General features: G+C 31.8%; 211 protein-coding genes, 3 tRNA genes and 2 riboswitches (1 of these 216 cut by a window edge). Of the genes, 106 read left to right on the top strand and 108 right to left on the bottom strand.

Going from position 1 to position 230,686, the window contains the following annotated elements; translation table 11 throughout:
- Positions 1 to 28: 28 nt before the first annotated feature.
- Entirely contained in the window at positions 29 to 331 is a 303-nt protein-coding gene (locus N456_RS09045) for a hypothetical protein (RefSeq protein WP_062056102.1), read from the bottom strand.
- 182 nt (positions 332 to 513) lie between these two features.
- Between N456_RS09045 and N456_RS09050 the strand changes: the two genes are divergently transcribed.
- A complete protein-coding gene (locus tag N456_RS09050) occupies positions 514 to 870 on the top strand; it encodes a hypothetical protein (protein ID WP_062056104.1) in 357 nt (118 codons plus the stop codon).
- Between the two features lie 4 nt (positions 871 to 874).
- Here N456_RS09050 and N456_RS09055 read toward each other — a convergent pair whose 3' ends face one another.
- The 3 genes from N456_RS09055 to N456_RS09065 form a co-directional block, all read right to left on the bottom strand.
- The gene (locus tag N456_RS09055; RefSeq protein ID WP_062056106.1) at positions 875 to 1,111 is read right to left on the bottom strand and encodes a hypothetical protein; all 237 of its coding nucleotides are present in this window, start codon (positions 1,109 to 1,111) and stop codon (positions 875 to 877) included.
- Positions 1,108 to 1,770, bottom strand: a complete 663-nt coding sequence (locus tag N456_RS09060; protein ID WP_062056108.1) for a hypothetical protein — start codon at positions 1,768 to 1,770, stop codon at positions 1,108 to 1,110. The genes N456_RS09055 and N456_RS09060 overlap by 4 nt, the downstream gene beginning before the upstream one ends.
- Before the next feature lie 348 nt (positions 1,771 to 2,118).
- Complete coding sequence (locus N456_RS09065; RefSeq protein ID WP_148639274.1) at positions 2,119 to 2,391, bottom strand: site-specific integrase; 273 nt, start codon at positions 2,389 to 2,391, stop codon at positions 2,119 to 2,121.
- A gap of 489 nt (positions 2,392 to 2,880) precedes the next feature.
- Between N456_RS09065 and N456_RS24400 the strand changes: the two genes are divergently transcribed.
- Together N456_RS24400 and N456_RS09070 are read left to right on the top strand one after the other, a co-directional pair.
- Entirely contained in the window at positions 2,881 to 3,033 is a 153-nt protein-coding gene (locus N456_RS24400; protein ID WP_158447866.1) for a hypothetical protein, read from the top strand.
- 3 nt (positions 3,034 to 3,036) lie between these two features.
- On the top strand, positions 3,037 to 3,924 hold an 888-nt coding region (locus N456_RS09070; RefSeq protein WP_205410267.1), incomplete at its 3' end, for a recombinase family protein.
- 405 nt (positions 3,925 to 4,329) lie between these two features.
- On the opposite strand, the gene N456_RS09075 is transcribed toward N456_RS09070, so the two are convergent.
- The 15 genes from N456_RS09075 to mraZ all read right to left on the bottom strand — a co-directional run bounded on the left by N456_RS09075 (position 4,330) and on the right by mraZ (position 20,830).
- Positions 4,330 to 4,403 (bottom strand) — tRNA-Arg (locus N456_RS09075).
- Between the two features lie 36 nt (positions 4,404 to 4,439).
- Positions 4,440 to 4,889, bottom strand: coding sequence for a GatB/YqeY domain-containing protein (locus N456_RS09080; RefSeq protein WP_062056114.1), 450 nt, complete (start codon positions 4,887 to 4,889; stop codon positions 4,440 to 4,442).
- A 174-nt stretch (positions 4,890 to 5,063) separates the two neighbouring features.
- Positions 5,064 to 7,025 carry a cell division protein FtsZ gene (gene ftsZ, locus N456_RS09085; protein ID WP_062056116.1) on the bottom strand — a complete coding sequence of 654 codons (1,962 nt, stop codon included), beginning with the start codon at positions 7,023 to 7,025 and terminating at the stop codon, positions 5,064 to 5,066.
- A gap of 78 nt (positions 7,026 to 7,103) precedes the next feature.
- Positions 7,104 to 8,456, bottom strand: a complete 1,353-nt coding sequence (gene ftsA, locus N456_RS09090; RefSeq protein ID WP_062056118.1) for a cell division protein FtsA — start codon at positions 8,454 to 8,456, stop codon at positions 7,104 to 7,106.
- A gap of 7 nt (positions 8,457 to 8,463) precedes the next feature.
- A complete protein-coding gene (locus tag N456_RS09095; protein ID WP_062056120.1) occupies positions 8,464 to 9,183 on the bottom strand; it encodes a cell division protein FtsQ/DivIB in 720 nt (239 codons plus the stop codon).
- Entirely contained in the window at positions 9,180 to 10,526 is a 1,347-nt protein-coding gene (gene murC, locus N456_RS09100; RefSeq protein ID WP_062056122.1) for a UDP-N-acetylmuramate--L-alanine ligase, read from the bottom strand. Before murC ends, N456_RS09095 begins: the two co-directional genes overlap by 4 nt.
- An 18-nt stretch (positions 10,527 to 10,544) precedes the next feature.
- Positions 10,545 to 11,648 carry an undecaprenyldiphospho-muramoylpentapeptide beta-N-acetylglucosaminyltransferase gene (gene murG, locus N456_RS09105; protein WP_062056124.1) on the bottom strand — a complete coding sequence of 368 codons (1,104 nt, stop codon included), beginning with the start codon at positions 11,646 to 11,648 and terminating at the stop codon, positions 10,545 to 10,547.
- Positions 11,645 to 12,847 (bottom strand): FtsW/RodA/SpoVE family cell cycle protein, encoded by a 1,203-nt coding sequence (locus tag N456_RS09110; protein WP_062056126.1) that lies wholly within the window; start codon positions 12,845 to 12,847, stop codon positions 11,645 to 11,647. Before N456_RS09110 ends, murG begins: the two co-directional genes overlap by 4 nt.
- Before the next feature lie 25 nt (positions 12,848 to 12,872).
- Positions 12,873 to 14,228, bottom strand: a complete 1,356-nt coding sequence (gene murD, locus N456_RS09115) for a UDP-N-acetylmuramoyl-L-alanine--D-glutamate ligase (protein WP_062056128.1) — start codon at positions 14,226 to 14,228, stop codon at positions 12,873 to 12,875.
- A 66-nt stretch (positions 14,229 to 14,294) separates the two neighbouring features.
- Complete coding sequence (gene mraY, locus N456_RS09120; protein WP_062056130.1) at positions 14,295 to 15,530, bottom strand: phospho-N-acetylmuramoyl-pentapeptide-transferase; 1,236 nt, start codon at positions 15,528 to 15,530, stop codon at positions 14,295 to 14,297.
- A 41-nt stretch (positions 15,531 to 15,571) separates the two neighbouring features.
- On the bottom strand, positions 15,572 to 17,035 hold the full coding sequence (locus N456_RS09125; RefSeq protein WP_082422490.1) for a UDP-N-acetylmuramoyl-L-alanyl-D-glutamate--2,6-diaminopimelate ligase: 1,464 nt from the start codon (positions 17,033 to 17,035) through the stop codon (positions 15,572 to 15,574).
- Entirely contained in the window at positions 17,032 to 19,026 is a 1,995-nt protein-coding gene (locus tag N456_RS09130) for a penicillin-binding protein (RefSeq protein WP_062056132.1), read from the bottom strand. The genes N456_RS09125 and N456_RS09130 overlap by 4 nt, the downstream gene beginning before the upstream one ends.
- Positions 19,027 to 19,032: 6 nt before the next feature.
- Positions 19,033 to 19,344: an FtsL-like putative cell division protein gene (locus N456_RS09135; protein WP_062056134.1), complete on the bottom strand. Its 312-nt coding sequence runs from the start codon at positions 19,342 to 19,344 to the stop codon at positions 19,033 to 19,035.
- A gap of 49 nt (positions 19,345 to 19,393) precedes the next feature.
- Positions 19,394 to 20,299: a 16S rRNA (cytosine(1402)-N(4))-methyltransferase RsmH gene (rsmH, locus tag N456_RS09140; RefSeq protein WP_062056136.1), complete on the bottom strand. Its 906-nt coding sequence runs from the start codon at positions 20,297 to 20,299 to the stop codon at positions 19,394 to 19,396.
- A gap of 63 nt (positions 20,300 to 20,362) precedes the next feature.
- Positions 20,363 to 20,830: a division/cell wall cluster transcriptional repressor MraZ gene (gene mraZ, locus N456_RS09145; protein ID WP_062056138.1), complete on the bottom strand. Its 468-nt coding sequence runs from the start codon at positions 20,828 to 20,830 to the stop codon at positions 20,363 to 20,365.
- Between the two features lie 299 nt (positions 20,831 to 21,129).
- Between mraZ and N456_RS09150 the strand changes: the two genes are divergently transcribed.
- On the top strand, positions 21,130 to 21,900 hold the full coding sequence (locus N456_RS09150) for an alpha/beta fold hydrolase (RefSeq protein ID WP_062056140.1): 771 nt from the start codon (positions 21,130 to 21,132) through the stop codon (positions 21,898 to 21,900).
- 14 nt (positions 21,901 to 21,914) lie between these two features.
- Entirely contained in the window at positions 21,915 to 22,520 is a 606-nt protein-coding gene (gene yihA, locus N456_RS09155) for a ribosome biogenesis GTP-binding protein YihA/YsxC (protein ID WP_062056143.1), read from the top strand.
- On the opposite strand, the gene N456_RS09160 is transcribed toward yihA, so the two are convergent.
- The 3 genes from N456_RS09160 to gldB all read right to left on the bottom strand — a co-directional run bounded on the left by N456_RS09160 (position 22,517) and on the right by gldB (position 24,379).
- Entirely contained in the window at positions 22,517 to 22,882 is a 366-nt protein-coding gene (locus tag N456_RS09160) for a GTPase (RefSeq protein ID WP_240315510.1), read from the bottom strand. The two genes, yihA and N456_RS09160, sit on opposite strands and share 4 nt — an antisense overlap.
- 190 nt (positions 22,883 to 23,072) lie before the next feature.
- Complete coding sequence (gldC, locus tag N456_RS09165) at positions 23,073 to 23,408, bottom strand: gliding motility protein GldC (RefSeq protein ID WP_205410268.1); 336 nt, start codon at positions 23,406 to 23,408, stop codon at positions 23,073 to 23,075.
- Between the two features lie 2 nt (positions 23,409 to 23,410).
- The gene (gene gldB / locus N456_RS09170) at positions 23,411 to 24,379 is read right to left on the bottom strand and encodes a gliding motility lipoprotein GldB (protein ID WP_062057440.1); all 969 of its coding nucleotides are present in this window, start codon (positions 24,377 to 24,379) and stop codon (positions 23,411 to 23,413) included.
- Positions 24,380 to 24,571: 192 nt separating this feature from the next.
- Here gldB and nadE point away from each other — a divergent pair, with 192 nt between their 5' ends.
- Both nadE and N456_RS09180 read left to right on the top strand, forming a co-directional pair.
- Positions 24,572 to 25,360 carry an NAD(+) synthase gene (gene nadE / locus N456_RS09175; RefSeq protein WP_062056146.1) on the top strand — a complete coding sequence of 263 codons (789 nt, stop codon included), beginning with the start codon at positions 24,572 to 24,574 and terminating at the stop codon, positions 25,358 to 25,360.
- 141 nt (positions 25,361 to 25,501) lie between these two features.
- Positions 25,502 to 26,134, top strand: coding sequence for a response regulator (locus N456_RS09180; RefSeq protein ID WP_062056148.1), 633 nt, complete (start codon positions 25,502 to 25,504; stop codon positions 26,132 to 26,134).
- Here the strand turns inward: N456_RS09180 and dnaG are convergent.
- From dnaG to rsgA, 12 genes are all read right to left on the bottom strand, one after another.
- Positions 26,131 to 28,092, bottom strand: coding sequence for a DNA primase (gene dnaG / locus N456_RS09185; RefSeq protein ID WP_062056150.1), 1,962 nt, complete (start codon positions 28,090 to 28,092; stop codon positions 26,131 to 26,133). The genes N456_RS09180 and dnaG overlap by 4 nt on opposite strands.
- Positions 28,093 to 28,219: 127 nt before the next feature.
- Complete coding sequence (locus N456_RS09190) at positions 28,220 to 29,197, bottom strand: polyprenyl synthetase family protein (RefSeq protein ID WP_062056152.1); 978 nt, start codon at positions 29,195 to 29,197, stop codon at positions 28,220 to 28,222.
- Between the two features lie 119 nt (positions 29,198 to 29,316).
- Complete coding sequence (gene rlmN, locus N456_RS09195) at positions 29,317 to 30,357, bottom strand: dual-specificity RNA methyltransferase RlmN (protein ID WP_062056154.1); 1,041 nt, start codon at positions 30,355 to 30,357, stop codon at positions 29,317 to 29,319.
- 104 nt (positions 30,358 to 30,461) lie between these two features.
- Entirely contained in the window at positions 30,462 to 31,391 is a 930-nt protein-coding gene (locus tag N456_RS09200) for a chalcone isomerase family protein (protein ID WP_158447867.1), read from the bottom strand.
- A gap of 297 nt (positions 31,392 to 31,688) precedes the next feature.
- A complete protein-coding gene (gene queA / locus N456_RS09205) occupies positions 31,689 to 32,738 on the bottom strand; it encodes a tRNA preQ1(34) S-adenosylmethionine ribosyltransferase-isomerase QueA (RefSeq protein ID WP_062056158.1) in 1,050 nt (349 codons plus the stop codon).
- A 158-nt stretch (positions 32,739 to 32,896) separates the two neighbouring features.
- The gene (locus N456_RS09210; RefSeq protein WP_062056161.1) at positions 32,897 to 34,123 is read right to left on the bottom strand and encodes a 3-phosphoshikimate 1-carboxyvinyltransferase; all 1,227 of its coding nucleotides are present in this window, start codon (positions 34,121 to 34,123) and stop codon (positions 32,897 to 32,899) included.
- A 2-nt stretch (positions 34,124 to 34,125) separates the two neighbouring features.
- Positions 34,126 to 34,380 (bottom strand): hypothetical protein, encoded by a 255-nt coding sequence (locus tag N456_RS09215; protein WP_148639275.1) that lies wholly within the window; start codon positions 34,378 to 34,380, stop codon positions 34,126 to 34,128.
- The gene (locus tag N456_RS09220) at positions 34,380 to 34,706 is read right to left on the bottom strand and encodes a nucleotide pyrophosphohydrolase (protein ID WP_062056165.1); all 327 of its coding nucleotides are present in this window, start codon (positions 34,704 to 34,706) and stop codon (positions 34,380 to 34,382) included. The genes N456_RS09215 and N456_RS09220 overlap by 1 nt, the downstream gene beginning before the upstream one ends.
- Positions 34,707 to 34,708: 2 nt before the next feature.
- Positions 34,709 to 36,739 (bottom strand): DUF3857 domain-containing protein, encoded by a 2,031-nt coding sequence (locus N456_RS09225; RefSeq protein WP_062056167.1) that lies wholly within the window; start codon positions 36,737 to 36,739, stop codon positions 34,709 to 34,711.
- A 13-nt stretch (positions 36,740 to 36,752) separates the two neighbouring features.
- Positions 36,753 to 38,669 carry a DUF3857 domain-containing protein gene (locus N456_RS09230; RefSeq protein ID WP_062056168.1) on the bottom strand — a complete coding sequence of 639 codons (1,917 nt, stop codon included), beginning with the start codon at positions 38,667 to 38,669 and terminating at the stop codon, positions 36,753 to 36,755.
- A gap of 28 nt (positions 38,670 to 38,697) precedes the next feature.
- Positions 38,698 to 39,150: a D-aminoacyl-tRNA deacylase gene (gene dtd / locus N456_RS09235; protein WP_062056170.1), complete on the bottom strand. Its 453-nt coding sequence runs from the start codon at positions 39,148 to 39,150 to the stop codon at positions 38,698 to 38,700.
- Positions 39,151 to 39,313: 163 nt separating this feature from the next.
- Entirely contained in the window at positions 39,314 to 40,264 is a 951-nt protein-coding gene (gene rsgA / locus N456_RS09240; RefSeq protein WP_062056172.1) for a ribosome small subunit-dependent GTPase A, read from the bottom strand.
- Between the two features lie 158 nt (positions 40,265 to 40,422).
- On the opposite strand from rsgA, the gene N456_RS09245 reads away from it, so the two are divergent.
- Positions 40,423 to 40,878 (top strand): hypothetical protein, encoded by a 456-nt coding sequence (locus N456_RS09245; RefSeq protein ID WP_062056174.1) that lies wholly within the window; start codon positions 40,423 to 40,425, stop codon positions 40,876 to 40,878.
- A gap of 60 nt (positions 40,879 to 40,938) precedes the next feature.
- On the opposite strand, the gene N456_RS09250 is transcribed toward N456_RS09245, so the two are convergent.
- The 6 genes from N456_RS09250 to N456_RS09275 all read right to left on the bottom strand — a co-directional run bounded on the left by N456_RS09250 (position 40,939) and on the right by N456_RS09275 (position 47,500).
- Complete coding sequence (locus N456_RS09250; protein ID WP_062056175.1) at positions 40,939 to 42,021, bottom strand: bifunctional 3-deoxy-7-phosphoheptulonate synthase/chorismate mutase type II; 1,083 nt, start codon at positions 42,019 to 42,021, stop codon at positions 40,939 to 40,941.
- Between the two features lie 61 nt (positions 42,022 to 42,082).
- Positions 42,083 to 42,931 carry a prephenate dehydrogenase gene (locus N456_RS09255; RefSeq protein ID WP_062056177.1) on the bottom strand — a complete coding sequence of 283 codons (849 nt, stop codon included), beginning with the start codon at positions 42,929 to 42,931 and terminating at the stop codon, positions 42,083 to 42,085.
- A gap of 7 nt (positions 42,932 to 42,938) precedes the next feature.
- Complete coding sequence (locus N456_RS09260) at positions 42,939 to 44,129, bottom strand: pyridoxal phosphate-dependent aminotransferase (RefSeq protein ID WP_062056179.1); 1,191 nt, start codon at positions 44,127 to 44,129, stop codon at positions 42,939 to 42,941.
- On the bottom strand, positions 44,126 to 44,956 hold the full coding sequence (locus N456_RS09265; RefSeq protein WP_062056181.1) for a prephenate dehydratase: 831 nt from the start codon (positions 44,954 to 44,956) through the stop codon (positions 44,126 to 44,128). The genes N456_RS09260 and N456_RS09265 overlap by 4 nt, the downstream gene beginning before the upstream one ends.
- 348 nt (positions 44,957 to 45,304) lie before the next feature.
- Entirely contained in the window at positions 45,305 to 46,492 is a 1,188-nt protein-coding gene (gene kbl, locus N456_RS09270) for a glycine C-acetyltransferase (RefSeq protein ID WP_062056183.1), read from the bottom strand.
- A gap of 42 nt (positions 46,493 to 46,534) precedes the next feature.
- Positions 46,535 to 47,500 carry an NAD-dependent epimerase/dehydratase family protein gene (locus N456_RS09275; protein ID WP_062056185.1) on the bottom strand — a complete coding sequence of 322 codons (966 nt, stop codon included), beginning with the start codon at positions 47,498 to 47,500 and terminating at the stop codon, positions 46,535 to 46,537.
- A 179-nt stretch (positions 47,501 to 47,679) separates the two neighbouring features.
- On the opposite strand from N456_RS09275, the gene N456_RS09280 reads away from it, so the two are divergent.
- Positions 47,680 to 48,141 carry an Lrp/AsnC family transcriptional regulator gene (locus tag N456_RS09280; protein ID WP_062056187.1) on the top strand — a complete coding sequence of 154 codons (462 nt, stop codon included), beginning with the start codon at positions 47,680 to 47,682 and terminating at the stop codon, positions 48,139 to 48,141.
- A 51-nt stretch (positions 48,142 to 48,192) separates the two neighbouring features.
- Here N456_RS09280 and N456_RS09285 read toward each other — a convergent pair whose 3' ends face one another.
- Both N456_RS09285 and N456_RS09290 read right to left on the bottom strand, forming a co-directional pair.
- Positions 48,193 to 49,077, bottom strand: a complete 885-nt coding sequence (locus N456_RS09285; protein WP_062056189.1) for a carboxypeptidase-like regulatory domain-containing protein — start codon at positions 49,075 to 49,077, stop codon at positions 48,193 to 48,195.
- 114 nt (positions 49,078 to 49,191) lie between these two features.
- The gene (locus N456_RS09290; protein ID WP_062056191.1) at positions 49,192 to 50,502 is read right to left on the bottom strand and encodes a glycoside hydrolase family 1 protein; all 1,311 of its coding nucleotides are present in this window, start codon (positions 50,500 to 50,502) and stop codon (positions 49,192 to 49,194) included.
- A 317-nt stretch (positions 50,503 to 50,819) separates the two neighbouring features.
- Between N456_RS09290 and gldA the strand changes: the two genes are divergently transcribed.
- Positions 50,820 to 51,728: a gliding motility-associated ABC transporter ATP-binding subunit GldA gene (gene gldA, locus N456_RS09295; protein ID WP_062056193.1), complete on the top strand. Its 909-nt coding sequence runs from the start codon at positions 50,820 to 50,822 to the stop codon at positions 51,726 to 51,728.
- A 22-nt stretch (positions 51,729 to 51,750) separates the two neighbouring features.
- Here gldA and N456_RS09300 read toward each other — a convergent pair whose 3' ends face one another.
- The 8 genes from N456_RS09300 to N456_RS09335 form a co-directional block, all read right to left on the bottom strand.
- Positions 51,751 to 52,506, bottom strand: coding sequence for a head GIN domain-containing protein (locus N456_RS09300; protein ID WP_062056195.1), 756 nt, complete (start codon positions 52,504 to 52,506; stop codon positions 51,751 to 51,753).
- A gap of 101 nt (positions 52,507 to 52,607) precedes the next feature.
- Positions 52,608 to 53,705: an acyloxyacyl hydrolase gene (locus N456_RS09305; protein WP_062056197.1), complete on the bottom strand. Its 1,098-nt coding sequence runs from the start codon at positions 53,703 to 53,705 to the stop codon at positions 52,608 to 52,610.
- A gap of 403 nt (positions 53,706 to 54,108) precedes the next feature.
- The gene (locus N456_RS09310; RefSeq protein WP_062056199.1) at positions 54,109 to 55,017 is read right to left on the bottom strand and encodes a hypothetical protein; all 909 of its coding nucleotides are present in this window, start codon (positions 55,015 to 55,017) and stop codon (positions 54,109 to 54,111) included.
- A gap of 122 nt (positions 55,018 to 55,139) precedes the next feature.
- The gene (locus N456_RS09315; RefSeq protein WP_062056201.1) at positions 55,140 to 55,502 is read right to left on the bottom strand and encodes a thioredoxin family protein; all 363 of its coding nucleotides are present in this window, start codon (positions 55,500 to 55,502) and stop codon (positions 55,140 to 55,142) included.
- 586 nt (positions 55,503 to 56,088) lie between these two features.
- Positions 56,089 to 57,042, bottom strand: a complete 954-nt coding sequence (gene metF, locus N456_RS09320) for a methylenetetrahydrofolate reductase [NAD(P)H] (protein WP_062056203.1) — start codon at positions 57,040 to 57,042, stop codon at positions 56,089 to 56,091.
- A 60-nt stretch (positions 57,043 to 57,102) separates the two neighbouring features.
- Complete coding sequence (locus N456_RS09325) at positions 57,103 to 57,582, bottom strand: DinB family protein (protein ID WP_062056205.1); 480 nt, start codon at positions 57,580 to 57,582, stop codon at positions 57,103 to 57,105.
- Between the two features lie 86 nt (positions 57,583 to 57,668).
- Complete coding sequence (gene metH, locus N456_RS09330; RefSeq protein ID WP_082422493.1) at positions 57,669 to 60,404, bottom strand: methionine synthase; 2,736 nt, start codon at positions 60,402 to 60,404, stop codon at positions 57,669 to 57,671.
- Positions 60,405 to 60,435: 31 nt separating this feature from the next.
- On the bottom strand, positions 60,436 to 61,464 hold the full coding sequence (locus tag N456_RS09335; protein WP_062056207.1) for a homocysteine S-methyltransferase family protein: 1,029 nt from the start codon (positions 61,462 to 61,464) through the stop codon (positions 60,436 to 60,438).
- A gap of 139 nt (positions 61,465 to 61,603) precedes the next feature.
- Positions 61,604 to 61,708: riboswitch (SAM riboswitch) on the bottom strand.
- Positions 61,709 to 61,865: 157 nt separating this feature from the next.
- On the opposite strand from N456_RS09335, the gene N456_RS09340 reads away from it, so the two are divergent.
- The 16 genes from N456_RS09340 (at position 61,866) to N456_RS09405 (ending at position 73,079) form a co-directional block, all read left to right on the top strand.
- On the top strand, positions 61,866 to 62,726 hold the full coding sequence (locus tag N456_RS09340; protein WP_062056209.1) for a T9SS type A sorting domain-containing protein: 861 nt from the start codon (positions 61,866 to 61,868) through the stop codon (positions 62,724 to 62,726).
- Positions 62,727 to 62,742: 16 nt separating this feature from the next.
- Positions 62,743 to 65,067, top strand: coding sequence for a hypothetical protein (locus tag N456_RS09345; protein WP_082422494.1), 2,325 nt, complete (start codon positions 62,743 to 62,745; stop codon positions 65,065 to 65,067).
- Between the two features lies 1 nt (position 65,068).
- The gene (locus N456_RS09350) at positions 65,069 to 65,584 is read left to right on the top strand and encodes a hypothetical protein (protein ID WP_062056213.1); all 516 of its coding nucleotides are present in this window, start codon (positions 65,069 to 65,071) and stop codon (positions 65,582 to 65,584) included.
- A 275-nt stretch (positions 65,585 to 65,859) separates the two neighbouring features.
- Positions 65,860 to 66,537, top strand: a complete 678-nt coding sequence (locus tag N456_RS09355; RefSeq protein ID WP_062056215.1) for a hypothetical protein — start codon at positions 65,860 to 65,862, stop codon at positions 66,535 to 66,537.
- Positions 66,528 to 67,157, top strand: coding sequence for a hypothetical protein (locus tag N456_RS09360; RefSeq protein ID WP_062056217.1), 630 nt, complete (start codon positions 66,528 to 66,530; stop codon positions 67,155 to 67,157). Before N456_RS09355 ends, N456_RS09360 begins: the two co-directional genes overlap by 10 nt.
- 203 nt (positions 67,158 to 67,360) lie before the next feature.
- On the top strand, positions 67,361 to 67,762 hold the full coding sequence (locus N456_RS09365; protein WP_062056219.1) for a hypothetical protein: 402 nt from the start codon (positions 67,361 to 67,363) through the stop codon (positions 67,760 to 67,762).
- A 2-nt stretch (positions 67,763 to 67,764) separates the two neighbouring features.
- Positions 67,765 to 68,361: a hypothetical protein gene (locus N456_RS09370; protein ID WP_062056221.1), complete on the top strand. Its 597-nt coding sequence runs from the start codon at positions 67,765 to 67,767 to the stop codon at positions 68,359 to 68,361.
- Between the two features lie 232 nt (positions 68,362 to 68,593).
- A complete protein-coding gene (locus tag N456_RS09375; RefSeq protein ID WP_062056223.1) occupies positions 68,594 to 69,253 on the top strand; it encodes a hypothetical protein in 660 nt (219 codons plus the stop codon).
- Positions 69,244 to 69,876 (top strand): hypothetical protein, encoded by a 633-nt coding sequence (locus tag N456_RS09380; RefSeq protein ID WP_062056225.1) that lies wholly within the window; start codon positions 69,244 to 69,246, stop codon positions 69,874 to 69,876. The genes N456_RS09375 and N456_RS09380 overlap by 10 nt, the downstream gene beginning before the upstream one ends.
- A 74-nt stretch (positions 69,877 to 69,950) precedes the next feature.
- Positions 69,951 to 70,085 carry a hypothetical protein gene (locus N456_RS25145; RefSeq protein ID WP_262482826.1) on the top strand — a complete coding sequence of 45 codons (135 nt, stop codon included), beginning with the start codon at positions 69,951 to 69,953 and terminating at the stop codon, positions 70,083 to 70,085.
- 2 nt (positions 70,086 to 70,087) lie between these two features.
- Positions 70,088 to 70,381, top strand: coding sequence for a hypothetical protein (locus N456_RS09385; RefSeq protein WP_062056227.1), 294 nt, complete (start codon positions 70,088 to 70,090; stop codon positions 70,379 to 70,381).
- Between the two features lie 95 nt (positions 70,382 to 70,476).
- Positions 70,477 to 70,683, top strand: a complete 207-nt coding sequence (locus tag N456_RS09390; RefSeq protein ID WP_062056229.1) for a hypothetical protein — start codon at positions 70,477 to 70,479, stop codon at positions 70,681 to 70,683.
- Between the two features lie 315 nt (positions 70,684 to 70,998).
- Positions 70,999 to 71,514 carry a hypothetical protein gene (locus tag N456_RS09395; protein WP_062056231.1) on the top strand — a complete coding sequence of 172 codons (516 nt, stop codon included), beginning with the start codon at positions 70,999 to 71,001 and terminating at the stop codon, positions 71,512 to 71,514.
- Positions 71,515 to 71,770: 256 nt separating this feature from the next.
- On the top strand, positions 71,771 to 72,049 hold the full coding sequence (locus N456_RS09400) for a hypothetical protein (protein ID WP_062056233.1): 279 nt from the start codon (positions 71,771 to 71,773) through the stop codon (positions 72,047 to 72,049).
- A 59-nt stretch (positions 72,050 to 72,108) separates the two neighbouring features.
- Positions 72,109 to 72,249 (top strand): hypothetical protein, encoded by a 141-nt coding sequence (locus N456_RS24405; protein ID WP_158447868.1) that lies wholly within the window; start codon positions 72,109 to 72,111, stop codon positions 72,247 to 72,249.
- A gap of 404 nt (positions 72,250 to 72,653) precedes the next feature.
- Complete coding sequence (locus N456_RS09405) at positions 72,654 to 73,079, top strand: cytochrome c oxidase assembly factor Coa1 family protein (protein ID WP_062056235.1); 426 nt, start codon at positions 72,654 to 72,656, stop codon at positions 73,077 to 73,079.
- Positions 73,080 to 73,171: 92 nt separating this feature from the next.
- Here N456_RS09405 and N456_RS09410 read toward each other — a convergent pair whose 3' ends face one another.
- The 20 genes from N456_RS09410 to N456_RS09505 form a co-directional block, all read right to left on the bottom strand.
- Positions 73,172 to 73,492, bottom strand: coding sequence for a 2Fe-2S iron-sulfur cluster-binding protein (locus tag N456_RS09410; protein ID WP_062056237.1), 321 nt, complete (start codon positions 73,490 to 73,492; stop codon positions 73,172 to 73,174).
- 145 nt (positions 73,493 to 73,637) lie between these two features.
- The gene (locus tag N456_RS09415) at positions 73,638 to 74,693 is read right to left on the bottom strand and encodes an NAD(P)/FAD-dependent oxidoreductase (protein ID WP_062056239.1); all 1,056 of its coding nucleotides are present in this window, start codon (positions 74,691 to 74,693) and stop codon (positions 73,638 to 73,640) included.
- Entirely contained in the window at positions 74,680 to 75,288 is a 609-nt protein-coding gene (locus N456_RS09420; RefSeq protein WP_082422495.1) for a precorrin-2 dehydrogenase/sirohydrochlorin ferrochelatase family protein, read from the bottom strand. Before N456_RS09420 ends, N456_RS09415 begins: the two co-directional genes overlap by 14 nt.
- A 14-nt stretch (positions 75,289 to 75,302) precedes the next feature.
- Positions 75,303 to 76,070: a uroporphyrinogen-III C-methyltransferase gene (cobA, locus tag N456_RS09425; protein WP_062056241.1), complete on the bottom strand. Its 768-nt coding sequence runs from the start codon at positions 76,068 to 76,070 to the stop codon at positions 75,303 to 75,305.
- Positions 76,070 to 78,160, bottom strand: a complete 2,091-nt coding sequence (locus N456_RS09430; protein WP_062056243.1) for a HEPN domain-containing protein — start codon at positions 78,158 to 78,160, stop codon at positions 76,070 to 76,072. Before N456_RS09430 ends, cobA begins: the two co-directional genes overlap by 1 nt.
- Positions 78,161 to 78,279: 119 nt before the next feature.
- Entirely contained in the window at positions 78,280 to 79,527 is a 1,248-nt protein-coding gene (locus tag N456_RS09435) for a sulfate adenylyltransferase subunit 1 (RefSeq protein WP_062056245.1), read from the bottom strand.
- Between the two features lie 138 nt (positions 79,528 to 79,665).
- Entirely contained in the window at positions 79,666 to 80,604 is a 939-nt protein-coding gene (gene cysD / locus N456_RS09440) for a sulfate adenylyltransferase subunit CysD (RefSeq protein ID WP_062056247.1), read from the bottom strand.
- A 51-nt stretch (positions 80,605 to 80,655) separates the two neighbouring features.
- Positions 80,656 to 81,282, bottom strand: a complete 627-nt coding sequence (locus N456_RS09445) for a phosphoadenosine phosphosulfate reductase domain-containing protein (RefSeq protein WP_062057444.1) — start codon at positions 81,280 to 81,282, stop codon at positions 80,656 to 80,658.
- Between the two features lie 28 nt (positions 81,283 to 81,310).
- The gene (locus tag N456_RS09450) at positions 81,311 to 81,562 is read right to left on the bottom strand and encodes a DUF2061 domain-containing protein (RefSeq protein ID WP_062056249.1); all 252 of its coding nucleotides are present in this window, start codon (positions 81,560 to 81,562) and stop codon (positions 81,311 to 81,313) included.
- A gap of 283 nt (positions 81,563 to 81,845) precedes the next feature.
- Positions 81,846 to 82,814, bottom strand: a complete 969-nt coding sequence (locus N456_RS09455) for a YeiH family protein (RefSeq protein ID WP_062056251.1) — start codon at positions 82,812 to 82,814, stop codon at positions 81,846 to 81,848.
- Positions 82,815 to 82,907: 93 nt separating this feature from the next.
- Entirely contained in the window at positions 82,908 to 83,807 is a 900-nt protein-coding gene (locus tag N456_RS09460) for a LysR family transcriptional regulator (protein ID WP_062056253.1), read from the bottom strand.
- A gap of 219 nt (positions 83,808 to 84,026) precedes the next feature.
- Complete coding sequence (locus tag N456_RS09465; RefSeq protein WP_062056255.1) at positions 84,027 to 85,274, bottom strand: sulfate adenylyltransferase subunit 1; 1,248 nt, start codon at positions 85,272 to 85,274, stop codon at positions 84,027 to 84,029.
- Between the two features lie 145 nt (positions 85,275 to 85,419).
- A complete protein-coding gene (gene cysD, locus N456_RS09470) occupies positions 85,420 to 86,370 on the bottom strand; it encodes a sulfate adenylyltransferase subunit CysD (protein ID WP_062056258.1) in 951 nt (316 codons plus the stop codon).
- A 50-nt stretch (positions 86,371 to 86,420) separates the two neighbouring features.
- The gene (locus N456_RS09475) at positions 86,421 to 87,047 is read right to left on the bottom strand and encodes a phosphoadenosine phosphosulfate reductase domain-containing protein (protein WP_062056260.1); all 627 of its coding nucleotides are present in this window, start codon (positions 87,045 to 87,047) and stop codon (positions 86,421 to 86,423) included.
- A 120-nt stretch (positions 87,048 to 87,167) separates the two neighbouring features.
- Positions 87,168 to 87,419: a DUF2061 domain-containing protein gene (locus N456_RS09480; protein WP_062056262.1), complete on the bottom strand. Its 252-nt coding sequence runs from the start codon at positions 87,417 to 87,419 to the stop codon at positions 87,168 to 87,170.
- A gap of 498 nt (positions 87,420 to 87,917) precedes the next feature.
- A complete protein-coding gene (locus N456_RS09485; RefSeq protein ID WP_062056264.1) occupies positions 87,918 to 89,096 on the bottom strand; it encodes a trans-sulfuration enzyme family protein in 1,179 nt (392 codons plus the stop codon).
- Positions 89,093 to 89,518 carry an OsmC family protein gene (locus N456_RS09490; protein ID WP_062056266.1) on the bottom strand — a complete coding sequence of 142 codons (426 nt, stop codon included), beginning with the start codon at positions 89,516 to 89,518 and terminating at the stop codon, positions 89,093 to 89,095. The genes N456_RS09485 and N456_RS09490 overlap by 4 nt, the downstream gene beginning before the upstream one ends.
- A gap of 21 nt (positions 89,519 to 89,539) precedes the next feature.
- Positions 89,540 to 91,954 (bottom strand): bifunctional aspartate kinase/homoserine dehydrogenase I, encoded by a 2,415-nt coding sequence (gene thrA, locus N456_RS09495; protein WP_062056268.1) that lies wholly within the window; start codon positions 91,952 to 91,954, stop codon positions 89,540 to 89,542.
- An 11-nt stretch (positions 91,955 to 91,965) separates the two neighbouring features.
- Complete coding sequence (locus tag N456_RS25235) at positions 91,966 to 92,928, bottom strand: alpha/beta fold hydrolase (protein ID WP_062056270.1); 963 nt, start codon at positions 92,926 to 92,928, stop codon at positions 91,966 to 91,968.
- Between the two features lie 18 nt (positions 92,929 to 92,946).
- A complete protein-coding gene (locus N456_RS09505) occupies positions 92,947 to 94,236 on the bottom strand; it encodes an O-acetylhomoserine aminocarboxypropyltransferase/cysteine synthase family protein (protein WP_062056272.1) in 1,290 nt (429 codons plus the stop codon).
- Positions 94,237 to 94,370: 134 nt separating this feature from the next.
- Positions 94,371 to 94,481: riboswitch (SAM riboswitch) on the bottom strand.
- Between the two features lie 325 nt (positions 94,482 to 94,806).
- On the opposite strand from N456_RS09505, the gene metK reads away from it, so the two are divergent.
- The 3 genes from metK (at position 94,807) to N456_RS09520 (ending at position 97,333) form a co-directional block, all read left to right on the top strand.
- Positions 94,807 to 96,063, top strand: coding sequence for a methionine adenosyltransferase (metK, locus tag N456_RS09510; RefSeq protein WP_062056274.1), 1,257 nt, complete (start codon positions 94,807 to 94,809; stop codon positions 96,061 to 96,063).
- 215 nt (positions 96,064 to 96,278) lie between these two features.
- Entirely contained in the window at positions 96,279 to 96,638 is a 360-nt protein-coding gene (locus N456_RS09515; protein WP_062056276.1) for a hypothetical protein, read from the top strand.
- A 323-nt stretch (positions 96,639 to 96,961) separates the two neighbouring features.
- Complete coding sequence (locus N456_RS09520; protein WP_148639276.1) at positions 96,962 to 97,333, top strand: hypothetical protein; 372 nt, start codon at positions 96,962 to 96,964, stop codon at positions 97,331 to 97,333.
- A gap of 403 nt (positions 97,334 to 97,736) precedes the next feature.
- Here N456_RS09520 and N456_RS09525 read toward each other — a convergent pair whose 3' ends face one another.
- Positions 97,737 to 98,255: a DUF302 domain-containing protein gene (locus N456_RS09525; protein ID WP_062056280.1), complete on the bottom strand. Its 519-nt coding sequence runs from the start codon at positions 98,253 to 98,255 to the stop codon at positions 97,737 to 97,739.
- A 372-nt stretch (positions 98,256 to 98,627) separates the two neighbouring features.
- On the opposite strand from N456_RS09525, the gene N456_RS09530 reads away from it, so the two are divergent.
- The gene (locus tag N456_RS09530) at positions 98,628 to 99,242 is read left to right on the top strand and encodes a deoxynucleoside kinase (protein ID WP_062056282.1); all 615 of its coding nucleotides are present in this window, start codon (positions 98,628 to 98,630) and stop codon (positions 99,240 to 99,242) included.
- Positions 99,243 to 99,255: 13 nt separating this feature from the next.
- Positions 99,256 to 99,912 carry a DUF2461 domain-containing protein gene (locus N456_RS09535; protein WP_062056284.1) on the top strand — a complete coding sequence of 219 codons (657 nt, stop codon included), beginning with the start codon at positions 99,256 to 99,258 and terminating at the stop codon, positions 99,910 to 99,912.
- A gap of 79 nt (positions 99,913 to 99,991) precedes the next feature.
- Here N456_RS09535 and N456_RS09540 read toward each other — a convergent pair whose 3' ends face one another.
- On the bottom strand, positions 99,992 to 101,233 hold the full coding sequence (locus N456_RS09540) for a 3-deoxy-D-manno-octulosonic acid transferase (protein WP_062056286.1): 1,242 nt from the start codon (positions 101,231 to 101,233) through the stop codon (positions 99,992 to 99,994).
- Between the two features lie 105 nt (positions 101,234 to 101,338).
- Here N456_RS09540 and N456_RS09545 point away from each other — a divergent pair, with 105 nt between their 5' ends.
- The 14 genes from N456_RS09545 to N456_RS09610 all read left to right on the top strand — a co-directional run bounded on the left by N456_RS09545 (position 101,339) and on the right by N456_RS09610 (position 115,443).
- Positions 101,339 to 102,472: a DegT/DnrJ/EryC1/StrS family aminotransferase gene (locus N456_RS09545; RefSeq protein WP_062056288.1), complete on the top strand. Its 1,134-nt coding sequence runs from the start codon at positions 101,339 to 101,341 to the stop codon at positions 102,470 to 102,472.
- Positions 102,473 to 102,643: 171 nt separating this feature from the next.
- On the top strand, positions 102,644 to 105,550 hold the full coding sequence (locus N456_RS09550; protein WP_062056291.1) for a DEAD/DEAH box helicase: 2,907 nt from the start codon (positions 102,644 to 102,646) through the stop codon (positions 105,548 to 105,550).
- Between the two features lie 968 nt (positions 105,551 to 106,518).
- Positions 106,519 to 107,793 (top strand): metal-dependent hydrolase family protein, encoded by a 1,275-nt coding sequence (locus tag N456_RS09555; RefSeq protein ID WP_062056292.1) that lies wholly within the window; start codon positions 106,519 to 106,521, stop codon positions 107,791 to 107,793.
- 223 nt (positions 107,794 to 108,016) lie between these two features.
- Positions 108,017 to 108,736: a 3-ketoacyl-ACP reductase gene (locus N456_RS09560; protein ID WP_062056294.1), complete on the top strand. Its 720-nt coding sequence runs from the start codon at positions 108,017 to 108,019 to the stop codon at positions 108,734 to 108,736.
- 501 nt (positions 108,737 to 109,237) lie between these two features.
- Entirely contained in the window at positions 109,238 to 109,822 is a 585-nt protein-coding gene (locus N456_RS09565; RefSeq protein ID WP_240315512.1) for a Crp/Fnr family transcriptional regulator, read from the top strand.
- 122 nt (positions 109,823 to 109,944) lie between these two features.
- Positions 109,945 to 110,139, top strand: coding sequence for a tautomerase family protein (locus tag N456_RS09570; RefSeq protein WP_062056297.1), 195 nt, complete (start codon positions 109,945 to 109,947; stop codon positions 110,137 to 110,139).
- Between the two features lie 5 nt (positions 110,140 to 110,144).
- Positions 110,145 to 110,888: an SDR family NAD(P)-dependent oxidoreductase gene (locus tag N456_RS09575; protein WP_062056298.1), complete on the top strand. Its 744-nt coding sequence runs from the start codon at positions 110,145 to 110,147 to the stop codon at positions 110,886 to 110,888.
- Positions 110,889 to 110,898: 10 nt separating this feature from the next.
- Entirely contained in the window at positions 110,899 to 111,267 is a 369-nt protein-coding gene (locus tag N456_RS09580) for a nuclear transport factor 2 family protein (protein WP_062056299.1), read from the top strand.
- Between the two features lie 296 nt (positions 111,268 to 111,563).
- Complete coding sequence (locus N456_RS09585) at positions 111,564 to 112,097, top strand: hypothetical protein (protein WP_062056300.1); 534 nt, start codon at positions 111,564 to 111,566, stop codon at positions 112,095 to 112,097.
- 52 nt (positions 112,098 to 112,149) lie between these two features.
- Positions 112,150 to 112,899: a hypothetical protein gene (locus N456_RS09590; protein WP_148639277.1), complete on the top strand. Its 750-nt coding sequence runs from the start codon at positions 112,150 to 112,152 to the stop codon at positions 112,897 to 112,899.
- A 256-nt stretch (positions 112,900 to 113,155) separates the two neighbouring features.
- Positions 113,156 to 113,755 (top strand): CDP-alcohol phosphatidyltransferase family protein, encoded by a 600-nt coding sequence (locus tag N456_RS09595; protein ID WP_062056302.1) that lies wholly within the window; start codon positions 113,156 to 113,158, stop codon positions 113,753 to 113,755.
- 91 nt (positions 113,756 to 113,846) lie between these two features.
- On the top strand, positions 113,847 to 114,233 hold the full coding sequence (locus N456_RS09600) for a nuclear transport factor 2 family protein (protein WP_062056304.1): 387 nt from the start codon (positions 113,847 to 113,849) through the stop codon (positions 114,231 to 114,233).
- Between the two features lie 67 nt (positions 114,234 to 114,300).
- Positions 114,301 to 114,837: a Crp/Fnr family transcriptional regulator gene (locus N456_RS09605; RefSeq protein ID WP_062056306.1), complete on the top strand. Its 537-nt coding sequence runs from the start codon at positions 114,301 to 114,303 to the stop codon at positions 114,835 to 114,837.
- Positions 114,838 to 114,888: 51 nt separating this feature from the next.
- Positions 114,889 to 115,443, top strand: coding sequence for a DinB family protein (locus N456_RS09610; RefSeq protein ID WP_338021416.1), 555 nt, complete (start codon positions 114,889 to 114,891; stop codon positions 115,441 to 115,443).
- Positions 115,444 to 115,530: 87 nt separating this feature from the next.
- On the opposite strand, the gene fabD is transcribed toward N456_RS09610, so the two are convergent.
- Both fabD and N456_RS09620 read right to left on the bottom strand, forming a co-directional pair.
- Positions 115,531 to 116,412 carry an ACP S-malonyltransferase gene (gene fabD / locus N456_RS09615; protein WP_062056311.1) on the bottom strand — a complete coding sequence of 294 codons (882 nt, stop codon included), beginning with the start codon at positions 116,410 to 116,412 and terminating at the stop codon, positions 115,531 to 115,533.
- Positions 116,413 to 116,541: 129 nt separating this feature from the next.
- A complete protein-coding gene (locus N456_RS09620) occupies positions 116,542 to 117,486 on the bottom strand; it encodes a dihydrofolate reductase (protein ID WP_062056313.1) in 945 nt (314 codons plus the stop codon).
- A 160-nt stretch (positions 117,487 to 117,646) separates the two neighbouring features.
- On the opposite strand from N456_RS09620, the gene N456_RS09625 reads away from it, so the two are divergent.
- Positions 117,647 to 118,729 carry an aminotransferase class V-fold PLP-dependent enzyme gene (locus N456_RS09625; protein WP_062056315.1) on the top strand — a complete coding sequence of 361 codons (1,083 nt, stop codon included), beginning with the start codon at positions 117,647 to 117,649 and terminating at the stop codon, positions 118,727 to 118,729.
- Between the two features lie 119 nt (positions 118,730 to 118,848).
- On the top strand, positions 118,849 to 119,145 hold the full coding sequence (locus N456_RS09630; RefSeq protein ID WP_062056317.1) for an isoamylase early set domain-containing protein: 297 nt from the start codon (positions 118,849 to 118,851) through the stop codon (positions 119,143 to 119,145).
- A 535-nt stretch (positions 119,146 to 119,680) separates the two neighbouring features.
- On the opposite strand, the gene N456_RS09635 is transcribed toward N456_RS09630, so the two are convergent.
- The 9 genes from N456_RS09635 to N456_RS09675 all read right to left on the bottom strand — a co-directional run bounded on the left by N456_RS09635 (position 119,681) and on the right by N456_RS09675 (position 127,902).
- Positions 119,681 to 119,965 (bottom strand): DUF427 domain-containing protein, encoded by a 285-nt coding sequence (locus tag N456_RS09635; protein WP_062056319.1) that lies wholly within the window; start codon positions 119,963 to 119,965, stop codon positions 119,681 to 119,683.
- A 25-nt stretch (positions 119,966 to 119,990) separates the two neighbouring features.
- On the bottom strand, positions 119,991 to 120,965 hold the full coding sequence (locus tag N456_RS09640) for an L-histidine N(alpha)-methyltransferase (protein WP_062056321.1): 975 nt from the start codon (positions 120,963 to 120,965) through the stop codon (positions 119,991 to 119,993).
- Between the two features lie 13 nt (positions 120,966 to 120,978).
- The gene (egtB, locus tag N456_RS09645; protein ID WP_062056323.1) at positions 120,979 to 122,145 is read right to left on the bottom strand and encodes an ergothioneine biosynthesis protein EgtB; all 1,167 of its coding nucleotides are present in this window, start codon (positions 122,143 to 122,145) and stop codon (positions 120,979 to 120,981) included.
- A 100-nt stretch (positions 122,146 to 122,245) separates the two neighbouring features.
- Positions 122,246 to 122,671 carry an energy transducer TonB gene (locus N456_RS09650; RefSeq protein ID WP_062056325.1) on the bottom strand — a complete coding sequence of 142 codons (426 nt, stop codon included), beginning with the start codon at positions 122,669 to 122,671 and terminating at the stop codon, positions 122,246 to 122,248.
- A 22-nt stretch (positions 122,672 to 122,693) separates the two neighbouring features.
- Positions 122,694 to 123,518: a thymidylate synthase gene (locus tag N456_RS09655; protein WP_062056327.1), complete on the bottom strand. Its 825-nt coding sequence runs from the start codon at positions 123,516 to 123,518 to the stop codon at positions 122,694 to 122,696.
- Positions 123,519 to 123,661: 143 nt separating this feature from the next.
- Entirely contained in the window at positions 123,662 to 125,374 is a 1,713-nt protein-coding gene (locus N456_RS09660; protein ID WP_062056329.1) for a NupC/NupG family nucleoside CNT transporter, read from the bottom strand.
- A gap of 38 nt (positions 125,375 to 125,412) precedes the next feature.
- A complete protein-coding gene (locus N456_RS09665; protein ID WP_062056331.1) occupies positions 125,413 to 126,030 on the bottom strand; it encodes a bifunctional nuclease family protein in 618 nt (205 codons plus the stop codon).
- Positions 126,031 to 126,117: 87 nt separating this feature from the next.
- Positions 126,118 to 127,086, bottom strand: a complete 969-nt coding sequence (locus tag N456_RS09670; protein ID WP_062056345.1) for an electron transfer flavoprotein subunit alpha/FixB family protein — start codon at positions 127,084 to 127,086, stop codon at positions 126,118 to 126,120.
- A gap of 69 nt (positions 127,087 to 127,155) precedes the next feature.
- Entirely contained in the window at positions 127,156 to 127,902 is a 747-nt protein-coding gene (locus N456_RS09675) for an electron transfer flavoprotein subunit beta/FixA family protein (protein ID WP_062056347.1), read from the bottom strand.
- Positions 127,903 to 128,154: 252 nt separating this feature from the next.
- On the opposite strand from N456_RS09675, the gene N456_RS09680 reads away from it, so the two are divergent.
- The 5 genes from N456_RS09680 to N456_RS09700 all read left to right on the top strand — a co-directional run bounded on the left by N456_RS09680 (position 128,155) and on the right by N456_RS09700 (position 136,445).
- Positions 128,155 to 129,132 carry a pyruvate dehydrogenase complex E1 component subunit beta gene (locus tag N456_RS09680; RefSeq protein WP_062056349.1) on the top strand — a complete coding sequence of 326 codons (978 nt, stop codon included), beginning with the start codon at positions 128,155 to 128,157 and terminating at the stop codon, positions 129,130 to 129,132.
- 121 nt (positions 129,133 to 129,253) lie between these two features.
- On the top strand, positions 129,254 to 131,746 hold the full coding sequence (locus N456_RS09685) for a DUF5686 and carboxypeptidase-like regulatory domain-containing protein (protein ID WP_062056351.1): 2,493 nt from the start codon (positions 129,254 to 129,256) through the stop codon (positions 131,744 to 131,746).
- 203 nt (positions 131,747 to 131,949) lie between these two features.
- The gene (locus tag N456_RS09690; RefSeq protein ID WP_062056353.1) at positions 131,950 to 132,480 is read left to right on the top strand and encodes an inorganic diphosphatase; all 531 of its coding nucleotides are present in this window, start codon (positions 131,950 to 131,952) and stop codon (positions 132,478 to 132,480) included.
- 452 nt (positions 132,481 to 132,932) lie between these two features.
- Positions 132,933 to 135,311: a sodium-translocating pyrophosphatase gene (locus N456_RS09695; protein ID WP_062056355.1), complete on the top strand. Its 2,379-nt coding sequence runs from the start codon at positions 132,933 to 132,935 to the stop codon at positions 135,309 to 135,311.
- 132 nt (positions 135,312 to 135,443) lie between these two features.
- Positions 135,444 to 136,445: an App1 family protein gene (locus tag N456_RS09700; RefSeq protein ID WP_062056357.1), complete on the top strand. Its 1,002-nt coding sequence runs from the start codon at positions 135,444 to 135,446 to the stop codon at positions 136,443 to 136,445.
- A 106-nt stretch (positions 136,446 to 136,551) separates the two neighbouring features.
- On the opposite strand, the gene N456_RS09705 is transcribed toward N456_RS09700, so the two are convergent.
- Complete coding sequence (locus tag N456_RS09705; protein ID WP_062056359.1) at positions 136,552 to 137,319, bottom strand: XRE family transcriptional regulator; 768 nt, start codon at positions 137,317 to 137,319, stop codon at positions 136,552 to 136,554.
- 172 nt (positions 137,320 to 137,491) lie between these two features.
- Between N456_RS09705 and N456_RS09710 the strand changes: the two genes are divergently transcribed.
- From N456_RS09710 to N456_RS09725, 4 genes are all read left to right on the top strand, one after another.
- Positions 137,492 to 137,875, top strand: a complete 384-nt coding sequence (locus N456_RS09710; RefSeq protein WP_062056361.1) for an endonuclease domain-containing protein — start codon at positions 137,492 to 137,494, stop codon at positions 137,873 to 137,875.
- Positions 137,865 to 139,127: a putative DNA modification/repair radical SAM protein gene (locus N456_RS09715; RefSeq protein WP_062056363.1), complete on the top strand. Its 1,263-nt coding sequence runs from the start codon at positions 137,865 to 137,867 to the stop codon at positions 139,125 to 139,127. Before N456_RS09710 ends, N456_RS09715 begins: the two co-directional genes overlap by 11 nt.
- An 11-nt stretch (positions 139,128 to 139,138) precedes the next feature.
- Entirely contained in the window at positions 139,139 to 139,915 is a 777-nt protein-coding gene (locus N456_RS09720; protein ID WP_062056364.1) for a TIGR03915 family putative DNA repair protein, read from the top strand.
- Between the two features lie 198 nt (positions 139,916 to 140,113).
- Complete coding sequence (locus N456_RS09725) at positions 140,114 to 140,551, top strand: hypothetical protein (protein ID WP_062056366.1); 438 nt, start codon at positions 140,114 to 140,116, stop codon at positions 140,549 to 140,551.
- A 72-nt stretch (positions 140,552 to 140,623) separates the two neighbouring features.
- Here the strand turns inward: N456_RS09725 and N456_RS09730 are convergent, their stop codons facing one another.
- The 5 genes from N456_RS09730 to N456_RS09750 form a co-directional block, all read right to left on the bottom strand.
- On the bottom strand, positions 140,624 to 141,199 hold the full coding sequence (locus tag N456_RS09730; RefSeq protein WP_062056368.1) for a nitroreductase family protein: 576 nt from the start codon (positions 141,197 to 141,199) through the stop codon (positions 140,624 to 140,626).
- Between the two features lie 38 nt (positions 141,200 to 141,237).
- The gene (locus N456_RS09735; RefSeq protein ID WP_062056371.1) at positions 141,238 to 142,374 is read right to left on the bottom strand and encodes a sterol desaturase family protein; all 1,137 of its coding nucleotides are present in this window, start codon (positions 142,372 to 142,374) and stop codon (positions 141,238 to 141,240) included.
- 187 nt (positions 142,375 to 142,561) lie between these two features.
- The gene (locus tag N456_RS09740; RefSeq protein WP_062056373.1) at positions 142,562 to 143,716 is read right to left on the bottom strand and encodes a pentapeptide repeat-containing protein; all 1,155 of its coding nucleotides are present in this window, start codon (positions 143,714 to 143,716) and stop codon (positions 142,562 to 142,564) included.
- A 55-nt stretch (positions 143,717 to 143,771) separates the two neighbouring features.
- Positions 143,772 to 143,993 carry a hypothetical protein gene (locus N456_RS09745; RefSeq protein ID WP_148639278.1) on the bottom strand — a complete coding sequence of 74 codons (222 nt, stop codon included), beginning with the start codon at positions 143,991 to 143,993 and terminating at the stop codon, positions 143,772 to 143,774.
- Between the two features lie 190 nt (positions 143,994 to 144,183).
- On the bottom strand, positions 144,184 to 145,062 hold the full coding sequence (locus N456_RS09750; RefSeq protein WP_062056376.1) for a DJ-1/PfpI family protein: 879 nt from the start codon (positions 145,060 to 145,062) through the stop codon (positions 144,184 to 144,186).
- A 916-nt stretch (positions 145,063 to 145,978) separates the two neighbouring features.
- On the opposite strand from N456_RS09750, the gene N456_RS09755 reads away from it, so the two are divergent.
- The 21 genes from N456_RS09755 to N456_RS09855 all read left to right on the top strand — a co-directional run bounded on the left by N456_RS09755 (position 145,979) and on the right by N456_RS09855 (position 175,499).
- Positions 145,979 to 146,332 carry a LytR/AlgR family response regulator transcription factor gene (locus tag N456_RS09755; RefSeq protein WP_062056378.1) on the top strand — a complete coding sequence of 118 codons (354 nt, stop codon included), beginning with the start codon at positions 145,979 to 145,981 and terminating at the stop codon, positions 146,330 to 146,332.
- Positions 146,333 to 146,873: 541 nt separating this feature from the next.
- Positions 146,874 to 147,596, top strand: coding sequence for a Pvc16 family protein (locus N456_RS09760; protein ID WP_062056381.1), 723 nt, complete (start codon positions 146,874 to 146,876; stop codon positions 147,594 to 147,596).
- 15 nt (positions 147,597 to 147,611) lie between these two features.
- Positions 147,612 to 148,982 (top strand): phage tail sheath family protein, encoded by a 1,371-nt coding sequence (locus N456_RS09765; RefSeq protein WP_062056382.1) that lies wholly within the window; start codon positions 147,612 to 147,614, stop codon positions 148,980 to 148,982.
- A gap of 28 nt (positions 148,983 to 149,010) precedes the next feature.
- Positions 149,011 to 151,011: a phage tail sheath family protein gene (locus N456_RS24860; protein WP_062056384.1), complete on the top strand. Its 2,001-nt coding sequence runs from the start codon at positions 149,011 to 149,013 to the stop codon at positions 151,009 to 151,011.
- A 12-nt stretch (positions 151,012 to 151,023) separates the two neighbouring features.
- Positions 151,024 to 153,015, top strand: a complete 1,992-nt coding sequence (locus N456_RS09775; protein ID WP_062056386.1) for a phage tail sheath family protein — start codon at positions 151,024 to 151,026, stop codon at positions 153,013 to 153,015.
- Between the two features lie 29 nt (positions 153,016 to 153,044).
- Entirely contained in the window at positions 153,045 to 153,482 is a 438-nt protein-coding gene (locus tag N456_RS09780) for a phage tail protein (protein ID WP_062056388.1), read from the top strand.
- Between the two features lie 6 nt (positions 153,483 to 153,488).
- A complete protein-coding gene (locus N456_RS09785) occupies positions 153,489 to 153,926 on the top strand; it encodes a phage tail protein (protein ID WP_062056390.1) in 438 nt (145 codons plus the stop codon).
- Entirely contained in the window at positions 153,926 to 154,105 is a 180-nt protein-coding gene (locus N456_RS09790; RefSeq protein WP_062056392.1) for a DUF5908 family protein, read from the top strand. Before N456_RS09785 ends, N456_RS09790 begins: the two co-directional genes overlap by 1 nt.
- A complete protein-coding gene (locus N456_RS09795) occupies positions 154,105 to 154,803 on the top strand; it encodes a CIS tube protein (protein WP_062056394.1) in 699 nt (232 codons plus the stop codon). Before N456_RS09790 ends, N456_RS09795 begins: the two co-directional genes overlap by 1 nt.
- Positions 154,804 to 156,624, top strand: coding sequence for a phage baseplate assembly protein V (locus tag N456_RS09800; protein WP_062056396.1), 1,821 nt, complete (start codon positions 154,804 to 154,806; stop codon positions 156,622 to 156,624). It abuts the gene before it with no gap.
- Positions 156,625 to 156,637: 13 nt separating this feature from the next.
- A complete protein-coding gene (locus N456_RS09805) occupies positions 156,638 to 156,910 on the top strand; it encodes a PAAR domain-containing protein (protein WP_062056398.1) in 273 nt (90 codons plus the stop codon).
- A 2-nt stretch (positions 156,911 to 156,912) separates the two neighbouring features.
- The gene (locus tag N456_RS09810) at positions 156,913 to 157,314 is read left to right on the top strand and encodes a GPW/gp25 family protein (RefSeq protein ID WP_062056402.1); all 402 of its coding nucleotides are present in this window, start codon (positions 156,913 to 156,915) and stop codon (positions 157,312 to 157,314) included.
- Between the two features lie 130 nt (positions 157,315 to 157,444).
- Positions 157,445 to 160,915 carry a baseplate J/gp47 family protein gene (locus N456_RS09815; RefSeq protein WP_062056404.1) on the top strand — a complete coding sequence of 1,157 codons (3,471 nt, stop codon included), beginning with the start codon at positions 157,445 to 157,447 and terminating at the stop codon, positions 160,913 to 160,915.
- Positions 160,902 to 162,533 (top strand): hypothetical protein, encoded by a 1,632-nt coding sequence (locus N456_RS09820; protein ID WP_148639279.1) that lies wholly within the window; start codon positions 160,902 to 160,904, stop codon positions 162,531 to 162,533. The genes N456_RS09815 and N456_RS09820 overlap by 14 nt, the downstream gene beginning before the upstream one ends.
- Before the next feature lie 2 nt (positions 162,534 to 162,535).
- Positions 162,536 to 162,772 (top strand): hypothetical protein, encoded by a 237-nt coding sequence (locus N456_RS09825; RefSeq protein WP_162491424.1) that lies wholly within the window; start codon positions 162,536 to 162,538, stop codon positions 162,770 to 162,772.
- Positions 162,773 to 162,883: 111 nt separating this feature from the next.
- Positions 162,884 to 168,442, top strand: coding sequence for a hypothetical protein (locus N456_RS09830; RefSeq protein ID WP_062056410.1), 5,559 nt, complete (start codon positions 162,884 to 162,886; stop codon positions 168,440 to 168,442).
- Positions 168,439 to 169,902: a contractile injection system tape measure protein gene (locus N456_RS09835; protein WP_062056412.1), complete on the top strand. Its 1,464-nt coding sequence runs from the start codon at positions 168,439 to 168,441 to the stop codon at positions 169,900 to 169,902. Before N456_RS09830 ends, N456_RS09835 begins: the two co-directional genes overlap by 4 nt.
- 7 nt (positions 169,903 to 169,909) lie before the next feature.
- A complete protein-coding gene (locus N456_RS09840) occupies positions 169,910 to 171,148 on the top strand; it encodes a Tle-like phospholipase domain-containing protein (RefSeq protein WP_062056414.1) in 1,239 nt (412 codons plus the stop codon).
- A 12-nt stretch (positions 171,149 to 171,160) separates the two neighbouring features.
- On the top strand, positions 171,161 to 172,486 hold the full coding sequence (locus N456_RS09845; RefSeq protein WP_062056415.1) for an ATP-binding protein: 1,326 nt from the start codon (positions 171,161 to 171,163) through the stop codon (positions 172,484 to 172,486).
- Positions 172,487 to 172,503: 17 nt separating this feature from the next.
- Positions 172,504 to 173,262 carry a hypothetical protein gene (locus N456_RS09850; RefSeq protein ID WP_062056417.1) on the top strand — a complete coding sequence of 253 codons (759 nt, stop codon included), beginning with the start codon at positions 172,504 to 172,506 and terminating at the stop codon, positions 173,260 to 173,262.
- Positions 173,259 to 175,499, top strand: a complete 2,241-nt coding sequence (locus N456_RS09855) for a tetratricopeptide repeat protein (RefSeq protein WP_062056419.1) — start codon at positions 173,259 to 173,261, stop codon at positions 175,497 to 175,499. Before N456_RS09850 ends, N456_RS09855 begins: the two co-directional genes overlap by 4 nt.
- 408 nt (positions 175,500 to 175,907) lie before the next feature.
- Here N456_RS09855 and N456_RS09860 read toward each other — a convergent pair.
- From N456_RS09860 to mutS, 3 genes are all read right to left on the bottom strand, one after another.
- A tRNA-Leu gene (locus tag N456_RS09860) sits at positions 175,908 to 175,991 on the bottom strand.
- Between the two features lie 23 nt (positions 175,992 to 176,014).
- Positions 176,015 to 176,086: transfer RNA gene (locus N456_RS09865), tRNA-Gly, on the bottom strand.
- Positions 176,087 to 176,267: 181 nt separating this feature from the next.
- On the bottom strand, positions 176,268 to 178,859 hold the full coding sequence (gene mutS / locus N456_RS09870) for a DNA mismatch repair protein MutS (RefSeq protein ID WP_062057447.1): 2,592 nt from the start codon (positions 178,857 to 178,859) through the stop codon (positions 176,268 to 176,270).
- Positions 178,860 to 179,147: 288 nt separating this feature from the next.
- On the opposite strand from mutS, the gene N456_RS09875 reads away from it, so the two are divergent.
- Positions 179,148 to 179,681 carry an RNA methyltransferase gene (locus N456_RS09875; protein WP_062056421.1) on the top strand — a complete coding sequence of 178 codons (534 nt, stop codon included), beginning with the start codon at positions 179,148 to 179,150 and terminating at the stop codon, positions 179,679 to 179,681.
- Between the two features lie 16 nt (positions 179,682 to 179,697).
- Here the strand turns inward: N456_RS09875 and folK are convergent, their stop codons facing one another.
- Positions 179,698 to 180,834, bottom strand: coding sequence for a 2-amino-4-hydroxy-6-hydroxymethyldihydropteridine diphosphokinase (folK, locus tag N456_RS09880; RefSeq protein ID WP_062056423.1), 1,137 nt, complete (start codon positions 180,832 to 180,834; stop codon positions 179,698 to 179,700).
- A gap of 110 nt (positions 180,835 to 180,944) precedes the next feature.
- On the opposite strand from folK, the gene N456_RS09885 reads away from it, so the two are divergent.
- The 8 genes from N456_RS09885 (at position 180,945) to N456_RS09920 (ending at position 191,126) form a co-directional block, all read left to right on the top strand.
- Positions 180,945 to 181,652, top strand: a complete 708-nt coding sequence (locus tag N456_RS09885; protein WP_062056425.1) for a queuosine precursor transporter — start codon at positions 180,945 to 180,947, stop codon at positions 181,650 to 181,652.
- A 114-nt stretch (positions 181,653 to 181,766) separates the two neighbouring features.
- Positions 181,767 to 184,406, top strand: coding sequence for an AsmA-like C-terminal region-containing protein (locus N456_RS09890; RefSeq protein ID WP_062056427.1), 2,640 nt, complete (start codon positions 181,767 to 181,769; stop codon positions 184,404 to 184,406).
- A gap of 208 nt (positions 184,407 to 184,614) precedes the next feature.
- Positions 184,615 to 185,883, top strand: coding sequence for a hypothetical protein (locus N456_RS09895; protein ID WP_062056429.1), 1,269 nt, complete (start codon positions 184,615 to 184,617; stop codon positions 185,881 to 185,883).
- Positions 185,884 to 185,921: 38 nt separating this feature from the next.
- Positions 185,922 to 186,359, top strand: coding sequence for a hypothetical protein (locus tag N456_RS09900; RefSeq protein ID WP_062056431.1), 438 nt, complete (start codon positions 185,922 to 185,924; stop codon positions 186,357 to 186,359).
- Positions 186,360 to 186,770: 411 nt separating this feature from the next.
- On the top strand, positions 186,771 to 188,045 hold the full coding sequence (locus tag N456_RS09905; RefSeq protein WP_062056433.1) for a hypothetical protein: 1,275 nt from the start codon (positions 186,771 to 186,773) through the stop codon (positions 188,043 to 188,045).
- Between the two features lie 56 nt (positions 188,046 to 188,101).
- Positions 188,102 to 188,542: a hypothetical protein gene (locus N456_RS09910; protein WP_062056435.1), complete on the top strand. Its 441-nt coding sequence runs from the start codon at positions 188,102 to 188,104 to the stop codon at positions 188,540 to 188,542.
- 225 nt (positions 188,543 to 188,767) lie between these two features.
- The gene (locus N456_RS09915) at positions 188,768 to 189,403 is read left to right on the top strand and encodes a hypothetical protein (RefSeq protein ID WP_062056437.1); all 636 of its coding nucleotides are present in this window, start codon (positions 188,768 to 188,770) and stop codon (positions 189,401 to 189,403) included.
- A gap of 253 nt (positions 189,404 to 189,656) precedes the next feature.
- Positions 189,657 to 191,126, top strand: a complete 1,470-nt coding sequence (locus tag N456_RS09920; RefSeq protein WP_062056439.1) for a pyridoxal phosphate-dependent decarboxylase family protein — start codon at positions 189,657 to 189,659, stop codon at positions 191,124 to 191,126.
- Here N456_RS09920 and N456_RS09925 read toward each other — a convergent pair.
- A complete protein-coding gene (locus tag N456_RS09925; protein WP_062056442.1) occupies positions 191,112 to 191,906 on the bottom strand; it encodes a DUF2797 domain-containing protein in 795 nt (264 codons plus the stop codon). The genes N456_RS09920 and N456_RS09925 overlap by 15 nt on opposite strands.
- A gap of 147 nt (positions 191,907 to 192,053) precedes the next feature.
- On the opposite strand from N456_RS09925, the gene N456_RS09930 reads away from it, so the two are divergent.
- Positions 192,054 to 193,595: a GH3 auxin-responsive promoter family protein gene (locus tag N456_RS09930; protein WP_062056444.1), complete on the top strand. Its 1,542-nt coding sequence runs from the start codon at positions 192,054 to 192,056 to the stop codon at positions 193,593 to 193,595.
- Between the two features lie 229 nt (positions 193,596 to 193,824).
- Positions 193,825 to 194,148 carry a hypothetical protein gene (locus N456_RS09935; RefSeq protein WP_062056445.1) on the top strand — a complete coding sequence of 108 codons (324 nt, stop codon included), beginning with the start codon at positions 193,825 to 193,827 and terminating at the stop codon, positions 194,146 to 194,148.
- 103 nt (positions 194,149 to 194,251) lie between these two features.
- Here N456_RS09935 and clpX read toward each other — a convergent pair whose 3' ends face one another.
- The 8 genes from clpX to N456_RS09975 form a co-directional block, all read right to left on the bottom strand.
- Positions 194,252 to 195,484 carry an ATP-dependent Clp protease ATP-binding subunit ClpX gene (clpX, locus tag N456_RS09940; protein ID WP_062056448.1) on the bottom strand — a complete coding sequence of 411 codons (1,233 nt, stop codon included), beginning with the start codon at positions 195,482 to 195,484 and terminating at the stop codon, positions 194,252 to 194,254.
- A 182-nt stretch (positions 195,485 to 195,666) separates the two neighbouring features.
- Complete coding sequence (clpP, locus tag N456_RS09945; protein ID WP_062056450.1) at positions 195,667 to 196,341, bottom strand: ATP-dependent Clp endopeptidase proteolytic subunit ClpP; 675 nt, start codon at positions 196,339 to 196,341, stop codon at positions 195,667 to 195,669.
- A 102-nt stretch (positions 196,342 to 196,443) separates the two neighbouring features.
- Positions 196,444 to 197,766 carry a trigger factor gene (gene tig, locus N456_RS09950; protein WP_062056452.1) on the bottom strand — a complete coding sequence of 441 codons (1,323 nt, stop codon included), beginning with the start codon at positions 197,764 to 197,766 and terminating at the stop codon, positions 196,444 to 196,446.
- 95 nt (positions 197,767 to 197,861) lie between these two features.
- Positions 197,862 to 198,209, bottom strand: coding sequence for a phage holin family protein (locus N456_RS09955; RefSeq protein WP_062056454.1), 348 nt, complete (start codon positions 198,207 to 198,209; stop codon positions 197,862 to 197,864).
- Positions 198,210 to 198,403: 194 nt separating this feature from the next.
- Complete coding sequence (locus N456_RS09960; RefSeq protein WP_062057449.1) at positions 198,404 to 199,999, bottom strand: hypothetical protein; 1,596 nt, start codon at positions 199,997 to 199,999, stop codon at positions 198,404 to 198,406.
- A gap of 9 nt (positions 200,000 to 200,008) precedes the next feature.
- On the bottom strand, positions 200,009 to 201,262 hold the full coding sequence (locus N456_RS09965; RefSeq protein WP_062056456.1) for an OmpP1/FadL family transporter: 1,254 nt from the start codon (positions 201,260 to 201,262) through the stop codon (positions 200,009 to 200,011).
- A gap of 120 nt (positions 201,263 to 201,382) precedes the next feature.
- The gene (locus N456_RS09970) at positions 201,383 to 202,156 is read right to left on the bottom strand and encodes an alpha/beta fold hydrolase (protein ID WP_062056459.1); all 774 of its coding nucleotides are present in this window, start codon (positions 202,154 to 202,156) and stop codon (positions 201,383 to 201,385) included.
- A 10-nt stretch (positions 202,157 to 202,166) separates the two neighbouring features.
- Entirely contained in the window at positions 202,167 to 202,880 is a 714-nt protein-coding gene (locus N456_RS09975; RefSeq protein ID WP_062056461.1) for a pyridoxine 5'-phosphate synthase, read from the bottom strand.
- Positions 202,881 to 202,980: 100 nt separating this feature from the next.
- On the opposite strand from N456_RS09975, the gene N456_RS09980 reads away from it, so the two are divergent.
- The 8 genes from N456_RS09980 (at position 202,981) to murI (ending at position 211,030) form a co-directional block, all read left to right on the top strand.
- Positions 202,981 to 203,637 carry a CBS domain-containing protein gene (locus N456_RS09980; RefSeq protein WP_062056463.1) on the top strand — a complete coding sequence of 219 codons (657 nt, stop codon included), beginning with the start codon at positions 202,981 to 202,983 and terminating at the stop codon, positions 203,635 to 203,637.
- 29 nt (positions 203,638 to 203,666) lie between these two features.
- A complete protein-coding gene (locus tag N456_RS09985; protein ID WP_062056465.1) occupies positions 203,667 to 204,551 on the top strand; it encodes an NAD kinase in 885 nt (294 codons plus the stop codon).
- Positions 204,552 to 204,650: 99 nt separating this feature from the next.
- Entirely contained in the window at positions 204,651 to 205,328 is a 678-nt protein-coding gene (gene porG / locus N456_RS09990) for a type IX secretion system protein PorG (protein WP_062056466.1), read from the top strand.
- A gap of 2 nt (positions 205,329 to 205,330) precedes the next feature.
- Entirely contained in the window at positions 205,331 to 206,068 is a 738-nt protein-coding gene (locus N456_RS09995; protein ID WP_062056468.1) for an isoprenyl transferase, read from the top strand.
- A gap of 4 nt (positions 206,069 to 206,072) precedes the next feature.
- Positions 206,073 to 208,703 (top strand): BamA/OMP85 family outer membrane protein, encoded by a 2,631-nt coding sequence (locus tag N456_RS10000; protein WP_082422497.1) that lies wholly within the window; start codon positions 206,073 to 206,075, stop codon positions 208,701 to 208,703.
- A gap of 38 nt (positions 208,704 to 208,741) precedes the next feature.
- The gene (locus N456_RS10005; protein ID WP_062056470.1) at positions 208,742 to 209,563 is read left to right on the top strand and encodes an OmpH/Skp family outer membrane protein; all 822 of its coding nucleotides are present in this window, start codon (positions 208,742 to 208,744) and stop codon (positions 209,561 to 209,563) included.
- Positions 209,564 to 209,641: 78 nt separating this feature from the next.
- Complete coding sequence (locus N456_RS10010; RefSeq protein ID WP_062056472.1) at positions 209,642 to 210,151, top strand: OmpH/Skp family outer membrane protein; 510 nt, start codon at positions 209,642 to 209,644, stop codon at positions 210,149 to 210,151.
- 90 nt (positions 210,152 to 210,241) lie between these two features.
- Positions 210,242 to 211,030 (top strand): glutamate racemase, encoded by a 789-nt coding sequence (gene murI, locus N456_RS10015; RefSeq protein WP_062056474.1) that lies wholly within the window; start codon positions 210,242 to 210,244, stop codon positions 211,028 to 211,030.
- A 384-nt stretch (positions 211,031 to 211,414) separates the two neighbouring features.
- On the opposite strand, the gene N456_RS10020 is transcribed toward murI, so the two are convergent.
- The 3 genes from N456_RS10020 to N456_RS10030 all read right to left on the bottom strand — a co-directional run bounded on the left by N456_RS10020 (position 211,415) and on the right by N456_RS10030 (position 214,705).
- On the bottom strand, positions 211,415 to 211,633 hold the full coding sequence (locus N456_RS10020; RefSeq protein ID WP_062056475.1) for a hypothetical protein: 219 nt from the start codon (positions 211,631 to 211,633) through the stop codon (positions 211,415 to 211,417).
- A gap of 126 nt (positions 211,634 to 211,759) precedes the next feature.
- Complete coding sequence (locus tag N456_RS10025; RefSeq protein ID WP_062056477.1) at positions 211,760 to 212,491, bottom strand: LytR/AlgR family response regulator transcription factor; 732 nt, start codon at positions 212,489 to 212,491, stop codon at positions 211,760 to 211,762.
- Positions 212,492 to 214,705, bottom strand: coding sequence for a tetratricopeptide repeat-containing sensor histidine kinase (locus N456_RS10030; protein ID WP_062056479.1), 2,214 nt, complete (start codon positions 214,703 to 214,705; stop codon positions 212,492 to 212,494). It lies immediately after the preceding gene.
- Between the two features lie 219 nt (positions 214,706 to 214,924).
- Between N456_RS10030 and N456_RS10035 the strand changes: the two genes are divergently transcribed.
- Entirely contained in the window at positions 214,925 to 216,097 is a 1,173-nt protein-coding gene (locus N456_RS10035; RefSeq protein ID WP_062056481.1) for a vWA domain-containing protein, read from the top strand.
- A gap of 82 nt (positions 216,098 to 216,179) precedes the next feature.
- Here N456_RS10035 and N456_RS10040 read toward each other — a convergent pair whose 3' ends face one another.
- The gene (locus tag N456_RS10040) at positions 216,180 to 217,202 is read right to left on the bottom strand and encodes a PorP/SprF family type IX secretion system membrane protein (RefSeq protein ID WP_062056483.1); all 1,023 of its coding nucleotides are present in this window, start codon (positions 217,200 to 217,202) and stop codon (positions 216,180 to 216,182) included.
- Positions 217,203 to 217,457: 255 nt separating this feature from the next.
- Between N456_RS10040 and N456_RS10045 the strand changes: the two genes are divergently transcribed.
- The 9 genes from N456_RS10045 (at position 217,458) to N456_RS10085 (ending at position 228,939) form a co-directional block, all read left to right on the top strand.
- Positions 217,458 to 218,363, top strand: a complete 906-nt coding sequence (locus N456_RS10045; protein ID WP_062056485.1) for a NifU family protein — start codon at positions 217,458 to 217,460, stop codon at positions 218,361 to 218,363.
- 216 nt (positions 218,364 to 218,579) lie between these two features.
- Positions 218,580 to 219,413 carry an AraC family transcriptional regulator gene (locus N456_RS10050; protein WP_062056486.1) on the top strand — a complete coding sequence of 278 codons (834 nt, stop codon included), beginning with the start codon at positions 218,580 to 218,582 and terminating at the stop codon, positions 219,411 to 219,413.
- 251 nt (positions 219,414 to 219,664) lie between these two features.
- Complete coding sequence (locus tag N456_RS10055) at positions 219,665 to 220,945, top strand: serine hydroxymethyltransferase (protein ID WP_062056488.1); 1,281 nt, start codon at positions 219,665 to 219,667, stop codon at positions 220,943 to 220,945.
- A gap of 21 nt (positions 220,946 to 220,966) precedes the next feature.
- On the top strand, positions 220,967 to 223,855 hold the full coding sequence (gene gcvP / locus N456_RS10060) for an aminomethyl-transferring glycine dehydrogenase (protein ID WP_062056490.1): 2,889 nt from the start codon (positions 220,967 to 220,969) through the stop codon (positions 223,853 to 223,855).
- 16 nt (positions 223,856 to 223,871) lie between these two features.
- Positions 223,872 to 224,966 (top strand): glycine cleavage system aminomethyltransferase GcvT, encoded by a 1,095-nt coding sequence (gene gcvT, locus N456_RS10065; RefSeq protein ID WP_062056491.1) that lies wholly within the window; start codon positions 223,872 to 223,874, stop codon positions 224,964 to 224,966.
- 4 nt (positions 224,967 to 224,970) lie between these two features.
- Positions 224,971 to 225,357 carry a glycine cleavage system protein GcvH gene (gene gcvH / locus N456_RS10070; RefSeq protein ID WP_062056493.1) on the top strand — a complete coding sequence of 129 codons (387 nt, stop codon included), beginning with the start codon at positions 224,971 to 224,973 and terminating at the stop codon, positions 225,355 to 225,357.
- A gap of 169 nt (positions 225,358 to 225,526) precedes the next feature.
- Positions 225,527 to 225,727 carry a dodecin family protein gene (locus tag N456_RS10075; protein WP_062056495.1) on the top strand — a complete coding sequence of 67 codons (201 nt, stop codon included), beginning with the start codon at positions 225,527 to 225,529 and terminating at the stop codon, positions 225,725 to 225,727.
- Positions 225,728 to 225,877: 150 nt separating this feature from the next.
- A complete protein-coding gene (locus N456_RS10080) occupies positions 225,878 to 227,911 on the top strand; it encodes a thioredoxin domain-containing protein (RefSeq protein WP_062056497.1) in 2,034 nt (677 codons plus the stop codon).
- Between the two features lie 320 nt (positions 227,912 to 228,231).
- On the top strand, positions 228,232 to 228,939 hold the full coding sequence (locus N456_RS10085; RefSeq protein WP_062056499.1) for a hypothetical protein: 708 nt from the start codon (positions 228,232 to 228,234) through the stop codon (positions 228,937 to 228,939).
- Here the strand turns inward: N456_RS10085 and tsaB are convergent.
- Both tsaB and N456_RS10095 read right to left on the bottom strand, forming a co-directional pair.
- The gene (tsaB, locus tag N456_RS10090) at positions 228,893 to 229,555 is read right to left on the bottom strand and encodes a tRNA (adenosine(37)-N6)-threonylcarbamoyltransferase complex dimerization subunit type 1 TsaB (protein WP_062056501.1); all 663 of its coding nucleotides are present in this window, start codon (positions 229,553 to 229,555) and stop codon (positions 228,893 to 228,895) included. The genes N456_RS10085 and tsaB overlap by 47 nt on opposite strands.
- Before the next feature lie 202 nt (positions 229,556 to 229,757).
- A protein-coding gene (locus N456_RS10095) for an efflux RND transporter periplasmic adaptor subunit (RefSeq protein WP_062056504.1) crosses the window boundary here: on the bottom strand, positions 229,758 to 230,686 show its 3' portion. It continues 340 nt past the right edge of the window; the window shows 929 of its 1,269 coding nt (coding positions 341-1,269); its start codon lies beyond the right edge, outside the window; the stop codon is at positions 229,758 to 229,760.

Genomic DNA, 230,686 nt, shown 5'->3' on the forward strand with positions numbered 1-230,686 from the left:
GGTGGGCTATATGGGGTTTCATTTTTTTTTAAGGTTTTAAGTAATTTTTAATATATCGATTTTTTGTATTGTTTTTTCTTGATTTTAGGGATAATGGTTTACTGTTTTTTATACTACTTAGTGCTAATGGAGACTTGCGAATAGTAGTTGCTATCTCTAGAGAGGTTAATCGCTGTATATACGCTTCTTTGATCCAATTACGTAATAATAAAGCATACCCTCCATGCTCTTCTACACAACTATTAAATTGTTGTTGGTTAATATTCAATAGTGCAAATACTCTTTCTTCAAAAAGATGTATTCTCCTTTCTTTAAGACTAGAAGTTGTCATTTGTTAATCTTATTTATTAGAATTGTAACTTAAAATGATTAAGAAAATTTATACTTAGCATATGCAAGTACAGTTTTCATATATTTGAAAGAGTATATATTCTCTTATTGCTAATATATACAAAAATTGTATATACTTAAAATAAAATTGCATAAAAGTTGTATATTTTAACCCCACTTGAAATGAATCTAGATAGAACTAAGAAAATTGTAAGTCAATTAATAGAAAACAACATTACGGCATATGAAGTTGCACAAAACACTACATTAACAGCTTATGCTGTACAGAAAATTAAAGATGGTGATTCCAAAAAGCCAAGAGAATCGACTTTAAAAGAGATAGAAAATTTTCTACAAAAAAAATTGTCTAATGAGTTAAACTTTAAAGAAGATGATATTAGTATTTCAGAACTAGCAATAGATGTTTATAAAAATTGGAATCGTTTAATGGAAGAGGATATATTTAAAGAAAAAATAGACAATCTAGTTAAGGATGGAATAATACTTAAATTACAAGAAATTATTAATAAGAATGATTAATATTCTAATAAGAGTCTGAAAATATAGGAGTTAAAATTATATTACAAATTACTTCTGTTTTGTAACCTTTTAATGTTAAGTCGGAGAAAAGTCTACTTATTGTTTGTTCTTTTTTTTTACTTTCTTTTTGTAACTCCTCGACAATTTCTAGATTAATTTGGTCAATTAACTTGGTTTTAGATTTTTCTGAAAGAAACAAGCTTTTTTTTTCAACCTTTCGTAATGCTTCTTTTTTTTTCATTTCTTTAAAGAATCTATTACTTTAATAACATCAACAGTGTAATCTTTCTCTTTTTTCTTGTCAATATATTTTTCTTTAACATCACTAATTATAAAGTCAGTCAATTTGTGTATGTTAGATAGGTATGTGAGGATTTTGTTAAAATGTCCTAAAACAAAATACGACATTAATGTAGATAATAGAGATGCCACTCCTATAGCCATAAAATATGCTTGTTTAGGAAAATCTTGCCTCCACCAAAAAGTCCATATGACATAATAAGTTGAAATACCCATGAACAAAAAAGCACATGTTAAAGTAATTTTTTTAACCTCTTTATCAGTTATAAAAAATGTAGTGTACATTAATATAAAAGAGAAAAAAAGCATACAAATATTTCTACCTGCTGCATACCAAAATTTTCGGATATTATTAAAACCGAAAACTTTATAACTATTTACCAATTCTTGACTACAAACTTTATATTGTTCTTCTGAAATAGATTTAGTTTCGAACTTAGCTGTTAAAATAGCTTCTTCTTTAATTAGAAGTATATCTTTTTTTGGATAAAAAATATGGATGAAAGGTGCAGTAAAAGCAAATACTGCAAACACTAAAATAAATAATGGCTTTAATTTACCTTTCGCCCTCTTCTTGGATTTCTTCTTTATCAATTCCATTTATATCTTCATTAATATCTGTTGATTCACATGATATAAATACCGATATAGACAATAATAATAAAAGAAAAAGTATAAATCTTTTCATGATTCTATATTTAGAGATTAAACAATCCTTAAATATAGAGAAAAATAAAACTAGTATTGTCTAGTACTGTGGTAATTATAACTAAGTCAAAGATATAGAAAGTTAACCTTAAATAGGATACAGTTTTACCACAAAATTTTGTACAACTTTTATGCAATTTTATAGTGTTTTTATAGTGAAATAACAAAGTATACAATAGTCTACAATTTTTTACTTAAGAAGGATTAAATTCAAACTGGAAAATTGTGTTTGTCAAATTATCAAATCTCTGGTAGTTCAGAAACAGCATCTTTATCACCTAATAAACCTAAAAATTTAAGATAACGCTCAGTCATTAACACACTAGAGTGGCGGCACATTTTTTGAATTTCACGAATATCTTTTTCTTTTTCATACCAATTTACTACAGCCACGTGTTTAAAACCATATAAGGTGTAATCACTACTAAATTCGAAATGACCTTTAACTTTCTTAAAATGTTTACCCATATAATTTTCCCATTTTGGCAGTAGAAGGAGTTTGATTTGCTCCAAACAAATAATCATTTTTCATTTAGTACACTCTAATAAGATTATTTGTAGACTATTCTGTTTAGAATTTCTTAATGAATAGTTTTTTGTTTAAATAAATCATGTCAGAAGTATAAACTAGGCTTTTCTAGAATTTAAGTATTTTAATAATCATTTGTCTCTTTTTCGTTATTTCAACTAATAAGTTGACTAAAAATAAACTATTAAAAAGGCTTGGTCATTAGAATAATAATCTTCTGTATTGTCTTAATTCTCAAAAAGTTTTGTATCTCATAAAAATAATAATGATATTAGACAAGGTAAAAAATTGTCTTACGCCAGACTTCTATGTTCATAAAATCAATTTATTACATAGAAAATAGGAGACTAGCAAAAAACAAAATTGTCCATATGTGTGACAAAGTTTTCTTAGCTGAGTCAATATTATCAAGAGTAGAATTTAAGACAAGCTATGGCTATATATTCGTTTTTAGAAAACGAATATATACTTAAATGGAAGACGCTAAAAAAGAGAATGATTTACGTGTATTGACAATCGATGAGCTTCGCTCTTTTGATGGATTTGAAAAGCTATCAGATCAAGAAGTATTGAAGATTATTACCACCTTAAAAGAAGTATCATTATTAGTACATAAATTATTATAAAAGATGGGATTAGAACACTTTCAAAGTTTTGCAAAACAGAATACTAATAAAATCGTTAGAAACAATAAAGCGGTTATCTACACTAGAGTATCTGATATCAAACAAAAAGAAAATACTAGCTTAGAGAGTCAAAAACAATTATGTGAAGATTTTGCTAAGCAAAATGGCTATGTCGTCTATGCTTATTTTGGAGGAATTAATGAAAGTGCTAAAACTGACGAACGAAAAGCTTATAAAGAGATGTTGGCTTATGTAAAGCGTAAGAAAATCACTAATATTATCGTGTATAGTTTAGATCGTTATTCAAGAACAGGTGGGCTTGCTATCGCTACTGTAGAGAATCTAAAGAAAAAGGGGATTAAAGTATTGTCTATTGCTCAAAATGTAGATAGTGATACACCTACTGGAACTTTTATGCAAGGTTTTCATTTGTTGTATAGTAGATATGATAATGATGTAAAAAGTACTAATACGATCAGAGGTATGCGACATAGGCTGTTAAATGGTTACTTTATGGGAGTTGCACCATTGGGCTATAAGAATACAAGAAATGAAAGCAATAAGCCTATTATAGTGCATAGTGACCAAGCTCCACTAGTAAAAAAGGCATTTTTATGGAAAGCTAATGAAAATCTTACTAATGTTGAGATTGTAGAGCGTTTAAAAAAACTAGGACTAAAAATCTATAAACAACGGATTTCGGATATGTTTAGGAATCCTGTCTATTGCGGATTGCTCTCTCATAGCTTAATAGAAGGAAAAGTAGTGAAAGGAATCCATAAACCTATAGTTTCTAAAGAAGTATTTCTTAAGGTTAATGGTGTTAATAAACAAAAAAGTAAACATAATGTAAAGAATGGGAATCTACCTCTAAAAGGTTTTGCCAGTTGCNGGTTCTGGAAGATAAAATCGAGAAGATGCAGGAACGTTATGTAATTGGTGAAATTGAAGTTGAATTGTATCGAAAATTCAAGGATAAGTTTACTAATGAAAAAGCAGAAATTGAGCAAGAAATCCAGAATAGTAGTTCTTTGAGTTCAAACCTTGATAATTATATTGAGAAAGCTTTGCAATTATTTTCTAACCTTCACAAAATATGGGAGTTAAGTGATTATACAGGGAAGCAAAAATTACAAAAAATACTCTTTCCCGATGGAATAGTGTATAATCGAAAAAATGACCGAGTTCAAACTTCTTCTATAAATCCAATAATGGAGTTAACAAGCTGTTTATCAAAGAGTCTACTAAAAAATAAAAGCGGACAAGAATTAGTTTTACCTAATTTGTCCGCTTCTGTGACCGCGGAGGGATTCAAACCCCCAACCCTCAGAGCCGAAATCTGATGCGCTATTCAGTTGCGCCACGCGGCCATATAGCATTCAACTATAACAGTTAAATGATAAAAATTATGATAATTTACTCTTTACTATTGTAGAGATTGTTTTTCCATCTGCCTTTCCTGTTAATGCAGAATTTGCCATTCCCATCACTTTGCCCATATCCTTCATTCCTGATGCTCCAGTTTTGGTAATTATATCTACTACTACTTTTTCTATTTCTGATTCACTTAGCTGCTCTGGCAAAAACTGCTCAATAACTTTTGCTTGTGCTAGCTCTGGTTCTGCCAAATCATCTCGCCCTTGCTCTTTAAAAATTGTAGCACTATCTTTCCGTTGTTTTACTTGTTTTTGTAACAATTTCAACTCTTGGTCTTCTGTAAGTTCTTCTTTGGCTCCGCTTTCTGTCTGAGCTAACAAAATAGCTGATTTTACAGCTCGCAATGATGTTAACGCATTAGTATCTTTAGCTTTCATAGCTTCTTTTATTGCGATCATTACTTTTTGTTCTAAACTCATAATAATGGATTTTAATCTTTTGGATTGCGAAGATAAAAAATAAACCGATAATCTGACCTTAGATTATCGGTTATCTGTATTTTTTAATATATTCTTTTTTTATGAAAATTAAATTTAACTTCTCATAACTGACATTTTTTTTAGTAAGCCCTCAAAAAGAGTATTTTATTTTGTTTAATCTACATTATCATGTAGAAAAGAATTGTTTTTACGTAACTGTATGTCGTCATTATCATCTGTTCCTAATGAAGTTCTGGAAAGTCCTGATTCACTTGGTCTAGCATCTACATCAATTCCTGCTCTCTTATAGGCTGGTTCTTTTTCGATATCATCAATATTAGAGGCATTATTTCTAAATTTATAATTAAATTCTTTCATTTTAGCCCTACGCTCTGCTGCTCTGGCTTTTAAGGTTTCAGAAATAGGCTGATTTATAGGGTCCTCATCTTCTATATTTTTTGTTTCCGGAACTGGAACTACAGTTTTCTTTTCTAAAATAACTTCTTCATCTTTTTCTATAACTTCTGCTGGCTTCGCTTCTGTTAATCGTTTTTCTTCTTCCATATAGTCCTCTAGGCTATACTTACGGCCTCCTCCTTCTGTTACTTCTCCAACAGGAACAACTTCAATTGGATCCTTAACTTCTAAATCTAAAATATCGTCACTTAAATCAAATATTATCGTTCTTTCTTCATCTTCTGGTTCTTGCTTTTTAGAAATGGAGTCTTCTAAAGAAAATACTTCTTTTTTATCCTCTTCTACAGGCATATCAAATGCTAACGCAAATTGATCTTTCTTTTCTTCTATAGTATTTACTTCTTTTTCATCATTCACTTCTATTTGCTTAATAATATCTTGCGCATTAATAATCACAAAATCATTATCCGTAGAAAAAGAATCCACTACTTCATATGATACATCTATATCCTTTAAAAGATCTGTTGTAGGTACTAACATCGTATCTTCATCAATCTCATCATCATCTATTAATGTATGTTTTACAATTATTTCTTCTTTTTTAGGTAAAGGCGATCGTAAAGGAGTAACATTAGCTGTGGATTTAGGAGACAAGTTCTGTATTGATGCCTTTTGCTCATCCTCTAACGTATGGATAATTTTCTTAGTTTCTGTATTTACAATTTCATCTTGTTGTTCTACATCAAATCCTGTAGCTATGACAGTTACTGAAATAGCTTCTTCTAGAGATTCATCTTCCCCAACTCCCATGATAATATTTGCTCCATGACCTGCTTCTTGTTGAATATGGTCATTAATCTCACCTATCTCATCAATAGTAATCTCTTCTTTACCAGATACAATTAACAAGAGTACATTCTTTGCTCCTGTAATTTTATTATCGTTAAGCAATGGAGAATCTAAAGCTTTTACAATAGCATCATGGGCACGTTTATTACCAGAGGCATTAGCAGACCCCATAATTGCTGTACCACTATTACTCAACACTGTTTTGGCATCTCGTAAATCTATGTTTTGTGTGTAATGGTGTGTTATAACTTCGGCTATACCACGAGATGCTGTAGCAAGAACTTCATCTGCTTTTGAAAAGCCAGCTTTAAATCCTAAGTTACCATAAACTTCGCGTAATTTATTATTATTGATAACTACCAAAGAATCAACATGTGCGCGAAGTTTTTCTACTCCCAATTGCGCTTGCTCATTACGCATCCGTCCTTCAAATTGAAAAGGAATTGTTACGATCCCAACAGTTAGAATATCTAACTCTTTTGCCATTTTGGCAATAATTGGAGCTGCTCCTGTACCGGTTCCTCCACCCATACCTGCCGTGATAAATATCATTTTGGTATTCGTATCCAACATCCGTTTTATCTCCTCATAACTCTCTAGTGCAGATTGCTCTCCAACATCTGGATTTGCACCGGCTCCTAACCCTTCGGTTAATGAAATCCCTAATTGTATTTTATTAGGTATAGAACTATTTTCTAATGCCTGAGCATCTGTATTACAAATGACAAAATCTACCCCTTTAATACCTTGCTGAAACATGTGGTTAATGGCATTACTACCTCCTCCTCCAACTCCTATTACCTTAATCACATTAGATTGATTTTTAGGTAAATCAAACGAAATATTTTCAAATCCCTCATTATTACTCATAATTGCTAATTTTCTGGTTCTCCTAACTTTTTTTATATTCTCCCACTGTTCATATAATGAACATTATTTGTCTATTATTTATTCTGCATTATCCAAGAATTCTTTGAACTTTTCTGTCCACTTCTCTAAAATATTCATCCTTGGTTTTACATCATTTCTTGGTTTCTCTTCTTCAACTACTGAATCTTCTATTGTTGTTTCTGCTTGTATAACTTCTTGAGAATTCTCAATAGTTTCTTCCTTATTTATTTTTCGTTGTCTTTTTAGATGAGTCAATCCATCCATTACTAATCCTACAGCAGTTGCATACATAGGACTTGTCGTTTCTATATCACTATTACCAGCTAAGTGCTCATTTGGATATCCTATTCTTGTATCCATACCTGTAATATATTCTACTAATTGCTTCAGGTGTTTCAATTGTGACCCTCCTCCTGTTAATACAATTCCGGCTATTAGTTTTTTCTTAGGTGATTCATGTCCATAGTTTTTAATTTCTAAAAAAGCCTGTTCTATAATCTCTACTACTCGTGCGTGAATGATTTTGGACAAGTTTTTTAATGTAATTTCTTTAGGCTCTCTTCCTCTAAGTCCTGGAATTGAAACAATCTCATTATCCTTATTCTCTCCTGGCCAAGCAGATCCAAATTTTATTTTTAACAACTCTGCTTGTTTTTCTATAATAGAACATCCTTCTTTTATATCTTCTGTAATAACATTTCCTCCAAAAGGAATTACCGCTGTATGGCGAATAATACCATCTTTAAAAATAGCCAAATCTGTCGTACCTCCTCCTATGTCAATCAATGCTACCCCAGCCTCTTTTTCTTCTTGACTTAATACAGCATTAGCTGAGGCTAATGGTTCTAAAGTAACATCAGATAATTCTAACCCAGAGCTTTTTACACATCTCCCGATATTACGGATAGAAGTTACTTGTCCTACAACAACATGAAAATTAGCCTCTAATCTTCCGCCATACATTCCTACTGGTTCTTTTATTTCGGCTTGGCCATCTACTTTATATTCTTGTGGTAATACATGTAAGATTTCTTCTCCAGGTAGCATTACTAATTTATGCACTTGATTACATAATTTTTCTATATCATCTTCATCTATTACGGCATCAGCATTAGATCTTGTGATATAATCACTATGTTGTAAGCTACGAATATGTTGACCTGCAATACCTACAGTTATATCATTAATTTTTAATCCTGAAACATTTTCTGCTTCATGAACTGCCTGCTGTATTGACTGAATGGTTTGTGTTATGTTATTTACCACACCACGATGCACTCCCAGACTTTTGGATTTACCTATCCCCAATACTTCCATCTTTCCATACTCATTGTATCGACCTATCATGGCTACAATCTTGGTAGTTCCTATATCTAATCCTACCGCTATTTCATTTATTTCTCGTCCCATGGTGGTATTATTTTATTGTACACACTACTTGATTACTAAACTGCAAACTGACTTTTTTATATGTTTCAAGGCTTTTATCTCTCAATGCTTTTTGATAAAATGCCTTAAGATTTTTAATCTTAATATCTAAATTTTCTATTTTTCCAAAAACTAACGTAAACGTATATACTCGTAATTCTAATTCATAATCACCTTCAACATTTAAATAAGCTCCTACAACATGTTTTTTTAAAAACTCATCTTTCTGAATTCTTTTCAATAAAGGATACACATTCTCGATTTCTCGTTCTGATACATTATGAATAATTGGCACATGAGCCGAATAACTATCTGACAAAGGCATCTTATTTCCTGTAGCATCAACATAAAAAGGAGTAAGCGCATTAATCCTCGCAATTGGGGTGCGTTGCTTGATTGTCGCTCTAAGCTTTCCATTTACAGTAAGATACACATCAGAACGTTCAATCATTTTATGCGAATCGAGTTCTTTTTCTACAGTATTCAAAACTAAAATTTCTTTGCCTACATTTGTTACTCTATTCTGATTTTGTATTAACAATTTATTAACCGCCACTTCATCCACATAAGGATTCTGTTCTTCAATAAATTCTATCTGTACTTTATTTATTTTTCGTTGGTTATTACGTTTACTAGAAAACGCAAAAAGTAACACTAATAATATAAAAAGCCCTCCAAATTTTAATGATATCAAAAGTGTTTTTTTCATACTAATAAAGCTTCTTTTATACCTCTTACTTCTTCCCCTATATCTCCTGCCCCTATTGTTACAATTACCTGAGCATCATTTTCTACAATTTCTTTAATCAAATTATTTTTTTCTATCAGTTTTTTATTTTCGTTAGTGATCATACCTAATAACCATTCTGATGTTATTCCTTCAATAGGCAATTCTCGTGCCGGATAAATATCTAGAAGCAATACTTCGTCAAAATAACTAAGACTAGTTGCAAAATCAGAAGCAAAATCTCTGGTTCTACTATATAAATGAGGTTGAAAAACAGCTAACACTTTTTTATTAGGATGCATTTCTCTTACCGCTTGATGTAATGCATTAATCTCTGTGGGGTGATGTGCATAATCATCTATATACACCAAGTCACTTGTCTTGATATGATAACTAAACCTTCGTTGTACTCCTTTAAAAGAAAATAAAGCCTTTGCTAAAGATTCGGTCGGGGAGCCGTAAAGCATCGCTATAGCAAAGGCCGTAATAGCATTTAACAAGTTGTGTTTACCTGGAAGGTTTAAATGCAAGTTCCGAATGAGTTTATGTGGTGTTTTTAAATCAAAAATATATGTTCCATTATCTATTCTTATATGCTGAGCACAATACTCTGAATCATCTTCAATTCCAAAAGTAATTCCAGAAAGAGGCAATCCATTACAAATCAAAAGGTGATCTTTTGCACGTGATGAAAACTCTATAAAAGATTCTTCTAATGCATTTGCTTTTTCATAAATATCTAAATGATCTGCATCCATCGAGGTTATTGCTGCAATATCTGGATATAATTGCAAAAATGATCGATCAAATTCGTCTGCCTCTACTACTACGACTTCATTACCTTCTAATACTAGATTAGAGTTATAATTCTCACTTATCCCTCCTAGAAAAGCAGTTACTTTTGCTCCACTTTCTTTAAGCAAATGAGCAAGAATAGCTGTTGTTGTTGTTTTACCATGTGTTCCTCCCACTGCAAGGGTATAAGTACCTTTAGTTATAATACCTAATACCTCTGCTCTTTTCTTTATCAAAAAATTAGCATTCTGAACATACATCAATTCTTTATGACCCTTAGGAATAGCTGGAGTATATACGATTAATGTATCTTCAATGTTCAAAAAGGTTTTAGGAATATGATCAATACTATCTTCAAAATGAATCGGGATTTCTAAATCAATTAAATCTGATGTAATCTGACTAGGTGTTTTATCATATCCCGCTACATTTTTACCTAAAAATTTAAAATATCGAGCAAGAGCACTCATCCCGATACCCCCAATACCGATAAAGTATATATTCTGTATATTTTCTAACTCCTTATTCATGTATTCTTACAGTTTCTTTCAACTTTTATGTTCTATTATTTTTTCAATCTCATCTACGATATCTGAAGTAGCATTAGGTAATGCTATTTTTTTTATTGCTTCCGAGAGTTTTACCTGTATTTCTTTTGATTCTACTATTTCTGAAATTGTAGGCCTAAATCGTTCATCAAGCTCATTTTCTTTTAGCATTACTGCTCCTTTTTGATCTACAATAGCCTTAGCATTTTTAGTCTGATGATCCTCAGCTACATTTGGCGAAGGAATAAATACTGTTGGTTTTGCTACAATACACAACTCCGAAACAGAACTTGCCCCTGCTCTTGATACTATAAGATCAGCAACTGCATATGCTAAATCCATTGTATCCAAAAACTGATGTACTTGCACCTTTTTTTGATCACTATACAACCTATAATCATCATAGTACAACTTACCGCATTGCCAAAGTACCTGAACATCTTTTTCTGCAAAAAAACTGAGTTCTTTTTCTATCAGTTGATTAATTCGCCTTGCTCCCAAGCTTCCTCCTATAACCAAAATTGTTTTCTTTTCTGGATCAAGATTATATTTCATAATCCCTTGATCTCTCTTTCCATCAATCATCAACAAATCCTGACGAACAGGGTTTCCAGTTTTTACAATTTTTTCTTTCGGAAAAAAACGTTCCATATGATCATAAGCTACACATATTTTATGCGCCTTCTTTGACAACCACTTATTTGTAATTCCAGGAAACGAATTTTGCTCCTGAAGTAATGTAGGAATCTTCATTGAAGCTGCCATTCTTAATAATGGACCACTTGCAAATCCTCCTGTTCCTATAACTATATCTGGTTTAAACTTTTTTATAATTTTCTTAGATCTCCAAAGGCTATTTATCAATTTTATTGGAAACAAAAGATTACTCAGGGTTAATCTTCTTTGAATACCACTAATCCACAATCCTACTATTTCATACCCTGCTTTCGGTACTTTTTGCATTTCCATACGATCCTTAGCTCCTACAAATAAAATAGATGCATTAGGAAATCTATTCTTTATTTCATTCGCAATAGCTATTGCAGGATAGATATGTCCTCCTGTTCCTCCTCCGGATAATATGACTCTTAGCTCTTTACTCATAAAACCTTTCTCAAAACTTCTAATGGATTATCTTCTTTTTCTTCTATATGCTCTCCTTCTATCTGGTCTTCTCTTCTACTACTTACACTTAATACAATTCCGATTGCTAAACAGGTCATCCAAATTGATGTTCCCCCACTGCTAACAAGTGGCAATGTCTGTCCTGTAACTGGAAATAACTCTACAGCTACAGCCATATTTATCAATGCCTGAAAAACAATAGGCAACCCTACTCCTACTACTAATAACTTTCCAAAAATATCAACACTCTTATGAGCTACAATAATAAGTCTAAACAATAATAACATATACAACAACATTAGAAAAACTCCTCCTAAAAAACCCCATTCTTCAATTATAATAGCATAAATAAAATCTGATGATGATTGTGGCAAAAAATTTCTTTGTACACTTTTACCTGGACCTGTCCCGATAATTTTCCCTCTGGCAATCGCTATTTTTGCTCTTTCGATTTGGTAGTCTTCTTGAGTGTCTTTTTTATCTGCAAAATTTTCTATCCTACTTACCCAAGTATCTACCCTATTAGGAAACACTCCTGGAAATGCTTTTGCAAACAAAACAAAGAATGCTAATATCAAAAGACCAGAGCCTAATATCACCGAAATATATTTTAATGGATATCCTCCTAGAAATACTAACACAATAACCATTGAAAATATAATTGCTGCTGTAGAAAAATTAGCTGGTAATATCAAAATCAACATTAAAAACACTGGTAACCAAAGAGGCAATATTGTTTCTTTAAAAGAAACTTTTTTATCTTTAATCTTCGAAAGATATCTTGCGACATAAGCCATGAGCACTACAGCTGCCAGAGTAGAAGTCTGAAAAGTAACCCCTACAAAGGGCAAACGAATCCACCTACTAGCATTAGCTCCTTCTATAGTTGTATTCTGAGCCATAGTAGCAATCAATAACACTACTATTACAGGTATCATGATTATAGAAAGTCCTTTAAAATAATGGTATGGTATTTTATGCACTCCATACATAATTAAAAAACCTAAAACTAAATGTGCAAAATGCTTTACTAAAAAACCAAAAGTATCTCCATTACCATATAGATATGCTAAGTTACTACTAGCGCTATATACTGGGAGGAACGAAAACAACGCCAACAAAGCTGCTACCGCCCAGATTGCTCTATCTCCTTTTATATTCCCTAGTACTTTCGTCATTAATACACTGCTTCTTATTACTTACTTACAATTCTCTTACCGCTTCTTTAAACTGCCTTCCTCTTTCTTCATAATTTTTAAACAAATCAAAACTAGCACAAGCTGGAGACAATAATACATTTTCATTTCTATCCGCTATCTTGTATGCCATCTCAACAGCTTCTTTCATTGATTGTGTTTCTACTATATAATCAATACAATTACCAAATGCATTAATAATTTTAGAATTATCTACTCCTAAACAAATGATCGCTTTTACTTTTTCATTAACTAACGGATATAATTCGGTATAGTCATTTCCTTTATCTACACCTCCTACAATCCAAACAGTAGCTGATTTCATAGCATCTAGTGCATAAAATGTAGCATTTACATTTGTTGCTTTAGAGTCATTAATATATTGTACATTATTAATCTTCAACACATTTTCTAACCTATGTTCTACTCCATGAAAATTCTCCAAGCATTCTCTTATGGTAGCTTTTCTAATCTTTAATAACTGCGATACTGTGGAAGCTGCCATAGCATTTTTCACATTATGATTTCCCTTTAGGGCTAAATTTGTTGTTGACATAATTATTTTATTGTTATCTATTGTTATTATTATATTTTCTCCCTCTACATATGCTCCATTTTCTACCTTTTTAGTTAATGAAAAAGGTAATAATCTTGAACGAATAGGGTGTTTAACCAAATACTCTACTATCATTTTATCATCTGCATCGTAGATAAAGTAATCTTCTTCTTTTTGATTCATCGCAATTCTAAATTTAGATGCGATATAGTTTTCTATTTTATATTCATACCGATCTAAATGATCTGGTGTAATATTAGTTAAGATTGCAATATGTGGGGTAAAATCCTCTATACCATCCAACTGAAAACTGCTAAGTTCTAACACATAAAAAGGAGCATCTTTTTCTGCAACTTGTTTTGCAAAACTATCTCCAATATTACCTGCCATATTCACCTGTAAGCCTCCTTGTTTTAACACATAGTGTGTAAGCATAGTTGTTGTAGTTTTACCATTACTACCTGTGATACCTACAATCTGCGCATCAGTATACTTAGCTGCAAATTCTATCTCTGATAGCACAGGGATTCCTTTTACATGTAACTTTTCTATTAATGTTACTTTATCTGGTATCCCAGGGCTCTTCATTACAATATTCGCATTCAGAATTTTATTTTCTGTATGACCTTGCTCTTCCCATTCTATTTCAAAATTTTTAAGAACTTCCTTATAGTTATTTGCAATTACTCCTTTATCTGAAACAAAAACATCAAACCCTTCTTTTTTACCCAAAATAGCGGTTCCCACTCCGCTCTCTCCTGCTCCCAAAACGACAAGTCGCTTTTTGATTTTTGAATTATGATTCATGATTTTACATTTTACTTATCATAAGTAATACACTTACATAATTATATGCAAGAATTAAACTACATATCACCTCACCTTAAGAGTAATTACCGCTATAATTGCTAGGAAAATCCCTACTATCCAAAATCTTGAAACAATCTTACTCTCATGTATTCCTTTCTTTTGATAATGATGATGTAATGGTGACATCAAAAAAATCCTTCTTCCTTCTCCATATTTCTTTTTGGTATATTTAAACCAACTTACTTGCATCATCACAGAGACCGTTTCAATGAAAAAGATGCCACATAAGATTGGGATCAAAAACTCTTTGCGTATTGCAATTGCAATTACTGCTATAATCCCTCCAATGGTAAGGCTACCCGTATCTCCCATAAATACTTGTGCTGGATAAGTATTATACCACAGAAATCCTACCAGTGCCCCTGCAAATGCTGCTATATAAATTGTCATTTCTCCAGAATTAGGGATATACATTACATTTAAATAATCTGAAAAAATAATGTTTCCTGACACCCAAGCAAACAATCCTAAAGTTAATACCATTATAGCAGATGATCCTGCTGCTAATCCATCAATCCCATCCGTTAGGTTTGCCCCATTTGAAACTGCTGTAACTATAAAAATCACAATAGGAATAAAAATCAACCAAGCATATTTCATCATCTCTGGACTAATCCATGTAATTAAATCCGAATAATCAAACTCATTGTTTTTAAAAAAAGGTATTGTAGTCTTTGTTGATTTTATGGCTGGATTAAAATCCGACGCTTCTTCTCCTTCTACATTTACAGTCTGCGCTATTTCTGTTTTTACTTTCTCCTCTTTGATTGTGATATCATTATGAAAATACATGATACATCCTACAATAATACCAAGTCCTACCTGACCTATGATTTTAAATTTCCCTGCTAATCCTTCTTTATCTTTTCTTTTAATTTTTAAATAATCATCTGTAAAACCAATAACTCCCATCCATAATGTTGTAATGATTAACAAGATTACGTATATATTATGAAGCTTGGTAAACAGTAATACAGGAACTAAAGTTGATAGAATAATAATAATCCCTCCCATAGTTGGCGTACCTGCTTTTTCTGCCTGACCATCTAAACCTAATTCGCGAATACTCTCTCCCATTTGTTTTTTCCTAAGGAAATTTATGATTCGTTTCCCATAAATTGTAGATATCAGCAATGATACTATAATCGCTATTGCTGCTCTAAAAGTGATAAACTGAAAAAGCGTTGCCCCAGGGAACTGATATTCGCTTTCTAAATATTCAAATAGATAGTATAACATAGGTCATCACCTTTTGTTCTCACAGAAGAGACTAAAAGGATTTATTTATTTAGTTTTTTTAATTCTTGTTTGACAATTTCGAAATCATTAAAATCAATTCGCTCTCCATTAATTTCTTGGTACGTCTCATGCCCTTTACCTGCAATAAGGATAATATCATCTTTTCCTGCCAATTGACACGCTGTCTTAATTGCTTGTTTTCTATCTGTTATCGATAATGTCTTTTTATAATCTAATGGCTCTACTCCTCTTTCAATATCCTCTATAATATGATTTGGATTTTCTGTTCTAGGGTTATCGCTGGTAAAGATCACCTTATTACTAAGCTTTGATGCTATATTACCCATCACAGGGCGTTTCATTTTATCCCTATCTCCACCGCACCCTACAACAGTAATAAGCACCTCGTTAGTAGTTCTAATGTCATTAATAGTTTCTAACACATTTTTTAAAGCGTCTGGAGTATGTGCGTAATCAACTATAGCTGTAATCTTATTATCAGATATCATGTATTGAAACCTACCACTCACACTCTGTAAATCACTGATTAACTGAAGTGTTTCTATAGTTTCCAAGCCTAATAATTCTGCTGTTCCAAAGATTGCTAATAAGTTATAGGCATTAAAGGTTCCTATTAACTTAGCCCAAACTTCATTATCATTTAATTTTAGTAACAATCCTTCTAGACTGTTTTCTAAAATTTGCCCTCTATAATCTGCATATGATTTTAAGGCATAACTATACTGTCTTGCTTTTGTATTTTGTAACATAAAAGCTCCATTTTTATCATCAGTATTCACCAATGCAAAAGCTTTTGTAGGTAATTCATCAAAAAAAATCTTTTTTACATCACGATATTCTTTAAAAGTGTTATGATAATCTAAATGATCATGAGATAAATTGGTAAAAATCCCTCCCACAAACTCTAAACCTTCTGTACGTTTTTGATGAATTCCATGAGAGCTAACTTCCATAAAACAATATTCTACTCCTACTTCATTCATTTCCTTGAGATAATAATTAATTGTCAAAGAATCTGGAGTAGTATGTGTAGCATGATATACTTCATTATCTACTAAAATCTTTACTGTAGATAGCAAACCTACTTTAAATCCAGCTTTTTTAAATAACTGATATAATAATGTAGCTATTGTTGTTTTACCATTGGTTCCTGTCACTCCTACTAACTTAAGATTTTCTGAAGGAGATCCATAATAATTAGAAGCCATCATTGCTAATGCTGATTGAGTATCTTTAACTACTACGTAAACAGTTCCATCAACTGTAACTTGAGGATTTTCTTCACAAATCACAGCTACAGCTCCTTTATCAATAGCTTTTTCTATAAAATCGTGACCATCAGACAATACTCCTCTAATAGCTACAAACACATCGCCTTGTTCAACTTTTCTTGAGTCGAATTCAATTTTATTAACCCTTGTCATTGTATCACCAATCACAGCGTCAATAGCCACTTTATACAGAATATCTTTTAACTCTATCACGATAATTCTAATCTTATAGTTTGATCTATTTTTACCTTGCTTCCTGGTGCTATAGATTGTTTTCTAACTCTTCCTGATCCTCTTAGCTCTACTTTGAGCCCCATGTTTTCTAAAAGTGAAATAACATCCATTGCTGGCATACCTGTTACATTGGGCATTATAGTCTTATATTTCTGAGCGCTTTTATAATATTTTTCATAACTACTAACTACAGAATTACTTTCGATTGCTGTGTAAGACACTTCATCTATAACTGGTATATCGTTATAAATTTTTGTTGCAATCGTTTTAAAAACTGGAGCAGCCACTTCACTACCATAATATCCTTTCTTTTTATTAGGCTTATGAATAACCACAATACAAGAATAAATAGGCTCGTCTGCAGGAAAATATCCTGCAAAAGATGATATATACTCTCGTTCTTTGTCTTTCCCATAGTTTCCCCAACATGTACCTGTTTTACCTGCTATAAGAAAATCATTAGTCTTAATATTAGTAGCTGTCCCTCTTTTAACAACATTCACCATCATTTCTTGAGCAATTTTTGCAGTTTGCTTAGAACATATTGCTGAGTTCAAAATTTCTTTATCAAATTTCTCTCTTGTCTTATCCCAAGTTTTTACCTCTCTAATAAATCGAGGTTTTACCATCTCTCCTCCATTAGCTATTGCATTATAAAATGCTAATGTTTGTAAAGGCGTAACAGCAACGCCATAACCATGTGCCATCCATGCTAAAGTAGTGCCATACCAATCTTCATCTCCCGGATATGGGATCTTAGGTTTTCCTTCTCCTCTAATAGATAACCCAAGCGTTTCTCCTAATCCCATATTAATCAATCGATCAATAAATTTCCTTGGATTATCTTTATAATTCTCATGTATCATTTTCGCGAAAGCAGTATTCGATGATAACTCAAATGCTTTTGCGGCAGAAATCTTACCATATCCTCCCCATTTAGAATCTTTTACGACTCTATCATAAAATTTTACTCGCCCATTTTCTGTATCTATCACATAACTTGAATCAATAACTTTATCTTCTAAAGCTGCTACCATAGTCATTAACTTAAATGTCGATCCTGGCTCATGAGCTTCTCCTACAGCATAATTTAATTTTTCATAATACTTCCCAGCGTTGGTACGTCCCAGATTAGAAATTGCTTTTATTTCTCCTGTTTTAGTTTCCATAACCACAACAGTCCCGTGCTCTGCTTTAAACGCTTCTAACTGCTTAAGTAATGCATGATGTGCTATATCCTGAATATTAACATCAATAGTTGATACGACATCATATCCATCCTGAGGCTCTACTTCATTAGCATCTCCGATAGGTTTCCATTGATTTTTTGCTATCTTTTGTTTCTTTCGTTTCCCGTCTTTACCTCTTAAGAAAGGTCCATAAGCTCCTTCTAACCCAACCCTAGTGTAATACCCTTGTTCATCTCTTCTTTCATATCCTACAGTACGCTCTGCTATTTTTCCTATAGGGTGTTCTCTAACTGTACGCTGTTCTATGATCAGCCCCCCCCGATTAGCTCCTAATTCGAATAAAGGAAATTTTTTAATTCTCATATACTGAGAATACCCTAGATTTCTACGAATCAATAAATATCTATTTTTGTTAGCTCTAGCAGTTCTAAGAATTTTATCGTAATGAGATACGGGTTTCCTAAATTCTTTAGATAGCGCTTCACAAAGTGGTTTAATATGTCTTCTAAAATCCTTATCTGTAACCGTAAGTGCATCAAATCTCACGTCATATTTAGGAACTGAAGTTGCTAATAGATTACCTTTACTATCATATAGGTTTCCTCTGTTTGCTGGTATATCAAAAGTTTTAAAGACTCGCTCTTGAGCTTTTTTACGATACATATCTCCTTCAACAAATTGTATATTGATTAATTTCACTAATACTACAATAGCAAAAATGAACATACATGCTGCTATAAAGTACAACCGATTTAATATGTTTTTTTCTTTTATTGCCAAAATAGCTTAGTTTTTTACTATTATTTTCCTAGGAGGAGTTGCTGGACGTTTCAATCCTTTTTGAATCATCTTCTTTATTATTGATGATTCCATTTTCAATCTCATTAATTCAGTTTTGCCATCTACAAATTGTGTTCTTAACTCCCTAACTTCATTATTTAATTTTGCAATCTCATGCACCTTACTTTCTGCATTATGTGAACTTGCAATCATTATTATTGCTAAAAAAGATAAAAACAATAACATTCTCCAATTCTTCATTGCATCATCTGCAATAAGAAACTTACCTTTTAATATATCATAAACCGCTTGTTTCATATCCCAATTTACCTTTCCCCAAAAGCAGATGGTGATCGGTTTTGTTTTTTTATATTCTTTCTGCTACCCTAAGCTTTGCACTACGTGCTCTATTATTTTGCTTAATCTCTTCATCACTTGGAACAATCAATCCTCCTACCTTTTTAAAAGGAACTGATACATTTCCATACATATCTTTTTCTGGTTCTCCTTCAAACATTCCACTACGTATATAACGTTTTACTAACCTATCTTCTAAAGAATGATAGGATATCAAACTAATTCTACCTCCTTGATCCAAAAGCTCAATTGTTTGCTCCAAGAACTCTTTTAGCACCTCTATTTCTTGATTTACCTCAATACGAATTGCTTGATAAATCTGAGCTAATATTTTATGCTCTCTATGTTTTGACAAAAATGGTTTCAGCACTTCTTTTAATGCAATACTTGTCTTTAAAGGTTCTTCTTTTCTAGCTCCTGATACCGCTCTAGCTAGCTTAGGCGCATTCCGCAACTCTCCATATTGTAGAAACATCTTTCTCAAATCTGCTTCATCATACTCATTAATTACATGATATGCTGATATTGCTCCATTCTGATTCATCCTCATATCTAAATCCGCTTCAAAACGAGTCGAAAAACCTCTATCTGCCACATCAAACTGATGCGAAGAAACTCCAAAATCTCCAAGGATTCCATCTACTTTTTTAATTCCATGAAACCTAAGAAACCTCTTAATAAATCTAAAGTTTTCATTTATTAAAGTAAATCGTTCATCATCAATTGCATTATCTAAAGCATCCTGATCTTGATCAAAAGCAAACAATCTTCCTTCACTCCCTAATTGCTTCATTATCTCTTTAGAATGGCCACCTCCGCCAAATGTAACATCTACATAAATGCCATTTGGCTTTATGGCCAACCCATCTACTGTTTCTTTAAGTAAAACCGGATTATGATATCCTGTTTGTTCCATCTTTATACTTTATCAATCAGTTAAACCAAACGCTAACTACTTATTTTAATATCCCCTATCCTATTAATCAATGGTTATTTCATCATCAAATCCCATGACCTCTTCTGCTAAATCTGCAAAATCATCTGCTACATCATCTATTACTTTTTCATATTGATCTTTATCCCAAATCTCGATAATATTAACTGCTGACGACAGCACTAATTCTTTAGTAATTCCCGCAAAATTAACTAAGTCTTTAGGAATCAAGAGACGACCAGTTGCGTCAATCTCTATCACTTTAACCCCTGCTGTAAACCTTCTGATAAAATCATTGTTTTTCTTTTTAAAACGGTTAAGTTTGTTCATTTTTTGCATCAAAAGATTCCATTCTGACATTGGATATAACTCTAAACAAGTCTGAAAAACAGCTCTTTTCAACACAAATCCATCTTTTAGCATAGGCAAAAGTTGCTTCTTAAAAGCCGCAGGAATCATCAAACGCCCCTTAGCATCTGCTTTACATTCGTATGTGCCGATTAGATTTATCACTTACCTATTAAACGTTTAATTATTCAAATATATTGAAAATATTACCACTTTTTACCACAATATACCACATTGTTAATAAGTTGTCTGTAAAATCAAAAGGCTTTTAGAACCAAAATCCTTAATATTTTGTTTATCAACACACTACAAAAAGCCTTAAAAACCTCTGATTTTAACCAATTCAAAGAAGAGATGATTGATCAAATAAAAAATAAAAAAAATCATTTAGTAGTATTCATAAAAAAACTCAAAACTAATTATGAAAATGCTATATTTGCGTTTAATTCTTGTAAGAAGTATTAATGAAGCACGAATTAGAAAAAGACGGAAAATTTAGTTATCTAGATTTAGGGAAAGGCACACCAATCATAATTTTACATGGATTGATGGGTGGTCTTAGTAATTTTGAAGGTGTAGGTTCATATTTTCCTGAACATGGGTACAGGGTGTTAATTCCTGAACTTCCCATTTACACATTATCTTTACTAAAAACCAAGGTTAGCACATATGCTAAATACCTTAAGGATTTTATAGATCATTTAGGTTATGGTGACAAAGAAGTTATACTTCTAGGCAATTCACTTGGAGGACATATAGGGCTTTTATGCACTAAGATGTTTCCTGAGAAAGTAAAAAGCCTTGTTATAACCGGAAGTTCCGGTCTCTATGAAAGCGCTATGGGAGAGAGCTACCCTAAGCGAGGCGATTATGAATATATTAAAGCGAAAGCAGAAAATGTATTTTACGATCCTACAATAGCTACAAAAGAAATTGTAGACGAGGTGTATGCCACTGTTAATGATCGAAATAAATTAATCAGAACCTTAGCTATAGCTAAGAGTGCTATCCGCCATAATATGGCCAAAGATCTACCTAACATGAATACCCCAACCTGTATTATCTGGGGAAAAAATGATAATGTTACACCTCCAGAGGTTGCTAATGATTTTAATCGATTATTACCAGACTCTGACTTATACTGGATTGATAAGTGCGGTCATGCCGCTATGATGGAGCATCCTGATAAGTTTAACCTATTATTACACAACTGGTTAAAAGAGCGTAACTTCTAATTACAACTGATATAATGAAGATTAGTAGTGCAGAATTTGTAATGAGCAATAGTGATGTTGCTAAATGTCCTAAAGACAAGCTTCCTGAATATGCTTTTATAGGAAGGTCTAACGTAGGCAAGTCTTCATTGATTAATATGCTCACAAGCCGAAAGAGTCTTGCCAAAACATCTGGAAGACCCGGAAAAACACAGCTTATCAATCATTTTATAATTAATAAAAATTGGTTTTTGGTTGACTTACCTGGTTATGGGTATGCCAGAGTATCAAAATCTTCTAAAAAAGTATTTCAGAAATTTATTACTGCCTATTTTGCTAAACGAACTCAATTAGTTAGTGCCTTTGTATTAGTCGATTGCCGTCATGAGCCACAAAAAATAGATCTTGAATTTATGCAATGGCTAGGTGAAAATCAAATCCCTTTTTCTATTGTTTTTACAAAATCAGATAAGCTCTCAAAAAACAAATTACCTGACCAAATCAATAGTTATATTGAAGAAATGCTTAAATATTGGGTAGAAATGCCTAATTATTTTGTCACTTCATCTTCATCTGGATTAGGAAAAGAAGATATCCTTAACTACATCAATGAAATCAATATTCAAGTAAAAAAATCTTAGACTTCATTTTCTCCTATAAATTCGATCAATTCTGTTATAGAACCTAAAGAAGCTAATTTCTCTGAATCAAGAAACATTAAAAACTTCTCCTCTTGCTTTTGTAAAATAACTGGAAATTTTAAGTTTTCACAACCTGATTTTGAATAAGCATTTAAAAACTCGTCTTTATACATAAACACACACTTAAAACTAGATTTCTTTCTAAAATCTTTCCAAATTCCTTTCTCAGAAAAATTACCATGAGTAAGAGTACACAAATCACAAGAATAGGTACTTGGGCTTACTATTTTATGAATAGTATCAATATAATTGTTCCATATACCAGAATTTGCATTATAAACAAAATACAATACTTTTTCCAAAACTTAAATTTTGAAATTTAGTCAACAAAATGCTTAAAACATTTCATAACACACTAAAATCATTTATGTTTTTAAAATATTATGAAGTATATTTTCAATCAGTATAAGCATCGTATAAAAAACCACGCTACAAAAGAAGAAAAATTATGATGCTAAGAAACTAAAAATGAGCTCTTCCATCCATCAATCATCACTGTTGCTTTAATTCTAGTTTTTCAGCAAAATAATCACAAAAATCTTTCATAGTTGCTGACATTTTTTCATCCTGCGTAGCTCGATGAAAAGTATCACTCATAGCAACCAGTGTTTGATGAAAGAAGATTTTCATTTCATCTACTGGCATATCTTTGGTCCACAAATCAATACGAAGGCTTTCTTTCTTTTTACTATCCCATACTGATAATAGCATTGCTTTTGTTTCTTCGTTCTCTACTCCTCCATCTTTTGCCGTCCATCTTAGTTGTTCTGGAATTTTATTTTCATCTAATTCTATATCAATCTTGATTTCTGATTTATAATCGCTCATTATTATTTTTTTGGTTTATATTTTGACCTATTAAAAATTGTTTCGGCATCTATCAATAGTAACTGCTGTAAAGATACATTGTTATTTTTCATATACGAGGATACAATCCTCCACCCAATATATTGCCCGACCCTATCTGGTGCCTCTTTATCGATTTCTTCTAAATAAAACTTTGAGAAAGGTCCTGGATATAAAAATCTTGGCATAAGAGTGCTATCAGTACTATATAGTAATTGACGATCTACAAAATACCTCCATATTTGCTCTTCATTAACTTTAACCCAATCATACTGTTCTGTAGTATATCCTATTTTTTGAGCATTACTAAAGGTTGGCAAAAGCAAATCTTTTATATATAATTCTTTACCAAAAGATATAAGATTCCCCAAGAACGTTCTATCTCTAATTGGCCCAACCTGATTTTTAGCATACATCGAAGCTATATCTGGAACAATATATTGCTTTTCAAAGTTACGTCTCAAGTATTTCTGTATTGATTCATAAAAATGATGGTCTTTACCCAGATAAACATCTAGAGAAATGATCAGTAATCCCTTAGCTAACACAATTTTATTTCGATAATTAACATCAGAAGTAATTGTAACCACTCTAGGTTCTTTAATCTCAGGGAAATAATATTTAATATGCTGAAAAAGAGAGTGAAGTTGGTCTTTCTCTCTAGACATATCAGAAAACGCTTTTTCTATTTCTTTGTTGATTTCTAACTGAATAGTGTCTCTAGATGTATTAATCCATACGCTATCATGGTACTTTTCTGAAAACAAAAAAGGGTATTCTTTTTTTAGATCAGGCAGGTTCTGTGGTGTCATTTTAGCAAATAACTGATCAAAACGTTCTATTTTAAGATCTATTGGAATTGCAGCAATCTCTTTTTCAATCTCACTTTTACGAGAGCAAGAAATCAATACACAAAAAACCAGAGCAAGTTTTAAAAATTTAATAGTATTCATCTCTAAATTATAATATCTCTTTAAATAACTTCTATTACTCCAGAACGCCATCTTTTTTTATTAATTTTATCTTTGCAAAGATAATACTTCAAGTTGCGAAGCACAAAGATAGTGACATGAAGTATCTATTTAGGAAGATCCTATTTTTTAAAATTAAAATTAATACTAAATCAGTACTAATAAAGAATAAGCATGCAAACAGAAAAAGTGATTGATCATATCGTTAATTGGCTAAAAGAATATGCCTCCAAAGCAAACATAAAAGGATTTGTAATAGGTGTTAGTGGAGGCATTGACAGTGCTGTTACCTCTACTTTATGTGCTAAAACGGGTTTAAAAACTCTCTGTGTAGAAATGCCTATTCATCAAGCTCAGAGTCAGGTAACACGAGCGCAAGAACATATTACTCAATTAAAAAAACAATTTCCTAATGTATCTGATACCAGAGTAGATCTCACTCCTGTTTTTGAAGAATTAAAATCCGTAGTTCCTCCAACAGCACCGAGTGCGCAACTTGATTTATCATTAGCAAACACCAGAGCAAGACTACGAATGTCTACTTTATATTACTTTGCCGGTTTGCATAAATATCTAGTTGCAGGAACTGGTAACAAAGTTGAAGATTTTGGAGTTGGTTTCTACACCAAATATGGAGATGGTGGGGTAGACTTAAGTCCTATTGCTAATTTACTAAAAAGTGACGTATATAAGATAGGAAAAATCCTAGAAGTTCCACACGCTATACAAATCGCCGCTCCAACTGATGGATTATTTGGAGATAGCAGAAGTGATGAAGATCAGATTGGAGCAAGCTATGACGAATTAGAATGGGCTATGAAAATGAAAGATCAAGGTAAATCTATTGATGATTTTAAAGGACGAGAACAAGAGGTTTTTAAAATTTTTATTCATCTAAATACCGTAAACCAACATAAAATGATCCCAATTCCTGTATGCGAGATACCACTTAATCTATTATAACTAACATTTTGTCGATAAATACATAAAAAAAAGTTTACGAGGACTAGTTCTTAGTAATTTTGCTGCAAGATTAAAAAAATTACCCCTAACCTAAATGTCGAACTCTTAAAATTAAACTAACATTAACAATCGCAAACAAGAATGACAACCATATTAATAGCAGATCATCATCCAATAACAAGGAAGGGGATCGTTTCTTTATTTCGCCACTCAGAAGATTATGAGATTATTGGAAAAGTGAGTAATGGAAACGAGATGTATGATATCTTGAAAGATAATACTCCTGATGTACTCATCATGGAATTAGACCTGCCACAGATCAATGGAATTACGGCATTGAGAACAATTAAAAAAGAATTCGCCGGTATCAAGGTAATTATTTTTAGTTCTCATCCTGAAGAAATGTACGCATTAAGTGCTATTAAGGCAGGTGCTTCGGCTTATTTATCAAAAATAGTACAAACAAAAACATTAAAAAAAGCAATCGAACGCGTTGCAAGAGGTGGTATATATCTAAACGACAATCTTACCAAACAACTAGCTAATGGAAATGCTAGTGAAAACAATATGGTTGTAAAATATAAAAAATTGTCTTCCCGAGAAATAGAAGTACTTAATTTACTATCATCAGGAAAACGCAATAAAGATATAGCGACTACACTATCTATTAATGAAAAAACAGTAAGCACCTATAAAACAAGGCTCTTAAAAAAATTAAAGGTAGATAATCTTGCTGATTTAATTCATCAGTCTAGGTTATTACACATTAACTAAACTACTCTATTTAGTTTTTCAGACAATATTCTTTTTAAAGAAAGATAATCCATGATATCTTGTATAGCTTCTTGATTATCTTCAGAAATTTGAGCTTTCACTTCTTGTGAGAGCTCTTCTACTTTTTTACTAATTAAAAACCTTCTTAGGTTTAAAATAATATCGCTAACATACTGTGAAACGGTATATTCTTTCTTTTTGACATGAATTTCCATGTCCACCCATCGATGTAATGCATATCGCTCTTCATTCATCATAATGGCAGTAATTTCTGAGGCCATTTCGGGCGCTATATGATTAATGAAATTTTCAACCTTAAACACATCTTCCTGATGTAATTTTTCAATTAAAGTAGTATATATATTCTTAAAACTATCTTGAGTAAATTCTATTTCATCGTCTTGAAGATCTAGATATATCTTCTCAAATACTTTTGCTGTATATATTTCCGGCTCCAAAACAAGCTCTCCATCATCATTTTCTTTCAATACAAGGTCTTCAAACTCTTCTTCTCTTTCTCCATAAAGCAACAGTATTTCTATAATCTTACGTTCTAACTCATATTGCTGATTAACTTTAGGTGACTTTTTTGTTTCAGTTTTTACCACCTCCAACGACTTTTGCTGTTGTTTTTCTTGCTTACGCTGATCTTTCGAATCTATATTGAGTAATTGTGCTAAAGTATCAAACAATACATCTTCTGAAATATCCATTATTCTAGAGCATTCTTTGATATAAATTTCTTGCTTAATTACATCAGGTATTTTAGATACACTCATTACCATATCCCTAACTAACTCTGCTTTCTTAATTGGATCTCTATTAGATTCTTCTTGTAATAACGAGGCTTTAAAGCTAATAAAGTCCTGAGCGTTATCATTAAGATAAATCTTTAACTCTTCCAAGGTATTTTGCTTAGCAAAACTATCTGGATCTTCTCCATCAGGAAAGCTACATACTTTCACATTCATCCCTTGTTCTAGTATTAAATCTATACCTCTTAGAGATGCTCTCATTCCTGCTGCATCACTATCAAATAGTACCGTAATATTTTTAGTAAGCCTACTAATTAAACGTATTTGATCTGTAGTTAATGCTGTTCCTGAAGAAGAGACTACATTGGTAATTCCTGTTTGATTAAACTGTATAACATCGGTATATCCTTCTACAAGATAACAGTTATCTTCTTTTGCAATAGTTTGTTTTGCATGATAAATACCATAAAGCACTTTACTCTTATGATAAATATCACTTTCTGGAGAGTTAAGGTACTTTGCTGCTTTTTTCTCATTGGTTAAAATCCTACCTCCAAAACCTAGTACGCGTCCAGACATTGATTGAATAGGAAACATCACTCTTCCTTTAAAACGATCAAACTGTTTTTCTTCTTTTACTATAGTAAGCCCTGTTTTCTCAAGGTAATTTAATTGATATCCTTTTCTAATAGCTTCTGTTGTAAATGCATCCCACACATTAGGGGAATACCCTAATCCAAATTTTTGTATCGTTTCTTCTGTAAAGCCACGTTCTTTAAAATAAGTTAGCCCTATAGCTTTTCCTTCCTCTGTTTTAAGCAATGAATTCTGAAAAAAAGTATTCGCAAATTCACTAACCAGATACATGCTTTCTCTTTCATCCGCTTGCTGCTTTTGCTCATCTGTTTGCTCAGTTTCTTCAATTTCTATATTATATTTTTTAGCAAGATATTTTATAGCCTCAGGGTATGTAAAATGTTCATGTTCCATTAAAAAAGCAACGACATTACCTCCTTTTCCACTAGAGAAATCTTTCCAAATCTGCTTTACCGGAGACACCATAAAAGAAGGTGTTCTTTCATCACTAAACGGGCTTAATCCTTTAAAGTTACTTCCTGCTTTTTTTAATTGTACAAAATCTCCTATAACCTCTTCTAAACGGGCAGTTTCAAATACAGCATCTATCGTCGACTTATGGATCATAATTTTATATTAAATATTTTATAAGTAATTAAACTCTATTATAAACCAAATTACAGAAAATCACATCAATTTATTCAATAAGTTTTTTTTGTAAGAATGATATCATTACAGAAGTACTATCTTATTATTATTTTTTTCGATCAATAACATAATGAACCATCAATTCTAAAGAAGATTTATAATCCGAATCTGGGTATTCTGATAAAATAGAAAGTGCTTCATCCTTATATTGATGCATAATCTTTATAGCGTATTCTAAACCACCACTTATTTTTACAAATTCTATAACTTTTTTAACCCTTTTCTTATCTTTATTATGATTTTTTACAGAGTTAATAAGCCATTTCTTTTTTTCTTTAGTACAATGATTTAGTGTATAGATAAGAGGAAGTGTCATTTTTTGCTCTTTAATATCAATCCCTGTTGGTTTCCCTATAGCTGTATCCCCATAATCAAACAAATCATCTTTGATCTGAAAGGCCATACCTATGAGTTCTCCAAATTTCTTCATTTGTTTTACTTTATCAAAATCAGATGTAACAGAACGAGCTCCTAGAGCGCAGCATGCTGCGATTAATGTTGCTGTTTTTTGACGAATGATCTCATAATAGATCTCTTCTGTAATATCAAGATTTCTAGCTTTCTCTATTTGCAACAATTCTCCTTCACTCATTTCTCTAACTGCTACAGAAATAATTCTCAAAAGATCAAAGTCTCCGGAATCAATTAGAAGCAAAAGACCTTTTGATAATAAATAATCACCTACCAGAACTGCTATCTTATTTTTCCAAAGCGCATTAATAGAAAAAAAGCCTCTTCTTTGATTAGAATCATCTACAACATCATCATGAACTAAAGTTGCAGTATGAATTAATTCTATTACAGAAGCTCCACGGTATGTACATTCATTAACACCTCCTCCAGAAACCATTTTGGCTACAAGAAAAACAAACATAGGTCTCATTTGTTTGCCTTTTCTATTGACAATATAGTGGGTTATTCTATTAAGTAAGGCTACCTTAGAGGTCATTGATTCTGAAAATTTTTGTTCAAAAATTTCCATTTCCTCAATGATAGGCAGTTTTATTTGTTCTACAACTTTCAATATTTGATACTTAATTCTTTAATCTAATATAGTACGAATGTAGTATAAATAGTTTTTTATTTAAAAAATAAAAAAACTTAACTTTTATACAAACAATCATTGATTACATGATTTAATTCTTAGGTTTTATTAGCTAACTGACCACAAGCTGCATCGATATCTTTTCCTCGACTACGGCGAACATTTACTATTATATTTTTCTGTTCTAGTGCATTAATATAATCCTCTATTACTCTATTAGGTGCTTGCTGAAACATTCCATCATCAATTGGATTATACTCTATCAAGTTCACTTTACATGGTACATAAGAACAAAATCTAACCAGTGCATTTATGTCTTCTTTTCTATCATTAATGCCATCCCACACAACATACTCATAGGTAACCCTACTTTTGGTTTTTTCATACCAATATTCTATCGCTTCTTTAAGATCTTGCAACGGAAAAGTTTCATTAAATGGCATTATTGAAGTCCTAACCTCATCTATTGCAGAATGCAATGATACTGCCAATTTAAATTTCACCTCATCGTCTGCCATCTTCTTGATTATTTTTGGAACCCCCGAAGTAGACACTGTAATTCTCTTAGGTGACATCGCTAACCCTTCTGGAGAAGTAATCTTATCAATAGCCTTAATCACGTTTTTATAATTCATCAAAGGCTCTCCCATGCCCATAAATACTATATTCGATAATGGGCGATTGTAATACAACCTACTTTCTTTATCAATAGCCATTACCTGATCATAAATTTCATCAGGATTAAGGTTTCTCATTCTTTTTAACCGAGCAGTAGCACAAAATTTGCAATCTAAACTACACCCTACTTGAGATGATACGCAAGCAGTTGTTCTGGTTGGTGTAGGAATTAATACTGATTCTACTATTAATCCATCATGTAATCGTACTGCATTTTTTATAGTTCCATCAGTACTACGCTGCATTTGATCAACTCTAATATGGTTAATCACGAAATTTTCTTCAAGTGTCTTTCTTGTAGCTTTAGCAATATTCGTCATATCATCAAAACTATGAGCTCCTTTACTCCAAAGCCATTCATAAACTTGATTTCCTCTAAAAGCTTTATCCCCACTTTCTTCAAAAAAGAATCTTAATTGATCTTTACTTAAAGCTCTTATGTCTTTTTTCTTAACACTCATATATTTGCAAAAATAAAAAGATAAAACGGTACTACAATATGTATTTTCAGTCTTTATTATAAGTAACAAAAAACCCTTGGTAGTAGTACCAAGGGTTTACATCTTTATTTTTTATCTTTTATCCTTCTCCATTCATGAGCTCCACCCCCTCCTTTATACTTCACATTAAGTACATCATTATCATCTTTATCAATCCACATTTGACAGCTTGAAACTTTACCACTTTTAATATCTGTAAACTTACCATTTACATATCTATTTTCCTTTAATGCTAATCCTTTTACAACAACTAGCCCTTCTACATTTTGATTTTTATCTTCTCCTTCACATTCATAACAAATAGCGTCTCTTTCTGATATACGCATCATTCTTTGTATAACACCATATACTTTATTTTCGATAATGTATAGTTGAACAATACTAATTGCAACTCCTGTTTTTTTATCGTACGTCTTCCATCTTCCTAATATAGGGTTTGGCTCATATGAAGCCAACAACTCTTCTTTTAGTTGTACATCAACAGGATTTTCTCCTATCCAAATCTTAAATAAAGCTTTTTTAAATTCTTTGCTATTTATGGTTCCTAAAAGCTTATTGCCTTTATATAAAGTAAGTTTTCCTCCTTTTGTATAAAGGATTTTAAAAATTGCAAATTTACTTACTTGGTGTGTAAAAAGATTAAGGAAATCTCTTGTTTGATTTTCTAACAAATAACTATTTCCATCTGTAGCTCTTTCTAAACCATTTCTTATAATACTTTTAAATTCGGCATCTGTGATTGATGAGGATATTTTAATAGTAATAGCCATTGTAACATCTTTTTCTGCTACCATAACTCCATCTTCTACTCCATCAACTTCAAAATCTAAATATAATGCCATTGCATACATCTTCTCTCTTGCTCCTGCACCATTAAGCATTAATTCTCTATCATCAAAAACTGCTACATCATTAAAAGCAACATCTCCAACTTTAGTTTGTGCGTAAGAAAAAATAGTATTAAAAAATAGTATGTAATAAATTATTTTTTTCATGCTATAATTTGGTTTAGTTTCCATTTCATAATTTGGGGGACTTAAAAAAACAATACAAATTTATAAAAAGTATACTTTACACTCTCTTTATCTTGTGTTTTTCGACAAAAATCGATATTCATCGTTTTTTGATGTTAGTTATGACATGATTTTATTCTCAATAATTTTTAAGTTGCCGAAAATAATATTTTTTTTTTGCAAAAAAAGGATTTTAACATACTAATTCCTAGATCTATATAAAAAAGCCTTGTTGAAATTGAATTCAACAAGGCCTATATAACAACTATTTTTTCATTTTTAGATAATTAACATTGCATCTCCATAAGAGTAAAATTTATACTTCTCTTTTACTGCTTCTTCATATGCTTCTTTTATAAAATCATGTCCAGCAAAAGCCGAAACCATCATCAATAAAGTAGATTTTGGTGTATGAAAATTTGTAATCATACAATTAGCGATACTAAAATCATATGGAGGAAAGATAAACTTATTAGTCCATCCTCTAAATTCATTTAATGTTTGATCTGATGAGACTGAACTTTCTAAGGCTCTCATTACGGTAGTTCCAACTGCGCAAATTCTTTTTTTGTTTGCAATCCCATTATTAATAACATCAGCGGCATGAGCAGTAACATCAGCCTCTTCACTATCCATCTTATGTTTGGATAAATCTTCTACTTCTACTGGATTAAATGTCCCTAACCCTACATGTAAGGTAATTTCAGCAAAATCAACCCCTTTAATCTCTAATCGTTTCATTAGATGTTTAGAGAAGTGAAGTCCTGCTGTTGGCGCAGCTACAGCTCCTTCGTTTTTAGCGTATATAGTTTGATACCTTTCTTCATCTTCGGGTTCAGTATCTCTTTTAATATACTTAGGTAAAGGTGTCTCTCCTAAATCATTTAGTTTTTTTCTAAATTCATCATAAGATCCATCATATAAAAAACGTAATGTACGTCCTCTCGATGTGGTATTATCAATTACTTCTGCTACCAAACTTTCATCATCTCCAAAATATAACTTATTTCCTATTCGTATTTTTCTAGCTGGATCAACTAGCACATCCCAAAGTCTTGTTTCAGAATTTAATTCTCGCAATAAAAATACTTCAATTCTAGCTCCTGTTTTCTCTTTATTACCATATAATCTGGCAGGAAAAACTTTAGTATTATTAACAACCATCACGTCATTTGGCTCAAAATAATCTATAAGGTCTTTAAACTGCTTATGCTCTATGGTTTGCTCTTTTCTATTAAGAACCATTAGGCGAGACTCATCTCTATTTTCAGCTGGATATTCAGCTAGCAAATCTTGTGGAAGGTCAAAATTGAAATGCGATAACTTCATTTGTGTCTATTTTTTTTAAAGCTACAAATATACAATCTTGAAATAGGGGTTGTCAAGTAAATCTATAGATATTTACATGTAAATGATATGATTATTCAGTTATCTATTAAAATAGTGTTTTAAAAAAACAGTATAGTAAAGGTTATGTTCTAATTATTTTAAGCTTTCACCACTTCAAATCCTAATTGCTGTAAATCTGTCCAAAAATCTGGATAAGATTTAGAAACTACATTAGCGTCTTCGACAAGCAATGATGTTCTAAGTGCTAATGGAGCAAAAGCCATAGCCATACGATGATCATTATATGTTGCTATTGCAATATCTTTTTTTATTGACATTGATGGAGCTAAGCGAAGAGTCTCTGATGTTATATCGACTTTACCTCCTAGTTTTTCAATTTCAGCTTTTAATGCTTCAAGTCTATCTGTTTCTTTTATTTTTAGAGTATGTAAACCTGTAAGATAACACCCTATTCCTAATCCAAAACAAGTTACTGCTATAGTCTGAGCTATATCTGGAGAGTTGGACAAATCTAACTCTCCATGGATTTCTGGGGTTACATTTGATACTTTCTTTAATGTAATCGTATTTTCGTTATACGTTGTTTCTATTCCTAGGTTTTTATAAATTTCTGCAAGTTTTGCATCTCCTTGGTAGCTTTCTTTTTTATAACTTCCTATAGTCACAGATACATTATCAGACAAGGCAATTATGCTATAAAAATAAGATGCCGAACTCCAATCCGATTCTACAACAATGTTTTTTGAAGAGTTTTCTTTATGCGGAGCAATCATTATTTTATTATTTTCAAAAGATCCTTTAATCCCAGCAACTCCCAATAAACTTAATGTCATATTTATATAGGGTACAGAGGTAACTTTTCCTTCTAACATTATCTCTAATCCATTTGGTAATGAAGGTGCTATTAACATTAATGCCGAAATATATTGACTACTTACATTAGCTTGTAGAGAGACTTTATTTGTATTAGGTCTTTTTCCCTTAATCCGTATAGGAGGATAACCATGTTCGTTCTCGTAACTTATTTCACATCCTAATTGCTGTAATGCTTCTACCAATATTTTAATTGGTCTTTCTTGCATTCTTTTACTACCTGTTAAAACTGTTTCTCTTCCTTCTTTAACCGCAAAATATGCCGTAAGAAAGCGCATTGCTGTACCTGCATGATGGACATCTATTACAACATCATCACTATGTAATGCTTTCTGCATCACTTCTGAATCATCACTATTTGATATGTTTTCGATAGTTACACTAGGATATAATGCCTGAAGAATCAATAACCTATTTGTTTCACTTTTTGATCCTGTAATTTGTAATGTATTGCTTTCTATATTAGAAATCTGCTGTAATTTCAAATTCATAATTATCGATTTGATTTTCGTTTTCTTAGTTCAAAATAATAGCCCATAATCATACCATACATGAGCCCTCCTACAATTCGGGATAAAAGATACCTAATCCAGCGTTTATTATCAATTCTTTCTTCTACAAAAGTATCCCAATCCGAAATTCCGTAGTGCATAAAATATTCAATACCACTAAAAATAGCCATAAAAACAAGCCCTATAAAACATACTGATATCCAAAATCTCCGAGAAGAAAGAATTAATTTAAACATTATTTTAATTTTTCATTACTATGATGACGATCATGATCTCTCTTCGTTTTAATATCTAATTTCTTATCAAAGGCTTCCTGAAGATTAACCCCTGTTTGATTAGCTAGGCATAAAACTACAAATAAAACATCTGCTAACTCCTCTCCTAGGTCTTTATTTTTATCACTTTCCTTTTCACTTTGTTCTCCATAACGTCTAGCTATGATTCTTGCAACTTCTCCAACCTCTTCTGTAAGCTGTGCCATATTAGTCAGTTCATTGAAATATCGAACTCCATGGTTTTTAATCCAATCATCTACAACCTGCTGTGCATTTTGAATACTCATAATTATATTTTTTTAAGAATTACTTGTTCATTTTCTTTTTCTACAAGTTTACTATAAAATTCTTTTAATATTGGATAATATTCTGCCGAAAGAAAAGGAGTATTAATTGTTTCCTTAGCAACAATCTGAATCATCTCATTAGTTTCTTTAATTCTAAAAGAAAAAGAGCCTATACCTTCTGGTAAATTAAAGGCTTCTGATTTTGGAAGTTCTACTACCTTATATCCTTTTGGAATTTTAATATTAACCCTATAGTTATTGGAGTATCCGTAAGCAAAATCAATTGGATAATGTCTTTCTTCTGATTTAAATATATTTTCATTATCCCTCAAGAATACTAATGGTGTTAAAAACAATTCGTCTTCAATTATTTCAACTCCATCCTCTATTATAAAGTTAAATCTTTCATTCACTCCTTTACCATACTTTTCAACCCCTTCTAATTTATACTCTGACAACTCTACAATTCCATACTTTTTCTGCAGTCGTTTGATTTGACTTTCTTCATCTTTAGCTCCATGACGCACTCTAAATGTATGTGCTTGATATTTATTATGCCTCATCTTTATTATACCATCTACAGTACCATCTTCTGATATTTTATAATTTAATCCATACTGATTCTTAGATGGCTTTTGAGGTCTTAGATCAAGGCTTTGAGATGTATTATTCTCTGCAATTATCCTTGCTGTACCCTGTATAACTCTATTTGGAAGAATATTAGGTTTTCCATATTTATCAGTAGCATCTAGATACAAAATACTCCCATCAGCATTTTTTACTCTACATATCACATAATTAAAACCTTCTAGTGTTGGAAATAATGATATAATACGATCACTTGTACTAACCAGTATAGGATTAGCATCAATCTTAGCATACTTAAGCATCGCTATCAACATTAGATTAATATCACCGGCACTACCTGTTTTTTCTTTATATGCTTTTCTTACTCCTTTTCTTGCATATACAGATCTTACTTTATTCCATGTCATTCTATTCTTTACAAATTCATAAATCAATATTGTTTTCTTCTTAGCATCATTGATCTCGCTTATCAATTGATCTATTTCTTCTTTAAAATATCCATCCTTATTTAACTCTGGACCAAATTTATAGTGATCATAGATTTTACTAGTTACATCTTCCCAGGTTGTAGCATAATTTTTTTGAGGACTATTGGGGTATTTAGTGTATTGTAATTCAAAAATAATCGAAGACATATAATTATCTCTATTACCTAAATAGGGCTCATCTTTAAACGCAGGGGTATTTGAATTTTTAATGATATTTATGGCTGTCGTATAATCTATGGTATTATTAGAATATGATGTTTTAGAATTCCCTGTACTAAAATTATAGCCTCCTGATCTTGATTTAGAAACAAAACTAACTTTACCATTACCGCTTGTTTCTTTTAAATTGATAGGTAAATACCCAACCATTCGTTTTTTAAAACTAAAATATTCTGGTGTTGTTACTTTTACTTCTATTTTTTTTATTGGAATAGTATATTGTAATTGTATTCTATCAATATTAAATACAAATGGAGAAATGATCTTATACTTATATTCTATAACCGAACCTTCAGATAATGAAGGCATCGTAAACTTAACTTGATTTCTATATTCAGAAAGCTCTTCTTTAAATATATTTTCTTTACCCAGTTTCGTTTTAACAACAGTACCATTTACTAGACTATAAGTAACTCCTTTTAATCCACTTACTTTTTCATCATCGCTACCTCTCTTGTATAAATAAATTTTTTCTATGGCGTTATCATATCCTTTTTTATTATATAATTTAATTCTTCTAACAACCTCTGTAACCAAATTAAACCCTGACTCTTTGTTATATTGATAATCTATTTTTCTACTCTCATAAAGCACTGCTGCATTTGCTGTACTATCTAATGGATATGATGATTCTAGTAGTGCTTCTTTAGACACTTTACCAAATTTATATTCTTGTGCGAAACAGTTTACTGATATTATAAAAATAAGGCTAAATATTAGCTTTTTTAAGTTTCCCATGTGTATTAGTCGTTTATTGTTGTTTTAGTACTATTCTAGATCTATCTATCTTTTTAATTTGGGATCTAAATTTTCTATATTCTTCATATTTTTCTTTTGGAAAAGTTCCATCTACAATTTTTAAAAATCGCTTAAATCTAATCTGATTTTCGTTTATTTTTTCTAATTTATATTCATAGTTCCCAAACTCGTTGTTAATCGACTTCTTTTCAGGCATCTTCCCTATCGCATATCCTTTAGGTGTATTAATGATATATTCATCAGTATTCACATACCCTCTAGATATCACTAATGGTGTTTTTCTATCCTCATATTTAGATAAATTACTCTCATCACAGCTAAATAAATTAGGCGTTACTAATAAGCGGGTTCCTATTTTTTTAATATATGAGGAACAAGAAACATTGATATTTTCTGTAAACTTAACTGTATCTCTATCATCATTATATTGTATCGAATTTATTTCTAAACCATTAATGTATCCCCAATATTCTTTATAATATAATTTTTGATCTTTTGGGGTTTTAAATTGCACTCCATAATTCCAATCATATTCTAATCCTTGTGATATTCTTTGTACTGTAGCTGACATCTTTTTATCTCCTCCAAGATTAATTGTAGCTGTAGTATGAAGCAGGTTCTCCTCTGGTTTATATTTCTTAGTTCTTTTTATTTCTCCTCCTTCTGGTTTTACAACAAGTACATTTCTATCGTCTGTAAAATCTCCTATAAAATTAAAGGGTAGTGTTTGACTGGTACACTCTAACCATATATCTTCCTCTCCATCAGGAATGTTTAGTATTACATGATTACCTTGCATAGAGGCAAATTCAGCATCTATATTTCTTTTATTTTTATCTCCATATACTACTGTATAATAAGCCGGAATATCCTTTACTTTTAGTAATGCTTTTGTATAATTAGTCAGCGCTTTACAGTCTCCATATCCTAATCGATCTACATCTTTTGCTAACATTGGCATCCACCCTCCAATACCTAATTGTATACTGATATAGCGTGTCTTGTTCTGAACGTATTCATAAATACGCTTTACTTTTTCTTTGGTTGTGGTCGCATCAGAAACTAAATCAGAAATTTCTTTTACTGTAGTTGCTGACAACTGATCTCTTCCCGACACTAAATTATCATATTGCCATTGCCCCATAGATTTCCAATCTGTAGCAGAACCATCTACTTTTACTAAAGAGAAATCTTTAAGAGCTAATTTTGCATTTGGAACTATGTCATAAAAAGAAGGGCTATTATCTTCTTTTCTTAGAGCAGGAACTTTAGACAATACATATGAGATTTGTTGATCTCTTTTTTCTGTACTAACAGGGTATCCTTCAAAATATTTTTCTTTACTTCTTAATGGAATTTTACTAGGATTTACTATTTTATATTGTGATTTCTCTACACTTAGATAATAGCCTGTAATTGGTCGCCATGATTTCATAAATGCTGTACTTTTTGATTCTACCTCACTTTCATAAACTAATGTGTATGGGTAATCAATCGGGGAGTAGTCAAAGTAAATATATCTATTATCTCCTATCAATGAAACCCCATCATACATACTTCTATCATTAAAATCTTTCTTTTTATACTTTTTAATTTCTTTACCTAAAGCATTATAAATAGTTGCTTCGGCTTTTTTAATTTTTGTATCTGGATCATACCCTTCACAGCAATTAGCATATCCATTACCTAATTTATTAAGCACCGTAACTACTCTTTTAGTTTTTACTGTAATCGATTTTTTAGAATTTATCACTATCGTTACATCTTCTGACCGAACTATCGCATTAGCATTTTTAGTAAGCGTAGAATCTAAAATCATTGCTTGTAATTGCATAGCATCCTGAGCTTTAATCTGCAATGCTCCAAACAACATAAATACAATTGAGATCCGTAATATTTTTTGTAACATAAAAAATTTAAATTAATTAAGAGATTTGTTATTTTTTGTTTTTTGTATCTATAATTATAGTAACAGGACCGTCATTGACTAATGCTATTTTCATATCCGCACCAAATATTCCTGTACCTACTTTTTTTTGTATATCAAATTCTAGTTGTTTTATAAATTTTTCATAAAGAGGTATTGCAGTATCAGGTTTTGCTGCTTTTATATAACTCGGTCTGTTACCTTTTTTAGTACTCGCATGTAATGTAAATTGACTCACTACTATAGCATCACCTTCTATCTCTAATAAACTTTTATTCATTACCCCTTTAGCATCACTGAATATCCTAAGACGAGATATTTTTCCTGATAACCAGTCGATATCTTCTTCTGAATCTTCATCTTCTACTCCTATTAAAATAAGAAGCCCTTGATGAATCTTTGATATAACTTTATCTTCTACGGTGACTGAGGCTTCAGAAACTCTTTGAATTACTGCTTTCATTTATACCTATACAATTAAATTTTTTATAAAATCATTCTTTTAAAAGACAAGTATACAGTGTTTGAGTTTCATTTTTTGAAACTGGGATTTTTTTTTAAAAAACTTTTTTTATGAAACTATTAATTAATGCAAAAAAAATAATGATACTACTGGTTATAAGAATTCAATCTTCATCATAATTATTTTTCCTATAGTGCTCTTCTTCTCCTTCGAGAATCTGCAAATAACTCTTATATCTCGACCATGCAATCTCACCATTATCAAGAGCTTCTTTTACTGCGCATTTAGGTTCATTAATATGAAGACAGTTATTAAACTTACAATCGGACTTCAATTCAAAAAACTCTGGAAAATACCCTCCTAGTTCTTCTTTTTCTACATCTACTATCCCAAAACCTTTTATCCCAGGTGTATCTATAATTTTTGCATCAAAGCTTAAGTCAAACATTTCGGCGAAGGTAGTAGTATGTTGTCCTTGTTGATGTTGATCACTAATCTCAGCTGTTTTTAAAGATAACTCCTTTTCTATAGTATTAACTAAAGTAGATTTACCAACTCCACTATGTCCAGAAAACATGCTAACTTTTCCTTCCATCATTTGTTTTACTTTCTCTACATTTTTAGCTGTCTTAGCAGAAATACCTATACAATCATATCCAATCTTTCTATATAACGCTGCAAGATATTTTATCTCTAAGAGCTCTTCTTCATTGTAAGTATCTATCTTGTTAAAAAGTAAAACAGCTTTAATACCATATGCTTCTGCAGTAACTAAAAATCGATCAATAAATGTGGTAAATGTAGTAGGATTATTCAATGTTATTAATAAAAATACAGTATCAATATTTGAAGCTATGATATGAGTCTGTTTTGATAAATTCACAGATTTTCTTACGATATAATTTTTTCTTTCGTGAATATGCTCAATAACTCCTGTTTCCTGATCATTATTAGTTTCTAATTTAAAGTCCACAAGGTCACCAACTGCAACAGGATTGGTGCTTTTGATACCTTGGATTCTAAATTTTCCTTTTATACGACATTCGTATATCTTACCGCTATCTATTTTTACGGTATACCAACTTCCAGTAGATTTATAAACAATGCCTGTCATAAGCACAAAGATGCAACTATTAATATTTTTGGAGGGCATATTTTTTTCTTAATTAAAAAAAACGTAATCTTGATTAACTTTTTTTTAATATAATATTTGTCTTTTGATAGATATTATTGATATTAAATTATTATAAATTTTAAAAATTAATCCTAATCATGAAAAAACAATTATTAGTTTTCGCTTTATTTCTTTTTGGTTTACAAGCTACATTTGCTCAAGATGTATATGAGTATCAAATTGTAACAGTTATTGAATCTATCGTTCCTAATGGACTAGGTAGATCAAGAATGCTTAGCACTAATGAAACCAGAGACTATAAACAATTTACTTCTACTCGTAGCGAAGAAGATAATAAAAGAAATAAATCAGACCGAAGCGAGATTCGTGTAAAAGGTTTTGATGAAACTAAGCTTTTAAACTTTTTTAATATTGGTGGAATCCGTTTTCAAAACATTGTTGCTAATGATGCAATAGTAACATCAAAAATCAATACGATGGCTTCTGAAGGCTGGGAATTAGCTTTTGTTACTAGTGGTGTAGAAAGTGTTGGCGGTAAAGGTGACAACAATGGTATTTATGTAACTCGTTATACTTTTAAAAGAAAAAAATAAAACGACTACAAATACATAAAAAGATCCCCGTTATTTTTATAAAAATAACGGGGATTTTTTTTATCCTTTAGCTACTTTCTTTTGATGATTAATTGACTCTTGGTGAATTGCTTTATAAATACGTAGTATAAACTCTTCACTCAATCCATTTTCTTCTCCTTCAAGAATCATTCTTCCTAAAATTTCATTCCATCGTTTAGATTGTAAAATAGCTACATTTTGATCCGCTTTAACCTTCCCTATTTCGTCAGAAATTTTCATTCTTCTCGATAACACTTCTAATAACTGATTATCTGCTATATCAATCTTGGCTCTCAATTCGCTAAGTGCTCTTTGGTATGCTTCGTCCACACCAACCTCTTTTCGAATTTTTAAATCTTTCATATGCTGAACTAATGTTTCTGGGGTAATTTGTTGTTTTGCATCACTCCAAGCATTATCAGGATCATAATGTGTTTCTACAATCAAACCATCAAAATTAAGTTCTAATGCTGTCTGAGATAAATCAAAAATCAAATCTCTTCTTCCTGCAATATGAGAAGGGTCTAAAATCAATGGTAGATCAGGAAAACGATTTTGTAAATCAATCGGAATCTGCCATTCTGGAATATTACGATATTTTGTTTTCTCATATGTTGAGAATCCTCTATGGATTACTCCTAGGTTTTTAACATCAGCAGTATAAAAACGTTCTACTGCTCCTAACCAAAGTGATAAATCAGGATTAATTGGATTTTTTATTAGTACAGGGTTATCGATTCCTCTACAAGCATCTGCTATGTCCTGAACAATAAAAGGAGATACCGTGCTTCTTGCTCCAATCCATAAAATATCAACTCCATGTTCTAAAGCTAACTCTACATGGTGTGGGTTTGCTACTTCTGTAGCAATCTTCATTCCTGTTTCTTCTTTAGCTCTTTGCAACCATTTTAATCCTAAGGCTCCTACTCCTTCAAAATTACCTGGTCTTGTTCTTGGTTTCCAGATCCCTGCTCTTAATACTGTAGCATCAGAATCTTTAAGTTGATGCGCTATTTTTACTACCTGATCTTCGGTTTCAGCACTACATGGTCCTCCTATTACTAATGGATGATCCAAGTTGTACTCATTTAGCCAATTTCTAAGTTCTTTCTTATTTTCCATTTTAATTCATTCTTTGTTGTTACTGTTATTGATTTGTGTGTTTACTATATTTATTTATGTTTTAATTTATTCCTTTCAAAATTGTTTTAATGTAATTAGCTCCATCCATTTCTTTATATATTTCTAAAAAATCATCACTATCTATCAACTCTTTAAATCGCACCAAATTGGCAATATATTCTTCTAATGTTTCAAGTACATTTTCTTTATTATGTTTAAAAATTGGCGCCCACATAGCGGGTGAACTTTTTGCTAAACGAACAGTAGACGCAAATCCACTACCTGCCATATCAAATATATCTCGTTCATTTTTCTCTTTCTCTATAACTGTTTTACCTAACATAAAAGAACTAATATGAGATAAGTGAGAGACATAGGCAATATGCTTATCATGAGATGAAGGGTCCATATATCTAATTCTCATTCCTAATCTAGAAAAAATTTCCATCCCTCTTTCTTGCAACTTAAATGCTGTTTTTTCTACCTCGCAGATGATATTAGTTTTCCCTCTATATAAATTTGCAATTGCTGCCTGTGGTCCAGAAAATTCTGTCCCTGCGATGGGATGTGCGGCTAAATAATTCCTCCTTTTATCATGTCCATCAACTCTATCACATATCTTCTTCTTAGTAGAACCTACATCAAAGACTAAACAATTGTCATCTATTTTATCTAAAATAATTGGTAGTATTTCTAAGGTTACATCTACTGGTATTGCTATGATTACCACATCTGCTTTATCTAATGCATCAAAACTAGATTTATATTTTATAATACCTAATGACAATGCTTTATCTAGATTATCCTCATTTACATCTACTCCATATATCTCTGCTTCATTAAAAGCAGCTTTGATATCTATCGCAAAAGATCCTCCTATTAATCCTATTCCTATTACAAATACGTTCATCTATTTATTATTTTGATACCATTTTATTGTTTGTAGACAGTATTTCTTTTTCTCTGAATCTTCCTATAGCTTTTTTAATATTCTCTTTGGTTACACATAGAGAGAAACGTATATATCCTTTCCCGTTACTTCCAAAAATATCTCCTGGTGCAATAAATATATCTTTATGATATAAAATTGTGTCTATAAATTCTACCGCATCTACTCCTTTTGGTAACTTTGCCCATATAAACATTCCTTTTGCTGTTGTATCATAACTACACCCTAATAGGGTTGCTAATTCTCTTATTAAAATTCTTCTTTCTTCATAAATAGTATTCATTTTATTATACCAGTCTGAAGAAATTTGTAGTGCCGCTATAGCTCCTTTTTGAATCCCTTGAAACATACCACTATCCATATTACTTTTAACTTTCAGAATAGCTTCTATTTTATCAGAACTACCACTCACCATACCTACACGCCATCCTGCCATATTAAAGGTCTTACTTAAAGAGTTTAACTCTAATGCTACTTCTTTGGCTCCTTCTATTGATAAAATACTTATAGGGTTATCATTTAAAATAAAACTATATGGATTATCCTGAACTAATAGGATACTATGTTTTTTAGCAAAATCAATCATTTTTTCAAAAAGAGAAATACTCCCTGAAGCTCCTGTAGGCATATTTGGATAGTTTATCCACATCATTTTAACCTTACTTAAATCTTTTTTTGAAAGGCTATGAAAATCGGGTTCCCAACCATTTTCTTCTACCAAATCATAAAAAACAGGTTTTGCTCCTATCAAATTTGTTACAGCACTATACGTAGGATACCCTGGATTTGGCACCAATACCTCATCACCTTTATTTAAATATGCCATCGAAATATGCATTACCCCTTCTTTAGAGCCCATTAGAGGTAAAACTTCGTTTTTAGCATTTAGAGTTACGTTGTATTTTACATTATAAAAATCAACAATTGCTTCTCGTAATTCTGGTAGCCCTTGATAACTTTGGTATTTGTGAGCCCCTTCTATAAGTACTGCATCCTGAATAGCTTGCACTACTTCTTTTGGAGGATCCAAATCAGGACTACCAATAGCCATATTTATAATTGGTTTACCAGAGGTCATTAATTCTCTGACTTCTCTAAGTTTTTTAGAAAAATAGTATTCTTCTATTGTTTCTAATCTTGTTGCTGTTTGAATTTTCATCCGTTTTGATTTTTATACTCTCCCAGTATTTTTAATTCTAATGCCATTATTTTTAAAACAGACATCGCTTTCTCATAATCTTTATAATCTGTAAAAGTTACGTCTACAAAAAAGGAGTATTTCCAAGGCATATTAATTATAGGTAAAGACTGAATCTTGGTTAAATTCAATCCACAATCACTCATTACATTAAGCACTGTAGCTAGGCTTCCTTTTTTATGATCTGCAAGAAACTTTAATGATGCTTTATTGATTTCTTCTCTTTTTACTCCCGTTTTTTTTCTTCTATTTAAAATAAAGAAACGAGTACTATTAGATTTCACAGTTTGAATTTCCTTTGCTAGAATATCCAATTGATAAATAGTTGCTGCTGTTTCTCCTGCAACAGCCGCTATTTCTTTTAACTGTTGCTCATGAATTCTTTTTGCCACATCTGCTGTATCTGCATCTTCAACTAACTTAATATGTGGATGGCTTCTAAAAAACTCTTTACATTGTAGTAACGCCATTGGATGAGAGTATACTTCTTTGATATCTAAAATTTCTTGACCTTGCAAAGCCATCAAACAATGGTGAATTGGCAAAAAATATTCTCCGCTAATTGTAAGATTATGTTCATCTATATAGGCATAATTAGGAATAATTGATCCTGCTATAGAATTTTCGATAGCCATCACTGCATCTGTACTTTTTTTATGCTCCAAACTATGTACTACCTCCTGAAAAGACATACATTCGTTTATATATGTATCCTCCCCAAAATATGCCAAGGCTACAGCATGATGATAAGATCCTTTTATACCTTGTATGGCTACTTTTTTCTCCATCTATCTTTTAATTTTATTCAAAAAAAAATCCCGATTTTTCATCGGGATTCTATTGTTATAAATTTATGTTATTTACTTACATAGCGATCCCAGTCTTGCTTTTAAAATAAAAGAAGAAAAAATAAGATCGGCTCCAAGTAACTAAATTTCTCATTATCGTTTCATTATTACATTGCTAAAGTAGCTAAAACTATTACTATTCTAAATAATTTTTGATTATTTTTTTATCATCTCAAAGCATTATCATCAAATCATAAAATTTTAACTATTATCTCTGAAAGATATTAAATAAAACCCTAATACTTCTATTGATTTCTCAAATCTAAAACCACTAACAAACGTTTGTATCTATATCACATTCAGAGCTTTACCAACTTTCACAAATGCTTTTACTGCTTTTTCTAAGTGATGACGGTCATGTGCAGCAGATAATTGCACTCTAATTCTCGCTTTTCCTTTAGGTACAACTGGGTAGAAAAAACCTATTACATAAATTCCTTCTTCAAGCAATTTTGCGGCAAATTCTTGAGCAAGTTTCGCTTCGTATAACATTACAGGAACAATAGGATGATCTCCTGGTACAATATCGAATCCAGCTTTAGTCATTTCTGATCTAAAATATTTTGTATTTTCTTCTAGTTTATCCCGAAGCCCTGTAGAAGCGCTTAGTAGTTCTAGGACTTTGATAGAAGCTCCCACAATTGATGGTGCCACTGTGTTAGAAAATAAATAAGGTCTAGAACGTTGTCTCAACATTTCTACAATTTCTTTTCTTGCGGCAGTAAACCCTCCTGATGCACCTCCTAGAGCTTTACCGTATGTTCCTGTAATAATATCTACACGTCCCATTACATTACGATACTCATGAGTTCCTCTACCTGTTTTACCCAAAAATCCCGTAGAGTGACATTCATCGATCATCACCATAGCTCCATATTTATCTGCCAGATCACATATCTTATCTAATTGAGCAATGGTTCCGTCCATAGAAAAAGAACCATCAGTTACAATCAATACGCGTCTAGATCCTTCTGCTGATTGCAATTGTTTCTCTAGATCTACCATATTATTATGCTCATATCTAAAGCGTTTTGCTTTACACAATCTAACACCATCAATAATAGAGGCATGATTTAATGCATCTGAGATAATCGCATCTTCTGCTCCCAAAATTGGTTCAAAGACTCCTCCATTAGCATCAAAAGCAGCTGCATATAAAATACAGTCTTCCATACCTAAGAACTCAGCTGTTTTATATTCTAATTCTTTATGAATATCCTGAGTTCCACAAATAAAACGTACTGATGATAATCCATATCCATGAGAATCTATAGCTTTCTTACCTGCATCAATCACCTCTGGATGTGATGAAAGACCTAAGTAATTATTGGCACAAAAGTTTAATACATCTGTCGTATTTGTTGTATTAATCTGAGCTCCTTGTGGGGTTGTAATTATTCTTTCGGATTTATATAATCCTGCAGCTACTATCTCATCTAATTCTTTTTGTAAATCGTCTTTTATATTTGAGAACATGTTACTTATTATTTATTGTTATACTTTATTTAAGGTTAAAAACTAAAGAATGGAAGTCTTTGATGTGGTTCTATACTTTTCTTTTAGTTTTTGAATCATTGTTGTAGTAATTGATTTTAGATCAAATTCTGGTTTCCACCCCCAATCTTTACAAGCAGTAGAATCATCGATAGAATTTGGCCATCGTGATGCTATTTCTTGCCTAAAATCAGGAGTATATATCACTTCAAATTCTGGATATAAGGTACGAATTTCTGCTACTACTTCTGCAGGAGAAAAACTAATTCCTGCTATATTATATGATGTTCTTACTTTAATATCTTCTTTAGGAGCATCCATTAATTCTATAGTTGCCCGTATGGCATCTTCCATAAAAATCATTGGGAGCATCGCATCTTCTTTCAAAAAACAATTAAATTTTTCTTCCAATACTGCTTTATGATAAATATCTACTGCATAATCTGTAGTCCCTCCTCCTGGTAATGACTGATATCCTATTACGCCGGGATAACGAATAGACCTTACATCAAGCCCATATCTCATAAAATAATATTGCGCCCAGTTTTCTCCCGAAGCTTTACTAATACCATATACTGTAGCGGGATCTAAATAGGCATTATTAGGTGTTTTATCTAACGGAGCTCCTTCTCCAAATACGGCTATAGAGCTTGGGTAAAAAACTTTTTCTATAGTATTTTTCCTAGATACCTCTAGAACATTAAACAAGGTTTGCATATTAATATCCCATGTTCTTAAAGGGGTTTCTTCTCCTTTTGCAGAAAGAATCGCTGCAAGATGATATATCTGGGTAACTTTATATTGCGTAACTACTTCTTGAATTCTATCAATATTTGTTGCGTCAATTACTTCAAAAATACCTTCATACTCTTTTCTAGGATTTAAATCCGAAGCTATTACGTTATTTTTTCCAAACTTTTGAATAAGTGATTCTGTTAATACAGATCCTAATTGGCCATTTGCTCCTATTACTAAAACAACCGTTTCCATACATTATAAATTTTCACACAATTAAGTGTTATTTACTGGCTAATATATAAAACAACACTTTTATAACCGATTTTTATATTTAATTAAGTAATTACAGCTGTTTATATGTTATAATTTAGCTATTTTTACTATTCCCAAAGAATAAATCCTATTTTTAAAGTAATTTTTTTCGACATAAAATGGAACAATTAGACCATACGGATATTACTATCCTTAGAATTTTACAAGAAGATTCAAAAAAAACAGCTAAAGAAATTGCCAAAACACTTAACCTTACTGCTTCTCCTGTATATGAGCGGATACGACGATTAGAGAAACAGGGGTATATCAAAAAGTATGTTGCTATATTGGACAAGAAATTGATCAATCGTTCAATGACTACAATATGTCAGGTTTCTATGCGATATCACAATGAAGCTTTTATAGAAAAGTTTGAAAATCAGGTTCAGAATTTAAGAGAGGTTCAGGAATGTTACCATATGGCAGGGCAGGTAGATTTTATTTTAAAAATTCATACAAAAAGCCTTGAAGAGTATCATGATTTTGTAAAAACAAAACTTTCTAAGATTGAAAACATAGGAGTGTTAAATAGTACTTTTGTACTTAAAGAGATCAAACATACATCTGAGTTTTATATCTAACCTGAGTCTTACTATAAGTATTGCTTAAAGTTGCTATATATAATACGATTTTTAACTATCTTTTTTACTAAAAACATGAGTTATAGTATGTATAACTTTACCCCATCTGGTCCGCTCTATTTCTCCATTTCTGATCTGTTGCCGTTTCATTTTTTTGGCTTTAATTGCCTCTAAGCGTTTTCTTTGATAAAACTTCTTATTATTAGTATTTCTAAACTCTTTGATCCGTTTTGCCTCTAATTCTTCGGGAGTGTAAGGGTAAGGTTTTTTTGCATCACAAACGGTTGTTATCGCAATATCTCCCATAAGATCATAATCTTCTTCGGTCAATGTTATATCATATATTGATTTACCTGACACCTTTACTTCTATATCTTTATACCCTATATAACTAATTGTTAAAACAGCATTTTGCTTTACTTTTAGCTTAAAAACTCCATCAAAATCTGTCTGAGTACCAGTACTTGTTCCTTTTATAAGAATAGTCACCCCAGGAAGAAGATCTCCATTTTCATCCACTATAGTACCTGAAATTGTACGTTCTTCTAAGATTGAAGTCGCTACTTTTCCTTTTACTTGGTTTACATGATTAGGAATAACACTTGTATGCGTTGCAATCTGCGGTCTTTCTTGTCCATTAGTTGTATTGGAACTCAATGCTAGAAATGCGAATATCCCTGATGCAGCATATGATAAATAACTATTCTTATCTTTTCGGGTATAGGATAGTTCTCTTCCTAATTGTAAACTTGAAAAGCGTCCGCAAATATTTCCTTCTTTCTCAAATATTTTTATAATTTGTTCATCTGTTTTGTCCGTAAAATCGTGTACCGTTTTTGCACACACCTCACAGTGCTTTCCTTTTTCTATTGATGTCATTACATTCCAGTCTTCATGACAGGGTTTTGGGATATTGACTACTATTGCTTTTCTCATACTCTAAAAGTCTACAAAAACATATCGCAACAAAAGCTATATTTAGTGAAGTATTCGTTTGGATGAGTAAACGATATCTAAAAATAAGTATTCATTGATAGAACAATTATATTATCATTTGATCTCTGATAAATATTTTTTAAACCACAGTCCTGATTTTTTAATCTGGCGCTGTAATGTTTTTCTATCAAAACGTACAATACCAAACTTAGGAATATATCCTTCTGCCCATTCAAAATTATCTACCAATGTCCATAGGAGAACTCCCTTTAGATTAATTCCTTTATGCGATACTGTTTCTGTGATTTTAATTATTTTTTGGTAATAGTTGATTCGTTCCTGATCATCTTCATCTGCTGCTAGTGCCATACCGCATTCCGAAAGCCATAAGGGTTTATTAGAGTCATATTTTGCAAATCTTTCTAAAAAATATTGAGCTCCTTCTGGATAGGTTTCCCATCCCATTACTGAGGGAGTCACGTTTCTATTTTGAGATTTTATTTGTATCGCACCAAGATAAGGGATATACCAAGCTGCTTTAACCACCTCTCTAGTATACGTTTGTATTCCTATAAAATCAAAATCTGTCTTTAATGCTTCTAGATCTCCTTCTTTATAGTATTTTGAGATACGCTTTAAAAATGGCAAATCTCCATCAGGATACCCTAATCCCAAGTGAGGTTCTATAAATAATCGATTCATTAACGCATCAATTTTATTCGCTGCCACACGATCTCTTATCGTATTTCCATAGGGTTCTATTTTTGTGCAACTCACTGCGGTACCTACCTGAAGTCCTGATTTTTCTTTTAACACTGTAAACCCTTTTGCTTGTGCTAATAAAAGGTGATGTGTACTGGAGATAAAATTACGAATCCCTCTTTTTCCAGGAGCATGAACACCTAAGAAATATCCTCCTCCGATGCAAACAATCCCTTCATTAATTAAGATCCAATGTGTTACCCGATCTGCAAAATGATCTCTAAGAATTGCTACATATACCGCATACCAATTAACAATTTCTCTGTTGGTCCACCCTCCCTTATCTTGTAGTTTCTGAGGTAGATCCCAGTGATATGCTGTTATCCAGGGTTCTATTCCTACTTGTATGCAATAATCAATTACTTGGTTATAGAATTTAATGCCTTGGGGATTAATTTCTCCTATACCTTCGGGAAGTATTCTTGACCAAGATATAGAGAATCGAAATATTTGTAACCCGATATCAACTGCCAAGTCAATATCTTCTTTAAACTTATGATAGAAATCTGTAGCTATTTTAGCATTAGAACCATCCTTAATTTTATATGATTTTTCTGTAAATGTGTCCCATATAGAAGCTCCTCTACCATCTATATCATATGCTCCTTCTGTCTGAGCTGCTGCAATAGTAACCCCCCATTTAAGGCGCTTAATCTTAGTCATTATATGTCATAAATGAGGCAAGAAACAACAGGGGTTCTTAGTGTTTAAATAATCCTTTTTTTAAGAATGGATATAATATAAAAAATACCACTTGCTGACATAGGCAAACTAGTTTATGAAGTATTTGTTTTAAATAGATCAGTAACATCTTAGTTATTTTATGTATCTAAAGATACTACATCATTTATGGTATCACTTTATGATACTATTATCTTAATGTTAAGATCATTTTTTATGAGTTTGCATACTAAACCTATCATGATTTATGTATTTTTGAATGGCAATCCCAATTCGAATAGTTTTTATACATTATATATATGTCAATTGTAGTATCTAATATTTCTAAATTTTATAATCAACAAAAAGCACTTAATGCTATTTCTTTCGAAATAAAACAAGGCGAAATTGTTGGTTTTTTAGGACCTAATGGAGCAGGAAAATCAACTATGATGAAAATCCTAACTACCTATTTAGATTCATCAGAAGGTACTGCTATAGTTAATGGTTTTAACATACAGCATCAACCTATTGATGTACAAAAAAGTATTGGGTACCTCCCTGAGCATAATCCTTTATATCTAGAGATGTATGTACGAGAGTATCTCATATTTAATGCACGTGTCTATAAAACTCCAAAATCCAGAATCGAAGAGGTTATACAGTTAACAGGATTAACTCCTGAGGCTAATAAAAAAATTAGCCAACTCTCTAAAGGATATCGCCAAAGAGTTGGGCTAGCATGTGCTTTATTACACAATCCTCAAGTTCTTATATTAGATGAACCTACCACTGGTTTAGACCCTAATCAATTGGTTGAAATCAGGGAGCTTATCAAATCTATTGGTAAAGAAAAAACAGTTTTTCTATCTACTCATATTATGCAAGAGGTTGAAGCGATGTGCGATCGAGTTATTATTATTAATAATGGAGAAATTGTTGCTGATACTTATCTTAATGAAATAGCTGATAAAAGCGAACAGATCATTGAAGTAGAGTTTGATTATCGTATAGAAGAAGCTTTTTTAGTAAAATTACCCAATGTTAGAGATGTAAAAAACATACATGGATTCGTATACCAAATTACTTTTGATACTACAACAGATATGCGTCCTATTATATTTGATTTTGCACACGATAATGGCTTAAAAATATTACAATTGTCTAGAAAAAATAAAAATCTAGAGAGTTTATTTAGAGAATTGACTACCAAAAATGATGAATTCTAATTATACCATAAAACAAAGAATTTTATTTATTCTGAAATATTAATTTTCCTGTAAAAAAGGCTTCTATCGCTACAACTGGCGGTGTATTGACTGAAATGACATCTCCTGTACTTCGTATTTCTCCTTTAATGGATTGCTGAGGATTTACTATAATTTTATTAGTTCCTCTATGAAAGATATTTACATTTTGAGCAATCAAATCTGCTCCTTCGAATCTTCCTGTACCAGAAGCAAAGTTAACATTTAGTGATTCTGTAATGCCTTCTATAAAAAATGAAGCGATATTATTGCCAACCGTCGAAACAGCTTTATTATTTACTGTTATATGAAAAGTCCCTGTAGTACTCCCTCCTGTATCTTCAGTAAAATCTTCGGATATTAGGGCTAATGAATCATAAGTTAATATGCCATCTGATGAAATATCGAACTGTGTACCACTTCTTATTTCTGTTATATTTGGCGCTGTAATAAAAACCTTGGTTTGATTAAGGCTTCTAAAAAAACCACAATCATTAGTATTACTAAGTATAAGTCGATTATCCGTAACCTTTGCGGTAACCTCATTCATAAGATTACTACCTGTTTCTATAGTTACTGATGTATGTTCTCCTTCTTTTAGAACGACTTCTATATTAGGGTTTACTAATATTCGTGTAAAATCAGAAACTGTAATTTCTTTTCGTACTATAGTACCTGTTCTTTGAAAGCAATCTGAAGCATTTTCAGAATCACAGCCAAATAAAAACAATACTCCTACTATTATTATATATCGTATCATTATATGCTATTTATATTTTATTTTTTTACAAAATAGTTTTCAATCAACATTCTAAAAATAACCTACTAGATATACCTCAGAAAACCCTCTTCTATGAGAAATCAGAATCTATATCCTACAGAAAACTCCATTGCTTCTGCCTTGGCTGCATGAGACCTGACTGTTAATGAACCAAAAATATTCTTAGTTATATAATACTGTGCTCCTGCTCTAAGGTATAGTTGCCCTTCAAAATCATAAGGATAGTATACATAATATCCTAATTGCGTTAGCACCGAAATTCTATTGACTCTTAACTCGTGTCCAAAAAACACACCTACTCTTTTAGAATCCTCATCTCCTGTTGTCCCATCATTAAACTTCCCCGTAGCTCTAAAATCTATATATCGCTCTAATGCTTTAGATAAAAACAACTCTCCTCCTAATTGAAGAGCACTTTTTTTATTCAATCGCTTATCTGCAAAAGCGGCAAATGTATAAAATGGAAATCGCCCTGACCCTACGACATCACTTTCGTTAACTCCACTTCTAAAAATAAATCCATATCCAATAGGTTCCCCTCCTTTGTGAGCATTTTTTTCTTTTGTTATATACTCTGGATTTTCCTGATCCAATGCATAGGTGATTCCTGCGTTCAGAAACAATGTGTTTGTACTTTTATTAGGGGCTTTTGAGTTTCCATTAGAATAGTGTACAACTCCTAAGCCTGCTTGCAAACCTAGTCCTTTAAAAATATTATCTTTTTTTAGATTTAGTAATGCATACGTAGCACTTGATAGGTGAGTTCCATGTGCCACATTTCTATAATTAGTATCTTGGTCATAAGGATTATTACTATATCCAATTCCTTGACCTATTCTAAATTGCAAATACCGTTTTAGAAAATAAAAATTATAATGAACAAACAATCCCATGTGCTCTCCTAGAACGTCATTATCCATATCCTGATACATAAACGAAACTCCATAATCAGGAGAATTATATAATCGCTCCCATGTTTCTTTTCCGAATGTTTTTCTCTGAAAAGAAAGAATCACACCCGATGGATGCCCTGTTATTAAATGAGAAATATCAGGGTTATGTTTTAGGATAGTTCCATAAAAATTGGTAACATCCAAAGTATACTTTGCTTTAGATTCTACCTGAGCATAAATGCTACAATGAACAATACATAGTACTAAACAGATCCGTTTTATCATTCGGCAAAAGTAGTAATTATAATACAACTACAACTAATTTTTGATCTCTGTAAAAAACACAAAAACATAGGCTATAAATAAACCAAATCCATAATTTTAAACAAAAGAATCAAATTCTTTTTTAATTCGGATTGTTATTCTTGCTAAAGCAGAAATCCATAGTGTGTTAATGAATTCCGCATCAAGTGCGGAATGATAAATCTTTCTAAAAAATGTATAAAAGCTAAAGTAACTACAATGAAATTGTAGGGTTTTTAATCTTTAATTTGAAAATAAAACTATTTCTTAGCACTCCGTGATTGTTGCATGGCACTTCGAGATTATTGCGTGGCATTTCGAAGTTTTTACACAGCATTCCGAAACGTGTAATAACAAAAAACAAGTCTCTATAGCTTATGCTCCCTTAATATTTTTCATATTCGAATGTAACTTTTATATCGTTAAAATCTCTTGATGGATAAAAGTCTGGATATCTTTCTTGGCTATCACATTTAGCTACACCACTATGCTCAATAGTATTTAACAGCCCTGTTTTTTTATCTAAAACATGATTGTATTTAATATTCTCAAATTGGGGGTTTTCCAATACATAATCATAGTCAATAGAAATAGATCTAAGGTTATTTTTATTTTGCCCACCCAGTTTATCATAAGTAAACATATAATACAATGGAGTAAACTTAAAAATTGGAGATTCGTATTTAATATCAGATAGTTCTATTCTAGGGTTAGAATCATATTCATAATTACTTGTATGGCGATGGCTTAATATTGGTAACAAAGTAGTAGATTTTACTATATTACCATCTTTATATAATAAATCTATAGACGCATCCAACTTTTTGTTATAAAATTTTTCAATTTTATTTAATCTACCACCATCATAAAAATAGTGTAGAGAATCAGAACTTGTACTCACTCGCCCACTTGAAAATTTAGAAACGCGTAAGTTACTAATATAATCAACTTTACCTTCTTTTACATATATCTTATGCGATTCTGTCAAATCAACATTAGAGATATTTTCTTCTATAAGGTTTAACTCTATTAATGATTCTTTCGGATATGAGACTTTATATATGTAACCTCCAATTTGTATTGTATCAATTTTTCCATTATCACTATATCCAAATGACAAATCACTACTATAATATGGTTGTTTAGAAGCATGGTTAAGGTCTATTTTTGATAATCGATATTTTAGATTCTCTTCCTCTTTTTCGTTTTCTAAAACACTGCTTGAATCATCCTTAGAACACGCTAAAAATAAAATGGAGAATAAAATGACGGTAGTAAAAAAATAGTATTTCATTTTGGATAGGGGTTTTTAAATTATTAAAAATAAAGTTCAAATTAAGGTAAAAAAACTCAAAGCATGTGACATTTTCTGGCTAAACTCTGATGTCATTGAATTTTAGTTTTATTATAGAAGTTTTACTTTTTGAAACAAAATTTATTTAAATCTGATAGTGTCATGGAACCTGCATAGCGCTTAATTTCTTTTCCATTATCTATAAGTAAAAAATGAGGCAACCCCTTAACATTGATTTTTTTTAATGTTTCCATATTTAAGTCTGCATTAACTTTTATGACTTTTATAATTTCTGAATTCTTAGAAAATTCGTCTATTATTGGATTCATCATAATACAAGGACCACACCATTCTGCCCAAAAATCAATCAAGACTAGTTGATCAACTTTTAATTGATCTTCAATATTTTTATTATTCCCAATGATACGTTTTAAATTTTTATTTTTTGAGAATTGTTTATGAATGACTCTAAATGGAAGTGTCAACCCTGCTAGAATCGTGGAGCTAAAAAAAACAATTAAGGCTAATAAAAATTAAGTATTGTGATTATGTTTTTCTTTTCTTTATACTCTTTTTCTGCTGAATTCTGAAAGTCAATTATTTTATTTCTAAATTTCATAATCATAATTTAATCTATCTTAACTACCTAAAAAAGGTCGTTATAGGATTATAAACAAATATATTTAAGCCTGACGACGTAAGAAAATCTCGTCAATTCGATCTGATACTTCGACACAGCTCTGTACAGGCTAGAAGATCGTATCGAGAATAGCTTTTTTAAATAGTTTAACTTAGGTTTTAAGCCTTTTATAAGTACTTTATAGCTTTGTTTTGCATTATTAAAACCCGAAGTTAAGAATGCTTGGATACGCTTTATTTTTACTGGTTTTAGAAGTTTGTTTTTTTCTTGATCTTTTTTTTAAGAGATAAATTTTAATGGTGTTATAGCATCATTACTGGCTTCTAATTCTACAAAATTAAAATAATCATCAATTCTAAATATGTTATCAGCTATATGATACATTTTATATTGAAAATCGAACTTTAGAAAAACACCTCCTTGATGCAAGGTTAAAAAATTGCAGAAGCTATCTTCTGAATATTATCTGATTTACCCATCGAATAATAATGCAATACAGGAACTCCATATTCCATTAATTCTTTAGACTGTTGTATCGCAAATTCTATCCCTACTTCTCTAACCTCTTTATTAGTCTTACAGTTTTCTACTGCTCTTACCAATTCATCTGGCATATCTAGTTTAAAAACCTGTGGTAATAATTGCAAGTGTCGTTTTACTGCTACAGGCTTTATTCCTGGAATAATAGGTACATCAATCCCCGCTGCTCTGGCTTTTTCTACAAATGCAAAATACTTTTTATTATCAAAAAACATCTGAGTTACTACATAATCTGCTCCTGCATCTACTTTATCTTTTAATCGTCGGATATCAGAATCCATTGAAGGTGCTTCGAGGTGTTTTTCTGGATATGCCGCTACTCCAATACAGAAATCTGATTTATTATCGGTTTCAACTACTTCATGAAGAAACTGTCCATCATTCATATTCGTAATTTGTTGTACTAACTCATTAGCATACTTATTTCCTCCTTTTGCTGGTGTAAAGTATTTTTCTTCTTTCATGGCATCTCCTCTCAGCGCCATTACATTATCAATACCTAAATAATGACAATCAACTAGCAAATATTCTGTCTCTTCTTTAGTAAAACCTCCACAAAGTACGTGTGGAATTGCATCTACAGTATATTTATGCGTTATAGAAGCACAAATCCCAACAGTACCTGGTCGCATACGTGTTAGTTTTTTGTCTAATAACCCATCTTTATCGATATATATAAATTCTTCTCTAGAGGTTGTTACATCAATAAATGGAGGATTAAACTCCATCAATGGATCTATATTATTATAAAGCTCTTGAATACTTCTTCCTTTTTGTGGCGGAATCAACTCGAAAGAGAATAATGTTTTTCCTTTTGCTTTTTTTATATGGTCTGTTACTTTCATTATACTTTATACTTCTTAATTGGTATTTTATCAATAGGCTTTTTAGACAATCTTATTTTTTTACTTTAATCGACTATGTATCATATTAATTTGCCCTAGATGATACACATCGTGTTGCAATACTCCTTGTATCATATACTCATTTATATAGGATGCACCGCTAACTTGTTCTTGTAACCATGAGTCTGGTTTTTCTGCTAATAATGCACAGATTACATTTTGAGTCTCTACTAACTCATTAATGACTTTTTCCTTTTCTTTTTCTGTATATAGTATCACGATATTCTTCCTCCAATCTTGTTCACTATTCAATTCGATGGTAAATGCTCTGTTGTTTTTTATTTTTTCAATAACAAATCTCCTCCAATCAATACTATGATACACTAATGCTGCGATGGTGTGTGATCCTTTTTCTAGTTTTTTATTCCAAAACTTTACAGGAATCTGCTTCAATGACTTTATAATAGAGGTTCCAAACCAAGGTTCTCCATCAAATACTTCTTCAAGCTTTATTATACTTTCTTCTATATTCGTTTTCATATCACTTCTTAATTTAACAATATCAGAACAAGCTCATAAGAGATTAAAATCACCAATAGATCATATTAAGTTTGCATAATTCGGGTTTAATCATCACTTATATTAGGACTCAGCCATTTTTTAGCGTATTCGAAATCTATATTTTTACGTTCTGCAAAATCTTTTACCTGATCTTCTTTTATTTTTCCTAATCCAAAATATCTCGCTTCTGGGTTTGCAAAATAATATCCTGATACTGATGCTGCTGGCCACATTGCTAGACTATCTGTTAATGCTACTCCTATCCGCTCATTAACCTGCAATAATTTCCATATGGTCTTTTTTTCGAGATGATCTGGGCAAGCAGGATATCCTGGAGCAGGGCGAATCCCTGTATAATCTTCTTTGATCAACTCTTCATTACTCAATTCTTCATTAGTAGCATATCCCCAATCTTCTGTACGTACTTTTTTATGTAAGTATTCTGCAAATGCTTCTGCTAAACGATCTGCTAATGCTTTAATCATTATTGAGTTATAATCATCATGATCTGCTTCATAGGCTTCTGCTAATTCTTTGGTTCCAAAACCTGTGGTTACACAAAAACAACCTATATAGTCCTGGGTCTCTGTTCCTTTTGGTGCTATAAAATCTGATAGTGCAAAATTAGGTTTCCCTGCGTGCTTTTTTAATTGCTGCCGCAGTGTCCTGAATGTAAAATCACCTTGATCTGTAGATACCTCAATGTCATCATCGTTTATCGTATTTGCTTCAAATACTCCATACACTGCTTTGGCTCCTAATAGTTTTTCATCAAATACTTTTTGTAATAGCTCTTGCGCATCCTTAAACAATGAGGTCGCTTCTTTACCCACTACAGTATCGGTTAGAATTGCTGGATACTTACCATGTAACTCCCATGATCTAAAAAATGGTGTCCAATCGATATAGGGTTCTAATTTCTTTATATCAAATTCTTCTAGTACCTGAATCCCTAATTGGTTTGGCTTTTTAATTTCTGAAGCAGACCAATCAATTGTATATTTATTTTTTCTGGCATCTTCTATGCTTAAATATGCTTTCTGTTTCGTTCTTTTTAGAAATCCTTCTCTAAATTTTTCATAATTTTCTTTAAGATCTCCTACATATTTTTGGTTACTTCTTTTATTTAAAAGATCTCCAACAACGGTTACTGCTCTAGATGCATCATTGACATGTACTACTGCATTTTTATACTGTGGATCTATTTTTACTGCAGTATGTGCTTTAGAGGTTGTTGCTCCTCCTATTAATAATGGAATATTAAAGTTCTTACGTTCCATTTCTTTAGCCAGATATACCATTTCGTCTAGTGATGGAGTGATTAAACCGCTTAGCCCAATAATATCTACTTGCTCGTCGATGGCTGTTTGGATAATTTTTTCTGGTGGTACCATGACTCCTAGGTCTACAATCTCATAGTTGTTACATCCTAATACTACCGAAACAATATTTTTTCCGATATCATGCACATCTCCTTTTACAGTTGCCATGAGAATACGCCCATTTGTTCCATTCCCTTCAACTGATTTGGGGTTTTTCCTCTTTTCTTCTTCTATATACGGCAATAAATAGGCTACTGCTTTTTTCATTACTCTGGCTGACTTTACTACTTGTGGTAAGAACATTTTACCTGACCCAAATAAATCTCCTACGACGTTCATCCCTACCATAAGATTTCCTTCGATAACTTCAATAGGCTTGTCGGCTTTTTGTCTTGCTTCCTCTACATCTTCTATGATATATTGATCGATTCCTTTTACCAGAGCTCTTGTGATTCTATCTTGTAAGGGTTCTTCTCGCCATGATAGATCAACAACTCGTTCTTTATTAGTTCCTTTTACTGATTCTGCAAAGTTTAATAGTCTCTCAGTAGCATCATCTCTTCGGTCTAAAATAACATCTTCTACATGTTCTAAAAGATCTTTAGGGATATCATCATATACTTCTAGCATTGCTGGGTTTACAATACCCATATTCATCCCTGCTTTTATGGCATGATATAAAAAAACAGAATGCATTGCTTCTCTAACTGCATTATTTCCTCTAAAGGAAAACGATACATTACTGACTCCTCCACTGACACTACAATCGGGTAAATTTCCTCTTACCCAACGGGTTGCTTCTATAAAATCAATAGCGTTCTTACGGTGCTCGTCCATCCCTGTGGCTACAGGGAAAATATTGAGGTCAAAAATGATATCTTCGGGTGGAAATTTTACCTGATTAACTAATACATCGTAAGAACGTTTGGAGATTTCTATCCTACGGTCATAGTTGTCTGCTTGTCCGACCTCATCAAAAGCCATTACAATTACTGCGGCTCCGTATCTTTTTATTTTTTTGGCATGTGCTATAAATTCTGCTTCTCCTTCTTTAAGACTTATAGAATTTACGACACATTTTCCTTGTACTACTTGTAATCCTGCCTCGATAATATCCCACTTAGAACTATCGATCATAATAGGCACTCTGGCGATATCAGGTTCTGCCATAATAAGATTCAGAAATCGTACCATTGCTTCTTTACCATCAATCAAACCGTCATCCATATTAATATCGATAACCTGTGCTCCTCCTTCTACCTGATGTCTTGCGATATCTAAGGCTTCATCGAATTTCTCTTCTTTTACTAATCGCAAAAACTTACGTGACCCTGCGACATTAGTACGTTCTCCTACGTTAATAAAATTCGTTTCTGCTGAAACGATCATAGGCTCCAGACCAGAGAGTTTTAGATATTTTCTCGCCTCCAAAGGGAGAACCTTACTATTCACTCGTGGATTGTTTTCTTTAGTACTCATCAATTTTAAGATCTTATCTAGTTGTGAATTATTAGTTATATGCCTGAGTGAGCGTTTCCCCTTTGGGGGTTAGGGGGCTTCGTGGTTTATATTGTTTTGCTAGATCTGCTATTGCTTTGATATGTTCTGGGGTAGTCCCACAACAACCTCCTATAATATTCACCAAACTTTTATCCATATATTCTTTAATCTGCTCTGCCATTTGCTCTGGTGTTTCATCATATTCTCCAAAGGCATTTGGTAACCCTGCATTAGGGTGTGCGGATATTCCAAAATTTGCTTTCTGGGCTAGTACTTCTAAGTGTGGTGTTAATTGATTGGCTCCTAATGCACAGTTAAAACCAACTGATAACATTGGGATATGAGATACGGATATCAAAAATGCTTCTGCTGTCTGCCCTGATAAAGTTCTCCCACTAGCATCTGTAATCGTACCGCTAATCATAATTGGTACATCTATATCTCTTTCGTCTTTGACTTCTTCGATAGCAAATAGCGCTGCTTTAGCATTTAGCGTATCAAAAATGGTTTCTACCAATAGGATATCTGCTCCCCCGTCTAATAAGGCTTCTACTTGCTGCTTATAGGCGATTCTTAGTTCATCAAAGGTTATGGCTCTATATCCTGGATCATTAACATCAGGAGACATGCTTGCTGTTCTATTAGTAGGTCCAATAGATCCTGCTACAAAACGAGGTTTATGTGGCTCTTTTGCTGTAAACTCATCTGCTACTTCTTTAGCTATTTTTGCAGATTCGTAATTTAGCTCATATACTAGTTCTTCCATCTCATAATCTGCCATAGCTATAGTCGTCCCAGAAAAGGTATTGGTTTCTACAATATCCGCCCCAGCTTCAAAATATAGTCGGTGTACTTCTTTTATGGCTTTGGGTTGCGTAATACTTAGTAAATCATTGTTACCCTGTACAGGAACCGACCATTCTTTAAAACGCTCTCCTCTAAAATCTTCTTCTGTAAATTTATGGCGCTGCAGCATCGTTCCCATAGCTCCATCTAGTACAAGAATCCTTTCTTCTAGTATTTTATATATATCTTTCATTTGACTATCACTTATAGCATTATCGATTTCTTCTTAATAATTAGAAATTCATAAAATAGATATCAAACCTTTATATTAATAAAGGATGAAGTAGGTATCAAGAAAAATAGATGAAAAAATATAGCTAAGCTATGAGTCTTCGTTATCTAGTCTGCTAAGCAGATAGAATGTAGCACCTTCTTTATAAGATAAAGGGTTGCTAAGGTTTCATAGGGTCTATTCCCTCCACCTTTCTTGATAACATATATAATATATTTATGAACTAAAACAGCTTTTGCTGCATATATAAGTGCAAAGAAAAGGTATAGCCTTTTGATTTGCAAGTTTATTAATAAGTTTTACATCCTTAGTACTATTTTAATACTACTAAACTTGCTTTTACTTCTTTTTTTTCAAATGAATTGTTCTGTAACTACATAGAAAGTCTTAATACTATAGAAGGAAATGCAAATCTCGAGAATATCACAACACTAGTTAAAGATGGTAAGACTACATATCAAGGTAGTTTTATGGAGTTTGATTGGTCTGCTACTGGGGTAAGACGTTCATTACCTGTAACTTTTGTAATGAATGTTACCAATAATGGCAATAATTTTAAAGATTTTACATACGAGTTCACTATTAATGCAGAAACAGTAACGGGTACAGGAAAATTTTATAAAAGCATTTATCCCACAATAGATGATAGCTTTAATTTTAATACTAACAAACTTCTATTTCCGAAATTACCTCGTTTATTGAAAGATCATCCTGATAAAGACAAAATCACTTATAGTATCAAAGAATTATTTTTAAAAGAAACAACCATTAATAATAAACCTGCCTTGATAGGACGTGTTAGCAGTCAGGGAGGAGATATTTTAGAATTTAAGGAACAAATACGAGCTCCTTACAGGATGATTCTATACCCACAAGAAACTACTAGTTTGTTAGCAAACGCTACTTCTCCTTTAACAGAGAATAGTGAAAGAATAAGCAAAAACTCCTCTCCTATAGTCCTTGATAAAGATTTTGCAGTCATATCACCCAATCCTATAGGGGATCAATTTAGTATTATCTATACACTAGATCAAACTGCAGATGTGCAAGTTGCTATCTATGACTTTTATGGCAGACAACACATTTATGTTCCTAGCCAAAAGAATACTACTGGAGGTACACAAACTATTACTATCAACAGTGCTACTTTACGTAGTGGTACTTATATAATCCAAATGATCATTAACGGATCTCCTTATAGCAAAACAGTTATTAAATTATAATCAATAAAAACATATAATGAAATCAATATATACATTATTGATAATAGGTGTCTTATGCCTATTGTCAAACACGACAAATGCGCAAGTATATCAATACTCTGATGATGGAAAAAATAAATGTATCGATTGCCAAGAGAAATCTAATGTAGTAAATCCTAATGGTAGTGAGAAACCCAACTTTGATTGTTTTTGTTTTGCTCGTATTGGACTCCAATTATTTAATCTTTATATCCCAAAAGACAATACCCGAGAGATATGGTTACGCAATCAAGAACGATTACTAAAAGAGGCAATAGAAAATCGTCTCCACAAAAATTTTGGCTCTTTTGGAGAAGCTCAACGAGCTTTTTTTAAACGATTTGCTGCTGAGCATGGAGCTAAAAATATATTAACAACAGCAAAAGCCAAACTCAAAACAAAAATCAATAACAACACAAATGGAAGAAAAAGCCAATCAGCAGAAATGGAGACATTAAGAATAGCTCTGGATGGATTGATAAATGGGCCTGTTTATAATTTTGGAGATTTAAAATCAGGGGATCAATATATCCGAAATATGAATAAACAGAGTCTTAATACTAGAATGAAGGATCTAAAATCTTGGAAAACTGGAAACCAAAGATTAGCGCATCGGTTAATAAAAACCGAAAATGGATTAAATAAGTTAGTACATAGAGATGAACTAGAAAATAGAATAATTGACGGCTTCATAAATCACTATAATGGGTTTGATTATGAGAATAAAATTAGGCTAATGACCAAATATCTAGTTTGGCAAAACACAGGAGAGGTGCTAGGTAACGATCCATATACAACAGATATTTTTCCTCCTAACCTATATAGTATTGGTGCTTATGATTACACAAGCGTAGCAGAAAGTATAGCAGAAAATATAGGGGATAGCGGTTCTATTCCTACAATACAAGAATTCACAGGCGAGCAAGCGATTTTAAATCATGCTTTAAAAGGTCAAAATAGCATTATATCTTGGTTAAGCAGCAGAGATCAAATAAACAATAAATTAAAAAAATATTTTAAGAACAACAGCTATTCTCAGGGGTCTATTACTGAAGCGACAAACTTACTTAATGCCACTATTACTGAGCAAACCTTTACATCAAATGATCTTAATTATGGACACTACAGATCATACCCTGCAGATGACCCCATACAAGGATTATTAGATGATATCTATCAAACAAAATATCGCAAAAATGTATTAAGAACCTGGCATATAGCCCCACATATAGTAAATGACTCTGGTATGGCTGCATTTTTTAATTTGGTACAGACTTTACAAAATTCAGGTAATTTACACCCTAATACCGAAGGCTCTATGATAAGACAGGCCTTTAAAGTTATGGAGATAACCCCCGGATGGACGACCTATAGCAATGAAGATTTAGCTAAGATATTCGATTTTTCTTCAAGTTCACTCACTACTAATGATGTGCATTGGGCAACCATAAACTATGCCTTTGATATAGGTAGAGTTTTATTTGATAATGGAATTAAGTCTACAGATTTTATACAAAGTAATCTTGCTCTCGAAGCTGCAAAAGCAATCGCCACAAATGATATGCCGTTGGCAGAACATTATATACGGATATACAACCTTAATAAAGCATTACAACTTAATACTACACAAATAGATTGGTTGATTAGGCATCATGATCAAGTTTTAAAAGTTAATCACTTAATGGAAGAACAACAAGAAAGTGCTAAAGTAAAAACATATATAAAAAGAATTATTAATTCTGCTTTAAAAGGTAGCTTAGTAACAACATCTCCATTTGTTAAATATCCAAAAGATAAAGCAGAACAGTATAAGAAAGGCTATCCAGAGTTTACAAAATTCTTAAAGAATGAACTTCCTAAAATAGCTAATAATAAAAAAATTATTAATGAAATACATGGAATTACCAATGCTCCTATTGATAAAATTAAAGAAGCCTTACAATGGGGAAAAGGTCCAGAAATTCTTATTCTACAATTAGGAGGTGAAGGAAAAAATGAACGATATGGTAGATACCTTGGTCATGTTCTTCCAGAGGAAATAAATAAGCTTCGAATAGATATTGATTTAGTAAATGATATAGAAAATCTAAAAAATAGCACTAAATTTAGAGAAGAATTAGGTTTTTTACTTGCTATAACTATTTTACATGAATATGTTCACTTCGGTGATACTAATTATGGGTTTAATTTTTGGAGCGATGCTTTTTTTGAAGATAGATTAGAGGAAAGTGAAGCTGGTATTCTTTTTGAAAAAGCAGTATTTGGAGAAACCGTTTGGCGATCAAATGTTGGAATAATTATGAGAAATTTTGGAAACTGGTAATATGAAAAAAGTTATTGTATTTTTAGTTGTAATAACACTTATTACAATCAATTGCAAAGGGCAAGAAAACAATTGTACTAATATAGGATTATATACTATTCTTTTTGAAGAAATGAAGTTGTATGAACGCAAAGCAGTTGAAATTGAAATTGGTTTTCACCCTGAACCATCGCATATTGAAATAATTAGCAAATTAAATATTTTTAATCAGAATGAGCTAAAACCATTTAATAATCAAACTAAGAATATCGATTATACATCGTGTGCTAAGTTAAAAGAAGAACTTCAATCGATATTGAGTAATGAAATAGTAAAAGAAGATGGTAGTTATATAAAGCATTTTTTTTCACAAATAATTTCTCTTTCAAATTCTAAAAAATGTATTTTAAATAAAACTGCTATCAAAAACAAGAATTATGAAGGTGGTAAAATTATTGGTCATGAAATCATTTACATTTTCAACCTTATTGATGGAAAATGGGTTCTAATAGACAAAAAAAGTATCGGAATGAGTTAAATCACTTAACAATATTATGTTCACATAAATAATAAGGATAACAGCCAAGCTCATTAATTGAGCTTGGCTGTTATCCTTATTAAGATGAATAAAAAAGAGACTATTAATACTGCTAATTTTGACTACCCACTATAAAAACATACTTTCAAAAAAAACAAAAATGTCATTACTGATTTACTTCTGTGGCAGACTCATTACTATTCCTTCTTCGTTTTTTAGTATTTATAAATAACGATCAACAAGGCATCAATTTTGCCTGAGAAGCATTAAGTGTATTGATTAATGGAGGTAAGGTTGATTTTGATGATGAGGTGATATTAGATAGTAGTTTTGTAAATAGTAAAGGGAAATGTGTTTTTGATTACATAAAACAAACTAGTGGTTCATTATTTAGAAATACTATTCGTAATTTTATTGATAATAAAGAATATGATTTGAAAATGATTGTTGAACCTTTAAATGATGCTAATGAACTTTCAACTGCTATCACTAGTGACGATCAGATAAATCAAGGTATAATAAAAATTAAATTTAATTCTAAAATTGTTAATACAATTAATCCTCTAGAATGGGCAGCTACTATTCTACATGAAGGAATCCATGCTGAAATATATAGATTTGTCCATAAAAATGATCCTACGGTTAAGCCTACGGAAAGAGCGAGAATTATTCAACTATATTTATTTTATAAAAATATTGGAGTAAATGATGGAGTTATAGATACGTATGTTCAACATAATCACATAAGTCAAAAATATGTAATTCCTATAGCTAAAGCATTAAGAGAGCTGGGCAAAAATCAATATCCTTTAGATGATTATATGTATTTTCCTTGGGAAGATTTATTAGGTGATGAAATCGCTAAAGAACTTAAACCTTCAAAAAAGCAATTATCAATTTGGTTAAACAAATCTATTAAAATTCGCGATAAAAATAACATCCCATGCAATTAATTAAAGTTATAAGTTTATGTTTGATTTTATTATCCTGTAAGGAAAATAAGAAAATAGAACAACTGGATACATCTTTTGAAAATGATAAATACGACATTATTTCACAGCTTATAAATAATGTTATCCCAAGTTCTCCACCCCCGCCTCCGCCTCCAGATTTTGATTTAAAAAAAATGGATACTATTTATTACAAAAAATATATGGATTCTTTAAAGAATATAGAAATTAATATTGCATTATCTAATGAGTTTTTAATTATTGATAAAGTCTCTGGAAATTTACCTGAACACCTTGACAGTGAATTCATAAACTTATTAAAAAAGCTAGAAAACAGGAGGGATAAAAGTAAAATTCAAAAGGACAGCTTGAATTTAAACAGCAACTATAAAGTTACAATAATAGATGTAGGTTTCTATGAGAATTTAAAAGACCTTTTCAAAGATAATTATTCACGATATATAGCTATATCGACTGTAGTTTTTAACAAATTTGGTAATAAAGCAGTAGTTTGTTTTGGAGAACATACAGGTTCATTGAGTGGGTATTCAGTAATTTATTTTTTAAGTAAAATAAATAGTACATGGAAAATAGTAGGAACAAAAAGATTATCTATTTCTTAATTAGTTAAAACTGACTCCGCAATTGTCTATCGACTTTGCGGAGTCTTTTTTGATATTATTTAAAATGGGAATGTAAGCCTATCTGGTATCGAAAATGAATATGATTTGAAGTTGAATATAGTTCTGATCAAGCGGATGCAAGGACAGATGATAAATTTCTTGATTCAAAAGGGTTGATCGTTATTAGGTTTAATTCTAGAATGATGAATACTCAAAACTCTATACAATGGGCAGCTACTATTCTACATGAAGGAATCCATGCTGAACTATATAAATTTGTTGATCAAGTCCACAATAGAGAAGTCAATCCTAATGATAGAAAAAAACTATTTGATCTTTATAAAAATTATAAAGGATTAAAATCTATGAGTAGTAGAGCACAGCATAATTACATGACTGATAAATATGTTATACCAATAGCAAAAGCTATTAGAGAATTAGACAACAACAAATACCCCTTAGAGTATTATATGGGATTTGGATGGGAGGGTTTAAAAGCTAATGCCCATCCTTCTTTATTAACGAATGATGAATTTAATGAATATCTTCGTTTAAAAAGTATTGTCATAGATAACACCAATTTTAATCCTAACGACTGTAATTAACTATGAAAAAACATATAATCATTCCTTTACTAATTCTTGGTATTTCTTGTTCTAATTCCAATAAAAAAAATGATACTAAATCAATAAAATATAATGTATTGTCATCTATAATTGATAAATTTGGTCAAGCACAAATACCTCCTCCTTTTCCTGGAGAGAATATTAATTTCACCTCGCAACAACTAGATTCTATTAGAAATCAAAAACAAAAAATTGCGTTGTACCCAATATTTATTAAATCAAACGAAAATATAGATATAAAATATAAAAAAGATGATTTATTTAATCAGCTACTACAGAATTTAAAAAATATAGAAGATTCTTTAAAGATAGAGCCTAGTAAAATAAGAACAAAAATTCAGCATGATTTATCAATCTTAGATACTATAAAAAATAAAACCAATAAGCATTACATTAGCTATAATTATGATAAATTAATTAGCTTATCTCCTATAGTATTTAATAAAAACTATAATAAAGCTATTGTTCTAGTAGGAGTTAAAATAGGTTATCTTAATAGTGGTTCTTCCATTGTTTTTTTAGAGAAAAAAAATGGAACTTGGAGAATTGTATATTCAAAAGAATTTGAGGTTTCTTAAAAACAAATAGCTTGTTCTATTGATAGAGTCATGACCCCACAAGAATTTAATTGTGGGGTTTTTATAGATATATTAACGCAATATCAAAGACCTCTACAAAGCATTACAACTTAATACTACACAAATAGATTGGTTGATTGGGCATAGACAACAAGCTGAAGTTCTCAGTAACTTTTATAGTACAAATAACGATCAACAAGGCATCAATTTTGCCTGAGAAGCATTAAGTGTATTGATTAATGGAAGTAAGGTTGATTTTGATGATGAGGTGATATTAGATCGTAGTTTTGTAAATAATAAAGGGAAATGTGTTTTTGATTACATAAAACAAACTAATGGTTCATTATTTAGAAATACTATTCGTAATTTTATTGATAATAAAGAATATGATTTGAAAATGATTGTTGAACCTTTAAATGATGCTAATGAACTTTCAACTGCTATCACTAGTGACGATCAGATAAATCAAGGTATAATAAAAATTAAATTTAATTCTAAAATTGTTAATACAATTGATCCTCTAGAATGGGCAGCTACTATTCTACATGAAGGAATCCATGCTGAAATTTATAGATTTGTACATAAAAACGACCCAACTGTAAAACCTAGAGAAAGAGCTAGGGTACTACAATTATTCTTGCATTACAAAGATTCACAATGGAGCAATGAGGCACAACATATCCATATGACTGAAAAATATGTTACTCCAATAGCAAAGGCTTTAAGAGAATTAGATAAAAATCAGTATTCATTAGAGCATTATATACATTTCGCTTGGGAAGGGTTAATAAAACATGCTCCAAGCAACATTAAACCTTCCCAACAGCAATTATCAAAATGGGCTGAATTAGGAAGTAAGGTTTTAACCAAAAATAATATACCATGTCAATAACTAAGGTACTAGCAGGATTACTTGTTTGCATATTATTTTCTTGCAATTCAACAAGTACAACGAAGGATAAAAAAGAAATCAATTCTTTTGAAAAAGATAAATATCAAATAATGACTTTATTAATTGAAGAAATACCTCCTGGTCCGCCTCCGCCTCTGCCTCCGCCTGGAGTTTATACAAAAGATACTATTGCTTTTAATAAGTATAGAGACTCGATTTTTAAATTAGATATAACTATTGGAGTAATCGATAGCTTTATTCCCCATAATGATGATATATTCTATCATAATATAGAAAAAGAGTACCAAATTTTGATAGCAAAACTTAAACCTATTAAAGAAAATTATAATCATAAAATTAAGTTAGAGAAACTTCAAGTGAAGGATAATAGAAAACTCATCATGTTTAGTTCAACTGATAATACAAGACAACTTCTTCTTGATGATTCATTGGATTATGTAATATGTTTTTCTGAAATAATTTTAAATCCAAAAAAAAATAAAGCAATAGTTGTTTCATCAGGTTACCCTCACCCTAAAGGCGGTAGCTCTGTATTATATTTATTAAAAAAAGAGAATGGTAACTGGAAAATATTCAAACGAAAACTATTGAGTATATCTTGATTTGATATAATTATAAGACCGTCTATATTGTTTTAGGCGGTCTTTTTAATTAACAAATACCAACGTTACATTATATGGGATTTGGATGGAACGGTCTTAGAGCGTATGACTATCAAGGCATCTTATCTAAAGAAGAGGGTAAAAAGTTCTATCGTTTACAAGCAATAGTTAATGATAATACTAATTTTAACCCTAGTAACTGTAATTAATTATGAAACCTTTATTTTTTAGTTTTTGCACTCTATTTTTTATTTTTTCCTGTCATCAAGCAAGTAATGATAAAAAAGAAGAGGATACTTATAGAATTTTATCTTTATTGATTGATGAATTTGCTAAACCAGTTATATCACCTAGGGAAATATATAATTTAGAGCCATTTACAAAAGTGCAAATTGATTCAATTTTAAATCAAAATGAGAAAATAAGCATATTTCCAATACAAAAAAAACTTATCAAAAATTTTCTAAAAAAGAGAGGTTTAGCAAAGAGTTTAATGAATTATTAAATAAGTTAAGAGATTTAAAAGAAAGAAGAGAAATTGATCTATCCAAAATAAAAATTAACAGACCTTATCAATTATCCATTATTGATACATTAGCAATGAAAAATGATAGAAGGTATGTTGAAAAGAATTTTGATAAATTAATAAATTTTTCTCAAATATCTTTCAATCAGAATTACACAAAAGCGGTTTTAATAGTAGGTGTTAATATGGGGCCTTTAAATGGTTATACATCTTTAGTTTTTTTAGAAAAGATAAATGATGCGTGGCAAATAAAAGATATAGATACATTTTCTATTTCATAATTGACTAAGCTCAGCTCCATAAAGATCTCTTGACTTTATGGAGTTTTGTTTTTGATATTGTTTAATACTATTTTAACTATGAAAATAGTACTAAATTTAGAGAAGAATTAGGTTTTTTACTTGCTATAACTATTTTACATGAATATGTTCACTTCGCTGATACTAATTATGGGTTTAATTTTTGGAGCGATGCTTTTTTTGAAGATAGATTAGAGGAAAGTGAAGCTGGTATTCTTTTTGAAAAAGCAGTATTTGGAGAAACCGTTTGGCGATCAAATGTTGGAATAATTATGAGAAATTTTGGAAACTGGTAATATGAAAAAAGTTATTGTATTTTTAGTTGTAATAACACTTATTACAATCAATTGCAAAGGGCAAGAAAACAATTGTACTAATATAGGATTATATACTATTCTTTTTGAAGAAATGAAGTTGTACGAACGTAAAGCGGTAGAGATTAGAGTTGGTTATAAACCAACCAATTTTATTGTTAATTCTATTGACGAAATGAATATTTTTAATGATAAAGAAATGGAGCATTTTAACAATCTACCTAAAGATATCGATTACCTCTCTTGTGCTAAGTTTAAAAGACAAATAGAATTAATATTAAGTGATAACCTTATAAGAGCAAATGGCAGCTATAATAGCTATAAATTCTCTAAAGTAATATCTCTTTCAGATTCTAAAAAATGTATTCTTATGTATACTGTCTCCAAAAACAAAAAGTATAAAGGCGGTAAAATTATTGGTCATGAAATCATTTACATTTTTAACCTTATTGATGGTAAATGGGTTTTAGAAGATAGAAAAATCATCGCAACATACTAATCAATCCTAACAATATTATGTTCACATAAATAATAAAAAAACATCTCTCCTTTAGTACTCATATCGATATCATTTGTATATTTTTCTTTAAAACTTAGTTTATCTTTTTAATTATTTTTTTTGTAAAAAGTAAAATTTATAAAAATTATTAAAGCCCCTCTAATAGTAGTGTTACTACTTATTATTTTTTCTTGTTCATCAGATGATGATGATTCTGGAAACCAACAATACCCAATTTTAATTTCGTATAAGAAGATTGGAGATAACAATTTCAGTTTTTTTTAAAGATGGAAAAGAGTCTAAAGTAACAGACGCTATCCTAAGTAACTATACAGAATCTAGGACTTCTATTAAGACCTCTAAAATAGAAGCTGATAGTAAAAATGATTATTTTAAGTTTCTAAGTGATACCAAAGTAGAGGTTTCGGAAGAAGGTGACGTATTTAAAGTAGAGTATGTTTTTAAAGATGGTTTTTTATTCTTGACTTATGATAACCAAAAGTATCTTTATGGACAAGGAGATAAAACAGAATAGAGTATCGATATGCTTCAGCCATAGCAAATAAAGCAAACTCTTCTAGAGGTACTTTTACAGTGTATGAAGACGAAGATGATATTGATGATTTTCCTATGACTTTTGATAACTCAAAAGAATTCCATAGTTATAATTCTATAGAAGATATAACAGGAGACAATTATTTGTTTATCCATAATGTATCAATAGTATTTGAATAATAATCTCTAGAAACATAATTTTCAATCAACAACCTCGGAGCAAGCTCACAAGGTATGCTTCCGAAAAAATATTTTGTTTTTCAAGGCAAGCCTTGGCGAATTAATCCCTCATTGAGGGATTAAAAATAAACTGATTATGGCTTAAATCTGTATTCTACAGTAGAAGACCTAGTTCATTATGAAACTGCTCTAAACACTACCACTTTACTGAATTTTCTACTTTTTCTATAGTGATGGTATCCGACAATCAGATAAACACCGTCATTTATTATTTTCAAAAAAATCATCACTTAATTATATTACATAATTAGAATTGAAAAACTATAATCTATTAAAAACAATTCTGCAACATCTCTCTCCATCAAAATGTCTTTTAAAGAAAATACATCTATTACTTGATACTTATGAGCGAAATATTATCTAATAAAAACTGGTGGAATCAAAATTGGAAATGGGTACTTCCTACTACAGGAATACTATTTTGTATAATTATATTTTTTATGATAACAGGCAATGCTACGGCTAGATATGGTTCTATACTTGCGCAACCAGATCTTACTCAAAATGCGGTGATTATTGCTCAAAAAAATGATCAGGTTACCGAAAAACTAGGCAAATTATCTTCTATTAATTTTCTTAATCTAATAGAAGGAGAAGTTCAATACTCTAACAACAATTCCTCTGTTGCTGTATCTGTTAAAGTTGCTGGAACTAAAGGAAAAGCAAGTATGGATATTATAGCAAATAAAAAGGGAGAGGTCTGGGAATACAAAAAAATTACAATTAGAATTAAAAAACCTCAGAAAGAAACTATTAAGGTTTTAGAATAACACTAGTTCTTTCTTAAAATAGACAAAAAAAGATGTAAAATTTAATAAAATTTTACATCTTTTTTTATTTATAAAATAATTAGATTGTCACACTATGATTCTGGGGCTAGTTCTACCTCTAATCCATCTAACTCTGGTGTAATGGGAATTTGACAGCCTAATCTACTATTATCTTCTACATAAAATGCTTCTGCTAACATTAAATCTTCATCTTGCCCCATTTCTGGTAATTGATGATCTGATAAAACATAACATTGACAAGAGGCACACATCGCCATGCCACCACAGGTTCCTTCTACTGGTAGTTCATATGCTTTACAAACTTCCATTAAATTCATTGCCATATCTGTAGGGGCCAATACTTCGTGTATTTCTCCTTCTCTATCTTTTATCTTTATGGTAATGTCTGACATAATCTTATCTTAAATCTTATAAAAATCCTCGCAAATATATCTAAAGTGAATTATATTATTTGCGAGGAAAATCATTTTTCAAATACTTTTTTATGCGTATATCACCAAAATCAATTTAGTGAATAGCCTAAATATATTTTAGTTATTATACTATAGATTTTACTACTTCTTTTTTAGCTTCTTTTTTGGTTCCATCAAATCCTTCTACTCCACCAACTGTTGTATATTTCATTACATACTTCTTATCTGGGTGTATTCTTTGATATGCACTCTGACACATTAATGTCGCTTCATGAAAACCAGAAAGGATTAGCTTTAATTTTCCTCTATAGGTATTAACATCTCCTATTGCATAAATACCAGGAATATTAGTCTGATAATCATAAGAATTATCTACCTTAATTGCATTTTTTTCGATCTCTAATCCCCAATCTCCTATCGGACCTAATTTTGGTGACAAACCAAATAACGGAATAAAATAATCCGTATCCTGAACGATATCTCCTTTAGTTTTATGCTTAATTCCAATAGAAGTTAAATGGTCATCTCCATGTAGTTCTTTTACTTCTGCTTCTGTAATTAGATTTATTTTTCCTAATTTAGAAAGTTCTGCTACTTTTTCTACAGAATCTAAGGCTCCTCTAAATTCGTTTCGTCTGTGTACTAATGTTACTTCGCTAGCTACATCTGCCAAAAATATAGACCAATCCAGAGCAGAGTCTCCTCCTCCTGCAATTACTACTCGTTTATCTCTGTATACTTCTGGATCACGAATAATATATGCTACTCCTTTATCTTCAAAATTTACAATATTAGGAATAGGTGGTTTTCTTGGTTCAAAAGATCCTAATCCTCCTGCTATTGCTACTACTGGTGCATTATGTTTTGTTCCTTTATTGGTAGTTACCACAAATGTATCATCCTCTAATTTTTCAATAGTATCTGCTCTTTCTCCTAAGGTAAACCCTGGTTCAAAGGGCTTAATTTGCTCCATTAGGTTATCTACTAAATCTCCCGCTAAAACCTCTGGAAATCCTGGGATATCATAAATTGGTTTTTTAGGATATATTTCTGAACACTGCCCACCTGGCTGTGGTAATGCATCGATAAGATGCGTCTTTAACTTCAGTAATCCTGCTTCAAAAACAGTAAATAATCCTGTTGGTCCTGCTCCGATTATTAAAATATCAGTCTTGATCATTTTTCAACTTCTTTTTTCCTATTAATCCTTTAGTAAATTCGTTTAGTGTTTCCACTTTTTCTTCGAAATCACCTTTTATTGTTCTTCTATATTTATTTAAATTCTTAACTAAATCATCAATATTTTCTGGAATTACTTCTTCAAAAAACTGACGTAATCGTTTGGCTGTAGTTGGCGACTGACCGTTAGTCGAAATTGCTACTTTTACATTGCCTTTGGTTACAATACCTCCCATATAAAAATCACAGTATGGTGGATTATCTGCTACATTAACCAGCTTACTTCGTTTCCTACAATCTTTATACACTTGTATATTGATTTTAGGAACATCAGTAGTAGCAATCACAATATGTTTTCTTTTTAGAAACTTCTTGTGATATTTTTTATGTATCATTTCTATCCCAAATTGTTTTGCCAATTCGATAGTCCCTTTTCTATACATTGGTGATACTATCGTTACTTTAGCATCTGGACTAGATTTTAATAAGAACGTTAGTTTTTCTTCGGCTACATTTCCTCCTCCTACGATTAGTATTTCGAGGTTTTTAACTTTTAAAAAAACCGGGTATAAATTATTTCTTTTCTCCATTTGCATAGCCCCTTAATCTATTAAGACACAATTTCTTCCTGAACATCATTATAAATCGAATATAATTTAACTCTCTGATTTACAACCTCCCCTATAACTATAATTGCTGGAGAGGATAATTTTTCTTCTACAACTATTTGCTCAATAGTTTCTATAGTTCCAAATCCAAATTGCTCTTTTTCGGTGGTTCCATTTTGAATAATTGCTACCGAAACATCTTGCTTATTTTCTGCAGCAAAGATACTAACTATTTCATTTAATTTACTCATTCCCATTAAAATCACTACTGTAGCATTAGACTGTGCTGCCCATCGAATATCTTGCGATAATTTATGAGATTTTGTTGTCCCTGTGATTACCCAAAAACTTTCTGAGGCTCCTCTTTTTGTTAGTGGTATCCCTTGGTATGCAGGTACTGCTAATGACGAGGATATCCCAGGAATCATATCTGTTTTTATCCCGAATTGCTGAACATAATCTATCTCTTCTGCTCCACGACCAAAAATAAATGGGTCTCCTCCTTTTAATCGAACGACATGTCCATAACTCTTGGCGCTACCTACAATTAACTCATTTATCTGTTCTTGCTGATATGCATAACACCCCTTGCGCTTACCTACAAATATTTTTTCTGCATTTGGAGCATAGTCCAATAAAGTTTCATTAATAAGAGCATCATATAACACCACATCTGCAGATTTTAAAGCTTTGATAGCTTTAAGCGTAATCAGGTCTGGATCTCCAGGTCCTGCTCCTACTACTGTTAATTTTGGTGTTTTAGTATTCATTATGCTTTTTCTAATTCTACAGCTCTAAATTCTTGTACTTTTACTAAGAATTGTTCTGCACTTTTAATGTAATCTACTGCAAAAGTCTTACTAGGTGGATTTTTCTGAAGTTGATATATTAAATCTGCAAAAGTACCTTCTAATTGTATTTTTCCACTTGCCACAAATTCTTCATCAAACTGACTGATAATTGTTGCATGATTGTTTGTCTTTTTCTTTTCTGATAACAATAATGCTTTTGCAGAGTTTACTAAAGAGCTATATGCATGGTATACTGCATCAGAATACACTTCATTATCAAAAGAAATTTTAGCATTCTCTATTTTTTCTTCACTTTCTAAGAATAGTGTCGCGATTAAATCAATAACTACTCCGGCACATTCTCCTACTCCAATTGCTTTTACATATTCTTCTTGTGTCCCCCAGTCAATAAAGTCTTCTTGGGTAAGACTATCTACATTGGACAGATCTGTAAGAAAATCATAAAAATATTTTTCTCCTTTCTCGGCATAATAGTCTACAAAAAGTTTTCCTTCTGCATTTGCTTCATAATCATCTAAAATTCTACGTAGTGCTTCTGGTCCTCTTCTACTTGGTATTTTTACTACTTTGTCTGCAAAACGACCATTACCATTTCCTAGGTTTCCGCCTCCTAATAACACTTGTAGTGCTGGAGCCACTAATTTATCTTTAGTACGTACAGACATTCCTTGGAAACCGATATTAGCCATATTATGTTGTCCACAAGCGTTCATACATCCACTAATCTTAATTACTAGATCTTCTTTTTCTAGATATTGAGGATATTCTGTTTTAATTACTCGTTCTAGTTCTTCTGCAATACCTGTACTACTTGCTATTCCTAGGTTACAAGTATCTGTTCCTGGACATGCTGTAATATCTACTGCTTTATTATAACCTGATGTTACAAATCCTAGTGTTTCTAATTCTTGATAGAAAAAAGGAATTAAGTCTTCTTTTACAAAAGGGATTAAAATATTCTGACGTAGGGATAAACGAATTTCTCCTGCAGCATATTTTTCTACTAAATCTGCTAATAATCTTGCTTTATCAGTATAAAAATCTCCTAATAACACTTTGATACCTATAGCTACATATCCTTTTTGTTTCTGAGGAACTACATTAGTTGATTTCCATAGGTCAAAGGCTTTTTGGTTTGTAATCGTTACCTCTGGCGCTTCAACTGTTACAGGAATAGAAACAGGATAGTTGTCTACATCAATAGCAACTGTTTTTTGTAGTATTGCGTTTTGTTCTGCTTCTACTAGTTCTTTAAAAGCTTCTAATCCGATATCTTTTATTAAGAATTTCATTCGAGCTTTAGCTCTACTTTTACGCTCCCCATGGCGATCAAATATTCTTAATACTCCTTCCATTAAAGGAATAATCTTATCTGTTGGTAAAAAGTTATATAACTCATCTGCATGTCTTGGCTGAGAACCTAGTCCTCCTCCTAACATTACTTTAAACCCGCGTACTCCATTTTCGATTTTAGCAATAAAGCCTAAATCATGCATATACGATAGCCCTGTATCTTCTTCTGTTCCGGAAAAGGATACTTTAAACTTACGCCCCATTTCCTGACAGATTGGATTTCTTAAAAAGAAACGGAATAATGCATCTGCATATGGAGATACATCAAAAGGCTCTTTTGGATCAACCCCTGCTGTTTCTGATGCCGTTACATTACGAACGGTATTACCACAGGCTTCTCTTAGTGTTACATCATCTTTTTCTAACTCTGCCCATAGTTCTGGAGTTCTATTTAAATCTACATAATGAATCTGAATATCCTGACGAGTTGTAATATGTAAACGTCCTCTAGAATATTCATCAGACACCTCACAGATACGTCTTAACTGATTACTAAGTACTTTACCGTATGGTAGTTTAATACGTATCATCTGCACTCCTTCTTGACGCTGACCGTATACACCACGAGCCAATCGAAGACTACGAAATTTCTCTTCATCAATCTTACCGTTATGGAATTGTTCTATTTTATTAGCTAACTCTATAACGTCTTTTTGAACAATCGGGTTTTCTATTTCTGTTCTAAAACTTTGCATCTTTTTTTTCGTATTTCAATCCTTAAAAAAGGACATAATTATGACTTTTGTGTGATGTTTTATGTACTTAAAATTTCTGTTCTTTTTTCTTTTTTTCAAAAGAAAAGTGCTCTATCCTATCACTCTATAAAGCCTACTCCAGAAGTATTATTAGTTTGTGAATCTATTAGTATAAATGATCCTGAAGCTTTATTCTTACTATAAGAATCAATCGCTAAAGGTTTACTTAATTGTATCTGTACTTTTCCTATTTCATTTAAGCTTAGTGTACTCTTAGAAGTATCTTCTCCAGAAAAATCAGTTGCTACTGTACCACTGATACTTTTAATTTTTGCCAAAACTCTACTACTACCACTTTGTATAAAGTAATTTGTTCCAGGATGTAGATTTTTGCTATCCATCCAACATACTGTAGCTGTCAATTGTTTTTCTACTCTTGGTTTTTCTGATGATTTTACAATCATATCACCACGGCTTACATTTACATCATCTTCTAATGTAATAGTGCAAGAACTTCCTCTACCCGCTGTATCAAATTTTTGATCAAAGAAATAAATTTCTTTTACTTTTGATGTTGTTAGTGATGGTAAAATAGTTACTTCATCTCCTACAGAGAGGTCTCCTCCATATAGTTTCCCTGCGTATCCTCTAAAATCATGAAATTCATCTTTTTTAGGTCGAATTACAGTCTGAATAGGAAAACGAACTTCTGCTTTTTCATATACATCTTGGGCATCTAATTCTTCTAAGTGCTCTAATAATGTTTGACCAGTATACCAAGGTGTATTTTTTGATTTATCTACTACATTATCTCCTTGCAATGCACTTACAGGAATAAATGTTATGTTCTGCTCTTTATAATCGCTCTTTTCTATTAATGTTTCAAAATCAGTTTTAATAGCTTCATATTTTTCTTGAGAAAAATCTACTAAATCCATTTTATTAACAGCTACAATTACATCTTTTACTCTTAGCAAGTTATTGATAAAGAAATGACGGTATGTTTGCTCTATCACTCCTTTACGAGCGTCTACCAAAATAATGGAAGCTTGTGAAGTGGATGCTCCTGTTACCATATTTCTGGTATACTCGATATGCCCTGGAGTATCTGCTATAATATAGCTTTTTGTTTTTGTAGAAAAATAAATATGAGCAACATCAATCGTAATTCCTTGTTCTCGCTCTGCTACTAATCCATCGGTTGCTAATGAAAAATCTAAATAGTCAAATCCATTCGCTTTACTTCTGGTTTCAATAGCTTCTAATTTATCTGTAGTCAATGATTTTGTATCATATAGAATACGACCTATTAGGGTACTTTTACCATCATCTACACTTCCTGCTGTTGCTATTTTTAATACGTCCATCTTATTTTGGTTGATGGTTGATAGTTAGTTGTAATCTTATAACTTATAATAATTACATTATAACACTATCACCAATTATGTTGATTTTTTATTTACACTTTTACTAATTATCAGTAAACTAATAAGTAGTTCCTAATTTTAGAAATATCCTTGTTGTTTTCGTTTTTCCATTGCAGCTTCGGATCGTTTATCATCGATACGAGCTCCTCTTTCTGAGATTGTTGATTCTCTAATTTCTGATACTACTTTATCAATGGTAATGGCATCAGAAAGCACTGCTGCTGTACACGACATATCTCCTACAGTACGAAAACGCACTAATCGTTCTTCTACTACCTCATCATCTTCTCTATATACTACTCCATCTTCTGCTGACCATATCATACCATCTCTAACAAATGTTTTGCGTTTATGTGCAAAGTATATTGATGGAATTTCTATATTTTCTTTCTCGATATAGCTCCATACGTCTAATTCTGTCCAGTTACTAATTGGAAACACACGTACATTCTGACCTAAATCTATTTTTCCATTAAGGTGATCAAACAATTCTGGTCTTTGATTTTTCTCATCCCATTGACCAAAATCATCTCTTACAGAGAATATACGTTCTTTTGCTCTTGCTTTCTCTTCATCTCTACGAGCTCCGCCTATAGCTGCATCAAATTTAAATTCTTCTAATGCATCCAGAAGTGTTGTAGTCTGCAAGCTGTTACGACTAGCATATTTTCCTTTTTCTTCTACCACCTTACCTTGATCGATAGAATCCTGAACATTACGAACAATTAATTCTACACCTAGTTCTTTTACTAAACGATCTCTAAATTCTATGGTTTCAGGAAAATTATGACCTGTATCTATATGTAATAATGGAAAAGGTATTTTTCCTGGATAAAATGCTTTCTGCGCTAGTCTTACTAATGTAATAGAGTCTTTTCCTCCTGAAAAAAGTAGCACTGGTTTTTCGAATTGTGCAACTACTTCACGAAAAATATAAATTGCTTCGCTCTCCAAAGGGTTTACCGTTAGTCTTTTTGTATCCACGACTTGTTCTTTTATATTTTCAATCACTTCCATCTAATTTCTATGCTATTACGTTTTTGATACTATTTTTTTCTAAATAGTGAATTAATTTGTATGCAATCCACATTCTCTATTTTCTAATACTTTAGTAGGGTCAAAATACTTAAATTCATTTGGCAACTTATGTGCTTCTAAATACGTATCTAACTCAGCATCACTATAATAATAAAATGGGCTTACTTTTAAAACTCCATCTTTTCCCATACTTAAAATATCTAATGAATTTCTCAATGCAGTCTGACCTTTTCTTAGGTTAGTAAACCATACGTCTGGAGTAAAATCAGCCATTGCTCTTTTAAAGGGCTCTAATTTTACCTGCTCTGTAAATATCTTATGTCTAGGATCATCTACATCAGGAATCCCCATAACAACATCTCTATGTGATGCTGTTTGTTTAGGAACATATAATTGAACATTTAGTGTTAATAGTTCAATCACTTCTTCTGCGTGTCTATATGTATTAGGGGTATTATAGCCAGAGTCACACCATATAACAGGAATATCAGATAATGCTTTAGCACATACATCTAAAATAGCTGCTTCATATGGTCTAAAATTAGTTGTTACTACAGGAGTTTTAGCATTAGAAATTGCCCACTGAACAACTTCTAAAGGTGTTTTCTCTTTTAATGATTCATTTAAACTTTCTATTTCTTTTTCTGTAAAACTCATAATCAATACTTCTTTTTTAGTACAGCAATTACTTTCCCCATTTAATACGATTCCAAATTCTCTCATGAAAAAAATAAAGAATCATTTTTGTTACAAAATCAACAGATGCAATTGAAGTTGCAAGAACTATTTCACTAGTGAGAATATAGGATACAATTAATGTATCTAAAGTACCTATAACCCTCCAACTCACAGCTTTTACAATACTACGTACTGGCTTTTCTGAAGTTTTATCATCCTGATACGTTGTTTTCTCTGTAGCTACTTTATCTAATATCATTTGACTTATAATCGTTTTTTACAAAATCTATTACCCTATCGGATTAGTAGATTATTGCACAAATGTATGGATAATATTCTAATTTAAAATAGAAAAGTAAAAAAAATCCTCTTAAAATAGACATGAATTATGATATACCTAACAAAACCCTAGTAATTTGGTAGATTATTAAGGCAATTCACTAATTACTAAATGATTTACTAAAAAAATCGGTTTTAATTTCTTTCCTACTACATCAAAAAAATTAAACCAAGTACAATAATCTAAAAAAAGTAAAAGACATTTAATTCACAGTTTGCAAGATGACAGTTAAGGAAGTAACAGAGATGAATATCCAAATAGAAATAGCAAGTACTAATGGTCTTATTCCTACTGTTTTTAATGATTGAAATGTAAGACTTGAGCCTATTAGAAATAGTGTTAATGTTAAAGCTACTTTGGCCAATTTTACAATATATGGCGATAAAGGTTGTATTGCTGGCACATACGTATTTACAATAATAGCAACAATAAAAACTCCTATAAAGTATGGGATTTTAATTTTTTTTGCATTTCCTTTAAAAACTATCGCAAAAATTAAAGAAACAGGCAAAATCCATAATGCTCTTGCTAATTTTACAGTAGTGGCAATTTCTAATGATTTACTACCATAAACATCTGCTACTCCAACTACAGAGCTTGTATCATGTATTGCAATAGCACTCCATATACCAAACTGATTTTGAGTAAGATCAAACAAATGTCCTATTGTAGGAAATACAAATAACGCAATAGAGTTTAACAAAAATACAATACCTATAGATACAGATATCTGTTTAGAATCTGCTTTAATGATCGGAGAAATTGCCGCAATAGCACTACCTCCACATATTGCAGTCCCTGAAGAAATTAGCTGGGTTATTTTTTTATCTATACCTAGTAATTTTCCTAAAAACATTCCTAAAGTAAGTGTTAGTCCAATAGAAGTCATCGTAAACAAAAAGCCACTTTTACCGGCTTCAAAAGCGCTATGGGCACTCATCCCAAAACCAAGCCCAACTACCGCTATTTTTAACAACCACTTTATAGCTTTATAACTTATATCACTAAAAGGATTATCCATTATCTGAGCTACAATTATACCAATTGCTAAAGCTACTGGGGAAGAAACAAAAGGAGTTGAACAAAAAACTGCTATACAAATAAATAGTATTTTTGAAATTGAGAAATGTTTCCCAAATAACGTTACTTTTTTATGGTTCTTTAATTTCATTACAAGGATTTGATTCTTCAATTGATAGCATATTTATCACTATATAAATATACCTTGTACTCCTCCATAAATCAAATAACAAAATAACATCTATTATAACGATATGTTATAATGATTTTGTAAGAATTTTAAAAATAAAGCTGATAGTGATGAATGGTGCCCTTGTCTAAAAATGTAATAAAATGTTCGTTCTATTGAAAAGTTATTTATATCGATAATCCCTAATTCTCCTGATTTCAATTCTTTAAGAATAGTATTAATACTCAAAAAAGCAACACTATTATTATCATTAATATAAGATTTAATACTTTCTGAGCTTCCTAGCCTCATTTGTATATTCAAATCAGTTTTAAAAATATTTTTTTTTCGTAATGCCTCTATAATAGTTTCGAGTGTTCCTGAGCCCTCTTCTCTTAGCACAAAGGGCATTTTACTTAAAAAATCTAGATGTATACTATTCGTATTAAAAAGAGGATGCCCTTTAGCTACCACTAATACAATTTCATCTTTTAGGAAGGGATGGTACGAAATTTCCCTATTTTTAGATTTCCCTTCAATAAAACCTAATTCCACATCAACATCAAGAATTGATTGCTCTACACTCTCAGTATTAGCATTCATTAACGTTACTTTTACTTTTGGGTGTTTTTTATGAAACTTAGCTAAAACCTCAGGTAGTATATATTGCGCTACGGTTGTACTTGCTGCTATTCGAAGAATTCCTTCAGTTTTATTTATGAGTTCATTCATTTCATATTGTAGAACTTTATAATGTTCAAAAATTTCTTTAGAATGTGCTAATAAAACTTTTCCTGCTTTTGTTAGACTAATACTATTCCCTTGCCGTTCAAATAATTTTTGATTAAAATGTTCTTCAATTTGTTTGATATGCCGTGTAACTGCTGGCTGTGTGATATGAAGTTCTTCTCCCGCTTTAGAAAAAGATAAACGATTAGCTACTGTATAAAAAACGTGTAATTTATAATCAAACATTGTATTTGTATAAAAATAGAGCTAAAAAAAGAGAATACCTACATTTATGTTAACTTGCCTTTTGCACCTAACATCAACTCTTTATGAAATTACTCGTTAAAACCATTTTACATAAGAACTGATATAAAAGGGTAATTATTGTATAAATGATAAATGGTATGCTATTTTTAGTTTGTTATTAAGACTAAAAACAGCATACCATTTTAAAACTATACCCTCTTATTCTACAAAACCTACTCCTGATGTAGCATTGGTTTGTGCATCTATAAGTATGAATGATCCCGAAGCTTTATTTTTACTATATGAGTCAATGGCTAAAGGTTTACTTAATTGTATTTTCACCCTACCTATTTCATTTAAATCTAATTTATTTTTAGAAATATCTTTTTCTGAAAAATCTGTAGCAATACTGCCTTCAATGTGTTTTATCTTAGATAATACACAAGCGCTTCCGCTCTGCACATAATAGCTTGAATCAGGCGTAAGACTAGAACCATCCATCCAACATACAGTAGCCTCTAATTGCTTTTCTAAACGTGGCTTTTCTGAGGATTTCACTAGCATATCTCCCCGACTTACATTAACATCATTTTCTAAAGTTATCACACAAGAACTTCCTCTTCCAACAGTTTCAAATTTTTGATCAAAAAAGTAAATTTCTTTTATTTTTGATACTGTTAATGAGGGAACTATCGTAACCTCATCGCCAACAGAAAAGTCTCCTCCATACAACTTACCTGCATATCCTCTAAAATCATGAAATTCAGTTTTTTTTGGTCTAATCACTGTTTGTACAGGAAAACGTGCTTGAGATTTTTCATATACATCTTGTGCATCCAACTCTTCGAGATGCTGTAATAATGTTTGACCAGTATACCATGGTGTATTTTCTGACTGATTAACAACATTATCTCCTTGTAATGCACTTACAGGAATAAAAGTTATATGCTGTTCTTTATAACTACTTTTACCTATCAATGACTGAAAATCTGCCTTTATTTCTTCATATACTGATTCAGAAAAATCAACCAAATCCATTTTATTAATGGCTACAATCACATCTTTAATTCTCAACAAATTATTAATAAAAAAATGACGATATGTTTGTTCTATAACTCCTTTACGAGCATCTACTAAGATAATAGAAGCTTGTGAGGTAGAAGCACCTGTAACCATATTCCTAGTATACTCTACATGCCCTGGGGTATCTGCTATAATATAACTTTTTGTTTTGGTCGAGAAATAAATATGGGCTACATCAATAGTAATTCCCTGTTCTCGTTCTGCTACTAGTCCATCTGTGGCTAGTGAGAAATCTAAATAATCAAATCCATTTGCTTTACTTCTGGTTTCAATTGCTTCTAATTTATCTGTTGTTAATGATTTCGTATCATATAGAATACGCCCGATTAGGGTACTTTTACCATCATCTACACTTCCTGCTGTTGCTATTTTTAATACATCCATATTATTTTGACTAATGGCTGATAGTAATCTTATAATTTATAAAAATTACGCTATGATACACTATCGCCGATTATTTTGATTTTATATATATTTTTACTAATCATTAAAGAATAATCAACTGTCAGCTAGTAACAGGTTACTAACCTTAGAAATACCCCTGTTGTTTACGTTTTTCCATTGCAGCTTCAGATCGTTTATCATCGATACGAGCTCCTCGCTCTGAGATTGTTGATTCTCTAATTTCTGATACTACTTTATCAATAGTAATGGCATTAGAAAGTACTGCTGCTGTACATGACATATCTCCTACAGTACGGAAACGAACCATTCTTTCCTCTACAAGTTCCTCTTCTTCTCTATGAACAATTGCATCTTCGGCAGACCAAATCATACCATCTCTAACAAATGTCTTACGCTTATGGGCAAAATATATTGATGGTATCTCGATATTCTCTTTTTGGATGTAACTCCATACATCTAATTCTGTCCAGTTACTAATTGGAAATACTCGTACATTCTGACCTAAATCTATTTTTCCATTAAGATGATCAAACAATTCTGGTCTTTGATTTTTCTCATCCCATTGACCAAAATCATCTCTAACTGAAAATATCCGTTCTTTAGCTCTTGCTTTTTCCTCGTCTCTACGAGCTCCTCCGATAGCAGCATCGAATTTAAACTCTTCTAAAGCATCCAAAAGAGTTGTAGTTTGCAAGCTATTACGGCTGGCATATCGACCTTTTTCTTCTACTACTTTTCCTTGATCGATAGAATCTTGCACATTACGAACAATAAGTTCTACACCTAATTCTTGTGCTAATCGATCTCTAAATTCTATTGTTTCAGGAAAATTATGCCCTGTATCAATATGCAATAATGGAAAAGGAATTTTACCTGGGTAAAATGCTTTTTCTGCTAATCGCACTAATGTGATAGAATCTTTTCCTCCTGAGAAAAGAAGTACTGGTTTATCAAATTGAGCTACAACTTCTCTAAAAATATAAATCGCTTCACTTTCTAAATGACCGACTTCTATTTTCTGTAGACAAGAAGAATCCTCAATACTGGGAACAATTTTATTTTCTAATACTTCCATTTTATTTTTTTTTAGTAATTCAATAATTTGTTTCTTTTAATAGAAACAGGCTAATCTACATGCAATCCACATTCTCTATTTCCTAATACTTTTGTTGGATCAAAATACTTAAACTCATTTGGCAATTTATTCTCTTCTAAATACACATCTAATTCTTCATCACTATAATAATAAAACGGACTTACTTTTAATATTCCATTTTTATCAAGGCTCAAAATATCCAATGAATCTCTATGAGAAGTTTGCCCTTTTCTTAGGTTTGTAAACCATACATCTGGTGTAAAGTCTGCCATTGCTCTTTTAAATGGCTCTAATTTTACCTGCTCTGTAAACACAACATGTTTTGGGTCGTTAATATCCGGAATTCCTAATACCACATCTCTATGAGCAGCAGTTTGTTTAGGCACATATAATTGTATATTTAACTTTAATTGTTGGATTACTTTTTCTGCATGGCGATAAGTGCTCGATGTATTATACCCAGAGTCGCACCAAATTACAGGAATATCTTTGTTTATCGCTACGCAAACCTGCAAAATAGCAGCTTCATAGGGTCTGAAATTTGTTGTCACTACTGGAGTTTTAGCATTTGACATTGCCCATTCTATTATACTTAATGGCGTTTTTCTTCTTAGCTCTTCATTAAGAATAGCTATTTTATCTTCTGTGAAATTCATTTTTAAGAAAGTTCTTTTCTATGTGTTTTTAGTAAAATTCTCCTAATTTTATTATTAAATTAGGCACTATATCAACAAAGACTATTATTAAACTTTAAGAATAATTATCCATATTGCTAATTATCTTGCCCATTTTATACGATTCCAAACACGTTCATGAAAGAAATATAGAATCATTTTTGTTATAAAATCAATTGATGCTATGGAGGTAGCTACAGCTATTTCGTTTGTTAATATATAAGAGACAATAAGTGTATCTACTGTTCCTACTATTCTCCAACTTACTGCTTTTACAATACTACGTATCGGTTTTTCTGACAACTTATCATTTTCATAGGTTGTTCTTTTTGAGGCTAATTTATACAATACCATTGATCTAAATACTTTATAAAAATTAAATAAATATTTACTGATTGTAATTCTATAGAATTGTTATTATCATGTGTAACACATCTTAAAGGTATAGAAAATCTAAGCACACCTATTCTCTTACTATACAACTTTATGAAATAACTAACAGTAACTAAGAAATAGGCAAAAATTATCATAAAAAAGAATGATAATTCTTACAAAAAATCAAGTAAAAATTATGATATATATAACATTTTACACACAACAATGAATAATTATCACCAAAACCTTTTTTTATCAAACAAATACGCAATTAATCAATAAAGGTCTAGCATTAAATAATACTAGACCTTGTTATATATATCGATATAATTTTTATAAAAACACTCTTCTTTTTATGAGGATAACCTAAATTTATTTTATCTTAAGAATTAAAATTATTAACTCATTAGTATATATTTTTATCACAAAACTACTTTACCTCCTATTTATTAAAATAAGATTTCTCTACATTTTTAATTATATTTTTTCCAAAGCTTGTGCTATATCCTCAATTATATCATCTACATGTTCTAAACCTACAGAACATCGTACCATCCCATCTGTAATCCCTACAACTAATTTATCATCATTTGCCAATTTACTATGTGTTGTTGAAGCTGGATGCGTGATTATCGTCCGAGTATCTCCTAAATTAGCTGACAAAGAACACATCTCTACACTATCAAAAAAAGTTTTACCTCCTTCTACTCCTCCTTTTACTTCGAATGCGATAATATTACCACCAAGCTTCATTTGTTTTTTAGCTACGTCATATTGTGGGTGAGATGCTAAAAATGGATACTTAACCCAATTTACTTTGGGATGTGATTCTAAAAACTCTGCTAACTTTAAAGCATTTTCGCAATGACGATCCACTCTAACAGCTAAAGTTTCTAAACTCTTAGACAACACCCATGCATTAAATGGAGATAATGAAGGACCTGTATTACGAGAAAACAGATAAATTTCTCTTATTAATTCTTTTTTACCTACAGTTACACCTCCTAATACTCTTCCTTGACCATCGATTAATTTGGTTGCTGAATGAATTACTAAATCTGCTCCAAATTTAATTGGTGTTTGTAAATACGGAGTTGCAAAGCAATTATCAATAATCAAAAGAAGATTATGTTTTTTTGCTATTTTTCCTAACAACTCTAAATCTAGCACATCAACACCTGGGTTTGTTGGAGATTCTGCATATATGATTTTAGTATTAGATTGTATTAAACTTTCTACTTTTTCTACTTCATCTACTTTAAAATAACTAGTCTCAATATTCCATTTAGGTAAATACTTAGTAAATAATGTATGTGTAGACCCAAATACAGATCTTGCTGAGACAATATGATCTCCTGCATCTAATAATGCTGCAAATGTAGAAAATACAGCTGCCATACCTGTTGCAAATGCATATCCATCTTCTGCTCCTTCTAATTTACACATTTTATCTACAAACTCTGTTGTATTAGGATTACTAAAACGACTGTATAAATTTCGCTCTTTTTCTTCTGCAAAAGCTGCTCTCATTTCTTCAGAGTCTTCAAAAACAAAACCCGACGTTAAATATAATGGTGTCGAATGCTCTAAAAACTGTGTTTTCTCTGTTTGCGTTCGTACTGCTTGTGTTTCAAAATTTGTACTATCTAAACTCATACTTCTTGATTATTAACAACTACTTTATACGCTATTGTTGCGGTAGGTTCTAAGGTTTTGGACACTGAACAATATTTCTCAAATGATAATTGAGCTGCTCTCTTTGCTTTTTCTGGAGCAATATTTCCTTCTAGGTATACGGTAACGGTAATATTTTTAAAAGGTTTTGCTCCATCAATCTCTTCTCGAACACCATCAACCTCTGCTCTATAATCCGTAATTTCTTGTCGTTGTTTCTTTAAAATAGAAATCACATCAATAGCACTACAACCCGCTACCCCCATCAATACATATTCCATTGGGCTTGGTGCAAGATCATGCCCTCCAACTTTAGCTGTGCTATCTATATGAGTTACATGTCCTCTTTCGTTTTTTAACTCGAAATGGTAATCACTATCTATTCTTTTGAGTTGTATTTTCATATTGTGTCTATATTTATTTTTTTATCCTTTTTCTGCTAATCGAAGTATATCTCCAAATACTCCTCTCGCTGTTACAGCAGCTCCTGCTCCTGCTCCTTGAATTACGATAGGCTGATCTCCATACGATTCTGTATAAATCTCAAAAATTGAGTCGGAACCTTTCACTTGTCCTAACGCACTACTCTGAGGGACCGAGACTAATTTTACATCTAGATTTCCTTTTTCCTGAGATAGATCTCCCCAAAGATCACCAATATATCGCAATACATGATCAGGTTTTTGCTCTTCTTTAATTTTTTGATAAACACTATCTAATTCTTTTAACCTTCCTAAAAATTCTTTAGCCTCTCCTGCTCTTAATTCTTCAGGAATTAAATTATGAATCTTAATATCATCAAACTCGTTACTTAGATCTAATTCTCTAGCTAAAATTAACAATTTTCGACCTACATCATTTCCACAGAGATCTTCTCTTGGATCTGGTTCTGTAAAACCATTATCAATAGCCTCTTGTAAAACTTCGCTAAACAGTCGTTTTTCTATAGAGAACGTATTAAATAAATAACTTAATGATCCCGAGAACACTCCTTTTATCCTTGTTATATTCTCTCCTGATAAGTGTAATAACTTAATGGTATCTATTAATGGCAGACCAGCACCTACATTAGTTTCGTACAAATATTGTTTTTGATTCTCTTCTAATTTAACTCTCAGTTCTTTATAAAAATCAAAACTTAATGTATTTGCTACTTTATTAGAAGACACCAAGTCAAAACCATGCGCTACTAAATGTATATAATGCTTAGTAAAATCCTGGCTTGCTGTATTATCAATAGCTATTAAGTTTTCTAAATGGTGTTTATCTGCAAACTGTATAATATCATCAATCGTATATGAAACTCCATGTTCTACAATCTCACTTTCCCAGTTTTGATCTATTCCGGTTTGATCAAAAAGTACTTTCTTAGAGTTTGCTACAGCAAAAATATTAATTGCTATTTTTTTTCGTTTTTCAATCTGATTAGACGATTTTAAAATCTGATTTATCAAAGTACCTCCTACCAATCCATGACCAAATATAGCTACATTGATTTTTTTTGCAATTTCAAAAATTTCTCCATGAATTACATTTAACGCTCGATGTAATTGCTCTTTACGCACCACCAAACTCACATTTTTACCCGTAACGGTGTTATTAAACAATAAAGGAATTACTTGATTCTTTATTAATGCATTGTATGGTTTATGAAACGTACTTAAATCCTGACCTATAATAGAGATTACAGATACATTCTCTTCTATAGTTATACCACTTACATCGCGCTTATAGAAGTCGGACTCAAACTCTTGTTCTAATACAGACTTAGCTTCTTTTGCTTTATCCGCTTCGACAACAAAACCTATTCCTCGCTCTGATGAGCCTTGTGAGATTATACTAACACTGATATTCTTATGAGCTAATGCTCTAAATATCCTTGCATCCACTCCTACTTTACCTAAGAGTCCTCTTCCTTCGAGATTTATCAGTGCCACATGCTCTAATACAGATAGCGATTTTATTCCTTTTTCACTAGCCTCTGCAGTTATTAGAGTTCCTTTATTTTTATAATTAAATGTATTTAAAATCCTAAGTGGAATATTTTTCTCTATCAGAGGTATAATTGTTTTAGCATGTAAAATATTGGCTCCAAAATACGCTAATTCATTTGCCTCTGTAAATGATAATTTTTCGATTTTTTGGGCATCAGGTACTAAATCTGGGTTAGCAGTATAAATCCCATTTACATGAGTGAAGTTTTGCAGTTCTTCAGCCTCTAAATAGTTTGCTAGTAATGAAGCCGTATAATTACTCCCATTTCTACCTAAAGTCGTTGTCTCATTCTTAGTATTAGATGCAATAAAACCTGTAACTATATTTACTGTAGTGCCATTATATTCTTGAAAATGATTAATAACATTCTCTTTTGATAATTTATCTAACGGCTGTGCATCTCCAAACTGATCATCAGTAATGATAAGATCTCTACTATCAGTAAATTTAGCATTGATATTTTTTCCTTTGAGAATTTGTGTTACCAATTTTGCAGAAACAACCTCTCCCTGCGACAATACTTGATCTTTTATTCTCTTACTATAATCTCCCAAAAGAGAAACACCTTCAAAAAGTTTATCTAATGTTTCGAACTCTCTTGAAAAATCAATATCTAAAAAATCAGCTTTTTGATACTCTTTAAAAGATTCAAACTCTTTTTGATAACTTTGATTTTTTACTGCTTTTTCAAGAATCTCTTCGAGCTCATTAGTGGTATTCCCTCTTGCAGAAAGCACAACTGTAATTTTCTCTCCATTCTTCACTTTATCCTCGATAATATCGATAACTGTATGAATTCCTTTTCCGTTAGCTAATGATTTTCCTCCAAATTTTAAAACTTTCATTTTTTTATTCTTTAAAACACATCCTTTAATAATGTGCTTAATTGTTCAAATTCTATTAAAAAAGCATCATGACCATGAACAGAGTTTACTATTCCATGAGTAACATTTTGCTGTAGTTGTCTTAGTTTTTCGAATGTAATTTTATCCTCTTCTGCTGTAAAAAAAAGATCCGAATCTACACTTATGATATGAATATTAGATTGTATTGCTCTAACCACTTCTTCAAAATCATTTCTACCTTTTATGATATCAATATTTGCCAAAATATAATTTAGTTGTTTATATGCAGACAATGTAAATCTAGTATCCAATTTTTTTCCATGATGTAACAACCAACTTTCGACATTATAAACCTCTTGCTCCTTATTATAAGTTCTATCAAATTTTTGGTTTAATGATTTTGGCGTTCTGTAAATTATCATAGCATGCAATCTTGCATCATGCACAGGGTTCTTAGAATTCAATAAAATTTGTTCTTGCACCAAACAATTAGCTTTTAACCAGTCTGTAGATTTCCAATCTGTAGCAATAGGTATCAAATTTTTAATCAAATTAGGGCTAAGAACTGCTAACTCCCAGGCTATTCCTCCACCAACAGATCCTCCAATAACGGCATACAAATCATTAATCTGTAATGACCTTAATCCCTCTAAAAAAATAGCTGCAATATCACGTGCATTAAATAGTTTATAATCTTTAATTAGATTTTTTTCTACTCCATCATATCCATTTCCGGGAATATTAAAACACAAAATTGTATATTGATTAGTATCAATACATTTACCTTCTCCTACTAAGCCATTCCACCAACCTCCTTCTCCGCATACTGTAGAATTACCCGTAAGTGCATGGTTAATCAATACTATTGGGGCTTGATAAAGAGGTTTTCCAAACAATTGATATGTAAGTGGAATTTGCTCAATACATTTACCTTCTGTGGTTGTAATGTTATAGATGTCTAATTTTTGAAGCATAAAAGGATAATCTAATCTTTATTTTATAGTTTCACTAACTTTTGAAAATGCACCTTTTAAATCTTCTTTCAGATCTTCAATATCTTCTAATCCAACAGACAATCGTATCAAATCCTGAGTTACCCCTGTAGATTCTTGTTTTACTGGATCTAGTTGCTGATGCGTTGTACTTGCTGGATGAATTATTAAAGATTTTGTATCTCCAATATTCGCTAGAAGAGAGAAGATTTTGGTTTCGTTTGCTATCGTTTTAGCAGAATCAAACCCTCCTTTTACTCCAAAAGTTACAATACCACTTTGTCCTTTTGGCAAATATTCCTGAGCTAACGTATAATATGAATCATTTTTAAGCCCTGGATATTTTACCCAAGTTACTTCTTCTTGTTTCTCTAACCATTGTGCCAGTTCTAATGCATTTTGACTATGCTTTTGTATTCTAATTTCTAATGTTTCTAACCCTTGTAAGATCTGAAATGCATTAAATGGACTTAATGCTGCTCCATAATCTCGTAATCCTTCTATCCTAACCTTAGCTATAAATGCCGCAGCTCCCAATGCATCATGATATATTAATCCGTGATATCCTGGCGAAGGCTCTGTAAACTCTGGGAATTTACCACTAGACCAGTCAAAAGTTCCTGCATCAATAATCACCCCTCCTAGCGATGTACCATTACCGCTTATATATTTAGTTAGCGAATGAATTACAATGTTGGCTCCATGTGCTATAGGGTTTAATAATGCAGGTGTAGCTACAGTATTATCAACTACTAAAGGTATTTTATGTGTTTTTGCTTGTGCAGAAATTACTTTTAAATCTAATACATCTAACTTAGGGTTTCCCAAAGATTCTACAAAAAAGACTCGTGTATTCTCTTGGACAGCATTTTTAAAGTCATCGGGGTTTGATGGATCTACAAACGTAGTTGTTATCCCTAATCTAGGTAATGTAACACTTAATAAATTATATGTCCCTCCATATAAACTACTAGAGGCTACGATATGATCACCTGCTTTTAGCAATGTTAATAAGGCAGTACTAATTGCTGCAGTACCAGAAGCTGTTACTACTGATGCAATACCACCTTCTAAAGTAGCGAGACGTTGTTCTAAAATATCATTCGTAGGATTATTCAATCTAGTATAAATAAACCCTGATTCAGATAGGTTGAATAGATTAGCTGCATGATCTGCATTATCAAAAACATATGATGTTGTTTGATAAATAGGTACTGCTCTAGTACCTCCATTAGCAGATACATCATGACCTGCATGTAAAGCTGCTGTTGCTAATTTTTGTGAACTCATAATTTTCTAATTTAAATTTTAAAAATTTGTAAATAAAACCCAAATACGCCAAACACTATAATTAAACTAAGTGTTATGTATGTAGAAAATTAAAAAGAAAGGAAACGACAATTATTTAGAATTATAATTGTATCGAGTTATCTTCTCTCAATATCAATTGAGATAGAATTTAGCACCTTCTTTAAATAAATAAAGGGTTGCTAAGGCTTCACAGGGTCTACTCCCTCCGCCTTTCTTAATAACTTACTAAATATGTATAAGAAACTTAAGTGCAAACTTAGTAATTATTTTTAAATCACATCATTTTTCTTTAAAAAAATATTTTGTTTACTAATAAAAGATTAATCATACGTTAAAAGCTTTTTAATATTACCATTTTTTTTACCTTTGTCGGCATATTTATTAAGGGAAAGATTTGACTGATTGCAACCCAAAATATTTAAACGATAACTTAAGATTAGAAAAACGTTTAAATATTATAAAAATGCTAAAGCAGTTCGATTTAAAAATAATATTTCGAAAGCTTCACATCGCAATTGCGTCTAACTTTTTCTATAAAAACAATAACTAATGGCATATTTATTTACTTCAGAAAGTGTATCTGAAGGGCACCCAGATAAAGTAGCAGATCAAATCAGTGATGCATTATTAGATAATTTTTTAGCTTTTGATGAAGACTCTAAAGTAGCTTGTGAAACTCTGGTTACTACAGGGCAGGTCGTTCTTGCTGGAGAAGTAAAATCTAAAACATACCTTGATGTACAACATATTGCAAGAGAAGTAATCAATACAATTGGGTATACTAAAGGAGCATATCAGTTTAGTGGAGATTCTTGTGGTGTAATCTCATTAATTCATGAGCAATCACAAGATATTAACCAAGGTGTTGACAGGGACACTAAAGAAGAGCAAGGAGCTGGCGACCAAGGAATGATGTTTGGGTATGCCACCAAAGAAACTGCTAATTATATGCCTTTAGCTCTTGATATTTCTCATAAGATATTAATAGAATTAGCTAAATTAAGGCGTGAAGGAACAGAAATTCCATACTTACGCCCTGATTCTAAAAGTCAGGTAACTATAGAGTATAGTGATGACAATATACCTCAGCGTATTGTTGCTATAGTTGTATCTACGCAGCATGATGATTTTGATGCTGATGATGAGACAATGCTTAGTAAAATAAAAAAAGATATTGTTTCTATCTTGATCCCACGTGTAGTTGCTCAGTTACCAGAATACATTCAGCAACTTTTTAATGATCAGATTACATACCATATCAACCCTACTGGAAAATTTGTAATCGGAGGTCCTCATGGAGATACAGGGCTTACAGGAAGAAAAATTATTGTAGATACCTATGGTGGAAAAGGAGCTCATGGAGGTGGTGCTTTTTCTGGTAAAGATCCTAGCAAAGTAGATCGATCTGCTGCATATGCATCTAGACATATCGCTAAGAACTTAGTAGCAGCAGGAGTAGCTAGCGAAGTATTAGTACAAGTTTCTTATGCAATTGGTGTAGTTGAACCTACCTCTATTTTTGTTGACACTTATGGAACGAGTACTTTAGAGTTAACAGATGGAGAAATAGCAGAAAAAATAAGTGAAATCTTTGATATGCGCCCAGCTGCTATAGAAGAACGCCTTAAACTACGAAATCCAATCTATCAAGAAACTGCTGCATATGGACATATGGGAAAAGAACCGAAAGTTATAACAAAGGTTTTTAAAAGTCCTTACTCTGGTAAAATTGAAAAACAAGTAGAGCTCTTTACTTGGGAAAAATTAGATTATGTAGAAAAAGTAAAAAAATCCTTTAACATATAGCATTCATCAGATATAATCACCTTTTATCGATTTCTTGTTAAGTCCTATTTAAAATGAGGTTTACACGTAGCAAAAAACCAAGTATTATTACTATTTTTGCACTATAATCACACAATGATACCTAACATATCTATTTAGAAAGGGAAATAATGCTGATATGGTTTTTTTAGAATTTCAGTGTATCATTAACAATTAATACATTAAAATTTAGGAAAATGAAATTAAAACTTGCAATACAAATTAGTTTTCTTCTAATCTGCGCTATATGTTTTAGTCAGGATTTTGAAAATGAACTTACTTCTATAAAAACTATTGATAACCAGATCAAAGAAGAGCAGTATGGTACTCCCGAAATTACTGTTATTGATCGTCTGGTATTAAAAACTACTATAGAAAAAAACGATACTAATTACAGTAAAAAAGAATGGAGAAAAATCAAAAAACAACTCCGTAAAAACAAAAAAAGAATATATAGTACTAAAAACAGTATACATACTTCTAAAACAATAGATACTATATATTTAAACATCCCTGCATACAACATTAACCAGAAATCTCGTTTATCTGGATGGTAAAATAATAATTCTATTAAAAAACTAATAAAGAGCTACATTTTCATAAAAAACATGAAAATGTAGCTCTTTTTTTATTAAGAAACACCTCTACTCTTTAGTATTTTTCTTATCAAAACTTAGAATATACCATTAAAAAAACAGTCATTTTTTTAGTGGTATATTCCCCGTATTTTATGTGGTTTATCCGTAGCAAAAACTCAGTTAATATCACTATATTAGTAACTGAATATCAGACACTTATTAAGACCCTAAATTTTACAAAAATCTTAATAATTAGTTTTGATTTCACATCTATAAATACTAATGATTCAAAACCTAAAAAAATGAAAATCATTCTTACTACAGTAGTATTATTATGGATATCATATTCATCAATAGGGCAAAGTAATACAACTGAATTTGAGCCTAGTAGTGTTAGTATTAACAATACACCTCAAAAAAACAATCATTCTTATACTAATGGACTGATCGACTCCCAAGAAATTGCTCCTACTTATGCAAAAACAACAAACACGCAACCTGTAAATATTAACCAGTATCGCATAAAAGAATGGAGAAAAATCAAAAAGAAAATTTTAAATAACAAAAAACGATTATTGAATAATAAAGAACGTATATACACTTCTAAAATACTAGACACTGTATATTTAAATATCCCATACCATAGTAAAGAATCTTACTTATCTAGTTGGTAAAAAAATAAATTACCCTGTAATACCCCCCTTTCCTAAAATCCTCTCCCCAAATAGAAAAAGACCTAACACTTGACTTTTTGGGGAGGATTGAGGGAGAAGTTGCCTATCCTCAAAACACTAATACTACTTTTTTGATCACATTAATAAAACTTTTTTTGCCCTCATCAGCCAACAATCTAAGAGCAAGCCCCACAAGGGGGTATATAAAAAACTTAATCATTTCGATACAAACACTGAGGGATTAAGCCCTTAATGGGAATAAAAATAGATCCTATAAATAAAATCAAAATAGATCTTACAAGTATTAATATCAACAATAATTTAGGTTTTAACATTGAGGAAGTTATCTAAAGTTACATATCTAGCAAGAGACCAATTAAAGTAAAATATAAAAACTCTAGATCTACTTTCCTATAGTACCTTTAGAAATATTATCTAAAGCCTTAGCAATTGTTGTCAAAATCTCTTCATTATCACTGATACCATGACGGTTTTTTAAAAACTCAGGATCATTATAAGAAACATTAACAACTCCTTGTTCATCTTGCCATATCAAAATTTTCTGAGGAAGATCCAACCCAACAATTTGAGCATTCTGCATCAAAGGAGTTCCTAATTTAGGGTTACCAAACATAATCACTCGTGTTGGGTTTATCTTTAACCCTACTGATGCTGCATTAGCTTGATGATCTAATTGAGCCACTATCTTTAAATTAGGATTATTAGTTATGATCTCAACAAGTGTATTATACGTATTTTCAAAATCCTGAGTGCTTACTTTTGTAATTACACCTTCTCCCCTATTACTATCCATTTCTTTTATTAAATTTATTTCTTTACCCTTAGACGTATCATTTTGTTTTTGATTACAAGATACAATCCCTAATATCAATAACAATCCTACTATTTTATAAGTTCGCATTACAAGCCTTTTTAAAAGTTAGTACCAATTAGTCGTTAATCAACATAATAATTACAAATCGCATATACTCATTTTCAAATCAATAAAGCATTACCTTATAAACATTAATTCATTTAATAAAATCTATTCATAAAACTATATACACTCTATTTTTTTAAAACTAAAGTAATGCGTTTTTTTACTATTAAAACATAATCAAACCAAGCTTTCAATGTCCTTAATATTCATTAAAGAAAGATTCTGAATCAAAAACATACATCTTCTTAAAATTCTTTTCCATCCTTTTTTATGTTACTCATAAAATCCACTATATTTACCACCAGACTTTAACTCAATTTTTACAAAAAACACCTCAAGAAAAAAAGATCAACTATGCATATAGCTATAGCTGGAAATATTGGAGCCGGAAAAACTACATTAACCCGATTACTTGCTAAACATTATAAATGGGAAGCCCATTTTGAAGATGTTTTAGAAAACCCTTATCTAGAGGATTTTTATAATAAAATGGAGCGTTGGTCTTTTAACCTTCAGATTTATTTCCTTAATAGCCGTTTTAGACAAATACTGGATATCCGACAAAGCGGAAAAGATATCATACAAGATAGAACGATCTATGAGGATGCATATATTTTTGCTCCAAACCTTCATTCGATGGGGCTTATGACTAACCGTGATTATGAAAATTATAGATCCCTTTTTGATCTTATGGAAGGAGTTGTAGAGGGACCCAATCTATTAATTTACCTAAGGAGTAGTATTCCTAATTTAGTAAATCAAATTCATAAACGTGGTCGTGAATATGAAAATACAATTAGTATCGACTATCTCAGCAGACTTAATGAACGCTATGAAGCATGGGCACATGATTATGATAAAGGTAATCTCCTTATCGTAGATGTGGACCATATCAATTTCGTAGATAATCCAGAAGATCTAGGTACTATCATTAATCGTATCGATGCAGAATTAAACGGATTATTCTAATTTCTAGATCGCAATGGACTTTAAGCCTCTATTTAAATTTCTGCAAGACTTACAAGATAATAATCGAAAAGAATGGATGGATGCTAATAGAAAACAGTATCAAATCATTAGAAATTCATTTATACAATGGCTAGACGAGCTAGATACCAAATTAGCAGAAATCGATCCTAATTATTATCCTACTTCTGGAAAAAAAGGAATTAATCGCATTAATAACAACTTACTTTTTCATCCTAACAAACCTGTTTATAAAGATCATTTTGCCGCAGGATTAGATCAACGTACTAAGCAAGGGGATTTTTATATTCAAATCGGCATCAATGATTGCGAACTTGCTGGCGGGTATTGGAAACCTGACACTAAAATACTTAATAGTATACGAGAAGCTATCGACTATAATGGTGAGGAATTGATTAAAATTTTAAACAAAAAAAGCTTTAAACAAACTTTTGGAGAACTATACTTTGATAAAGATAAGTTAAAAACCACCCCTAAAGGATATACCTCGGATCATAAATATATTGATTTACTACGTCATAGAACATTTGCAGTAATTCATCCCTTATCAAAAGAAGACATCCTAAAAAAAGATTTTATGGATAAGGTGATTACTGTATATCAAGAAATGCTTCCGTTTAGACGCTATTTTAATGAAGCTGTTACTGTATAACAGGAGAAGTCAAAATCCTTTTAGTTTCTATAGCACTAGACCTTCAGTTTTATTGTTTTGCAATTTTATAGTTTTTAAGTCACTTGATTCTCTCAATCAAATACTCAACAATCAAGTCTGTTGCTCCTGTATTACTATTGATAAAATGCCCAGAAATCATTCCTGTTTTTTCTCTAAATTTTTTATCCTCAATAAGCTTACTCATTATCTGAGTAAATTCAGTGGCATTTGATATCGAAAATAGTCCTGCTAATTCCTGAAGCTGTTTAGCCTCTCTAAACTTATCAAAGTTTTTACCAATAATAATCGGAATCCCAAAAGTTGCTGGTTCCAAAATATTATGCAATCCTCCTGTCCCCATTGCTCCCCCTACATAAGCAATGTCAGCATAACTATATACTCGAGACAAATATCCAATAGTATTCATAATAAATACCTGTTGCTCTTGTAACATCACATTCTCTTTCTCAGAATATAAAACCGTATTCTTTTTAATCTTTTGTTTTAATGTATGTGTAGTACTATCTTTTATCTCATGAGGAGCAATAATAAAACATACCTGATCAGAAGCACTGTTTATAAAATCAATAAAAACCTCTTCATCCTCTACCCATGAGCTACCCATTACTACACAAAGTCTCTCATTAACAAATTCTGAAATAAAATCAACATGATTATCCATTTCGATCTGATGTGATACTCGATCAAAACGCGTATCCCCACTAACTGTTACCTTACTATAACCTAATTTTTCTATTAATTCTTTAGATACAGTATCCTGTACAAAAAAGTGATCTATTGCTCGTAATGCTTTTCTCATAAAACCTCCATACCACTTAAAGAACACTTGATCTTTTCTAAATGTTGTCGATATAAATACTGTAGGTATAGCCTTAGCATATAATATTTGTAAATAATTAGGCCAAAACTCATACTTTACAAAAACAGCTATTTCTGGTTTTACCAATGTTATAAAACGTTTAGCATTGCCCTTGGTATCCATAGGCAAATACACAATAACATCTGCTAAGGCACTATTTTTTTTTGCTTCATAGCCCGAAGGCGAAAAAAAAGTTACCAATAGCTTATGATTAGGGTATTTTTGTTTTAACGCTTCCATTACAGGTACACCTTGTTCATATTCTCCTAGAGAAGCACAATGAAACCACAAGACTCGGTCTGGAATAGAAAAATGTTCCTCGAGAGTATGAAAAACAGTTTTCCTACCATTAACAAACAATTTAAGTTTAGGACTTAACACCCCAATAATAGGAAGTATTTGATTAAATAATGCTATAAAAAAAGTATATAAAATGCCCAAGGATTTTTATTTTTATGAACTGCTAAAATACAGTTCTTTTATTTAACATTACATTGGCAGTAGCCTCAATATTTTGTACTTTCGTGGAGTTCAATATACATCAACATGAAGAAAATACAAATGGTTGACCTTAAGGGTCAATATGAGCAAATCAAAGAGCGTATAGATTCATCTATTCTTAACGTTGTAGAATCTACAGCCTTTATCAATGGTCCTGAGGTACATAGTTTTCAAAAAGAATTAGAAGACTATCTAGATGTCAAACACGTTATTCCATGTGCTAATGGAACGGATGCATTACAGATTACCATGATGGGACTAGGTTTACAACCAGGTGATGAAGTCATCACTGCCGATTTCACATTTGCTGCAACTGTAGAAGTTATTGCCTTACTACAACTTACTCCTGTATTAGTAGATGTCGAACCTGATTCTTTTAATATTGATCCCGAAGCCATAAAAAGAGCAATTACTCCAAAAACAAAAGCCATTGTACCAGTACACTTATTTGGACAATCTGCTAATATGGATGCTATTATGGCTATTGCCAAAGAACATAATTTATATGTAATCGAAGATAATGCCCAAGGTATTGGAGGAAACTATCATTCTAAAGATGGTAGCACCTCTAAAACGGGAACTATCGGTCATGTTGCTTCTACTTCTTTCTTCCCTTCTAAAAATTTAGGATGTTATGGTGATGGTGGTGCTATTTTTACAAATGATGATGACTTAGCACATACTATTAGAGGGATTGTAAATCATGGAATGTATCAAAGATATCATCACGATGTTATTGGTGTAAACTCTCGTTTAGACTCTATACAAGCAACAATTCTTAGAGTAAAACTTACTAATCTCGATCGCTATAATAATGCTCGTCGAGAAGCTGCAAAAAAATATACAGTAGCTTTTGCTAACCAGAAACATATTAGTACTCCTGTTATTATCGATAAAGAAGACACCCATGTATTTCATCAATATACTCTTAGAATAATAGATATTGATCGTGATGCCTTGGTTAAGCACCTTAATGATAACGGAATTCCTTGTGGAGTATACTACCCTATACCCTTACACAGTCAAAAAGCATATCTTGATAAACGATATAATGAAGCTGATTTTCCTGTAACCAATCAACTAGTAAAAGAAGTTATTTCTTTACCAATGCATACCGAATTAGACAATGAACAAATTGATTTTATAACTAAAACTGTTATTGATTTTGTAAACCAATAAAGGATTTTCCTTCTACAGTTTTAAAAAATCACTCTATACAATAAAGTCAGAAAGAAATATAACCGAAGAATTATATCTTTTTCTGGCTTTTTCTGGCTTTGTTTTGAAATAATAGAAAATATTAATTTTCTTACTACATAATCTAATACTTTAAACTTACCATATATTTACATGGATTCTCTTCATATTTGTTATAATCTCACAGAACACAGTTTTACTGAAATCCCCCCTTTACCAGAAGCCTATATTGTACCACTTATAGACAACTCTTTTGGTTATATATTAAAACAAGCAACACATGATACGTTAACTAGTGTCGGAATTCCTTTTCTAGACACCCCGCATGAACAACTTTTAGAAATATGCTCTGATCTAAAAATAAGGGCTTTAGAACAACGGTTTTCTCCTGCAAAAAAGAAAAAAAACTTTGGGTTTTCAGATCTATTACAAGATCAAAAAAATAAAAAAGTAGTCCTTGATTATATCAATAAAAAACTATCGACTTTTTATTCATTACTTACTACACATCAATATCCGATAAGCCATAATGCCGATAGAAAAGATCCTCTAGAGATTCATCAACTGACCATTAACCTTACTGAGTTAAATCCCATATTAGAGTTTACCAAAACAGAAGAAGGAATTGAATATGCTTTTTCTCTAAAAAAAGAAGAACTACATATAATTCCTAAAAACCATAGTATTAAAATATTACTTAATGATCCTTCATGGGTAATCATCGATAAGTGTATTTATCAAATCAAAGATCTAAATGCCAATAAACTAAAACCTTTTTTTAGTAAAGAAAAAATCACCATTGCCCATAAGCATATCAAAATCTATTTAGAAAAAGTAATTATACCCATCATTAAAAATATAGATGTTATCACCCATGGTTTTGATATTATTACCCATGATCACATTACGTCTTATACTATAGAAGTAGTTCAGGATTTTATCCAGAATAACTATGTTCTCAAAATTGTTTTTGAGTACAACACTATTCTCTTTGATTATAACAGTACTAAAACCACAGTTTCTAATGTTATTTTTGAAGATAATGATCAGATCCAAATTATCCAAACAAAACGTAATCCCGATACAGAGCAAAAAATCATTGATTTATTAACCGCTAAAGGATTAGAAGTTAACAACAATTTATTACTAAGTACCAAAAACAATGAGGATCCATTTGAAATCATCAAATGGATAACATTACATAAACAGCAATTAGAAGCAGATGGTTTTAAGATCATAGTACCGTTATTAGAAGAAAAAACTATCAATACTGCGGCATATGATATTGCAATAGATACCCAAAAAGAAAATGACTGGTTTGATATAAAGGGAATTGTTACTATTGGAGATCAAGAAATTCCTTTTTCAAAATTTGTAAAATATATCAAATTAAATAATAGACTTTTTCCTATCGATAAAGATCAAGTTTTCATCATCCCTATAGAATGGATGACACGATACAAAAAATTGGTAGATTTTGGTAAGATAAAAGGAGATAATGTACGCATTACCAAAAGTAATTATACCCTATTAGAAGATATTGTCTCCCCAGAAAAAATCAGTATCAAAGACACTATTATTCAATCTTATCAATCATCGCCTAAAAAGCTTAAAGCTACATTACGCCCATATCAAGAAGAGGGAGTAAAATGGTTAGTCAACCATTATAATAATCAATTAGGAGCATGCCTAGCTGATGATATGGGGCTAGGAAAAACACTACAGACTATTGCAATGTTAGTATTTGCTAAAGAACAACTAGCACCCGAAGATCAAAATGTAAAAAAAGTTAGATTAGATCTATTCAATGATCCTTTAGAAATAAAAACATACCTCAAGGCACTAATTGTATTACCATCCTCTCTAGTATTTAATTGGGCATCAGAACTGCTAAAATTTGCTCCACATCTCTCCATCGTAAAATATACAGGAACTGATCGCAAAAAAATCGCACCTTACATAGACACCTATGATGTCATACTAACCACATACTCTACAATATCAAAAGATATTAATGTCCTAAAAAAATCAAAATTTAACTACCTGATCACCGATGAGAGTCAACAAATCAAAAACAAAGAGTCTAAAATTTTTCAAGCAATAAACACCATTCACACCAACCATAAAATCTCATTAAGTGGTACCCCTATCGAGAACTCATTATCTGATCTATGGTCACAGATGGAATTTATTAATCCTGGAATGTTAGGGAGCTATCCTTTTTTTAAAGATCGTTTTAAAACCCCAATAGAAAAGCATCAAAATCTAGAGCGTATCCAGGAATTAAAAACCATCATTGATCCCTTTATCCTAAGAAGAACCAAAGAACAGGTTGCTAAAGATCTTCCAGAATTATCAGAACAGATCGTATATACAGAGATGCTACCTAAGCAAGAAAAACAATACGAATCTCAGAAATCTGCAGCCAGAAATTTATTACTCGGTATTGATGATCCTATTACAACCAATAAGATCCATATCATTAACACATTAACTAAGCTACGCCAGATTGTCAATCATCCAAAACTTGTAGACCATACTGCAGAAGATCCTTCTGGGAAATTTCAGGATGTTACTCATCACCTAAACACATTAATAAGTGCTCATAAAAAAGTACTTATATTCAGTTCTTTTGTGTCACATCTAGAGGTATATCAAGAATGGTGTCAGCAACATCACATATCCTATGTTACCTTAACCGGAACAACAAAAAGTTCTGATCGAGAGGGTATTGTAAATGAGTTTCAGAAAAATGATGCTGTTTCATTATTTTTTATCTCTCTAAAAGCAGGAGGAGTTGGTCTAAATCTTACCAAAGCCTCTTATGTTGTTCTATTAGATCCATGGTGGAATCCATTTATAGAAAAACAAGCCATAGCCAGAGCGCATCGTATTGGACAAACTAGCAATGTAATGGTTACTCGGTTTATTACTAAAAATACTATCGAAGAAAAAATACTACAGCTACAAGAAAAGAAAAAAGGGCTGTCTGATGATATTATTGATGTAAACACTATGCCAAACTATATAGAACAAAATTTAGAAGAGTTGCTAAAATAAAAACCCAAGGTTTCATATCTTCCACAAAAACAATTAGGCGGGTTTTAAAACCCGCCTAATTGTTATTTACACAGTTTATTGGACACTACCATGAAAAACGGGTTCAACTATAAAAAGTTAAACCCGCTGAAATTTTATTTACACAAAATTATGGATACTGTCTTTTTTTATGACACACTTTGTGCTTTAATACCTTTTTAGCAAGACAATCTCTAACAACCTCATTGCTTATATTGTTATCAGCATCGTCCACCTTGTTACCATCCTTGTCCGCATCGTTATCAGCATCATCCGCCTTGTTATCATCCTTGTCCGCATCGTTATCAGCATCGTCCGCCTTGTTATCATCCTTGTCCGCATCATTATCAGCATCGTCCGCCTTGTTACCATCCTTGTCCGCATCGTTATCAGCATCGTCCGCCTTGTTACCATCCTTGTCCGCGGAGACTGTTCAATAAAGTGTGTCACCAAGTATAAACATTTAATTTTGTAGAGGCATATACCTACTAGCGAGCAACACCTTTTATATAATCACCCTATTATTAAAGGATTAAAACAAACAAACATGTAGCAGAACGTAGTTACAAGATAAAAGACAGTATCGTATTAGAATGAGTAGATACCGTAATTTCTTATCTTAAAGAAAATATGCAACTATTTACTGATTTTGACACTAAACTAGATCAGAGATTCATAACCCTTGATTCGTCCTAAAATAGGTTTACAACTTATGCTTAGTCCTATTATTGGTTTACAATAATAGTTTTTCGGATTTTATATTATTTTGATGTATTTGATTTGATGTAAATCTATTTCAGGACAAGACAAAATTGATGAATTATTAAACATTGATTTTTCTAAAAAAAATCATAATCTCCCCTTCAATCACAACAATTTATTTTAAATTGTTTGTTTATATCAGTTTTTAAAGCTGATACAAACATTATCAACAATCACACAAAACTCCTATGAAATATATAGCTACACTTCTTTTTGTATTCATAAACACTGTTGTTTTATCCCAAAACACTTACCTCCATTGCGGAAAATTAATCGATACTAAAGCAGGTACTGTTCTCACAGAAAAAACCATTGTTATTTCTGGTACTACCATTCTTAAAGTAGAAAACGGTTATACTACTGGTAAAAAAGGAGACACGACTATAGATCTCAAAAATAAGACTGTATTACCCGGCTTAATAGATATGCATGTACATCTAGAAGGTGAAACAAACCCTAAAGCCTATCTACAAAAATATACTGATAACGAAGCAGATATCGCTTTTAACTCAGTTCAGTTTGCCCAGAGAACACTGCTAGCAGGTTTTACTACCGTACGAGATCTAGGAGGAAGTGGTGTAAATATAGCACTAAAAAAAGCGATCAAAAAAGGACGTGTTCACGGTCCAAGAGTGTTTACCGCAGGTAAATCCCTAGCCACTACAGGAGGGCATGCAGACCCTACCAATGGGAGCAAAAGAGCTCTAATAGGCGATCCTGGTCCTAAAGAAGGAGTTGTAAATAGCATCGAAGATGCCAAAAAAGCAGTGCGACAACGATATAAAAACGGTGCTGACCTCATCAAAATTACTGCAACAGGAGGCGTATTAAGTGTAGCCAAAAGCAGTTCTAATCCACAATTTACGGTAGAAGAAATTAAAGCTATCTGCGAAACAGCAAAAGACTATGGTTTTCATGTTGCAGCACATGCACATGGAGATGAAGGTATGCAACGTGCTATTCTTGGCGGTGTAAAAACCATAGAACACGGTACACTAATGAGTGAAAAAACAATGGATCTAATGAAACAGCATGATGCCTATCTAGTACCTACAATTACTGCAGGAAAAGAAGTTACTGAAAAAGCCACAATCGATGGGTACTACCCTGCTATTATCGTTCCTAAAGCGCTAGAGATCGGACCAAAAATTCAAAACACCTTTAAAAAAGCATATAAACGTGGAGTAGGTATTGCTTTTGGGACCGATGCAGGAGTGTATAAGCATGGGCAAAACGGAAAAGAATTTGGCTTTATGGTTGAAGCAGGGATGCCTCCTATGGCAACACTACAGAGTGCAACAACAACCAATGCTAAAATTCTTAATATGCAAGATCAATTAGGACAAATAACATCTGGATTCTTAGCAGATATCATAGCCGTAAATGATGACCCTACACAAAACATAAATACCATGGAGAAAGTAGTATTTGTAATGAAAAACGGCAACATTTATAAAAAGTAATAGATCAAAAACAACCATTTATAAATTATATGAATAATTATAAATGAATATACCTCTAATTCTTGTATAGCTAATCAAAAACAAATACTAGCAAATCCCTTCAACATATGAAGAATTTTAGAAATTAGTTTTTAAAACTAAGTCCTTTTTAGTTTTTAAAAACTAGTGACCAATATTTTTAAATCTTTAAACTCGATAACTACAGAAAAAATAAAAATAGCATATGGAAAATTTAAAAAACAAGAAAGCAATAATTACAGGAGGTGGCAGAGGGTTAGGTAAAGCCACTGCTATAGCATTTGCAAAAGAAGGGATAGATATTGCTATAACAGGTAGAAATGAAGAGGTTTTAAAAAAAACCGTTTCTGAATTAGAGGAATTTGGTATCAACGCTATTTATTCTACATTTGATGTAAGTAACTATGACGATGTTAAAAAAGGCATCAAAAATATTATTACTACCCTAGGTTCGGTAGACATTTTGGTAAACAATGCAGGAATTGCTGCCTTTGGATCATTTAATGAAATGGATGTTAATCAATGGAGTCAGATTATTCAAACTAATCTTATGGGGATGTATTATGTAACCAAAGAGATTTTACCACACTTAATAACAAAAAATCAAGGTGACATTATAAATGTAGCGTCTACAGCAGGATTAAACGGAAATGCAAACACATCTGCATATTCTGCATCAAAATTTGCAGTTATTGGAATGTCTGAATCCTTAATGAAAGAAGTACGCAAAAATAATATTAGAGTTTGTACATTAACACCAAGTACTATAGTATCTGATATGTCGATTGGATTAGGTATTGCAGATAATGATTCTAGTGATCGGGTTTTACAACCAGAAGATTTTGCAGAACTAATCGTTGCTGGTTTAAAACTACCAAAAAGAGCAATGCTTAAAAGTGCATCTTTATGGTCTACAAATCCTTAATAAATGCTTTAATAAATATGAAACCTAAACCACTATAGATTTTTAAATACATCGTCTTAAATAAAAGAATGGAATTCTTTTTCTAATGCAAGATTGTCATTCCTACATAAGCAGAAATCTATTCTTATAACTAGTACTATGGATTACGCATCAAGTGCGGAATGACTAAACCTATAAAAATGTGTATAGAAACTAAAGTAATTGCAATGAAATTGCAGAGTTTTAACCTTTAATTAGATAATAAATTATAGAAATCATAAGTAATGCGGATCTTGTTACTTCGGTTACATTAGCAAGTTTTAAACAAGATTCGCTGTTTTTTTGATTTAAAGCTTTGTCAGTTTATCAACAACAACTAGCGCGCCCTATCTATTGCTCATAGGTACTTCTAATAGAGAAATAAAACTTCTAATGATAAAAGAATTAAAAAACAAATCAATAAATTTGACTTAGAACCTGAAAATTTAGGAGTATAAATAACCTTAATACTCAACTAAAAACTTGGCGTCAATTAAAATTAGAATGATACACCCTCTTAGACAACATATTGAAGAAATCATCAGCCTTACTGATGAAGAGTTTGATTTTGTTTTAAGTCATTTTAAACAAATAAAAAAACGTAAACATCAATATATAATCCAAGAAGGAGAGCTCGTTAATAAAGAATATTGGATCATAAAAGGATGTTTAAAAAGTTATTTCGTTGACGATAATGGAAAAGAACATATCCTCCAATTTGGAATGGAAAACTGGTGGATTACAGATTACGAATCTTTTGTAAAACAAACCACATCTAAAACCGCTATCGATTGTATAGAAGATAGTGACTTGCTATATATTTCTTTTGAAAATAGAGAAAAACTAACTGCTCAAATGCATAAAATGGAACGATTCTGGGCTAAGAAAAGTAAAATTGGTCGAATTGCGCTTCAAAACAGAATTTTATCTTTACTAAAAAACTCTACTAAAGAACAATACGAATTACTTCTCCAACAATATCCAAAACTTTTTCAACGTGTTCCCAAAAAAATGATTGCTGCCTATCTAGGGGTTTCTAGAGAAACACTTAGTAGATTAAACGCATAACATCCTCTTCTTTTTTGTATCTTCAAATGTGATCTACATCACTTTAAAGAAGTGACATACCTCCTGTGTACTATCCTCATTACAAAGCACCTTTGTATAACAATTAATTTAATAAAAAAAACATGCCATACATCAACATTAAAGTTACTGACGAAGGAGTAACGCAAGAACAAAAACGTCAATTAATAGAAGGTGCTACACAGCTAGTAGTTAATATACTCAACAAAGATCCTGAAACAACTCATGTAGTTATTGACGAAATCCCAAAAGCAAATTGGGGCGTAAATGGAAAACACTATTTGAAAACTAAAAAATAAAGAAAATGAAAAATAAGACCATAATTATTACAGGAGCATCTACAGGAATAGGGAAAGAAATCGCAAAATACTTTATAGAGCGAGAAAGTAATGTAGTAATGAATTCTTCTAACGAAGAAAACTTAAAAAAAGCTTACAAAGAACTAGGATCACCCTCTAATGTAGCTTACCTAGTTGGAGATATCAGTAAACAAGAAACAGGTAAAAAACTAGTCTCATTAGCAGTAGAAAAATTTAATACTGTAGATGTTTTAATCAATAATGCAGGAGTATTTTCTCCAAAACCATTTTTAGAAGTTAAAGAACAAGATTTAGACCTGTATTGGAATGTAAATCTAAAAGGAACATATTTTACTTCTCAAGCTGCTATTCCCGAAATGATAAAACAACAAAATGGTTCTATTATAAACATAGGAACAGTTCTAGTAGAACATGCTATAGATGGGTTCCCTGCTACAGCACCACTAACAAGTAAAGGCGCAATTCACTCTTTAACAAGGCAGTTAGCAGCTGAATTTGGAAAAAACAACATTAAGATTAATACAATTGCTCCAGGAATAATACGAAGTCCACTACAAGGAAAAATCGGAATTGAGAATGCTGATAGTTTAGCTGGATTACATTTATTAAACAGAATTGGAGAAACAAATGAAGTTGCTGAAGCAGCATACTATTTAGCTACATCAAATTTTATAACTGGAGAAACTATTAACATCGCAGGAGGTCATACCATAGGTCATGCTATCTAAACAATAAACTATGTATAAAGAGAATTTAGAAGAAATTGAAAAATTAATTACTAACTATTTTGAAGGGATTTTTTACGGAAATGTAACTCAGCTTCAATCCTGTTTTCATGAAAACGCATATATCTATGGAGATATCAAAGGTGTAGAGTATCTAAAAAGTATAAACGAATATCTAGACGGGGTTAACAATAGACAAAGCCCTAACGATTTAAATGAAAGTCTAAAAATGAAAATCATAGGAATTGATATTATCGGTAAAATTGCAATGGCAAAATTGCATGTTCCCATGCTAGGGTATAACTATTATGACTATTTATCTTTAACCAAAATTGATGATGATTGGAAAATTGTAAATAAAATATTCACTCATGTAGCATAAATAAAAGAGTTGTTATCAAGTAACTCGACGCGATAGTTAGCTACTGCGTCGGGTTACTCACATCATCACACATATAAATTGTATACAGAGCAGTAGCAGTACACCTTTTATTGTTCTTAAAAGATGTACTGCTACTGCTCTTAGAAAAACGAAAAATATATTTCTTTTGGTTGAGGAAGAAAAAACTTCTAATTTATTGATATGCTAAGAATTTATTACTATTTCTCTGTTCTTTATTCTTAACTTTAGAAAAGCAAAACAAGACAACATGCTGTACATTCAATTATAAATACTTTATGAAAAATAAAAGGTTCATATCCATATTCACTATTCTTCTTATCACTTTATCCTGTTCTCAACAAAAAAAGAAATCAGAAAAAAAACATTCTGAAAATGAAATTTCACAAACTTGGGATGATTTTCTAAAAATTATAAGTTCAAACGATAAAATTAAATTCAAAGAAATATCAAATACATCAATACGATGTTACTTATGCTTAGAAAACACATCTTCTGAGCAAGAAGAGTTAGAAATACTTAGAAAAACGGACTCCTTATGGTATGACAAAATATATGATGATAAAATTTATATCCCTATCGATAGTTTTATTGCTAATGAGTTTGATTTAATTTTTAATTCTGAATTTGTAGCGATTTTAAAGACGAAAACTACAAAATTTCATAAAAGAGAAATAGATGGAATTGAATATTACGAAATTTTAGTAACCACTACTGATCCGACAATAACTCATGAAGGAGGACAACATAGTTTTCAGTTTAAGAAAGTATCTAAAAAATGGAAGTTTAACGATATAGGAACAATACCATAAAATTACTTATAAGAATACCCCTTTTAATAACTTAATAAACCATTCTAAAAACGTGTCATTGATTAAAAAATATATCCCATTAGCTATAGTATTTTTGTTAATTGGGTGTTCGAAACCTGATACATATCAAATAGAAATGATTAGTGTATCTGAGCAAGGATTAGGAGTTATTGTTACCAAAATAATTGCGCATAAAAAACCTAAAGTTTTTTCAGAAGTAGCTATGGATACTATTTTTGTACACCCCATGATTCCTTCTGAACATACGAACATCACTTCGTTAAAAAATTTAAAAGAAATTCCACACCATAAGCTTCCTAATTATATCACATTCGAATATCAATATGCTCAACTATCAGATTGCTCTAGTATCCACAAAGATAAAGTGTTAAAAATACGCTTTTTACAGGATTATTCTCCAATAGAGAAAGGTGATATTGTAGAGATGAATTCGCTATCAATTAATCGTTTAATAAAAAACAACATTGCTACTCTAGCTAAAAATCCTAATATTATTAATATAAGAGAAGATCCCTTAAAAAGGTTGAAGAAAGAATTAGCAATAGCTCCCACCTATTATACAAAATATAAATGTAAAGACTGGAAGCCAATTGATAGTATGAAGTTTACAAAAACTATTAATTTAGAGCCTTATAAAAAAAGGAAAGAAATAAAACGGTTTAGAAAAAAACATGATGGTGTTAGTGGTAGTTATTATACAACAAAAATAAGATATCAATTTTATGATAATGGAGAAATTAAACTAAACCTACAAAACTCCCATACTAATCCTTGGAAATAACTTTTTAAAACCAATCTTTTAAAATCTAACATTGCGTTTCCTTATGGGTAAAACAGCACTAATAATTATTGGAATAGAAATAAGTAATATGAGATAAGAAAACAGATCAGTAAAGATAGTACCTACAAGCATCACTACTCTATTACATATGGTATTTGTCCTATCTACAATAATTAACTATATTTCAACAAACAAAAATAAGTATTAGCGATATACAATGACATAGCTGTATTACCTATTCAATAAACATAAAAAAATGAATATCCCATTAGCATTAATAGTATTTCGACTCTTATTAAGCCCTATTATTTTAGGATTAGCCTATTTTCTAGGAGAAAGCTCTAAGTTAATAATACTAATTTTAATGTATCTGGGATTAATCTCTGATATCCTAGATGGAATAATTGCTAGAAAACAGAATATTTCGTCTGCTAAATTAAGAAGAATGGACAGTCAAACAGATATGATTTTTTGGTTATCATTGGGGTTTGCAACGTGGTTTTTGTACCCTAATCTAATTTCTGAAAATTCATTATCTATTTGGACCATTCTTGGGATGGAATTATTATGTTATGTAATAAGTATTGCTAAATTTAAAAAAGAGACATGTACTCATGCTTTTTTATCTAAAATATGGGGAATAACCCTATTAATAGCTTTTACTTCACTGATAGGGTTTAATCACGCAGGAGTACCCTTTTATTTAGCGATCTTTTTTGGATTGATTTCACATATAGACGTACTATTAATTATTTTAATACTTCCAAAATGGACACATGATATCCCAAGTACCTATCATGCTTATTTAATTAGAAAAGGAGTTGAGATTAAAAGAAGTGAATATTTAAATGGGTAATAAGCATCTGTTAAATAGTATTTTGTTTATAGATACTATAATTGAATAGTAATTAAAACACTTAAAAAAAATATCATAAAAATAATTTAAGATGAACTCAGATGAACAAAAAAGATTAAAAGTAGAAAATTATATCAAATCATATAATTCTTTTGACATTAATGGGATGACTATTGATTTGGCTAAAGATGTTATTTTTGAAAATGTCTCGAATGGAAAAATTGATGTGACTACTAATGGGATTGATGAATTTAGGATTCAGGCAGAAAAGGCAAAATCATTATTCGTAAGCAGAGAACAAAAAATAACAGCAATCAATAGTAATCGTAATACACTAAGTATAAAAATAGACTATACTGGTGTCTTAAATATTGATTTACCAACTGGTTTAAAAAAAGGGGAGTCGATACATCTAAAAGGAGAATCAATATTTACTTTTGAGAATAATAAAATAATTAAAATTAGAGATGTAAGTTAAATCAAATAGATACTTCAATACCATTTTTAATACTATCAAAATATTAGGTTATTTGTAAACAAAAAAAATGAATCCAATTTCTACCTTAATCGAAGAAATAAACAACCAAGATTTATGGAATAAAGAAATAGAACTACATAGAAATGAGTATTTAAAAGTAAAAGGAACTATTGACACCAACCTCTACCTTGTTGTAAAAGGAAGTTTAAGAATATTTGTGGTCGATAAATCCGAAGAACACACTATTAGATTTGGATATAAAAATAACCTTATTGCAGCTCTTGACTCATTTATAAATGAAAAACCATCAGATTTCTATATTCAGGCTTTAAAAAAAACAACACTAAAAGTGATTAGCAAAACTGAGTTTTCAAATCTTATCACATCATCAGCTACAAACACCAGAACTTGGAATAATGTATTGGAAAGTTTTGTGTTACAACAGATGGAAAGAGAAAGAGATATCCTAACCACATCACCTATAGAACGATATAACCGAGTTTTACATCGTAGCCCTCAATTATTTCAGGAAATACCAAATAAATATATCGCATCCTATTTAAGAATGACTCCAGAGACACTTTCTAGAATCAAAAAATCTTAATTTCAATCAATGTTTAGAGACTTCAAAAGGTAGACTTTTGTAATAAAAAAAATGATGACAATAGCATCTAATGAGTTAATAGAGGATTTAATCGATAGAACCCTAAAAAATATAAAAGCTGCAGAACAGTTTAATCAATTTACAATCGAACATCTAAACAAGAAAAACACTCCGAAAAGTTGGAGTATTTTAGAGTGTCTAGAACATCTAAATCTATATGGAGATTTTTATCTGCCAGAAATTGAAGATCGAATAGTAAAATCAGAACAAAAAAGCACAGCTGTTTTTAAATCAGGTTTTCTAGGAGATTACTTTGCAAAAAGTATGTTACCAAAAGAGAAACTAAATAAGATGAAAACCTTTCAGGATAAAAATCCAATCAACTCTGATTTAGATAAAAAATGTATTCATCGATTTATTTTACAGCAACAAAAAACAATAGAACTACTAAATTTAGCGAGTAAAAAAGATCTAAATAAAATTAAAACATCAATAAGTATTTCTAAATGGATAAAATTAAAATTAGGAGATACGTTTAGAATACTTATTTATCATAATGACCGACATATTGTACAAGCTAATACAATAATAACTAGCCAACAGTAAAAAAAAATTACTTTAATAACTTGATATGGGGCGTAAAATAGTTTTTACGCCCCACATATCAAGTTATTATCATTAATCTATCAGTTCCTAGATTGAAGCTAAAATTGTTTCCATAGATCGATCAACTTTCTTTACCAATCCGGATAAAACTTTTCCTGGACCAACTTCTGTAAATGATGTTGCACCATCTTCAATCATATTTTGCATAGTCTGCGTCCATTTTACAGGAGCTGTAAGCTGGGCGATCAAGTTCTTTTTAATTTCTTCTGGATCTGTAACTGCTTTTGCTGTTACATTTTGATATATTGGACACTTAGGAGAGCTAAAAGTAGTTGCTTCTATCGCAGCAGCTAATTCTTCTCTAGCAGGTTCCATTAATGGAGAGTGAAATGCTCCTCCTACAGCTAATACTAATGCTCTACGAGCTCCCTTTTCTTTCATCCATTCGCAAGCTTGATTGATAGCATCAATCTCTCCAGAAATAACTAATTGACCAGGGCAATTATAGTTTGCAGCTACTACAATACCCTCTATTGCCTTACATCCTTCTTCTACTACTTCATCTTCTAACCCCAAAACGGCAGCCATTGTAGAAGGTTCTATCTCACATGCTTTTTGCATAGCTATTGCTCGCTTAGACACTAACTGTAGGGCATCTTCAAAGGTTAAAGTTCCATTAGCAACCAAAGCAGAAAACTCACCTAAAGAATGCCCTGCAACCATATTTGGTTTAAAACTATCTCCTAATACTTTACTTAAGATAACCGAATGCAAAAAGATAGCAGGCTGTGTTACCTTAGTTTGTGTTAGCTCTTCTTTAGTACCCTCAAACATGATTTTTGTAATCTCAAAACCTAAGATATCGTTAGCTTTATCAAAAAGTTCTTTTGCTATTTCAGAGTTTTCATATAGGTCTAACCCCATTCCTGAAAACTGAGCCCCTTGACCGGGAAATACATATGCATTCATATGATACTGTATATTTTAAAATTTTCAACAAAAGTAAGGATTATATTTACAACCTAGATAGCTCTATGGATACAGCAGTTATGAATGCTCATTGGTAGTATCACAATAATATAATCTAAAATTACAATTCTATGTATTCTTTCTCTTGTACGTTAAATACGTAAAAGGATACTTGTGTTTTTCATCAACATCATGAAATTCTTCTTTTTCTAATTTCCATATTTTGGTGTCAATATCAGGAAAAAAAGCATCTGCATCAAACGCTTCATGTACTCGTGTGAGCTCTATACAATCGGCATATTCCATCCCTATAGTATAAATTTCTCCTCCACCAATAATAAAAGGTTGCATATCGCCTTTAGCCATTTCTAAAGCTTCCTTAATACTATGCACTACTATTGCTCCTTCTGCCTGATATCCTTTATTTCTTGTAATAATTATATGAACTCGATTTGGTAATAATTTAGGAAAAGATTCAAAAGTTTTACGTCCCATAATAATATGATGACCTGTTGTTAATTTTTTGAATCTTCTAAAGTCATCCGGTAAATGCCATACAAGATCATTATCCTTACCTAAAGCATTATTTTCTCCTGCTGCTGCAATCATTGTAATAGTACTTGTCGATTCTTTTAATTCTCCAACAATTTCAGATGTTTTTCCTTTTATAAATCCGTCTTTCCTTTTTAGTAATTCTTCTTTAGGAAACATTAAATCTACATCTTTTTGGATCAAAGCAATCTCTGCCTTTTGTTTTGCAATTAATCGTTCCATCTGTCGATTAACCCATTCTTTACCCATAAACTTGCTAAATAACCACACATTACAGAAGTGTAAAATAAATAGAAATGACCAGCATAGTATCGCAGCAACAAACCAATCTATCCCAAAAAATGTAATCTCTTTACCATAACCTAAAACTAGATTAAGAAGCATAAAAAAAAGTGCTCCTACTATAAAAACTATAAAATGCTGAAATAATCTTTTTTTCTGAATAATGCGTTTTCTCGCATGTTCATATAACTCTCGCTGAAGTGGGTCAATCTGTGGTTTTTCTTTTTTTCTTGAAAACATATTAGTGCTAACTTAGTATCCTATGGAAAACTACCTCTGGGTAGATCCACAAAGCATTCGTTTTAAAAAATATTTTTAATTTCGAGGCAAGCTTTGAAGCATTAAAATCTCACTTGGTGAGTAAAGATATAGTTTTTAACAAAAAGCACTAAAATTACTTATGAAGAATTTAAGAAAAGAATTTCCTGTTCTAACTCATACGACCTATCTAAATACCGCCGCATCAGGATTATTATACGACTCTCTTTTAAATTTTAGGCAAGAACATGATTTAGATTTTCTTATTGGCGGAAGCATATTTAGAGAACATCAATTTGATTTTTTATGTAGTGTACAAAAAACTATTGCTGAGTTTTTAGGAGGGTCTGCTGATCATACCGTATTAACTCCTAATTTTTCTTTGGGTTTTAATACAATATTAAATGGAATAGAAAAAAACAAAAAAATTCTTTTGTTAGACGGAGATTATCCTTCGATCAATTTTGCGGTAGAAAATAAAGAGTTTGATGTTTGTTATGCTACAATAAATGCCGCTACAGAACAAAATATTGAAGAAGCTATAAAAAAATATAACCCTGATATTTTTGCATTTAGTTTAGTTCAATATACTAATGGTATTGCAATAGATCTTGATTTTATCGCTGACCTTAAAGTTAGATACCCTGATATATTGATTATAGCAGATGGCACTCAGTTTTGTGGCACTACGGTTTTTAATTTTAGTACCTCAGGAATTGATATCCTTGGGTGTAGTGGCTACAAATGGTTATTAGGAGGATACGGGAATGGCTTTATATTATTCAATACGGGCATATTGGATCAAATTACTCCTACATCATATATCGATGCATCTGTTCAATCTAATCATGATTTATCATATACCAGTTTACAAGCAAGATTTCAATGCGGTCATTTGGATACGCTAAATTTTGGGAGTTTACAATATTCCATGAATTTCCTATCTAAAATAGGTGTACTTACTATTCAAAAACACATTGAAGAATTATGTAGGCATGCTAAATCAGAGTTTTCTAAACTAAACTTGCTAGAAGAAGATGTACTAAAACGTAAAAAACATAGTACAATTTTTAATATCCAAGGTGATAAAAAACTATATACTTATCTAAGAGAGCATGATATTATTACCTCTCTTCGAGGTCAAGGGATACGTATTAGTCTTCATTTTTACAACACAATAGAGGATATAGAAAAAATAGTAAAAGTACTATATCGTTATCGTTAATATCTTTATGTTAAATATTGATTAAATCACTAAAACCTAGTGTTTACTCATTTACATTTTTAATGTTTTGTAGTAACTTAGTTAAAATTAATTAACCAATACTTAATATCAAATAAATTATGGCAATTACTAAGCAATATTTAAAATCAAAACCTATCTGTAAAGTTACTTTTATTGTTTCTGCAAAAGAAGCCAATAATGTGAGTGTCGCTGGAGAATTTAATGAATGGAATACTGAAGCTACTATCTTAAAAAAGCTAAAAAATGGAAATTTTAAAGGAACAATCAACCTTCCTAAAGATAAGAAATTCGAATTTAAATACATTGTAGATGGTCAATGGACTAATGAAGTTGAAGCTGATGGATATCAATGGAATGATTATGCTGCTGCAGATAATAGTTTATTAGTATTATAAAATCTTTTTTCATAACTTATGTGTTCCTTCTCAGAATGATGGTAAATTAACAATCTTCGGTAGATTTAATTTAGATAAAAAGGTGAAATAGTATACCATCTACTCATGGAGTAACAAATAGTCGTAGACATATATATACTACTGGAATTGCTTATAATAAAATAGAGGTAATTAATCGCTATACTAATAAAATAATTTCAGAAATAGACACCGATTATGGTAAACCTCATAACCTTGCTGTAAACAAAAAAGGTACTATCCTATTTTTATCATATTCGGGAGGATCCGTCACAAAGGTTGTTTTCTATAAAATAAAACGAGATGGTAGTCTACAAAAAAATCAGAGTATGACTCTGGGTTAAACCCATTTGGAGTTTTACAATATTAAAAATGAGTTATTGATTATTAAAAAACAATAAACCTCTCAATACTGTTTTATATTGAGAGGTTTGTTTATTTTATTAAAAATACATAGTAAATGATTATTCTATTATTTAGACATCACTATCCATATCACCACCACATTAGGCAATCCTTATTCATCAATAATTTCAACACCTTTCCAAAAGGCTACATATCCTTTGATTTGTTTTGCCAGATCACTAGTATTAGGATAATACCAAGCTGCATCTCGATTTTCTTTTCCATCAACCTCGATAGTGTAATATGATGCTACCCCCTTCCACGGGCAATTGGTATGAGTATCGCTTGATTTAAAAAACTCTTTTTTTATCGTTTCTGGAGGAAAATAATGATTATTCTCTATCACTTTAGTATCATTACTTTCTGCAATTACTTGCTCATTCCAAATTGCTTTCATATTCTGGATTCTTTATATTTTTTGGTTATTCTACTTTTGTAATTAAATAATCTTTATAGTCATTATGCTGATCTGAAAAAGATTTTTCGATCTTCAGACCAGATTCTTTTGTCAGCCACTTTACAATATCATCATCATATTTTTGAGAAATTTCGGTATGAATACTTTCCCAAGCTTCAAAATGCACTTGTAATGATAAATTATCTATATCTACAGTTTGCTTTTCTTTACTCACCAAATAACTCTTAGCTGTCCCGCTTTCGGGATCATATGTCTCCCAATGTATAAATTTATCTAGATTAAAATTCGCATTTAATTCTTTATTAATTCGTGCTAAGACATTTTTATTAAAAGCTGCTGTTACCCCTGATTTGTCGTTATATGCATCTAAAACTTTCTGCGGATGCTTTTTTTGATCAAATCCCATAAAAAGGAGATCTCCAACATGCATTGAATTACATAATCTTTTTAAAAACTGAATAGCCCTAGGATGCAATAAATTTCCTATGTTAGATCCCAGTACCATGATTACTTTTTTACGATCACTTATATGTTTTAATCGATCTAAAACTTCAAAATACTCACCTATTTGCCCCCGCACAGTAACTTTAGGCATCTCCGTATTAAGGTTCTTTACCAGTCCTGTAATTGCATTTTCACTAATATCAATTGGAGTATAGGTAAAATCATAATGCTGATTTAATAATTCTTGTAACAACACTTTTGTTTTTTTTCCATCTCCAGCTCCTAATTCGATTAAGTCAAAACCTTTATTACTTACATCAAAGTTTTGAATAATATCGGATTTATGCATTTCAAAAATTTCATATTCTGCTCGCGTAAGATAGTATTCTGGTAGCTCCATTATCTGTTGAAAAAGGGCATCTCCTACTTCATCATAAAAGAATTTAGACGATAAATACTTTGGGAATGCAGTTAGGCCTTCACTTACTTCTTTTTCAAAAGTAGAAACCAAAACTTTTTGATCTTTAGAGTTCATGTAAAATATAGAATTATAGTTCTTTAACTAATCGCAATCCTGTAAATTGCCATCTGAGGTGTGGGTGAAAAAAATTACGATATGTCGGTCTTATATGATTTTGAGGAGTAGCAACCGATCCTCCACGAAGTACTTTTTGATTGACCATAAACTTGCCATTATACTCACCAAGTGCTCCTGAAGCTTTTTTATAATTAGGATAGGGTAAATAAGCACTTTCTGTCCACTCCCATCGTTTCCCCCAGTTAAAAAATGGCTGTGCAACCTCCCATTCAAATTCTGTTGGCAAACGTTCTCCTTTCCATTGGGCAAAAGCAAATGCCTCATAATATGAGATATGAGTAACAGGAGCTATAGGATTTATCATTTTTAACCCTTGCAATGTATATTGATAATATTGTCCCTCTATTATATGCCAATATAAAGGTGTTTTTATAGCGGAATTATGGATCCAATCCCAAGCTTCTGAATGCCAAAGTAGACTATTTTCATATCCTTTATCATTTATAAACTCAATATATTCTCTATTTGTTATAAGCTCATTACTAATGGCATATTCTTCTAAAAACACTTTATGTCTGCCAAGTTCATTATCATAACAAAATTCATTACCTGCATATCCAATTTCGTAAACACCCTCATTAATAGTATTATAACCTAAGTTTTGGTCACAGATTGGATTTTCTGTAAATGTATCATTATACTTAGGTAATAATGGATTAGTACCCAGTATGAATTTTATATCTGTAAGTAATAGTTCTTGATGTTGCTTTTCATGATGAATCCCTATCTCTACTAATTCTCTTATTTTGAAATCTTGATTTTCTTCTAAAAAAGATTGCATCTGCGATGTTATATAATCTCTATATTCATATACTTCTCTTACTGTCGGTCTAGAAAGATTGCCTCTATTAGTACGTATTACACGTTTTCCGATGCTTTCGTAATAACTATTAAAAACATATGCATATTCTGGATGAAAACGTTTATAATTTTCTAGATATTTTGATAAAATAAATTCTTCAAAAAACCATGTCGTATGCCCCATATGCCATTTCGGAGGGGAAACATCTACAATAGGCTGAACTACATAATCTTCGGTTTGGAGAGGCGCACAAATTTCTTCGGTATCTGAGCGAGTTTGTAAAAAGGAGGTGATTAAGCTATCTGTGATGATCATAAAAAAGTGTATACAATTTATGTATACACTCAAATTTAGTAATTTTTATTTTCATTACCATTCAACAAGGGTTAATCCAATGTTAAAAATATATCATTCATTAATGAGGTTTTCGAAATGTAATTGGCACAACATAAGCAATTGCTATGGGTTTATTTCCCCATTTACCAGGTTTCATTTTAGGAATACTTCTAATAATCCTTATTGCTTCTCTCTGTAAGTATCTATGAGCTCCTTTAACTTCGATTACCTCTACTTTACCCTTTTTATTTATAATAAATTCTACTGTTACCGTACCACTCAATCCTTCACTAACAGCTTCTTCAGGGTATTCAAAATTTCTAACAATATGATTCCTTAATTTATTATCAAAGCATTGTGACGGTGATTGCCTAGCATCTTCACATTTTGGCCACATAGGTGAAATTCCTTTTTCATTCGCATTTTCTTGCGATAAAATTATTGCATCCTGAGAAAAAGAAAATCCCGATAGCAAAATTGTTAAAATTAGTAATGTTTTTTTCATATTGGTTCATTTAAATTTGGGCTTAAACTGCAACAGATCCTTTTATATGAGCATCTGGATTATAGTCTACTAGCTTAAAGTCATCAAAAACAAAGCCAAAAATATTTTTCACCTCTGGATTCAATATCATTTTAGGTAATTTTCGAGGTGTTCTAGACAACTGAAGCTCTAATTGTTTCAGATGATTATTGTATATATGTGCGTCTCCAAAAGTATGTATAAACTCACCTACTTCGTAACCGCAGACTTGTGCCATCATCATAGTAAACAATGCATAAGAAGCAATATTAAAAGGTACTCCAAGAAAAATATCGGCACTACGCTGATATAATTGGCATGATAGCTTACCATCAGCTACATAAAACTGAAAAAAAGCATGACAGGGAGGTAATGCTGCTTTACCATTAGCTACGTTTTCTGAGAAAGATTTTGATGTATCTGGTAGCACACTTGGATTCCAAGCAGAAACTAACATACGTCTACTATTTGGATTATTCTTAAGTGTCTCTACAACTTCCTTAATTTGATCAATTTCATTACCATCCCAATTACGCCATTGATGACCATAAACAGGCCCTAAATCTCCATTATCATTTGCCCACTCATTCCAGATACGAACGCCATTTTCCTGAAGATATCCAATATTAGTGTCTCCTTTTAAAAACCATAATAACTCATATACTATAGACTTAAGATGCAACTTTTTTGTAGTTACCATCGGAAAACCTTCATTAAGATCAAATCGCATTTGGTATCCAAATACACTTTTTGTACCTGTACCAGTTCTATCACCTTTTTCATTTCCATTTTCTAGTACATGACGTACAAGATCGAGATACTGCTTCATTATTATTTATTCTTTCTTATCAAATGTTAAAATTATTGTAACTATTTTCAAATATACAAAAAATAGCACACGAGAAGTCTTCCAACTTTTTACTTAATAAATAGTTGTTCACCAGTTTTTAACAATATTGCGTTAATTTTATGTTATCCTATTATCATCCCTGCGATTGTAGCTGACAATAAAGAGGCTATTGTACCCCCTATTAGTGCTTTCATTCCAAATTCTGATAATGTTTTTCTTTGACCTGGTGCTAATGAACCAATCCCACCTATCTGTATTCCAATTGAAGCAAAATTTGCAAATCCACATAACATATATGTAGCCATTATTACAGATTTATTATAGGTAAAGTGTAGTAAATTAGTAGGGTTTTTTAAATCTGCTAATTGAATATACCCAACAAATTCACTTGCTGCTAGTTTAATTCCTAACAATTGTCCCATTAACATCATATCTTCTTTTGCAACTCCTATCAACCACATCAAAGGTGCAAATACCGTCCCAAGAATAGCTTCTAATGAGAACGTACTGTATGGAGTATGACTAGATAAAAATTGATCAAAACCTGTTAATTCTCCAAACTTTCCTAGTCCATAATTTATCATCGCTATAAATGCTATGAATACCAGAAGCATCGCTCCTACATTTGCTGCTAATTTAAGCCCTTCCGTAGTTCCATTTGCTATAGCATCTAATATATTGGATCCTATTTTATCTGTAGATACTTTTACATCCATATCTATAGGCTCTTGCTGTGGATATAATAATTTAGAAATCACAATAGCTCCAGGAGCCGCCATCACTGATGCTGCCAATAAATGCTTAGCAAATTCTAATCTTAATATTGGATCATCGCCTCCCAAAAAACCTATATAAGCCGCTAAAACACCACCGGCAACTGTTGCCATCCCTCCTATCATTACTAATAAGATCTCTGAACGTGTCATTCGTTCTAAATAAGCTTTAATCATTAAAGGTGCTTCGGTTTGACCTAAAAATATATTACCCGCAACACTTAAACTTTCTGCTCCCGAAATCCCCATTAACTTAGTTAATATCCATGCCATACCTTTTACCACAATCTGAATAATTCCTAAATAAAATAACACAGAGGTTAAAGCTGAAAAGAATATAATGGTTGGTAATACTTGAAATAAAAAGATAAAACCAAAACTATCTACATTCATCATATCCCCTAGCAAGAATTCACTTCCTGCTCTTGTAAAATCAAGTATGAGAACAAATAGTTTTCCTACAAAACCAAAAGCTTTCTGTACAAAACTTACTTTCAATACTCCAAAAGCTAATAACAATTGAGCAACTAAACCAACACCTACGGTTTTCCAATTTATAGCCCTCTTATTGGCACTAAATAAATATGCAATAACCAAAAGTGAAATCATCCCTAAAACACCTCTCCAAAGACTATTGAAAGAAAATCCTTGATTAGGAATAAGTTGACTAACTTTTGTATTAGAAGCTGCCTGAGTTTCTTTTTCTGCAATAAGCGAGTAAGAGATTCCTTTTTTGGATACTGTTAGTGTAGAATCGGTTAATGTAATAATTTTATATCGTATCAGAGAGTCTTGAGCAGTTTCAGGGAAAAATAATAAAACATTATTCTGTTGTAGATAATCTCCTTTAAGTTTTTCTGAAACGCTATTAAAAGAGTATGAGAATTGACCTTGATCTAAGTAAAGATAGCTTCCCTTTTTAACGTTAATCTTTTCCTCAGAATTCTCACTAATTTCTTCTAAAACCCAACGTTTTTCTATTGATTGAGCAGATACTGCAATGGATACAAATAATGAAAGTAGAAAAACGACTATCCCTTTTCTTATAAAAACTGAAATCATTTAAGAACAAATTAGATTTTAAACACTGACCTGTATACTCAACCTCTTTTAGAAATTTCGTCACGAATTCTTGCTGCTAACTCATAATCTTCATTAACAACAGCTTGATTAAGCATTTTACTAAGCTCCTCTGAAGACAGGTCTTTATAATTTGCCTCTTCTTGTACCATTTGAATATCTTCTGATACAAGATCATCTATCATAAGTCCTTCTGGATCTGCTTCATCATCTTTTTTAGGATTTACCTTAAGATATATACCTGCTTGATCCAGAATATTCTTATAAGTAAATATAGGTGCTTGAAAACGTAATGCTAATGCGATTGCATCACTGGTTCTTGCATCAATAATTTCTTCAATTTTATCTCGCTCACAGATAATGCTAGAATAAAAGACACCGTCTACAAGCTTATGAATAATCACTTGCTTTATGATAATATCAAATCGGTCTGCAAAATTTTTAAAGAGGTCATGGGTAAGTGGTCTTGGTGGTTTGATTTCTTTTTCTAAAGCAATGGCTATAGATTGAGCTTCAAAAGCACCAATAACAATTGGAAGCTTTCTTTCTCCATCCACCTCACTCAAAATCAACGCATATGCACCATTTTGGGTTTGACTATATGATATACCTTTTATGTTCAGTCGAACTAAACTCATAGTTGTTTTCAATAAAAAAAAGGCTGTTTGAACGAAATGGACTCTACCTAAGCTCAAACAGCCCTAATTGGGCACAATTTATGAAAATTATGCGTTATTCGACTTAAATTCTTTTAATTTTTCAATAAGTTTTGGTACTACTTCAAAAGCATCCCCTACAACGCCATAGTCTGCAGCTTTAAAGAAAGGCGCTTCAGGGTCATTATTAATAACCACTTTTACTTTACTTGCATTAATTCCTGCTAAGTGTTGTATTGCTCCTGAAACTCCAATTGCAATGTATAAATTAGAAGCTACTGGTTTTCCTGTCTGCCCTACATGTTCTCCATGTGGTCTCCACCCCATATCACTTACAGGTTTAGAGCATGCTGTAGCTGCACCAAGTACATCTGCTAACTCCTCTATCATCGCCCAATTCTCAGGTCCTTTTAACCCTCTACCTCCTGATACTACAATTTCTGCATCTGCGATAGAAACTTTATCAGTAGCCTTATCAACAGCAGTTACTTCTATATCAAAATCTGCATCTACAAGAGAGGGCTCAAAGACCTCTGCTTCAGCTGACCCTGAATTTTCCCTAAGTCCAAAAGCGTTATTAGACAATCCTATTACTTTTACATCAGTTGAGATTTCAGTAATATTAAACGCTTTATTAGTAAATGCAGTACGCTTTACCTTAAAAGGAGAAGCACTCTCAGGCAATGCTACTACATTGGATGCATAACCCGCATTCAAATGTACTGATAATAATGGAGCTAAAAATTTACTATCTGTAGTAGAACTCACTACAACCACTTCTGCCCCATCTTTCTCTACTGCTTGTTTTATAGTATTTGCATATGCTTTTGCATTAAATGTAGCTAACTTATCATTAGTTACTTGTAAAACTTTATCTACTCCATAAGATCCTAACTCACTACTATCTCCACCATTAATACTTACAGCAGTTACTGTTGTACCAAGTATAGTAGCTACTTCTTTAGCATAAGATGCTACCTCAAAAGCAGTTTTCTTAAATTTTCCTCCTTCACTTTCTGTATATACTAAAACCGACATATGTTATATGTTTTTTTTGCTGATTAAATTTTCAGCATATTATTTTATATTTTTAATTTAAAAACTTGATTAAATCACTTTAGCTTCGTTATGTAATAACTCTACTAATTGATCTATATTATCAGCATCCACTAATGTAACATCTCCTTTTGGTGCTGGTTTTTCGAATTGAACTGCTTTTGTTTCTTGGTTTGCATCAATCGGATCTACTACAGTAAGTGGTTTTTTACGAGCCATCATAATTCCTCTCATATTAGGAATACGCAAATCACTTTCTTCCACTAATCCTTTTTGTCCTCCTACAACCAAAGGTAGCTTAACTGTAGAAGTTTCTTTACCTCCGTCAATTTCTCGAATTGTCGTTGCCGTATCTCCTTCTACCTCTATACCGATACAAGTGTTTACAAAACTAGTCCCTGTAAGGGCTGCAATCATACCAGGAACCATACCGCCATTATAATCGATAGATTCCCTACCCGCTATAACAAGATCATACCCTCCTTCTTGTACAACTTTTGCTAATTGTCGAGCAACATAAAAACCATCAGTAGCTTCTGTATTAACTCTTATAGCATTATCAGCACCAATAGCTAATGCCTTACGTAAAGTAGGCTCAGTTTCAGGCCCTCCAACATTTACGACATCTACTGATGCTCCTTGTTTTTCCTTGAACCACATTGCACGAGTTAATCCAAATTCATCATTAGGATTAATCACAAACTGCACACCATTAGTATCAAACTTAGTATCTCCCTCTATAAAATTAATTTTTGAAGTTGTGTCTGGCACATGGCTAATACAAACTAATATTTTCATTTTATGTATCTATTTTTTGAGAATTTAATAATAAAAGCGAAGGTACAAATAAAAACTATTATTTACTATGCATGCATAGTAAATTTTTTAATATACAACATCTTCAAAAGGGTTTTAATTCCTACTTTTGCCTCTATTCTGACGTAGAATAACTTTTAATATAAAAAAACCAGCATGGTTAAGTAACTATTAACTATAATTAATAGTGATCAATAGTTAGAGATTATTGGTTATGATTAAAAAAACAAACATATGAAAACCATACAATTCAGAGAAGCAATTTGCGAAGCAATGACTGAAGAAATGCGCCGAGATGAATCCATATATTTAATGGGTGAAGAGGTTGCAGAATATAACGGAGCATACAAAGCTAGTAAAGGCATGCTAGATGAATTTGGTCCAGATCGAGTTATAGATACTCCAATTTCTGAACTAGGGTTCGCAGGTATCGGTGTAGGTAGTGCTATGAATGGTAACCGACCTATCATAGAGTTTATGACTTTTAATTTCTCGTTAGTTGGAATCGATCAAATCATCAACAATGCTGCAAAAATGCGCCAAATGAGTGGTGGTCAATTTAATATCCCAATTGTTTTTAGAGGACCAACAGCTTCTGCCGGTCAATTAGGAGCAACACATTCACAAGCTTTTGAAAACTGGTTTGCTAACACTCCTGGATTAAAAGTAGTAGTCCCTTCTAACCCAAAAGATGCAAAAGGATTATTAAAATCTGCTATTAGAGATAACGACCCTGTTATCTTTATGGAAAGTGAGCAAATGTATGGTGATAAAGGAGAAGTCCCAGAAGGAGAGTATACTATTCCGCTAGGTGTAGCTGAAATCAAAAAAGAAGGTAATGACGTTACTATTGTTTCATTTGGTAAGATTATTAAAGAAGCCTATAAAGCTGCAGATGAATTAGCAAAAGAAAATATTTCTTGTGAAGTAATTGATTTAAGAACAGTTCGCCCTCTAGACTTAGAAACGATTTTCACTTCTGTTAAGAAAACAAACCGTTTGATTATTCTTGAAGAAGCTTGGCCTCTTGCTAACATTTCGTCAGAGATTACATATCAGGTTCAATCAACTATATTTGATTATCTAGATGCTCCAATCATAAAAATAAATACAGCAGACACTCCAACTCCTTATTCTCCTGAATTACTAGCAGAATGGCTTCCTAATAGTAAAGATGTTGTTAAAGCCGTCAAAAAAGTACTGTATAAATAAAATGATTTTTTTTAATTTAAGTTCATTAATTTCCATAGTAGTATGAAGCTATAAAAATGGTCTAAAATTTGATGCACTCCATTACATTAATTATCAAAAGTAACAATCTTAATAGTTTTACATGAGACATTTGATTTTAGGAATATTCGCACTATTTAGCTGTACATTCCTTTATTCACAAACTAAAGTTGGGGGCCAAGTATATGATAGCAATAAACAACCTGTCCCTTTTGCTAATATTGTTTTTACAAATTCTACTGTTGGAACTATAACCGACGAAAATGGGAGGTTCTATATGGAATCTGATGACAATTACTCCAATGTTAAAGTTTCATTTATCGGTTTTCAGACCAAAACTGTAAAGTTAACTAAGCCTGTTACTTATAAGATGGAAATCATTTTGGAAGAAGAGGCTGCTGCATTAGATGAAGTCGTTATATACAAAGGTAAAACTTCTAAAAAAAATAACCCAGCTGTTGATATTCTTAAAAAAATATGGAAAAACAGAAGAGAGAATGGGGTTAAAAAGTTTAAGCAATATACTTATGATAAGTATGAAAAACTAGAGTTTGATTTAAACACTATAGATAGCACGTTAATCAATAGTAGAATTTTTAATGGAATGGAATTCATTTTTGATGATGTAGATACTTCTAGAATAACAGGTAAAACATATTTACCTATATTTCTTAATGAAGCTGTATCAAAAGTATATGGCGATAACATTATTAATAAGCAAAAAGAAGTTCTTACAGGAAATAAAAATGCCGGATTTAGTAATAATCAAACTCTAATTGATTTTGTTAAGGATCTATACTCTGACTATAATATTTATGATAACTATTTAAAATTCTTTGATAAAAGTTTTACAAGTCCTTTATCAAGAACAGGAGTTGGTGTTTATAACTATGTTCTTAGTGATAGTGCGTATATTGATAATAAATGGTGCTATAACATCATATACTATCCTAGAAGAAAGAATGAACTTACTTTTAAAGGTGATTTTTGGGTGAATGATACTACTTGGGCTATTAAAGAAATTAATCTCGAAATTACCAAAAGTGCCAATATCAATTGGATAAAAGATGTATATATAGAACAAGAATTTGATGTTCTAAATGATTCAATTTTCTTAATCACTAAAGATTATTTTCAATCTGATTTCGCTTTTAGTAAAAAAGAAAAATCCCGAGGAGTATATGGTAAAAGAACAACTTTATATGATAATTATAAATTTGATATAAAAAAGGATAATAAATTCTATCAAACTCAAGTAGATCCTTATAATCAGGATATTTATAATCGAGAAGATTCTTTCTGGGCAAATGCCAGAATGGAAAGCCTTAATAAAGACGAACAGAAAGTATATAAGCTGTTGGATACACTAAAAACAGTAAAAGCTTTTAAAAGAATTTATAGCATAGGTAACATACTTGCAAAAGGGTATGTTGATTTTAATGGATTTGATTTTGGACCTATACTCTCTACAGTAGGTTATAATGACATCGAAGGATGGAGACTTAGGTTTGGGGGTAGAACTTATTTTACACCAAATGATAGATGGAGAGTAGAAGGGTATGGAGCATATGGGTTTAAGGATAATAAATTTAAATATGGATTATCAGGTAAATATCTGATTGATCGAAAATCTAGATTAATTATTTCTGGAGGAAATCGAAGAGATGTAGAACAATTAGGAGCTAGTTTAACCAATACGAATAATGTAGAAGGAAGAAGTCTTGCCTCTTCTTCTGTTATATCTACAGGAGATAACGATAGACTTACATCTATTAATTTATCCGCAGTCTCTCTAGAGTTAGAACCTAAAAAGAATATCATTGTAGGTATTACAGGGTCTTTTAGAACTTTAAAGCCTGCAGAGAAAACATTATTTAATCTAGATTTTATAGATCCTGAAAACAATGAACTCCATACAAAAATTAAACAAACTGAAATAGCAACCTCTATTTCATATTATCCTGGTCGAAAAACTACAGGATATGGTGTTAAAAAAGTGGTTGTTAATAAAGGTCAACATGCAATGTTGTTTTTAAATTATAGTGTAGGATTAAAAGATATTATCAATAGTGATTTTGATTATCAAAAAGTTCAATTATTATATAAGCAACCTTTAAATATCGGAGGTTTTGGTCGATTAAGTAGTACTTTAGAATTAGGAAAAACATATGGAGACGTTCCATTAGGATTGCTAAGTGTGATTCCTGCTAATCAAACCTATCTATCTATTCAGAATACATTTCCGTTACTTAATTTTTATGAATTTGTAACTGATACATACGCAACTCTGCACTTAGAACATAATTTTAATGGTAGGATATTTTCTAGAATTCCATTTTTGAGAAAATTAAACCTTAGGGAGCTAGTTGGATTAAGAGGCGCTTGGGGAGAATTGTCAGATAAAAACATTTTACTTAGTGCTCCATCAAAAGAAATACTAGTTGCTCCTGATGATGAAGCCTATTGGGAGTATAGTCTGGGAGTAGGTAATATTTTTAAAATCTTTAGAATAGATTTCCATTTTAGAGGAAATTATTTTAATAATCCTGACGCTCGAAAATTTGGAATAACCGGATCTTTTGGATTTTATTTCTAAAATAATTTTAACACCTTATATTTTTGTAAGACCATACTATTTAAACAATGATATGGATACTATTTTGCATACTTTTTATTAAAATATCCATAGTTTACCGAAATATTAAAATTTAATAAAAAACATAATAATTTTTGTATATAAATTTTAACTAAAAACCTGTAATACCTATCTTTGACGCCCATTAAAAAGTGAATTATATTATGAGCGCAGCTACTAAAGAAAGCTTTGACGTACTTATTGAAATACCTAAAGGAAGTAGAAACAAATACGAATATGATTTTGAAATAAAAAAAATACGATACGATCGTATGATTTTTTCTTCGATGATGTATCCCGCAGATTACGGTTTTATACCAGAAACTATGGCTTTAGACGGTGATCCATTAGATGTATTGGTATTAGTTACAGAACGCACATTCCCTGGATGTGTTATAGAAGTAAAACCTATTGGAGTATTTCATATGACAGATGAAAAAGGTCCTGATGAAAAAATTATTTGTGTACCAGTTTCTGATCCAATTGCAAGTAAAATTAATGATCTTAATGAATTAAACCCTCACTTAATTCAGGAAATAGAACATTTCTTTCAGGTATATAAAGATCTTGAAAAAAAGAAAGTAGATGTAGGAGGATGGGGAAATCTAGAAGATGCTAAATCTATCATCAAAGCGTGTGTAAAACGTTTTGAAGATTTAGAAGACAAACCAAAAGGATTATTTAGTATTTACTAAATATTATCTTATAAATTTTTAAAAGCATGATATCTAATATTGAATTAGGTTATCATGCTTTTTTATATAGTCTAAAATCAACAACCTCGGAGCAAGCTCACGAGGTATGATTCCTAAAAAAACATTTTGATGTCGAGGCTAGCCTCAGGGAATTAAACCCTTAATGAAGGGTTAAAAAAATGTTCTCTTCTTCTGGAATAATCATACTATGATTTTATTGAAAATATAAATAATTCAATTCTCTCTATAATAGTTTATGTAATCTAAGTACATAAAATTTACCAAAGTACTTAATCCCAAAATAGAATTATCATAAAGAATAATTAAAAAATGATTTTTTATGATAAAAAAAAGACCAAAAACATATCATTCTTATTATAATTTAACTACTATTCTGTATTAAGCTTAATTTTATTACTTTTAGATACTCTAATTAACTTAAAATATATTGAATGGAATCACACATGATCTTTGTACCAATTGCATTAGCAATCTTAGGATTGCTATTTATGTTTATAAAAATGGCATGGGTAAAAAAACAAGCTCCTGGAAATCAGAAGATGCAGGAAATTTCTAAAAGCATTAAAGAAGGAGCTCTTGCATTTCTAGCTGCAGAATATCGGTTACTAATAATTTTTGTTATCATTGCTTCAGTTGCTTTATTTGGCATTTCTATACTTGTAGATACTACAAGCTGGATGATTGTTCCTGCCTTTATCATAGGAGCCATATTTTCAGCACTAGCAGGTAATATCGGTATGCGTATTGCTACAGATGCTAATGCAAGAACTGCAGAAGCGGCAAAAACAAGTCTCCCACAAGCACTAAAAGTGTCTTTTGGAGGAGGAACCGTAATGGGGTTAGGTGTTGCTGGGCTAGCAGTATTGGGACTAAGCTTATTTTTTATGTTTTTTACTAGCCAGTTTATGGGTTATGAAGGTTCTTTTTATAATAATATGACTATGGTGCTAGAAGCTTTAGCAGGGTTCTCTCTAGGTGCAGAATCTATTGCACTTTTTGCTCGTGTAGGTGGTGGGATTTATACAAAAGCTGCTGATGTAGGGGCTGATTTAGTTGGTAAAGTAGAAGCCGGAATCCCCGAAGACGACCCTCGTAATCCTGCAACTATTGCAGATAATGTAGGTGACAACGTAGGTGATGTTGCAGGTATGGGAGCTGATCTTTTTGGATCTTATGTTGCAACTGTCTTGGCTGCAATGGTACTAGGTAATTATGTCATCAGAGATATGTCTGCTACAGCTCCTTTTTCTGATAATTTTAGCAATATGGGACCTATACTACTACCTATAGTAATTGCTGGAGTAGGAATTTTAGCATCAATTATAGGAACATTTTTAGTAGGAATCAAAACTAATGATGCCAAAGAAGCACAAGTTCAAAAAGCATTGGATATTGGTAACTGGACAGCTATTATACTGACTTTGATTGCTAGTTATTTCTTAATCGATTGGATGTTACCAAAAACAATGCAAATGAGCTTTTTTGGAGAAGGAGTAAAAGAAATTCCATCCATACATGTATTTTATGCAGCAATTATAGGTCTAGCAGTAGGAGCTTTAATATCTATGGTAACTTCACATTACACTAGTTTAGGTAAAAAACCTGTATTAACCATTGTACAAAACAGTGCTACAGGAGCAGGAACAAATATCATCGCCGGTCTTGCAGTAGGGATGAAATCAACATTTTTATCCGTAATTTTGTTTGCTGCTGCTATATACGGATCCTATGCACTTGCAGGATTTTATGGCGTTGCTCTTGCTGCTTCAGCAATGATGGCTACCACAGCAATGCAATTGGCAATCGATGCCTTTGGGCCTATTGCCGATAATGCCGGTGGTGTTGCAGAAATGAGTGAATTGGATCCCGAAGTAAGAGAACGTACAGATATCTTAGACTCGGTAGGAAATACTACAGCAGCAGTAGGTAAAGGATTTGCAATTGCCTCTGCGGCACTAACAGCATTAGCACTATTTGCTGCCTATGTAACCTTTACAGGGATTGACGGCATTAATATTTTTAAAGCAGATGTATTAGCTATGCTATTTGTAGGAGGAATGATCCCTGTTATATTTTCTGCCCTAGCCATGCAATCAGTTGGTAAAGCAGCTATGGAAATGGTGCATGAGGTACGACGTCAGTTTAAAGAAATCCCTGGTATTATGGAAGGAACAGGAATTCCAGAATACGCTAAATGCGTAGATATTTCTACTAAAGCTGCTTTAAAAGAGATGATTTTACCCGGACTGATCACTATCATAACTCCTATTATTATAGGACTATTATTTGGAGCTGAACCTCTGGGAGGTTATATGGCAGGAGTTTGTGTATCTGGTGTAATGTGGGCAATTTTTCAGAACAATGCTGGTGGTGCATGGGATAATGCTAAAAAATCATTTGAAGCAGGTGTAGAAATCAATGGAGAAATGACCTACAAAGGCTCTGATGCCCATAAAGCTGCTGTAACTGGAGATACTGTTGGAGACCCTTTTAAAGATACTTCTGGTCCTTCTATGAATATTTTAATTAAACTCACCTGTCTGGTTGGTCTGGTAATTGCTCCTATCTTAGGAGGTCATCATACAAAAACTACTGTTGCTACTAATGAGACAGAAGTTATACAACCTATAGATAATATTTCTGAAAAGAAAATCGAGGTTAGTATGAAAATGGAAGATCAATTAGCAATTGCTACCGTAACTATAGAAACATCAGAAGAAGGAAAAGTAAAACATGAAACAAAAAAAGTAACAGGAACAGCAACCGAAGTCAAGGCTGAAATTGAATTAATTAAAGCTTCTATACAATAAAAACATCTCTAATCTTATAAAACAACCTCGCCTATATCAGCGAGGTTGTTTTTTTATAAATTAATTCCAAGGTCTTCAACACTCATATGTTTTCTTTATATTTAGGGCACATTCTATGATTAAACCAGATAAATGTTTAAGAAAAAAGCTTTACGTATCAACACTTACCTTGGATATGGTACAACATCTCTTTTTCGTGCTACTGGAAGAGCTCTAGAAGATGAAAACATTGATTTTAGCACCAATCAACATCTCTTTAAAACATTACGGAATATATATCGGCAATTCGAAAGTGACGAATTAAGAAATACTCCCATACTCTTAGAGTTACCTAATGGAGAATGCATAAAAACAATTACTGATCAAGAAGGATACTACCATATCCAGCATAGTACTTCTGCAATTTCTGAGTATATCGATAACAAAGGTTGGATTTCTTACACAGTATCTTACAAGAAAGATGAAATACATAAGCATATTAATCATAATAACATATTTACTAGTCAAATGCTTATTCCTTCTGTCCATGCTCAATATGGTATTATAAGTGACATTGATGATACCATATTACACACAGGTGTAGCATCATTGTTTAAATGGCAAGTTATTACTAATACTTTTTTTAAAAGTTTTGATAAAAGAATTGTTGTCGAAGGTATTGTCAAGTTTTATAAAAAATTGAATTTTGGCACAACAGGAGCTCCTGTTAATCCTCTCTTTTATGTAAGTAACAGCCCATGGAATCTTTATGACTACCTCAGCGCTTTTTTAAAGAAAAATGATTTCCCAAAAGGACCTGTATTACTTAGAGATTTTAGAACTCCATTTGATAAGACACCGAAACCTAAAGTTCCTCATAAGCAATCTGAAATTTTGAATCTATTAAAAATATACCCACATCTTAAATTTATACTTATAGGTGATAGTGGAGAAAAAGATGCTGATATTTACACCAAAATTGCAGAAGAACACCCTAATCGTATTTTAGCTATTTATTTAAGAAACGTAAAAAATCGTAGAAAAGAGAAACGAATTAATAAAATCATAGATGCTTTTAAAGCCTGTCCTATAGTACTTGTTCACACCTCTAACCAAGCTATACAGCATGCAGAAGAATTAGGTTTTATAAAATAAGCTTCGATACAAAGAATATTAATCTCAGAGATCATATCACCTCTACAATAGTCTAAAGTAGAAAAGAGTATTTCATCTTATTAAATTTACAAAATAAATCATAAACTTATGATTTAAGGTTTCTTACTTCAGAAGTTAGTGCTAGCATCGCCTCTTGCAATTGTTTAATACTAGTCGTATCAGAATTAGCATCTATATTAAAACTTAATTTACTATTCACCTCCCAGAGTTCTACAATCTGATGCGCCTGAATTGTATATGGTAAATATTCAGAATTCAAAGAGATTAATGTTAGTACTGATACGTCTTTATTCTTTCTAATTTTTTTTACGACAACACTGTCTTCTAATACAATTACACAAATCGTATTATTACTCACCTCAGCAAGATTATTCACAGCTTTACCGATCACCCATTCTTTGGGTTCTAAAAGCGGCAACATACTATCTCCTTCTACCTGAAAACCCCGATGTGTAGCATTTCTATATTCTGGTAATGGAATATCAAATGCAGGTAATTGCTGATACCAATCCGTATCTTGTACATTATGAGGATATCCTGCTGCAGCTTTTACATTTACTAAAACTATGTTTTCATTATTATGAGAATCGATTGTAACTATCTTAGGACTAACATTTCCCGAATGTAATTGTATTTCTTTTTGAATACTTTCTCCAAACAGCCATAAAGGATTAATATTAAACTCTTTCAACAATCTGGCAACAACTTTACCAGAAATTTTAGTTTTACCTCGTTCTATATCTGCAGTAGAATTTTTAATCTGTAGAACCTTAGCAAAATCTGATTGAGTATAATGATTCTCTTCGCGAATTTGTTTAAAACGCTTTATGGTTTGATTAGCCGAATTATCCATAAAATCAAAAATTTTAATAATTAGTATAACATAAAAACATAAGCAATATATAGGATAAGTAATGACAAATATACAAGATTCTGGAATATTTCCAATTTTAACATATTTTTATTTTATTTTTTATGGAAAAATTCCATAAATTTGGAAAAATTACAACTAAAACTTATTTATTATGAATTCTCAACCTATACCATTATATCAAAAAGTATCAGAAAAAGTTATAAGGCACTCGTTAGATAATTCTATTACAGCTATTGATAAACTTCATCTAAAACTTCTTGAAAAAGGGTTTCATTTTCTCAGAAATCAAACTATTAGAAATTATAGTTTTGATTTTTATTGTTCTAATGCTAAAATAGCTATAGAAATCGATGGGTATGCTCATGAGTTTTCGGACATTCATAATCTAGACGCCACAAAAAAATTATTTATTGCTTCATTAGGAATTACAGTTCTTAGATTCACAGATTATCAGATTTTAACCGATATAGAAGAAGTAACAAGAACTGTAAAAAATCAGATAAAAACTACTACAGAGTCTATTTATGCCGTTTGATAAGATCCAAAAAAAACTCTCGATTCTTGCAGATGCTGCAAAATATGATGTATCCTGTTCTAGTAGTGGAGGTAAAAGAAATAATACCAAAAAAGGACTAGGAAACAATACTGGATTTGGAATTTGCCACAGTTATACAGAAGATGGACGCTGTGTATCTTTATTAAAAATTTTACTTACCAATCATTGCATTTATGATTGTGCATATTGTGTAACCAGAAAAAGTAATGATATTAAAAGAGCTGCTTTTAAAATTCAAGAAGTAGTAGATTTAACTATCAATTTTTATAGAAGAAACTATATAGAAGGGTTATTCTTAAGCTCAGGAATTTTCAAAAATTCGGACTTTACGATGGAACGCTTGATCGCCGTAGCAAAAAAACTCCGTTTAGAAGAAAACTTTAATGGCTATATTCATCTAAAATCCATCCCTGGAGCTAGTAATGAATTAATGCGCGAAGCTGGATTATATGCTGACCGACTAAGTGTTAATATCGAAATCCCCACCAAATCTGGATTAAAACTTTTGGCACCTGATAAAAAGCATGAAGATTTTATCAAACCAATGGAAAAAGTAAAAAACGAAATCATCCAATATAAAAAAGAATCGAAAATTATTAAAAATACTCCTAAGTATGCTCCCGCAGGTCAGAGTACCCAGATGATCATAGGAGCAACAGGAGAAAGTGATCGCGATATCATGTACTCTGCCACCTATTATTATAAGAAGTTTAACATGCGTAGAGTGTATTACTCAGGATATATACCTGTACTAGAAGACAATAGATTACCTGCTCTAGGAACAGAAGTACCTATTCTACGAGAAAATCGATTGTATCAAACAGATTGGTTACTTAGGTTTTATGGATTTTCTGTCAACGAAATATTAAATGATTCTCATAAAAATTTAGATTTAGATATTGATCCGAAACTAAGTTGGGCACTACGCAATCTAGATCTTTTTCCTATAGATATCAATAGAGCTGACAAGAGAATGCTTGCAAGAATCCCTGGTATTGGGATGCAATCTGTATCAAAAATCCTGCAAGCAAGGACATTTAGAAAACTAGATTGGACGCACCTTAAGGCTATTGGTATAGCATTAAACAGAGCGCAATATTTTATAACCTGTAACTCTAGAAATTTTCATAAAAGTGACCTTACTCCCTATCAATTAAAAAGCAAGATTTTGAAAACTTCTACAAGTAAATATCAAAAGTTTTTTAATCAACAATTAAGTCTCTTCTCCTAAATATAAAACACATGAATCCACAAACAATACTAGTATATGATGGAAGTTTTGATGGATTTTTATGCTGTATTTTTATGACATATGATGAAAAAATAACAACTCCTATTATCAGAAAAGAATACGAGTCTAATAATCAACTATTTACAATATCAGAGAAGGTTGTTACCGAAAAAAACAAAGCACATAGAGTCTGGAAAGGTTTTAAATTAAAAACAACTTATCATGAACAACAAAATTTCTTTAAAGTTTTTTTAAGTGAAATCAAAGGAGTAGAAAATACACTCTTGAATTATACTCGTATCATTTTTTCTAGAACCACTAATACAACTACTGATTTTAGTACTAAAGACATTTTAACAATTAGTCAAGTTGCTAAAATGGTAGGTCGAGAAAAGCATCGAATGGAAGCATTTGTCCGTTTTCAATTAACCAGTGATACAATATATACTGCTACTATCGAACCAGATTTTAATGTTTTACCTCTTATAATGCCTCACTTTAAAGATCGTTATGCTGATCAAAAATGGATAATCTATGATATTAAAAGAGGCTATGGTATCTATTATAACCTTAAAACTGTAGAAATAGTAGATATTAATTTTTTTTCCAGAAAAAAATCTAAAATACCATCAGAGTTACTTTCTCATACTGAAAAAGAGTTCCAAAATTTATGGAATATATATTATAGTAATGTAACAATACCATCTCGTAAAAACAATAAACTACATAAACAACATTTACCTAAACGGTATTGGAAATACTTAACCGAAAAAAATAATATAGTATAATACCTCATCCACCCTAAGGTATAAAATACTTATAGTAGACGATATCTGTAAATGCTATCATTTATAACCTTTTCTTTTTAGGGGTTGTATTGGCAATTAAATCAAGTGTGTACTTTTTACCCATTTTAAATTTTCTATAGACGAAATAAAGTATTAGATTTGGCGTTAAATAACCAAAATTAACTATATCTATTTATTATGAAAAAATTTTTTTTAGGAGCTGTGGCTCTAGCGTTTTTATCAGTAATCTCTTGTAAAGACAGTGCAAATAAAGCAAACGATGCTGCTGATGCTGCAGGAGAAGCTATTGAAGAAACGGCAGAAACAACAACAAAAGCTGTTGAAGAAATTGCAGAAAAAGTAGAAAGCGCTGTAGATGGCGTTCCTAATTTTAGCGATCCTGCAGTACAGGAATACGTTAATTCATACGAAGAGTATATCGCTGAGTATACAAAAATCGTAGAAAGTAAAGATATGACTGCTTTTGCTGGTCTTTCTCAAAAAGGACAAGAATTAGCTACTAAAGCTCAGGATATTGCTGGAAAATTAACTGGTGATGATGCTAAAAAATGGTCTGATTACATGACTGCTAGTTCTAAGAAAATGCAAGAACTTGCTCAGAAAATGGCTCAGTAATAGTCTCTTTTCTATTTCAAAATATCGTAAGTCTTTTGGCTTACAAAAAACCACCCAAAAATGGGTGGTTTTTTATTTCATCCATTGCACCTTATTCTCTATCGGCTCTCGTTTAGAGACATTTATAGCACTCTTATCGTAATTTCCTAAATAAAAAAAACCTAAACAACGTTCTCCTTCTTCAAAATTAAAAAAACCATCCACATATTCAATTAGCTTAGGACTACTCCAATAGCTCCCTATATCATTAGCTGTGCATGTTAACCACATGTTTTGAACCGCCATTGCAACTGCTGCAATTTCTTCCCACTCAGGAATACGTTCTTTTGGATCTCGCTGCATACATATCGCAATTATTGCACTGGCAGATTTACAATTACTATTAATCTTTTTATGTTTAAATGGAGAAAAGTTATCATCAGAAGTAATATCTGTATATGTATCTGATAAAAATACCCCTAACCTATCCTTGGCTTCTCCTTGTACAACCTTAAAACGCCAAGGTTGTGTAAGCTTATGCGTAGGTGCCCAATTTGCATTTTCTAGTAGTATTTTAATAAAAGCATCAGAAACTTCTTTTGTTGTATATTGTGTTGGAAAAATAGATCGCCTATTCTTGATTATTTCGTTTATATCTTCTTTAATCATAGTAAGTTATTTTTGCAAAATTAAATTGGTCTAATTATTTAACGTTCACTTGGATTCTCTATGTTATTAGTATTATCTGGTTTTTTGTAAAAAGGAAAGATAAATTGTTTTACAAACCCTTTTGGAAATTGAACATCTCCTAATCCAGTCCCTTCTGGCCATTCTTTTCCCATTGGATAGTACGTCCCAAAAATCATATCAATAAAAGGAAAGTGAATTGCAAAATTTTTATCATATGCTTTTGGATCATCTGAGTGATGCCAATGATGGTATTGTGGTGTCACAATTACATATCGCAATAATCCAAAATTAATCCTTGTATTGGCATGAGCTAAAACAGCTTGAATCGCAGCTATTACTATATATGTAGTAAAAACAGACGAACTAAATCCGCATATATAAAGAGGTATAAATGTAACAGCTCTTACCATGATAAGATCTAAAAAATGCGTTCGAGAACCAGCCAACCAATCTATATCTTTAGTAGAGTGATGTACAGAATGAAATCTCCATAAAAATGGTATCTTATGAAAAATATAATGACCTGACCATTGGAACAAGTCTGATACAAAAAGTGCTAATAGTAATTGTGGTAAAAACCAAAGTCCTTGAACCCATTCATGGATCCCTGATAGTCCGAGTCCAGAAAATGCCATAACAGCTGGTAATTGTACTAAAACACCTGTAACCTGAATTAATAAATGACCTACTATAAAATATACTAGATCAGTTCTCCACTCTGGATGAAACTTAGTTTGATCTAATCTTTTGGGTAAAAACAATTCAATAGGAATAAAAATTAGTGCAGAAACAAGGATATCAAGTAGTAACCAATCTAAACCTATTGTAAATGATTTTGATTCTATTGCTGTAACCTCGGGCAATCCAGATCCTAAAAAAATGGCACTAGCCAAAATAAGGATTGCAAAAAAACCTAATTTTGTTTTCTTACTCAATAAAAAACTAGTAAGACTAAATAAAAATGATACTACAAGTACACTTAGAAATACCCATTTAACAACATCGGGTTTATATAATTCTCTAAATTCATTCGTTGTAAGGTAATTAGGAAAATAAGCGCAGATAGTTGCTCCAAGACAAATGATTGCCAGAAAAATAGCTAGGTAGCCACTTATCTTTCCTTCTCCTATTTTTAAACGTTTATTTTGATTCATAAATAAATTATAATTTCTTAATAGGTCAATCTAGGAATTAAAAGTAAGCTAGCCTTTGTTTTTTTATTATGAGTTTCTCCAAATTTATAGATTTAATTGACATACAATGATCTGTTAATTTTCCATTTTGAGTTCTGATTTCATTTTTACCCCGTATTTTTTCTATTCTATTTAATAAATAAGGGATTTATTTTCTAGGTACTAACATGAACTGTTTTTTTCCTTGTTTTTTTACTCTATATTTATTTTCTAATGCTCCTGAACCTTTAAGATCTAACGAATCTGAGACATACGTAATCCAATCTTGCCTATCGACTACCACATTATCTAATATCACGTCTGTTAGATTTGCGTTTTCTAATTTGGCGCCCCATAATATAGCCTCAGAGAGGTCAGCACCAGTAAGATCTACTCCAAACAAATTAGCATTCGTAAGATTTACACTTAGTAGTTCTGCATGTTTTAGATTAGCATTATGTAATCTAGCCCTCTTTAGGTTAGCATCAGACAAGTTTACTCTACTCATATTTACCTCTTTAAGATCACTACTTTCTAAATTTGCCGCAGGCATCTGAACCTCTGTAAAGTTAGAATAATCTAGTCTCGCATATTTTAGGTTCACTCCTCTTCCTAGATTAACTTTTCTAAGATTTGTATACTTAAATTCTGCTGAGTTTAAAATATCTTGCGAGGATTCTAATCCTAAATCACTTTTTAAAAGAGTAAATAATAATTGTCCTCGTTCTGGACTGATAGGATCTTTTATTAATTCTCCATTATCGATATATCGATACGGTTTCATTGCCATACACAGACTTACAATCCTAGATTCTAACGTTTTACTGATATTACGACTTCCAGAACCTTTATATTTTAATTCTTCATTTAAATCTGCTAGAACATCACTTAATACAAATACTAATGATGATCTACGATCAGCTTCTATAAGACTTGTTTGGTTATTGATTAACTTATTTTGATTCATCAATAATTTAGTTTGAAAAATCAATACCAACGAGGGAACTATTGCGAATAAAAATGCAAATAATCCAACTCTGGTAATTCGCCAAATTACACTAGAAGATACATCTGAAACGGTATCTACAGAAACTGCTTTAGAATCTTTATACTCTGTAATAGCATTACTAATACTTTTTTTAAGTCGATTTCCAAAAATAGGAGTACTGGATTTTTTTATAAGCCACCGCCTAAATTTTCTTTTCTTTTGTTTTGCTTTATTGATTTTATCAAGCTTGTCCTGAAGTAGCTTATTTTCACTCTTTAATTGTTCAATATAATCTTGCTCGTTCACTGCCTTGTAGATTTGGAGGTTTGAACGCATAAGATATAAAAGTTATTTATTACTTAAAAAACAAAGTGTTTTTTACAGCAAACTTTTATTCTAAATAAGTAGAAATATCATCCGCTATATCTTCTATTAATGAAGTGTCATCTTTGTCATCAACAAGATGGATTGTTTTTATCAAAAGTTGTACATATCCAGAAACATATGCTTTTTTTTGCTGATCACTTACATATTCTTTCCCTTCTACTACAATAAACGAAATCAAATTACGTATAATCAACTTTACATCAGAAATATCTACATCTTTTTTCATTAAAAACATTTTTAAGTAACTCTCTAATAATTAGTTACTAAAAATAGAATTCTACGTTTTAAAAAACACAAAAACAACTTTTTAAAAACATAAATATCCGATTAAAAGCGCTTTTTTTCGTTTTTAGGATATTTAAAAAAATAATTGGTTTTTATTTTGCAATAAATTCAATGCTTGATAATAGGATATACTACAAAAGTTCTTCTTTCTTTTTCTTAGCTAGCTCTAGACTATCAACTAATGGTTCTAGACCAGAGTCATACATAGATTTCATCATGTAATGCATCATTAAGCTTGTCTTATCTGGTGTTCCTCCTTCTATAGGTGGTTGCGGGTCATACTCCATATCTAACATTACACCTTCGGTATAATTCTCTCCCAGAATATCATTAATTATAGCCAAAGACATATCCATACCTGCTGTTACTCCGGCAGAGGTCCAATATTTACCATCTTTTACATATCGTTTATTGACATATTCTGCTCCATATTTTTCTAACATTTCTTCTGCCTTATACCAATGAGTAGTTGCTTTTTTATTTTTTAACAATCCAGTAGCTCCCAGTACCCAAGCACCTGTGCATACACTTGCTGTATATACCGTTGTTTTATCAATTTTTCTTATCCAATTATGTAGCTTATCATCATACACGTTTTTTACAGTCCCCTGAAAACCTCCTGGGATTATCAGTATATCTAACTGATTAACAGAATCTATAACAGCATCAACGGTTATTTCTACTCTGTCAGTAGTTATAAAAGTACCTGGTTTCATACCTATAAACTGTGTCTTAGCAGATAAAATTTGCCCTAAAATATGTCTAGGACCCATCACGTCTAAAGAATTAGTGCCATCATACACCAAAATACCAATGTTTTTTATAATATGTTTTGGTTTACCAAAAAGCATATCCATTAGCATATCATGATTCTCTTCTGTAATCTCAGGAATACTATCCAGTAACACCTTACTTCCCATATTTTTTGATTTAGAAATAGGTTCTGAAGTATTTTTAGTTACACAAGAGGTTAGCGAAATAATTAAGATACTCAATAGTAGTTTTTTCATGATTTACTATAATCTTTGAAAATATTATATAATGAGGACAGTTTCTCTCTAGGAGAAAAAAATTAGTTTAAAGAATTTTTTGAGGACACAAATCTACTAAAATATTTTTTGAAAATATAAGCCGAAGTGATAGTTAACGTAATACTAGTATTTGATTAAGGTAGTCGTTAAATTCAGTAACTTCTGTAGTAAAAATTTTTATATTTATTATTTTTTTTGATTTTACATTTATCACCTCTTCTTGTTGTATTAGATTCGGTAGCGCAGCGGGAACAGAGAATTATCTTAGAGAGAATACTATTATCGATTATATATCCAAATAGTTGTATGCTTATAAGCTAAACATAAGTTAATTATAGCTATCTAATGCTTATCGTTTAACAATCATCATACAAATTTTAACAACATTACCCCATCAGAAAACCTAAGAGACTTTCTTAAAACTAAACCATCAAAATAATCTGGAAACCTATTTTAACTATTATGATATTCACACCAACCATATATTTGATTTCGAAATAACATATTTCTTTAGAGATCCTTTAGAATTTAATAAAATATAAACTCAAAAAACTCTTTCTCAATTCATCAAAAAGTTAGTGTTTTCAAAAGTACCATATAAAGAATCCCTATATAATAATCCTCTTTCTCTTATGGCAAACTATAGTCTCAGCACATACACCAACAACACCACTAAAGAGATTTTCTATACTTTTGATAGTGAAATCAATCTTACAGATATATCTTATTAAATAGCTATCTATCAGTACTCCATACTTTTTCTAAAACTAAGGGTAACATTTCCTGAAAACCATACTCTACTATATAATAAATCGGTATATATAGCTTATCTCATTTCTATAATGTTACAGCTTATTAAAAAAGGAATATTTGGATATTATAATAAAAATAAAAATTGGAATTATCTCATTTTACTCTTAATAAATTAGCTTTAGAAATCCCTAAAGGTATTATCTTCATTCATCATAATAAGGTATTATTCTTTGCTGCTGACGGCATGTACACCAAGGTATACTTAAAAAACGATAGGGTCGAAATTATTTGTAAACCCTTAACGTATTTTGTTTCTCAATTAAATTCCATTCCTTTATTTTATAAACCTCATCGTTCATATTTGGTCAATCTTGATCAAATCAAAGAATTCTCTAAAAAAGATGGATACCATTTAATTATGGAAAACAATAAAACTATTCCTATAGCAAAAAACAAAAGAGAAGAATTCTATAGAGTTGTGAAAGAAATGTTCTAAACGTCTTTATATGACAAATCCAACCATAGGTATAATGGTAGTAAACAAGCTAGCTCATCAGGACAAGGGACTCCTTAGACATGTTAAAACTACAACTTTTTACACCGATCAGTAGTAGCAATTAACATCGGCTAAAATAATTTCTATTTTCAATACATAAAAAAACCTAATGACCCCAAATCATACCTTCAAACAATTACCCTGCTTAACCTTTAGAAATCAAAAAGATCATTTCAGAAGAAGAAACCGTGTTTTCAGAAAAAAACCTATCCCAGTATCTAATCCCGACAGTACCTTGTAGTTGATAATTTATAAATTCTAATGAATGGTATCAAATTAAAATATCAACTATTCATGCTCAGGCTTATTTATAATATTATTTAAAAATCAATTTACATGGTATCCTATCAATGTATTTCATCATAGTTACTTATTAAAAAAGGGCTAGACAACAGATTGAATCGACTGATGCAAAAATTAAGAGCTAAACCAAATTAAACAGTATAATTTCAAAATAGTGATAATTACTTAAATATAAAAAATGATCGCTAAGGCACTAAAAAAAATCATTGAGGATCTAAATATTTACCTAGATAGTAAGTATCCAAATGCCACAGATACTAACCATCAAGCAGAAATTGTTAACATCCAAAAATCAAATGATCCTCAGGCAAACAACCCAGGGATTAAAGTAGCTTTAATTAATATAGAAGAGGACAAGGTTTACAAAAATCACCTTACCCCTTTTCCATCAACAAGCGTTTTTAATACACCTAATACTGTACATCCTATGGGAGGGATCCCAACAATGCGCATCAATTTTTATGTATTGTTTGCCTTTAACCCAAAAGAAGGACAATCAGGTTACTTAAATTCGATATCCTTGGCAACCCATGTATTGCGGTATTTTACAAGCACCCCCTATCAAGAAGTTAATATTTCGCCAACCTCACAACCCAATATATGTACTCTCGAAATCAATTATCATAACATTAGTTTAGAAGACTCTAACAATATGTGGTCAAACCTAGGAGGTGAGCAAAAACCCTATGCCATGTATCAGATCAAAATGATGGAAATTGAAAGTGATCCCGATCTTAAAATACCTCTGACATCAAAAATACAGATTCCCCCAAAAATTTCGAGCCCTGATCTTCACCCAGATGGCAGTACCATATTTAATACAGACACGAATAGCCAAGATTATGGAAAAGTAGTTCATGACACCAATCAAATCCAACATAAAAAAAATAAAAACAAGTAAAAAAATCAATACATCATGCCAGTACAATATCCTAATACACCCGGAGTCAAAGTAGTAGAAGAATCGCTACTTGCACCGTCTATCGCCCAAATATCAACTGCTGTTCCTGTTTTTATAGGATATACAAAAAAAGGAACACTTAAAGAAGCTGTTAGAATAACCTCTCTAAAAGAATATGAAAATGAATTTGGAGGTTCCTTCCCTCATGATTTTAAACTCAATTCTTCCCTTGAGGTTGACTCATCTTATACTAAAACACTTGATTATATATTATATGAATCCATTCAATTATATTTTTTAAATGGAGGAAGAGTATGCTATATTCTACCAGTAGGAAACTTTCCTGTTGATACCACTACTGGCATTTTAAAAAACGAAAGTAACATAACAAAGGCCGATTTCATCAATGCCATGCCTATCATTGAGACATTGGATGAACCTACTTTAATTGCTTTTCCAGAAGCTGTAAAGTTTAACACCCAAAAATATGGAGAAATTGCCGTTGAAGCTTTAAAAACAAGTCACAATACCAAAGATAAATTTGCCTTAATAGATCAATCATACGAATCTGATTTACTGAATTTCAATCCAGCATCAAATGCTCTTGGAGCAGAAGCTTTCAGAACTGCATTAGGAACCGAATACCTATCTTATGGAGCAGTCTATTACCCAAGTCTTGCTGTAAGCATCGATTTTACCATAAATGAAGAGAAATCTGTGGTAGGAACTGATACCTTAAAAAAACTCAAAACAGACAGAGATACTAATTATGAAAAAGCAATTTTAGCCATTCATAAAGAAAAGAAAATGTACATCCCCCCTTCCTCATTAATAGCCGGTGTATATGCTAAAAACGACAGAGAATACGGGTTTTGGAAAGCACCTGCCAATATTTCTTTACAAGGAGTAATCAAACCCAAAAAAGCTATTTCTGATGCCACCCAACAAAAATTAAATGTAGATGCTACAGGAAAATCTATCAACGCCATTCGCCAATTTACAGGAAAAGGAACAATTGTTTGGGGAGCAAGAACTCTAGATGGAAATAGCAATGAATGGCGTTATATTTCTGTACGAAGGTTGTTTATGACCGTAGAAGAATCTATCAAAAAAGCTACTGCCCAATTTGTCTTCGAAAACAACGATACCAAAACATGGGTAAAAGTAAATGCCATGATTAGTGCTTATTTAAATGAATTATGGAAACAAGGTGCATTAATGGGTGCCTCTGCCAAAGAAGCTTATTTCGTTAGAGTTGGTTTAGGTACAACCATGACACAACAAAACATTTTAGATGGACAAATGATTATTCAGATAGGACTTGCCGCAGTACGTCCAGCAGAGTTCATAATCCTTTCCTTTTCTCATAAGATGCAAGAACTATAATTTTTTTTTGAAACTTAGAATATAGATAATGCTAATCAAAACTCCAGGTGTTTATATAAAAGAAAAAAGAACAGTCGCTACTGCTGTAAATTCGGTAGCGACCGCTGTTCCTCTTTTTATTGGTTTTACAGAACATGCTCATTCTGAACCAATAAAAATCAATAGTTTAGCTGAATTTGAAAATATATTTGGTGGAGCTTATCTTCCAAAGTTTACTATCAATATTGATACAACAAATAATCAAGTAAAAGATGTTATTCCTGATAAGCGTTTTTTCTTGTATGACAGTATCATTCTTTATTTCAAAAATGGTGGAGGTTCTTGTTACATAAAAAGCGCATCAATAGAGACTTACGATACCGTAACTTCTACTACCGATTTTAATTCAATTTTTACTACAGCAATCAACCTAATAGATGTCTTAGATGAAGTCACATTAATACTTATTCCAGATTTACACTTTCAATTTAAAGATGTAAATAATGTGTTAGTTAGTTTAAATGAGTTTTCTCTTTACAAAAATATCCTTGAAAAACTGATTAATAAATGCGGTAATCTTCAGGATAAATTTGCGATTATAGATTTTCATCAATCGGATAGTCTACCAAATCATATAAGAGGTTTAATTACTCCACATCTAACTAATTTAAAACATGCAGCAGTATACTATCCTTGGTTAAAAAATGCAAATACATATCAAGTAAAATTAAACAGCTTATCACTCGATGATATTAATTCTGGCTCTGCAATTGAACAAGAGGCAAAAGATATTTTATATGACGTAGATACACTCTCTAAATTATTTGGGGTAGATCCTAAATTTGATAGATTCGATAAAGAAGAGTACAAAAAGCTTATAAATAAAATATCTACTACCAATACCCCAAATGATAAAATCAATTTTTCCAGAATTTTTGTATTCTTTTATTACATAATTACACGATTTGATATTATAACTAATCCTGCACATCCTGCGCACCCAGGTAATCAGTATCCTTCTAACTATGGCAGACTTCTTAAAAACCCAATAGTAAAGAAGTATATATTAGACCTTCGTTCTAATGAGTATTTTGTTAAAACCGTTCAAAAACTATACAGGTTTAAAGGCATGAATACATCTAAGATAGATCCTCTTTATGGTTGGCCTGGTCCTTATAACCCTTGGTCAAATCAGTGGTTTAACAATCCTCCAAACACAAATAAATACTCATTACATGAAAACGTAGAAGTTGACACTAATTTATTATCTGATTATACAGTTGGGTCAAAAACCCCTTCAGAAATAATCAATGATTTAGATTCTGGGAAATGGGTAGACCTAAATGTTTTTCTATCAGCTGTAGAGGGGCTAAGAGAATTAGTATTCTATCAAAAAGAACAAATAGAAAAAGAACTTTTTGCTACCGATCCTATATATGTTAATATAAAAAAGATCATAGAGGAGCATATGAAAAAAATCCCTTCTCAAGGAGCAATTGCAGGAATCTATTGCAAGAATGATAGAGAAAGAGGTGTATGGAAATCTCCTGCTAATATCACAATACAAGGCATTGAAAAACCACTAATAGAGATATCAAATAGTATCCAAGATGAGTTAAATGTTGACATTAATACAGGTAAATCCATTAATGTTATCAGAAGGTTTACAGGAAGAGGTTCCCTAATATGGGGAGCAAGAACACTAGCAGGAAATGACAATGAGTGGAGATATATAGCAGTAAGACGTTTTTTTAATTTTGCTGAAAAATCTATTAAAAATGCTATCCGCGATTTCGTGTTCGAGCCTAATGACACCAGAACATGGGTAAAAATTAAAGCGATCATCTATAGTTTTTTAGTAGTACAATGGGACGCAGGAGCTCTTACTGGTGCCACGATGAAAGAAGCCTTTTTTATCAAAATAGGTGAAGAGATAACTAGCCCAAAAGAAATTTTAGAAGGAAAAGTAAATATCCAAATAGGAATGGCTGTTACCAGACCCGCAGAGTTTATCACTATTCAATTCATTCATCTATTTAATGAACAATAAAATTAAAGCATAATGATTACAAAAACACTAGGTGTTTATATCACCGAAAAAAAGACACTTCCTTCCTCTATCGCAGACGTAGCAACAGCGGTACCTCTTTTTATTGGGTATACAGAACGTACACAGTCTAATCCTATAAGAATTAACAACTTATTAGAATTTGAAAATCATTTTGGCAAAGCATATGAACCTAATTTTACAGTAAAGGTAAATGCCTCTACTAATAAAATGAATGCTATACCAGATAAACGCTTCTTTTTATATGACACATTAAGTCTTTATTTTAAAAACGGTGGTGGTTCCTGCTATATTAAAAGCGCGCTTACAGACACCTACAGCTCTGTAACACCTTCTACCGATTTTAAAGACTTTTTTCTTAATGCAATCAGCTTAATTGATACACTAGATGAAGTAACACTAGTCCTCATCCCGGATTTACATTACCAATTTAAAGATAGTAATGGAGCTTTAGCAAGTTTAGAAGAAACCACTATTTACAAAACTGTCGTCAATCAACTCATCAATACATGTGGTAGTGATAAAGATAAATTTGCTATTCTTGATTTTCACCAACCAAATAGCCTAGCAGACGACATAAGAAATCTTATTACCCCAGACTCAAGCAATTTAAAATATGCTTCGGTATATTATCCTTGGCTAAAAAATGCAAAAGAATCAGTCGTTAAATTTGATCGCATTTATGGATACTCCCCAGTCTTAGGAACTGATGATTCCTTTGCCGTTTATGAAGAAATCAACAAAATTAATTCAGACTTAACGCTACTAAATGCTGAGTTTACAGAAGGAATCTCCTTACAAGCTATTACCAAAGAAATCCAAACCAGAAATGATGCTTTCAATACTGCAACAAGTCCTGCTCAGAGAAAAACAAAACTAACAAACATACTCAACTATTTCTTTGCGATTAATAAGCGCATAAACATAGTAGAAGATGCTTCAGGGGGGCTCTCCCGATCAGATGTTTTTATAACCGAATCAGCCATTTTAAAAAATAATCCAACTTTTATAGAACAAATTCAACGCCTCTATAAGTTTATAAAAATTCTAAAAGTAAGTCCTGTTTCCCTAACTAGTTCTAGTAATTATGTTAATGCAACATGGACATATCCAACAGATATAAGCTGGTTTAACTTTGATGGTGATACACTCTCAAGCACAGATATTGAAAATGCTCAAAACTATTTAACCGCAATCATTTTAACCAAACAAAATGGTGGTCAAAAAACAAGAGCTGAACTATTAGCAGATTTCAACGCAGGAATATATGTGGACACAAATATACTTATCTCGGCTATTACAAATCTTATAGCTGCACTCAATCACGAAAAGAAAATACTGGAAAAACGTTTATTTTCTTCTTTTCCTGATTATATGAATATAAAAAATGCTATCCAAAACTACATGAAAACAATCCCTTCTCAAGGGGCAATAGCAGGGATTTATTGTAAGAACGATAGAGAAAGAGGTGTATGGAAATCCCCTGCTAATATCACAATACAAGGCATTGAAAAACCCTTAAAAGGAATTTCAGACAGTACTCAAGAAAGACTAAATGTAGATTCTACAGGTAAATCCATTAATGCAATCAGAACCTTTGCAGGAAAAGGAACATTAGTTTGGGGAGCCCGAACATTAGGAGGCAGAGACAACGAATGGCGCTACATATCTGTAAGACGTTTTTTCAGCTTTGCCGAAAAATCAATCAAAAAATCGATGACCAATTTTGTCTTCGAACCCAATAACTCCAAAACATGGGTAAAAATAAGTGCCATGATTAGTAGCTTCTTGGCAGATCAATGGAAAGCAGGAGCTTTAATGGGCGCTACGATAGACGAAGCTTTTTTTGTTCGTATTGGTAAAGATATTACAACAAGCACTAAAGAAATATCCGAAGGAAAAATAAACGTACAAATAGGTATGGCAGTAGTCAGACCAGCAGAATTTATCATTATCAACGTTGAACAACACTTTAATAATCAATAATCAAAATTAATCTTAAATAATATAAAACCATGAGTCAATACATCAATTCTACACACCGTTTTTTACTAAATATAGGAGAACCTAATGACATAGCTGTTCAGGAAGTAACCATCCCTTCAAACGAAGTAGAAGTAATAACTTATATTACAGGAAATGTTCCAGATAGTGGAGCTCCTGCAACAAGTCCAGGAAGGCAAAAGTTTAGTCAACTTACCTTCAAGAAAGGAGCTTTCAAAAACGACACCACCTTCTTTGATTGGGCAAATGCAGTACGTACAGATCCTACCGCCAAAAGAACCATTATTGTTACCCTGTTAGATGAGCAAGGACAACCTGCAATGACTTGGACATTTCCCGAAGCATGGCCATCAAAGATTAGTGGCGTTAGTCTAAATGCAGCTACAAGTGCAGCCATGGTAGAAGATTTCACCTTTGAAGTGGGTGGAATGATCACACAATATATTTAATATATCATGCCACAGCAATTTCCATATTCGGCACATCGTTTTGGCGTATATTTCCTGTCTCCACTATTCCGTTTTGATGCAGGTTTTCAGTCTGTCAATGGTTTAGGATTTTCTTATGAAAGTGAAACTCATGCAGAAGGTGGTATTTCGGGCTACTCACATAATTTAACCAATAGAGGCTCTTACAATAACCTAACGTTATCAAGAGGATTTACAAAAGATCAGGGATTATACCTATGGTGCGAAGCAACGCATAACACCATGCAGACAATGCCAGCTAATATCCTAGTTTCATTGTTGGATAATCAAGGATTGCCAATAAAAAACTGGTTAATATTTCATGCAATCCCTAAAAGCTGGAGCCCAGGAGATCTAGAGGCAAGCACCTCCAAAATCATGGTAGAATCGGTTTCTTTTTCGTATCAAAGTTTTATCCTTATCTAATGGCTATAGAAATCAAAGAGTTACATATAAAACTACATATAGGAACAGATCAATCATCGAGTACAAAAGAATCGAATAATAGCTCAGGTTGTTGTGATGAGATTGCTAATAAAGAACTAATTATCGATGAGACTATAAAAGAAGTATTGCGCATTTTAAAAGAACAAAAAGAAAGATAATGGCTGATATACAAAACATAGCAGGAATTATAGGGGTGATCAATCATATGCAGATCATCAATAATAATAGCGATAATAAGAAAATTTATACAGTTTTAGTAAACCCAGAATCTTATAAAATCTCCTATGGTGCCTGTCATGCCAATGACCAATTCATAGGAGATACTTCCTCAACCTATCGGTTTAATAAAGTTAAAAAACAAACGATGAACATTCAATTACTTTTTGACAACACTGGCTCTCTTGGCAAAATTCCATTAATAGGTAATAAAAGTGTATTAGACCAAATTGAGCAATTTATGGCAGTTGCTTTTATGGGTGATAAACAAAAAAAGGAAAATGATAAAGAAGAAGAGAAGAAACTCGAATTGGTTTGGGGAAAAATGCACTTTAAAGGAGTTTTAAGCGCCCTAGATATTTCCTATTCTCATTTTGATGCCATAGGAAACCCAATACGAGCAACTGCAGCTTGCACCTTCTCTGGAGGAGAAGTTGAATTTGAAAAAAAAAAGGAGAAAAGTCTATTTTCAAAAAAAGTCAAGCCTCCTAAAGTAATTGACTATGCTAAACAGAAACACGCCATCAATGCTTTATTAAAATATGGAAGCTACATGGCTATTGTTGCACAACAACCTAAAAAAGCACTTCCTAAATCATTACGTATTGCAGAACAAATCGCTAAAATGATCATCAAGTAAATGTCTAATAACCAGCACATAAAAAAAGTTAATTACCTGATTACAATAGGATCAGTAACCATTCAACAAGGGGTAGTAGGTCTGTCTGTTTCTAATAGGGTTAATAAAATTCCTAGAGCTCGATTAGAGTTAAATTATTATGACACTATCAAAGAGAAGAAAGAAAAGACAATACCCCTACAACCTGCTGCTTCCTTTGAACAAGAAAAACCTGATTCAAAAACTAGTTTTCTTCCAGGAGAATCCATTACCATCGAATTGGGAATGGGATATGATACCACCGAAGTATTTACTGGGTATATCACAAAACAACATATCGTAGCAAATAATGATGGTACTGTATTCCTATATATTGATTGTAAACATGCTACGCATAAAATGACTTTAGGAACTCATACCCGTTTTTTACATCACGATGTTAATTTAAACAGAAGTAGCCATAAAAAAATTGATCCCGTAAATGATGACGATATACTTAAAAATATCATTGAGCAATATGATAAATTGAGTATCCAAATTGAAGATCAACAAGCCAACGCTTTTGACCATGAAAACATGGTACAATACAACTGTTCTGATTGGGATTTTCTAATCATGCGGGCAGAAGCAACAGCTCGTGTTTGTAAAATCCATAAAAATCAAATACACATTATTCATCCAAAAGTTGCAGAAACAACCGATAATGAACTCGTTCTAGGAAAACATATTTTTGAGTATGAAGCAGAATATGACGAAACAAAAATAGCTCAAGATATAACCATTGCTAATTGGGGAGTTAAAGATCAAGCTGCCCAAAATGAAACTTTCAAAAATTCGAATGCAAACTCAGACGCTTCCAAAATACAAAGTAATTTTTCTTTTAATCAAGGAAGTGATTTAGAAGCTAACGAAGTAAAAACATGGGCAGAAAATGTGCTGAACAGGCAAGAATTAGCAAAAATAATGGGAACCATAAAAACCATTGGTAATACCGAAATTGAAGTAGCCGATACTATTACCATAAGCGGTTTTAATGCTATATGGGATCGAGACACTTTTGTTTCTGGTGTTAAACACACCTATAGAAATGGCTCTTGGTATACCTATTTTCAATGCGGAATGTCACATACCTCACATGCAGAAGAGTTTAATCTCAATCCTACTGGTCAAAACAACTTGGTTCCTTCATCAGATGGTTTATTATACGGAAAAGTACTTCGGTACAAAGAAAGCGAAAAAGGACATGAATTAATCGAAGTAGAAATCCCTTCTACCAATGATGAAGATAATAAACAATCCATTTATGCAAGATTGATGAGTACAGCAGCAGGAAAAAACGGAGGCTTTGTTTTTAGACCTTATCCTGATGATGAAGTTGTCATTGGTTTTATTAATAATGATCCCCGTTTTCCTGTAATACTAGGAGCATTATTTAACAGTAAAAACAAGTTTCCGTATGAGCTAAATGACGATACACAATCCGAAATAGGCTTTTCCTTTAATTTTAAAAATGAAAAAGATAAGGATTGGAAAATCAGTATTCATCAGAAAAATGAAAAAATGACCATTGCATCTCCAAACGGGCAGTCATTTACACTTAATGATAGTGAAAAAAGCATACTCATGGCTTTTGATGATAGCAATAATATCAAAATCACCAGTGAAGGCATTCAGATGGAGGCTTCAAAAATCGCGCTAAAAGGAACAAATGGAATTGAACTTGAAGGATTAAAAATTGAAGCCAAAGCAGATACATCAATGAAACTAGAAGGCGGCACGCAACTCGATTTAGAAGGAAAAGTAACAGCGTCGCTAAAAGGACAGATTACACAAATTAATTAATAAAAATAACAGCATGGGAAAACCAATTGTAAAAGTAACAGATATCTATACCAATCCGACCATGCAAGGAGGAACAGCCCCAATTGCATGTCCAGGATCTACTTCATTACTAATCGGTAGTCTACCCGCATTGCAGGTTACAGATGCGATTACCCCTATTCCTGATATGGCTTTACCTGGGACAACTACTGTACTACACAATGGACTCCCCCTAAATACAATGGGAGAACAAACCAGCCAAGGAGGCGTATTATTAACTGGTACAATGACCGTATTAATAGGATAGTAATGGATCAAAACGAAGTATTAGGAACAGGATGGGCATTCCCTCCAAAATTTCACAAACACAGTAATGGTGTCGAAATGCTAACGGGCGAAGAAGATATAGAGAGTAGTATTTATGTAATCCTACATACCAAATTAGGAGAACGAATATTACGAGACGAATTTGGCTCAGATATCCATGAGTTATTGTTTGAACCCTTAAATGAAAATATGAAAACCTATATGGCTTCATCACTAAAAAAATCTCTTATAAACAACGAACCAAGAATAACAGTAGAAAATATTACTCTCGCCCAAAAAGATCCAAATCTCGGGCGAGTAGACATTCTAATTACCTATAAACTTATCGAAACAAATAAAACCCAAAATCTAGTTGTTCCGTTTTATTCAATAGCAGCACAATAATAAAAAAACAAAAAAAAGGAGTTTAGACATTAATCAACACCAGAAATCAAAAATAGACTAAAAAGTTATTTAAAAACAACTTTACACTAACCAGACCTACATCAGATAATCTTAATCAGATCCATAAAAAATGAAAACAAGTATTCCTGAAATAATAAACCCTTTAAACCATTCCGGAACCAATAGGTTTGAGCGTTTAGGAAAAGAACTGGATTTTAATTATGTAAAAATTGAAGAACGTCATGAAGCTGATTTTATCGCTCAGGCAGAAAAACTAGCAGAAGCCATTCAATTCTATAACCAAAATGACACTCCTTTTGGAGATTGGGTTTCTTTTTTTGACAAACAATCACCTGTTAATCAACCACACAGAGCCTTATTTATTGCTTTTTTAAGATTATTGGAAGCCCTAAACGAACATGCCAACGGACTCACCAGACGGCATCTCGATTTTTATTATCAAGAAGTACTCCAATTTGGCAAAAAAGAAGTAAAACCAGCTAAGGCACACCTATTCTTTTCCTGCGCTAAAACCCTGAAAGAACGTTTTTTGGAAAAAAGCACCTTGCTAAATGCTGGAGAAAATAAGAACGGTAAAAAAATCTTATTTCAGCTAGTAGATGAACTGGTAGTCAATAAAGCTAAAGTTACATCCTATTTTGGCTTAAATCAACATTCTGATAAATTTGGTAATCGCCTCTTTTCTAAAGATTACAGCTCTTTTCTAGCAGGCAATACAGAACAAGATAAACAAGGGTTCCCTACTTTTGGAGAACACCAATTAACACACACAAAAAAGAACGGTACATTCGTTTCTGAATTGTTAGCCCCTAATCAACTAACAATGGATGCCGCTTCCATTGGTTTTGCACTATCCTCTCCCATATTAAAATTAGAAGAAGGAAATCGAAATATTACGTTACGACTTTCTTTAGCAGGTACCTATCCTAACAATTTTAATACTGTAAAAGAACTTTTTAAATTCGAATTAACTACAGAAGACGGATGGTTTGAACTGCCACAGAAAGAAGAAAGCGGGCTTCAGAACAGTAACACTTACAAAAAAAGAAGAGACGGTAATATAGAGCTATGCATCGAATTAACGCTTAGAACAACACATCCCGCGATCATCGATTACAATCAAGACATTCATAAGGGCGCTTATCACGGTAAAAACCCTATAATCAGAATGGTTTTAAATCACCATACCACTAACACGTATGGATACGGGGCATGGAAAAACACAAAGATTAAAAATGTAGGGCTTAAAGTAAATGTTACCGGAATTCGTTCTTTAATTGTTCAGAATGAACTATCCACTCTGGATTCTTCTAAACCCTTTAGACCTTTTGGTCCTATTCCGTCGATTGGAAATAATTTTTATATCGGTCATTCAGAAATATTTAAAAATCCCTTACATACGGCTTCTATTAATATAAAATGGAAAGATCTGCCTATTGATGGTTTCGACAAACATTATGAAGGGTATCAGGAACATATTAGCAATACCTGTTTTAAGATAAGCACCGCTCTTTTAGAAAACAGAGTATGGAAAAACATCCACAATACGATTAATCTATTCCCCGATGATATATCTAGTACATCAACAAGCATTTCTTTTACAACACCACAATTAGAATACTATAAAAGAAAAACAGATACGCTATCCATTAAAGAATGGAATCATAACACCAACTATGGTTTCCTTCAACTCCATCTTACAGCACCAAACAAGAGCAAGTTTCAAGCCTTTGGTCATAAAGTGTATGCTAAAGAAGTATTGCGTAACTCACAGCTTCCAGAAAATGACCCAACAAAGAAAAATGTAGAACAGCCATATGTTCCTGTTGTAGAAAGCTTAACACTTAATTATGAAACCGAAGAAATCTTTTTCTCAGACAATGAGACAGATCAGTTCTATCATGTAGCTGCCTTTGGTCAAAAAACAAACATACTAAACAATCCTCTGAGATCTTGTTATCTTTTACCTCATTACACACATGAGGGAGAGTTATACATTGGATTAGAAGAGGTAATCACCCCACAAACCGTTAGTATACTATTTCAGTTTATCGAAGGAAGTGGAGATGCAGACCAAAGTCAGATCAACCCAGCAATAGAATGGTTTTATCTGTCTGGCGATGAGTGGAAAGTAATTGATCGCTTAAGGATCAGTAAAGATACTACCAAAAATTTGTTGAGAACGGGGATCATGCATTTTGATTTACCTATAGACTGTGATGATCAGCATCATATCATGCCCACTGGATTGTATTGGTTAAAAGCAGGCATACAGGAAAAAGCAATGGGTATTGACCGTATTCAAAACATATATACTCAGGGAGCAGTAGCCTTGGAGCAACAGCCAGAGATCAACGATCATGTAATACAACCTAATACCATTACCAAATTATATAATAAAGGTAAAGGGATTACAGAAATTTCTCAACCAGCAGCTTCTTTTGGAGGAACCAAAAAAGAAAATGAAGAAGGGTTTTATACTCGCATATCAGAACGATTACGTCATAAAGACAGGGGGGTTACGATATGGGATTATGAACGATTGGTTCTAGAAGAATTTCCTGAACTTTATAAAGTAAAATGTCTCAATCATACTAACAACCAGACAGAAATGGTTGCTGGTCATGTGATGATTGCCATTATTCCTAACCTTAGAAATAAACAGGAAAAATTTCCTTTTCAGCCTAAACTAAGCATGCACAAACGAATGGATGTGTATCATTTTCTGAGAGAACGAATAACACCTTTTATTTTTCTGAGAATAGAAAACCCAATTTATGAACCCATAAAATTATCTTTTAATGTAGGATTTCATAAAGGTCGTGATGAAGGATTTTATGGTAAAAAATTACACCAGCAATTACAAGAGTTTTTATCTCCATGGGCTTTTGAAAATACTACAGAACAAAATGCAGATCTGGTTTTTGGAGGAAAGCTTCATAAATCGGTTATCCTAAAATTTATTGAAGATCAGGAGTATGTAGATTTTGTAAATGATTTTAATATGTATCATCAATATCAGAACCCTAGCATACATGAGTATTTTAAGCATGAAATTAGCTCGGATAATGCTACCCATTCTAGCAGCACTACTGAGCAGGCATGTGATCGTATTAAAATAGCTTTTCAGGCAGAGGATACCCAAGCTTTAACCTCATTGATCGAAGTAAAAGTCAGGTTCTTAAAAGGAATTACTGATATCCCCGATACTAAACTCGGAAAAAAGATGAGTAGTGAGTTACAACATATGTTGGCATCCAAAGTAAAAAAAGGAATCACTATCACCAAAACCCTGATAAGAACAATAATAAAAAGCATCTTTTATGTCGATAAAATCGTTGCCCTCTCTTTTTATAAAGACTTACCTAATGGTTTTGTTCTGGAAGATGTGGATGTGGCAATAGCCAAAACATCACGCAGCATTATGGTCACTAGCGAACAACATCGTATTGGTGTATACAAAGCAGGAGATTTTAAATGCGAAGGCAATGTCATGATAGGAATAGGCTTTATGATTGTAGAAGCCGATTTTATAATACCAGAAGTAGAACAAAAAACAAAAACTTATGTCACTAGATAGAAAAGAACGAGATCTTATAAAAGAATCTTTCAAAACTGGAGATCGTCCCAAACAAGAAGAATTTGCAGGATTTATTGATTCCTGCATCAATCAGGTAGATGATGGGGTCTATGTAAAAGATTCTGGTACTAGCGACCCGCTAATCGGGATAGGAACACCTACACCATCAGAAAAACTGCATGTCGATGGAAACATCAAACTAACAGGTCATGTATTTGGTGATAAAACTCCAGGGTCACAAAATCTTTTACTGTTACAAAACGAAGCACAAATACAATTATATGGAAATGATCACCCTGCAAATTCTGGAGGAATTGTAATTGGACCAAAAAAGAATACTACTAATGTAGAAAGTGGAAAAATTATATTCTCCCAAAACAGTGGTAACGGTAATTGGGATACAAAAATGCTCATTGATCATAATGGTCATATAGGTATGGGTACTAATGACCCTTCAGAAAAACTGCATATCAATGGAAATATAAAAACTAATGGAAATATATATGGCTCACATACCAGTGAAATCTTAAAAATACAAGTAGACCATCTTTCTGAAGAAAAAAACACACACCCTTCCATCTACTTGCAAGGTATAGAAAGTGGAGGAAATTGGATAAACCCAGGACAATTACGCTTTAATGCAGGAGCTGGTGAAAGAAACACAAGAGGTACTGGCGGTGAAACTACAGGAGGCTTTACTTTTATTCAGCATGAGCCAAATGATGGTTATAAAACCCTAATGGAAATCACAAGAAATGGTAATGTGGGTATAGGTACAGCAAGTCCTTCTGAAAAATTACATGTAACGGGTAATGTAAAAATAGAAGGTGAAGCGCTTACCTGGAAAAATAACGCAGAAAAATTTTACATCAAACAATCCGATGATAATGGTCCATATATAGAAATGTTTGGAGCCGACCATTCTAATGATAATTCGGGAGGAATCTCCTTTATAGCCAGAGGCAATGGGACTAACAATGGCTTCTATTTTGTACATCATAATAAAGACATAAATGATTGGAAGACTTCTTTACGAATTGACGGAGAGGGGAATCAAATGATTTATAATAATACAATTTTTTTTAGGGGTGATAAAAATCATGGTATTGGATGGTTTGGTAAAGATTCTTGGACTAATGGAATCGATAAACAATTTGCAAATCAAAATATAAACGGTCCCGTACTATTTGGTCATAACGGTGGAGCCTTAGGGAGTATCCAGAATTCTAATGAAAACATGGCGCTTCAATGGTTTGATGATAAAAGAGTCGATTTTAAAGGATATTTAAGTATTAATCAAGAACCGTTTTTTGTTAGAAAACAATATATGTATAAACGAACAGATACTGTTGATGAAAATAATCTAAATCAAAATAGCTCTAATGATTACAAAATAATTGAAGATTGCCCTCCATCACAATGGGATGCAATAATAAGTAATTTTTCATATAATCATTTTAAACCAAAAGATGGAGGGAGCGGTCAGGTATCTGTTTGGATAGAACCTAATGATCAAAATACTAAATGGAAATTGAGGGTAAATTTTCCCAATGCGCATAGATGTGATAGAATGGTAGTAATCTTTTTTATCAATAAAAAACTATTCAAAAAAATATAATGATGCAACTAGAACTCACCACAGAACAAGTCAATCAAATATTAAATGCATTGGCGCAGCAACCCTATATAAGAGTGCATGAACTGATCAATACCATCCATCAACAAGGGCAGCAGCAACTACATCGGCAAGATACTGGAGATGCTAATACCTTGTCAAAAAATGCAGTACCAGTACCCGAAACGGCAGAAATACTAACAGCAACTGCTATAGATAGTAAAAACGGACAAAAAAAATAGCGCTATATCAAACCAATGAAGATAAACTCCCAGAAGATTTAGTCTAGGGCATATAATAAAGGAACAAAGACCAAAAAGACGAAAGCGACGCCAATAGTAATAGAACACACCATGAGTACGACGACAAAAAAAACAACTTTTCATCAAACTTTTGATTTTGATACCCTGATGCGAGAAGCTCGCAAGCATATTACAGCACTTGCCGGTCAGTTATGGTCAGATCATAACAGTTCTGATCCAGGAATTACACAACTCGAAGTATTGGCGTTTTGTATTGCAGATTTGAGCTATCGCACCTCGTTTGGAGTCGATGATATTCTGGCAGGGTACAAAGGCGGTAAATCACTAGATATTGATTTACCACTGGCAGATGCAGTACTCCCTAATCATCCTGTTTCTATCAAAGATTTACGAAAGGTATTACTCGATATGCCACACCCCGAATATGTGCCTCCTGTATCAAACAATGCAGTAACATCACCTCGATTATTATTAAGAAACGCATTTCCTGTCATTGCCGAAAATACCGAAATTCCATTTTTTGCAGTATCACAAAATGGAAAGGACAGTTTTTTAAACTTTAAAGACGAACACCTATTTAATCAGATAGACGCATTAGATACTCTTCAGAATTTACAGCCCGAAAAAGATAAGACTACCGCTGTAACATTCGAAAAAAGTACTTCAATACAGAAAAATTCTAGTGTACAACATACAACTACAAACTCTGCGTCTGCTCCTTCAAAAAGTCATATCGGTTCAACCAGTTCCATATACAGACAACCTACCAAAAGCTATAGCAGAACTATAAAATATAAACATGTAGATCCTATTATCTTAAATGGATTATATAACATTCAGTTAGAGTTTGAAGAAGACCCTAACAATAGCCTCAATCATTTAAAAGACCTGAATCAAAATTATTTTGAAGAAATAATTCCCGTAGGAACAAACCAGTATACCATAAGTGTACTGCTCCCTTATTGGGATGACATACAATGGTCATTACGCAATGTAGATCTCAACAACGCTACTACAGCACTACAATACAAAGAAATACAGCCAGGAGAAAACTATTTTATTGCGGTAGACAAGCTTAATTATGATGATTATTTCTACGAATACTATGCAGAACTGATACTTGACAAACACCCTATCACAGCTTTTATAAAATTAAAAACGGATATTCGTTCTTCAATTACTATTGCAGGAAAAACATATCCTTTTACAGTTAATTTCCTAGATTGGAACGAACTCTCTAACGGAGTAAAAAGAAACTATACAGGGTATGATCCAGTGACTGCTTTTGAAAAAGCCGTCAATGTAAGTATTGATGATACCGAAAATATATTTGACATTCAATCCTCTTTTACCATTACAAAGCCGGGTAAAAAACCAAAAACAATCAAGTTATTAACTCGAATTACCTTTGAACCTGATGCTACTTTACCAGATAATTATAAGGTATCATCAGAGCTTAAAAAGGTTTATCGATTCTTGTTTAAAGAACAAATAGATTTAGAGAATTCCATATATAACCGTATGGATACAATTGCTACTTCTACAACAGGGATGTATCATCAATACCTCGAAAAATTAAACCGTGTATTTAAGCTATTATATGATCAACCTAAAAATCTATGGTCGTATTTAGGAAAGTATAGAAATCTAGGAGAGGATTTTTCAAAATTTACAGCATCTAGAGTTCAGGAGATTGCTCTTTTCGGGAATGTACTATTGGCTCCCAATACTAATGCCAACAAAACCTTAGCCGAAATCTATTTTAAGATAGATCAATTTCTAAATCCCTTTATTTCATTTAATAGCCTTAGTCAGATGGTAGATAGAGGCTATCAGTTTGATCAGTTATTTAATGGCCCTTTACTACAACATGGGTTTATAGAAGATAAAGAACTAGATAACTTACAACGAAAATCGGTAGTATATACTTCTGATCTGATCAAGATTATAATGGATGTAGATGGCGTAACCGCCGTAGAAGATTTTAACATATCCAGCTATATCGATAACCGTCTGATGGGGCGCAATGTGATTAATTGTCTTAGTTTAACCAATAGTGACATTTATAAACCTCGTTTTAGTCTAGAAAAATCGGGTATAACGATTCAAATAGACGAAAAAACAGAACTCCTAGATAAAAAAGCAATCAAAGACTGGTATGCAAAAAAACGCGAGCAACGTAAAGCAACCCAGATTCCGGATTCTAGCTATTATGAAGTATCTGTTCCTTTGGGAAATGATATGGAGATTGAAGCTTACAAATCTATCCAACATGATTTTCCAGAAGTATATGGTATTGGAGCGTATGGTTTACCGCTAGATGCAACTACAGAACGTAAGGCAAATGCTAAACAACTTAAAGCCTACTTACTTCCTTTTGAACAGTTACTGTCTAACTACTTAAAACAAGTAGCACATCTACCCGAGCTTTTTTCTTATAATCGAGATATAGAAGGCACCTATGCTTATCAGCCTTTGTATGATGTACCAGATGTACAGTCTCTATTCAAGGATTTTGTACAGAGTAATGATACCTGGGAAACCTTTAAACAAGATCCGAACAATAACAATGGTTATCAAAGTATATTAAAAAATGACGCCAAAAAAGATTTTGGTAGTCGAAGAAATCGTTTTCTAAGTCATCTGTTAGCACGTTTTGGAGAAAGTTTTGAAGCCTACGCTACCCAATTATTCGATCAGCATAAAGTGCTACTTAATAATGTTAATCAAACAGGACTCTATAAAGAAAAGAGAGAAGAAGAATTGGTACGACTTATTGATGATAAGATTTCTTTTGGCGAAGATTATAAAAAAGTAAGTGGTGAACGCTACAATGCATTTGATACAACAGTAAAACAACTCACTACCCTTAGTGCTTGGCAAGATGATACTATCGGGTCTTATAAGCTTCGTTTATGCCGCTTGCTAGGCATAAAAACCACTGGAAACGAATTTATTTTCGGAACTGGAGATCAAGGAACAGATAAAGAAGGGATGCATATTGTAGAACACATCCTCTTGCGCCCCCGAACCGAGGACAGTACCTTTCTGGAGTTGACCAATCGAACTGGTAGCAAAGGTACTTTTATCTATGATGCAGATAAAGACCCCTACTCTTTTAAAATCACCATCGTTTTACCCAATAAGGCAGACCGATTTAAAAGTGAAGCCTTTAGAAAATTTACAGAACGGTTGATTCAACTGGAAACCCCTGCCCATATTGTCATTGATTTTAAATGGATGAACGGTAGCTGTGGAAGAAATTTTGAAAAAGAGTATAGTGCTTGGAAAAAAGGTGTTTATAAAATGCAACCTCATCATTTTCAAAACAGAACAGAGTTTACAGATCCTCTTAAGAAAGCACTACAAACCGAACATCTGTTAATGCCCAACGATACGACAGCAATATTAGGAGCTTCTATCCTCGATTTACAAAATAACCTAGTCACTAAATTGAATACCTCATGTCAACTAAAGCTTACATTTTATGATGCCGATGACAAAGGGATTTCTGCCTTAAACGGAACGCTCTCTTTTGAAGATACCAAAACAGATATTCATCACATCAAGATTAGTGAAACAGGAGGATTACTAAGTGTTTATAAGTGGGAAAAAGAAAACTGGAATCTAATAAAAGAGTCTGCGCAGATTACTCAACACTATTTTAATGTCAACAAATATTTTGAAAAAAATAAGTTAGGATTAATCACTAATTATGGAGGTGCAGGAGAATACCGCATAGTATACCAAGTAAAAAAACAATTGGTAGAACAAATCATTAAGGTCAATAAAGAAATCATTCCTATTCATATACAGATAGGAAATTCGGATCAAATATTAACTTTTAACACCGCAACAGATGACATATTCCGTATTTCGAATAAAACATGGGATGATCATTTTGTACAGTTCGAACCTAGATCTATCTCCAATAATGACAGAGTAAAAACATATGGTACTGCGCTACTGTCTTCTGCAACCAAAAAACTACCACCAACTCTAATTAGTAAGGACAAAGCAGAGAATGTATTACTTTCTGATATCTATACTAAATATGGCGCTGGCAACTATCATATCACCTATCAACTAGGTGATCAGACTACCCATGGTAATCTAGAATTATACCTTGATCTCTCTGCCAAAGTTTTCCATAAGAAAACAGAAATCCCTCCTAACAATGACAATGTTATAATGATCCCTTCAGAAATCAGGAGTTTCAAAATACAATTTGATGTCCCTAAAGGATCTCTTACAGTATATAAAAGAGATGATGTCATTACAAGTATTTCTGCGGACACTCCAGAAAGTACAGAATCCATAAACAACGTTCCGTATGGTACTATAGCGTATTATGAAAAAATTACTCATCTCACCATAGATAGAGACAAAACAACTATTTATCAAGATGATCAATACTACACTTTTGTGTACAGACATTCTGGGATAGAAACACAGATAACTATACTGCTAGTCGCGCCTCCACCATCACCAACAATAGAAATATTAGAAGATGGGAATGTATTAGACACTACTCCCTATGCCTTGAGTATGAAAAACGAAAGTTCTATATATTCAGCTAGATTACACCCTAAAGAAGGAGTCGCCAACCTCTGGACAAACATCAATGGTGAACAAAAAATAATAAACCTGTTTACAACTGATCATGATCAGTATATCAAAAAACTAGATTTAAACGATTTATATCAGATAGGAGCCATAGGACCTTTTTATATTTCATACAAAAATAAACAAGGAGAAACTATAATAGATTTCACCCTAATCCCAAAACAGATCCAGGAAGATCCAACAATATTGCTCTATCAAAATGGAAAGAAAGTAGAAAATCCTACTATTCTAATCGAGCAAGATCTATATGAAATGAGGTGTACACCCATCGGAGGCATCAGAGAAATCCAGAAAGTATTGGACTATGGCTTTCAAACCATAGAAAGTCTACAAATTAACGATAACAATAGTCTAGAAAAACTAGATATACAACATCTCTTTGATACCTACGGCAAAGGAACCTATCAAGTGGTATATAGCATAACGTATAAAAAACAGCATATCTCTTTTACTATTGATAAAGCAACGTTAGCTATTATAAACAGTGCTACAAAACAACCCGTTCTTACTGTACATGATGAATACACCCTCATATTTGATTATACCGATACCTCACAATATTTTTCATTTGAATTTGCAGGAAAATCAGGAAAATTGATCTTAACAGATTCTGACAATAAGCAAATTGGCAAATCTACCTTAGATGGTAAAATCCAGCTTACAATGGCTGATCTACCTAGTGAAGTATACCAACTCGTCTTTAGTGCAGAAGATGGAACAAAAATAAAAGAACGTATCAGAGTCATTAATCTTAACCCCGTTTTTAGCCTTACCGAAGTAGAAAAAATATCTGAAGGATTGTATAAAGTAGTCGCTAAACCAAACTATCCTACTGTCAGTACGTATGTCTGGAGAATAGATGATGTTTTTATATCACGAGCTAAAAACCCAAAATTGTCCCTTGATTTTAGTAATAAAGAAACCATATCCGTTCAATTGACTATGCATCAAGATGATGAAGAGCAAGCCTATGCCATTAATGTAACTAGAGCATCCTTAAACAGGTTAATCACCAATAAATGAGTTCTAAAAACATTGTCATACAAAAGCTAAAGCTAGATATTTATATGGATGAACATCCCCATCCACAGGAGTTTCTAAACAAAAGTACCACAGAAATGAAAGAATCAGTGATGCCTTTGGTTTTAGAACAATTGAAAAACTATGATTTTGGAAAGCAAAATCTAGCAGTAGATAGTATAGCATTAACCATAAAACGAGACTCTTTTACAGATTGGACTACAGATATCAGTAAAGCCATTACAGACAAGATTGTAACCTGTATCAATCCTGTAAAAGATATGGTTGACACGAATACAGCATTTCTTATGGAAACAGGTGTAACACCTCATTCTAAAACCAAAAGGATTGTTGATATCATGCAACATTTTCTTACTCATGGTACACTACCCTGGTGGAAAACCGCTTTAGAAGTAAACACCTATAGAGATCTCGAAAAAATATGGCTTGACAAAAAGGTAACTCTTAAAGAGACATTAGGTTTTGCTGCATTTTTAAAAAATTACCCCCAAGCCATTACCCGTTTTGTTCGTCAGGCTTCTCCTGTGCTATTAAATGAATGGGTAAGAACATTGACGGATCAACGGGTTTACAGATTTATAAATATCCTTCTGGATATGACCGAAGAAAAAGAAAATATCTATAAACCGATTATTCAGTATTTGGTAGTACAGCGAGATCAAACTATTCCTCTTACAAAGTGGATAGCCATATTTCCTGTATTTCTAAAAAACAATAAAAATGCGACTGCATTCAGAGAGCAATTGCAAATAATTGTAAAAAAAGTGATTCCTGAGAAAGCTTCAAAAGCTCATCATTTTTTACCCGAGCTTCGTGTACTTCTTGAAAATTGTAATCAGGAACAAGAAGGTTTAGCCTCCATCATCAATAAAACAGAGATTACAGATGACACAAAAGATAAAACATCACCAGTAGAAGCAGTTTATACAGACTATGCTGGGATTGTACTGCTTAATCCCTTCTTTCCTTCTCTGTTTAAAAATCTGGGGTATCTCGATAAAAAATACCAGTGGGTAAACGAAGCCTCTCAGGTAGAAGCAATATACCTGCTCCATTATCTGACATCTGGCAATGAAAGGCCAACAGAAGATGAGGTATTTGTAGCAAAACTTTTAGTCGGCTATCCACTAGATGAAGTATTACCTGTATTAGATAAAAAGGAAACTGAGCTTTTTAGCACGTCCAAATCACTACAAAAAGAAATGGACGCATTACTAGAGGCAATACATCAAAACTGGAAGCCTATGAGAAATTGCACATGGGCAGGTTTACAAAACGATTTCTTAAAACGATCGGCAAAAGTAAGCCAAACAACAAAAATGCAATATGTATTAACAATAACACCACATGCGTTAGACATTCTTCTTCCCTTAAAAAAATGGGGTATTTCCATGATTAAGTATTCTTGGATGGAAGATATGTTGCATGTGGAGTGGAAATAAATAAATCATGTACATACCAGCACAAAAACAACAAAGTAATAATAAAGCAAGTACTTCTGGTAAAAGTATTGATCAAATAGTTGGGGATAAAAAAAATCCTGTTAATTCTAAGATAGAGGAAACAATTCGATTTTATACATATATTAGAGATAAATATGCTAAAGTAGGAAGTTTTGTTTATGATTCGTCGCCCAAACATGAAACTCATCTTCCACCTATGGATAATAACCTTGATTATCAAAACTATCTTAACGAATCAGAATCTGCTAATATAACATTTGAATCTGCGCTTTTAATGGAAAGTAAGCTAGCTAAAGCAAAAGGCATTTATTTTGATCGTTATATATTTAAGAAATTACGATCAGGAATGAGAGTTAATAGTGATTTTTTAAAATATGTAATTGAGAAACATGGAAAATTAGCATCATACCAAAGAAATTTTCTAGATCATGGTATTGTTTCATTTGGAATTACTTCTGCAGATGTAGATCGATTTTATGCTACAAAACGCCCTACTTTTTTTGAAGCTGCTTTAATGGCTAAAGATGTATATGATAATCCAGAAAACACAAGAGAATTGCAAGGAGGTTGGAGAGCATCTAGACGTGAAATACCTGGGGTAATTTATATGAATAATGAGATAGGTTTTCAATCTAGGTTATATGAAAAATTAAATAAAAATGGAGGAGTTATTGCGTACGCTTATGTAAGTCGTGGTTCAGATGAGCTTATCGATTTCAAAGATAATTTTCAACAAGGAAGCCCTTCAAATCTTATATTTTCGAGTGCTCAGTATAATCTATCAATGGATAATGCAAAATTGATTAGTAATAATTTAGGTGATGCAGAATTAACGATGGTAGGTCATTCTTTAGGTGGAGGATTAGCGCATGCAAATTCGGTTGTTACAGGTAGAGAATCTATCGGTTTTAATCCTGCAGGTCTTTCGTATTTCACTAATTCTTTTGAATACAGTCCCCACCCTTTAAGCAATAGAGGTAAAGATGCATCTAGTATTATCGTGGAAGGAGAGGGTTTAAACGTTCTAAATACATTTACTACAGTTTTTGGTGCAGGGGTAAATAAAGGGGATGAGTATAAACTAGAAAATGGAGATCCTAGTACAGTACCATTATGGATGGTAAATCCAGTTTTAGGAGCTGCTGTAGATTTTAATAACGGATTAAATCGTCATGGAATGGATACCGTATTAGATTTAATGGAAAAAAATTCATGGAAAAAATAAAACCTTTATTTAATGATAACTTCCATAAAAAATATAATTGATATAGTTGTTAAACTACATGTTGCCAACATCAACAATACAGAAAACTATGCTCTGGATGAACTTTATAACACCCAACTACAGATTGAGGATGGCGCCTTACTAGAGATTGTAAAGAAGTACAAACTCAATTTTCAGGAACAAGTAATCCTGTTATTAGCCCTTACCCCCTATTTTTCGCCACAAACATTAGATATATTTCTAGCAAAAAATCCCAACTTCGATGTGATCTGCACAGAGTTTGGGGGAACCACCCAAACCCCACACAGAGGCGTAATCCCAACCGCAGAGACAGCAATATTTCTGCTCGCAGCACGTGATCCAGAAAAAAGAAAAGAAGTAGCTACTCTATTACTTCCAGAAAGTAAACTGGCAAAAAACAATCTGGTATCGCTAGACCCCGTAGCAGACAATATCCCTCCGCTTAGTGGTAAATTGTTACCCCATGAAGAACTGGTGCAATTACTTATGTATGGAGCAGTGAAACCCCCAGCGTTAAGCCCACATTTTCCTGCACAACAACTCACCACCACAATGGAGTGGGAAGATCTAATTGTTTCTAAAAAAACCAAAGAACAATTAAATGACCTTCAAAATTGGCTGAACTATAACCAAGCACTACAGGCACATCCCGAACTAGGAAAACGAGCCAAAAAAGGATACCGAACCCTGTTCTATGGCCCTTCTGGCACAGGAAAAACCCTTACGGCAAGCTTACTAGGTAAAAGTGCTAACAGACCAGTGTTTAGAATAGACCTGTCGCTTATGGTATCTAAATATATAGGAGAAACAGAAAAAAACCTGTCGGGTGTATTTAAAAAGGCAGAACATAAAAATTGGATCCTTTTTTTTGATGAAGCCGATGCTTTGTTTAGTAAACGAACAGAAACCAGTAGTTCTAATGATCGTTTTGCAAATCAAGAAGTAGCCTATCTTTTACAACGCATCGAAAATTATAACGGGATGGTCATACTGGCTTCTAATCTCAAACAAAATATAGACAGTGCCTTTATGCGCCGATTTCAATCTCTAATTTATTTTCCTATGCCAGCAAAGAAAGAACGCAAACTCATATGGGAGAAGACAATACCTAAAGAACTCCCCCTATCTCCAGAAATTGATATGGATCGACTAGTTGATCATTATGAGTTTTCTGCTTCACAAATCAGTAATATCGTACAATCCTGTTTTATAGATACACTGGCTACTAACACAAAAGAAATCACCAGTGACATTCTTATCAAAAACCTGAGTCAGGAGTTTAATAAAATAGATTTGTTATTCGAAAACAGGTTATAAATTTAAAAAATAAATATATGAATTTTATTGAAGAATGGGGCAGTATTGCAGGATTAGCAGGATTAGCCATAGGTGTATTTGCTATCCTGTTTAGGAGTGTAATTCAAAAAAAGATTTTTGCAAAATTAACCCGAAAACAGTCTTTTTTAATCATCATACTCTTTATGGCATTGGTATCTCTAATGTCTGTATATTCTATTTGGATATATTATAGCCATAAAACACAAGCAGCAAAATATATAACCGTTTTGGTACATGGTAAAAACGGAAAAGATGACTTGGTATTACCCAACAGAGGTGAGGTAAAATTGATTTATGGTGATGCCATAGTAGTCGAAAAAATCAATGCAAAAGGAGAGGCTACTTTTAAACAAATACCTGATGTTTTTTTTGACAAAAATCCGCCTGTACATATTATGTTTCATGATCCAAAAGGAGAACCCTATTATGCAATTAATCCCGATTCTAGTTATCACCTGATAGCAGGGAGATATATCCCATTAGAAGTTACCTTGCAGGGATTATCAGAGATCAAAGGAATAGTAAAAAATTTTGAAACTGGAGCTGTACTCGATAGTGTTAGGGTAAGTATTCTGGGAACATCGACATACTCTAATACATATGGCGAGTTTCATTTAAAAGTTCCTCCATCTTTACAACAAAAATATCAAACCGTAAGAGCCTTAAAAAATGGGTTTGAAATGTTTGAAATGGCAGACGTTCCTATTCAGACAAAAACAGAATTTCCCATTCTTTTAAAACCTAAAAAACCGTGAATAAACTCCTGTTCTTTATTATATGTATACTATTATCGTCACTTAGTGCACAAGAAATAAAAATAAAAGGACAACTATCTATTCACAATAGCAGATACAATAGCGGTACCATAGAATATGTGCCAAATGCTTTTGTAACCGCCCCTTTTACCAAACCTTCTAGTACTGATAACTTAGGTAAATTCGAACTTAATTTTGTAGGTATTGAAAACGGTACTTCTTTAAGGCTAACAGTCGAAAAAGCAGGATATGAGATTGTAAACACCCGAGATATACAAGCCATTACTTTAGGGAGGAGTGAGCCTATACGTATTTTTCTGGCAAAAAAAGGAAAATTGGCAGAAGCGCAAATAAGGTTGTACAGCATTAGTAAAGAAGCGTTATATGCCAAAAAAAATGCAATCATCAAAAAACTAAGATCTGATACACAAAGTAGTCAAAGAAATATACAGGAATTAAAGAAAAAATTTGGGCAGGTCATAAACAACTACAAAGAAGCAGAAACCTTTTTAAATACTAGGGTCAAAGAATTAGAAAAACAATTGTATGCACTATCCATAGAATTAGCAAATCAGAACCTAGATTTTGCATCTGATTTATATATCGAAGCCTATCGAGCATTTATAAAAGGAGATGTAGAAAAAGTAGTTAAAATACTAGGTGATAAAACCCTAAAAGAAATTGATAACAAAGCCCATAATAAATACAGAAAAGGAAAGCAACTCATAGAACTCGGAAAAAATGAGTTCCTAGAAAATATTAAAAACTATCAGTTACGTGCCAGAGCGCACTTATTATTGTTTGATTATAAAAAAGCAATAGAGATTTATAAAATCATTGTTCAAAATATAAATACCTATAACCTGCCTAAAAATTTACTAGCCTATTATTCTGAACAATTAGCCGATTTATATATAAAAAGCTATGTGCAAATGGTAACCTCTGGTTTAGATTATGAATATGATACCGTAAACGACATTGGGAATACTGCTATAACATATCAAAAGAAAGCACTGTCTATTTACAAAAACACAGATAATATCGATATACTTTCTGTAGCACGATCCTATCAGAATCTAGGAAATATCTTGTTAATAATAGACGAGGATTTTAAAAGGGCAGGAATCTATTTTAGAAAAAGTTTTGATATCTATCAGGAACAAAAAACAATCAGTTCTGCTGTGGTGTATAATTTGTTACAAATTGCATCTCTATACAGTTCACATGTAAATATTCATCGATTGGCATGGTATGATGGAATGAAATTAAAAAGAAAAGATAGAGAACATATTTCAGAAGCAGAAAAATATTATGACTTAGCGGCTGTAATGGCATCAAAAATAAAAGATACAGAATTTCTATTAGGAGAACTATACCATCAACGAGCAAAAGAAAATTGGATTCCAAAAGCAGAAAAAGAAAAGCTGTATGAAAAAACCAAAAAAATCTTTGAAGCCAAATTAACCTCAGTAGATTATAGATTAGCAGAACTATATATTGAGCTAGGAGATCTGTACTACTCTAAGAACACAAAAATAACACTAGAGTATTACTTAAAAGCTTCAAAAATATACGAAGAGATAGAAAGTAGCTCCTCCTTTGATTTCTTTTATGGGAATAGAACTAAAAACTACCAGAATATAGCAGATTGGTATACGATCAATGGTGACCTAGCCATGGCAGAGAAGTTTCATAAAAAAAATAGTACTGCTATTGAAAAAGCAGCATTGTCTCCCTTGGATCATTTGGATAGGCACAGTAAAATTATTTGGTTTTATAAAAATACAGGGGATCACAAAAATGTAATTTTTTATTGTAAAAAAGTACTTCGTGAGAATAATGGGTTCTATGATTGGGACGATATCATTTTTGATGATATAGCCGTAGCTTACCATAGCTTAAAGGATTATGAACAAGAAATTAGGTATTTGAATAAACTGATTAAGATCTATCAACAAAAAAAAGTTTCGGCTTATAATACAGGAATCATTTTTTTGTATAAAAAAAAGAAAGGACAAGCATATTTGGCTCAAAAAAAAATCTATAAGGCAGTTTCTGAATTGAAAGCTGTAATCGAATATCATGAAAGTTTCAACAAGAAGGAACAAGATATCGTAGAACTTCTAGAAATATACAAAGCGATCTCTATAGCATACATATTAATAGGAGATCAAATCAATTTAATAAAATTCAGAGAAAAATATATCAATACTAAAAAGAGGAGTACTACAGATTAAAAAAATAACACCTCTTCAATTATAAAGTAAGACATTAAGTGTATTCTATTTAATGTCTGATCAAAAAACTGGATTTATTACATGGAGCGGGTAGATCCTATTATCCCTGATCTTAACCAGAAATATCTACAGGTGTTGTAAAATAGATGGATTCTCCTCCAAAAAAAGCAGGAAGTAAGGGGCTTGATGGTATAGATTTTCATGTATTGGTATTCATCCTCTAGGGAACAGCTCCCATATATAAAAATAGTGAGAGCATCCATAAGTTAAACCTAGTATACGCTATTTAGGTACATTAGAATATTTAGGGAAACATAACTTTTTTAGAATGATCCATGATCTCGCTTAATCCAAAAGCCTATTATCTAAAAAACAAAAAAGCCTTATAGAAAATCTATAAGGCTTTTGTACTGAAGACGGGACTTGAACCCGTACGTCCTAATGGACATTGGATTTTAAGTCCAACGTGTCTACCAATTCCACCACTTCAGCTTGGTATGTATATATTGTCTCAGAGCGAAAGACGGGATTTGAACCCGCGACCCTCACCTTGGCAAGGTGATGCTCTACCCCTGAGCTACTTTCGCAGTTATTTTTTTAAGAACTTCGCAATACGTTATTGCGGATGCAAATTTAATACATTTCTAGGAATACCAAAGTTTTTTTTGAAAAAAGAATAAAAAAAAACAACAACCATCAGTTTATAAGCATTTTAACAACCTTAAAAAAATATAATCATAAGCCCAATTAGGTATTTTGAGCTTTTTTTTATACCTGAGATGTTTTTTTCTTAGTTAGCATACGTTTAATTTCGTTTAATTTCATCAACGCTTCTACAGGAGTGAGTGTATCGATATCAATATGCAAAATCTCTTCTTTGATATCTTCTAATAATGGGTCATCTAAGTTAAAAAAACTTAGTTGTAAATCATCGTCTTCTTGTACTGCTTTGATCTTATCAGTAAGTTCTTCGCTACTATGTGATTTCTCTAGCTTTTTTAGCATCTTATTAGCTCTGTAAAGTACTTGCTGAGGCATTCCTGCCATTTTAGCTACATGGATCCCAAAACTATGCTCACTCCCGCCAGGAACTAGCTTACGCAAGAAGAGAACGTTATCTTTTAATTCTTTTACTGATACATTGTAGTTTTTAATACGATCAAAAGTTTCGTGCATCTCGTTTAACTCGTGATAATGTGTCGCAAACAATGTTTTGGGCCTTGATGGGTGCTCATGTAAAAATTCACTAATTGCCCAAGCAATAGAGATCCCATCATAGGTACTGGTACCTCTCCCAATCTCATCTAATAATACCAGACTACGATCTGATATATTATTTAATATACTCGCAGTTTCATTCATCTCTACCATAAATGTAGATTCTCCCATAGAAATATTATCACTTGCTCCTACTCTAGTAAATATTTTGTCTACTACTCCTAGTTTCACTTCTTCCGCAGGGACAAAACATCCCATCTGTGCTAATAATACCATCAATGCCGTCTGTCGTAATATCGCCGATTTACCACTCATATTAGGTCCTGTAATCATTACCATCTGTTGTTGATCTCTATTAAGTGATACATCATTAGCGATATACTGTTCTCCTAATGGTAATTGTTTTTCGATAACTGGATGACGACCATTTTTAATTTCTAAATCATATGAATCATTGATCATTGGTCGTACATAATCATTTTCTGTAGCAAGCTGTGCAAAAGAGCATAAACAATCTAATTGCCCGATTAAAGTGGCATTTAATTGTACTGGTTTAATATACTCGTTCATCCATACAATTAGATCACTAAATAATTGTTGTTCTAATACTAGTATTTTTTCTTCGGCACCGAGGATTTTAGCCTCATATTCTTTTAACTCTTCTGTGATGTATCGTTCGGCACTTACTAGTGTTTGCTTACGTATCCATGTATCTGGCACTTTATTCTTATGCGTATTTCTTACCTCTATATAATATCCAAATACATTATTAGAGGCTATTTTTAAAGAGGTTATCCCTGTAGCTTCTGTCTCTCGCTCTAGCATTTTATCGAGATAGTCCTTACCAGAAAAGGCTATCGATCGCAATTCATCTAGCTCATCTAAATACCCATCGGCAATGGTATTACCTTTTAGGATGTTTACAGGTGCTTCTTCGTTTAATGTTTCTTTAATTTTATTACGTAATAATTTACAATCATTAAGAGTCTCTCCTATTACCTTTAATGCATCATTATCACTTGCTGATGCTTTTGCTTTTATAGGCACAATAGCTTCTAAGGAATTTTTTAATTGAATTACTTCTCTGGGGTTTACTTTCCCAGTAGCGATTTTAGAAATCAATCGTTCTATATCTCCTATTTGCTTAATCTGATGCTGGATTTTTTGATGTAGTATAGCATTATCCAAAAAATATTGTACTACCTCATGACGCTTATCGATAGCTGTACTATTTTTAAGCGGTAATGCCAACCATCGTTTTAACGTACGTCCACCCATTGGGGAGATTGTTTTATCAATAACATCTAGTAGCGTTACTGCATTTGCGGCATTGGCATGGTATAATTCTAAATTACGAATTGTAAAACGATCCATCCAAATATATTGGTCTTCTGCAATACGCTGAATTGTTGTAATATGCTGTAGCTTATGATGCTGTGTTTCTCCTAGATAATGTAAGATCACACCTGCTGCTATAATCCCTTCTTGTAAATGATCTACACCAAAACCTTTTAGAGTTTTTGTTCCAAAATGTGTATTAACTGTTTCATTGGCATAATCTGTTTTAAATGCCCAATCTTCTATAAAAAAGGTATGAAAGTCCTTTCCGAAATCTTCTTCGAAGTTTTTCTTCTTAGGCTTAGCAATCAAAACTTCACTAGGACTAAAGTTTTGCATTAGTTTATCCATATGAGCAACATCTCCTTGTGCCGTTAAAAACTCTCCTGTAGACACATCTAGAAATGCTATTCCTAACTCTCGTTTACCATAATGCACAGCACATAAAAAATTATTAGTCTTACTCTGTAATACCTCATCATTTAAGGCTACACCAGGAGTTACTAATTCTGTTACTCCTCGTTTTACAATTGTTTTGGTTTGTTTAGGGTCCTCTAATTGATCACAGATTGCTACACGCTCACCTGCTTTAACGAGCTTAGGTAAATAGGTGTTTAAAGAATGATGAGGAAACCCAGCTAATGCTGTTTCTTGATCGGTTCCATTTCCTCTTTTAGTCTGTACAATATTTAAAATAGCAGCTGCTTTAATTGCATCTTCTCCAAAAGTTTCATAAAAATCCCCTACTCTAAATAATAACATTGCATCAGGATACTTAGCCTTAATAGCATTGTACTGTTTCATTAATGGGGTTACTTTTTTACCTTTTTTTGCTGCCAATGGATTGTAGTTTTATGAATTATGCTAAAGTAGCTATTCTCGTATTTTTTTAAAACTATCGTCTCTAGGAGTTATTCAATTTTATTCACAATGATATTTCAGAAAATAAAGTTCTTGTATCATCCTCCGGTATTTTTCTTTTGGTATATTCTAAAAAATGGATATCTAATGATAAAAACAATACCTTTGAGGCGAGATTGAACGAAAATTTCAACATCTTTTTATTAAAAAAAGCAACTGTATCCATACTTAATGAATAGAAAACTAAAAAATAGCGAACTAAACCGTAAGAGTGTAGAAGAGTTCAAAGCAGCTCCTAAGACGCCTTTAATTATCATTTTGGACAACATCCGAAGTCTTAATAATATTGGATCTGTATTTAGAACCGCTGATGCTTTTTTAATTGAGAAAATCTACCTCTGTGGTATTACTGCCACTCCTCCTCATAAAGATATCCAAAAAACTGCATTAGGTGCTACAGATACCGTAGACTGGGAACATCAAAAAAATACTTTGGAAGTAGTTCAAAACCTCAAATCACAAAACATCAAAATTCTGGCTATAGAACAAGCAGAAAATGCAACTATGTTAAATAGCTTTACTCCTGATACTGATCAAAAATATGCTATCATTTTTGGCAATGAGGTTAAAGGTGTTCATCAAGATGTGGTTTCTGAAAGTGATCTTGTTATCGAGATACCTCAGCATGGAAGTAAGCACTCTCTTAACATCTCTGTTAGTGCCGGAGTAGTCATATGGGATCTATTTAGCAAGCTATCTTTATAAAACATAGATGCTTCCTTTATAAAGAACATGTATTGATTTGCTCCAAAATCCAAATATAATCTGATCGATCTGCTATAAAATCTCGTTCTGATACATCTAGGACTAAAGTTTTAACCTGGGATTGTGTCTTTATAAATTGCATATACTCTTTATTGATTTTATCTAGATATTCTGCAGAGATTTTTTGCTCATAATCTCTACCTCTCTTTTTAATATTCTCTAAGAGGCGCTCTGTATTTTGGTAGAGGTATACATATAACCCAGGTTTTGTTAGATTTTTATACATCAAATCAAATACTTTTTTATAGAGTATCAATTCTTCTGATTGCAAAGTAACCTTGGCAAAAATCATAGACTTAAACACATCATAATCACTTATAACAAAATCTTTAAATAAATCAAACTGCGCAATATCATCCTGTAAGCGTTGGTAACGATCTGCCAGAAAAGACATTTCTAAAGGAAAAGCATACCGCTCCATATCTTCATAAAATTTTGGCAAAAAGGGATTATCTGCAAAACGCTCTAAAATAAGTTTTGCATTAAACTCCTTGGCAATTATTTCAGAGAGGCTCGTTTTTCCTGCTCCAATATTTCCTTCTATAGTAAGATATTGAAATCGAGCTAAGGTGTATACTTCTTTTGGGTTTTTTAGTGTATCTGTTACCAATGACACTATCGAATCATCAGAAGTATTTTCTACTAATTGCTGTACTGTTTGCTTTAGTTCTGGATGTATGATATCTGGCGTAATCTCTGCAAGAGGTTCTAATACAAACTTCCGATGCTGCATTGCAGGATGTGGCACAATCAATTCTTTGGTCACTATACATCCTTCTGATGAAAAAATAATATCTAAATCGATAGTTCTAGCTTCATACCCTTTGCCTCCTGTCCTGTTTCTACCTAAAGAGTTTTCGATATCCATGAGTATGTGTAACACCTGAGTTGTAGAAAGAAAAGTAGATACTTCAATACAGGCGTTATAAAAATCATTACTAGTAAATCCCCATGCTGGTGTCTGATATACTCTAGAAAGAGAAACGATATCTCCTATAGTTTTATATATCTCATTAATCGAATTTTGTAGAAAACTTAAACGGTTACCGACATTACTACCTAATGAAATATGTATAAGATGAGGTGTTTTCAAAGCTGGATATTTATATTCTAGTGAGAAGTCCTTATTTTTAAGGGCAAAATAAGTAAAACAAAATCACTTCGCCTTATTTTTGCACGAACTATTATTAACTATTATTCATTTTGAAAGAAACTTCTCTGGAATTAAAAGACAAACGTATTGCTTATAGAATATACCTCATACTTGGTGCACTCTTTATTTCATCATTAGTCGTATCAAATCTTATTTTTCAAAAATTCTTCTATTGGGATTTTTTTGGCATCTATACTTTCGAAATTTCTGTAGGAATCTTACCTTATCCTATTACTTTTTTGATTACCGATATTATCAGTGAGATCTTTGGAAAAAGAAAAGCGAATCAGATTGTTACAGCGGGTATTTTTGCATCTTTTTTTTCACTACTTATTGTATATGCTTCTACAGCTGTTCCTGCTACAACTTGGTCTCCTGTGAATGATGCTATATTCGATCAAGTTTTTGGAGCTACAGTGATTGCTGTATTTGCATCGATGATGGCGTATCTTTTTGCACAATATATAGATATTCAGGTTTTTCATTTTTGGAAACGTATTACTAAAGGAAAACATCTATGGATTAGAAACAACTTCTCTACCTTTTCTTCTCAATTTATAGATACACTAACTGTTCTTTTATTACTCTGTTCTGCGGGGATCTTAGAATGGGATCGTTTTGGAGTATTATTACTCAATGGTTTTTTATTTAAAATACTAGTCGCCGCTTTAGACACTCCTATTTTATACACGTTCGTATACTTAATCAGAAAACGTTTTAGGTTATCACAGGGTGATGAAATAGCTTTAGAAATTTAAAATCTAACAAATAGTTAACTTACAAAAGGTAACATAGTATCTTTGTATATCGTTACTTTATATAAAAGTTATTTACTTATAAAGTAAGCATAACCTAACTAATTATTTACTCAGATGAAAAAAGCTCTTAAAATTCTTGGTATATTTCTACTACTAATCATCATAACAATCATTGCCATTCCTTTTTTATTTAAAGGAACCATCCAAGATAAAGTAAAGTATCTAGTGAATCAACACGTACATGCCAAAGTAGATTTTGCTAATCTAGATATAAGCCTGATTAGAAGTTTCCCGAAAGCATCGATTACAATAGATGAATTATCAATTATTAATTACACTCCATTTGAAGGAGATACTCTAGCATATTCAAAAAAAATCGCTTTGGACATGTCTATTCCTGAATTATTTAAAGGCTCCTCACAACCTATTAGTGTTCAGGAAATAATAATTGATGAAGCTACTATTGCGATCAAAACTGACTCATTAGGAAATTCTAATATTGATATTGCTAAAAAACAAGAAGTGACCTCAGAAGAACTACCTGAAAAAGAAAGCGCTCCTTTTACTTTTGCATTAGATCATTATGAAATAAATCATAGTAAGGTTTTATTTAAAGATGACGTTAGCAAAACTAATCTAATGATAACTGATCTTAATCATAGCGGTGATGGCTCTGTATCTGGTGACAAAATAATTTTAAACACACTAACCAGTACTGAAGCATCATTCAGCTTAGGTGATACCAAATACTTAAATAAAAACAAATTGCAGCTAGATGCTGATATCGAATTAGATCTTAAAAATCAACGGTATTCTTTTAAAGAAAATAAAGCTTTAATCAATCGATTACCATTAGAGTTTGCAGGATATGTTCAATTATTTAAAAAGTATACTGATATAGATCTTAGTTTTAAAACACCTTCCTCAGATTTTAAAAATTTCCTAGCTGTAATTCCCGAAACCTACGTTAAAAATCTAGATGGTATACAAACTAATGGAGATTTCTCTATTAATGGTCATATTAAAGGGAAAGCTGATGATACACATATCCCTAAAATGGATATTAAAATTGCATCGCATAATGCTTCTTTTAAATATCCTGATTTACCAAAAGGAGTTAAAAATATTAATATAGATACACAGATCAAAAACGAAACGGGATTAGTAGATGATACTTATGTAGATATCAATAATTTGACTTTTAAGATAGATCAAGATTCTTTTGCAGCCAAAGGTAGCTTACATAATCTCACTAAAAACATGATTGTAGATATGCTATTAAAAGGAACCTTAAATCTGGCTAACCTTAATCAAGCGTACCCACTACAACTCGAACAAAAATTAAATGGAATTGTCAAAGCTGATATCCAAACAAAGTTTGACATGCAAGCTTTAGAAAAAGAACAATATCAAAATATAAAAAGTTCAGGTACTGCTAGCATATCTAAATTTACATATGCTTCTACAGATATCCCAAATGAAATAAAAATAGAAAAAGCTAATGTAAGTTTTAACCAAAAAACCATTTCATTAGACAATATGGAAGCTACTACAGGGCGATCAGATCTAGCCGCTAAAGGAACTATTGATAATCTCATGGGCTTTTTATTTGCTAAACAAGATCTAAAAGGGAATTTTGATGTAAACTCTTCCGTTTTTGCAGTAGATGATTTTATGATTAACGAGCAAGAATCAGAACCTGAAAAGAAAGTAGCAAAGGTCAAAACTACTACGACAGATGAAACAATGAGAATCCCTTCTTTCCTAGATGCTACTCTAAATTTCAATACTAAAAAAGTTTTCTATGACAATCTAGAGCTACAAAATACTAAAGGGAGCGTAAAAATAAAAGATGAAACTGCTTATCTACAAAATGTAACGTCTTCTATTTTTGATGGAGGAATCGCCATCGATGGTAATGTCTCTACTAAGTCCAAAGTACCTACTTTTGATATGGCATTGGATTTAAGCAAAATAGACATTGTTAAATCCTTTACTAATTTAGAACTTATAAAAGGTTTAGCTCCTATCGCAAAAACACTAACAGGGAAGTTAAGTACCAAAATAAACCTAAATGGAAACCTTAATGAAAGCCTTATTCCTGTACTAACCTCAATAAAAGGGAAGGCATTAGCAGAAATTCTTAATGCTCAGATTTCTACTACCAAAACTCCTTTTTTAGCGAACCTAGATAATCAACTTAACTTTATAGAAATAGATCAACTAAATCTAAAAAATATTAAAACTAACCTGAGTTTTGATGATGGAAAAGTTAATGTAAAACCTTTTGAGTTTGATGTAAAAGGAATAAAGATTACCGCTGGAGGAGATCATAGTCTTGACCAGAACATGAACTATACAATAAAACTTGATGTACCAGCTAAATATCTAGGAAGTGAAATCGGTAACTTATTATCTAAACTTGATCAAAAAGAGGCCAATACTATGACTGTTGGATTACCAATCGGGATATCAGGAAATTTCAAAAATCCAAAAATAGATTTAAATACTGATCAAGCGATACAAAAACTCACACAACAGATCGTTGATAACCAAAAAGCTAAAGTTAAAGATAAACTTATAGGACAAGGAGAAGAGCTACTAACAGATCTATTTGGGGAATCTAAAAAACAAACAGATTCTTCTAAAACTGACTCAAAAAATACTACTGAAAAAGTAATAGAAAACACTGCAAAAGATATTTTTGGTGGTCTTTTTGGAAAGAAAAAAGATTCTACAAAAACAGATAATTAAATCTATAATAGAATCATTATATTTTTAAATACTTAGAGTAATGACATGATAAAATTATCATGTCATTTTTGTTAAAAAATAATCCTTAAGGCTATATTAACAATACTGTTAATAAAACTAAAATAACAATTTAGTAATCTTACATCTATAATAAAAGTGCCTTTATAATCATAATTTTATAGCCAAAATTAAATACTCCCTCTAAATTATGAAATCAAAAACTCTTAGTTTGATTATCTTTTTATTAGTTTCTTTTATTTCATTTTCACAAACAAAAACTAATAGTAATCAAATGAAATGGACCAAAACATGGACGAATTTTGCTCCTAATAATGAAGATTACCCAAAACCAGAAGAAAAACTCCCCACTATAATAGATCGTGATTTATACCTAAGAAATGATGTCACATATTTACTATCAGGAAATGTTTATGTTACCGATAATACGATATTAACCATACAAGAAGGAACTATTATTAGATGTGATGCAGAAAATACTGCTAGCCTTATAATTACCAAAGGATCTAAATTGATTGCAAAAGGATCAAAAGGATTTCCTATAGTATTTACTTCTAATAAACCAAAAAAATCCAGAAAATCAGGAGATTGGGGAGGTATTGTAATTATTGGATCTGGTAAAATTAATTCTCCTGCTATGTCTAAAATAATAGAAGGAAATTTTTTACCTCAGTACTCATCATATGGAGGAAATAAAGAAGACGAATTAACAACTATTATGACCTATGTTAGAATCGAGTTTGCAGGAAAAAAAATCAATCAGTCTAAAGAGCTAAATGGATTATCTCTCTATTCATTAGGCAGTAACTCTATCATAAGTAATATAATGGTAAGTTTCTCGGCAGATGATTCTTTTGAATGTTTTGGAGGTAGTGCAAATATGTCAAACCTAGTTTCCTACAAAGCAAAAGACGATGATTATGATTTTACACTGGGATATCAGGGAGAGCTCAATACTATTTTAGCCATTAGACACCCTTACATTAGCGATACTAGTGGTTCTTACGCTATTGAGACAGATGGATATGATAAAAAAGAAGGTTTTGTCAATATCCAATCAGTATCAAGTATCCGTATCAAAAATGCAACCTTAGTAAATTTATCTAATCATAGCAATTATCAACATACAACTGCTGCTATTTCATCCAAGAATTTAGCTAAAATTGCGCTTACTAACATGAGGATTTCTGGTTTTGCTAATATTGTAAAGTTTGATAAAACATATCAATCTATTGAAGATCTTCAAAAATATTTTTCATTAGAAAATAGCATCTTTAATGTACACAATAAAACAGTAATAACACAATATAACACAGAAATAAAAACAGATCAATTGCTTAAATATAATATGTATACAAATCATTTCAGAAGCGTTGATGATGTATTTACAGATCCCTTTAACGAAAAAAATCCAAAATTTACACTAAAGGAATCTGAAAACTATACTGTAATGCAGTAAATCAAAGAAATTCTACTAAAAAAACAATCTTTCGCATAATGAAACTATTCAATATTATTTTTTTTACTCTTTTTATTATAAATTTTAACTACTCTCAGGTAAAGAAAAATGTATTTTTTGATCAAAAAGTTTTAATCAAAAAATTTCATACTATAGATGAGTTAGAAGGCTTAAAAAAAGGGGAACTCACTAAATTATATGCAGATCGTATTAATGAAATCATAACCATATTACCATACCTAGCACTGACCAATGAAGCTAATGTTAGAATGTCAGACATCGGGATTCAAGAAAACTCGGGTCATTTAAAATCGCTTAACAAGCAACATATAGCAACCTCAGAAGCTCTTGAAAACACTAAAACTGTAATTTCAGAATTTATTCCATATGCAGATACCGAAAAAATTATTTGGGGTATCTTATATTTTGAAGAAATAATTAAAAAAATTAGAATAGGCGCTAATGGAAATTTCTAGTCAACTCTAAGTTAGAGTTATTCAAAGAAATTTTATTCTCAATCCTGAATTTTAAATGTAATATATTAGTCTTTTTAACCTAAAAACTCTATTTATAGAGATCAAAATAGTCTAAAAAAGAAAGTTTAATCTTTTTTCTAAACGGAGAAATGGATTAAAACACAATGTCATACATTTTTTTTACAAATCTAGATATAGACTAATCATTTTTTTGATTATCAATCACGTACATAATATTAACTGTACGAAATATACTATTAATATTTTCATAATTTAAGTTAAAAATACGACGAACATACAAAGTTTATGGTAAACACGTAACCAATTTTGCCATAACTCTAGTATCTTAGTAGTCTAAAAATTAGGAGAAAGAAATTTCCTCTAAAAGTTTAACCCCCTAAATCAACCATCATGAAAAAAAGATGTTCCCTACTAACAACTTTTATACTATTACTTATCTACTCTCCAACTATTGCTCAGGATTTTAATGAAAATAATGATCGATGGACCAAGGTATGGACAAACTTCACTCCTAATAAAATGAATTATCCAGAAGCAGAGGAAGCACTACCTAATATTATTACTGATCATACTTATCTAAGAAATGATATCGTATACTCTATATCAGGTGACGTATATGTAACTAATGGTGCCTCTTTAACAATACAAGAAGGAACAGTAATACGATGTGATCATAAAAACCCTGCAAATCTTATCATTACTAAAGGATCTAAACTAATTGCGGTAGGATCTAAGGCATATCCTATTGTTTTTACATCTAGCAAAGCCCCTAAATCCAGAAATAGTGGAGATTGGGGAGGAATAACTATTGCAGGATCAGGGAAAGTAAATACGGTTTCTGGTAACGGTATTATTGAAGGTGATTTTAATCCAAAATACTCTGTGTATGGTGGAAATCAAATAGACGAAGAAACAACAATATTAAAATTTGTAAGAATCGAATTTTCGGGTAATACGGCTAAAAGAACAGCAGGGACTAATGGGCTATCTTTATACGGAATAGGAACATCTACTATCATAGAAAATATTATGGTAAGCTACTCTGGTCAGGATTCATATAATATTCATGGAGGAAAAAACAATCTTCAGAATCTAATTTCTCTTAAAGCGCAAAAAGATGATTATCATTTTGCAGAAGGCTTTAAAGGTACTATTAAAAATATTATAGCTATTAGACATCCATATATCAATAGTCCTCAAGGATCTTTTGCTATCGAAGTAGATGGATATAATCCAGAACTTGGATATATAAAACCTGATGCGATAACAGATGTTACGATCACTAATGCTACACTTGTTAACTTATCAGATAAATCAAATTACCAACACACAACTGCCGCAATCTCTGCTTCTAATTCAGCTATATCATATATTCATAATTCTAAAATATCAGGATTTTCTGATGTGATTCAATTTGATAAATCTTATACTTCTTTAGCTACAATGCAAAAAGCATTTATGATGGACAATAGTTTTTTCAATATACATGGAAAAGGTGTCAAATCAAGCAATAAGGCAATTAACGGAACTTTAGATATTTTAAAATACAACCGATTTACGGAAAACTTTGTAGCTGTTAACAATTTATTTAGCGACCCTAAAAACACAGTTACTCCTAAGTTTCAATTAAAACAATCATTAAACAACTATATGGTTATGCAATAAAAGTTTATAGCGAGATCTGATGCATAAAACATAATCGATCCAAATTAAAAAACACTATGTCAAAAACATCAATAACTTTTTTATTCATCCTTATCACGAGTTCATTTTTTGCTCAAAATACAAATGACGCTGTCTTTTTTACCCCAAAAAGTCAGATCAATAAATTTCACACAATTAGTGACCTACAAGCTCTTAAAAAAGGAGAGCTTGTAAAATTATATCAAGATCGAGTTAAAGAAATTATAACGATATTACCATTCTTATCTCTAACTAATGAAGCTGGTGTAAGATTAAGCGATATTGGTATTAAAGAAGACTCTAGACACCTCAAAACCCTAAAGAATAGCGTAGAATCTAACAAAAAAAACTTGTTAGTAGTTAAAGAAACTATAGAAGAATTAATTCCTTATGCGGATACTGATAAAATTATCTGGACTATTTTATATTATGAAGAAATCATTAAAAAAATGAGAATCGGAGTTGATGGAAATTTTTAAAAATTCAACTAGTTCAAACGCTAACACTAAAAATTATTAGTTATTCTATATTATTAACTAATAAATAGACTTTAACAAAACGAAAGATTATAAAAATCATCTCATATAAACAGCTAGAATACTTAGGATTAAATTAATGTGTTGTATACTCTTAAGGGTTAGAAGAGGCAATTGCCTCTTCTATTTTTTTTGTAAGATTACTTTGTTTACAACAACTAAGTATCTATGATTACAATACTGTCTTATCTTTTATTAGGGATTTTTATTACTATACTAAGTGCACTACCACTTGGAGTTGTCAATTTAGTGGTTATTAACACTACTATAAAAGAAGGTATAAAAAATGTTTCGCACATAATTATTGCCGCAGGAGTTGGAGAAGTTATATTAGCTTTTTTTGCACTACATTATAGTACAGAATTATCTATTTTTTTTCAAGAAAACCAATGGGTTCAAATTGTATTTATAATACTTTTTCTAAGTATTGGTATTTATTTTGTACTCTTTAAAAACAATCCTAATTTCATCCATAAACCTAAAAAATTAAGACTATTAGGTTCTAAACTATTAAGTGGTTTTTTTTTAGCAATACTAAATCCACCTGTACTAATTTATTGGATTTTAGCTATATCACTGATTAACAAGTCTATTGTCAAACTTACATCGCAGACTTCGTTGATTACTCTTTTTCTTTTCTTTTTAGGTGTTTATTTAGGAAAAATAGGAACTTTATATTTTTATAGCAAATGGGGGTATAAAATGACTCAAAAACAAAAAAATGAAACAAACAAAACTTCTAAAACTATAGGGATTATTTTAATCATGGTCTCTATTATCCAAAGTATTAGGTTATTCATCTAGTATTCAGGTAAAAAAACACTTATAGCACAACACTTTTAAACTTCCTATAAAACCTTAGTTCTTTTATAAAATACTATTTTTTTACTCATTTATACATGTATATTTAATATTCAATTAAATAAATTTGTGGGCTCTACAATTAATTAAATGTTAAAGTAAAACATCTATAATTCGGAGTTCATTTCCTATCCGTACAATTAAGATAGACACTTTATTTTAAGATTTCTTTAGTAGAAATATAAAATATCCCACTATGACAACTGATGACTTAAACGTTAAACTAAAATTATCAAAAAAAGAAATGCAACAATATGGCTATAAAATTATCGATCATATTGTTGAACATTTTGAAAATCAAAACTCCAAAAAACCTGTAACTATAGCATCTAGAGAAGAAATGGATTCTCTATTAATAGAACATATTCCTGATCAACCTACTTCTGCAAACGAAGTTTTAGATTTTGTAATGAGTCAAATCATCCCTAATAGTAATATTGTATCACACCCTAAATCATATTCGTTTGTACCTGGGCCTAGTAATTACATAAGTGTTATGGCAGACACTATCGCTACAGGATTCAATATCTTTTCTGGAGGTTGGGTAGCATCACCTGCTGCTACAGAACTAGAGATTGTAGTAATGAACTGGCTTCTTAAGATTTTTGGATTTCCAACAAAAAAAGGAGGTGGTATCTTTACTAGTGGTGGGTCTATGGCAAATCTTACAGCACTAGTGACTGCTAGAAGAATAAAATGTGGGCAAGAGTTCTCTAAAGCTATAATTTACTTATCAGATCAGGCACACTCTTCTAACATAAAAGCTATCAAAGTAATTGGGTTTAAAAAAGAGCAAATCCGAATTATACCTACAGATCTAGAGTTTAAAGTATCTTTAAATAAATTAAAGAATGCAATTGCCAAGGATCGCTTAGAAGGATTACAACCATTTTGTATCATCGCTTCTGCCGGAACTACAAATACCGGAACAGTAGATCCACTAGATGAGATTGCTACGATCTGCCAAGAAGAAAACCTATGGATGCATGTCGATGGTGCATATGGAGGCGCCGCAATATTATCTAATAAAGGAGCACAGACATTAAAAGGAATTGAACGAGCAGATTCATTAACAGTAGATCCTCATAAATGGTTTTTTCAACCCTACGAAATAGGATGTTTATTAGTTAAAGATCATAATTGGTTAAGTAATACTTTTAGTGAAAAACCAGAATACCTTAGAGACATAGAAGGTAATGAATCTGAGATTAATTTTTATGATCATGGCATACAGTTAACACGTCGTTTTCGTGCTTTAAAATTCTATATGTCATTAAAAACATTCGGGCTATCATCTTTCAAAAAAGCAATACAATATACTATAGAACTTGCTGAACAAACAGAGGCTATATTAAGAAAAAGTACTTATTGGGAAATTACATCTCCCGCTACATTAGCTATAATCAACTTTAGATACCATCCTATAAAACAAGAGTTATCCGAAGAAGAATTGGATGTAATCAATCAAAATATTTCAAAAAAAATAGTAACCTCTAGAGAAGCATTATTAGTAACCACTGTTTTACAAGGACAAATTGTACTAAGAATGTGTCTCATAAACCCCAGAACAACTATCGAAGATATAAAAGACACATTACAACAGTGCGAAATCTATGGAAAAGAAGAGTTAGAACTATTACAAAAATCTAATTTAAGAGATTGTTAAACGTACCACATACCCTTCATTATTTCTAACATTAAAGACTGTATGATCTTCAAAAATAAGATACTGCCCTTTTATCCCTTTAAGAACACCAGAAAACTCTGGTGTTTTTTCTAGGTTAAGGCTTTTTAATTTATCAGGATACTGTAATACTGGAAAATGAAGCTGCGTTTCTTTTCCATCCTCAATAAAATAATCTTTTACCTCATCAGGTATACAATCTCTTAGTGTATTTTTATAATCAATCAAATTTTCATCAACTATATCATTTTTAAGCATTTTACGCCAATTCGTTTTATCAGAAACTTTTTCTTTTAAAGCTACTTCTGCAATACCTGCTAAGTATCGATTAGGAACTTCGACAATTGCTATAGCTTCATGTGCTCCCTGATCTATCCATCTTGTAGGGACTTGAGATTTTCGAGTCACGCCTACTTTTACACTACTAGAATTAGCCAAGTATACAATATGAGGCTGTAACTGAGCTTTTTTTTCAAATTCTAAATCCCTGTCTTCTATGTCTAAATGTGCTGTACTTAATTCTGGACGGATTACCCAATCTCCTACTTGAGGCTGGTTATAAAAATCATCATAACAATATCCCTGTCTAAATATTTTTTTATTCTTACCACATGCCAAACATTGATAGCCTACAAATTCTATCTGTATTTTTTTATTCAATAATTGATTCATATGGATAAAATCTGATTCAAAAACCAAGTAATACTGAATAGGATTCCCTAATTCTGTCTGCATTTTTTTAAGTACTCCAGTATATTTCATAAAAATCTTGTTATATAACTAATGGATAAGAAGAATGTGATTATTTTTATTATTTTAGTTTTTATTTCACACTTATCAAAAATAGTGTGTTCACTTTTTTATAATAAAAATTAGAGCACTATATTTTTGGCTAAATATACATCAAAAATGCCAATCCCATTAGTTAATTCTATAGCCAGCTGGTTTCTTAAAAAACGTTTTCATCAGATAGAACTTTTCCTTAAATATCCTAATGAAGTTCAACTAGAATTATTACACGTTTTATTAGCAACAGCAAAAAACACTGAGGTAGGGAAAAAATATGACTTTGCGACTATTAGTAATTATAAAACTTTTAAAGAACGAATCCCTATACGATCTTATGAAGATTATGAAGCTATGATTGAACGAAGTCGTTTAGGAGAGCATAATATATTCTGGCCTACTCCTATTAAATGGTTTGCAAAATCCAGTGGTACCACTAGTTCAAAAAGTAAATTTATTCCCGTTAGTGAAGAATCATTAGAAGATTGTCATTTTGCAGCAGGTAAAGACCTCTTGTGCATGTACCTTAATAATAATGAAAATTCTAAACTATTTACCGGAAAAAGCCTTCGATTAGGAGGTAGTAAAGAATTATACAAAGAAAACGGAACTTCTTTTGGTGATTTATCCGCTATAATTATAGACAATATGCCATTTTGGGCAGAATATAGTTCTACTCCAAATAATGAGGTGTCCTTAATGAGTGACTGGGAGTTTAAAATGAAAGCTATTGTTAATGAAACAATACAAGAAAATGTAACTAGCTTAGCAGGAGTTCCTTCTTGGATGCTTGTTTTATTAAATCAAGTGCTAGAAACCACAGAACAGGAAGATCTTTTCAAGATATGGAATAACCTAGAAGTATATTTTCATGGCGGAGTAAATTTTGCTCCTTATAAAGAGCAATACAAAAAAATTCTACCTAAAAATTCTTTTAAGTATTATGAAATATACAATGCCTCTGAAGGTTTCTTTGCGATACAGGATTATAATGATTCGTCAGAATTATTATTAATGTTAGATTATGGTATATTCTATGAGTTTATACCTATGGAAACGTATGGCACTATTACCGAAAAAGTTATCCCGCTAAGTGAAGTAGAAATCAATAAAAATTATGCTATAATTATTACGACCAATGCAGGACTATGGCGTTATAAAATTGGAGATACAGTACGCTTTACTTCAATAAACCCATATAGAATAAAAGTTTCGGGTAGAACCAAGCATCATATTAATGTTTTTGGAGAAGAACTTATTATCGAAAATGCTGAAGAGGCGCTTAGAAAAACAACTAAAGCTACCAATAGTGAAATTGTAGACTATACTGTCGCTCCTATTTTTATGAAAGAAAGAAAAAAAGGGGCTCATGAATGGATTATAGAATTTAAAAAACATCCTAAAAATCTCAAAGAATTTACACATATTTTAGATCAAAATTTACAACATGTAAACAGTGATTATGAAGCCAAAAGATATAATAATACTACACTTAACATTCTTCAAATACGTAAGGCAAGGCCTAATTTATTTTATGATTGGCTGAAAAAAAACAATAAACTGGGAGGGCAACATAAAATCCCAAGATTGTCTAATAAACGAGCATATATTGAAGAGTTAATCATATTAAATAGCATAAATTCTAAGCACTCCTCTCAACTCTAAATTCCATTACTGTAAAATTGTTTTTTTATTAAATAGAGTGAATTGAAGACTAAAAATACGGTTAAACCGTAAGAAAAATACGTTACAACATCTATTTTATCTGTGATTATCTGTATTTCATCCTTCAAAAAAGGTCTTTAGTCTAAAAAATATCAAATCATTTTAAAGCCTCTTATTTTCATATTAAATTTGTTACCAGATAGTTACAAATATACTAAGGCACCCCAGTATGAAAAACACAATATCTTGTCTCTTATTTTTTCTTTTAGTAATAGAGGTAAATGCTCAAGAAAATGCAACTAAAAATCACACAATCACATCTAATAATGAGTTAGCAATTACGACTCCCAAATCAGTTACTTCGTCTAGCATAAAAAGTACATTTACATTAGAAGACGATACTTGTTATAGTGAATTATCAAAAGTAAAATTTTATGAAGCTTTAATTCGCCAAAATAACTTAAAAATTGAGCTTAAGAATACTAATCTAACCTTAAAAAGTACTGAAACTATCATTACTGATAACAAAAACAAAATATCTTATTCTGAATAAAAGAAAGAATATGTATATAAATTAACAACTACTAATCAACCAAAAAAGCGAGGTTATTTTTTTAGATACCCCGCTTTTTTTTAATTATTATTACTTTATTTCCTTAAGAAACGGCCTTAAGTTTTTTAATCGTAGATTTATTTAGTTTCTTTTCAGCATAATCCTTAGTCACTCTAAATTCTGTTTCTTCACTTTCTGGCATTTCGTACATTGCATCGGTCAAAATAGCCTCACAAAGAGATCTTAAACCTCTTGCTCCAAGCCTATACTCCATTGCTTTCTCTACAATATATTCTAATGCTCCATCCGTAATAGAAAAATTAATATTATCCATTTCAAACAGCTTCTTATATTGCTTTATGATAGCATTTTTAGGAGCAGTTAATATAGATCTAAGAGTTTCTTTATCCAATGGATTCATATAAGAGAGTACTGGTAATCTACCTATGATCTCAGGAATTAATCCAAAATCTTTTAGATCCAGTGGGATAATATATTGTAGTAGATTATCTTTTTCTATAGCATCTTCACTTTTAGAAGCACTATATCCTACCGCTTGCATATTCAATCGTTTCTGAATATTTTTTTCTATACCATCAAAAGCTCCTCCTGCTATAAAAAGAATATTTTCAGTATCTACCTCTATAAATTTTTGATCAGGGTGTTTACGTCCTCCTTTTGGCGGAACATTCACTACAGTACCTTCTAATAGTTTTAGTAATGCTTGCTGTACTCCTTCACCAGAGACATCTCTAGTAATACTAGGATTATCGCTTTTACGAGCTATCTTATCTATTTCATCAATAAATACAATTCCTTTTTGTGCTTTCTCTAGGTTATAGTCTGCCGCTTGAAGCAATCTTGTAAGAATACTTTCTACATCCTCTCCTACATAACCTGCCTCAGTAAGAACCGTTGCATCTACAATTGCCAGAGGTACATTAAGCATTTTAGCAATAGTTTTTGCCATCAATGTTTTACCTGTACCCGTTTGCCCTACCATGATGATATTACTTTTCTGAATCTCTATATCATCTTCTGTTTGTGGTTGTAACAAACGCTTATAATGATTATATACCGCAACAGACATTACTTTTTTGGTAAACTCTTGCCCTATTACATATTCATCCAAAAATTTCTTGATAGCCATAGGCTTACGTAGCATCAATTCATTGCTAAGCTCGCCAGTCTCTTCATCTTTAGCTTCTTCTACTACAATTCCATGTGCCTGAACAATACATCGATCACATATATGAGCATCTAACCCTGCTATCAACAAATTAGTTTCAGGCTTTTTTCTCCCACAAAAAGAGCATTCTAAATCTTCCTTAGCCATAATTTTTCAATTTCAATCACCTTCTATAAATACATTTTAAATTGGTTAGGTGAAACCTGCATACGTTATATCCTGATTATTTCTATATCTTATGAAATCATCAAGTATGCTTTATATTTTACAAAAAACTCATAATCTATCTATCTTAAGCAGTAGAAAATTCTCCTATACAAGAAAAAAAACTACTCTCTAGATAAGATTTCATCAATCATTCCATATTCAAGAGCTTTATCAGCTTTCATCCAATAGTCTCTATCACTGTCTTCATAAACCTTATCATAGGTTTGTCCAGAATGTTTAGCAATGATTTTATATAATTCTTCTTTTAATATTAAAATCTCACGTGCAGTAATTTCTATATCACTTGCTTGCCCTTGAGCTCCTCCTAATGGTTGATGAATCATCACCCTACTATGAGGTAATCCAGAACGTTTTCCTGCTTGCCCTGCACATAACAATACAGCTCCCATAGATGCGGCCATACCTGTACATATTGTAGCTACATCTGGTTTTATAAACTGCATAGTATCATAAATCCCTAAACCAGCATAAACACTTCCTCCTGGAGAATTAATATATATCTGAATATCTTTTGACGAATCTACGCTTTCAAGGAACAATAATTGAGCCTGAACTATATTAGCAACCTGATCATTAATCCCGGTTCCTAAAAATATAATACGATCCATCATTAATCGTGAGAAAACATCAAAAATAGCAATATTCATTTGACGTTCTTCTATAATATTAGGAGTCATACCAACCGGATACATACTACTAATGATCTGATTATAGTAATTACTATTAATACCCTGATGTTTGGTAGCGTATTTTTCAAATTCTTTTCCGTAATCCATATTTCTTTTTCTGAAATTTTTATTGATAAAAAAGGCGTTAACCCAAAGATAGTTTAACGCCCTAAATATAACTATAAATTCCTTAGTATTTTACAACATTTCTTATTTGTAAACCTCTTTTATAAATTCATCAAAACTAACTTCTTTTATTTTTAGCTTTGCATTTTCTTTATAATAGTTTAGTAACTTCTTGCTCATCAATTGCTCAGAAATTCTTTTAACCTCATCTTGGTTTGACAATATTCTAGCTGCAATACCTTCTAATTCTTTATCTTCTGGAGAATTCTGTCCAAACTGTGCCATTTGACCTTTAATCAAATCTTTTGCAAAATCTTGTAATTCTTCAAAAGTTACCTGAAGATTATTATCACTAATAATCTTTCCTTCTATCAATTGATAACGTAATCCCTTTTCACTTTTCTCATACTCATCTTTTGCCTCATCCTCTGTTAAAGGTTTTTCTCCTGTCACTCTAATCCATTTCTGCAAGAACTCTATAGGAAGATCAAATACGGTATTCTCTAATACGTTTTCTGTAATAGCATTAAGCAGTTGTTGTTCTGATTGCTGCTCGAATTGACGCTCTGCATCTTCTTTTATTTTAACTTTTAGATCAGAAACTGTTTTTACAACTTCTGGTCCATATAACTTATCAAATAGTTCTTGATCTAAATCAGCTAATTCTTGAGTGTTTATTTCTGATATTGTAAAAGTAACTTCTACATCAAGGTCATGAGCATCATCATGTTCTATTTTTAAGGCACTTATCAAATCGTGATCATCATTAAACAATCCTTTTGTTTTTAGGGTAATAACATCACCAACCTTAGCTCCTATAAACTTATCTAAATTCTTTTTTCCTTTAATTTTATCTAAAGAAATTGTAGAAGTATTCTCAATTTCCTTTTCTTCATTAACAAAAGAACCTGCTACTAAATCATCTTTCTCTACACTATCTTTAGAGATCAACTTACCATATTGCTTCTGAATGGTTTTAATCTGATTATCAATCATCTCATCATTTGCTACAATTTTGTAGTGAGTGATCGCTTTCTTACCATTTAATTTTACATCAAACTTCGGTGCTAATCCAAGTTCAAATTCGAAAGAGTAATTATCAGTATCCCAATCAAAATTTTCTTGCTCTTTAGGTAAAGGATTACCTAAAACATCTAGTTTCTCTTCTGTGAGGTATTTATTTAATGCATCTTGTAATAGTTTATTCACCTCATCTACCAAAACTGCTTTCCCATATTGCTTTTTTACAAGCCCCATAGGAACATGACCTTTTCTAAAACCAGGAATGTTAGCACTCTTACGATAGTCACTAAGGATTTTATTAACCTTATCACTGTAATCATCTTTAGTGATATCTACAGTTACTACCGCATTTAATTCGTCTAATTGCTCTTTTGAAATATTCATTATCTCTACGTTTACTACTAAAATTTGGGTTGCAAAAGTAATACTTTTTTACATCACAACAAATTTTAACTCCCTGAAAAACAGCAAGAGTTATATTAATTTTTGTCTTTCTTTAAAACAGAATACAGTATCGACTGAAACATAGATAGCAATAGACTAAAAATCAATGCCCAGAACCAGCCAGTTACATCAAATCCTATAACAAAATAATCTGCTAATAAAATAATCATTGCATTAATCACTAAAAGGAACACTCCTAAAGTAACCACCGTAATTGGTAATGTCAAAACAACCAACAAAGGTTTTACAATCGCATTTAAAATAGCTATAACAACAGCCACTATCAAGGCACTTAGATAACCATCTACTTCAACACCAGGTAAGATTTTTGCCAAAATGACTACTGCAACAGCACTTAATATTAGCTTAAATAAAAATTTCATCTCTCAAGTATAAGCCTTATACATAAAATACAATTTTAAAACTTAGTGTTAAATATACTTTTTTCTTATTTATATTTCAAGTTATGAATTATAATTTTATGACTCATTTAGTATTAAACTATTTTCAGACAGTAATAAAAAAAACCTGCTAAAAGTAGCAGGTTTTTTTATTAATCATTTATCGGTTCATTTTCTTAATTAATATCATTACTTATGGTAACCGTACCATAATCTGCTGGATTAACTGTGGGTAAATTAGATTCATAAGTAGCTTTTATCGCTTTTAAAACTCCATTAGCCATTAAAGCATGTCCTCTTGGCGAAGGATGTACTCCATCTAGAGAAAACCCTCCTCCTGTCACAAATTCTGACGTAACAACACCTCCATCAATCGGGATACCTCCATTGGCAGCCTGTGCTAAATCAGCAGCAGCATCATAATATGCCAAACCTTTTGCCGTAGCTAGGTTTTTAATTGTAGCATTAAATCCTGTCCTTGCATTTTCTATTGCGGTTTGTTCTGCTGGTATTAATACATGCTGATCTTCTAAAGGAAAGGAAACTCCATTAACCGAAAGTTTTGCCGCTTCTTCTTTAGACAAACCTGCAACAACCAATTCAGCTAGTCTATCTGTATTTACTTTTCCTATAATACGAGAACTGGTAAGAACTAATAAATCTTCTGCAGTTGCTTGTCTTGCTTGCCCATATTGCATAGCAAAAAGAGTTGCTTTTGTCACTCCAAAAGCAGGAGTTAAAGCAGCTTTTAATTGCGCTGTCTTATCCTCTAGTGATTCATCTTTAATCACTACTGGGCTTGCACTAGTAGTTGAAAACTGAATTGCTCTTTCTGGAACACCTATAGCTTTAAACGCAAGGTTTAATCCTGCATAAGTAGCATTCAATTCTGGTATTTGTTTTGCAAAATCAGGGTTCAACGGACTCAAGGCAGCATAAGGAACAGTTGTAAAAAATGGTACCGAGGTTACACTAGGTATACTTAACACAACCCCTTTAGCTTGATTTTTAGTCAATGCTCCTAATAGCTGATTATATATCCCTGCAAATGTGGTTACGTTAGTAATATCATTGCTTCCATATGTAGATGGATCCATATTCCCTGTTTCATTATGATCTTTTCCTATACCTCCAGATGTTGCATAACTAAGAATATCATTATTCCCGATCCATAAACTAAAAAAAGTAGGATTTTGTGCCACCGCATCACCTATCATTGTAGCTGTTGGAGAAGATGCTATTCTTGCAAAATATGGATTCGCCAAACCTGCAGCCACTCCAGCTACATTACCATATCCTGGAGCAAGCAAATGATAACTTTTTGCCCCTGGAACTCCCATATTACCAAAAGAAGCTCCTAAATTAGCTGTAAAATCCGTTTTTGACGTATCGCCAGTATATGGTGCAGGTCCTACCGGCTTACCTTTATCATCAAAAACCAAAACCAATCTAGGAGGAAAAGCTGCCTGTATAGTTGCATCTCCAATAAAACCTCCTACGTTATCAGCCATTAATGGTTGAGTAAATTCTCCACCTCCTGCAAATGCAAATTGTTTAGATACAATATTAGGATATGAGTTTTCTTGACCCGTAATATATAAGGCTCCATCAGCAAACCCTGCTGTAAGGGAATTCCCTAATGCCACATACTTACTAAAATCTGCTGTACCATTAGTATATATACCTGATTCATCAATTGGATTATCGAATTCTGGTTCACAAGCAATAATCCCTAATGCTAGGATTGCTAGGTATTTTATATTTTTCTTCATCATCATTTATTACATTTTATAAGTTAAACCAAGTCCAGGCGCAAATGCGCTTGATTTATACGTTCCTCCAAAAGACTCTCTCCCTCCAGTCGAATTCGTACCATAATCATAAGAAGCATCAACTTCCTCAAACCTTAAATAAAAGAAAGAAGCATCAATAGCCAATTTAGGAGTTACCGCAAAACTTAAACCTCCTGTAAAACCATCAGAATCGTTACGAGGGGTTTCTGGAGCAAAATACCCCGGCTGCACTGGAGTTTCATCTCTATAGTATCCCGCTCTCAAAGTAATCTTATCGGTAGCCTGATATTGTAATCCAAATCGATACACTGATGAACTTTTATAATTACGTGGGTTACTAGAATCTGGGTTTCTTGGATTAGTAAAATTAATATCTAATGATTTATAAACATCCCAGAACTGCCTATTATAATCAAATGCAAAAACCCATTTCTTATATTCATAAGACAATCCAACCGATAATTCTGCTGGCAATGGTAATTCTGCAGTAAATCCATCTGTACCATTTACTGGTGCTGCGGTAGAGTTTGGAAAGTTAGAAAAAGTGGCTTCTCCATCTTTAGATTCTAAAATAATTTCACTTCGGTAGTTAAATCCTATATGAAAATCTTTAGTAGGATTAAACATTCCTCCTATACTCCAACCCCAATTAGTAACTCCAGAGTCATCAATATTCACATTAGATCTATTTCCCTCAATATCTGTTGTTGTTCTACTCGCATTACGATTAAACTTCACAGAACCAGTTACAAAAATAGGTCCTCCTCCAATACTGAAATAATCAGATAATTTAAAGGAGACTACCGGTTGAACATAAATTGCTGCCAGTTCAATAGAATTAACCAATTGAGAACCTGCCCAATCCTTTGGCCATGTTACTTCACTACCATACGGTGTGTACACTCCAAGACCAACAGACATCCATTCGTTAACCTTATAAGAACCATATAAACTAAGGGGAGTTCCTACAGAGCTATCTGTTTCAGAAGAAACACCAAATTCTGTGTTTTGATATATTACATCCGTAAAAATACCACTTGCACCAACACTTACGTTTAATTTATCCTCTAAGTATACAAGACCTGCTGGGTTAAAAAAGACCAACTCAGCACTATTCACTACAGCTACTCCGGTATGTCCCATAGCTATTGCCCTCTGTCCTTGCACACTAACTCTATACCCACCTGCATAAGTAACCAGAGTTACCGAGACGAATAGAACTAATAATAAAAGTTTTTTCATAATTAATTTAGAATTGTTTTGTTATTTTAGGTTTTGATATTCAAATATCAATTTACCAAATTTAACAGAAAATAACAACTATCCAACGAAATCATTAAAATATTATGCATACATAGTATATTAATCTCGTTTTTTAACAAAATTCAACACCTTAGTTAAAAAAACTACTGGATTTTCTGCATGCAACCAATGCCCTGCATTAGAGATTTCCTCAATTTTAGAATTAGGAAATTGACTTTTTATCTTAACCTCATCATCTTTTATAATATAATTAGATTTTTCTCCTTTAAGAAAAATAGTAGTACCCTGATAAGAATATTGTTTAGGAAGTTCTACTCCTATTTCATGCGCATTTTTAATCAAAGCATCCAAATTCATACGTAACCCAAGTACTCCTTTATCTTTCCAATACAAGTTTTTAAGAAGAAACATCCGTACCCCTATATCAGGCACATATAAACTAAGTTCCTTATCTACCTCTCCTCTGGATGTTAAAACCTCAAAGTCCAAAGCACTTAAACCATCCAAAATATCTTGGTGATGTAGTGGATAGTATTTTGGCCCAATATCAGCAACGATTAAGCGATTAATCAAACTAGGATACTTAGTTGCAAAAAGCATTGCTGTTTTACCTCCCATAGAATGCCCTAAAAGATTGATGTTATATAAATTATGCTCTTTACAATACAACTTTAAATCTTCTGCCAATACATCATAAGAAAACACATCACTATGAGGACTTCTCCCATGGTTGCGCTGATCTATTAAATGCACCTGAAACCCTTGTTCTGATATTTTCTTCCCTATGGTTTTCCAATTATCACTCATTCCTAAAAAACCATGAAGAATCAAAAAAGGATGACCCTCTCCAAAAACATTAGCATGTAATTTCATAATCATTAATTTATTTAAGTCTATGTAAATACATATTAACTACATTTTCTAATCCTAAATATATAGATTCACTTATTAAAGCATGACCTATAGAAACCTCAAGAAGTCCAGGTATATTTTCTTTAAAAAACTTAATATTATCCAAAGAAAGGTCATGACCCGCATTAACTCCTATCCCTAGATCAATCGCTTGTTGTGCACATACAGCATAGGGATGTACTGCTTTCTGGTTTCCCTTAGCATATTCTGAAGCAAATTCTTCAGTATATAGTTCTATTCTATCTGCCCCTGTAGCTACCGCTCCTTCTATCATTTCAGAAACAGGATCTACAAATATTGAAGTCCTAATACCATTACGTTTAAACTCTGAGATAACTTCTTTTAAAAAATGATTATGTTTCTTCGTATCCCAACCAGCATCACTCGTTATAGCATTTTCCTCATCTGGAACTAGAGTAACCTGAGTTGGTTTAATTTCTAACACCAAATCCATAAATTTAGGAATTGGGTTTCCTTCTATATTATATTCTGTAGTTACAATCGATTTTAAATCATATGCATCCTGATATCGTATATGCCTTTCATCAGGTCTCGGATGTATTGTAATCCCTTCTCCTCCAAAATTCTGAATATCAGTTGCCACTTTTATCAAATTAGGAGTATTCCCTCCTCTAGAATTACGTAAAGTTGCTATTTTATTAACATTAACACTTAACTTTGTCATGGTTTTTGATGTCTTTGAACTAAAAAAGCAAAAATACGAAGTTGCGAACGCCTTGATTGTATATTTTTTGATTATTTTGCATATTATAGTCCCATAAATTATGAAAACAAATTTATATATTGTTAATGAGATAGAACCTCTTGATGTATCGGTAAAAGTAACCGAAGCACAATTGTTGTTTAACGAACTTACGTACACTCATTTCCCTGTCATAAAAGAGAACATATATCTAGGATGTATTTCTGAAACTGATATTAGATGTTTTGAAACAGATAAAACTTTAGAAACATATCGATATGCTCTGGAAGGTTTTTTTGTCAGAAAAGATGACAATTGGTTAGATATCCTAGAGTCTTTTGCTCAAAGTAATTCTAACATTATGCCTGTACTCGAAGATGACAATAGTTATTTAGGGATTTTTGAACTTGGAGACATTATAACTCTTTTTAATGAGACTCCTTTTCTTAGTGAGCCTGGCAACATCCTAATTGTAGAAAAAGGCACCTTAGACTATTCTTTTAGTGAAATATCTCAAATCATAGAATCTAATAATGCCAAAGTATTAGGTTTATTTATTTCTAAGATGGAAAATGATGTAGCACAAATAACTTTAAAAATTAGTGATAGCGATATCAACAATATTGTACAAACATTTAGAAGATATAGTTACAATATTGTTTCAAAACACCAAGAAGATTCATTCCTAACAAATCTTAAAGAGAGATCTCAATATCTAGAAAAATACCTAAATATATAACCAAATTAAAAACACAAATCAAAATTAAAATGAAGATCGGTATATATGGTCAGTTTTATCATAAAAATTCAGGAATCTATATTCAGCAGTTATTAGAAACTCTTGACGAAAATGAAGTAGAAGTTGTCATCGAAAAAAAATTTCTGGAATTAATAAATCTTCATGATGAAATCGATAAAACCTACTCTCATTTTAGTACTTTTGAAGAATTAGATACTTCTTATGACCTCTTTTTTAGCATTGGAGGAGATGGCACTATCCTAAAAACTATTACCTATGTCCGAGATTTAGGAATCCCTATCGCAGGAATTAATACGGGAAGACTTGGTTTTTTGGCCACCATACAAAAAGAAGAGATTAAAGACAGTATAGCCCTAATTTTAGATAAAAAATTCTATATCTCTCCAAGAAGCCTTGTTACCATAGAGACTTTCCCTGTTACAAAAGAGTTTGGGGTTTTAAATTTTGCTATGAATGAGATTGCTGTAAGTCGAAGAAATACAACATCTATGATTACTGTAGATACACACCTAAATAATGAATTCCTTACCACATATTGGGCAGATGGATTAATAATCTCTACTCCTACTGGTTCTACAGGATATTCATTAAGTTGTGGTGGTCCCGTAATGATGCCTGATGTAGAAAGTATGGTCCTCACTCCTATCGCACCACATAATCTTAATGCCCGACCACTTGTTATCCCCGACAATCAAGAAATAGAATTACAAGTTTCAGGAAGAGAAGACACTTATTTAGTCTCATTGGACTCCAGAACACACACATTACCTAATGATACTACAATATATATAAAAAAAGCTCCATTTAAAATTAATATGGTAATTCTTCAGAATGAAAGTTTTCAAAAAACGTTACGTAAAAAGATGCTTTGGGGAGAAGATAAACGCAATTGAACAATAAAAAGCACTAAAAAGTGTTTTTTATGCATACTATTTTACTCAAATTCTTGTGTACTAAAGTTAATTGTTATATTTGCAAACTTTTGAAAATCTATGAGATACTTAGCATCACTTATAATCGCTGTATTTTTTATACAATCAATCGCATCCCAAACCTATGAAGTAGGTTTGATGGTTGGAGGAGCTAACTATGTAGGAGATGTAGGATCTACATACTACATTTCACCTAATGACATCGCATTTGGTGCCATAGGAAAATGGAACCGAAGCAAGCGACACGCTTTTAGAGCTTCATTTTTATATGCAGAGCTCAATGCTAATGATAAAAGAGGGGATGAAAGGAGAAAACAAAGAGGATTAAGCTTCACGAATTCTGTAAAAGAAATATCATTAGGAATGGAGTTTAACTTCTGGGATTGGTACCTTTATGAAGGCGATTCTCAATTTACTCCATATCTATACACAGGTTTTACTGCTTTTAACTATGGTGCACAAGCTATTGATATTAACAACAAAATTGATGCTTATAGTGACAAATGGAGTTTTGCCATCCCCATGGTTTTAGGAATTAAAAAAACATTAGGAAGAGACTTTGTACTTGGTGCAGAAATTGGAGCTCGGTATACATTTACTGACAATATTGATGGCAGCAATCCTGATGATAGATTTGGCAAAGGATTTGGTAATTTAAACAACAATGACTGGTATGTATTTACTGGTATAACAATATCGTACACTTGGGGTAGGATACCTTGTTACTGTGCATTTTAAAAATGATCGATAAAAAACAATTAAATTCTAATATTCCACAGCATGTTGCCATCATTATGGATGGTAATGGACGATGGGCCAAAAAGAAAGGTCTATTTAGAGCTGTAGGTCACGAAAATGGAACAAAAGCCGTTAAAGAAACTGTAGAAAGCTCCGCAGAAATAGGTGTTAAATATCTAACATTGTATGCCTTTTCTACAGAGAACTGGAACAGACCAAAACTCGAAATAGACACTTTAATGAAACTTTTGGTAAGTTCTTTAAAAAGAGAAATCAAAACACTTCAGGAAAATAATATCCGACTTAATGCTATTGGAAATTTACAATTACTTCCTAAAAAAGTAAGAACAGAACTTCTTGAAGTAATTGAAAAAACCAAAGAAAATAGTCAGATGACACTTACCTTAGCTCTTAGTTATGGAAGCCGAGAAGAACTTATAAAAACTATTGAAGAAATAAGTATTAAAGTTAAAAATGGTGTAATTTCGCCACATCTCATTAATGAATCAGTCATTAATGAGCATTTATATACAAAAGACCTGCCAGATGTAGACTTATTAATACGCACTAGTGGGGAACAGCGTATTAGCAATTTCTTGTTATGGCAAATTGCATATGCAGAATTATATTTTACAGAAATTTTATGGCCAGATTTTAAAAAAGCCGATTTATTGGAGGCCATATCCAATTATCAAAAAAGAGAAAGAAGATTTGGAAAAACTAGTGAGCAGCTCAGTTAAAAAAATGACAAAAAAACTACCTATTACGTATTTTACGTTACTTGCCTTATTAATATCAACATCGCTTTTCGCACAAAAATTACCTGGCGCTAGTGGTAAAGAATATATTATTGGAGACATCAAAGTTACAGGAACTACTAGTTATAATGAAAATACTGTCATTACCTTTACAGGACTTAGGAAAGGAGAACGTATTTTTCTTCCTGGAGACCGAATAAGTAAAGTAATTAAAAAATTATGGGGACTTGAATTATTTAGCGATATTAACTTCTATATAAGTAGTATAGAAGGCGATGTTGCTAATCTTGAAATTAATATTCAAGAAGTTCATGAATTAAATGAAGTACGTATTCAAGGAGTCAAAAAGCGTAAAGCCGAAGGTTTAATCAAAGACAATGGGCTTAACAAAGGAACTAAAGTTACAGAAAATCTTATCACTACAACTCGTAATTTTATATCTAATAAGTATAAAAAAGATGGTTATCTAAATACCAAAGTAACTATTAACACTATTGCTGTAAAAGATACAGTAACCAGTAATAAGGTAAACATGGTAGTATTGATTGACAGAGGAAATCGAGTTAAGATTGATAACATCAATATAGAAGGAAATGAACAGCTTTCTGATGCTAAGGTGCGAAAAGCAATGAAGAACACCAAACGTAAGAAACCTCTTAGATTCTGGAAAAGATCAAAATACATTCGTGCAGATTATGAAGAAGACAAAGATAATATCATTGTAAAATATAAAGAAAAAGGATATCGAGATGCACGTATAACTTCTGACAGTCTACTTATAGAAGATGATAAAACGGTATCGTTAAACCTTACTGTAGAAGAAGGTAATAAATACTATTTTGGTAATATCAATTTTTTAGGAAATAGCGTATACACAGATAGACAATTAGCAAGACAACTAGTCATTAAAAAGGGAGATGTATACAATGGTGTCTTATTAGAAAAACAAATTGCTGATAACACAAAACCCGATGCAGACGACCTTACCAATTTATATCAAAATAATGGATACTTGTTCTCTTCAATTGATGCTGTAGAAACTAAAGTATATAATGATACTCTTGATTTTGAAATTAGAATACGTGAAGGCAAGCTAACCTATTTTGATCACATTACTGTTTCTGGAAATGATAAAACAAATGATCATGTAATCTATAGAACACTTAGAACCAAACCTGGTCAGCAGTATAGTAAAGAACTTGTTGTAAGAACAGTTAGAGAATTAGGGCAATTAGGTTTCTTTGACCCAGAACAATTAGAACCACAGTTTAAAAATGCAAACCCTCAAGCAGGAACTATTGATATTAATTATCCATTAGTAGAAAAAGGATCTAGCCAAATAGAACTTCAGGGTGGTTTTGGAGGCGGTGGTTTTGTAGGAACACTAGGATTAGCATTTAGCAACTTCTCTATCCGTAATATTTTTAACAAAGATGCATATAGCCCTCTACCAATGGGTGATGGTCAAACACTTAGAGTTAGGGCTCAAGCCAGTAGATCATTCAGAACCTATAGCCTTTCATTTGTAGAACCATGGCTAGGAGGAAAAAGACCATATCAACTTTCTACGTCTTTTTCGCATACCGTACAATTCCTATTCAATAATAGAAGTCGTAATGTAGACAGAAATAGCAAATTCCTTATTACTGGTGGATCAATTGGTATTGCCAAAAGATTAAACTGGCCTGATAACTTTTTTACTTTATCGCAAGCTATTAACATAAGACATTATAATCTTAAAAATTACAACACTCGTCTCTTTACATTTGGTAATGGATATTCTAATGATTTATCGTATACTATTGGGCTTAACAGAAATAACACTACTACAAATCCAATTTTCCCTACTGGTGGATCAGAATTTAATATTGTAGCCAAACTATCACTTCCATACTCTATTTTAAACGGAGTTGATTATGGTAAACTAAAAGATAGAAGAGATTTATTAGATGAAGAAAGAAGAAACCTAAGTTCTTCTAATTCAAGAGATGTTGCAAGGAACACCGAAATAGCAAAAGAAATAGGTGAAATCGATCAAGAGCGTTTTAAATGGCTAGAGTATTATAAAATTAAATTTGATGGTACTTGGTACACCAGCCTATTCAATATTGGTAAAAAACCTTTAGTACTAAAAACAAAAACAGAATATGGCTTCTTAGGAGCATACAATAATAAAAGAGGAGATATTCCCTTTGAACGTTTTTTCTTAGGAGGAACACAATTAGGCTCTGGAAGCCTTGATGGAAGAGAAATTGTAGCATTAAGAGGATACCCTGATCGAAGAATTACTCCACAAAGTAGAGTTAATGACCAGAATTTTGATGCCGATGGGGCAACAATTTATAACAAATACTCGTTAGAGTTTCGTTATCCTATAACACTAAAACCAGCAGCATCAATTTACCTGCTAGGTTTCTTAGAAGGTGGAGCGTCTTATGATAATTTTAAAAGTTTTAACCCTTTTCAAATAAATCGCTCTGCTGGAGCAGGTTTGCGTATCTTTATGCCAGCTTTTGGATTGCTTGGTATAGATTATGGATATGGTTTCGATCCTGTTCCTGGGTCTAATCAACCACACGGAAAAGAAATCCATTTTATTATAGGACAACAGTTTTAAATTTTGGCACGATTATTTCAACATACACAAACAAAGTCATGAAAACAAAGGGTCTTTTACTAGTTACAGCTATCAGTTGGCTATTTTTTACAACTACAATACATGCACAAAAAGGTATTAGAATTGGATATATAGATATGAGTTATATTCTGGAAAATGTACCAGAATACAACGAAGCTTCTTCTGATCTTGAAACCAAAATACAAAAATGGAAAGTAGAAATAGAAGCCGAGCTTAAAGAGGTAGAAGAAATGCGAAAAGACCTTAATAACGAAAGAGTTTTGTTAACTAAAGAACTCATTGAAGAAAGAGAAGAAGACATTCTTTTTAAAGAAAAAGAGATCTTAGAATATCAACAGAAGCGATTTGGACCTAATGGAGATCTTTTTATTCAGAAAAAAAGATTAGTTCAACCAGTACAAGATCAAGTTTTTGTAGCAGTACAAGAAATTGCAAAAAACAAAAAGTATGATTTTATTTTTGACAAATCAGCTGATCTGGTAATGTTATACTCTGCAGATCGATTTGATATCAGTGATCAGGTATTACTTAGAATAAATAGAGCTTCAAAAAGAAAGCAGCTAAATAGTAAAAGAGAAAGAAAAAATCTCGAAAGAGACGAACAAAGAAATGTTGAGCAAGAAAAAGAAGTAAGCGATAGACAGAGAGAGGCTCAAAGAAGATTATCTGAAAGAGAACAACTTCTTGCCCAACGTAAAGCAGAGAGGGATTCTATCAGAGCTGTAAAAAAGAAAGAATTTGAAGAAAGAAGAGCTAAATTATTAGAATTACAAAAGAGAAGAAAAGACTCTATAAATGCACTAAAAGCGCAAAGAGAAAATATAAAAAACAATAATTAATTATCTATTCTAAACTATAACAAAGAGGATAATAACTAAAAAACTAAATAAATTTATAACACCATTAATTACTTACAAATGAAACAATTTAGAACATTACTAGTAGCTACTGCACTTATCATAGGAACCTCAAGCTTTATGAACGCTCAATCAAAAGTTGCTCATATCGCATCACAGGAACTTGTAGAGGCAATGCCTGCTTTCAAATCAGCAAAAAGTGAGATTGAAAAGCTGAATAAAACTTATGATGCAGAAATCAGAAATATGGTGTTAGAATTACAAAACACTATCAAAAAATACTCTCAAGAAGCTGAAACTAAAACAGACGAAGAAAACTTAAAAAGACAGCAAGAAGTACAAGCTACAGAGAAAAGTATCAATGATTATAGAACAAATGCACTTCAAGATCTTCAGAAAAAAGAAATTGAATTAATGAAGCCTATATACGAAAAAGCACGTACAGCAATCCAAAAAGTTGCCAGAGCACAAGGTTTCCAATATGTATTAGATTCTACTACAGGAACAGGGGTAATTATGGCTGATGGTAAAAACCTTATGGCTGACGTAAAAAAGGACTTAAGTATTTAACAACTTTACTATCGTATCATAAAATAAAAAAAACAGTGAGATAGCTATCTCACTGTTTTTTTTATTTTTGGAATATATTATCTTGTGACTATGCAAAACAAGCCTATCGGTATATTTGATTCAGGTGTTGGCGGAACCTCTATCTGGAAAGAGATTACTTCACTACTACCACATGAAAATACTATTTTTCTAGCAGATAGCAAATATGCTCCTTATGGCAAACGAAGTAGAGAGGAAATCACTAGGCTGAGTATTAAAAATACCAAAAAATTAATACAACTAAATTGCAAAATTATAGTTGTTGCATGTAATACCGCTACCACTAATGCTATAAAAACACTAAGAGCAACATATAATATCCCTATTATAGGTATAGAGCCTGCTATAAAACCTGCAGCTATACATTCTAAAACAAAAAGAATAGGTGTTCTCGCTACAAAAGGTACATTAACCAGTGAATTATTCTCTAAAACATCTGACTTATATACTCAAAATATAGAAATGTTTGAAGTCGTTGGCACTGGGTTAGTAGAGTTGATAGAAGAAGGCATGATAGACACTGAAGAAATGCTAACATTACTTCAGTCATACATTACCCCAATGTTAAAAAAAGGCATTGATTATCTTGTTTTAGGATGTACCCATTACCCCTATCTTATCCCTATCTTAAAAAAAATACTTCCTGAACATATTAAAATTATTGATTCTGGGGAAGCTGTCGCAAGGCAGACTAAGGCTGTATTGGTTACAAATAATATACTAAACACTAGTAATAAATTAGGCAAACATTCACTATACTCTAATAACAATACACATACTCTAAAAGACATTTTAAAAGCACATACAACGAATCATACTATAGAATTTTTAGGGTTTTAACATGATGTGGCACACTAGACAGGTAGCTAATAAGTTCTTATTATAAAGAAAAATTCAAAAAATAGTTGTCTTGTACATTATATTAACAATATGATCATATCCAAAAGCTGTAGTATCAAACCAGCTGTTTTTCTTTTTACCTGTGAATGTACTTCATATCAGGCAACGAAATATTACAATTACACATAAGTTTACAATAAAAAACAAATAACATACACCATACACACCGCAAGAAGATACTTATAAAATCTTACTATCAATGATTTACAAATCAACAAATATAGGAGATATTAATACTCATCATCCATAAAATAGATTTGCTATAAAAAACAAGACCATTAGAAGAAATTCCTAATGGTCTTGTTATATATAATAAGTGATAGATTAGCAATAAATAGGACCGCTCTTATCGGTACCTCCACCGCCAGTACCACCTGTACCACCACAATTATTGGTGTAACAAGTTTGACCTGGATTATTTCCTTGCCCTACACAACTATGTAATGACGGGTTACCTGTTCCCCCTACAATAGCCTTAGAAGCCAGGTTAGAAATTTTGATTTTCTTTAGAGATAACTTCTTTAATGATTCTCTTTTTTTCATTGTTTTTGAGTTTTTACAGTTAATTATTATAAATATTACAAATTATAACAACTAACAAATGTTATCTCTATTATATTTAACAAAAAAAGTGATTATTCAACAAAAAATAGAGTTAATTTTTACTAATTACCTAAAATAATCCAACAATATTCCTTTTTTAGAAGAAGACACACTTAATTCCTTACCCGAAGATAAAACAACACTTCCTCCTTTACCTTTTCTATATCTTGTTATCTCACTTATATTAACCAAATGACTTTTATGTATTCTTACAAATCCATGAGAATGTAACGATTCTTCGAAATATTTAAGTGTCTTGCTTACTAATTTCTGTCCCTTATCTAAATAAATTTTAGTATAATTATCATCTGCTTCACAATACAAAATATCAGAAATCTGTAACACTTCAAAACCGTCTTGTTGAGGAATAGTGATTTTACCCTCTATTGTAGTAATTTTAGGAACTAAAACAGTATCTAGAAGAGCTTCTTCTCGTTTTTTAATATGGTGGACATGATCAACTGCCTTAATTAAATCATCAATAGCAATAGGCTTTAATAAATAATAGGTTGCTTGAGCGTTTAAAGCCTCTACAGCATAATGATCATATGCTGTTACAAAAACAATTTCAAAGGTACGGTCAGTAATTTGTTCTAATAAATCAAATGCATTACCGTAAGGCATTTCTACATCTAAAAATAGCATATCTGGTGAATAGGTCTCTAGCAAAACTAATGTTTCTTTTACACTTGCTGCCTCTCCCAAAATAGTGACCAATGGGCAATATTTACCTATATAATTTCTAAGTATCGTTCTGCTATTTGCTTCATCATCTACTATAATCGCGGTTAAGTTCATTTATTTATCTTTCTTAAGAATTAGTGTTACTTGGGTTCCTTCTTCATTATCTGTGAGATCTGATACAAATACATCTATTTTATCTTTATACATTTTGTTAAGAATAGTAACTCTCTTTTTAATGTTACCCATTCCCCTAGACTGCTGTTTTTTTTGATTTAAGGTTTTTAGTTCTTTAGATTTTTTACGTCCTATACCATCATCCATTATTCTTATTTCTATCTTATCTATAGCTATTTTTTGAAAGTTTATAGATAGTATACCTCTTTCTTCTTTATATCGTAACCCATGCCAAACTGCGTTTTCTACATATGGTTGTAATAACATAGGAGGAATCATATATTCGTTTATATCAATATCTGGATCAACTGTTATATTATATTCAAATTTATCCTGAAACCTAAAATGCTCTAATTGCACATATAGCTTTAAGAGCTCTATCTCTTTTTCTAACGAGATAAAATCTTCTTCACTATTCTCTAGAACAGCTCTCATTAATAAAGAGAAATCCGTTAGATATCGATTTGCAGTTCTTTCATCACTTGTTGCTATAAATGTATTTACAGAATTTAAAGCATTAAAAATAAAATGCGGATTCATTTGTGATCTCAGTGACTTTAATGCTAATATATTATTAGCATATCGTTGTTGCTTCATATTACGGTACATCAAATAGGCAGCTAGAAGTAATAAAATTGTTAATCCTATCAAAAAATAAATAATAATCTGCTGTCGTAAACTTTGTTGATTGACTAACTCTTGTGATGCAAATGCCAATTGATACTTCGCTTCATTTAATTCTCTATCTTTTTCTAAAGTGACAATGCGATTCGCTTTTTGAGCCAGTTCTCTGGTAAAGCGATTTGCTTGTGAAATCTCCTGATCTTTTTGTATATATAATTTATCTATAATTACTTCATATTCTTCAAATGCTTCTGATGCCTTTTTTAACTCTCCTTTTTCTCTATATACCTCCCCTAACTTTCTGGTAGCATCTTTTTGAACGATCAGGTCATTTTTTGATGTTGCTTCTTTAATACTTTCTTCTAGATATGGTATCGCCTTATCGTATGCTTCTTGTGCGGCAAAAGCACTGGCTATCTTATAATTTTGCACCTGAGTAGTTAAAGAGTTATTTTCTGTTGGTAAGGGTAAATCTTCGATCTCATCACTTTCAATCTCTTCTATATCTTCAAGAGCTTTTTTTCTGAGTTGTATTTCTTTATCGTAACTACTGTTTTTGTTATAAAAATCTGCTGCAACTGTTCTCTGCCTAGCTGATGTTTTCTTATCTTGTTGCTGAGCTAATTGTACTGAATTATCTAAATACTCTTCTGCATCAATAGCATTTCCCTCTTTCTGTAGCACCTTTGCTAACTTAGAGTTTAATAAAATAACTTTATCTGCTATTTTTTTTCGTTGGCTTAAGGATAATGCTTTTCTGTAATTTTCTATCGCATTAGAATAACTCTGTAAACCCTCATAACTATCTCCTAACCCTTCATATACTATAATTTTTTGGGTAGTATTTAATCTAGATTTTTGTAATTGAGAAAATGTTTTTAATGCACCTTGATAGTTTTTATTCTCCAACTGTGCACCGCCTAATTTAACTTTTACCTCAGTACGATTTTTATTTTTAAGGCTTGTTAAATAATTACTTTCTGCAAGATCAGGCTGCTTCCAATACCTATATATATCAGCTAGTGTCTCAAACAGTTCTGCTTTTTTATTATCTGACACAGGATCATCATCTCGTATAGTTTCCAAAGCATTTGTAATATATTCTATACTGGTAGCTGCATCCTTTTTTAAAGTTCTTTTTGCTTCTTTTAGATTTTCTTGATATCTAAATTCTCGCTTTTGTTTAGAAACTAATTTTGATTTAGATCCTGCAGGATCATCCTTTACTTCGACATCGATTCGTTGTCCATCTTTAATAATGTAACGTACAGTAATAAAGCTATCATGAGTTATTATAAGTTCATCTCCGACATGAGCCTCTATCCTAAAATCACCAAAAGCATCAGTACTTATAGTCCCCTTTCCTAAAACAGTTATTTCTGCACCCTTAATAGGTTTTCTAGTACTTTTTTCTTTTACAGACCCCTTGATACTCATTGGAGCTGCTCTTCTTGTTTTAGCATTCTCTTGTCCCATTATTAACATAGGGAAGAGTATAATAGCCATAATTAGTAAACCTATCTTCTTCATCACTTATTCATAAAACTAAGTAAACTTAATCCATTTTACTGGGATAATAAAATCTGTATTTATCAATTACATTGTTTTTTAGAAGCTTTTTTATGTAAAAAAAGAAGCTCCCTAATTTTAGAATTGTGTTCCCTCATTCATAACTACCATTCACTCATTCTAGATTTTCATTCCATAAAGTTTGATCTAGTTTTATATAGAATTTAAAAAGGAAAAATCATGAAGATATTTTATATATGGAGCTCATTATGCTTACTTCTTAGTATTTCTTGTAATGCAAATACTAAGTCAACCTCCGAAACCGCACATAAAATAGAAAAAAAACATCTAATACAAACTACTAAAACTGATCCGAATACTCGAAATATACAGGTTGCATTATTATTAGATACTAGTAATAGTATGGATGGACTTATTGATCAAGCCAAAGCACAACTTTGGGAAATTGTAAATGAACTTTCGTATGCTAAGTGTGACCATAATACTATAAAATTAGAAATTGCTCTTTATGAATACGGTAATGATAACCTACCGTCTCAGGAAGGTTTTATTAGACAAGTACTACCATTTTCTAATGATCTAGATGAAATATCAAAAGAACTATTTGCACTTACTACCAATGGAGGTAATGAATATTGTGGCAAAGTAATCAACACTTCAATCAATCAATTAGGTTGGAAAAAAAATAATGATCACTTAAAACTAATTTTTATTGCAGGAAATGAGCCTTTTACACAAGGATCTGTTAATTATAAAGATGCTGCACAAGATGCTAACGAAAAAGATATCACCATTAATACTATTTTTTGTGGTAATTACCAACAAGGTGTTCAATCCATGTGGAAACATGGAGCAGATATTACTAATGGAGAATATAGTGCTATAGATCATAATCGAGAAACCGTACATATCATAACTCCATATGATGATATAATTCTTAAACTTAACCATAAATTAAATAACACCTACATTCATTATGGCAGACTTGGGGTTCAAAAAATAGCAGAACAAAGAAAACAAGATCGGAATGCTAAATCATATAGTTCTGCCAATGCCGTAAGTAGAACTGTTAGTAAAAGTTCTGGTTTCTACAATAATAAGAGTTGGGACCTTATTGATGCCGCAGAAGATGAAACTTTTGAAATCGAAGATATAAAGAAAGAACAGCTTCCTGAAGAACTTAAACAAAAGTCTAAAGCTGAATTAAAACAGCACATTACCCAAAAAAGCATCGAAAGAAAAGAGATTAAACAAAAAATTAAAGAATTAAATAAAAAGCGGATTGCATATATTAAAAATAATAGCACTAAAGACGAGACTAACCTAGAGTCAGCTCTATTAAATGCGATTAAAAAACAAGGAAGAAAAAAATCTTTTTCATGGGAAGAATAGTACAGTTAGTTTTATGGGGTAAACTATACTGTAACAAAAAATGCCTGCGTGTATGCAGGCATTTTTTATGTATATCGTTTTCTTAATTTTTTGAATTAACAGCAGGGCAATTACAATCCCATCTCTCTTTACGTTTTCCAAAATCATATCCTAATGTAATTTGATGATGACCTCCATCAGTCAATACTACAGAATTAGACTGATAACTATATGTGTATCCTACCAACCATTTTTTATAGTTCACTCCTACAAATGGAGTTATATACTGTAATTGTTGACTTTCTACCGAGGTCCCATCCTTAGAGAACTCTGCTCCATCCAAACTACGTCTATATGATACTCCTCCCCATACAGTTCCAAAGTCAAAACCTCTATAAACTTTTAAATTAGTATCGATAGTACTTTCCTGAGTTTGATCCGTAGCTTGATACATAATAGAGGGTTCTATACTCCATGGTGTACCTCCAATCCCAAATAAATATCCTAATGAGAAAATATACCTACGCTGATTATTAGATTCTTTTACAGGAGTATTATTGTCGAATATATCTCTGGTAGTGGGTAAAATATTTTTTATTGTAAAATGGGCATACCATTCTAAAAAATGATATGACAACCCTACATCTATATTATAATATACATCTTTTTGTACTCTATTTAAAATAACAGGATCTGGATCAACAGGATCATCGAATCCTCTTAAGTCTAAATTAGATTGTATAAGTCCTCCACTAAGACCAAAGGATAACATGTTTAAGTCTGTTCTATCTCTAGAAAATAATAGATGGTGAGCGTATGTTACAAAAACACCTGTTTGAGAAAAATTACCATTCTCATCTCGATATAAAATCCCTCCCAAACCAGATTTTTCTCCAGTTCTAAAATTAATATTTAATGTTTGTAAATTAGGTGCATTATTTACATCAAACCATTGTTTTCTAGCAGTAAGTCTAATTTTATTAGTATTTGATGCACCCGCCATAGCAGGATGTACAAGATATAGGTTATCGGAAAGATAATCAGAATATATAGGGATTCCTTCTTGTGCAAAAACAAATTGGGAAACTAAGATTAAAAATCCTACATAAATTATTTTTAAGTTCATTTGGGTTTTCTCATTTATGGGGCTAAAAGAACTTTAGTAAATTTTAATCTAAACCTATAAATAAGTTTAAATTATAGGTCTCTACTATTATTCTTAAAATAAATCATTGTCTATCAATAATCCCAAAGATATAAATTTTTGTCAGAATACCAGATTTACATTTTTTTTAAGACAAAATTCATTAAAAAATGATACCATTATAACTACAACCTTAATATCGTATTCCTTTTTAGTAAATTTGCTAAAAATTAGTACATGGAAAAGAATTTTGAAATAAAAATAGAGGCAACTTCGAACCCTGGCATTGTTAAATTTGAAGCTAATTACTTTTTAACGCAGCATACCAGTTATGAATTTGAGAATATAGATCAAGCCAAAAACGCACCATTAGCACAACAATTATTTTATTTACCATTTGTAAAAAAGGTTTTTATCTCACAAAACTTTGTTGCTATTGATAAATATGATATTGTAGAATGGTCAGATGTACAAGAAGAAGTAGCAGAACAGATCCAAAATTATCTAAATAGCGGTCAACCTATTATTAATGAAACGCAAACTACCAAAAAAGTTCCTATCACTATTTATGCAGAAAGCACACCAAACCCTGCTGTACTGAAGTTTGTAGCTAATAAAAAAATAGTGACTACTGGACATGAATTCAAAAACATTGATGATGCTAATGATGCTCCACTAGCACAAGAATTATTTCATTTTCCTTTTGTAAAAGAAGTCTATATCGATGAGAATTATGTTTCTATTAGTAAATATGATATCGCCGATTGGAATGATATTACTGTTGAAATTAGAGAATTTTTAAGAAGTTATTTAGAACAAGGTAAAGAGGTCTTATCAGCTAATGCTACTATAACAAAACAAGAAGTACAAAAACAAGCTGATTCTGATTTTGAAAAACTGGATGACGTCTCTAAAGATATTATAAATATTATTGAAGAATATATCAAACCAGCCGTAGCAAGTGATGGAGGTAATATATTGTTTGATTCTTACAATCCAGAAAGTAAAATAGTAAAGGTAATATTACAAGGCGCATGTAGTGGGTGTCCTTCTTCCACTTTTACCTTAAAAAATGGAATTGAAAATATGCTGAAAGAAATGCTTAGAGATAAAATAACATCTGTAGAAGCTATAAATGGATAAATTTTAAAAAAACTCTATATCTTTTTTAAATATTCAGCACCAAGGCACACAAAAACCATAACATATTGCAATTTAATTAACACATATCACTAATAATTAATAAAACAAACATATATTAGTTCCATATAAAATAAAGAAAAAAAATTATCCCAAAAGAATATTCTTTTGGGGTTTGGATGAATAAAAATATTTCATTCAAAATAAATTAAGGAGATAATGCATGACAAAAGCAAAAATAACCATGTCCAGCATTTTATAAATAATACTCTAGATAATTTAGAGTTATTTAAAGGATCATTTACATCTCACCAATTCAAGCCTCATTTTCATGAAAGTTATACAATAATTTTTATGGATTACGGAGTTGGTGATTACTCTAATGACTCTTCTAATTTAATCCTATCTACGGGTTCCATTCTTATTTTTAATCCATATGAAGTACACACAGGAAAACCAGTAAACAACTCTCCTTGGAATTTTCTCACCATGTACATTCCCATCGGGATCATGAAAAAAGCTATGGATAGTTTTTGCTTACCTATAGAGCTTCCTATTTTCAAAGAAAATATCATTAATAACAAGGTTTTGTTTAAAAAAGGAAAAGCAGTATTTCCTAATTTGATATACAATCAGCATAACCCAAAATCTGAAGGTTTACTTATGGATTTTCTTAAAGAGCTTATCAAGAGATATGCATATACCAAAATACATAACGAACCTATTTCAAAAAAATTTATTGTTGCAAAACAGATCAAAGAATATCTACACACCCACTATCTCGAAGAAGTTTCTACAAATGATCTTTCTAACTTAACTGGCATTTCTGAATACGGTCTGATTAAGTCTTTTAAACAATATTATCAGCTTCCTCCACATCAATATTTAGTAAACCTTAGAATTGAAAAAGCTAAAAAGCTGCTCTCCAAAAAATTATCTGCTACAGAGGTTGCCTATCAGTCAGGTTTTTTTGATCAAAGTCATTTTACTCGTCATTTTAAAAAGATAATAGGTATCACACCTAAACAATTTGCCAATAAGATAATCACCTGATTCCCTCATACTATTCCTTAAAAATACTACAAAGCATCGTTCTACACTTACAATGTTCTTATAAAAACAGCTCAAATATTCGATTGCAATTTCGTACTATTTTTTCAATTTTATTCTTCGCAATTTACATCCGTTAATTTTGATTCATAAAACTCAAATGTTTTAAAAATAACAAAATCAGCATTTTAAAACAAAATAGTAGCCAAAATTCAATACTTGATATTAGGTACTATTTTAAAAACAAAAAAATTATGGTACAAGATATCCTAGATAATGAGGTAAAAAACCTAATCACAGAAGAAACCGAACGCCAAGAGAATGGCATAGAACTTATTGCTTCAGAAAACTTTGCATCCAAACAAGTTATGGCTGCTATGGGTTCTTCTCTAACCAATAAGTACGCCGAAGGGCTTCCTGGAAAAAGATACTATGGTGGTTGCGAAGTAGTAGACAAAGTAGAAACCTTAGCTATAGAAAGAGCAGGAAAACTGTTTGGCGCAGAATGGGTAAACGTACAACCACATTCTGGTGCACAAGCAAATGCTGCTGTAATGCTAGCATGTCTTAACGCTGGTGATAAAATATTAGGTTTTGATTTATCTCATGGTGGTCACCTTACTCACGGATCACCTGTGAATTTTTCTGGTAAACTTTATCAACCAAGTTTTTATGGAGTAGATCAGGAAACTGGTCTTATCAATTGGGATACCGTTGCCAAAACAGCCGAAATAGAAAAACCAAAGTTAATTGTATGTGGAGCTTCTGCTTATAGTCGTGATTGGGACTATGAACAATTAAGAACTATTGCAGATCAAGTAGGAGCACTGCTTTTGGCAGATATCTCCCACCCAGCCGGATTAATTGCGAAAGGCTTATTAAACGACCCTCTACAACATTGTCATATAGTAACCACTACAACACATAAAACATTAAGAGGACCTAGAGGAGGGATGATCATGATGGGTAAAAATTTTGAAAACCCATGGGGGCATACTACTAAAAAAGGAAGTCTTAAAATGATGTCTAACATATTAGATATGGGTGTTTTCCCCGGAACGCAAGGTGGACCATTAGAACATGTAATAGCAGCAAAAGCTGTAGCTTTTGGCGAAGCACTAACTGATGACTACAAAGTATATGCAGAACAAGTTATAAAAAATGCTAAAACAATGTGTACCGCCCTAATCGAAAGAGGATATGATATCATCTCTAACGGAACCGATAATCACATGGCTCTTATTGACCTGAGATCAAAAAATCTTACCGGAAAATTAGCAGAAAACACATTGATAAAAGCAGATATTACTATCAATAAGAACATGGTCCCATTTGATGATAAATCTCCATTTGTAACATCAGGAATGCGGCTCGGAACATCTGCTATTACAACTCGAGGAATGAAAGAAAATGACATGTATACTATGGTTGATTTTATAGACGAAGTATTATCCAACCATGACAACGATACTAAGATTTCATCTATCAAAAATGAAGTAAATAACTGGATGAAAAAATTCCCTTTATACAAATAACAGCTAACGGATAGTACTATTATGAAAGATTTAAGCACCCTTAAACAAGAATTTCTACCAAGACATATAGGTCCTAGCAAAAAGGAAATTGATCAAATGCTAACCGTGATTGGCGTTTCATCATTATCTCAATTAATTGATCAGACCATTCCACAAGATATTCGTTCTACAAAACCTTTATCTTTACCCGCTGCGCAAACAGAATTGGAGTTTATAACTGACTTCAAATCTATGGTAAAAAACAACAAAACATTTCGTTCTTTTATAGGAATGGGATATCATGACTGTATTGTACCTCCCGTTATACAGAGAAATATTTTGGAGAACCCTGCTTGGTATACCGCATACACACCATATCAGGCAGAGATAGCACAAGGTCGGTTAGAAGCCCTGATCAATTTCCAGACAATGATCACAGATCTTACTGGGATGGAACTTGCTAATGCTTCTCTTTTGGATGAAGCTACTGCTGCAGCCGAAGCGATGTCTCTTTTATATCGTGTAAAAAGCAGAGCAAAAAAACAAGCTAACACATTTTTTATAGATAAAAATACATTTCCTCATACTATAGAGCTTATCATAGGTCGTGCAGAACCTATTGGCATTAACGTGATAATTGGAGATATTACCACACTTGATATTTCAGATCCTAATCTTTTTGGACTTCTTATTCAATATCCTGATAGTGATGGAGCGATTACAGACCCCACTCCCTATATCACCGAAGCACAAAAGCATGAAGTAAAAATTGCAGTAGCATCAGATCTAATGGCTTTAACACATCTTACTTCTCCGGGTGAAATGGGAGTTGATGTAGTAATCGGCACATCACAAAGATTTGGAGTACCTCTAGGGTATGGAGGACCACACGCTGCCTATTTTGCTACAAAAGAAGCTTACAAACGTCATATTCCTGGAAGAATTATAGGAACTACTCAAGATAGCAATGGTCAACCTGCTTATCGAATGGCTTTACAAACCAGAGAGCAACATATTAAACGAGAAAAAGCAACATCAAACATCTGTACTGCACAAGTTTTACTTGCTGTAATGGCAGGAATGTATGCCGTTTATCACGGAAAAGATGGCTTGTATAAAATTGCAAATCGAATTCACTTATGTGCTTCTAAACTTAATCAGGAGCTAGAAAAACTTGGGTATACACAAACCAACAAACATTTTTTTGACACTTTAAAGATTGAAGTAAACAATAATGAAAGTATTAAAAAAATAGCACTGGCTAAAGAAATTAATTTTAGATATTTTGATGATAATCATATAGGAATATCATTACATGAAAAAACTACAATTGCAGATCTAGAAGACATTATAGAAACCTTTGCTACTGCAAAAAATCAAACAGTAAAAATAACAGATTGGAGAATTGATGATTATGCTATTCCTTCTTCTTTACAAAGAAAATCTTCGTATTTAGAACATCCAGTATTTAATTCTTATCAGGCAGAGCATGAAATGCTTAGATATCTAAAAAGATTAGAGAACAAAGATCTTTCATTAGTACATTCTATGATTGCATTAGGATCATGTACTATGAAACTAAATGCAACTACAGAGATGATACCATTATCTTGGGGAGAATTGGCAAACATTCACCCTTTTGTACCAACTGATCAGGCAAAAGGATATCATCAAATGTTTGAACGCCTAGCCTCATGGCTTGCAGAAATCACTGGTTTATATACTACTTCATTACAACCCAATAGTGGAGCTCAAGGAGAACTTGCCGGTTTAATGGTTATAAAAGCATATTATGCAGACAACAACCAAACCCATAGGAACATAACTCTCATCCCTTCCTCTGCACATGGCACTAATCCAGCAAGTGCTATAATGGCTGGACAAAAAGTGATCATCGTTGCCTGTAGAGAAAATGGAGATATTGACATTAATGATTTACGCAATAAAGCAGAAGAGCATAAAGACAACCTTATGGCATTAATGGTCACTTACCCTTCTACTCATGGTGTTTTTGAAGAAAACATAAAAGAAGCTTGTGAAATTATCCATACAAATGGAGGAAAAGTCTATCTAGACGGAGCAAATCTCAATGCACAAGTAGGGTTAACAAGTCCTGGAGTGATTGGAGCAGATGTATGCCATCTCAATCTTCACAAAACCTTTTGCATCCCACATGGTGGTGGCGGACCAGGAATGGGTCCAATTGCAGTAAGTAAAGAACTTGCTCCGTTTATACCGGGTAACGCTGTGGTAAAAAATGCAGGAGGAGAAAAAGCTATCGCAGCTATCTCTGCAGCACCTTGGGGTAGTGCAAGTATTCTTTCTATTTCCTATGCATATATTGCATTAATGGGAGGCGAAGGATTAACCTCTGCGACAGAAATGGCAATTCTAAATGCTAACTACATAAAAGAAAAACTTGTTGATCATTATCCTATCCTATTTACCGGAGAAAACGGACGCAATGCCCATGAGCTTATAATCGATTGTAGAGCATTTAAAGAAGAAGACATTACGGTAACTGATATTGCTAAAAGACTTATGGATTATGGGTTTCATGCACCAACTGTATCATTTCCTGTTGCAGGAACGATTATGATAGAACCTACAGAGAGTGAAACCATCAAAGAATTAAATCGTTTTATTGACGCTATGATTAGTATAAGAAATGAAATAAAAGAAATAGCAAACGGAACTGCCTCTAGAGAGCAAAACGTCCTGAAAAATGCTCCTCATACGATGGAGTTTATCGCTCAGGATAATTGGGATATGCCGTACTCCCGAACCAAAGCTGCTTTTCCCCTACCTCATATAAAAAGCAATAAATTCTGGCCTAGTGTAGGTCGTGTAGATGATGCCCATGGAGACAGAAATTTAATGTGTAGTTGTCTACCCGTTTCGGCATTTGAAGAAGATACAAAGAATACATAAATAACTATAAACTAATATGGAAACAGAACTAATAAGCATAGCTCTCCAAGCTAAGCATCAAAAATTGGGAGCAAAAATGGTCCCATTTGCAGGATATTTAATGCCACTTCAATACACCTCTGTAGTACAGGAGCATAAAACTGTAAGAGAAGGTGTTGGTATATTTGATGTATCACATATGGGTGAATTTATCCTTAGAGGACCTAAAGCGTTAGATTTAATTCAGAAAATAAGTAGTAATGACGCCACTAAATTAAATATTGGGAGTGCTCAGTATTCTTGTATGCCTAATGATAAAGATGGTGTTGTAGATGATCTTATTATCTATAAACTAGGTGATGAAGAATATCTTTTGGTCGTTAATGCCTCTAATATTGACAAGGACTGGAACTGGATAAAAAGTCATAATACAGACAATGTAGAAATGATTGATCGTTCTAATGAAATATCACTTTTTGCCGTACAAGGACCACTTGCAAGCCAAGTAGTACAAAAACTCACAAAAGTAACACTTGCTGATATCCCATATTACACTTTTGTTATGGGTGAAATAGCAGGAATACAAGATGTAATTATTTCTGCTACAGGATATACAGGCGCAGGAGGTTTTGAGCTTTATGTTCCTAATTCTGGAGCAGAACAACTTTGGGATGCAATTATTGAAGCAGGTCATGAAGAAAATATCCAACCTATAGGACTTGGAGCAAGAGATACCTTGAGATTAGAAATGGGGTTTTGTTTATATGGAAATGATATTGATGATACTACTTCACCACTAGAAGCAGGTCTAGGGTGGATCACAAAATTCACCAAACCCTTTATTAATTCTGAAGCATTACAACAACAAAAAGAAAAAGGAATTACTCGCAAGTTAGTTGGTTTTGAAATGCTAGAAAGAGGAATCCCTAGAACAGGGTATTTAATATATAACGAAAATAACGAGCTAATCGGAAAAGTAACTTCAGGTAGTCAATCTCCCATATTAGAAAAAGGAATAGGGCTTGGGTATGTAACTATCCCTCACACCAAGATTGATAGCTCTATTTTTATCGAAATCCGAAATAAACGTATTAAAGCAATAGTAAAAAAAGTACCATTTATAAAAAAATAATATTATGAATATCCCAGAAAAATTAAAGTACAGCAAAGATCATGAATGGATCAGAATAGAAAACAATACTGCCTATATTGGTATTACCGATTTTGCACAAGGTGAATTGGGAGATATTGTTTATGTAGAATTAGAGTCTCTAGACGAAGAACTTAGTGAAGGAGAGGTAATGGGCTCTATTGAAGCAGTGAAGACCGTTTCTGACATTTTTATGCCATTATCAGGTACAGTTATCGAAATTAATGAAGAGTTAGAATCTAATCCAGAAACTGTAAATTCTGATCCTTATAATGACGGCTGGTTAGCCAAAATAAAAATTTCTAATCTAGATGAAATCGATGCTTTATTAGATTCAAATGGATATAAAAAATTGATTGGAGTAGAATCCTAAAAATCTCATATTAAAATAGCAAGTCATTTTAACTCCCTAGCTTTTTAACGAAAAACCATTAATTATATCGAATACATTACCAAAATAGCCCTGTATTTTTAAAAAAAATAAAAAAGGATCTTGTATCTTAGAGATTCTTATTACTAATTTTAATTAAAAAATTCACAAAATGGCAATTATCAAAGTTATTGAAGTACTAGCTAATTCTGAAAAAAGCTGGGAAGATGCTACTAAAAATGCAGTAAAACAAGCTAGTAAATCGGTAAAAAACATTAAATCAGCATATATCGTTGATCAAAGTGTAGTCGTTAAAGATGATGAAGTAGCAGAATTCAGAGTTAATCTAAAGATCTCTTTTGAAGTAAAGTAATACTTTTATTTCTTTTTTATAAAAAGCATCTTGAACAATTCAAGATGCTTTTTATATTTTTAAACATTCATAAAATCTCTTAAAGTGAAATATTGGTTTCTACTCATATTAACAATCACGATTTCTTGTACAAGTCAAAATCAACCATCAATGGAACACCCATACACAAATGACCTAATTCACGAAACTAGCCCATATTTGTTACAACATGCTCACAATCCAGTAGATTGGAATCCTTGGGGAGAACTAGCATTAAAGCAAGCTAAAGAAGAAAACAAACTCATTATCATTAGTATAGGGTATGCTGCTTGTCACTGGTGTCATGTTATGGAGCATGAAAGTTTTGAAGATCCCAAGGTTGCAGAAATTATGAATGCTAATTATATAAATATTAAAGTAGACAGAGAAGAACGCCCAGATATCGATCAAGTATATATGAGTGCTATACAATTGATGACTGGTAGTGGAGGTTGGCCTCTTAATATAATTGCATTACCTGATGGAAGACCTGTTTGGGGAGGTACATATTTTCCTAAAGGAAACTGGATAGATGCATTAAAACAGATTACTAATTTATATCAAAAACAACCTGAAAAATTAATTGAATACGCCACAAAACTAGAACAAGGAATTAAAGCTATAGATCTTATCGAAGTAAACACTGAAGCAATTAATTTTGACCCTAGTTTTATTACATCTTCTGTAAAAGAATGGAGTTCGGATTTTGATCATCAAAAAGGAGGCACAAAACGAGTTCCAAAATTTATGATGCCTAACAACTATCAATTTCTTCTTAGATATGGATATCAAACAAAAGATAAAGCGCTATTAGAATATGTAAAAAATACATTAAAAAAAATATCTTATGGTGGTGTATATGATCATATCGGAGGTGGATTTTCGAGATATTCTACTGATGGAAAATGGCATGTCCCACATTTTGAAAAAATGCTATATGATAATGCACAATTAGTAAGCCTGTATTCAGATGCATTTTTAATTACCAAAGATCCTTGGTTTAAAGATGTTGTTTATGAAACTTTAGATTTTGTATCCAAAGAGCTTACGAATACAGAAGGAGCTTTCTACTCATCTTTAGATGCAGATAGTAAAACAACTGATGGTAAATTAGAAGAAGGTGCTTTTTATGTATGGACCAAAGAAGAATTAAAAAAAATTTTAGAAGATGATTACAATCTCTTTGCTAGCTATTATAATATAAATTCATATGGGCACTGGGAGAAAGAGAATTATGTTTTAATTAGAAATGAAAGTAATCAACAGTTTTGTAAAAAAAATAATATTAGCAATACGACCTTAACTCAAAAAGTATCGCAATGGAAAAAAACACTATTTAATGAACGCGAAAAACGTTTCAAACCAAGACTAGATGACAAAACCTTAACTTCCTGGAATGCATTAATGCTAAAAGGGTATCTAGATGCATATAGCGTATTTGGAGAAAAAGATTTTTTGAATGTTGCTATAAAGAATGCCACCTTCATTAAAAACAATCAATTAAAAAAAGACACTTCACTATTTCATAATTATAAAAATGGCAAAAGTAGTATTAATGGATATTTAGAAGATTATGCTATAGTTATTGAAGCTTTTATTACTTTATATCAAAATACATTTGATCAGGAATGGTTAGACTTATCAAAACAGCTTGCCGACTATACCATATCTCATTTTTTTGATGAGAATAAAAATACATTCTATTTTACTTCGGATGAAGATCCTGATCTTATAACACGTACAATAGAGTATACTGATAATGTGATTCCTGCATCTAATTCAATTATGGCTAAAAACCTATTTCTATTATCCCACTATTTCAATAATCGTAATTATAAGAGTATAAGTGAAAACATGCTACATAATATTAAGCCTCAAATAAAGGACTATGCATCAGGATACTCAAATTGGTTAGATCTTATGCTAAATTTTTCTTTTGACTTTTATGAACTTGCTATTATTGGTAAGGATGCAAAAGTTAAGTTACATGAATTAAATTCAATTTATATACCAAATAAACTAATTGCTGGTGATATTTTAAGCTCTGAAAGTGTATTATTGAAAGACCGATTCGTAGAAGATAAAACGTTACTATATGTTTGTATAAATAATTCTTGTAAGTATCCTGTAGAAAACATAGAGGACGTTACTAAAATGCTAAATTAGTATTAAAAAAAACACCTCTAGTATAATAGATTTACTTAGTTAATTTTATTAAAAAATAATTAAAAAACTGTATTTAGAAGATTAAAATAACCTCATAAACTACTCATTAACAAATGATAAGTAGTATAAATCCTACGTAAATCTACAGATAAATCATAGAAAAAGTATGTGAATTATCTGTTAAAAATAACATTTAGCATATAATAATTCAATAGTATTTGCCTTATTTAGATTAATTCGTAAAAATTTAATAAAAAAACAACATTAATTGCAAATAACGTGTTATTTCTTTAAATTTATAACACCTAAATTAGAGAATCATGAAAAAAATACTACTACTTATATGCTTAGTTGCATCATCCACATTATTTGCTCAATTACCAAGAGATTTACTTACTCCAATACCCAAAACATATCTTTATGAAGATTATAATGGAAGTATTTATTTAAATAACCGTTATAAAGAAGCTAGTGTTATTGATGAAAGATCAGGGACTTTTGATGCCAAATTAAAATATAATATACATAGTGATGCTTTAGAATATAATTCTGGATCAGAACTATATGAGGTTAATAAAAATCCAACGGTACATGTTAGAATCGATGGCAATTATTTTTATTACTGTGATTTCGAAAATCAAAGAGGAAGTTCTAGAACTGGATATTATATATTGGTAGAACTAAACGACAGATACCGTATATATAAAAAAGTAACCCTTAAAATCAAGGAACCACAAAAGAGTGTTGCTCAAATAGGTCCACCACCAGAGCCAGGATCAATAAAAGCTATCACTACTTACTATCTTGAAGAATCAGGAGTAATAATGGAATTACCAATGAACAAAAAAGAAATGCTTGCTGCATTTAGTGATAAAGAAAATGAACTAAAAGAATACTTAAAAAAAGAAAAAATCCGTTTTAAAAAAGAAGAAGATTTAATTAGATTAGTAGCTCGATATAATGCCTTAAAAAGTTCTGATTCTAGCCCGTCACGAAGTCTTTTAAGTAATAGGGGACAAAATAACTAACATCTTCAAAATCATTTTCTAAAAATTTAGGATAACTTAACATTGCCATCTCATTTGCAGATGGCAATTTGTTTTGTATAAAAGCTGCATTGGCACTTTTGCAGATTTTTGCAAATTTTTCTACACCATTACCAATAAAGTATACTTTTTTTTCGAGTAAATATTGTTCAAAAGAAGTTTCAGTAAGAATTTCTGCCTTAGTTTCTCGTACTTCTTCATGAACTCCAGAAAAGACTTTAGAATAGACTTCCATTCTTCGGGCATCAAGCATAGATATAATATAACTATCTTTATCTTTAGGTATTTGTAATGCTAATGAATCTAACGTGGGTATAGACAGTAATGGAATATCTAAAGCATAGCACAATCCTTTTGCTGCGGACACACCAATTCTCAATCCGGTATATGATCCTGGTCCTTTACTAACAGCAACAGCAGAAAGATCTTTTAAACTTATCCCAGCTCTTCTTACAACCTTATCTATAAAATTATGTAAGCGTTCTGCATGAGAATACGTACTATCATAATCTTCTTCTAATTCGATTACTTGATTACAATTAGTTAAGGCTACAGAACAATTTGTTGTTGAAGTTTCTATGCAAAGAATATAAGACATCTATTAAAAAAATTTGAGCAAAGATAACTTAATTACATAAATTATTTCATCTTCTTATGCCTATCACTTTTTCTAATCAAAATGAAATTCATTTGTGAAAATTTCAAAAGATTAATTTCTTAAATGGTTCTCTTTTTTAAAATTTTAATTGAGCCTTAAAGATTAAGCATCTATATCTATAACTTTGAATTATCCTAAATAATTAATCAACATTATCTTTTTGAATAATTACTTTATCCCCTGATTTAAGAATTTTGGTAACCACATTATAAGGTCCTGTTATCACCTCATCTCCTTCTTTTAAGCCTGTGATGACTTCAATATTACTATCATCCTGAATTCCTGTTTTTATAACTCTCAATTTTGCTTTTTCTCCACTCTTTATAAATACACATTCGAACTTCTTATCTATATCTGAGCCTTTTTTTTCTTTAGAAGTAGTTTTTATATCAGAAGTATCATTTTTAATAACTATAGCGCTTATCGGAACTCCTATAACACTATTTCGTTTATCTGTAATAATATCCACAGTTGCTGTCATTCCTGGACGAAATGGTGAGTAGTTTTCTGGTTTCCCTTCTATTAAATCACTATAGGATTCTTTTAATATACTAACTTTAACTTTAAAATTAGTTACCTGATCTGCACTTACAGTATTCTCTGCAGAATTAGCTATTTCTGTAACTATTCCTTTAAATTGTTTTTTTAGATACGCATCTACTTCTACAATAGTAGAATCTGCTATCGAAATTTTAACAATATCATTTTCATTTACATCTACTTCTACCTCCATATTATTAAGATTAGCAACACGTATTATTTCTGTTCCTGCCATCTGTTGAGTTCCTACTACACGTTCTCCTAACTCTACAGATAGTTTAGAAATTGTACCAGTCATAGGAGCATAAATTGAGGTTCTATTTAAATTATCTTTAGCTTCATTAACACTTGCCTGAGCACTTCTTACATTATAGTAAGCTGATTGCTTTGCTGCTTTTAATCTTTCATATGTAGCAACTGATTTATCCCACTCTGCTTTAGAGATCACTCCTTTTTCAAACAACCCTTTACTACGATCATAAGTCAACTTTGCTTCTTTTAAATTTGCTTCTGACTGACGTAATCCTGCTC

It is taken from the genome of Aquimarina longa SW024, from assembly GCF_001401755.1.
In the GTDB taxonomy this organism is placed as follows: Bacteria; Bacteroidota; Bacteroidia; order Flavobacteriales; family Flavobacteriaceae; genus Aquimarina; species Aquimarina longa.

Coding starts and splice junctions, on each gene's coding strand:
- N456_RS09045 (WP_062056102.1), bottom strand. CDS start 331: ATGACAACTTCTAGTCTTAAAGAAAGGAGAATACATCTTTTTGAAGAA.
- N456_RS09050 (WP_062056104.1), top strand. CDS start 514: ATGAATCTAGATAGAACTAAGAAAATTGTAAGTCAATTAATAGAAAAC.
- N456_RS09055 (WP_062056106.1), bottom strand. CDS start 1,111: ATGAAAAAAAAAGAAGCATTACGAAAGGTTGAAAAAAAAAGCTTGTTT.
- N456_RS09060 (WP_062056108.1), bottom strand. CDS start 1,770: ATGGAATTGATAAAGAAGAAATCCAAGAAGAGGGCGAAAGGTAAATTA.
- N456_RS24400 (WP_158447866.1), top strand. CDS start 2,881: ATGGAAGACGCTAAAAAAGAGAATGATTTACGTGTATTGACAATCGAT.
- N456_RS09080 (WP_062056114.1), bottom strand. CDS start 4,889: ATGAGTTTAGAACAAAAAGTAATGATCGCAATAAAAGAAGCTATGAAA.
- ftsZ (WP_062056116.1), bottom strand. CDS start 7,025: ATGAGTAATAATGAGGGATTTGAAAATATTTCGTTTGATTTACCTAAA.
- ftsA (WP_062056118.1), bottom strand. CDS start 8,456: ATGGGACGAGAAATAAATGAAATAGCGGTAGGATTAGATATAGGAACT.
- N456_RS09095 (WP_062056120.1), bottom strand. CDS start 9,183: ATGAAAAAAACACTTTTGATATCATTAAAATTTGGAGGGCTTTTTATA.
- murC (WP_062056122.1), bottom strand. CDS start 10,526: ATGAATAAGGAGTTAGAAAATATACAGAATATATACTTTATCGGTATT.
- murG (WP_062056124.1), bottom strand. CDS start 11,648: ATGAGTAAAGAGCTAAGAGTCATATTATCCGGAGGAGGAACAGGAGGA.
- N456_RS09110 (WP_062056126.1), bottom strand. CDS start 12,847: ATGACGAAAGTACTAGGGAATATAAAAGGAGATAGAGCAATCTGGGCG.
- murD (WP_062056128.1), bottom strand. CDS start 14,228: ATGAATCATAATTCAAAAATCAAAAAGCGACTTGTCGTTTTGGGAGCA.
- mraY (WP_062056130.1), bottom strand. CDS start 15,530: ATGTTATACTATCTATTTGAATATTTAGAAAGCGAATATCAGTTCCCT.
- N456_RS09135 (WP_062056134.1), bottom strand. CDS start 19,344: ATGAAACAAGCGGTTTATGATATATTAAAAGGTAAGTTTCTTATTGCA.
- rsmH (WP_062056136.1), bottom strand. CDS start 20,299: ATGGAACAAACAGGATATCATAATCCGGTTTTACTTAAAGAAACAGTA.
- N456_RS09150 (WP_062056140.1), top strand. CDS start 21,130: ATGAAGCACGAATTAGAAAAAGACGGAAAATTTAGTTATCTAGATTTA.
- yihA (WP_062056143.1), top strand. CDS start 21,915: ATGAAGATTAGTAGTGCAGAATTTGTAATGAGCAATAGTGATGTTGCT.
- gldC (WP_205410268.1), bottom strand. CDS start 23,408: ATGAGCGATTATAAATCAGAAATCAAGATTGATATAGAATTAGATGAA.
- gldB (WP_062057440.1), bottom strand. CDS start 24,379: ATGAATACTATTAAATTTTTAAAACTTGCTCTGGTTTTTTGTGTATTG.
- nadE (WP_062056146.1), top strand. CDS start 24,572: ATGCAAACAGAAAAAGTGATTGATCATATCGTTAATTGGCTAAAAGAA.
- N456_RS09180 (WP_062056148.1), top strand. CDS start 25,502: ATGACAACCATATTAATAGCAGATCATCATCCAATAACAAGGAAGGGG.
- dnaG (WP_062056150.1), bottom strand. CDS start 28,092: ATGATCCATAAGTCGACGATAGATGCTGTATTTGAAACTGCCCGTTTA.
- rlmN (WP_062056154.1), bottom strand. CDS start 30,357: ATGAGTGTTAAGAAAAAAGACATAAGAGCTTTAAGTAAAGATCAATTA.
- N456_RS09200 (WP_158447867.1), bottom strand. CDS start 31,391: ATGAAAAAAATAATTTATTACATACTATTTTTTAATACTATTTTTTCT.
- queA (WP_062056158.1), bottom strand. CDS start 32,738: ATGAAGTTATCGCATTTCAATTTTGACCTTCCACAAGATTTGCTAGCT.
- N456_RS09210 (WP_062056161.1), bottom strand. CDS start 34,123: ATGAATTTGAAATTACAGCAGATTTCTAATATAGAAAGCAATACATTA.
- N456_RS09215 (WP_148639275.1), bottom strand. CDS start 34,380: ATGTTTAAATTAATTCTTTCTTCTCGGAGATTTTGGATATCAGTATGT.
- N456_RS09220 (WP_062056165.1), bottom strand. CDS start 34,706: ATGAGTATTCAAAATGCACAGCAGGTTGTAGATGATTGGATTAAAAAC.
- N456_RS09225 (WP_062056167.1), bottom strand. CDS start 36,739: ATGGGAAACTTAAAAAAGCTAATATTTAGCCTTATTTTTATAATATCA.
- N456_RS09230 (WP_062056168.1), bottom strand. CDS start 38,669: ATGTTACAAAAAATATTACGGATCTCAATTGTATTTATGTTGTTTGGA.
- dtd (WP_062056170.1), bottom strand. CDS start 39,150: ATGAAAGCAGTAATTCAAAGAGTTTCTGAAGCCTCAGTCACCGTAGAA.
- rsgA (WP_062056172.1), bottom strand. CDS start 40,264: ATGACAGGCATTGTTTATAAATCTACTGGAAGTTGGTATACCGTAAAA.
- N456_RS09245 (WP_062056174.1), top strand. CDS start 40,423: ATGAAAAAACAATTATTAGTTTTCGCTTTATTTCTTTTTGGTTTACAA.
- N456_RS09250 (WP_062056175.1), bottom strand. CDS start 42,021: ATGGAAAATAAGAAAGAACTTAGAAATTGGCTAAATGAGTACAACTTG.
- N456_RS09255 (WP_062056177.1), bottom strand. CDS start 42,931: ATGAACGTATTTGTAATAGGAATAGGATTAATAGGAGGATCTTTTGCG.
- N456_RS09260 (WP_062056179.1), bottom strand. CDS start 44,129: ATGAAAATTCAAACAGCAACAAGATTAGAAACAATAGAAGAATACTAT.
- N456_RS09265 (WP_062056181.1), bottom strand. CDS start 44,956: ATGGAGAAAAAAGTAGCCATACAAGGTATAAAAGGATCTTATCATCAT.
- kbl (WP_062056183.1), bottom strand. CDS start 46,492: ATGTTCTCAAATATAAAAGACGATTTACAAAAAGAATTAGATGAGATA.
- N456_RS09275 (WP_062056185.1), bottom strand. CDS start 47,500: ATGGAAACGGTTGTTTTAGTAATAGGAGCAAATGGCCAATTAGGATCT.
- N456_RS09280 (WP_062056187.1), top strand. CDS start 47,680: ATGGAACAATTAGACCATACGGATATTACTATCCTTAGAATTTTACAA.
- N456_RS09285 (WP_062056189.1), bottom strand. CDS start 49,077: ATGAGAAAAGCAATAGTAGTCAATATCCCAAAACCCTGTCATGAAGAC.
- N456_RS09290 (WP_062056191.1), bottom strand. CDS start 50,502: ATGACTAAGATTAAGCGCCTTAAATGGGGGGTTACTATTGCAGCAGCT.
- gldA (WP_062056193.1), top strand. CDS start 50,820: ATGTCAATTGTAGTATCTAATATTTCTAAATTTTATAATCAACAAAAA.
- N456_RS09300 (WP_062056195.1), bottom strand. CDS start 52,506: ATGATACGATATATAATAATAGTAGGAGTATTGTTTTTATTTGGCTGT.
- N456_RS09305 (WP_062056197.1), bottom strand. CDS start 53,705: ATGATAAAACGGATCTGTTTAGTACTATGTATTGTTCATTGTAGCATT.
- N456_RS09310 (WP_062056199.1), bottom strand. CDS start 55,017: ATGAAATACTATTTTTTTACTACCGTCATTTTATTCTCCATTTTATTT.
- metF (WP_062056203.1), bottom strand. CDS start 57,042: ATGAAAGTAACAGACCATATAAAAAAAGCAAAAGGAAAAACATTATTC.
- N456_RS09325 (WP_062056205.1), bottom strand. CDS start 57,582: ATGAAAACGAATATAGAAGAAAGTATAATAAAGCTTGAAGAAGTATTT.
- metH (WP_082422493.1), bottom strand. CDS start 60,404: ATGAGTACTAAAGAAAACAATCCACGAGTGAATAGTAAGGTTCTCCCT.
- N456_RS09335 (WP_062056207.1), bottom strand. CDS start 61,464: ATGAAAGATATATATAAAATACTAGAAGAAAGGATTCTTGTACTAGAT.
- N456_RS09345 (WP_082422494.1), top strand. CDS start 62,743: ATGAAATCAATATATACATTATTGATAATAGGTGTCTTATGCCTATTG.
- N456_RS09350 (WP_062056213.1), top strand. CDS start 65,069: ATGAAAAAAGTTATTGTATTTTTAGTTGTAATAACACTTATTACAATC.
- N456_RS09360 (WP_062056217.1), top strand. CDS start 66,528: ATGCAATTAATTAAAGTTATAAGTTTATGTTTGATTTTATTATCCTGT.
- N456_RS09365 (WP_062056219.1), top strand. CDS start 67,361: ATGAATACTCAAAACTCTATACAATGGGCAGCTACTATTCTACATGAA.
- N456_RS09370 (WP_062056221.1), top strand. CDS start 67,765: ATGAAAAAACATATAATCATTCCTTTACTAATTCTTGGTATTTCTTGT.
- N456_RS09380 (WP_062056225.1), top strand. CDS start 69,244: ATGTCAATAACTAAGGTACTAGCAGGATTACTTGTTTGCATATTATTT.
- N456_RS25145 (WP_262482826.1), top strand. CDS start 69,951: ATGGGATTTGGATGGAACGGTCTTAGAGCGTATGACTATCAAGGCATC.
- N456_RS09385 (WP_062056227.1), top strand. CDS start 70,088: ATGAAACCTTTATTTTTTAGTTTTTGCACTCTATTTTTTATTTTTTCC.
- N456_RS09390 (WP_062056229.1), top strand. CDS start 70,477: ATGAAAAATGATAGAAGGTATGTTGAAAAGAATTTTGATAAATTAATA.
- N456_RS09395 (WP_062056231.1), top strand. CDS start 70,999: ATGAAAAAAGTTATTGTATTTTTAGTTGTAATAACACTTATTACAATC.
- N456_RS09405 (WP_062056235.1), top strand. CDS start 72,654: ATGAGCGAAATATTATCTAATAAAAACTGGTGGAATCAAAATTGGAAA.
- N456_RS09410 (WP_062056237.1), bottom strand. CDS start 73,492: ATGTCAGACATTACCATAAAGATAAAAGATAGAGAAGGAGAAATACAC.
- N456_RS09415 (WP_062056239.1), bottom strand. CDS start 74,693: ATGATCAAGACTGATATTTTAATAATCGGAGCAGGACCAACAGGATTA.
- N456_RS09420 (WP_082422495.1), bottom strand. CDS start 75,288: ATGCAAATGGAGAAAAGAAATAATTTATACCCGGTTTTTTTAAAAGTT.
- cobA (WP_062056241.1), bottom strand. CDS start 76,070: ATGAATACTAAAACACCAAAATTAACAGTAGTAGGAGCAGGACCTGGA.
- N456_RS09430 (WP_062056243.1), bottom strand. CDS start 78,160: ATGCAAAGTTTTAGAACAGAAATAGAAAACCCGATTGTTCAAAAAGAC.
- N456_RS09435 (WP_062056245.1), bottom strand. CDS start 79,527: ATGGACGTATTAAAAATAGCAACAGCAGGAAGTGTAGATGATGGTAAA.
- cysD (WP_062056247.1), bottom strand. CDS start 80,604: ATGGAAGTGATTGAAAATATAAAAGAACAAGTCGTGGATACAAAAAGA.
- N456_RS09445 (WP_062057444.1), bottom strand. CDS start 81,282: ATGAGTTTTACAGAAAAAGAAATAGAAAGTTTAAATGAATCATTAAAA.
- N456_RS09450 (WP_062056249.1), bottom strand. CDS start 81,562: ATGATATTAGATAAAGTAGCTACAGAGAAAACAACGTATCAGGATGAT.
- N456_RS09455 (WP_062056251.1), bottom strand. CDS start 82,814: ATGAAATTAAAGAACCATAAAAAAGTAACGTTATTTGGGAAACATTTC.
- N456_RS09460 (WP_062056253.1), bottom strand. CDS start 83,807: ATGTTTGATTATAAATTACACGTTTTTTATACAGTAGCTAATCGTTTA.
- N456_RS09465 (WP_062056255.1), bottom strand. CDS start 85,274: ATGGATGTATTAAAAATAGCAACAGCAGGAAGTGTAGATGATGGTAAA.
- cysD (WP_062056258.1), bottom strand. CDS start 86,370: ATGGAAGTATTAGAAAATAAAATTGTTCCCAGTATTGAGGATTCTTCT.
- N456_RS09475 (WP_062056260.1), bottom strand. CDS start 87,047: ATGAATTTCACAGAAGATAAAATAGCTATTCTTAATGAAGAGCTAAGA.
- N456_RS09480 (WP_062056262.1), bottom strand. CDS start 87,419: ATGGTATTGTATAAATTAGCCTCAAAAAGAACAACCTATGAAAATGAT.
- N456_RS09485 (WP_062056264.1), bottom strand. CDS start 89,096: ATGAGTTTAGATAGTACAAATTTTGAAACACAAGCAGTACGAACGCAA.
- N456_RS09490 (WP_062056266.1), bottom strand. CDS start 89,518: ATGAAAATACAACTCAAAAGAATAGATAGTGATTACCATTTCGAGTTA.
- thrA (WP_062056268.1), bottom strand. CDS start 91,954: ATGAAAGTTTTAAAATTTGGAGGAAAATCATTAGCTAACGGAAAAGGA.
- N456_RS25235 (WP_062056270.1), bottom strand. CDS start 92,928: ATGCTTCAAAAATTAGACATCTATAACATTACAACCACAGAAGGTAAA.
- N456_RS09505 (WP_062056272.1), bottom strand. CDS start 94,236: ATGAGTTCACAAAAATTAGCAACAGCAGCTTTACATGCAGGTCATGAT.
- metK (WP_062056274.1), top strand. CDS start 94,807: ATGGCATATTTATTTACTTCAGAAAGTGTATCTGAAGGGCACCCAGAT.
- N456_RS09515 (WP_062056276.1), top strand. CDS start 96,279: ATGAAATTAAAACTTGCAATACAAATTAGTTTTCTTCTAATCTGCGCT.
- N456_RS09520 (WP_148639276.1), top strand. CDS start 96,962: ATGAAAATCATTCTTACTACAGTAGTATTATTATGGATATCATATTCA.
- N456_RS09525 (WP_062056280.1), bottom strand. CDS start 98,255: ATGCGAACTTATAAAATAGTAGGATTGTTATTGATATTAGGGATTGTA.
- N456_RS09530 (WP_062056282.1), top strand. CDS start 98,628: ATGCATATAGCTATAGCTGGAAATATTGGAGCCGGAAAAACTACATTA.
- N456_RS09535 (WP_062056284.1), top strand. CDS start 99,256: ATGGACTTTAAGCCTCTATTTAAATTTCTGCAAGACTTACAAGATAAT.
- N456_RS09545 (WP_062056288.1), top strand. CDS start 101,339: ATGAAGAAAATACAAATGGTTGACCTTAAGGGTCAATATGAGCAAATC.
- N456_RS09550 (WP_062056291.1), top strand. CDS start 102,644: ATGGATTCTCTTCATATTTGTTATAATCTCACAGAACACAGTTTTACT.
- N456_RS09555 (WP_062056292.1), top strand. CDS start 106,519: ATGAAATATATAGCTACACTTCTTTTTGTATTCATAAACACTGTTGTT.
- N456_RS09560 (WP_062056294.1), top strand. CDS start 108,017: ATGGAAAATTTAAAAAACAAGAAAGCAATAATTACAGGAGGTGGCAGA.
- N456_RS09570 (WP_062056297.1), top strand. CDS start 109,945: ATGCCATACATCAACATTAAAGTTACTGACGAAGGAGTAACGCAAGAA.
- N456_RS09575 (WP_062056298.1), top strand. CDS start 110,145: ATGAAAAATAAGACCATAATTATTACAGGAGCATCTACAGGAATAGGG.
- N456_RS09580 (WP_062056299.1), top strand. CDS start 110,899: ATGTATAAAGAGAATTTAGAAGAAATTGAAAAATTAATTACTAACTAT.
- N456_RS09585 (WP_062056300.1), top strand. CDS start 111,564: ATGAAAAATAAAAGGTTCATATCCATATTCACTATTCTTCTTATCACT.
- N456_RS09595 (WP_062056302.1), top strand. CDS start 113,156: ATGAATATCCCATTAGCATTAATAGTATTTCGACTCTTATTAAGCCCT.
- N456_RS09600 (WP_062056304.1), top strand. CDS start 113,847: ATGAACTCAGATGAACAAAAAAGATTAAAAGTAGAAAATTATATCAAA.
- N456_RS09605 (WP_062056306.1), top strand. CDS start 114,301: ATGAATCCAATTTCTACCTTAATCGAAGAAATAAACAACCAAGATTTA.
- N456_RS09610 (WP_338021416.1), top strand. CDS start 114,889: ATGATGACAATAGCATCTAATGAGTTAATAGAGGATTTAATCGATAGA.
- fabD (WP_062056311.1), bottom strand. CDS start 116,412: ATGAATGCATATGTATTTCCCGGTCAAGGGGCTCAGTTTTCAGGAATG.
- N456_RS09620 (WP_062056313.1), bottom strand. CDS start 117,486: ATGTTTTCAAGAAAAAAAGAAAAACCACAGATTGACCCACTTCAGCGA.
- N456_RS09625 (WP_062056315.1), top strand. CDS start 117,647: ATGAAGAATTTAAGAAAAGAATTTCCTGTTCTAACTCATACGACCTAT.
- N456_RS09630 (WP_062056317.1), top strand. CDS start 118,849: ATGGCAATTACTAAGCAATATTTAAAATCAAAACCTATCTGTAAAGTT.
- N456_RS09635 (WP_062056319.1), bottom strand. CDS start 119,965: ATGAAAGCAATTTGGAATGAGCAAGTAATTGCAGAAAGTAATGATACT.
- N456_RS09640 (WP_062056321.1), bottom strand. CDS start 120,965: ATGAACTCTAAAGATCAAAAAGTTTTGGTTTCTACTTTTGAAAAAGAA.
- egtB (WP_062056323.1), bottom strand. CDS start 122,145: ATGATCATCACAGATAGCTTAATCACCTCCTTTTTACAAACTCGCTCA.
- N456_RS09650 (WP_062056325.1), bottom strand. CDS start 122,671: ATGAAAAAAACATTACTAATTTTAACAATTTTGCTATCGGGATTTTCT.
- N456_RS09655 (WP_062056327.1), bottom strand. CDS start 123,518: ATGAAGCAGTATCTCGATCTTGTACGTCATGTACTAGAAAATGGAAAT.
- N456_RS09660 (WP_062056329.1), bottom strand. CDS start 125,374: ATGATTTCAGTTTTTATAAGAAAAGGGATAGTCGTTTTTCTACTTTCA.
- N456_RS09665 (WP_062056331.1), bottom strand. CDS start 126,030: ATGAGTTTAGTTCGACTGAACATAAAAGGTATATCATATAGTCAAACC.
- N456_RS09670 (WP_062056345.1), bottom strand. CDS start 127,086: ATGTCGGTTTTAGTATATACAGAAAGTGAAGGAGGAAAATTTAAGAAA.
- N456_RS09675 (WP_062056347.1), bottom strand. CDS start 127,902: ATGAAAATATTAGTTTGTATTAGCCATGTGCCAGACACAACTTCAAAA.
- N456_RS09680 (WP_062056349.1), top strand. CDS start 128,155: ATGAAAACCATACAATTCAGAGAAGCAATTTGCGAAGCAATGACTGAA.
- N456_RS09685 (WP_062056351.1), top strand. CDS start 129,254: ATGAGACATTTGATTTTAGGAATATTCGCACTATTTAGCTGTACATTC.
- N456_RS09690 (WP_062056353.1), top strand. CDS start 131,950: ATGAGCGCAGCTACTAAAGAAAGCTTTGACGTACTTATTGAAATACCT.
- N456_RS09695 (WP_062056355.1), top strand. CDS start 132,933: ATGGAATCACACATGATCTTTGTACCAATTGCATTAGCAATCTTAGGA.
- N456_RS09700 (WP_062056357.1), top strand. CDS start 135,444: ATGTTTAAGAAAAAAGCTTTACGTATCAACACTTACCTTGGATATGGT.
- N456_RS09705 (WP_062056359.1), bottom strand. CDS start 137,319: ATGGATAATTCGGCTAATCAAACCATAAAGCGTTTTAAACAAATTCGC.
- N456_RS09710 (WP_062056361.1), top strand. CDS start 137,492: ATGAATTCTCAACCTATACCATTATATCAAAAAGTATCAGAAAAAGTT.
- N456_RS09715 (WP_062056363.1), top strand. CDS start 137,865: ATGCCGTTTGATAAGATCCAAAAAAAACTCTCGATTCTTGCAGATGCT.
- N456_RS09720 (WP_062056364.1), top strand. CDS start 139,139: ATGAATCCACAAACAATACTAGTATATGATGGAAGTTTTGATGGATTT.
- N456_RS09725 (WP_062056366.1), top strand. CDS start 140,114: ATGAAAAAATTTTTTTTAGGAGCTGTGGCTCTAGCGTTTTTATCAGTA.
- N456_RS09730 (WP_062056368.1), bottom strand. CDS start 141,199: ATGATTAAAGAAGATATAAACGAAATAATCAAGAATAGGCGATCTATT.
- N456_RS09735 (WP_062056371.1), bottom strand. CDS start 142,374: ATGAATCAAAATAAACGTTTAAAAATAGGAGAAGGAAAGATAAGTGGC.
- N456_RS09740 (WP_062056373.1), bottom strand. CDS start 143,716: ATGCGTTCAAACCTCCAAATCTACAAGGCAGTGAACGAGCAAGATTAT.
- N456_RS09745 (WP_148639278.1), bottom strand. CDS start 143,993: ATGAAAAAAGATGTAGATATTTCTGATGTAAAGTTGATTATACGTAAT.
- N456_RS09750 (WP_062056376.1), bottom strand. CDS start 145,062: ATGAAAAAACTACTATTGAGTATCTTAATTATTTCGCTAACCTCTTGT.
- N456_RS09760 (WP_062056381.1), top strand. CDS start 146,874: ATGATCGCTAAGGCACTAAAAAAAATCATTGAGGATCTAAATATTTAC.
- N456_RS09765 (WP_062056382.1), top strand. CDS start 147,612: ATGCCAGTACAATATCCTAATACACCCGGAGTCAAAGTAGTAGAAGAA.
- N456_RS24860 (WP_062056384.1), top strand. CDS start 149,011: ATGCTAATCAAAACTCCAGGTGTTTATATAAAAGAAAAAAGAACAGTC.
- N456_RS09775 (WP_062056386.1), top strand. CDS start 151,024: ATGATTACAAAAACACTAGGTGTTTATATCACCGAAAAAAAGACACTT.
- N456_RS09780 (WP_062056388.1), top strand. CDS start 153,045: ATGAGTCAATACATCAATTCTACACACCGTTTTTTACTAAATATAGGA.
- N456_RS09785 (WP_062056390.1), top strand. CDS start 153,489: ATGCCACAGCAATTTCCATATTCGGCACATCGTTTTGGCGTATATTTC.
- N456_RS09790 (WP_062056392.1), top strand. CDS start 153,926: ATGGCTATAGAAATCAAAGAGTTACATATAAAACTACATATAGGAACA.
- N456_RS09795 (WP_062056394.1), top strand. CDS start 154,105: ATGGCTGATATACAAAACATAGCAGGAATTATAGGGGTGATCAATCAT.
- N456_RS09800 (WP_062056396.1), top strand. CDS start 154,804: ATGTCTAATAACCAGCACATAAAAAAAGTTAATTACCTGATTACAATA.
- N456_RS09805 (WP_062056398.1), top strand. CDS start 156,638: ATGGGAAAACCAATTGTAAAAGTAACAGATATCTATACCAATCCGACC.
- N456_RS09810 (WP_062056402.1), top strand. CDS start 156,913: ATGGATCAAAACGAAGTATTAGGAACAGGATGGGCATTCCCTCCAAAA.
- N456_RS09815 (WP_062056404.1), top strand. CDS start 157,445: ATGAAAACAAGTATTCCTGAAATAATAAACCCTTTAAACCATTCCGGA.
- N456_RS09820 (WP_148639279.1), top strand. CDS start 160,902: ATGTCACTAGATAGAAAAGAACGAGATCTTATAAAAGAATCTTTCAAA.
- N456_RS09825 (WP_162491424.1), top strand. CDS start 162,536: ATGCAACTAGAACTCACCACAGAACAAGTCAATCAAATATTAAATGCA.
- N456_RS09830 (WP_062056410.1), top strand. CDS start 162,884: ATGAGTACGACGACAAAAAAAACAACTTTTCATCAAACTTTTGATTTT.
- N456_RS09835 (WP_062056412.1), top strand. CDS start 168,439: ATGAGTTCTAAAAACATTGTCATACAAAAGCTAAAGCTAGATATTTAT.
- N456_RS09840 (WP_062056414.1), top strand. CDS start 169,910: ATGTACATACCAGCACAAAAACAACAAAGTAATAATAAAGCAAGTACT.
- N456_RS09845 (WP_062056415.1), top strand. CDS start 171,161: ATGATAACTTCCATAAAAAATATAATTGATATAGTTGTTAAACTACAT.
- N456_RS09850 (WP_062056417.1), top strand. CDS start 172,504: ATGAATTTTATTGAAGAATGGGGCAGTATTGCAGGATTAGCAGGATTA.
- mutS (WP_062057447.1), bottom strand. CDS start 178,859: ATGAAACAGTACAATGCTATTAAGGCTAAGTATCCTGATGCAATGTTA.
- N456_RS09875 (WP_062056421.1), top strand. CDS start 179,148: ATGAATAGAAAACTAAAAAATAGCGAACTAAACCGTAAGAGTGTAGAA.
- N456_RS09890 (WP_062056427.1), top strand. CDS start 181,767: ATGAAAAAAGCTCTTAAAATTCTTGGTATATTTCTACTACTAATCATC.
- N456_RS09895 (WP_062056429.1), top strand. CDS start 184,615: ATGAAATCAAAAACTCTTAGTTTGATTATCTTTTTATTAGTTTCTTTT.
- N456_RS09900 (WP_062056431.1), top strand. CDS start 185,922: ATGAAACTATTCAATATTATTTTTTTTACTCTTTTTATTATAAATTTT.
- N456_RS09905 (WP_062056433.1), top strand. CDS start 186,771: ATGAAAAAAAGATGTTCCCTACTAACAACTTTTATACTATTACTTATC.
- N456_RS09910 (WP_062056435.1), top strand. CDS start 188,102: ATGTCAAAAACATCAATAACTTTTTTATTCATCCTTATCACGAGTTCA.
- N456_RS09915 (WP_062056437.1), top strand. CDS start 188,768: ATGATTACAATACTGTCTTATCTTTTATTAGGGATTTTTATTACTATA.
- N456_RS09920 (WP_062056439.1), top strand. CDS start 189,657: ATGACAACTGATGACTTAAACGTTAAACTAAAATTATCAAAAAAAGAA.
- N456_RS09925 (WP_062056442.1), bottom strand. CDS start 191,906: ATGAAATATACTGGAGTACTTAAAAAAATGCAGACAGAATTAGGGAAT.
- N456_RS09930 (WP_062056444.1), top strand. CDS start 192,054: ATGCCAATCCCATTAGTTAATTCTATAGCCAGCTGGTTTCTTAAAAAA.
- N456_RS09935 (WP_062056445.1), top strand. CDS start 193,825: ATGAAAAACACAATATCTTGTCTCTTATTTTTTCTTTTAGTAATAGAG.
- clpX (WP_062056448.1), bottom strand. CDS start 195,484: ATGGCTAAGGAAGATTTAGAATGCTCTTTTTGTGGGAGAAAAAAGCCT.
- clpP (WP_062056450.1), bottom strand. CDS start 196,341: ATGGATTACGGAAAAGAATTTGAAAAATACGCTACCAAACATCAGGGT.
- tig (WP_062056452.1), bottom strand. CDS start 197,766: ATGAATATTTCAAAAGAGCAATTAGACGAATTAAATGCGGTAGTAACT.
- N456_RS09955 (WP_062056454.1), bottom strand. CDS start 198,209: ATGAAATTTTTATTTAAGCTAATATTAAGTGCTGTTGCAGTAGTCATT.
- N456_RS09960 (WP_062057449.1), bottom strand. CDS start 199,999: ATGAAGAAAAATATAAAATACCTAGCAATCCTAGCATTAGGGATTATT.
- N456_RS09965 (WP_062056456.1), bottom strand. CDS start 201,262: ATGAAAAAACTTTTATTATTAGTTCTATTCGTCTCGGTAACTCTGGTT.
- N456_RS09970 (WP_062056459.1), bottom strand. CDS start 202,156: ATGAAATTACATGCTAATGTTTTTGGAGAGGGTCATCCTTTTTTGATT.
- N456_RS09975 (WP_062056461.1), bottom strand. CDS start 202,880: ATGACAAAGTTAAGTGTTAATGTTAATAAAATAGCAACTTTACGTAAT.
- N456_RS09980 (WP_062056463.1), top strand. CDS start 202,981: ATGAAAACAAATTTATATATTGTTAATGAGATAGAACCTCTTGATGTA.
- N456_RS09985 (WP_062056465.1), top strand. CDS start 203,667: ATGAAGATCGGTATATATGGTCAGTTTTATCATAAAAATTCAGGAATC.
- porG (WP_062056466.1), top strand. CDS start 204,651: ATGAGATACTTAGCATCACTTATAATCGCTGTATTTTTTATACAATCA.
- N456_RS09995 (WP_062056468.1), top strand. CDS start 205,331: ATGATCGATAAAAAACAATTAAATTCTAATATTCCACAGCATGTTGCC.
- N456_RS10000 (WP_082422497.1), top strand. CDS start 206,073: ATGACAAAAAAACTACCTATTACGTATTTTACGTTACTTGCCTTATTA.
- N456_RS10005 (WP_062056470.1), top strand. CDS start 208,742: ATGAAAACAAAGGGTCTTTTACTAGTTACAGCTATCAGTTGGCTATTT.
- N456_RS10010 (WP_062056472.1), top strand. CDS start 209,642: ATGAAACAATTTAGAACATTACTAGTAGCTACTGCACTTATCATAGGA.
- murI (WP_062056474.1), top strand. CDS start 210,242: ATGCAAAACAAGCCTATCGGTATATTTGATTCAGGTGTTGGCGGAACC.
- N456_RS10020 (WP_062056475.1), bottom strand. CDS start 211,633: ATGAAAAAAAGAGAATCATTAAAGAAGTTATCTCTAAAGAAAATCAAA.
- N456_RS10025 (WP_062056477.1), bottom strand. CDS start 212,491: ATGAACTTAACCGCGATTATAGTAGATGATGAAGCAAATAGCAGAACG.
- N456_RS10030 (WP_062056479.1), bottom strand. CDS start 214,705: ATGAAGAAGATAGGTTTACTAATTATGGCTATTATACTCTTCCCTATG.
- N456_RS10035 (WP_062056481.1), top strand. CDS start 214,925: ATGAAGATATTTTATATATGGAGCTCATTATGCTTACTTCTTAGTATT.
- N456_RS10040 (WP_062056483.1), bottom strand. CDS start 217,202: ATGAACTTAAAAATAATTTATGTAGGATTTTTAATCTTAGTTTCCCAA.
- N456_RS10045 (WP_062056485.1), top strand. CDS start 217,458: ATGGAAAAGAATTTTGAAATAAAAATAGAGGCAACTTCGAACCCTGGC.
- N456_RS10050 (WP_062056486.1), top strand. CDS start 218,580: ATGCATGACAAAAGCAAAAATAACCATGTCCAGCATTTTATAAATAAT.
- N456_RS10055 (WP_062056488.1), top strand. CDS start 219,665: ATGGTACAAGATATCCTAGATAATGAGGTAAAAAACCTAATCACAGAA.
- gcvP (WP_062056490.1), top strand. CDS start 220,967: ATGAAAGATTTAAGCACCCTTAAACAAGAATTTCTACCAAGACATATA.
- gcvT (WP_062056491.1), top strand. CDS start 223,872: ATGGAAACAGAACTAATAAGCATAGCTCTCCAAGCTAAGCATCAAAAA.
- gcvH (WP_062056493.1), top strand. CDS start 224,971: ATGAATATCCCAGAAAAATTAAAGTACAGCAAAGATCATGAATGGATC.
- N456_RS10075 (WP_062056495.1), top strand. CDS start 225,527: ATGGCAATTATCAAAGTTATTGAAGTACTAGCTAATTCTGAAAAAAGC.
- N456_RS10080 (WP_062056497.1), top strand. CDS start 225,878: ATGGAACACCCATACACAAATGACCTAATTCACGAAACTAGCCCATAT.
- N456_RS10085 (WP_062056499.1), top strand. CDS start 228,232: ATGAAAAAAATACTACTACTTATATGCTTAGTTGCATCATCCACATTA.
- tsaB (WP_062056501.1), bottom strand. CDS start 229,555: ATGTCTTATATTCTTTGCATAGAAACTTCAACAACAAATTGTTCTGTA.